General features: G+C 72.8%; 201 protein-coding genes, 4 pseudogenes and 2 riboswitches (2 of these 207 running past the window's edge). Of the genes and pseudogenes, 88 read left to right on the top strand and 117 right to left on the bottom strand.

Going from position 1 to position 227989, the window contains the following annotated elements:
- Window positions 1-2331: the 5' portion of a glutamate synthase large subunit gene (gene gltB, locus ACF1AL_RS11010; protein ID WP_391697471.1), read on the bottom strand. Its footprint begins 2268 nt before the window's first position; only the first 2331 of its 4599 coding nucleotides appear in the window; its start codon is at window positions 2329-2331; its stop codon lies off the left edge, out of view.
- Window positions 2332-2706: 375 nt separating this feature from the next.
- Window positions 2707-3438, bottom strand: coding sequence for a VIT1/CCC1 transporter family protein (locus tag ACF1AL_RS11005; protein ID WP_366835869.1), 732 nt, complete (start codon window positions 3436-3438; stop codon window positions 2707-2709).
- 238 nt (window positions 3439-3676) lie between these two features.
- Between ACF1AL_RS11005 and ACF1AL_RS11000 the strand changes: the two are divergent.
- The 7 genes and pseudogenes from ACF1AL_RS11000 to ACF1AL_RS10970 all read left to right on the top strand — a co-directional run.
- Window positions 3677-4625, top strand: a pseudogene (locus ACF1AL_RS11000) (ADP-ribosylglycohydrolase family protein); the annotation flags it as partial.
- A gap of 493 nt (window positions 4626-5118) precedes the next feature.
- Window positions 5119-5337: a hypothetical protein gene (locus ACF1AL_RS10995; RefSeq protein WP_391825808.1), complete on the top strand. Its 219-nt coding sequence runs from the start codon at window positions 5119-5121 to the stop codon at window positions 5335-5337.
- A gap of 139 nt (window positions 5338-5476) precedes the next feature.
- The gene (locus ACF1AL_RS10990) at window positions 5477-6592 is read left to right on the top strand and encodes an ADP-ribosylglycohydrolase family protein (RefSeq protein ID WP_391825807.1); all 1116 of its coding nucleotides are present in this window, start codon (window positions 5477-5479) and stop codon (window positions 6590-6592) included.
- An 8-nt stretch (window positions 6593-6600) separates the two neighbouring features.
- Window positions 6601-7779: an ADP-ribosylglycohydrolase family protein gene (locus ACF1AL_RS10985; protein WP_384207109.1), complete on the top strand. Its 1179-nt coding sequence runs from the start codon at window positions 6601-6603 to the stop codon at window positions 7777-7779.
- Window positions 7767-9122 (top strand): ADP-ribosylglycohydrolase family protein, encoded by a 1356-nt coding sequence (locus ACF1AL_RS10980; protein ID WP_386420930.1) that lies wholly within the window; start codon window positions 7767-7769, stop codon window positions 9120-9122. The genes ACF1AL_RS10985 and ACF1AL_RS10980 overlap by 13 nt, the downstream gene beginning before the upstream one ends.
- Window positions 9119-10453, top strand: coding sequence for a CoA transferase (locus ACF1AL_RS10975; RefSeq protein WP_391825806.1), 1335 nt, complete (start codon window positions 9119-9121; stop codon window positions 10451-10453). Before ACF1AL_RS10980 ends, ACF1AL_RS10975 begins: the two co-directional genes overlap by 4 nt.
- Window positions 10450-11310 (top strand): HpcH/HpaI aldolase/citrate lyase family protein, encoded by an 861-nt coding sequence (locus ACF1AL_RS10970; protein ID WP_391825805.1) that lies wholly within the window; start codon window positions 10450-10452, stop codon window positions 11308-11310. Before ACF1AL_RS10975 ends, ACF1AL_RS10970 begins: the two co-directional genes overlap by 4 nt.
- A gap of 145 nt (window positions 11311-11455) precedes the next feature.
- Here ACF1AL_RS10970 and lgt read toward each other — a convergent pair whose 3' ends face one another.
- From lgt to hisI, 11 genes are all read right to left on the bottom strand, one after another.
- Complete coding sequence (gene lgt / locus ACF1AL_RS10965) at window positions 11456-12415, bottom strand: prolipoprotein diacylglyceryl transferase (RefSeq protein ID WP_366835877.1); 960 nt, start codon at window positions 12413-12415, stop codon at window positions 11456-11458.
- Between the two features lie 119 nt (window positions 12416-12534).
- Entirely contained in the window at window positions 12535-13311 is a 777-nt protein-coding gene (locus ACF1AL_RS10960; protein ID WP_366835878.1) for a thioredoxin domain-containing protein, read from the bottom strand.
- Window positions 13312-13419: 108 nt separating this feature from the next.
- Entirely contained in the window at window positions 13420-14238 is an 819-nt protein-coding gene (trpA, locus tag ACF1AL_RS10955) for a tryptophan synthase subunit alpha (RefSeq protein WP_366835879.1), read from the bottom strand.
- Window positions 14235-15518 (bottom strand): tryptophan synthase subunit beta, encoded by a 1284-nt coding sequence (gene trpB / locus ACF1AL_RS10950; protein ID WP_366835880.1) that lies wholly within the window; start codon window positions 15516-15518, stop codon window positions 14235-14237. Before trpB ends, trpA begins: the two co-directional genes overlap by 4 nt.
- Before the next feature lie 149 nt (window positions 15519-15667).
- The gene (trpM, locus tag ACF1AL_RS10945) at window positions 15668-15841 is read right to left on the bottom strand and encodes a tryptophan biosynthesis modulator TrpM (protein WP_366835881.1); all 174 of its coding nucleotides are present in this window, start codon (window positions 15839-15841) and stop codon (window positions 15668-15670) included.
- 21 nt (window positions 15842-15862) lie between these two features.
- On the bottom strand, window positions 15863-16672 hold the full coding sequence (gene trpC, locus ACF1AL_RS10940) for an indole-3-glycerol phosphate synthase TrpC (RefSeq protein ID WP_384207121.1): 810 nt from the start codon (window positions 16670-16672) through the stop codon (window positions 15863-15865).
- A 140-nt stretch (window positions 16673-16812) separates the two neighbouring features.
- A complete protein-coding gene (locus tag ACF1AL_RS10935) occupies window positions 16813-17226 on the bottom strand; it encodes a DUF2752 domain-containing protein (RefSeq protein WP_386585956.1) in 414 nt (137 codons plus the stop codon).
- 190 nt (window positions 17227-17416) lie between these two features.
- Window positions 17417-17680, bottom strand: coding sequence for an HGxxPAAW family protein (locus ACF1AL_RS10930; protein WP_366835884.1), 264 nt, complete (start codon window positions 17678-17680; stop codon window positions 17417-17419).
- A 115-nt stretch (window positions 17681-17795) separates the two neighbouring features.
- Window positions 17796-18455: a TIGR02234 family membrane protein gene (locus ACF1AL_RS10925; protein ID WP_366835885.1), complete on the bottom strand. Its 660-nt coding sequence runs from the start codon at window positions 18453-18455 to the stop codon at window positions 17796-17798.
- Window positions 18456-18528: 73 nt separating this feature from the next.
- Window positions 18529-20028, bottom strand: a complete 1500-nt coding sequence (locus tag ACF1AL_RS10920) for an anthranilate synthase component I (protein ID WP_391778786.1) — start codon at window positions 20026-20028, stop codon at window positions 18529-18531.
- 11 nt (window positions 20029-20039) lie between these two features.
- Window positions 20040-20429, bottom strand: a complete 390-nt coding sequence (gene hisI / locus ACF1AL_RS10915; protein ID WP_386418983.1) for a phosphoribosyl-AMP cyclohydrolase — start codon at window positions 20427-20429, stop codon at window positions 20040-20042.
- Window positions 20430-20490: 61 nt separating this feature from the next.
- On the opposite strand from hisI, the gene ACF1AL_RS10910 reads away from it, so the two are divergent.
- A complete protein-coding gene (locus ACF1AL_RS10910) occupies window positions 20491-21126 on the top strand; it encodes a TIGR03085 family metal-binding protein (RefSeq protein ID WP_366835888.1) in 636 nt (211 codons plus the stop codon).
- A gap of 25 nt (window positions 21127-21151) precedes the next feature.
- Here the strand turns inward: ACF1AL_RS10910 and ACF1AL_RS10905 are convergent, their stop codons facing one another.
- The 10 genes from ACF1AL_RS10905 to hisD form a co-directional block, all read right to left on the bottom strand.
- Window positions 21152-22396, bottom strand: coding sequence for an MFS transporter (locus ACF1AL_RS10905; RefSeq protein WP_391825804.1), 1245 nt, complete (start codon window positions 22394-22396; stop codon window positions 21152-21154).
- A gap of 12 nt (window positions 22397-22408) precedes the next feature.
- The gene (locus ACF1AL_RS10900; protein ID WP_366835890.1) at window positions 22409-22999 is read right to left on the bottom strand and encodes a helix-turn-helix domain-containing protein; all 591 of its coding nucleotides are present in this window, start codon (window positions 22997-22999) and stop codon (window positions 22409-22411) included.
- Window positions 23000-23121: 122 nt separating this feature from the next.
- Entirely contained in the window at window positions 23122-23877 is a 756-nt protein-coding gene (hisF, locus tag ACF1AL_RS10895; protein WP_366835891.1) for an imidazole glycerol phosphate synthase subunit HisF, read from the bottom strand.
- Complete coding sequence (locus tag ACF1AL_RS10890; protein WP_366835892.1) at window positions 23877-24275, bottom strand: RidA family protein; 399 nt, start codon at window positions 24273-24275, stop codon at window positions 23877-23879. The genes hisF and ACF1AL_RS10890 overlap by 1 nt, the downstream gene beginning before the upstream one ends.
- Window positions 24272-24997 carry a bifunctional 1-(5-phosphoribosyl)-5-((5-phosphoribosylamino)methylideneamino)imidazole-4-carboxamide isomerase/phosphoribosylanthranilate isomerase PriA gene (gene priA, locus ACF1AL_RS10885; protein WP_366835893.1) on the bottom strand — a complete coding sequence of 242 codons (726 nt, stop codon included), beginning with the start codon at window positions 24995-24997 and terminating at the stop codon, window positions 24272-24274. Before priA ends, ACF1AL_RS10890 begins: the two co-directional genes overlap by 4 nt.
- A complete protein-coding gene (gene hisH, locus ACF1AL_RS10880) occupies window positions 24994-25647 on the bottom strand; it encodes an imidazole glycerol phosphate synthase subunit HisH (RefSeq protein WP_386418986.1) in 654 nt (217 codons plus the stop codon). Before hisH ends, priA begins: the two co-directional genes overlap by 4 nt.
- A complete protein-coding gene (locus ACF1AL_RS10875) occupies window positions 25647-25811 on the bottom strand; it encodes a hypothetical protein (protein ID WP_181139728.1) in 165 nt (54 codons plus the stop codon). The genes hisH and ACF1AL_RS10875 overlap by 1 nt, the downstream gene beginning before the upstream one ends.
- Window positions 25812-25816: 5 nt before the next feature.
- On the bottom strand, window positions 25817-26410 hold the full coding sequence (gene hisB, locus ACF1AL_RS10870) for an imidazoleglycerol-phosphate dehydratase HisB (protein ID WP_363269143.1): 594 nt from the start codon (window positions 26408-26410) through the stop codon (window positions 25817-25819).
- A complete protein-coding gene (locus ACF1AL_RS10865; protein ID WP_391697513.1) occupies window positions 26407-27513 on the bottom strand; it encodes a histidinol-phosphate transaminase in 1107 nt (368 codons plus the stop codon). Before ACF1AL_RS10865 ends, hisB begins: the two co-directional genes overlap by 4 nt.
- A complete protein-coding gene (hisD, locus tag ACF1AL_RS10860) occupies window positions 27510-28835 on the bottom strand; it encodes a histidinol dehydrogenase (RefSeq protein ID WP_391697516.1) in 1326 nt (441 codons plus the stop codon). The genes ACF1AL_RS10865 and hisD overlap by 4 nt, the downstream gene beginning before the upstream one ends.
- A gap of 201 nt (window positions 28836-29036) precedes the next feature.
- Between hisD and ACF1AL_RS10855 the strand changes: the two genes are divergently transcribed.
- From ACF1AL_RS10855 to ybaK, 4 genes are all read left to right on the top strand, one after another.
- Window positions 29037-30611, top strand: coding sequence for an oxidoreductase (locus ACF1AL_RS10855; RefSeq protein ID WP_391697896.1), 1575 nt, complete (start codon window positions 29037-29039; stop codon window positions 30609-30611).
- 337 nt (window positions 30612-30948) lie between these two features.
- Window positions 30949-31980 carry a hypothetical protein gene (locus ACF1AL_RS10850; RefSeq protein WP_391697519.1) on the top strand — a complete coding sequence of 344 codons (1032 nt, stop codon included), beginning with the start codon at window positions 30949-30951 and terminating at the stop codon, window positions 31978-31980.
- A gap of 23 nt (window positions 31981-32003) precedes the next feature.
- Window positions 32004-32744: an LON peptidase substrate-binding domain-containing protein gene (locus tag ACF1AL_RS10845; protein WP_391820594.1), complete on the top strand. Its 741-nt coding sequence runs from the start codon at window positions 32004-32006 to the stop codon at window positions 32742-32744.
- Between the two features lie 28 nt (window positions 32745-32772).
- Window positions 32773-33273 carry a Cys-tRNA(Pro) deacylase gene (gene ybaK, locus ACF1AL_RS10840; protein ID WP_391778791.1) on the top strand — a complete coding sequence of 167 codons (501 nt, stop codon included), beginning with the start codon at window positions 32773-32775 and terminating at the stop codon, window positions 33271-33273.
- A gap of 148 nt (window positions 33274-33421) precedes the next feature.
- Here ybaK and ACF1AL_RS10835 read toward each other — a convergent pair whose 3' ends face one another.
- From ACF1AL_RS10835 to ACF1AL_RS10820, 4 genes are all read right to left on the bottom strand, one after another.
- The gene (locus ACF1AL_RS10835) at window positions 33422-34096 is read right to left on the bottom strand and encodes an AAA family ATPase (protein WP_391697525.1); all 675 of its coding nucleotides are present in this window, start codon (window positions 34094-34096) and stop codon (window positions 33422-33424) included.
- A 34-nt stretch (window positions 34097-34130) separates the two neighbouring features.
- Window positions 34131-34958, bottom strand: coding sequence for an ABC transporter permease (locus ACF1AL_RS10830; protein WP_366835902.1), 828 nt, complete (start codon window positions 34956-34958; stop codon window positions 34131-34133).
- A gap of 82 nt (window positions 34959-35040) precedes the next feature.
- Entirely contained in the window at window positions 35041-36015 is a 975-nt protein-coding gene (locus ACF1AL_RS10825) for an ABC transporter ATP-binding protein (RefSeq protein ID WP_391820655.1), read from the bottom strand.
- A gap of 183 nt (window positions 36016-36198) precedes the next feature.
- Complete coding sequence (locus ACF1AL_RS10820; RefSeq protein ID WP_366835903.1) at window positions 36199-37413, bottom strand: NYN domain-containing protein; 1215 nt, start codon at window positions 37411-37413, stop codon at window positions 36199-36201.
- A gap of 222 nt (window positions 37414-37635) precedes the next feature.
- Here ACF1AL_RS10820 and ACF1AL_RS10815 point away from each other — a divergent pair, with 222 nt between their 5' ends.
- Window positions 37636-37797: a hypothetical protein gene (locus ACF1AL_RS10815; protein ID WP_366835904.1), complete on the top strand. Its 162-nt coding sequence runs from the start codon at window positions 37636-37638 to the stop codon at window positions 37795-37797.
- Window positions 37798-37888: 91 nt separating this feature from the next.
- On the opposite strand, the gene dnaE is transcribed toward ACF1AL_RS10815, so the two are convergent.
- On the bottom strand, window positions 37889-41428 hold the full coding sequence (dnaE, locus tag ACF1AL_RS10810) for a DNA polymerase III subunit alpha (RefSeq protein WP_366835906.1): 3540 nt from the start codon (window positions 41426-41428) through the stop codon (window positions 37889-37891).
- Between the two features lie 178 nt (window positions 41429-41606).
- Here dnaE and ACF1AL_RS10805 point away from each other — a divergent pair, with 178 nt between their 5' ends.
- From ACF1AL_RS10805 to ACF1AL_RS10785, 5 genes are all read left to right on the top strand, one after another.
- The gene (locus ACF1AL_RS10805; protein ID WP_391660926.1) at window positions 41607-42932 is read left to right on the top strand and encodes a DUF2252 domain-containing protein; all 1326 of its coding nucleotides are present in this window, start codon (window positions 41607-41609) and stop codon (window positions 42930-42932) included.
- An 81-nt stretch (window positions 42933-43013) separates the two neighbouring features.
- The gene (locus ACF1AL_RS10800) at window positions 43014-43706 is read left to right on the top strand and encodes a hypothetical protein (protein WP_391778794.1); all 693 of its coding nucleotides are present in this window, start codon (window positions 43014-43016) and stop codon (window positions 43704-43706) included.
- Between the two features lie 132 nt (window positions 43707-43838).
- Window positions 43839-44663 (top strand): DsbA family protein, encoded by an 825-nt coding sequence (locus ACF1AL_RS10795; RefSeq protein ID WP_366835909.1) that lies wholly within the window; start codon window positions 43839-43841, stop codon window positions 44661-44663.
- A gap of 80 nt (window positions 44664-44743) precedes the next feature.
- Window positions 44744-46414 carry an alkaline phosphatase D family protein gene (locus ACF1AL_RS10790; protein WP_391820592.1) on the top strand — a complete coding sequence of 557 codons (1671 nt, stop codon included), beginning with the start codon at window positions 44744-44746 and terminating at the stop codon, window positions 46412-46414.
- A gap of 258 nt (window positions 46415-46672) precedes the next feature.
- Complete coding sequence (locus tag ACF1AL_RS10785) at window positions 46673-47656, top strand: zinc metalloprotease (protein WP_391778796.1); 984 nt, start codon at window positions 46673-46675, stop codon at window positions 47654-47656.
- A 28-nt stretch (window positions 47657-47684) separates the two neighbouring features.
- Here the strand turns inward: ACF1AL_RS10785 and ACF1AL_RS10780 are convergent, their stop codons facing one another.
- On the bottom strand, window positions 47685-48254 hold the full coding sequence (locus ACF1AL_RS10780; RefSeq protein WP_366835912.1) for a dienelactone hydrolase family protein: 570 nt from the start codon (window positions 48252-48254) through the stop codon (window positions 47685-47687).
- A 77-nt stretch (window positions 48255-48331) separates the two neighbouring features.
- Between ACF1AL_RS10780 and ACF1AL_RS10775 the strand changes: the two genes are divergently transcribed.
- Complete coding sequence (locus tag ACF1AL_RS10775) at window positions 48332-49456, top strand: mechanosensitive ion channel family protein (RefSeq protein ID WP_391820591.1); 1125 nt, start codon at window positions 48332-48334, stop codon at window positions 49454-49456.
- 20 nt (window positions 49457-49476) lie between these two features.
- Here ACF1AL_RS10775 and ACF1AL_RS10770 read toward each other — a convergent pair whose 3' ends face one another.
- The 6 genes from ACF1AL_RS10770 to ACF1AL_RS10745 all read right to left on the bottom strand — a co-directional run bounded on the left by ACF1AL_RS10770 (window position 49477) and on the right by ACF1AL_RS10745 (window position 55485).
- Window positions 49477-50217, bottom strand: coding sequence for an SDR family NAD(P)-dependent oxidoreductase (locus tag ACF1AL_RS10770; RefSeq protein WP_391697534.1), 741 nt, complete (start codon window positions 50215-50217; stop codon window positions 49477-49479).
- 38 nt (window positions 50218-50255) lie between these two features.
- Window positions 50256-51842: a Na+/H+ antiporter gene (locus ACF1AL_RS10765; protein WP_391697536.1), complete on the bottom strand. Its 1587-nt coding sequence runs from the start codon at window positions 51840-51842 to the stop codon at window positions 50256-50258.
- A gap of 131 nt (window positions 51843-51973) precedes the next feature.
- On the bottom strand, window positions 51974-52444 hold the full coding sequence (locus tag ACF1AL_RS10760) for a GNAT family N-acetyltransferase (protein ID WP_391825803.1): 471 nt from the start codon (window positions 52442-52444) through the stop codon (window positions 51974-51976).
- Window positions 52441-53385 (bottom strand): RluA family pseudouridine synthase, encoded by a 945-nt coding sequence (locus tag ACF1AL_RS10755; protein WP_366835917.1) that lies wholly within the window; start codon window positions 53383-53385, stop codon window positions 52441-52443. The genes ACF1AL_RS10760 and ACF1AL_RS10755 overlap by 4 nt, the downstream gene beginning before the upstream one ends.
- 94 nt (window positions 53386-53479) lie before the next feature.
- Entirely contained in the window at window positions 53480-54079 is a 600-nt protein-coding gene (gene lspA, locus ACF1AL_RS10750; protein WP_366835918.1) for a signal peptidase II, read from the bottom strand.
- Between the two features lie 71 nt (window positions 54080-54150).
- Complete coding sequence (locus ACF1AL_RS10745; RefSeq protein WP_391825802.1) at window positions 54151-55485, bottom strand: TraR/DksA family transcriptional regulator; 1335 nt, start codon at window positions 55483-55485, stop codon at window positions 54151-54153.
- Window positions 55486-56110: 625 nt separating this feature from the next.
- On the opposite strand from ACF1AL_RS10745, the gene ileS reads away from it, so the two are divergent.
- Entirely contained in the window at window positions 56111-59260 is a 3150-nt protein-coding gene (gene ileS / locus ACF1AL_RS10740) for an isoleucine--tRNA ligase (protein ID WP_391778799.1), read from the top strand.
- 280 nt (window positions 59261-59540) lie between these two features.
- Here the strand turns inward: ileS and ACF1AL_RS10735 are convergent, their stop codons facing one another.
- The 16 genes from ACF1AL_RS10735 to rsmH form a co-directional block, all read right to left on the bottom strand.
- On the bottom strand, window positions 59541-60644 hold the full coding sequence (locus ACF1AL_RS10735) for a DivIVA domain-containing protein (protein WP_366835922.1): 1104 nt from the start codon (window positions 60642-60644) through the stop codon (window positions 59541-59543).
- A 52-nt stretch (window positions 60645-60696) separates the two neighbouring features.
- Window positions 60697-60987, bottom strand: a complete 291-nt coding sequence (locus ACF1AL_RS10730; RefSeq protein ID WP_103782990.1) for a YggT family protein — start codon at window positions 60985-60987, stop codon at window positions 60697-60699.
- A gap of 51 nt (window positions 60988-61038) precedes the next feature.
- Window positions 61039-61680, bottom strand: a complete 642-nt coding sequence (locus tag ACF1AL_RS10725) for a cell division protein SepF (RefSeq protein WP_366835923.1) — start codon at window positions 61678-61680, stop codon at window positions 61039-61041.
- A 128-nt stretch (window positions 61681-61808) separates the two neighbouring features.
- On the bottom strand, window positions 61809-62528 hold the full coding sequence (locus ACF1AL_RS10720) for a YggS family pyridoxal phosphate-dependent enzyme (protein WP_366835924.1): 720 nt from the start codon (window positions 62526-62528) through the stop codon (window positions 61809-61811).
- A 6-nt stretch (window positions 62529-62534) separates the two neighbouring features.
- The gene (gene pgeF / locus ACF1AL_RS10715) at window positions 62535-63263 is read right to left on the bottom strand and encodes a peptidoglycan editing factor PgeF (RefSeq protein ID WP_391778801.1); all 729 of its coding nucleotides are present in this window, start codon (window positions 63261-63263) and stop codon (window positions 62535-62537) included.
- Window positions 63260-64459, bottom strand: coding sequence for a cell division protein FtsZ (ftsZ, locus tag ACF1AL_RS10710; RefSeq protein WP_391820587.1), 1200 nt, complete (start codon window positions 64457-64459; stop codon window positions 63260-63262). The genes pgeF and ftsZ overlap by 4 nt, the downstream gene beginning before the upstream one ends.
- Window positions 64460-64738: 279 nt before the next feature.
- A complete protein-coding gene (locus ACF1AL_RS10705; RefSeq protein ID WP_391697547.1) occupies window positions 64739-65533 on the bottom strand; it encodes a cell division protein FtsQ/DivIB in 795 nt (264 codons plus the stop codon).
- 26 nt (window positions 65534-65559) lie between these two features.
- The gene (gene murG / locus ACF1AL_RS10700) at window positions 65560-66657 is read right to left on the bottom strand and encodes an undecaprenyldiphospho-muramoylpentapeptide beta-N-acetylglucosaminyltransferase (protein WP_366835928.1); all 1098 of its coding nucleotides are present in this window, start codon (window positions 66655-66657) and stop codon (window positions 65560-65562) included.
- Window positions 66658-66663: 6 nt separating this feature from the next.
- Entirely contained in the window at window positions 66664-68016 is a 1353-nt protein-coding gene (gene ftsW / locus ACF1AL_RS10695) for a putative lipid II flippase FtsW (protein ID WP_391697550.1), read from the bottom strand.
- A 69-nt stretch (window positions 68017-68085) separates the two neighbouring features.
- The gene (gene murD, locus ACF1AL_RS10690) at window positions 68086-69519 is read right to left on the bottom strand and encodes a UDP-N-acetylmuramoyl-L-alanine--D-glutamate ligase (protein WP_391825801.1); all 1434 of its coding nucleotides are present in this window, start codon (window positions 69517-69519) and stop codon (window positions 68086-68088) included.
- Window positions 69501-70571 (bottom strand): phospho-N-acetylmuramoyl-pentapeptide-transferase, encoded by a 1071-nt coding sequence (mraY, locus tag ACF1AL_RS10685; protein ID WP_366836099.1) that lies wholly within the window; start codon window positions 70569-70571, stop codon window positions 69501-69503. Before mraY ends, murD begins: the two co-directional genes overlap by 19 nt.
- Window positions 70571-71986, bottom strand: coding sequence for a UDP-N-acetylmuramoyl-tripeptide--D-alanyl-D-alanine ligase (murF, locus tag ACF1AL_RS10680; RefSeq protein ID WP_386418996.1), 1416 nt, complete (start codon window positions 71984-71986; stop codon window positions 70571-70573). Before murF ends, mraY begins: the two co-directional genes overlap by 1 nt.
- 4 nt (window positions 71987-71990) lie before the next feature.
- The gene (locus ACF1AL_RS10675) at window positions 71991-73511 is read right to left on the bottom strand and encodes a UDP-N-acetylmuramoyl-L-alanyl-D-glutamate--2,6-diaminopimelate ligase (protein WP_384211398.1); all 1521 of its coding nucleotides are present in this window, start codon (window positions 73509-73511) and stop codon (window positions 71991-71993) included.
- A 240-nt stretch (window positions 73512-73751) separates the two neighbouring features.
- Window positions 73752-75725 carry a peptidoglycan D,D-transpeptidase FtsI family protein gene (locus tag ACF1AL_RS10670; protein ID WP_391825800.1) on the bottom strand — a complete coding sequence of 658 codons (1974 nt, stop codon included), beginning with the start codon at window positions 75723-75725 and terminating at the stop codon, window positions 73752-73754.
- A 5-nt stretch (window positions 75726-75730) separates the two neighbouring features.
- The gene (locus ACF1AL_RS10665; protein WP_391825799.1) at window positions 75731-76342 is read right to left on the bottom strand and encodes a septum formation initiator family protein; all 612 of its coding nucleotides are present in this window, start codon (window positions 76340-76342) and stop codon (window positions 75731-75733) included.
- Window positions 76343-76802: 460 nt separating this feature from the next.
- The gene (gene rsmH, locus ACF1AL_RS10660; RefSeq protein WP_384211389.1) at window positions 76803-77759 is read right to left on the bottom strand and encodes a 16S rRNA (cytosine(1402)-N(4))-methyltransferase RsmH; all 957 of its coding nucleotides are present in this window, start codon (window positions 77757-77759) and stop codon (window positions 76803-76805) included.
- A 679-nt stretch (window positions 77760-78438) separates the two neighbouring features.
- Between rsmH and ACF1AL_RS10655 the strand changes: the two genes are divergently transcribed.
- From ACF1AL_RS10655 to ACF1AL_RS10645, 3 genes are read left to right on the top strand one after another with little or no spacing between them, the layout of a single operon-like run.
- Window positions 78439-79476: a MoxR family ATPase gene (locus tag ACF1AL_RS10655; protein ID WP_366835936.1), complete on the top strand. Its 1038-nt coding sequence runs from the start codon at window positions 78439-78441 to the stop codon at window positions 79474-79476.
- The gene (locus ACF1AL_RS10650; RefSeq protein ID WP_391820583.1) at window positions 79476-80852 is read left to right on the top strand and encodes a DUF58 domain-containing protein; all 1377 of its coding nucleotides are present in this window, start codon (window positions 79476-79478) and stop codon (window positions 80850-80852) included. The genes ACF1AL_RS10655 and ACF1AL_RS10650 overlap by 1 nt, the downstream gene beginning before the upstream one ends.
- Complete coding sequence (locus tag ACF1AL_RS10645) at window positions 80852-83329, top strand: DUF3488 and DUF4129 domain-containing transglutaminase family protein (RefSeq protein WP_391825893.1); 2478 nt, start codon at window positions 80852-80854, stop codon at window positions 83327-83329. Before ACF1AL_RS10650 ends, ACF1AL_RS10645 begins: the two co-directional genes overlap by 1 nt.
- A gap of 193 nt (window positions 83330-83522) precedes the next feature.
- Here the strand turns inward: ACF1AL_RS10645 and ACF1AL_RS10640 are convergent, their stop codons facing one another.
- From ACF1AL_RS10640 to ACF1AL_RS10630, 3 genes are all read right to left on the bottom strand, one after another.
- Window positions 83523-83912, bottom strand: coding sequence for a DUF3040 domain-containing protein (locus tag ACF1AL_RS10640; RefSeq protein ID WP_366835940.1), 390 nt, complete (start codon window positions 83910-83912; stop codon window positions 83523-83525).
- Window positions 83913-84200: 288 nt separating this feature from the next.
- The gene (locus ACF1AL_RS10635) at window positions 84201-84971 is read right to left on the bottom strand and encodes a methyltransferase (protein ID WP_366835941.1); all 771 of its coding nucleotides are present in this window, start codon (window positions 84969-84971) and stop codon (window positions 84201-84203) included.
- A gap of 136 nt (window positions 84972-85107) precedes the next feature.
- A complete protein-coding gene (locus tag ACF1AL_RS10630) occupies window positions 85108-85674 on the bottom strand; it encodes an SAV_6107 family HEPN domain-containing protein (protein ID WP_366835942.1) in 567 nt (188 codons plus the stop codon).
- A 152-nt stretch (window positions 85675-85826) separates the two neighbouring features.
- Here ACF1AL_RS10630 and ACF1AL_RS10625 point away from each other — a divergent pair, with 152 nt between their 5' ends.
- The 4 genes from ACF1AL_RS10625 (at window position 85827) to ACF1AL_RS10610 (ending at window position 91357) form a co-directional block, all read left to right on the top strand.
- On the top strand, window positions 85827-86699 hold the full coding sequence (locus ACF1AL_RS10625) for an ATP-binding cassette domain-containing protein (protein WP_391825798.1): 873 nt from the start codon (window positions 85827-85829) through the stop codon (window positions 86697-86699).
- Entirely contained in the window at window positions 86671-88755 is a 2085-nt protein-coding gene (locus ACF1AL_RS10620) for a YhgE/Pip family protein (protein WP_391660910.1), read from the top strand. The genes ACF1AL_RS10625 and ACF1AL_RS10620 overlap by 29 nt, the downstream gene beginning before the upstream one ends.
- Before the next feature lie 44 nt (window positions 88756-88799).
- On the top strand, window positions 88800-89426 hold the full coding sequence (locus ACF1AL_RS10615; protein ID WP_366835945.1) for a TetR/AcrR family transcriptional regulator: 627 nt from the start codon (window positions 88800-88802) through the stop codon (window positions 89424-89426).
- A 422-nt stretch (window positions 89427-89848) separates the two neighbouring features.
- Window positions 89849-91357 carry a phytoene desaturase family protein gene (locus tag ACF1AL_RS10610; protein ID WP_391825797.1) on the top strand — a complete coding sequence of 503 codons (1509 nt, stop codon included), beginning with the start codon at window positions 89849-89851 and terminating at the stop codon, window positions 91355-91357.
- A 16-nt stretch (window positions 91358-91373) separates the two neighbouring features.
- Here the strand turns inward: ACF1AL_RS10610 and ACF1AL_RS10605 are convergent, their stop codons facing one another.
- The 6 genes from ACF1AL_RS10605 to ACF1AL_RS10580 all read right to left on the bottom strand — a co-directional run bounded on the left by ACF1AL_RS10605 (window position 91374) and on the right by ACF1AL_RS10580 (window position 96301).
- Complete coding sequence (locus ACF1AL_RS10605) at window positions 91374-92297, bottom strand: hypothetical protein (RefSeq protein ID WP_391825796.1); 924 nt, start codon at window positions 92295-92297, stop codon at window positions 91374-91376.
- A gap of 56 nt (window positions 92298-92353) precedes the next feature.
- The gene (gene metF / locus ACF1AL_RS10600; protein WP_391697580.1) at window positions 92354-93277 is read right to left on the bottom strand and encodes a methylenetetrahydrofolate reductase [NAD(P)H]; all 924 of its coding nucleotides are present in this window, start codon (window positions 93275-93277) and stop codon (window positions 92354-92356) included.
- A 123-nt stretch (window positions 93278-93400) separates the two neighbouring features.
- Entirely contained in the window at window positions 93401-94054 is a 654-nt protein-coding gene (gene thiE / locus ACF1AL_RS10595; RefSeq protein ID WP_391825795.1) for a thiamine phosphate synthase, read from the bottom strand.
- Window positions 94055-94214: 160 nt separating this feature from the next.
- Window positions 94215-94580, bottom strand: a complete 366-nt coding sequence (locus tag ACF1AL_RS10590; RefSeq protein WP_358689519.1) for an Rv2175c family DNA-binding protein — start codon at window positions 94578-94580, stop codon at window positions 94215-94217.
- A gap of 87 nt (window positions 94581-94667) precedes the next feature.
- Window positions 94668-95897 (bottom strand): NAD(P)/FAD-dependent oxidoreductase, encoded by a 1230-nt coding sequence (locus tag ACF1AL_RS10585; protein ID WP_391825794.1) that lies wholly within the window; start codon window positions 95895-95897, stop codon window positions 94668-94670.
- 32 nt (window positions 95898-95929) lie between these two features.
- Window positions 95930-96301: a hypothetical protein gene (locus tag ACF1AL_RS10580; RefSeq protein WP_391660904.1), complete on the bottom strand. Its 372-nt coding sequence runs from the start codon at window positions 96299-96301 to the stop codon at window positions 95930-95932.
- A gap of 52 nt (window positions 96302-96353) precedes the next feature.
- Window positions 96354-96467, top strand: a riboswitch (TPP riboswitch).
- On the opposite strand from ACF1AL_RS10580, the gene thiO reads away from it, so the two are divergent.
- From thiO to ACF1AL_RS10550, 6 genes are all read left to right on the top strand, one after another.
- The gene (thiO, locus tag ACF1AL_RS10575) at window positions 96465-97655 is read left to right on the top strand and encodes a glycine oxidase ThiO (RefSeq protein ID WP_391825793.1); all 1191 of its coding nucleotides are present in this window, start codon (window positions 96465-96467) and stop codon (window positions 97653-97655) included. It overlaps the preceding riboswitch by 3 nt.
- The gene (gene thiS / locus ACF1AL_RS10570; RefSeq protein WP_391825792.1) at window positions 97652-97852 is read left to right on the top strand and encodes a sulfur carrier protein ThiS; all 201 of its coding nucleotides are present in this window, start codon (window positions 97652-97654) and stop codon (window positions 97850-97852) included. The genes thiO and thiS overlap by 4 nt, the downstream gene beginning before the upstream one ends.
- A 3-nt stretch (window positions 97853-97855) precedes the next feature.
- The gene (locus tag ACF1AL_RS10565) at window positions 97856-98650 is read left to right on the top strand and encodes a thiazole synthase (RefSeq protein ID WP_366835954.1); all 795 of its coding nucleotides are present in this window, start codon (window positions 97856-97858) and stop codon (window positions 98648-98650) included.
- 112 nt (window positions 98651-98762) lie between these two features.
- Window positions 98763-100685, top strand: coding sequence for a Stk1 family PASTA domain-containing Ser/Thr kinase (gene pknB, locus ACF1AL_RS10560; protein ID WP_391825791.1), 1923 nt, complete (start codon window positions 98763-98765; stop codon window positions 100683-100685).
- A gap of 93 nt (window positions 100686-100778) precedes the next feature.
- Complete coding sequence (locus ACF1AL_RS10555; RefSeq protein ID WP_366835956.1) at window positions 100779-101651, top strand: deoxyribonuclease IV; 873 nt, start codon at window positions 100779-100781, stop codon at window positions 101649-101651.
- Between the two features lie 75 nt (window positions 101652-101726).
- A complete protein-coding gene (locus ACF1AL_RS10550) occupies window positions 101727-102287 on the top strand; it encodes a DUF4396 domain-containing protein (RefSeq protein ID WP_391825790.1) in 561 nt (186 codons plus the stop codon).
- 47 nt (window positions 102288-102334) lie between these two features.
- Here ACF1AL_RS10550 and ACF1AL_RS10545 read toward each other — a convergent pair whose 3' ends face one another.
- Window positions 102335-102967 (bottom strand): sulfite oxidase-like oxidoreductase, encoded by a 633-nt coding sequence (locus ACF1AL_RS10545; protein ID WP_366835958.1) that lies wholly within the window; start codon window positions 102965-102967, stop codon window positions 102335-102337.
- 185 nt (window positions 102968-103152) lie between these two features.
- On the opposite strand from ACF1AL_RS10545, the gene bfr reads away from it, so the two are divergent.
- Entirely contained in the window at window positions 103153-103632 is a 480-nt protein-coding gene (gene bfr, locus ACF1AL_RS10540; protein ID WP_366835959.1) for a bacterioferritin, read from the top strand.
- Between the two features lie 59 nt (window positions 103633-103691).
- Here the strand turns inward: bfr and ACF1AL_RS10535 are convergent, their stop codons facing one another.
- From ACF1AL_RS10535 to ACF1AL_RS10525, 3 genes are all read right to left on the bottom strand, one after another.
- A complete protein-coding gene (locus tag ACF1AL_RS10535; RefSeq protein WP_386585282.1) occupies window positions 103692-103934 on the bottom strand; it encodes a bacterioferritin-associated ferredoxin in 243 nt (80 codons plus the stop codon).
- Window positions 103935-104120: 186 nt separating this feature from the next.
- Entirely contained in the window at window positions 104121-105470 is a 1350-nt protein-coding gene (locus tag ACF1AL_RS10530) for a class II 3-deoxy-7-phosphoheptulonate synthase (RefSeq protein ID WP_366835961.1), read from the bottom strand.
- Window positions 105471-105608: 138 nt separating this feature from the next.
- Window positions 105609-107081 carry a hypothetical protein gene (locus ACF1AL_RS10525; RefSeq protein WP_391697596.1) on the bottom strand — a complete coding sequence of 491 codons (1473 nt, stop codon included), beginning with the start codon at window positions 107079-107081 and terminating at the stop codon, window positions 105609-105611.
- An 85-nt stretch (window positions 107082-107166) separates the two neighbouring features.
- Here ACF1AL_RS10525 and ACF1AL_RS10520 point away from each other — a divergent pair, with 85 nt between their 5' ends.
- The gene (locus tag ACF1AL_RS10520; RefSeq protein ID WP_366836100.1) at window positions 107167-107223 is read left to right on the top strand and encodes a trp operon leader peptide; all 57 of its coding nucleotides are present in this window, start codon (window positions 107167-107169) and stop codon (window positions 107221-107223) included.
- 97 nt (window positions 107224-107320) lie between these two features.
- Complete coding sequence (locus ACF1AL_RS10515; RefSeq protein ID WP_391825789.1) at window positions 107321-109216, top strand: anthranilate synthase family protein; 1896 nt, start codon at window positions 107321-107323, stop codon at window positions 109214-109216.
- On the opposite strand, the gene ACF1AL_RS10510 is transcribed toward ACF1AL_RS10515, so the two are convergent.
- The 5 genes from ACF1AL_RS10510 to ACF1AL_RS10490 all read right to left on the bottom strand — a co-directional run bounded on the left by ACF1AL_RS10510 (window position 109168) and on the right by ACF1AL_RS10490 (window position 114033).
- A complete protein-coding gene (locus ACF1AL_RS10510) occupies window positions 109168-110163 on the bottom strand; it encodes a 2-hydroxyacid dehydrogenase (protein ID WP_384211337.1) in 996 nt (331 codons plus the stop codon). The two genes, ACF1AL_RS10515 and ACF1AL_RS10510, sit on opposite strands and share 49 nt — an antisense overlap.
- Before the next feature lie 97 nt (window positions 110164-110260).
- Window positions 110261-111289: a 6-phosphofructokinase gene (locus tag ACF1AL_RS10505; RefSeq protein WP_384211334.1), complete on the bottom strand. Its 1029-nt coding sequence runs from the start codon at window positions 111287-111289 to the stop codon at window positions 110261-110263.
- Between the two features lie 71 nt (window positions 111290-111360).
- Window positions 111361-112041, bottom strand: a complete 681-nt coding sequence (locus tag ACF1AL_RS10500; protein ID WP_366835966.1) for a response regulator transcription factor — start codon at window positions 112039-112041, stop codon at window positions 111361-111363.
- A complete protein-coding gene (gene macS / locus ACF1AL_RS10495) occupies window positions 112038-113261 on the bottom strand; it encodes a MacS family sensor histidine kinase (RefSeq protein WP_391825788.1) in 1224 nt (407 codons plus the stop codon). Before macS ends, ACF1AL_RS10500 begins: the two co-directional genes overlap by 4 nt.
- Before the next feature lie 25 nt (window positions 113262-113286).
- Window positions 113287-114033 carry a lysophospholipid acyltransferase family protein gene (locus ACF1AL_RS10490; RefSeq protein WP_366835968.1) on the bottom strand — a complete coding sequence of 249 codons (747 nt, stop codon included), beginning with the start codon at window positions 114031-114033 and terminating at the stop codon, window positions 113287-113289.
- A gap of 169 nt (window positions 114034-114202) precedes the next feature.
- On the opposite strand from ACF1AL_RS10490, the gene ACF1AL_RS10485 reads away from it, so the two are divergent.
- Window positions 114203-114982 carry an alpha/beta hydrolase gene (locus tag ACF1AL_RS10485; protein ID WP_391825787.1) on the top strand — a complete coding sequence of 260 codons (780 nt, stop codon included), beginning with the start codon at window positions 114203-114205 and terminating at the stop codon, window positions 114980-114982.
- The gene (locus ACF1AL_RS10480) at window positions 114975-115565 is read left to right on the top strand and encodes a hypothetical protein (protein WP_391697608.1); all 591 of its coding nucleotides are present in this window, start codon (window positions 114975-114977) and stop codon (window positions 115563-115565) included. Before ACF1AL_RS10485 ends, ACF1AL_RS10480 begins: the two co-directional genes overlap by 8 nt.
- 3 nt (window positions 115566-115568) lie before the next feature.
- Here ACF1AL_RS10480 and ACF1AL_RS10475 read toward each other — a convergent pair whose 3' ends face one another.
- From ACF1AL_RS10475 to ACF1AL_RS10450, 6 genes are all read right to left on the bottom strand, one after another.
- Complete coding sequence (locus ACF1AL_RS10475) at window positions 115569-116321, bottom strand: endonuclease/exonuclease/phosphatase family protein (protein ID WP_391825786.1); 753 nt, start codon at window positions 116319-116321, stop codon at window positions 115569-115571.
- A 163-nt stretch (window positions 116322-116484) separates the two neighbouring features.
- The gene (locus ACF1AL_RS10470) at window positions 116485-117438 is read right to left on the bottom strand and encodes an ROK family glucokinase (protein WP_366835972.1); all 954 of its coding nucleotides are present in this window, start codon (window positions 117436-117438) and stop codon (window positions 116485-116487) included.
- A gap of 108 nt (window positions 117439-117546) precedes the next feature.
- Window positions 117547-118038: a DUF5304 domain-containing protein gene (locus ACF1AL_RS10465; RefSeq protein WP_391825785.1), complete on the bottom strand. Its 492-nt coding sequence runs from the start codon at window positions 118036-118038 to the stop codon at window positions 117547-117549.
- Between the two features lie 57 nt (window positions 118039-118095).
- Entirely contained in the window at window positions 118096-119268 is a 1173-nt protein-coding gene (locus ACF1AL_RS10460; RefSeq protein ID WP_391660890.1) for an ArsA family ATPase, read from the bottom strand.
- Between the two features lie 171 nt (window positions 119269-119439).
- Entirely contained in the window at window positions 119440-119880 is a 441-nt protein-coding gene (locus ACF1AL_RS10455; RefSeq protein ID WP_366835975.1) for an SRPBCC family protein, read from the bottom strand.
- 92 nt (window positions 119881-119972) lie between these two features.
- Window positions 119973-120770: a metallophosphoesterase gene (locus ACF1AL_RS10450; protein WP_391778820.1), complete on the bottom strand. Its 798-nt coding sequence runs from the start codon at window positions 120768-120770 to the stop codon at window positions 119973-119975.
- Window positions 120771-121087: 317 nt separating this feature from the next.
- Between ACF1AL_RS10450 and ACF1AL_RS10445 the strand changes: the two genes are divergently transcribed.
- Window positions 121088-122884, top strand: coding sequence for an AMP-dependent synthetase/ligase (locus tag ACF1AL_RS10445; protein WP_391825784.1), 1797 nt, complete (start codon window positions 121088-121090; stop codon window positions 122882-122884).
- Between the two features lie 67 nt (window positions 122885-122951).
- On the opposite strand, the gene ACF1AL_RS10440 is transcribed toward ACF1AL_RS10445, so the two are convergent.
- Complete coding sequence (locus tag ACF1AL_RS10440; RefSeq protein ID WP_391778821.1) at window positions 122952-124094, bottom strand: glycosyltransferase family 4 protein; 1143 nt, start codon at window positions 124092-124094, stop codon at window positions 122952-122954.
- A gap of 118 nt (window positions 124095-124212) precedes the next feature.
- Here ACF1AL_RS10440 and ACF1AL_RS10435 point away from each other — a divergent pair, with 118 nt between their 5' ends.
- Window positions 124213-125457: a glycosyltransferase 87 family protein gene (locus tag ACF1AL_RS10435; RefSeq protein ID WP_391697625.1), complete on the top strand. Its 1245-nt coding sequence runs from the start codon at window positions 124213-124215 to the stop codon at window positions 125455-125457.
- On the opposite strand, the pseudogene ACF1AL_RS10430 reads toward ACF1AL_RS10435, so the two are convergent.
- Window positions 125418-126818, bottom strand: a pseudogene (locus tag ACF1AL_RS10430) (MATE family efflux transporter); the annotation flags it as partial. The gene ACF1AL_RS10435 and the pseudogene ACF1AL_RS10430 overlap by 40 nt on opposite strands.
- A gap of 17 nt (window positions 126819-126835) precedes the next feature.
- Here ACF1AL_RS10430 and ACF1AL_RS10425 point away from each other — a divergent pair.
- Window positions 126836-127375 (top strand): PadR family transcriptional regulator, encoded by a 540-nt coding sequence (locus ACF1AL_RS10425; protein WP_391697630.1) that lies wholly within the window; start codon window positions 126836-126838, stop codon window positions 127373-127375.
- A gap of 21 nt (window positions 127376-127396) precedes the next feature.
- Here the strand turns inward: ACF1AL_RS10425 and ACF1AL_RS10420 are convergent, their stop codons facing one another.
- The 5 genes from ACF1AL_RS10420 to ACF1AL_RS10400 all read right to left on the bottom strand — a co-directional run bounded on the left by ACF1AL_RS10420 (window position 127397) and on the right by ACF1AL_RS10400 (window position 132796).
- On the bottom strand, window positions 127397-128590 hold the full coding sequence (locus tag ACF1AL_RS10420; RefSeq protein WP_391825783.1) for a hypothetical protein: 1194 nt from the start codon (window positions 128588-128590) through the stop codon (window positions 127397-127399).
- A gap of 29 nt (window positions 128591-128619) precedes the next feature.
- Entirely contained in the window at window positions 128620-129645 is a 1026-nt protein-coding gene (locus tag ACF1AL_RS10415) for an NlpC/P60 family protein (RefSeq protein WP_391697636.1), read from the bottom strand.
- A gap of 264 nt (window positions 129646-129909) precedes the next feature.
- A complete protein-coding gene (locus tag ACF1AL_RS10410; RefSeq protein WP_366836101.1) occupies window positions 129910-130944 on the bottom strand; it encodes an NlpC/P60 family protein in 1035 nt (344 codons plus the stop codon).
- Window positions 130945-131154: 210 nt separating this feature from the next.
- Window positions 131155-132498, bottom strand: coding sequence for an NYN domain-containing protein (locus tag ACF1AL_RS10405; RefSeq protein ID WP_384211311.1), 1344 nt, complete (start codon window positions 132496-132498; stop codon window positions 131155-131157).
- A gap of 58 nt (window positions 132499-132556) precedes the next feature.
- On the bottom strand, window positions 132557-132796 hold the full coding sequence (locus tag ACF1AL_RS10400; RefSeq protein ID WP_366835985.1) for a hypothetical protein: 240 nt from the start codon (window positions 132794-132796) through the stop codon (window positions 132557-132559).
- 156 nt (window positions 132797-132952) lie between these two features.
- Between ACF1AL_RS10400 and ACF1AL_RS10395 the strand changes: the two genes are divergently transcribed.
- Both ACF1AL_RS10395 and ACF1AL_RS10390 read left to right on the top strand, forming a co-directional pair.
- Window positions 132953-133696, top strand: a complete 744-nt coding sequence (locus ACF1AL_RS10395; protein ID WP_391778824.1) for a rhomboid family intramembrane serine protease — start codon at window positions 132953-132955, stop codon at window positions 133694-133696.
- The gene (locus ACF1AL_RS10390; protein ID WP_103782644.1) at window positions 133693-133974 is read left to right on the top strand and encodes an Lrp/AsnC family transcriptional regulator; all 282 of its coding nucleotides are present in this window, start codon (window positions 133693-133695) and stop codon (window positions 133972-133974) included. The genes ACF1AL_RS10395 and ACF1AL_RS10390 overlap by 4 nt, the downstream gene beginning before the upstream one ends.
- A gap of 36 nt (window positions 133975-134010) precedes the next feature.
- Here ACF1AL_RS10390 and ACF1AL_RS10385 read toward each other — a convergent pair whose 3' ends face one another.
- From ACF1AL_RS10385 to ACF1AL_RS10360, 6 genes are all read right to left on the bottom strand, one after another.
- Window positions 134011-135372 carry an aminotransferase class V-fold PLP-dependent enzyme gene (locus ACF1AL_RS10385; RefSeq protein ID WP_391778825.1) on the bottom strand — a complete coding sequence of 454 codons (1362 nt, stop codon included), beginning with the start codon at window positions 135370-135372 and terminating at the stop codon, window positions 134011-134013.
- A gap of 190 nt (window positions 135373-135562) precedes the next feature.
- A riboswitch (SAM riboswitch) is annotated at window positions 135563-135680 on the bottom strand.
- Window positions 135681-135754: 74 nt separating this feature from the next.
- Window positions 135755-136819 (bottom strand): anthranilate phosphoribosyltransferase, encoded by a 1065-nt coding sequence (gene trpD / locus ACF1AL_RS10380; protein ID WP_391697644.1) that lies wholly within the window; start codon window positions 136817-136819, stop codon window positions 135755-135757.
- 214 nt (window positions 136820-137033) lie between these two features.
- Entirely contained in the window at window positions 137034-138671 is a 1638-nt protein-coding gene (locus ACF1AL_RS10375) for a cytochrome bc complex cytochrome b subunit (protein WP_391697647.1), read from the bottom strand.
- Window positions 138668-139723 carry a Rieske 2Fe-2S domain-containing protein gene (locus ACF1AL_RS10370; RefSeq protein WP_366835990.1) on the bottom strand — a complete coding sequence of 352 codons (1056 nt, stop codon included), beginning with the start codon at window positions 139721-139723 and terminating at the stop codon, window positions 138668-138670. The genes ACF1AL_RS10375 and ACF1AL_RS10370 overlap by 4 nt, the downstream gene beginning before the upstream one ends.
- Window positions 139720-140532, bottom strand: coding sequence for a c-type cytochrome (locus ACF1AL_RS10365; RefSeq protein ID WP_366835992.1), 813 nt, complete (start codon window positions 140530-140532; stop codon window positions 139720-139722). Before ACF1AL_RS10365 ends, ACF1AL_RS10370 begins: the two co-directional genes overlap by 4 nt.
- Before the next feature lie 78 nt (window positions 140533-140610).
- Entirely contained in the window at window positions 140611-141231 is a 621-nt protein-coding gene (locus tag ACF1AL_RS10360) for a heme-copper oxidase subunit III (RefSeq protein WP_366835993.1), read from the bottom strand.
- A gap of 178 nt (window positions 141232-141409) precedes the next feature.
- Here ACF1AL_RS10360 and ACF1AL_RS10355 point away from each other — a divergent pair, with 178 nt between their 5' ends.
- Window positions 141410-141811 (top strand): hypothetical protein, encoded by a 402-nt coding sequence (locus ACF1AL_RS10355; protein WP_366835994.1) that lies wholly within the window; start codon window positions 141410-141412, stop codon window positions 141809-141811.
- Between the two features lie 154 nt (window positions 141812-141965).
- Here the strand turns inward: ACF1AL_RS10355 and ACF1AL_RS10350 are convergent, their stop codons facing one another.
- The 4 genes from ACF1AL_RS10350 to coxB all read right to left on the bottom strand — a co-directional run bounded on the left by ACF1AL_RS10350 (window position 141966) and on the right by coxB (window position 146468).
- Window positions 141966-143225 (bottom strand): Ig-like domain-containing protein, encoded by a 1260-nt coding sequence (locus tag ACF1AL_RS10350; protein WP_366835995.1) that lies wholly within the window; start codon window positions 143223-143225, stop codon window positions 141966-141968.
- A gap of 152 nt (window positions 143226-143377) precedes the next feature.
- Window positions 143378-143776, bottom strand: coding sequence for a cytochrome c oxidase subunit 4 (locus ACF1AL_RS10345; RefSeq protein WP_391697652.1), 399 nt, complete (start codon window positions 143774-143776; stop codon window positions 143378-143380).
- Window positions 143773-145512: a cytochrome c oxidase subunit I gene (gene ctaD / locus ACF1AL_RS10340; RefSeq protein ID WP_391697655.1), complete on the bottom strand. Its 1740-nt coding sequence runs from the start codon at window positions 145510-145512 to the stop codon at window positions 143773-143775. Before ctaD ends, ACF1AL_RS10345 begins: the two co-directional genes overlap by 4 nt.
- Entirely contained in the window at window positions 145509-146468 is a 960-nt protein-coding gene (gene coxB / locus ACF1AL_RS10335) for a cytochrome c oxidase subunit II (RefSeq protein ID WP_391697658.1), read from the bottom strand. The genes ctaD and coxB overlap by 4 nt, the downstream gene beginning before the upstream one ends.
- A 259-nt stretch (window positions 146469-146727) precedes the next feature.
- Between coxB and ACF1AL_RS10330 the strand changes: the two genes are divergently transcribed.
- Window positions 146728-148110, top strand: coding sequence for a cysteine desulfurase/sulfurtransferase TusA family protein (locus ACF1AL_RS10330; RefSeq protein WP_391778828.1), 1383 nt, complete (start codon window positions 146728-146730; stop codon window positions 148108-148110).
- Between the two features lie 9 nt (window positions 148111-148119).
- On the opposite strand, the gene ACF1AL_RS10325 is transcribed toward ACF1AL_RS10330, so the two are convergent.
- Window positions 148120-149094: a carbohydrate kinase family protein gene (locus ACF1AL_RS10325; RefSeq protein ID WP_384211283.1), complete on the bottom strand. Its 975-nt coding sequence runs from the start codon at window positions 149092-149094 to the stop codon at window positions 148120-148122.
- Window positions 149095-149223: 129 nt separating this feature from the next.
- Here ACF1AL_RS10325 and ACF1AL_RS10320 point away from each other — a divergent pair, with 129 nt between their 5' ends.
- Window positions 149224-149433, top strand: a complete 210-nt coding sequence (locus tag ACF1AL_RS10320) for a hypothetical protein (protein ID WP_366836002.1) — start codon at window positions 149224-149226, stop codon at window positions 149431-149433.
- Window positions 149434-149606: 173 nt separating this feature from the next.
- Window positions 149607-151508 (top strand): hypothetical protein, encoded by a 1902-nt coding sequence (locus ACF1AL_RS10315; RefSeq protein ID WP_391825782.1) that lies wholly within the window; start codon window positions 149607-149609, stop codon window positions 151506-151508.
- 113 nt (window positions 151509-151621) lie between these two features.
- Here the strand turns inward: ACF1AL_RS10315 and ACF1AL_RS10310 are convergent, their stop codons facing one another.
- Complete coding sequence (locus tag ACF1AL_RS10310) at window positions 151622-151978, bottom strand: iron-sulfur cluster assembly accessory protein (protein WP_028422454.1); 357 nt, start codon at window positions 151976-151978, stop codon at window positions 151622-151624.
- 270 nt (window positions 151979-152248) lie between these two features.
- Between ACF1AL_RS10310 and nadA the strand changes: the two genes are divergently transcribed.
- On the top strand, window positions 152249-153433 hold the full coding sequence (gene nadA / locus ACF1AL_RS10305; protein WP_391825781.1) for a quinolinate synthase NadA: 1185 nt from the start codon (window positions 152249-152251) through the stop codon (window positions 153431-153433).
- Between the two features lie 175 nt (window positions 153434-153608).
- Here nadA and ACF1AL_RS10300 read toward each other — a convergent pair whose 3' ends face one another.
- The 5 genes from ACF1AL_RS10300 to ACF1AL_RS10280 form a co-directional block, all read right to left on the bottom strand.
- Window positions 153609-156719, bottom strand: coding sequence for an efflux RND transporter permease subunit (locus tag ACF1AL_RS10300; RefSeq protein ID WP_391825780.1), 3111 nt, complete (start codon window positions 156717-156719; stop codon window positions 153609-153611).
- A gap of 149 nt (window positions 156720-156868) precedes the next feature.
- A complete protein-coding gene (locus ACF1AL_RS10295; RefSeq protein ID WP_366836006.1) occupies window positions 156869-157555 on the bottom strand; it encodes a response regulator transcription factor in 687 nt (228 codons plus the stop codon).
- A 198-nt stretch (window positions 157556-157753) separates the two neighbouring features.
- A complete protein-coding gene (locus tag ACF1AL_RS10290) occupies window positions 157754-158962 on the bottom strand; it encodes a sensor histidine kinase (RefSeq protein ID WP_391820563.1) in 1209 nt (402 codons plus the stop codon).
- A 131-nt stretch (window positions 158963-159093) separates the two neighbouring features.
- Complete coding sequence (locus ACF1AL_RS10285; RefSeq protein ID WP_391825892.1) at window positions 159094-159372, bottom strand: hypothetical protein; 279 nt, start codon at window positions 159370-159372, stop codon at window positions 159094-159096.
- A gap of 66 nt (window positions 159373-159438) precedes the next feature.
- Entirely contained in the window at window positions 159439-160224 is a 786-nt protein-coding gene (locus tag ACF1AL_RS10280) for a PspA/IM30 family protein (RefSeq protein ID WP_366836008.1), read from the bottom strand.
- Window positions 160225-160544: 320 nt separating this feature from the next.
- Between ACF1AL_RS10280 and ACF1AL_RS10275 the strand changes: the two genes are divergently transcribed.
- The 3 genes from ACF1AL_RS10275 to ACF1AL_RS10265 all read left to right on the top strand — a co-directional run bounded on the left by ACF1AL_RS10275 (window position 160545) and on the right by ACF1AL_RS10265 (window position 163068).
- Window positions 160545-161144 carry a DUF3043 domain-containing protein gene (locus ACF1AL_RS10275; RefSeq protein ID WP_366836009.1) on the top strand — a complete coding sequence of 200 codons (600 nt, stop codon included), beginning with the start codon at window positions 160545-160547 and terminating at the stop codon, window positions 161142-161144.
- Window positions 161145-161227: 83 nt separating this feature from the next.
- Window positions 161228-161929, top strand: coding sequence for a methyltransferase domain-containing protein (locus ACF1AL_RS10270; protein WP_366836103.1), 702 nt, complete (start codon window positions 161228-161230; stop codon window positions 161927-161929).
- A gap of 62 nt (window positions 161930-161991) precedes the next feature.
- Complete coding sequence (locus tag ACF1AL_RS10265) at window positions 161992-163068, top strand: S1C family serine protease (RefSeq protein WP_391825779.1); 1077 nt, start codon at window positions 161992-161994, stop codon at window positions 163066-163068.
- Window positions 163069-163138: 70 nt separating this feature from the next.
- Here ACF1AL_RS10265 and ACF1AL_RS10260 read toward each other — a convergent pair whose 3' ends face one another.
- Window positions 163139-163351 (bottom strand): hypothetical protein, encoded by a 213-nt coding sequence (locus tag ACF1AL_RS10260; RefSeq protein ID WP_391825778.1) that lies wholly within the window; start codon window positions 163349-163351, stop codon window positions 163139-163141.
- Between the two features lie 377 nt (window positions 163352-163728).
- Between ACF1AL_RS10260 and ACF1AL_RS10255 the strand changes: the two genes are divergently transcribed.
- Window positions 163729-164937, top strand: a complete 1209-nt coding sequence (locus ACF1AL_RS10255; protein ID WP_391820561.1) for a bifunctional adenosylcobinamide kinase/adenosylcobinamide-phosphate guanylyltransferase — start codon at window positions 163729-163731, stop codon at window positions 164935-164937.
- A 7-nt stretch (window positions 164938-164944) separates the two neighbouring features.
- Here the strand turns inward: ACF1AL_RS10255 and ACF1AL_RS10250 are convergent, their stop codons facing one another.
- Window positions 164945-165538, bottom strand: a complete 594-nt coding sequence (locus ACF1AL_RS10250; RefSeq protein WP_391825777.1) for a class I SAM-dependent methyltransferase — start codon at window positions 165536-165538, stop codon at window positions 164945-164947.
- A 132-nt stretch (window positions 165539-165670) separates the two neighbouring features.
- On the opposite strand from ACF1AL_RS10250, the gene cobT reads away from it, so the two are divergent.
- Window positions 165671-166810, top strand: a complete 1140-nt coding sequence (cobT, locus tag ACF1AL_RS10245; protein ID WP_384211257.1) for a nicotinate-nucleotide--dimethylbenzimidazole phosphoribosyltransferase — start codon at window positions 165671-165673, stop codon at window positions 166808-166810.
- A gap of 65 nt (window positions 166811-166875) precedes the next feature.
- Window positions 166876-168825: a phosphatidylglycerol lysyltransferase domain-containing protein gene (locus ACF1AL_RS10240; RefSeq protein WP_391825776.1), complete on the top strand. Its 1950-nt coding sequence runs from the start codon at window positions 166876-166878 to the stop codon at window positions 168823-168825.
- Between the two features lie 649 nt (window positions 168826-169474).
- On the opposite strand, the gene ACF1AL_RS10235 is transcribed toward ACF1AL_RS10240, so the two are convergent.
- Entirely contained in the window at window positions 169475-170239 is a 765-nt protein-coding gene (locus tag ACF1AL_RS10235; RefSeq protein WP_391697682.1) for a hypothetical protein, read from the bottom strand.
- A 70-nt stretch (window positions 170240-170309) separates the two neighbouring features.
- Here ACF1AL_RS10235 and ACF1AL_RS10230 point away from each other — a divergent pair, with 70 nt between their 5' ends.
- Window positions 170310-171098 carry an adenosylcobinamide-GDP ribazoletransferase gene (locus ACF1AL_RS10230; RefSeq protein ID WP_391825775.1) on the top strand — a complete coding sequence of 263 codons (789 nt, stop codon included), beginning with the start codon at window positions 170310-170312 and terminating at the stop codon, window positions 171096-171098.
- A 53-nt stretch (window positions 171099-171151) separates the two neighbouring features.
- Here ACF1AL_RS10230 and ACF1AL_RS10225 read toward each other — a convergent pair whose 3' ends face one another.
- From ACF1AL_RS10225 to ACF1AL_RS10205, 5 genes are all read right to left on the bottom strand, one after another.
- Window positions 171152-171958 carry an endo alpha-1,4 polygalactosaminidase gene (locus tag ACF1AL_RS10225; protein ID WP_391697687.1) on the bottom strand — a complete coding sequence of 269 codons (807 nt, stop codon included), beginning with the start codon at window positions 171956-171958 and terminating at the stop codon, window positions 171152-171154.
- Window positions 171955-172623, bottom strand: coding sequence for a spherulation-specific family 4 protein (locus ACF1AL_RS10220; RefSeq protein WP_391825774.1), 669 nt, complete (start codon window positions 172621-172623; stop codon window positions 171955-171957). Before ACF1AL_RS10220 ends, ACF1AL_RS10225 begins: the two co-directional genes overlap by 4 nt.
- On the bottom strand, window positions 172620-174140 hold the full coding sequence (locus ACF1AL_RS10215) for a hypothetical protein (RefSeq protein WP_391825773.1): 1521 nt from the start codon (window positions 174138-174140) through the stop codon (window positions 172620-172622). The genes ACF1AL_RS10220 and ACF1AL_RS10215 overlap by 4 nt, the downstream gene beginning before the upstream one ends.
- Complete coding sequence (gene pelF / locus ACF1AL_RS10210; RefSeq protein ID WP_391825772.1) at window positions 174137-175672, bottom strand: GT4 family glycosyltransferase PelF; 1536 nt, start codon at window positions 175670-175672, stop codon at window positions 174137-174139. Before pelF ends, ACF1AL_RS10215 begins: the two co-directional genes overlap by 4 nt.
- Window positions 175673-175815: 143 nt before the next feature.
- Window positions 175816-177849 (bottom strand): hypothetical protein, encoded by a 2034-nt coding sequence (locus tag ACF1AL_RS10205; RefSeq protein WP_391820555.1) that lies wholly within the window; start codon window positions 177847-177849, stop codon window positions 175816-175818.
- 389 nt (window positions 177850-178238) lie between these two features.
- On the opposite strand from ACF1AL_RS10205, the gene ACF1AL_RS10200 reads away from it, so the two are divergent.
- From ACF1AL_RS10200 to ACF1AL_RS10170, 7 genes are all read left to right on the top strand, one after another.
- Window positions 178239-179765 (top strand): leucyl aminopeptidase, encoded by a 1527-nt coding sequence (locus ACF1AL_RS10200; RefSeq protein WP_384211235.1) that lies wholly within the window; start codon window positions 178239-178241, stop codon window positions 179763-179765.
- Between the two features lie 300 nt (window positions 179766-180065).
- On the top strand, window positions 180066-181454 hold the full coding sequence (gene lpdA / locus ACF1AL_RS10195) for a dihydrolipoyl dehydrogenase (protein WP_366836025.1): 1389 nt from the start codon (window positions 180066-180068) through the stop codon (window positions 181452-181454).
- A gap of 58 nt (window positions 181455-181512) precedes the next feature.
- Window positions 181513-183339, top strand: coding sequence for a 2-oxoglutarate dehydrogenase, E2 component, dihydrolipoamide succinyltransferase (sucB, locus tag ACF1AL_RS10190; protein ID WP_391825771.1), 1827 nt, complete (start codon window positions 181513-181515; stop codon window positions 183337-183339).
- Window positions 183340-183555: 216 nt separating this feature from the next.
- On the top strand, window positions 183556-184179 hold the full coding sequence (locus ACF1AL_RS10185; RefSeq protein WP_366836027.1) for a GntR family transcriptional regulator: 624 nt from the start codon (window positions 183556-183558) through the stop codon (window positions 184177-184179).
- A 533-nt stretch (window positions 184180-184712) separates the two neighbouring features.
- Window positions 184713-187415, top strand: coding sequence for a pyruvate dehydrogenase (acetyl-transferring), homodimeric type (gene aceE / locus ACF1AL_RS10180; RefSeq protein ID WP_391825770.1), 2703 nt, complete (start codon window positions 184713-184715; stop codon window positions 187413-187415).
- 79 nt (window positions 187416-187494) lie between these two features.
- On the top strand, window positions 187495-188496 hold the full coding sequence (locus ACF1AL_RS10175; protein ID WP_391825769.1) for a helix-turn-helix transcriptional regulator: 1002 nt from the start codon (window positions 187495-187497) through the stop codon (window positions 188494-188496).
- A gap of 174 nt (window positions 188497-188670) precedes the next feature.
- Window positions 188671-189189 (top strand): DUF4240 domain-containing protein, encoded by a 519-nt coding sequence (locus ACF1AL_RS10170; protein WP_366836105.1) that lies wholly within the window; start codon window positions 188671-188673, stop codon window positions 189187-189189.
- A gap of 139 nt (window positions 189190-189328) precedes the next feature.
- Here the strand turns inward: ACF1AL_RS10170 and ACF1AL_RS10165 are convergent, their stop codons facing one another.
- The gene (locus tag ACF1AL_RS10165) at window positions 189329-190171 is read right to left on the bottom strand and encodes a peptidoglycan recognition protein (protein ID WP_391825768.1); all 843 of its coding nucleotides are present in this window, start codon (window positions 190169-190171) and stop codon (window positions 189329-189331) included.
- Between the two features lie 177 nt (window positions 190172-190348).
- Here ACF1AL_RS10165 and ACF1AL_RS10160 point away from each other — a divergent pair, with 177 nt between their 5' ends.
- Window positions 190349-191533 (top strand): MarP family serine protease, encoded by a 1185-nt coding sequence (locus ACF1AL_RS10160; protein WP_391660859.1) that lies wholly within the window; start codon window positions 190349-190351, stop codon window positions 191531-191533.
- 91 nt (window positions 191534-191624) lie between these two features.
- Here ACF1AL_RS10160 and ACF1AL_RS10155 read toward each other — a convergent pair whose 3' ends face one another.
- Entirely contained in the window at window positions 191625-192122 is a 498-nt protein-coding gene (locus ACF1AL_RS10155) for a GNAT family N-acetyltransferase (protein WP_366836032.1), read from the bottom strand.
- 71 nt (window positions 192123-192193) lie between these two features.
- On the opposite strand from ACF1AL_RS10155, the gene ACF1AL_RS10150 reads away from it, so the two are divergent.
- The gene (locus tag ACF1AL_RS10150) at window positions 192194-193087 is read left to right on the top strand and encodes a TIGR01777 family oxidoreductase (RefSeq protein ID WP_386420503.1); all 894 of its coding nucleotides are present in this window, start codon (window positions 192194-192196) and stop codon (window positions 193085-193087) included.
- Between the two features lie 365 nt (window positions 193088-193452).
- Window positions 193453-194820, top strand: a complete 1368-nt coding sequence (locus ACF1AL_RS10145; RefSeq protein ID WP_386585550.1) for an NAD(P)/FAD-dependent oxidoreductase — start codon at window positions 193453-193455, stop codon at window positions 194818-194820.
- Between the two features lie 165 nt (window positions 194821-194985).
- Here ACF1AL_RS10145 and ACF1AL_RS10140 read toward each other — a convergent pair whose 3' ends face one another.
- Window positions 194986-196422 (bottom strand): regulator, encoded by a 1437-nt coding sequence (locus ACF1AL_RS10140; protein ID WP_384214628.1) that lies wholly within the window; start codon window positions 196420-196422, stop codon window positions 194986-194988.
- Window positions 196423-196654: 232 nt separating this feature from the next.
- On the opposite strand from ACF1AL_RS10140, the gene lipB reads away from it, so the two are divergent.
- The 4 genes from lipB to ACF1AL_RS10120 all read left to right on the top strand — a co-directional run bounded on the left by lipB (window position 196655) and on the right by ACF1AL_RS10120 (window position 199859).
- Window positions 196655-197452, top strand: a complete 798-nt coding sequence (gene lipB, locus ACF1AL_RS10135) for a lipoyl(octanoyl) transferase LipB (protein ID WP_366836036.1) — start codon at window positions 196655-196657, stop codon at window positions 197450-197452.
- 118 nt (window positions 197453-197570) lie between these two features.
- Window positions 197571-198560, top strand: a complete 990-nt coding sequence (lipA, locus tag ACF1AL_RS10130; RefSeq protein WP_391660856.1) for a lipoyl synthase — start codon at window positions 197571-197573, stop codon at window positions 198558-198560.
- 243 nt (window positions 198561-198803) lie between these two features.
- Window positions 198804-199004 carry a hypothetical protein gene (locus ACF1AL_RS10125; protein WP_366836038.1) on the top strand — a complete coding sequence of 67 codons (201 nt, stop codon included), beginning with the start codon at window positions 198804-198806 and terminating at the stop codon, window positions 199002-199004.
- Window positions 199005-199157: 153 nt separating this feature from the next.
- Window positions 199158-199859 (top strand): DUF4191 domain-containing protein, encoded by a 702-nt coding sequence (locus ACF1AL_RS10120; RefSeq protein WP_391825767.1) that lies wholly within the window; start codon window positions 199158-199160, stop codon window positions 199857-199859.
- A gap of 76 nt (window positions 199860-199935) precedes the next feature.
- Here the strand turns inward: ACF1AL_RS10120 and ACF1AL_RS10115 are convergent, their stop codons facing one another.
- Window positions 199936-200406 carry an RDD family protein gene (locus ACF1AL_RS10115; RefSeq protein ID WP_366836040.1) on the bottom strand — a complete coding sequence of 157 codons (471 nt, stop codon included), beginning with the start codon at window positions 200404-200406 and terminating at the stop codon, window positions 199936-199938.
- 211 nt (window positions 200407-200617) lie between these two features.
- On the opposite strand from ACF1AL_RS10115, the gene glnA reads away from it, so the two are divergent.
- From glnA to ACF1AL_RS10090, 5 genes are all read left to right on the top strand, one after another.
- A complete protein-coding gene (gene glnA, locus ACF1AL_RS10110) occupies window positions 200618-202027 on the top strand; it encodes a type I glutamate--ammonia ligase (RefSeq protein ID WP_366836041.1) in 1410 nt (469 codons plus the stop codon).
- 125 nt (window positions 202028-202152) lie between these two features.
- Window positions 202153-202410, top strand: coding sequence for a hypothetical protein (locus tag ACF1AL_RS10105; protein ID WP_391697724.1), 258 nt, complete (start codon window positions 202153-202155; stop codon window positions 202408-202410).
- Between the two features lies 1 nt (window position 202411).
- Window positions 202412-203698 (top strand): hypothetical protein, encoded by a 1287-nt coding sequence (locus ACF1AL_RS10100; protein ID WP_391825766.1) that lies wholly within the window; start codon window positions 202412-202414, stop codon window positions 203696-203698.
- A 128-nt stretch (window positions 203699-203826) separates the two neighbouring features.
- On the top strand, window positions 203827-204747 hold the full coding sequence (gene htpX / locus ACF1AL_RS10095; protein ID WP_366836043.1) for a zinc metalloprotease HtpX: 921 nt from the start codon (window positions 203827-203829) through the stop codon (window positions 204745-204747).
- A 2-nt stretch (window positions 204748-204749) separates the two neighbouring features.
- Window positions 204750-205334 (top strand): hypothetical protein, encoded by a 585-nt coding sequence (locus ACF1AL_RS10090; protein ID WP_391825765.1) that lies wholly within the window; start codon window positions 204750-204752, stop codon window positions 205332-205334.
- 170 nt (window positions 205335-205504) lie between these two features.
- Here ACF1AL_RS10090 and ACF1AL_RS10085 read toward each other — a convergent pair whose 3' ends face one another.
- Window positions 205505-205780, bottom strand: coding sequence for a hypothetical protein (locus ACF1AL_RS10085; protein ID WP_366836045.1), 276 nt, complete (start codon window positions 205778-205780; stop codon window positions 205505-205507).
- Between the two features lie 445 nt (window positions 205781-206225).
- Between ACF1AL_RS10085 and ACF1AL_RS10080 the strand changes: the two genes are divergently transcribed.
- A complete protein-coding gene (locus tag ACF1AL_RS10080) occupies window positions 206226-207416 on the top strand; it encodes a winged helix DNA-binding domain-containing protein (protein WP_391825764.1) in 1191 nt (396 codons plus the stop codon).
- Window positions 207417-207623: 207 nt separating this feature from the next.
- Here the strand turns inward: ACF1AL_RS10080 and ACF1AL_RS10075 are convergent, their stop codons facing one another.
- Complete coding sequence (locus tag ACF1AL_RS10075; protein WP_366836047.1) at window positions 207624-207950, bottom strand: hypothetical protein; 327 nt, start codon at window positions 207948-207950, stop codon at window positions 207624-207626.
- Window positions 207951-208209: 259 nt separating this feature from the next.
- Between ACF1AL_RS10075 and ACF1AL_RS10070 the strand changes: the two genes are divergently transcribed.
- On the top strand, window positions 208210-208569 hold the full coding sequence (locus ACF1AL_RS10070; protein ID WP_391825763.1) for an arsenate reductase family protein: 360 nt from the start codon (window positions 208210-208212) through the stop codon (window positions 208567-208569).
- Between the two features lie 123 nt (window positions 208570-208692).
- Complete coding sequence (locus ACF1AL_RS10065; RefSeq protein WP_391825762.1) at window positions 208693-209418, top strand: hypothetical protein; 726 nt, start codon at window positions 208693-208695, stop codon at window positions 209416-209418.
- 23 nt (window positions 209419-209441) lie between these two features.
- On the opposite strand, the gene ACF1AL_RS10060 is transcribed toward ACF1AL_RS10065, so the two are convergent.
- Entirely contained in the window at window positions 209442-210257 is an 816-nt protein-coding gene (locus ACF1AL_RS10060) for an alpha/beta fold hydrolase (RefSeq protein ID WP_391825891.1), read from the bottom strand.
- 155 nt (window positions 210258-210412) lie between these two features.
- Here ACF1AL_RS10060 and ACF1AL_RS10055 point away from each other — a divergent pair.
- The 6 genes and pseudogenes from ACF1AL_RS10055 to ACF1AL_RS10030 form a co-directional block, all read left to right on the top strand.
- Window positions 210413-210841 (top strand): annotated as a pseudogene (locus ACF1AL_RS10055) (MarR family winged helix-turn-helix transcriptional regulator); the annotation flags it as partial.
- 428 nt (window positions 210842-211269) lie between these two features.
- Window positions 211270-212301, top strand: coding sequence for a glutamine synthetase (gene glnII, locus ACF1AL_RS10050; protein ID WP_366836051.1), 1032 nt, complete (start codon window positions 211270-211272; stop codon window positions 212299-212301).
- Window positions 212302-212403: 102 nt separating this feature from the next.
- Window positions 212404-213321, top strand: a complete 918-nt coding sequence (locus ACF1AL_RS10045; protein ID WP_391825761.1) for a DUF6891 domain-containing protein — start codon at window positions 212404-212406, stop codon at window positions 213319-213321.
- Window positions 213322-213657: 336 nt separating this feature from the next.
- Entirely contained in the window at window positions 213658-214257 is a 600-nt protein-coding gene (locus ACF1AL_RS10040; RefSeq protein ID WP_391820533.1) for a winged helix-turn-helix domain-containing protein, read from the top strand.
- Window positions 214258-214355: 98 nt separating this feature from the next.
- A complete protein-coding gene (locus ACF1AL_RS10035; RefSeq protein ID WP_391825760.1) occupies window positions 214356-215369 on the top strand; it encodes an SDR family oxidoreductase in 1014 nt (337 codons plus the stop codon).
- Window positions 215370-215499: 130 nt separating this feature from the next.
- Window positions 215500-217059: a DUF1996 domain-containing protein gene (locus ACF1AL_RS10030; protein ID WP_366836055.1), complete on the top strand. Its 1560-nt coding sequence runs from the start codon at window positions 215500-215502 to the stop codon at window positions 217057-217059.
- A gap of 73 nt (window positions 217060-217132) precedes the next feature.
- Here the strand turns inward: ACF1AL_RS10030 and ACF1AL_RS10025 are convergent, their stop codons facing one another.
- On the bottom strand, window positions 217133-217543 hold the full coding sequence (locus tag ACF1AL_RS10025; RefSeq protein WP_366836056.1) for a hypothetical protein: 411 nt from the start codon (window positions 217541-217543) through the stop codon (window positions 217133-217135).
- A 168-nt stretch (window positions 217544-217711) separates the two neighbouring features.
- On the opposite strand from ACF1AL_RS10025, the pseudogene ACF1AL_RS10020 reads away from it, so the two are divergent.
- The 5 genes and pseudogenes from ACF1AL_RS10020 to ACF1AL_RS10000 form a co-directional block, all read left to right on the top strand.
- A pseudogene (locus ACF1AL_RS10020) lies at window positions 217712-217967 on the top strand (tetratricopeptide repeat protein); the annotation flags it as partial.
- A 50-nt stretch (window positions 217968-218017) separates the two neighbouring features.
- Window positions 218018-219937 (top strand): hypothetical protein, encoded by a 1920-nt coding sequence (locus tag ACF1AL_RS10015; RefSeq protein ID WP_391825759.1) that lies wholly within the window; start codon window positions 218018-218020, stop codon window positions 219935-219937.
- 154 nt (window positions 219938-220091) lie between these two features.
- Window positions 220092-221000 carry a metal-dependent hydrolase gene (locus tag ACF1AL_RS10010; RefSeq protein WP_366836058.1) on the top strand — a complete coding sequence of 303 codons (909 nt, stop codon included), beginning with the start codon at window positions 220092-220094 and terminating at the stop codon, window positions 220998-221000.
- Window positions 220997-222037, top strand: a complete 1041-nt coding sequence (locus ACF1AL_RS10005; RefSeq protein ID WP_391825758.1) for a PDR/VanB family oxidoreductase — start codon at window positions 220997-220999, stop codon at window positions 222035-222037. The genes ACF1AL_RS10010 and ACF1AL_RS10005 overlap by 4 nt, the downstream gene beginning before the upstream one ends.
- 81 nt (window positions 222038-222118) lie before the next feature.
- Window positions 222119-222811, top strand: a complete 693-nt coding sequence (locus ACF1AL_RS10000) for a TetR/AcrR family transcriptional regulator (RefSeq protein ID WP_366836059.1) — start codon at window positions 222119-222121, stop codon at window positions 222809-222811.
- Between the two features lie 6 nt (window positions 222812-222817).
- On the opposite strand, the gene ACF1AL_RS09995 is transcribed toward ACF1AL_RS10000, so the two are convergent.
- Window positions 222818-223174 (bottom strand): 5-carboxymethyl-2-hydroxymuconate Delta-isomerase, encoded by a 357-nt coding sequence (locus ACF1AL_RS09995; protein WP_391661424.1) that lies wholly within the window; start codon window positions 223172-223174, stop codon window positions 222818-222820.
- Between the two features lie 62 nt (window positions 223175-223236).
- Window positions 223237-227989, bottom strand: the 3' portion of a protein-coding gene (gene pulA, locus ACF1AL_RS09990; protein WP_391825757.1) for a pullulanase-type alpha-1,6-glucosidase. 650 nt of this gene lie beyond the right edge of the window; only the last 4753 of its 5403 coding nucleotides appear in the window; the start codon falls outside the window, past its right edge; the stop codon is at window positions 223237-223239.

Below are 227989 nucleotides of genomic sequence, written 5' to 3'. Positions count from 1 at the left end.
CTTGGTGGTGGTGCCGTTGAAGTACTTCTCGACGAAGGTCTCGTCCAGGCCGACGGCCTCGAAGACCTGGGCGCCGCGGTAGGAGGCGACGGTGGAGATGCCCATCTTGGACATGACCTTCAGCACGCCCTTGCCGAGGGCGTAGATCAGGTTCTTGATCGCCTTCTCGGTCTCCAGGCCGTTCAGGAAGGTGCCCGCGCGCAGCAGGTCCTCCACCGACTCCATCGCCAGGTAGGGGTTGACGGCGGCGGCGCCGTAGCCGATGAGCAGGGCGACGTGGTGGACCTCGCGGACGTCGCCGGCCTCGACCAGCAGGCCCACGTGGGTGCGCTGCTTGGTGCGGATGAGGTGGTGGTGGACGGCCGCGGTGAGCAGCAGCGACGGGATCGGCGCGTGCTCGGCGTCGGAGTGCCGGTCCGAGAGGACGATCAGGCGGGCGCCGTTCTCGATGGCCGCGTCGGCCTCGGCGCAGATCTCGTCGATGCGCGCGGCCAGGGCCTCGCCGCCGCCGTGCACCCGGTACAGGCCGGAGAGGGTCGCGGCCTTGAAGCCGGGCATGTCGCCGTCGGCGTTGATGTGGATGAGCTTGGCCAGCTCGTCGTTGTCGATCACCGGGAAGGGCAGCACGACGGAGCGGCAGGAGGCGGCGCTGGGCTCCAGCAGGTTGCCCTGCGGGCCGAGCGAGCTGCGCAGGGAGGTGACCAGCTCCTCGCGGATCGCGTCCAGCGGCGGGTTGGTGACCTGCGCGAACAGCTGGGTGAAGTAGTCGAAGAGCAGCCGCGGGCGCTCGGAGAGGGCGGCGATCGGCGAGTCGGTGCCCATCGAGCCGATCGGCTCCGCACCCGTGCGGGCCATCGGCGCGAGGATGACGCGCAGCTCCTCCTCGGTGTAGCCGAAGGTCTGCTGGCGGCGGGTGACCGAGGCGTGGGTGTGGACGATGTGCTCGCGCTCGGGCAGGTCCGACAGCTCGATCTCGCCGGCTTCCAGCCACTCGGCGTAGGGCTGCTCGGCGGCGAGCTGCGCCTTGATCTCGTCGTCCTCGATGATGCGGTGCTCGGCGGTGTCGACGAGGAACATCTTGCCGGGCTGCAGGCGGCCCTTGCGGACGACCTTGGCCGGGTCGATGTCGAGGACGCCGACCTCGGAGCCGAGGACGACGAGGCCCTCGTCGGTGACCCAGTAGCGGCCGGGGCGCAGGCCGTTGCGGTCGAGCACGGCGCCGACCTGGGTGCCGTCGGTGAAGGTGACGCAGGCGGGGCCGTCCCAGGGCTCCATCATCGTGGAGTGGAATTGGTAGAAGGCGCGCCGGGCCGGGTCCATGGAGTCGTGGTTCTCCCACGCCTCCGGGATCATCATCAGCACCGAGTGCGGCAGGGAACGGCCGCCGAGGTGCAGCAGCTCCAGCACCTCGTCGAAGGAGGCGGAGTCGGAGGCGTCCGGGGTACAGACCGGGAAGATCCGCTCGAGGGCCTTCTCGGAGGAGCCGAACAGGTCGGAGACCAGCTGCGACTCGCGGGCGCGCATCCAGTTGCGGTTGCCCTTGACGGTGTTGATCTCACCGTTGTGGGCGACGAAGCGGTAGGGGTGCGCGAGCGGCCACGACGGGAAGGTGTTCGTGGAGAACCGGGAGTGCACGAGCGCGATCGCGGAGGCGAAGCGGCGGTCGGACAGGTCCGGGAAGAAGGGCTCCAGCTGGCCGGTGGTCAGCATGCCCTTGTAGACGATGGTCCGCGCGGACAGCGACGGGAAGTAGACGCCCGCCTCGCGCTCGGCGCGCTTGCGCAGCACGAACGCCTTGCGGTCCAGGGCGATGTCCTTGCTCGCGCCGTCGGTGACGAAGAGCTGGCGGAAGGCCGGCATGGTGGAGCGGGCGGTGGCGCCGAGCAGCTCCGGGGCGACCGGGACCTCGCGCCAGCCGAGGACGGTGAGGCCCTCGTCGGCGGCGATCGTCTCGATCTGCGAGACGGCCTCGGTGGTGCCGTCCTCCGGCAGGAAGGCGATGCCGACGGCGTAGGCGCCGGCCTCGGGCAGCTCGAATCCGGCCACCTCGCGCAGGAACGCGTCCGGCACCTGGGAGAGGATGCCCGCGCCGTCGCCCGAGTCGGGCTCGGAGCCGGTGGCACCGCGGTGCTCCAGGTTGCGCAGGACGGTGAGGGCCTGCTCGACCAGCGTGTGGGACGCCTCGCCGGTGAGGGTGGCGACGAAGCCGACGCCGCAGGCGTCGTGCTCGTTGCGGGGGTCGTACATACCCTGCGCAGCAGGGCGAGCATCCATGAACGACCAGTTCTGGCCGTTCGTGGAGTGCTGGGACGGCTGGCGCGGCGTACGCATCGGCTCTCCCGTCGTCGTCAGGTGGCATGTTTCAGGTGCCGAGGGACGACGTTGGCCCTCTGCGTGTCTCAAAATTTCGTGCAGGTTACATGATGGAGCGGTTCTCGGGAACCGGATACTCCGTTCCAGCATGCGGACGCCGCGGGGTGCGTGGGCGGGGTTGACGCAGCCCCGGGGCGGAAAGTGTGGTGGGGGACGACAGGGACAGATCGATGTCCCTCGGCCCGCTGCCGGGACGGGCGGCGTCGCACGCCCCGGAGGTGCGCCGCAGGCCTCATTGCCCACAGTGCTTACGGCTCATGCCCCGCCGTCATGCTGCTGAAACCAGCGGGTAATAGAGAACTTATGCGGTCCCTCGCATAAGTACCAGCCTGCTTATCCTACGGCCGTTCCGAACAGAGTGCCCAGGGCGTACGTCACACCGGCCGCCGCACCGCCCAGCGCGAGCTGGCGCAGACCGCTGTACCACCAGCTGCGCGCGGTGACCTTCGCGACCACGGCACCGCAGGCGAACAGCCCGAACAGGGCGAGCAGGACGGCCGGCCACAGCGCGGTGGCGCCGAGCAGGTAGGGCAGGACGGGCAGGAGGGCGCCCAGCGCGAAGGATCCGAACGAGGACACGGCCGCGACCAGCGGCGACGGCAGGTCGCTCGGGTCGATGCCCAGCTCCTCGCGGGCGTGGATCTCCAGCGCCTGCTCGGGGTCCTTCGACAGCTGCCGGGCGACCTCGCGGGCCAGCTCCGGCTCGACGCCGCGCGCCACGTAGAGGGCGGCGAGCTCGGCCTCCTCGTCTGCGGGGTGCTTGCGCAGCTCGCGGCGCTCGACGTCCAGTTCCGCCTCGACCAGCTCGCGCTGGGAGGCGACGGAGGTGTACTCGCCGGCCGCCATCGAGAACGCCCCCGCGGCCAGGCCCGCGAGCCCGGTCAGCACGATCGTGTGCGGACTGACGGCGCCGCCCGCGACGCCGGTCATCAGGGCGAGATTGGAGACCAGGCCGTCCATCGCGCCGAAGACGGCGGGGCGCAGCCAGCCGCCGTTGACGTCGCGGTGGGTGTGGTTGTCGCGGTGCGCCTCGTGCAGCGCCGCCTGGGTCTCGATGATGGCCACGGGGGTCCCCCAAGAAAGCTAAGGCAAAGCTAAGTTTGGACTGATTCCAACTTATGACAACGCCAAATCTACGCCGGTGATTCCTCCGTCGCCAGCAAGGAAAGGCTGGGCTAACCTGCGGTTTTGCACGCCGACCGGGTGACAGCGCGGCCCGGCTCGCGATACGGCACGGCCGCCGTGGCACACCTCCGCAAAGGGTTCGCACCCCTCGACGGGATCCCCCGGAGGTGACGCCGCCATGGCCTCGATCCGTGAGCGGGCCCGCGGTGCCCTGCTCGGGCTGGCCGTCGGGGACGCCCTCGGGGCGCCCGCGGAGAACCTCACGCCCTCCCAGATCCGCGCCCGCTGGGGCCGCATCACCGGCTTCGTCGCCGCCGAGCCCGCCGGCACGGACGACACCGAGTACACGATCTTCTCCGGGCTGCTGCTCGCCCGGCACGGCTCGGCCCTCACGCCGGCCCATGTGGAGGCGGCCTGGCACGAGTGGATCGCCGACCGCGCCGAGGGGCCCTTCCGGGGCGCCGGCTTCAGCGAGCGCGGCACGCTGGAGAACCTGCGCCGGGGCCTCGCGGCGCCCATCTCCGCCCAGCACCGGCACGCCTGGAGCGACGGGCTCGCCATGCGCGCCGCCGTCTGCGGCGTCCACGCCGCGGGCCGCCCCGCCGAGGCCGCCCGGCTCGCCGCGATCGACGGCTCCGTCAGCCATGACGGCGAGGGCATCTACGGCGGTCAGGCGGTCGCCGCCGGGGTGGCCGCGGCGATGGGCGGCGCCGCGCCCGAGGCCGTGATCGCGGCCGCGCTCACCGTCGTCCCCGACGACTCCTGGACGGCCCGCTCCCTGCGGCGCGCCGTGACCGCCGCGCACCGGGGCGAACGCGCGGTGCGCACCGCCGTCGTCATCGGCGGCTACCCCTGGACCGACCTCGCGCCCGAGGCGGTCGCCCTGGCCTTCGGCGCGTACGCCGCCGCCGACGGCGACTTCCGCGACGCGGTGCTCACGGCCGTGAACATGGGCCGCGACGCCGACACGACGGCCGCGGTCGCCGGGGCCCTCGCGGGCGCGACCCAGGGCGTGGCGGCGATCCCGCCCGACTGGGCGTCGGCGATCGGCCCGGTACGGGGCAGGTGCCTGCCGGCGATGAAGGGCCGGCACGTACTGGAGATCGCGGACCTGCTGGCACCGGGAGGGGACGGGACCGGCACCGAGACCCCGCCGGCGCGGACACCGGAAACGGTCCCGGCCCATGCCGACGCCCCGCCGACGCGGACACCGGAAACGGTCCCCGCCCATACCGAGGCCCCGCCGACGCGGACACCGGAAACGGCCCCCGCCCATACCGCCCCGCCCACGCCGGTGGCGGAAAACGACAGGACCGGCAGCGGCGCCCCACCGGCGCGAGTCCCGGCGAGCGACGAAGCCGAGGCCGACGCGCCGCCGACGCCGCTGCCCGGCCCCGACCGGGACGGAACGGGCACCGGCACCGGCACCGGCACCGGCACCACCGTGCCGCCGCTCGTCGTGCCGGACTTCGTGCCGGACGCGGCGGAGGAGCCGGTCCCGGCGCCCGTGCAGCCCGCCGAAGCGGGCGGCGGGTGGGCGCCGCCCGCCCGGGCAGTCCGGGCGCCCGGCCCGCTCGTCCCCGCCGTGGACCCCGGTGACGACGGCAACGAGGCCCGTCCATGACCCGCCGCGCCGAAGCCCGAGTCATCCCCACCCCGAGCCCCGGCGACAACCTCCCCGAGACCCCGACCACGACCCGCCGCACCGAAGCCCGAGCCATCCCCGCCGCGACCCCCGCCGACAGCGTCCCCAAGACCCCGACCACGACCCGCCACACCGAAGCCCGAGCCATCCCCACCGCGAGCCCCGGCGACAGCGTCCACGAGGCCCGTCCATGAGCCGCCGCGCCGAAGCCCGAGTCATCCCCGGCGACAGCCCCGGCGACAGCCTCGACGAGGCCCCGTCCATGAGCCGCCCTGTCGTGGGGCCGCCGCTCCCCGTCGTCGCCGCCGGTGGCGCCCGCCGAGGGGTCCGGTCATGACCCGCCGTATCGAAGGGCTGCTGCTCGGGCTTGCCGCCGGGGATGCCGCCGGGTGGCCCGCCGCGCGGCACCGGGCCGCGCGGATGCCGGAGTGGACCCGGCGGCTCACCCGTGAGCTGGACACCTTCGCCGAGCAGAACGCCACGACCACCCTGCCCGTGCCGATCGCGCTCAACCAGCCCCCCGAGCCGCTGCGCCTCGGCCCCTCCGACGACGCCGAGTGGGCGGCCTTCGCCGCCGAGGCCGTGCTGCGGGCCGGCGACGACCACGCCCTCGGCGACCTCAGCCGGGAACGCCGGGTGCGCACCGCCATCGACCTGACCTGGACCGCCGTGGCCGCCGAGGTCGCCGCCGCGGCCGAGCGCGCCGCCGAGATCGAGTCCGCCGTGCTGCCGCTGCGCGCCCGCATCTCCGTACGCGCCGGACTCGGCAACCTCGCCGCCGGGCTGCGCCCACCCGCCACCGGCCACGACAACCCGCACTACTTCGACGACGCCGCCTGCGTGCGCGCCTGCGTCCTGGCCGCCGCCCACGTCGGCGACCCCCGGGCCGCCGCCGACCTCGCCGAGTTCGACGCCCGCTACACGCAGGACGGCGACGGCGTGCACGGCGCCCGGGCGATGGCGGCCGCCCTGGCGCTCGCCCTCGCAGGCGCAGGCACCGGCACCTGCGTGGCCGCCGCGCTCGCCGAACTCCCCGAGGACACCGAGATCGGCCGCAACGCCCGGCACGCCCTCAAGCTCGCGCACGACGCCGACAACGCCTTCGCGCTGGTGCCACCCCTGGAACACCAGATCGTCGACCACGTCTACAGCTACGGCATCGCCGCCGCCGAGACCGTGCCCGTGGCGCTCGCCCTGGCCACCGCCGCCGACGGCAACGTCGCCGCCGCCGTCCCGGCCGCCGCCTGCCTGTCCCGGGTCGCCGACTCCGCCCCGGCCCTGACCGGCGCCCTCACCGGGGCGCTCGGCGGGGCGGCCGCGATCCCCGACACCTGGCGTGCCGCCTGCCGCACCCTCACCGGCTGCGCCCTGCCCCGGCTGACCGGCACCGACCTGGTGGAACTCGCCGAGTCACTGGAAGCCGTGCAACCGGCCCCGCCGGGAGGATGATTCGGGGCATGACGCCCAAAGGAGAAGAAACCCCGGGGGACGAGACCCTGACCGGCCGGATCACCGGCGCCCTGGTCGGCGCCGCCGTCGGCGACGCCCTCGGCGGCCCCGTCGAGGGCTACTCCCCCGACCAGATCGCCGAACGTCACGGCGGCCGCGTCCACGGCATCGTCGGCCCCTGGCACGGCGAGCACTGGCGCACCGCCCGCCCCCTCGCGCCGTACCACAAGGGCGACGGGCACGTCACCGACGACACCCTGATGACCCACGCCCTGGTCCGGGTGTACGCCACGGTCCGCGACCACCTCGACGCCTACGCGATCGCCGACCACCTGGTCCCGGACCTGATGACCACCCCGCGCTGGATCCCGGAGCTTGAGGCCGAGGCGCTGCCCCTGCAGCGGATCTTCCTCGCCGAGAAGTGGCTGGTGGCCCGGCTGCACTACGGCCATGTCGACCCCCGCGAGGCCGGCACCGGCAATCTCGTCAACTGCGGTGCCGCGATGTACATGGCGCCCGTCGGCCTGGTCAACGCGGCCCACCCCGCCGGCGCGTACGCCGAGGCGCTGGACGTGGCGGGCGCCCACCAGTCGTCGTACGGCCGGGAGGCGGCCGGTGTCTTCGCGGCGGCCGTGGCTGCGGCCTGCGCGCCGGACGCGACACCGGAGTCGGTGGTCGAGGCGTGCCTGGCCCTGGCCAAGGACGGCACCCGTGCGGCGATCGAGAGCGTCTGCGAAGTGGCCCGCGCCCACACGGACTTCGAGTCGGCCCTGGTCCCGCTGCGGGAGGCGGTCGCCCCCTACGACACGGTCGGCCCCGACTACCGCGCCCCCTCGCTCGGCGCCCGCCGACCGTCCCGGCTGCACGCGATCGAGGAACTGCCGATCGCGCTCGGGATGCTGCTGGTCGCGCGCGGCGACTACCGGCACGCCGTGCTCGGCGCGGTGAACTACGGCCGCGACTGCGACTCCATCGCCACGATGGCGGGCGCGCTGGCGGGCGCCCTCGGTTCCCCGGTGCCGGAGGACTGGGCGAAGACGGTCGCCGAGGCCAGCCGTCTCGACCTGTGGGAACCGGCCCGCACCCTCACCGAGGTCACCCGGGAGGTCTTCCGCCGCGACGTGGCGCGCCGGCGGGCCCACGAGGCGGCGTTCGCACGGCTGGGAGGCACCGGATGCGCCGACTGACCTGGGTGCAGCCGGAGGACCTGATCGGCCACGAACTGCGCCAGGCGGCCCTGGACGGCCGCGAACCGAAGGTGATCGCGGCACGCTGGCGCGCGGCGGGCGGCCCGGACGCGCCCGAGCGGGCCGGCGCCTCCCCCGGTCCCGTCTCCCCCTATCTGCGCCGGCTGGCCGAGGACCTGCTGGACGAACTCGCCGATCTGCCCAGCCGGCTGGACGAGCCGACGGACCTGGACCGGATTCGGCGGCTGTGCCCCGACTGGCCCGCCCCCGCCCCGCGCACCCCCGTGACCGCCGAGCGCCTGGAGGCCGCCTGGCTCGGCCGCGCCGCCGGCTGCCTGCTCGGCAAGCCCGTCGAGAAGCTCCCGCTCGACGGCATCCGCGCCCTCGCCCAGGCGGTCGGCAACTGGCCGCTGAGCACCTGGTTCACCGCGCGCGGGGTGCCCGCCGAGCTGCTGGCCGCCCACCCGTGGAACCGCCGGTCGGCCGCCACCTCGCTCGCCGAGACCATCGAGGGCATGCCGGAGGACGACGACCTCGACTACCCCCTGCTCAACCTGCGGTTGCTGCAGCGCCACGGCCGCGCCTTCACCACCGCCGACGTCGCCGCGCTCTGGCTCGACACGCTGCCGGCGGGCCGGGTCTTCACCGCCGAGCGCATCGCCCTGCGCAATCTGCTGCTCGGCATCGAGCCCCCGCACACCGCCCGGTACCGCAACCCGTTCCGCGAGTGGATCGGCGCCCTGATCCGCGCCGACGTGCACGGCTGGACCAACCCCGGCGACCCGGCGGCGGCCGCCGCGCAGGCCCACCGCGACGCGACCCTCACCCACACCGCCAACGGTGTCTACGCCGCGATGTTCACGGCGGCCACCCTCGCCGCGGCCGCCACAGGACGCCATGACGTCCACGCCTGCCTGCGCATCGGCCTGACGGTGGTCCCGCCCGGCTCCCGGCTGGCCGAGGCGGTCCGGCACGCGGTGGAACTCGCCCACGAGCACGCCGGCTTCGACACGGTCGTGGACCGGCTGCACGCCCGCTGGTCCCCCACCCACCACTGGGTGCACGCCCTGCCCAACACCGCCCTGATCGCCGCCGCCCTCACCCACGCCGACGGCGACTTCGCCGGGTCCATCTGCCGTGCGGTGTCCGGCGGTTGGGACACCGACTCCAACGGCGCCACCGCCGGCAGCGTCGCCGGGCTCCTGGCCGGCTCCCCCGCCGCGCTGCCCGACCGCTGGACCGCGCCGCTGAAGAACCGCCTCGCCACGTCCGTCGCCGGCTTCGACGGCATCGGCTTCGACGCGCTCGCCCACCTCACACACCGGGAGGCATCCCGTCCATGACCGCAGCCCCGGGAGGCATCCCGTCCACGACCGCCGCACCGGAGGGCAACCCGCCCAGGAGCGGCGCACCGGAAGGCAACCCGTCCACGACCGCCCCACCGGAAGGCAACCCGCCCACGACCAACACACCGCAGGGCACCGCGACGGCCACCCCGCTCACCGGGTTGCGGGTGCTGGACCTCGCCACCCTCTTCGCCGGGCCCCTCGCGGCCACCCTGCTGGGCGACTTCGGCGCCGAGGTGATCAAGGTCGAGCACCCGTCGAGACCCGACCCGTCCCGCGGCCACGGCCCGGCCAAGGACGGCGTCGGCCTGTGGTGGAAGGTGCTCGGCCGCAACAAGCGCACCGTGACCCTCGACCTGTCCACGCGCGGCGGCCGCGCCACGCTGCTGCGGCTCGCGGCCGGCGCCGACGTGATCGTGGAGAACTTCCGCCCCGGCACCCTGGAGAAGTGGGACCTGGGCTGGGAGGAGCTGTCCGCCGCCAACCCCCGGCTGGTCCTCGCCCGCGTCACCGCCTTCGGCCAGTTCGGCCCCTACGCCCACCGGCCCGGCTTCGGCACCCTCGCCGAGGCGATGAGCGGCTTCGCGGCGATCACCGGCGAGCCGGACTCCCCGCCGACCCTGCCGCCGTTCGGCCTGGCCGACTCCATCACCGCGCTCGCCACCGCCTACGCCGTGATGACCGCGCTGGCCGCCCGGGAGCGCACCGGCACCGGGCAGGTCGTCGACATGGCGATCATCGAACCGATCCTGACCGTCCTCGGCCCGCAGCCGACCTGGTACGACCAGCTCGGCTACGTCCAGGAACGCACCGGGAACCGGTCCGCCAACAACGCCCCGCGCAACACCTACCGCACCGCCGACGGCACCTGGGTGGCCGTCTCCGCCTCGGCCCAGTCGGTGGCGGAGCGGGTGATGGAGCTGGTGGGCCGCCCGGAGCTGGCCCAGGAGCCCTGGTTCGCCACCGGCGAGGGCCGCGCCCGCCACGCCGGCCTGCTCGACGAGGCCGTCGGCCGCTGGATCGCCACCCGGACCCGCGAGGAGGTCCTCGCCGCCTTCGAGAAGGCCGAGGCCGCGATCGCCCCCGTGCAGGACGTACGGGAGATCATGACCGACCCGCAGTACCAGGCCCTGGGCACGATCACCACCGTCGACGATCCGGAACTCGGCCCGCTGCGCATGCAGAACGTGCTGTTCCGGCTGTCCGCCACGCCCGGCGCGATCCGCTGGGCCGGCCGCCCGCACGGCGCCGACACCGACGCCGTCCTCGCCGAGCTGGGCCTGACCCCCGCCGAGGTCGCGGCGCTGCGCGCGGAGGGCGCCGTATGACGCCCCCACCGGACACCCCGCCGCCCGCCGGCCTCCCGCTCACCTGGCTGTACGCGCCCGGGGACCGGCCGCACGTCGTCGCCGGGGCGCTGGCCTGCGGGGCCGACGTGGTGGTGATCGACCTGGAGGACGCGGTGGCCCCCGACCGCAAGGAGTACGCCCGCGCCGCGACCGCCGAGCTGCTCACCCAGCCGCAGCCGGTGCCGGTGCATGTGCGGATCAACCGCCTCGACGGCCCGCTCGCGGCGGCCGATCTGCGGGCCCTCGCCCACCTGCCGGGGGTGGCGGGGCTGCGGCTGCCGAAGGTCGCCGGCCCCGAGCAGATCGTCCGGGTCGCGGCGCGGACGGTCGCCGCCGGCGGCGGGGTGCCCGGCCTGTACGCCCTGCTGGAGTCCGCGCAGGGCATCGAGCACGCCCACGCCATCGCGACCGCGCACCGCGCCGTGCGCGGGATCGCCCTCGGCGAGGCGGACCTGCGCGGCGATCTGGGTGTCCTGGACGACGCGGGGCTGGACTGGCCGCGCTCCCGGGTGGTGGTCGCCGCGCGGGCGGCGGGTCTGCCCCCGCCGGCCCAGTCCGTGCACCCCGACATCCGCGACCTCGACGGCCTCGCCGCGAGCTGCGCCCATGGCCGCGCCCTGGGTTTCCTCGGGCGCGCCGCGATCCACCCCCGGCAGCTGCCGGTGATCGAGCGGGCCTATCTGCCGACGCCACGGGAGGTCGAGGACGCCGAGGCGGTGCTCAAGGCGGCGGCCGCACAGCCCGGCGCCCAGGCCCTGCCCGACGGCCGGTTCATCGACGCGGCGGCGGTGACGGCGGCCCGCCGGACGCTGGCGCTGGCGGCACGGCGCGCCTGACCGCCGCCGGACGGGACGATGGGCCGGTCGAGGAGCCCGACAGGGCGACGCCTCACAGGACGGCGCCTGACAGGGCGACGCCTCAGGGACGGCGAAGGGCGCCCGGAAAGCTCCGGGCGCCCTCATCGCCGTACGACGGACGGGGTCAGGACTTCTTGGTCGCGGACTCCGCCTCGTCCTTCACCTCGTCGGTCACCGGGGACTTCTCCTCGGCCTCGGCGGCCGTCACGTCGGTCTTCTCGGTGCCGTCGGCCTCGCCGTCCGCCTCGGCCACCTCGCCGGGGGTCTGGGCGCCGGGCTCGACGACCGCCTCACGGCCCGGCCGCTTCTTCGCCGAGACCACCATGTAGACGACGGCCAGCAGGAACACGAACAGCGCGGTCCAGTTGTTCAGCCGCAGGCCCAGGATGTGGTGGGCGTCGTCGACGCGCATGTACTCGATCCAGAACCGGCCCACGCAGTACGAGGCGACGTACAGCGCGAACGCCCGCCCGTGGCCCAGCCGGAAGCGGCGGTCGGCCCAGATCACCAGCAGGGCGACGCCGATGCACCACAGCGACTCGTACAGGAACGTCGGGTGGTAGGTGCCGGGCACCCGCCCGTCCGTCGAGGACGTGATCTTCAGCGCCCAGGGCAGGTCGGTGGGCCGGCCGTACAGCTCCTGGTTGAACCAGTTGCCCCAGCGGCCGATCGCCTGCGCGAGGGCGATGCCGGGGGCGACGGCGTCGGCGTAGGCCGGCATCGGGATGCCCCGGCGGCGGGCGCCGATCCACGCGCCGAGCGCGCCCAGCGCGATCGCGCCCCAGATGCCGAGGCCGCCCTCCCACACCTTGAAGGCATCCACCCAGTCCCGGCCCTCGCTGAAGTACAGCTCGTAGTCCGTGATCACGTGGTAGAGGCGCCCGCCGACCAGGCCGAACGGGACCGCCCAGACCGCGATGTCCGCGACCGTGCCGGCCCGCCCGCCCCGGGCGATCCAGCGCTTGTTGCCGAGCCAGACGGCTACGAAGACGCCGATGATGATGCAGAAGGCGTAGCCGCGCAGCGGAATGGGGCCGAGATACAGCACCCCGCGCGACGGGCTGGGAATGTAGGCAAGTTCCATGGCAAGGTCGACGCTACCGTGCCGGACCGGGCCGACGGCAGGCAGCCCGGCTACGGGTCCATAACGGGGACGTGAGAAAACGCCGTGAGACGCCGCCCCGCCCCGCCGCCGGCCGACGCTCAGCCCTTGGCGGCCTCCTGCACCATCTGCTTCAGCTTCGCCGGGGTCATCGTCTGGTCCTGGTAGATGTTCTTGCCGTTGAGCAGCACGGTCGGGGTGCCCTGGAAGCCGCCCTTCTGGAACGCCTGGTGGGACTTGACCACCCAGCTGTTGTGCTTGCCGTCCTGCACGCAGGAGCGGAAGGCGGGCGTGTCCAGGCCGGGCACCTTGCCGGCCAGCTCGATCAGCTTGGCGTCCTGGGCGTAGGCGTCGTCGGTCTCCTTCGGCTGGTTCTCGTACAGCACGTCGTGGTACGCGGTGAACTTGCCCGCGTCCTGGGCGCAGGCGGCGGCGTTCGCGGCGTGCCGGGAGCCGCTGCCGCCGAGGTTGCCGTCGATCAGGGTGGCCAGGTGGTACTCGACCTTGAGCTGGCCGGCACCGGTGAGCTCGTGGATCGTCGGCCGGTACGCCGTCTCGAAGGCCTGGCAGGCCGGGCAGCGGAAGTCCTCCCAGACGACGAGCGTCGACTTGGCGCCGTCCTTGCCGACCGGGATCGCCAGGGCGTCCTTGCCCTGCGCTCCGGAGGGTGCGACCACCGGGCCCGCGCTGCTGGAGCCCTTGTCCTTGCCGGCGTTCGCGGCGACCACGCCGATCACGGCCGCCAGGCCGAGGACACACACGACACTGGCGCCGACGATCAGGGCGCGCCGGCGTTTCTCGGCGGCCTTCTGCTTCTCGCGCTCGACCGCCAGCCGCTCCCTGGCGGTGCGCTTTCCGTCACGGTTCTTCTCGCTCACACCCCCAGAACGAACCGGGGAGGCGCATTGCGCCTCCCCGGTCCCAGGTCCACCCGTTCGAGTGACCGTATGTCCGAATTGTTACGTTACGTCGTACCGTTCGTGACGTTACGCCCGGCCGCGCACACCCTGCGCGAGCTCACCGGCGAGGGCGCGCACGGCCTCCAGGCCGGCCGCCTCGTCCGGCGCGTCCAGCATCCGCTTGACGAAGGCCGAGCCGACGATCACGCCGTCGGCGAAGCCGGCCACCTCGGCGGCCTGCGCGCGGTTGGACACGCCGAGGCCGACGCAGACGGGCAGGCCGGTGCCGGTCGCGCGGGTGCGCCGGACCAGGTCCTGGGCCTGCGCGCCGACGGACTCACGGGTGCCGGTGACGCCCATGAGCGAGGCGGCGTAGACGAAGCCGCTGCCCGCCGCGGTGATCTCGGCGAGCCGGGCGTCCTTGCTGCTGGGCGCCACGACGAACACGGTCGCCAGCCCGTGCTTGTCGGCGTGCTCCCGCCACAGCGCCGACTCCTGCACCGGCAGGTCGGGCAGGATGCAGCCGGCGCCGCCGGCCTCGGCCAGCTCGGCGGTGAACCGCTCGACGCCGTACCGGTCGATCGGGTTCCAGTAGGTCATCACCAGCACCGGCTTGCCGGTGGCCTGGTGCGCCTCGCGCACCGTGCGCATCACGTCGGCGATCTTCACGCCGCCGCGCAGCGCGATGTCGTCGGCGGTCTGGATGACCGGGCCGTCCAGCACGGGGTCGCTGTGCGGCAGGCCCACCTCGACGACGTCGGCGCCGCCGTCGAAGACGGCCTTGATCGCCTCGATGCCGCCGTCCACGGTCGGGAAGCCGGCCGGCAGATAGGCGATGAGCGCGGAGCGGCCCTCCGCCTTGGCGGCGGCCAGGGTGTCCGTCAGAAGCTGCACGTTCCCGCTCACTTGGCGTCCCCCTCGATCTCCGCCGTGTCGGCCTCGTTCGCCGCCACCTGCGCATCGGTGTCGTACAGCCCGAAGTAGCGGGCCGCGGTGTCCATGTCCTTGTCGCCGCGCCCGGACAGGTTGACCACGATCAGGCCGTCCTCGCCCAGCTCGCGGCCGACGTCCAGGGCGCCGGCGAGGGCGTGGGCGGACTCGATGGCCGGGATGATGCCCTCGGTGCGCGACAGCAGGCGCAGCGCCTGCATCGCGGCGTCGTCGGTGACGGCGCGGTACTCGCCGCGGCCGGAGTCCTTCAGGTAGGAGTGCTCGGGACCGATGCCCGGGTAGTCCAGACCGGCCGAGATGGAGTACGGCTCGGTGATCTGGCCCTCCTCGTCCTGCAGGACGTAGGAGCGCGAACCGTGCAGGATGCCCGGCTCGCCCGCGGTCAGCGTGGCCGCGTGCTCCCCGGTCTCGATGCCGTGGCCCGCGGGCTCGCAGCCGATCAGGCGCACGCCCTCGTCGGGGATGAAGGCGTGGAAGAGGCCGATGGCGTTGGAGCCGCCGCCGACGCAGGCGATCGCCGCGTCCGGGAGCCGGCCGGCCCGCTCCAGGAGCTGGCGGCGGGCCTCCACGCCGATGACGCGGTGGAAGTCGCGGACCATCGCGGGGAAGGGGTGGGGCCCGGCGACCGTGCCGAAGAGGTAGTGGGTGCGGTCGACGTTGGCGACCCAGTCGCGGAACGCCTCGTTGATGGCGTCCTTCAGGGTGCGGCTGCCGGACTTCACGGCCACGACCTCGGCGCCCAGCATGCGCATGCGGGCGACGTTGAGGGCCTGGCGCTGGGTGTCGATCTCACCCATGTAGATGGTGCACTCGAGACCGAACAGCGCGCAGGCGGTGGCCGTGGCGACGCCGTGCTGGCCGGCGCCGGTCTCGGCGATGACACGGGTCTTGCCCATGCGCTTGGTGAGCAGGGCCTGGCCGAGCACGTTGTTGATCTTGTGCGAGCCGGTGTGGTTGAGGTCCTCGCGCTTGAGGAACACGCGGGCGCCGCCGGCGTGCTCGGCGAAGCGGGGGACCTCCGTCAGGGCCGACGGGCGGCCGGTGTAGTTGACCAGCAGGTCGTCGAGTTCACGGGCGAACTCGGGGTCGTTCTTGGCCTTGTCGTACTCGACGGCCACCTCGTCCACGGCGGCCACGAGGGCCTCCGGGATGAACTTGCCGCCGAAATCGCCGAAGTAGCCTGCGGAGTTCGGGACGTGACCCTGCGGGTCGGGAATGAAGAAGTCGCTGGGCATGCGAGTACCTCACGGTGAGTGTTCCGGGAAAAACTGTTCGCCGTGGGGGCTCGGGTGGTCTGTCGGTTCGGTGATCTGTCGGCTGCGAGCCGGTCGTGGCTTGCCGCGCCCGCGCTGCGGCAGCCGCAGATCAGTACAGTCCCGCGCCCCTAAAGGGCGCGCTGCCATCGGCGGCCGTTCACCTGGCCCGGCTCGTCCCCGATGACGTAGCGGACGCGGCGGCCGTGCACGCGGCGCGCGGGCGCGCGGCAGCCCCGGGGACGGCAGCCGCGCGCCAGGCGCGCGTACCGGTCCACGGTGGTCACGGTCGTCGGAGTGCTCATCGGGGCCAGCCTAGCGGGAGCTCAGCCCCGGCCGTGGCGCAGTGCCGGGTGTTCGCCCGCGGCGACCAGGTCGGCGACGGCGGCCTTGGGGTCCTTGCCGGTGACCAGGGACTCGCCCACGAGGACGGCGTCGGCGCCGGCGTTGGCGTAGGCGATCAGGTCGTGCGGGCCGCGGACGCCGGACTCGGCGACCTTGACGAGGTGGTCCGGGATCTCCGGGGCGACCCGCTCGAACGTGCCGCGGTCGACCTCCAGCGTCTTGAGGTTGCGCGCGTTGACGCCGATGATCTTGGCACCGGCGTCCACCGCCCGCTCGACCTCGTCCTCGTCGTGCACCTCGACCAGCGGGGTGAGGCCGATGGAGACGGCCCGCTCGATCAGCGACTCCAGGGCCGGCTGCTCCAGGGCGGCGACGATCAGCAGGGCGAGGTCGGCGCCGTAGGCCCGGGCCTCCCAGAGCTGGTACGACGTGACGATGAAGTCCTTGCGCAGGACCGGGATGTCGACCCGGGCGCGCACCGCCTCCAGGTCGGCCAGCGAGCCGCCGAAACGGCGCTGCTCGGTCAGCACGGAGATGACGGCCGCGCCGCCCGCCTCGTAGTCCGCGGCGAGCCCGGCCGGGTCGGCGATCGCGGCCAGCGCGCCCTTGGAGGGGCTGGAGCGCTTGACCTCGCAGATCACCTTGACGCCGTCGCCCTTGAGCGCGGCCACCCCGTCCTTGGCCGCGGGGGCCTTCGCCGCGCGCTCCTTGAGCTCGTCGAGGCTGACGCGCGCCTGCCGCTCCGCGAGGTCGGCACGGACTCCGTCGATGATCTCGTCGAGCACACTCACGCGAGCGGCCCCCTTCCAGACGGTTGACACATTCCAGCGACCAGGGGGGAACCATTGGTCACTGCGATGGTATCCGCCCGCGGGCCATGACCTCGCATCCGGTGCGCGCCGGTCCCACTACCTGGACGTCCGGTGATCGCTCAAGGGTGGAGCCAGCCGCCGAACGGCAGGTTCCGGACAACCGTGAAGGCCAGCAGCAGCCCGCCCAGCGCCCACAGCTGCGCGGGCCGCGGGTCGGGCCGGAACGGACGCCCACGCACCGCGTGCACCACCCAGACGGTCCACAGCACCGCGCAACCCGCATAGCCGAGCACGGCCATCGCGTTGTCGTGCAGGGCACCCGCGAGGTCGCCGTGCACGACGGCGTGCGCGCTGCGCAGCCCGCCGCAGCCGGGGCAGTAGATGCCGGTGAGGCGCAGCAGGGGGCAGGCCGGGTAGTGGCCGGGCTCGTTGGGGTCGACGGCGCCGACGTAGGCGAAGGCGCCCGCGACGGCGGCCAGGGCGGCGGCGGGCGCGGCGAGCCGCCCGAGGACTGCGTGCTTCACGTCCCGCATTGTGCTCTCCCGGCGCCGGGAACGCCGTGCGGGGCGTGCCGCCCGTGTGCCCTCTGCGGACGGCTCCGGACGGCTCCAGAACGCTGCGAGGCGGCTCCGGACGGCTTCGGAACGCCGTGAGGGGCGCCCCGGCACGCGTGCGTGCCGGGGCGCCCCTCACGGGCGTCCGGTCGGGTGGTCCGCCGGGGGCTCAGCCCTTGGCGACGGCCGCCTCGCGGTTGGCGGTGGGGCGATCGGCCATCACCAGCGGCTCGGACGCGGACTTCGGGGCGCCCATGCCCATGGCGCGCATGATGCCGCCGACGACGCCGCCGAGGCACACGACGCCCATGCTGACCCAGAAGCCGACCGGCTCGGCCATCACCACGAAGGCGCCGGCGGCGCAGAAACCGATGAAGGCGATGATGACACCGGTCCAGGCGGCCGGGGTGTGTCCGTGGCTGCTGCCCGCCATTGCTTGCTCCTCGTTGCCGAATGTCTCGTACGTGTCCGTGACGGACGTGCTTGTTCGGCTCCATTGTCCCGTACGCGCGCGCGTGCCGTGCGCCGGGGTGGGCCGTCGGAGCCGGTCAGGCCGGGCCGGCCGCCGCATCGGTGCCGGTCGGGTCCTCGCCGCGGTCGAGAGCCTTCCACAGGTCCTCCGGGCGGTCGGGGTCCACGGGCCGGGCGGCGCGGCGCGGGCGGGGGGCGCCGGAGCGCTCGTAGCGGCCGGACATCGCGGGCCACAGGCGGCCGTAGCGCAGGGCGAGCAGGCCGGCCAGCAGGATGAGGGCGCCGCCGGCGGCCGCGACGTAGGGCCAGGCCGTATGGGTGAGGGCGGCCACCGTGGCGGAGGTGTCGCCGGAGGCCGCCGCGGCCTTGTCGTCCAGCGCGCTGCCGTCGCGGGCGCCCAGCAGGGCGGCCGTCACGATCCCGGCGCCGGACAGGGCGAGGATGGCCGCCACGGCGAACCGTCCGGCCCGGCGGACCGCGAACACGGCGACCAGCGCGGCCAGGCCGACTATCGCGAGCGCCGCGGGCACGCCGGTGACGTCGCTGCCCTTCGCGGTGAGCGGGAAGGCGCCGCCGGCCACCGTCGCGGTGCCCTCCGCCCAGCGCTGCCGGGTGGACAGCAGGGCGACGGCCGCGCCGAGCGCTCCGCACAGCAGGGCGAGGGCGAGGCTGCGGCGGCCCGACCGGGCGGGAGCGGCTTCGGTACGGGGGTGAGGTACGGCAGTCACGTACTCCACTATCGCCCGAACCCCGGGTGAACCGTCACCCGGGGTCCCGTGACAAGCGCCGCGGCGGGCGCGTGACGGCCGGTTACCCGCCGAGCCGGTTGGCGGTGTGGACGGCCCGCAGGACGGCCGCGGCCTTGTTGCGGCACTCGGTGTCCTCGGCGACCGGGTCGGAGTCGGCGACGATGCCGGCGCCGGCCTGGACGTAGGCCGTGCCGTCGCGCAGCAGGGCGGTACGGATGGCGATGGCGGTGTCGGAGTCGCCGGCGAAGTCGAGGTAGCCGACGCAGCCGCCGTACAGACCGCGGCGGGAGGGCTCCAGCTCGTCGATGATCTGCATCGCGCGGGGCTTCGGCGCGCCGGAGAGCGTGCCGGCCGGGAAGCAGGCGGTCAGCACGTCGAAGGCCGTGCGGCCCGGGGCGACCCGGCCGGTGACCGTGGAGACGATGTGCATCACGTGCGAGTACCGCTCGATGGACATGAAGTCGACGACCTCCACCGAGCCCGGCTCGCAGACCCGGCCGAGGTCGTTGCGGCCGAGGTCGACGAGCATCAGGTGCTCGGCGCGCTCCTTGGGGTCGGCGAGGAGTTCGTCGGCGAGGGCCTGGTCCTCCTGCGGGGTGGCGCCGCGGGGCCGGGTGCCGGCGATCGGGTGCACCATGGCCCGCCCGTCCTCCACCTTCACCAGGGCCTCGGGCGAGGAGCCGACGACGTCGAATCCGTCGAAGCGGAACAGGTACATGTACGGCGACGGGTTGGTGGCCCGCAGCACCCGGTAGACGTCCAGCGCGGTGGCCGTGCACGGGGTCTCGAAGCGCTGCGAGGGGACGACCTGGAAGGCCTCGCCGGCCCGGATGCGCTCCTTGACGTCCTCCACGGCGGCCTGGAAGTCCGGGCCGCCCCACAGCGCGGTGTACTCGGGCAGCTCGGAGGGCGGCAGCACGGCGGGCGGCTGGGCGACCGCGCGGGAGAGGTCGGCCTCCATGGCGTCGAGCCGGGCGATCGCGTCGGCGTAGGCCTCGTCCACGCCCGTGTCCAGGTCGTTGTGGTTGATCGCGTTGGCGATCAGCGAGACCGTGCCCTCCCAGTGGTCCATGACGGCGAGGTCGCTGGTGAGGAGCATGGTCAGCTCGGGCAGCCCCAGGTCGTCGCGCTCGCCGGGGCCGATCTTCTCCAGGCGGCGCACGATGTCGTAGCCGAGGTAGCCGACCATGCCGCCGGTGAAGGGCGGCAGGTTCAGGTCGTGGGCGAGGTCGCGCGGGGTGTGCAGTGCCTCCAGGGTGGCGCGCAGCGCGGCCAGCGGGTCGCCGGCGGTGGGCACGCCCACGGGCGGGGTGCCCAGCCAGTGCGCCTCGCCGTCGCGCACGGTGAGGGTGGCGGCGCTGCGGACGCCCACGAAGGAGTAGCGAGACCATTGAAACGCCGTGCGGCCGTTCTCCGCGGACTCCAGCAGGAACGTGCCCGGGCGCTCGGCGGCGAGCTTGCGGTAGAGGGCGACCGGTGTGTCGCCGTCGGCGAGGAGCTTGCGGGTGACCGGGATGACGCGGCGGTCGCCGGCCAGCTTGCGGAACGTCTCGAGGTCCATGGCCGCCGACCTTACTGATCCGGGGCGCCGGCGCCCGAATCGGCGTCCTTCAGCAGCACGTCGGCGTCGAAGCAGGTGCGCGCCCCGGTGTGGCAGGCGGCGCCGACCTGGTCGACCTTGACGAGCACGGTGTCGGCGTCGCAGTCCAGGGCGACGGACTTCACCCACTGGAAGTGCCCGGAGGTGTCGCCCTTGACCCAGTACTCCTGGCGGCTGCGCGACCAGTAGGTGCAGCGGCCGGTGGTGAGGGTGCGGTGCAGGGCCTCGTCGTCCATCCAGCCGAGCATGAGCACCTCCCCGGTGTCGTACTGCTGGGCGATCGCGGGCAGGAGGCCGTCGGGGCTGCGCTTGAGGCGCGCGGCGATCTCCGGGTCGAGGTTGCTGCTGGTCATGAGTGCCATTGTGCCGCGCGGCCGGGGCGACGCCCGTGCCGTGTCCACAGGGTGGTCGTACGCTGACGGTATGTCGACCTTCGCCAAGCGTGAACGACTTCTGCTCGCCGACCTCCTGGAGACGGCCGGCCCCGAGGCCCCGACCCTGTGCGAGGGCTGGCTGACCCGTGACCTCGCCGCGCACGTGGTGGTGCGCGAGCGCCGCCCGGACGCCGCCGGGGGCGTCCTGATCAAGCCGCTGGCGTCCCGCCTGGAGAAGGTGATGGAGGAGTTCGCGGCGAAGCCGTACGAGGAGCTGATCCAGCTCATCCGGACGGGTCCGCCGCGCTTCTCGCCGTTCCAGCTCAAGCAGATCGACGAGGCGGCGAACACGATCGAGTTCTACGTCCACGCCGAGGACGTCCGCCGCGCCCAGCCGGACTGGTCGGCGCGCGAGCTGGACCCGGTGTTCCAGGACGCCCTGTGGTCGCGCCTGGAGCGCACGGCCCGCCTGATGGGCCGCAGCGCCCCCACGGGCCTGGTCCTGCGCCGCCCCGACGGCCAGACGGCGGTCGCCCACCGCGGCACCCCGGTGGTCACGGTGACGGGCGAGCCGTCCGAGCTGCTGCTGTTCCTCTACGGCCGCCAGAACGCGGCGAAGGTCTCCCTGGACGGCGACGAGGACGCGATCGCCAAGCTCCACGAGGCGAAGGAACTGGGCATCTGAGGGGTCCCGCTCAGGTCTCCCCGCCTCACGGCAGCTCGGCGCGGCGCAGGTCGCGTACGGCCAGGACGACGGCTGCGGCCAGGGCGCTCACCCCGGCGCAGACCGCGAAGACCGGGCCGGTGCCCCACGCCGCGACGGCCGTGCCGATCACGGGGAAGGTGAGCGGGGCGACGCCGAAGCCGACGATCGTGGAGACGGACAGGACGCGGCCGAGGTAGGCGGCGCCCGCGTGGGCCTGGACGAGCGCCCCGCACAGGGCGCCGCTCAGGCCGGCGGACACGCCGATGAGCGCGGCCACGCCGGCCGCGCCGACGACGGAGGGCACCTGGGCGAGCGCGGCGATCGCGACGGCGGCCACCAGGTTGGTCCCGGCCGCCACGACGGCGGCCCGGGGCATCCGGCCGCGCCAGGTGAGCAGCAGGGAGGCGGCGCCCGCGCCGGTGCCGAAGCCGGCGAGCACCCAGCCCATGCCGGCGGAGCCCCAGCCGCGCTGCTGGGCGAGGAGGGTCAGGCCGAGGTTCATCGGGCCGACGAAGCCGAGGTCGGACAGGGCGGCGGCGATCACCAGGGGCCGCAGCACCGGGTGGCGCCGGATGTGGCGCAGCCCGTCGCGCAGTTCGGCCAGGGGCGCGCGGCGCTCCTGCCGTTCGTCGGGCGGCAGCGCCGCGACCCGCACGGTCAGCAGCAGCGGCAGGGACACGCCGACCAGCAGCGCGGCCAGCCCGAAGGCGCCGGCCGTGCCGCCGACGGCGACGCCGAGGCCGCCGAGCGGTCCGCCGAGGACGTTGGCGAGCCGGGTGCCCAGGCCCCGCATGCCCTGGACGCGGGCGAGCTGGCCGCGTGCGGTGATCCGCGCGGGCAGCGAGCCGGCGGCGGGCAGGAACACGGCGTCGACGACACCGAAGAGGACGGCGACCGCGCCGAGCGCCCACAGCCCGGGGCTGGTGGCCAGGAGCAGGACGGCCGCGGTGAGGACGAGGGCGCCGCGGGCGGCGGTGGAGCCGAGGACGACCCGGCGGGGCCCGTAGCGGTCGGCCAGCACTCCCCCGCCGAGCATCAGCAGGGCGCGCGGCAGGGCGCTCGCCGCGGTGACGAGTCCGGCCTGGGCGGGCGTGCCGCTCTGGACGGCGGCCCAGGACAGGGCGATGTAGTAGACGTTGTCGCCGACCGCGCCGGAGAGGTAGGCGCCGAGCCAGCGCAGGACGTTGGGGTCGCGGTGGGCGGCTCTGTCGTCGGCCGGGGCGACGACGGGCACGGCGGTGGTGGACACCGGGCGGTCCTCTCAGACGCGGAAGGGGAAGCCGTACGTGTGCACCGCGACGTTCTCGCGGTCTTCGGTGTCGCCCGCTTCCGCGGCGGCCCGGCCGAGCTCCTCGTACTTGCGCACGAGGTCGTACATCTCCTTCGACAGCCGGGACAGCTCGTCGGGCGTGAGCTTGAGCAGCCACTCGGAGGAGTCCGAGGCGGTGTTCCACACGGCGCCCCAGTGGGCGCGCTCGTCGAGGAAGCGGCGGTACATGTCGGCGCGCTGCTCGAAGAAGAGGCGGCTGGCGGCGGTGTGCGCGGCGGCCTTCTCGGGCGCGTCGCGGAAGTCCTCGTCGCGGATGGTGACCCCGTCCGTGGAGGGCTGCCACCAGCGTTCCCGGGCGTCCGTGCTCTGGGTCTCGGCCTCCTCGATGAGGCCGTGCTCGGCGAGCTTGCGCAGGTGGTAGCTGACCAGGGACACCGCCTCGTCGACCTGCTCGGCGAGCTGTGAGGCGGTGGCGGTGCGGGCGATGGTCAGCGCCCGGTACAGCTTCATCCGCAGCGGATGGGCGAGTGCCTTGAGCGTGCCCACGTCCCGGATCCGGCGGTCTCTCTCCCTGTCTGCCATGCCCCCACCGTAGATAGGAGAGAAAAGTTGCACAACATATTTTGCGCAACTTTCCTTTCGCATCCGGCCGCAGAAAAGCCCCGGCCGGTTCCGCACCGGCCGGGGCCCTCAGGACGGGAGGGTCAGCGCACCGGGTGCCCCGCCTCCCGCAGCGTCTGCTTCACCTCGCCGATCCGCAGGTCGCCGAAGTGGAACACGGACGCCGCCAGCACCGCGTCCGCGCCCGCCGCGACGGCCGGCGGGAAGTCGCCGAGCTTGCCGGCACCGCCGGAGGCGATCACCGGGATCGTGACGTGCTTGCGCACGGCCGCGATCATCTCCAGGTCGTAGCCGTCCTTGGTGCCGTCGGCGTCCATGGAGTTCAGCAGGATCTCCCCCGCGCCCAGCTCGGCCGCCCGGTGCGCCCACTCGACGGCGTCGATGCCGGTGCCGCGGCGGCCGCCGTGCGTGGTCACCTCGAACGAGCCCGACTCGGTGCGGCGGGCGTCCACCGACAGCACCAGCACCTGCCGGCCGAAGCGCTCGGCGATCTCCCGGATCAGCTCGGGGCGGGCGATCGCGGCGGTGTTCACGCCGACCTTGTCCGCGCCCGCGCGCAGCAGCTTGTCGACGTCCTCGGCCGTGCGCACGCCGCCGCCGACGGTGAGCGGGATGAACACCTGCTCGGCGGTGCGCCGCACCACGTCGTACGTCGTCTCGCGGTTGCCCGAGGACGCGGTGATGTCCAGGAACGTCAGCTCGTCGGCGCCCTCGGCGTCGTACACCTTGGCCATCTCGACGGGGTCGCCCGCGTCGCGCAGGTTCTGGAAGTTGACACCCTTGACGACCCGGCCGTTGTCCACGTCCAGGCAGGGAATGACTCGGACCGCCAGGGTCATCAGGTCACGGCTCCTCTGTATGCCTCTAGTTCCACTTCGACCAGGATGCGCGGGTCGACGAAGCCCTCGACGACCAGCAGGGTCGTGACCGGGCGCACGGAGTCGAACAGCTCCTTGTGGGCCCGCCCGGCGTCGTCCACGTCCCGCGCATGGGTCAGATACATCCGTGTACGGATCACGGACTCGGCGCCGAGACCGAACTCGGCGATCGCCTCCAGCGCGCTGGTGAACGCCACCTTGGCCTGTTCGTACGGATCGCCCTCGCCGTACAGCACGCTGCCCTTGAAGGACGTCGTGCCGCCCACCAGCACACGGTCGCCCACCGCGACGGCACGTGCGAAACCGAAACTCTCTTCCCAGGGACTTCCGCTCTGCACGCGCCGCGCGGCTTCGCTCATGACGACACAGCCTCCAAGGCCTCTTCCAGGGTGAACGCCTTCGCGTACAGCGCCTTCCCGACGATCGCGCCCTCGACACCGAGCGGGACCAGCTCGGCGATGGCACGCAGGTCGTCCAGCGAGGACACGCCGCCGGAGGCGACGACCGGGCGGTCCGTGGCCGCGCAGACGTTCTTCAGCAGCTCCAGGTTGGGGCCCTGCAGCGTGCCGTCCTTGGCGATGTCGGTGACGACGTAGCGGGCGCAGCCCTCCTTGTTCAGGCGGTCCAGCGTCTCGTAGAGGTCGCCGCCGTCGCGGGTCCAGCCGCGGCCGCGCAGGGTGGTGCCACGGACGTCGAGGCCGACGGCGATCTTGTCGCCGTGCTCGGCGATGACCTTGGCGACCCACTCCGGGGTCTCCAGCGCGGCGGTGCCCAGGTTGACGCGGGTGCAGCCGGTGGCCAGGGCGGCCGCCAGGGTGTCGTCGTCGCGGATGCCGCCGGACAGCTCCACCTTGATGTCCATGGCCTTCGCGACCTCGGCGATCAGCTCGCGGTTGTCCCCGGTGCCGAAGGCGGCGTCCAGGTCGACCAGGTGCAGCCACTCGGCACCGGAGCGCTGCCAGGCCAGGGCCGCCTCCAGCGGGGAGCCGTAGGAGGTCTCGGTGCCGGACTCGCCGTGGACGAGGCGGACGGCCTGGCCGTCGCGGACGTCGACGGCGGGGAGGAGTTCGAGCGTGCTCACAGTGTTCCGATCCAGTTGGTGAGGAGCTGGGCTCCGGCGTCGCCGGACTTCTCGGGGTGGAACTGGGTGGCCCACAGGGCGCCGTTCTCCACGGCGGCCACGAAGGGCTTGCCGTGCGTGGCCCAGGTGACCTTGGGGGCCGTCATCGCCGGGTTGTGCGCCTCCAGCGTCCAGTCGTGGACCGCGTAGGAGTGCACGAAGTAGAAGCGGGCGTCGGCGTCGAGGCCGGCGAACAGCTCCGAGCCGGCCGGGGCGTCCACCGTGTTCCAGCCCATGTGGGGCACGATGTCGGCCTGCAGCGGCTCGACCGTGCCGGGCCACTCGTCCAGGCCCTCGGCCTCCACCCCGTGCTCGATGCCGCGCGCGAAGAGGATCTGCATGCCGACGCAGATGCCCATCACGGGGCGCCCGCCGGCCAGCCGGCGCTCGACGACCCAGTCGCCGCGCGCCTGCTTCAGCCCCGCCATGCAGGCGGCGAAGGCGCCGACGCCGGGCACCAGCAGGCCGTCGGCGTTCATGGCCTTGTCGTAGTCGCGGGTGATCTCGACGTCGGCGCCCGCGCGGGCGAGGGCGCGCTCGGCGGAGCGCACGTTGCCGAAGCCGTAGTCGAAGACGACGACCTGCCGCCTCTTTCCGACTGAGCCGCTCATCAGCTCCACACCTCCAGCCGCATCACGCCCGCGACGAGGCACATGGCCGCGCCGATGGACAGCAGCACGATCAGGCTCCGGGGCATCTGCTGCTTGACGAAGGAGATGATCCCGCCGACCAGGAACAGGCCGACGACGATCAGGATCGTGGAAAGACCGTTCATCGCTTTTACAGCGCACCCTTCGTGGACGGCAGGATGCCCGCCGCGCGCGGGTCGCGCTCGGAGGCGTAGCGCAGGGCCCGGGCCAGCGCCTTGAACTGGCACTCCACGATGTGGTGCGCGTTGCGGCCGTAGGGCACGTGGACGTGCAGGGCGACCTGGGCCTGGGCGACGAAGGACTCCAGGATGTGCCGGGTCATCGTGGTGTCGTACTCGCCGATCATCGGCGCCATGTTCTCCGGCTCGGTGTGCACCAGGTAGGGGCGGCCGGACAGGTCGACGGTGACCTGGGCGAGGGACTCGTCCAGCGGGACCGTGCAGTTGCCGAAGCGGTAGATGCCCACCTTGTCGCCGAGCGCCTGCTTGAAGGCGGCGCCGAGCGCGAGGGCGGTGTCCTCGATGGTGTGGTGGGAGTCGATGTGCAGGTCGCCGTCGGTCTTCACGGTCAGGTCGAACAGACCGTGCCGGCCGAGCTGGTCGAGCATGTGGTCGTAGAAGCCGACGCCGGTGGCGATGTCGGTCTTCCCGGTGCCGTCGAGGTCGATCTCGACCAGCACCGAGGTCTCCTTGGTGGTGCGCTCTATGCGTCCAACGCGGCTCATGCCTCAAGCTCCTTCTTCACGTCACGGACCGCGTCCAGGAACGCGTCGTTCTCCTCCGGCGTGCCGGCGGTGACCCGCAGCCATCCCGGTACGCCGTTGTCCCGGACCAGGACGCCCCGGTCGAGGATCCTCCGCCAGGCGTCGTGCGCGTCCTCGAACCGGCCGAACTGCACGAAGTTGGCGTCCGACGCCGTGACCTCGTAGCCGAGGGCGAGCAGTTCGCGCACCAGCCGGTCCCGCTCGGCCTTGAGCTGCTCGACGTAGCCGAGCAGGGTGTCGGTGTGCTCCAGCGCGGCCAGCGCGGTCGCCTGGGTGACGGCCGACAGGTGGTACGGCAGGCGCACCAGCTGGACGGCGTCCACGACCGCCGGGTCCGCGGCGAGGTAGCCGAGGCGCAGCCCGGCCGCGCCGAACGCCTTCGACATCGTGCGGGAGATCACCAGGTGCGGGCGGCCCTCGAGCAGCGGCAGCAGCGAGTCGCCGTGGCTGAACTCGATGTACGCCTCGTCCGCGATCACGATGGACGGCTTCGCGGCCTGCGCGGCGTCGTACAGCGCGATCACGGTCTCGGGCGGGACGGCCGTGCCGGTGGGGTTGTTGGGCGTGGTGATGAAGACGACGTCGGGCCGGTTCTCGGCGATCGCCTTCTCGGCGGCCGCGAGGTCGATGGTGAAGTCGTCGTTGCGGGGACCCGAGATCCACCCGGTGCCGGTGCCGCGCGCGATGAGCGCGTGCATGGAGTACGACGGCTCGAAGCCGATCGCCGTACGCCCGGGCCCGCCGAAGGTCTGCAGCAGCTGCTGGATGACCTCGTTGGAGCCGTTGGCCGCCCACACGTTCGCCAGGCCGACCTCGTACCCGGCGGTGCGGGTGAGGTACTCGGCCAGACGCGTGCGCAGCTCGACGGCGTCGCGGTCCGGGTAGCGGTTCAGCTCGCGGGCGGCCTCGCGCACCCGCTCGGCGATCCGCTCGACCAGCGGCTCGGGCAGCGGGTAGGGGTTCTCGTTGGTGTTCAGCCGTACGGGGACGTCCAGCTGCGGCGCGCCGTAGGGGGACTTGCCGCGCAGCTCGTCCCGTACGGGGAGATCGTCGATGCCCGTCACTTGCTCTGCGGAACCTTCCAGTCGAACCTCGCCTTGATCGCCGCGCCGTGCGCGGGCAGGTCCTCCGCCTCGGCCAGCGTCACCACGTGGTGCGCGACCTCGGCCAGCGCGTCCCGGGTGTAGTCGACGATGTGGATGCCGCGCAGGAAGGACTGCACGGACAGGCCGGAGGAGTGGCAGGCGCAGCCGCCGGTGGGCAGCACGTGGTTGGATCCGGCCGCGTAGTCGCCGAGCGAGACGGGCGCCCAGGGGCCGATGAAGATCGCGCCGGCGTTGCGCACCCGGTCGGCGACCGCGGCGGCGTCGGCGGTCTGGATCTCCAGGTGCTCGGCGCCGTAGGCGTCGACCACGCGCAGGCCCTCGTCGATGCCGTCGACCAGGACGATCGCGGACTGCTTGCCCTTCAGCGCGGGCAAGATCCGGTCGTCGATGTGCTTGGTGGCGGCGACCTGAGGCTCCAGCTCGCGCTCGACCGCCTCGGCGAGCGACGGGGAGTCGGTGACCAGCACGGCCGCGGCCAGCGGGTCGTGCTCGGCCTGGCTGATCAGGTCGGCGGCCACGTGCACCGGGTCGGCCGTGGCGTCGGCGAGGATCGCGATCTCGGTGGGGCCGGCCTCGGCGTCGATGCCGATCTTGCCGGTGAAGTAGCGCTTGGCGGCGGCGACCCAGATGTTGCCGGGGCCGGTGACCATGTTCGCGGGCGGGCAGGACTCGGTGCCGTGGGCGAACATCGCGACGGCGGTGGCGCCGCCGGCGGCGTACACCTCGTCGACGCCGAGCAGGGCGCACGCGGCGAGGATCGTCGGGTGCGGCAGCCCGCCGAACTCGGCCTGGGCGGGCGAGGCGAGCGCGATCGAGGGCACGCCGGCCTCCTGGGCCGGTACGGCGTTCATCACCACGGACGACGGGTAGACGGACCGGCCGCCGGGCGCGTACAGGCCGACCCGCTCGACCGGCACCCACTTCTCGGTCACGGTGCCGCCGGGGACGACCTGGGTGGTGTGCGTGGCGCGGCGCTGCTCGCGGTGGACGAGGCGGGCGCGGCGGATGGACTCCTCCAGGGCCGCGCGCACGGCCGGGTCGAGCTCGTCGAGCGCCTTGGCGATCGCCTCGGCCGGCACCCGCACCTGCTCCAGCCGGACCCCGTCGAATTTCTCCGCGAAGTCGATCAGTGCCGCGTCGCCGCGATGATGCACGGCCTCGCAGATCGGACGCACCTTCTCCAGGGCGGCCTGAACGTCGAAGTCGGCTCGGGGCAGCAGGTCACGCAGGGCGGGTCCCTCGGGAAGGGCGTCGCCGCGCAGATCGATTCGGGAGATCACGGACTCAATTCTCTCAGACCCGGGACGCGTGCCGTGCGGCCGTATCAATGGCTGATACACGCCGTGATACGACCCGTGCGCCGCGTGCGCGGACTGACCGGAAGACGACCGTCACTTTGGGTGTTCGAAGGGTGACTCACCGGGCATGAACGGCTGTACGAAGGGCGGAACCCGCGAGTAGCCGGGGAGGAAGTGAGCGCCGTGACCGAGGAGGCGGGCCTCCACGCCGGCGATCTGCCGGACGACCTGACCGCCGCGGAGGCCGGCATGTGGCTGGCCTTCCGCAACGGCAGTGTGTACGACCTCAGCAGCGGCGATCCCGTCGTGGACGATCCGCACGGCGGGCATCCGTGGGGGCCGGAGCGCACGGTGCGGGCGCGGATCGTGGCGTGGCTGCTGCTGGACGGCCCGCCCGCCCTCGCGGGGCGGGTGTCGGCGCTGAAACTGGTCGGGGTGCGGCTCAGCGGGGTGCTGGACCTCGCGGGCGGCACCGTCGCGCCGTACGTCGAGCTGCGCGGCTGCCGCTTCGAGAGCGACGTGCTGCTGCCGGAGGCCCGCTTCACCACCGTGCGGCTGGTGGACTGCTCGGTGCCGCGGCTGGAGGCGGCGCGGCTGCACACCGAGGGCGACCTGCATCTGCCCCGCTGCCGGTTCCACCGGGGCATCCGCCTCACCGACGCGCACATCGGCACCGACCTGATGCTCAACGAGGCGGTCGTACGGCGGGACCGCACCGGCCGGTCCCTCGCCGGGGACGGCCTGAGCGTGGGCCAGGACCTGCAGGCGGAGCTGCTGCGGTCGGACGGCGAGCTGAGCCTGCGCGGCGCGAAGGTCGGCGTGTCGCTCAGCCTGCGCGGGGCCCGGCTGGCCAATCCGTACGCCCGGCACGCGCTGAACGCGCCGCAGCTGACCGTCGAGCGCACGCTGTACCTGACCCCGGCCGGGGTCGGCCAGGCGCTGATGGGGGTGACCCCGGCGCAGGGGACGCGGATCCAGGAGTTCGAGTGCCGGGGCGGGGTGCGGCTGGACGACGGACGGTTCGGGGACGCGGTGGACTTCGAACGGGCCCGGTTCACCCTCGGCGAGGGGCAGGAGCTGTCGCTGCGCCGGGTGCAGACGCCGGAGCTGCGCTTCCTCGGGGAGCGGCCGCCGGCCGGGCGGGTGGTGCTGTCGGGGGCCCGGATCGTCACCCTCATCGACCGGGCGGGTGCCTGGCCGGGCCCGGGGCAGCTGCAGATGGGCGGCTTCACCTACGAGAGCCTGGTGCCGCACGGCCCGTTCCCGCTGGCCGAGCGGCTGCAGTGGGTGGCGGCGGCGACCGCCGAGTTCAACCCGGAGCCGTACGAGCGGCTGGCGGCGGTGCTGCGGGGCGCCGGCGAGGACGAGGACGCGCGCGCGGTGCTGCTCGCCAAGCAGCGCCACCGCCGCCGGACGCTGCCGCTCGCCGCCCGGCTGTGGGGCTACGCGCAGGACTGGACGGTGGCCTACGGCTACCGGCCGGGGCGGGCCGCGGTGTGGATGGCGGTGCTGTGGGCGGCGGGCTCGCTGGCCTTCGCGCACGCCGGGCACCCGCCGGTGAAGGGCGACGAGCACCCGGCGTGGGACCCGGCGCTGTTCGCGCTGGACCTGCTGCTGCCGGTGATCGACCTGGGCCAGGTGGGTCAGTGGCAGCTGACCGACGGCTGGCAGTGGCTGGCGGCGGCGCTGGTGCTGCTGGGCTGGGTGCTGGCGACGGCGGTGGCGGCGGGGGCGACGCGGCTGCTGCGGCGGGCGTGAGGGGAGCGCGCGTGGGTTGCTTGCGTGGGAGCGCGCGTGGGGCGCTCGCATGGGGAGCGTGCGTGGGGCGCTGGCGTGGTGAGCATGCGTGGGGCGCGTGAGGGTGTGAAGAGGGTGTTCGCGGGGCGCGAGGGGGGCATAAAGGGCCCACCCGGTGCGGAACGGCGGTCCCGTCGCGGCAGCCGCACCAGGCCGACCTGCGGTTACCCCGGGTAGACAGGACACGGGTTCGAAAAGGTGAGGAAGGATCACGTTTTACCCTTCCTTGACCTGCGGGCGTACAACTTTCGGGAGGTTCCGTGTAGCCACTGGCGCCGTCGCGACCTGCGGCTTTTCAATGGTCGACACCATGGCTCTGCTGCTGCCGTTCATCCGCTCGGGCCGGATGACCCCCACCGCCGCGCACCCCGCCGCGCCCGACACGGACGCCCCCCACGTCCCCGACGACGAGGTGCTCCTCGACGCGGCCGACCCCCGGCTGGCCCCCGTGCTGGTCGCGGCCGCCCGCGGCGAACACGCGCCCGCCGCCGGGCTGCTCGGCGCCACCCGCGCCGCCCGCGAGTGGGAACGCCGTGACCGGTACTCCGTCCGGCTGGCCGCCTTCGCGCACTCCCGCCCCGAGTGGCTGCACACCTGGCGCACCGCCGACCCGCAGGACCCGCACGGCCTGGTCGTCGAGACCCAGCTCGCGGTGGACCGCGCCTGGCGCTCGCCGGCCCGCGTCGAGGCGCTGCGCGAGCTCAGCCCGCTGATCACCCGGGCCGCCCGCAGCGACGACCGCGACCCGGTGCCGTGGCGCATCGCGCTGGACCACGCGCGCGGGGCCCGCGCCGGGCACAAGTACTTCGAGGAGCTGTGGGAGGCGGCGGTGCGCCGCGCCCCGCACCACTACGGCTGCCACGTGGCCGCGCTGCGCTATCTGGCCTCCTGGGGACAGGACGCCCACCGCGCGTGCCTCGACTTCGCCGACCGGGCCGCCCAGGACGCGCCGGCCGACTCCTTCGTCCAGGCGCTGCCGCTGCGGGCGGCCTTCACCTGCCTGAGCGGGCCCCGGGGCGTCCAGGTGGAGCCGGAGCGGCTGCACGCGGCGGCCGACCGGGCCATCGCGCTGTCCGCGCTGCTCGGGCCCGCAGACCCGTGGCCCGCGCCCATCCGCAACCTGCTGATCCACGTCCTGGCCCGGCTGGAGCGGCCGGCCGAGGCGCTGGAGCAGCTCCGGCTGAACGGCCCGTACGCCACCTCCTTCCCCTGGGAGCGGGAGTCGGACGACCCGTTGGGGCGTTTTCTGCAGGTCCGCGAGGAGGTGCGGACGGCGGTCGCGGGGGCGGCGCGGCGTCCGCAGCGCGGGCACGGCGGTCACGCGCGCTGAGTCGGCCATTAGGCTGTGGCGCCGTGACCACCGTCCGGCTCCCCCTCTTTCCCCTGAACTCGGTGCTGTACCCCGGGCTCGTCCTCCCGCTGAACGTCTTCGAGGAGCGATATCGCGCCATGATGCGCGAGTTGCTGAAGACGCCCGAGGAGGAACCCCGCCGGTTCGCCGTCGTGGCGATCCGCGACGGCCGCGAGGTCGCGCCCAGCGCCCCCGGCATGCCGGACCAGACGGCGCTGCCCGAACGCGGGCCGGCCGCCGGTTTCGGCCCCGACCCCGCGAAGGCCCTCCACAAGGTGGGCTGCATCGCGGACGCGGCGACCATCCGGGAACGCGCCGACGGCACCTTCGAGGTGCTGGCCACCGGGACGACCCGGGTGCGGCTGCTGTCCGTGGACGCCTCCGGGCCGTTCCTGACCGCCGAACTGGAGGAACTGACCGAGGACCCCGGCGACGAGGCCGGCGCGCTCGCCGAGGGCGTGCTGAGGGCCTTCCGGCAGTACCAGAAGCGGCTGGCGGGCGCGCGGGAGCGGTCGCTGTCGACCGGGGCCGACCTGCCCGACGAGCCGTCGGTGGTGTCGTACCTGGTGGCGGCGGCGATGATGCTCGACACGCCGGCCAAGCAGCGGCTGCTGCAGGCCCCCGACACGGCGTCGCGGCTGCGGGACGAGCTGAAACTCCTTCGCAGCGAGACGGCGATCATCCGTACGCTGCCGTCGCTGCCCGCGGCGGACCTCACGCGCGGGCCGACGAGTCTGAACTGATCTCCGACAACGGCGGGAACGGCCGGCAATGGCGAAGAAGACGAAGAAGCAGCAGTCCGGCGGGACGCCGGCGACGGTGGCCCTGACGGCGGCGGGCGTGGACTTCACGGTCCACGCCTACGACCACGACCCCAACCACCCCTCCTACGGCGAGGAGGCGGCCGAGGCGATGGGCGTCTCCCCGGAGCGGGTGTTCAAGACGCTGGTCGCGGACGTGGACGGCACGCTGACCGTGGCCGTCGTGCCGGTGGCCGGGCAGCTGGACCTCAAGGCGCTGGCCACGGCGGTCGGCGGCAAGCGGGCGGCGATGGCCGACCCGGCCCTCGCGGAGCGCACCACGGGGTACGTGCGCGGGGGGATCTCCCCGCTGGGGCAGCGCAAGCGGCTGCGGACGGTTCTGGACGCGTCGGCGTCGTCCTTCCCCACGATCTGCGTGTCGGCCGGCCGCCGGGGCCTGGAGGTGGAGCTGTCCCCCGAGGATCTGGCCAAGCTGACAGACGCCGTCGTGGCCCCCGTCGGCCGGACCTGACGGGTCCGGCCGGGGGCTGTTCTTCGTCTGCGGACGCGTGGGGGCCGGTCGCGCAGGTCCCCGCGCCCCTGGGGGGTCGCAGTCACCCCCGCCCCCGTGGCTGCGGGCAGTCGTGCCGCAGGGCACCGCATCCCCGGGCACCGGACCCCTACGCCGGAGGCACCCCGTACCCCCCGAAGTGTTCCGGCTCGCGGGGACCGAACAGCGCCGTGAGCCCCAGGTGCACGACCAGCCCGGCCAGCGGCCACGCGAGCAGCGCCCCCTTCGCCCCGAGCTTCAGCGGCGCCGAGAAGGTCACGCCCTCCCCCACGGCCTTCGCGTGCGCGATCACGTCGTCCGCCGGCCCGAGCCACACGCCCAGCCGCCACGCCACCAGCGACGCGAGCAACCCGCCGACCCCGACCGCGACGACCAGCGGCACACCCCCGCGCCGCCGCCACAGGAACACCGCGACCCCGCTGAGCGCCCCGAACGCCAGGGCGAGCAACGTGAACGTGCCGTCCACGCCGATCGCCTGCTCCCCCTCGCTGTCCTTGAGGTAGACCACCCAGCTGTCGTCCACCACGCTGCCCACCAGCGGCACGTGCGGCGCCAGCCACCACCACAGCACGCCGAGCAGCACCCCGGCGACCGTCACCGCCACGGTGACCACGGCGGCCTCACGCAGTTCCGTCTTCATCCCGGGCCCGTCCTGTCCGTACACGGCGTCCTGCGGCGCGGGAGTCCCGTACCCGTGTCCGTCGAACGCGGGCGGATACCCCTGATCGGCAGCGTGCGAGGAGCGGTTGTGCGGTCCGGAGGGCGGTGTCAGCGGTGCGGTCACCCCCACATCGTGCCAGGTGCGACCGCGCGCCGCGTCACCGGACGGCGGCCCGGCGGTACGCCCAGGTGGCCACGGCCAGGGACACGCCCCCGACCCCCGCGCACACGGCGAGGTCACCGAGCACGTAGGCCCAGTCGGGCCCCGCGGCGAAGGTCCGCGCGAGGGCTTCGACGCCGTACGTGGACGGCAGCAGATCGCGGGCCAGCCGGACGATCTCCGGCATCCGCTCGGGCGGCAGCACGCCCAGCAGCAGCGCCGCCGACATGCCCAGCTGGCCGAGCAGCGTCGCCAGTTCCGGCCGCGGCGCGAGCAGCCCGCAGGCCGCGCCCAGCCCGGACAGCGCGGCCCCGGCGAGCGGGATCACCGCGGCCAGCACCCACAGATGCGTCAGCGGCAGCCCGAACAGCGCGCACCCGAAGACGGCGGTAACCACCGTCCCCGGCACGGTGAACGACGCGTAGGCCGCCGCCGCGCCGAGCACCACCGCGGCGGGCGGCACCGGCAGCGTGGCGTAGTGGTCGAGCCCGCCGCTGGCGCGCAGCTGGCCGAAGTACTGGGCGAGCAGGTTCAGCGCGACGAACGCGACGACCAGCACCGCGGAGCCGGCGACGACGGACTCGGCCTCCCGGCCGCCGTCCACCACCCCGCGCATCATGATCAGGATGCCGACGGACTGGAAGGTCGCCACGAACAGCAGCGGGATCCGCGCCACCCGCGCCCGGGACAGCTGCGCCCGGTACACGGCGCCCAGCGCCGGCCACAGCCGCGCGCGCGGCCCGAGCGCGGCCGGTGCCGGGTCGGCGGCCTCGGCCACGCCGCCCCGGGCGCGGCCCGGCAGACTCTCGGCGGGTACGACACTCACGTGGAGCTGCTCCTTCTCCGTACGGCGGTCGCCGGGACCCCTACGGTCACGTGGACCCCTACGCAGGACACGGCCGGTGCGTTCACGCCTTCACCAGCCCCTGCCGTGCGGCGCCGCCGAGCGCCAGGTAGACGTCCTCCAGGCTCGGCGTGGCGAGGGTGAAGTCGTCCAGGGCGGCGAACGCGGCCCCGCCGGTGACGGTGGCGACGACCGCGCGGGCCTCCTCGGGCGCGAGCCGCAGCGTCCAGCGGCGCCCGGACTCGGCGGCCCGGTCGCGCAGCGCGGCCACCTCGGGCACGTCGAGCGGGGCGCGCTCGCGCCACACCAGCTCGACCCGCACCTCGTCGGCGACCTGTTCCTTCAGGCCGGCGGGCGTGTCGCAGGCGATGATCCGGCCCCGGTCGAGCACGGCGACCCGGTCGAGCACGGTCTCGGCCTCGATGACGTTGTGGGTGACCAGCAGGACGGTCGTGCCGCGTTCGGCGCGGCGGCGGTCGACGGCGGACCACACCGCGCGGCGGGCCACGGGGTCCATGCCGGTGGTCGGCTCGTCGAGGACGAGCAGCGGACGCTCGCCGACCAGCGCGGCGGCGAAGCAGGCGAGCCGGCGCTGCCCGCCGGACAGCTTCTTCAGCGGGCGCCCGGCGATCGGGGTGAGCCCCAGCTCCTCCAGGACGGCGTCCCGCTCGGCGCGTGCCTGCCGGGTGTCCAGGCCGCGCAGCCGGCCGGTGGTCTCGGCGGCGAGGGAGACGGTCAGTTCGTCGAGGGCGGAGGACTCCTGGCCGAGGTAGGCGAGGAGGCGGGCGGCCCGCTCGGGGTGGCGCACGATGTCGTGCCCGAGGATCTCCACCCGGCCGGCGTCGGGCCGCATCAGCCCGGTGAGCTGGCGGACGAGGGTGGACTTGCCGGCGCCGTTCGGCCCGAGCAGGCCGAAGATCTCACCGCGCCGGATGTCGAGGCATACGTCGTCGGTGGCGCGCACCTCGGGAGTGCCGGGGGCGCCGCGCCGGGCCCGCACGGCCGGATAGGTCTTGGTCAGTCCGCGCGCCGCGCACACGACCTCGCCGAGGGGCCGTTCCGATGCTGCCGTGCGCGTACTCACAAGGGACGAGACTACGGGGTCGGACCGCTTTACTCGCCGTTGGGGCGCTCCGCACGGCTTCCCGGCGCATCGTCTCCGCGCGCGGGGCCGCTCGCCGGGGCGCTCGCCGAGGTGCCCGCCGAGGTGCTCGCCCGGGGTTCAGTCCCCGGTCGTGGCCGGTTCCGTGGCCGCCGGGACGTCGATCTCGCGCCAGAAGCCCGCCCGGATGGCGTAGCGGTCGTGCTCGTCGATCTGGTCGTCCTTGTGGGCGAGCAGGCCGAAGCGGGCCGCGTAGCGCAGGAGCTCGCCGTCGATGCGGTGCGGGATGCGGGGGTACATGGCGGACAGCCGCTGCAGGTGGCCGGTGTCGCCGAGGCGGGAGATCCAGCGGCGGGCGAAGACCTGGCCGACCTCGTAGGGGTCGCCGCCGACGGTGGTGATGTCCTCCTCGCGGTCGGCCCAGCGCTGCTCGGCCGTGGTGAGCTGGGCGAGCGTGGGCATCGCGGCGACCTCGGGCGGTTCGGAGGGCACGCCGGGGCGGTCGACCCAGCCCTTGTCGGAGGACCACCGCAGGGTCGCGGTCGGGGGGTGCTGCGGGGCGTGCGCTCCGGCGCGCAGTTCGGCGAGGTCCTTCGGGGTGGGGACGCCCTTGGCGGTGGGCATGCGGTCCTGGGCGCCGTTCTGCGGGGCGGCCGCGGGCTGGTGCTCGGGCTCGGCCGGGGGCCGCTCGGCGGTGCTGCCGAGCGAGGACTCGGGCAGCGGCGCGGAGAGGATCGCGGCGATCTCGGGCCGTGGCGCGGGCGGCGGGGCGCAGATGCCGGTGAGTTCCTTGGCGCGCACGGCCTTGGTGATCCACGCCCGGTCGAGCACGCGCCGCTCGTCGGCCTCGGCGACCAGGTCCTCTGACTGGTTGTAGTCGCCGTCGGCGGCCTGGACGGCCCACAGGTGGACGGCGACGCCGTGCTCCTTGGCGGACATCATGCCGGGCAGCAGATCGCCGTCGCCGGTGACGAGCACGATGTCGGAGCAGGCGCGGTTGCGGGCCAGCTCGGTCAGCTCGGCGTGCATGGCGGCGTCGACGCCTTTTTGCGCCCACCGCCCGTCGCTGCGGGTGAGGGCGCCCAGGCGGACGGTGACACGGGGCATGACGCGCAGCCGGCGGTGCTCGGGCTGGGGAACGCGGTCGGGGGCGCCGTCGAACCAGTAGATGCGCAGCAGCGGCTGCTGGGTGTCGGCCTCGGCGCGGTCGCGCAGGCCCTGGATGAGGGCGGCGTGGTCGACGGTGATCCGGGACCGGGAGGGCTCTCCGGCGAGGAGGCTGGCGGCGGCCCCCAGCAGATACCCGGCGTCCACCAGGACGATGCAGCGGTCCACGCGACTCACCCTCTTCCTGGGAGGTTTGCTTCGGGCTTCCTTCGAGTCTGCCCGACCACGCGGGGGTTAACGGCCGGAACTCGATCTTCGGCGTGGCGTTTCGGGCCCGCACGGCTCAAGAGCCCGTGTCACGCACGGTAATTGTCCGATATGCGCTCTTTGTCAGTCTATGTGAATCTGGTCGCGGCCCTGGCCCCTAGATCCCCCACAGGAGGCATCACCATGGCCAAGAACAAGAACCGTGATCGTAAGCAGCGTCCGACCGAGCGCGGCCAGCAGGCGACCCGGCAGCCGGCGATGGACACCGAGTCCCAGGCCGAGGTGGAGGTCACCCCCGGCGACGTGGCGACCCGCAAGCGGAAGCGCAGCTTCGGCCACAACTGACGTCCGCCGGTGAAGGACCCCACGGGTCCCGGCACATGACGAGGGGCGCACCCGGGGATCCACGGGTGCGCCCCTCGCGCGGTTGCTCCGGTCAGCCCGCCAGGCAGGACGGGCCGAGCAGCACCTTCAGGTCGCCGAACAGCGCCGGGTCGGGCTTGACCCGGTGCCGGTCCAGACGCAGCACGGTCGTCTTCGTCGGGCCCTGGAGCTTGATCCGCACCTCGCTGTCGCCCTTGTGGTGGCTGAGGATCTCCCCGAGCCGGCTGACCATGGGCGGGGTGACCCGGGTGGCGGGGATGGTCAGGACCACCGGGGCGTTGGTGCCCGCGTTGGACAGGTCCGGCACCATCAGCTCCATCGCGACCAGCCGCGGCACGTCCTCCCGCTTGTCGAGCCGTCCCTTGACGAACACGACGGCGTCCTCGACGAGTTGGGTGGACACCAGCTGGTAGGTCGCCGGGAAGAACATGCACTCGATGGAGCCCGCGAGGTCCTCCACGGTGGCGATCGCCCAGGCGTTGCCCTGCTTGGTCATCTTGCGCTGCAGGCCGGAGATGATGCCGCCGATGGTCACCACCGCGCCGTCGGCGTGCTCACCGCCGGTGAGCTGCGAGATGCCCGCGTCGGCCTTGTCGGACAGGATGTGCTCCAGGCCGAACAGCGGGTGGTCGGAGACGTACAGACCGAGCATCTCCCGCTCCTGGGCGAGCAGATAGGTCTTGTCCCACTCCTCGTCGGTGAACTGCACGTCGAGTCCGAAGCCGGGCTCGCTGGACGTCTCCTCGCCCATCCCGCCGAAGAGGTCGAACTGCCCCTCGGCCTCCTTGCGCTTGACCGCCACCACGTTGTCGATCATCGGCTCGTACTGCGCCATCAGGCCCTTGCGGGTGTGGCCCATGGAGTCGAAGGCGCCGGCCTTGATCAGCGATTCCGTGGTGCGCTTGTTGCACACGACCGCCTCGACCTTGTCGAGGTAGTCCGGGAAGGAGGTGTACTTCCCCTTCGCCTTGCGGCACTTGATGATCGACTCCACGACGTTGGTGCCGACGTTGCGCACCGCGGACAGGCCGAAGAGGATCACGTCGTCGCCCTGCGCGGCGAAGTTCGCCTCGGACTCGTTGACGTTCGGCGGGAGCACCTTGATGCCCATGCGGCGGCACTCGTTGAGGTAGACGGCCGACTTGTCCTTGTCGTCCTTGACCGAGGTCAGCAGCGCGGCCATGTACTCGGCCGGGTGGTTCGCCTTGAGGTAGGCGGTCCAGTAGGAGACCAGGCCGTACGCGGCGGAGTGCGCCTTGTTGAAGGCGTAGCCGGCGAAGGGGACCAGCACGTCCCACAGCGCCTGGATCGCCTCGTCGCTGTAGCCGTTCTTGCGGGCGCCGGCCTGGAAGATGACGAAGTTCTTCTCCAGCTCCTCCGGCTTCTTCTTGCCCATCACGCGGCGGAGGATGTCGGCCTCGCCGAGCGAGTAGCCGGCGATGATCTGGGCGGCCTTCTGCACCTGCTCCTGGTAGACGATCAGGCCGTAGGTGACGTCCAGGACCTCCCTGAGCGGCTCCTCCAGCTCCGGGTGGATCGGCGTGATCTCCTGCTGCCCGTTCTTGCGCAGCGCGTAGTTCGTGTGGGAGTTCATGCCCATCGGGCCCGGGCGGTACAGGGCCGACACGGCGGAGATGTCTTCGAAGTTGTCGGGCTTCATCAGCCGCAGCAGCGAACGCATGGGGCCGCCGTCGAACTGGAAGACGCCGAGGGTGTCGCCGCGCTGGAGCAGCTCGAAGGTCGTCGGGTCGTCGAGCGGGAGGCTGAGGAGATCGATGTCGATCCCCTTGTTCGCCTTCACCATCTTGACGGCGTCGTCCATGATCGTGAGGTTGCGCAGGCCCAGGAAGTCCATCTTCAGCAGGCCGAGCGACTCACAGCTCGGATAGTCCCACTGGGTGATGGTCACGCCGTCGGTGTGCCGCACCCAGACCGGGACGTGGTCCACGATGGGCTCGCTGGACATGATCACGCCGGCCGCGTGCACACCCATCTGCCGGACCAGGCCCTCCACACCGCGCGCGGTGTCGATGACCTTCTTCACGTCCGGCTCGTTCTCGTACATCGACCGCACCTCGCCCGCCTCCGAGTAGCGGGGGTGGTTCGGGTCGGTGATGCCGGACAGCGGGATGCCCTTGCCGAGGACGTCGGCGGGCATGGCCTTGGTGATGCGGTCGCCCATCGCGTACGGGTAGCCCAGCACGCGCGCGGAGTCCTTGATCGCGTTCTTGGCCTTGATGGTGCCGTAGGTGCCGATCTGGGCGACCTTGTCGGCGCCGTACTTCTCGGTGACGTACCGGATCACCTCGGCGCGCCGGCGCTCGTCGAAGTCGATGTCGACATCGGGCATGGAGATGCGCTCGGGGTTGAGGAAGCGCTCGAAGATCAGGCCGTGCGGGATCGGGTCGAGGTCGGTGATGCCCATGGCGTAGGCGACGATCGAACCGGCCGCGGAGCCTCGGCCGGGGCCCACGGCGATGCCGTTGTTCTTCGCCCACATGATGAAGTCGGCGACGACGAGGAAGTAGCCGGGGAAGCCCATCGAGATGATGACGTCCATCTCGTAGTCGGCCTGGCGCTGGCGGTCCTCGGGGATGCCGTCGGGGAAGCGGCGCTCCATGCCCCGGCGGACCTCCTCCTTGAACCAGGTGACCTCGGTGTAGCCCTCCGGGATGTCGAACTTCGGCATCAGGTCGCGCTTTTCGAACATGCCCGTGGTGTCCACCATCTCGGCGACCAGGAGCGTGTTGGCGCAGCCCTCCTGCCAGGCGTCCGAGGAGTCGATGGCGTACATCTCGTCCGTGGACTTCAGGTAGTAGCCGGTGCCGTCGAACTTGAAGCGGTCGGGGTCGGAGAGGTTCTTGCCGGTCTGGATGCACAGCAGGGCGTCGTGCGCCTGCGCCTCGTGCGCGTAGGTGTAGTGCGAGTCGTTGGTGACCAGCGGGGGGATGCCGAGCTTCCTGCCGATCTCCAGCAGGCCGTCGCGGACCCGGCGCTCGATCTCGATGCCGTGGTCCATCAGCTCCAGGAAGTACTTGTCCTTGCCGAAGATGTCCTGGTAGTCGGCGGCCGCCTTGAGGGCCTCGTCGAAGTGGCCGAGGCGCAGCCGGGTCTGCACCTCGCCCGAGGGGCAGCCGGTGGAGGCGACGATGCCCTCGGACCACTGGGCGATGGTCTCCTTGTCCATCCGGGGCCACTTCTGCAGCCAGCCCTCGGCGTAGGCGTCGGAGGAGAGCCGGAAGAGGTTGTGCAGGCCGGTCTTGTTCACCGCCCACATCGTCTTGTGGGTGTAACCACCCGAACCCGAGATGTCGTCCCGCTTCTGGTGCGGCTGGCCCCACAGGATCTTGCGCTTGTTGCGCCGGGACTCGGGGGCGACATACGCCTCGATCCCGATGATCGGGGTGATTCCGGCCTTCTTCGCGGAGTGGAAGAAGTCGTACGCGCCGTGCAGGTTGCCGTGGTCGGACATGGCGATGTGCGTCATGCCCATCTCGTTGCACGCGTTGAACATGTCCTTCAGCCGCGCGGCACCGTCCAGCAGGGAGTACTGGGTGTGGACGTGCAGGTGCGTGAACGGCGGCTTCGACACGGTGTGCCCTCCAGCGGAAACACTCGGCGACGGATCGGCGGACGGTTGGGGATTCAGCGTCGAAGTCTATGCCCGGGGACTGACAGCGGCCGGGCACTACGGCGTACCTTCATCCGTTGGAAGCGGCAGAGACGCTTCGCACACCCACTGCACCACCTGCACCAGGAGGCATCCAGCGATGTCGGTACCCCAGCTTGGCGACGAGCAGCGCGGTGAGGAGATTCTCACCGTCTTCGACACCGCCTTCGGCGAGCTCCTGGCCGCCGACCCGGCGGCGTTCCGGGTGAAGTTCCGCAAGATGGCGGCTTCGGCGTTCGCCTTCTACCGGGGTACGGCGTGCCTCTTCTACCACGACGTGGACGAGGACAAGCGGGGTGGCCCGTTCCTGGACGAGCGCACCTCGCGCGTGTGGATCCACGGCGATCTGCACGCGGAGAACTTCGGCACCTACATGGACTCCAACGGCCGCCTGGTGTTCAACGTCAACGACTTCGACGAGGCCTACGTCGGCCCCTTCACCTGGGACCTGAAGCGCTTCAGTGCCTCCATCGCGCTCGTCGGGTACGCCAAGGCGCTCAGCGACGAGCAGATCACGGAGCTGGTGCAGATCTACGCGGCCGCCTACCGCGAGCGCATCCACGCCCTGGCGACCGGCGCCAAGAGCGACGAGGTGCCGCCGTTCACGCTGGACACCGCGCAGGGCCCGCTGCTGGACGCGCTGCGCGACGCGCGGGCGCTGACCCGGTTCGGGCTGCTGGACTCGATGACCGAGATCCGCGACTTCGAGCGCCGCTTCGCCGACGGCGGCGGCTCCGTCGAGCTGGACGCGGCCACGCGCTACAAGGTGCTGGCGGCCTTCGACGGCTATCTGGAGACGCTGCCGGAGACCTCCCTGGCCCGCCCGGACTCCTACCGGGTCAAGGACGTCGTGGGCCGGCGCGGGATCGGCATCGGCTCGGCCGGGCTGCCGTCGTACAACATCCTGCTGGAGGGGCACAGCGACGCCCTGGAGAACGACGTCGTGATCTACATCAAGCAGGCCCAGACGCCGGCGGTCTCCCGGCACATCACGGACCAGGCGATCCGTGACTACTTCCAGCACGAGGGCCACCGCACGGTGATCTCCCAGCGGGCGCTGCAGGCGCACGCCGACCCGTGGCTGGGCTGGACCGAGCTGGACGGCGCCGGGCAGCTGGTCGCCGAGGTGTCGCCGTACGCGGTCGACCTGGACTGGGGCGACATCGACGACCCGGAGGAGATCGCGAGCGTCGTCGCCGACCTCGGCCGGGCCACGGCCACCATGCACGCGGCCGCCGACGACCAGTCGGGCGAGTCGCTGGTGCCCTTCTCCACCGAGCGGGCCATCGACGCGGCGATCGCCGCCGACGAGGAGGGCTTCGCGCCGCTCCTGGTCGACTTCGCGCACGACTACGGCGCACGCGCGCGTGCCGACCACCAGATCTTCCTCGACCTGTTCCGCAACGGCCGCATTCCGGGGCTGTGAGCCCCACGATCACGGTGTGAGCTCTCACAGGGACCCTTTAGGGGTCCCTTACCGGAGCTCGTGCCACACTCTTGACTCGCTATGGACATATCCGGGACCCACCTCAGAGCGCTCCGCGCGGCGCTGTTCACGGCACTGGTCGTGACGCTCAGCTCCGCGTCGCACGTGCTGCTGTCCCGGGTCCCGCTGCCCGCGAGCACCGTGGCCGCGGTCGCGGGAGCCGTGTTCGCGCTCGCCTACGCGCTGGCGGGCCGCGAGCGGGGCTTCGGCCGGATCGCCGCGCTGCTGGTCCCGCTGGAGCTGGCCGCGGACACGCTGTTCACCACGGGCCAGCACCTGTGCTACGGCGCGGCGGGCGGCCCGGTCGCCGGCCCGCTGCGCTCGGTCGGCTGGGACGTGCTGTGCGGCAACCACGCGGCCGTGGGCACCCCGCTGGCCCGGATGACCGGCACGGACACCGACCGGCTGCCGGCCCTGCTGGCCCACGCCGACCCGGTCACCGCCTGGCTGCTGCTGGCCGCGCACGTGAGCGTCGGCCTGGTCGCCGCGGCCTGGCTGCGCCGGGGCGAGCGGGCCCTGGCCCAGCTGCTGCGGGCGGTGGCCGCGACCACGTTCCGTCCGCTGCTGGTGGCCGTCGCCGCGGTCACCGTCCGCACGCCCGGCCCGCACCGCCGGCTGCCGCGCCCCGTCCGCCGCACGGCCGCCGTCCGCGGCCCGCTGCTCGCGCACTCCCTGGGACGGCGTGGACCGCCCTGCCCGCCCGTGTTCGCCTGACCCCCCGCTCACCCGGGGCCGACCCCCGGTGAGCCGGGGCTCACCCGAGGCGAACACCCGGAGCACCGGCAGTCCCCCGAATTCGTCCCGCGCACCCCGAGCGTGCGCGTGTCCTCCACGGAGATCATCACCATGAGCAAGCGGAACACCCAGGCGGCCAAGACGGCGGCGCGCGAGCGGCTGCGGGCCGAGCGCGAGCGCGAGGCCAAGCGCGCCAAGGTCAAGCGGCAGGTCACCGTCGCGGTGTCGGTCGTCGCCGTCCTCGCGGCGGCCGGCGGCATAGGCTACGCGGTCGTCCAGGCCAACAAGCCGGGCCACTGGGAGGCCGTCAAGGACGAGAAGCTCGTCAAGCCGGCCAACACCACCGGCACGGACGGCACGACCGTCGTCATCGGCAAGAGCACCGCCAAGAAGACCCTCGCGATGTACGAGGACCCGCGCTGCCCGGTCTGCGCGGCCTTCGAGCAGACGGTGGGCCAGACCGTCAAGAAGGACGTCGACGAGGGCAAGTACAAGATCCAGTTCGTCGGTGCCACCTTCATCGACACCAACATCCCGGGCGAGGGCTCCCGCAACGCGCTCAGCGCCCTCGGCGCGGCGCTGAACGTCAGCCCCGAGGCCTTCCTGGAGTACAAGGCCGCCCTGTACTCGGCGAAGTACCACCCCGAGGAGCAGGACGACAAGTTCAAGGACGACGCCTACCTGATCAAGGTGGCGGACACGGTCGGCGCCCTGAAGAACAACGCCGCGTTCCAGAAGGCCGTCAAGGACGGGACCTACGACAAGTGGGCCCTGGTGATGAGCGAGAAGTTCGACAAGGACGGCCAGAAGTACGACTTCCAGGGCACGCCGACGCTCGTCATGGACGGCAAGAAGGTCACCGGGTCGGACGGCAAGAACGCCCCGATGACGGTCGAGGAGTTCACCACGGCGATCGACAAGGCGCTCAAGGGCTGACCCGACCGGAAACCCAACAGCGGGCGAACTTTTGCCGGTTCGCCCGCTGTCTCGCATACCGATCAGTAACCTGATCGGTCGTGACCAGTCGATACAGATCCCACACCTCGCCGGGAGACACCCCCTCCCCCGCCCCTCGCCGCCGTACGGTCGTCAAGGCCGCGGCGGCGACGGCTGTCCTGGCCGGCCCGCTCGCCGCCGCCCTGCCGGCCCGGGCCGCGTCCGCCGCGCCCGCCTTCCTGCACGGCGTGGCCTCCGGCGACCCGCTGCCCGACGGCATCCTGCTGTGGACCCGGGTGACGCCCGTCCCCGAGGCGATACCGGGTTCGGGGACCGGCCCGGACACCGAGGTCGCCTGGGTCGTCGCCACCGACCGGGCGCTCACCGACGTCGTCGCCCGCGGCACGGTCGTCGCGACCGCCGCCTCCGACCACACCGTCAAGGCCGATGTGCGCGGCCTGAGGCCGGCCACCGACTACTACTTCCGCTTCTCCGCCGGCGGCACCGACTCCCCCGTCGCCCGCACCCGCACGGCGCCCGCCGCCGACGCCCCGGTGGCGGGCCTCCGCTTCGGCGTGGTCTCCTGCGCCAACTGGGAGGCGGGCCACTTCGCGGCGTACCGCCATCTCGCGGCCCGCTCCGACCTGGACGCCTGGCTGCATCTCGGCGACTACATCTACGAGTACGGCTCGGGCGAGTACGCGGCCCGCGGCACGGTCGTCCGTCCCCACGCGCCCGCCCACGAGATCCTCACGCTCGCCGACTACCGGATCCGGCACGCGACGTACAAGACCGACCCCGACCTGCAGGCGCTGCACCTGAAGGCGCCGGTGGTGGCGATCTGGGACGACCACGAGTTCGCCGACAACGCCTGGTCGGGCGGCGCGGTCAACCACACCGAGGGCGCCGAGGGGACCTGGGCCGCGCGTCAGGCGGCAGCCAAGCAGGCCTACTTCGAGTGGATGCCGGTGCGCCCGGCGCTGGCCGGCACCACCTACCGCCGGCTGCGCTTCGGCAAGCTCGCCGACCTGTCGCTGCTGGACCTGCGCTCCTTCCGCTCGCAGCAGGCGGCGACGGCCTCCGGCTCGGTGGACGACCCGGACCGCACGATCACCGGCCGGGCGCAGCTGGACTGGCTCAAGGCCGGACTGAAGGCCTCCGACACCACCTGGCGGCTGGTCGGGAACTCCGTGATGATCTCGCCGTTCGCCGTCGGCTCGCTCTCCGCGGACCTGCTGAAGCCGCTGGCGAAGCTGCTCGGGCTGCCCCAGGAGGGCATCGCGATCAACACCGACCAGTGGGACGGCTACACCGACGACCGGCGCGAACTGCTGGCGCACCTGCGGGCCAACGCGATCCGCAACACCGTCTTCCTGACCGGCGACATCCACATGGCGTGGGCGAACGACGTGCCGGTGGATGCGGGGACGTATCCGCTCTCGCCGTCGGCCGCGACCGAGTTCGTGGTCACCTCGGTGACGTCCGACAACCTCGACGACATCGTCAAGGCGCCCGAGGGCACGATCTCCGCGCTCGCCTCGCCGGTGATCCGGGCCGCCAACCGGCACGTCCACTGGGTCGACACCGACCGGCACGGCTACGGCGTGCTGGACCTGACCGCCGAGCGGGCGCAGATGGACTACTACGTGCTGTCCGACCGCACCGATCCGGACGCGACCTCGGCCTGGGTCCGCTCCTACCGCACCCGCAGCGGCACGCAGAAGGTCGAGCGGACCTACGACCCTGTGTGACAGCTGTGCGTGAAGGACGATTTTCAGCCAGCGCAGCGCCTTCGTTGAACGGCTGACTTCTCGTCACGCGGGCCCCGCGGGTGGTGTGATCCGCGCGCGAATCCGGACACACCACCCGCCGCGGTACAGGGGTATCCCTATGAGCCGATGTGGCCTGATCACTGCTCTTCCCGCTTGGTCATGTGCACGTAATCTCCGGGCCACGGCACAGGAAACTCCCCCTGCGCCGCACCCCACCGCCTCCACCAGGAGACACTCATGCGTGCGCTTGCCCGGATATCCCCCTCCACGCGCAGACGCCTGCTCGGCACCGCGGCCGTGGCCGGAACCCTGCTGCTCTCCCCGCTCTCGGCCCCCACCACCGTCGCCGCCGCCGGCACCCCCGCCGCCGCGTGCGCCGACAGCGGCAACGCCGCCGCCCGTGAGGCCCGCCCGGCGGCCGGACAGCACGTCGCCGAGCCCAACGAGGTCACCGACGCCAAGGCCAAGGCCATGGACGCCGACCTGCACAAGAAGCTGGACCAGCTGCGCGCTAGCGGCCGCGCCTCGCTGGCCGCCACCTCGGCCACCGTCCCCGTGTACTTCCACGTCATCCACGACGGCGCCGCCGGCAACCTGAGCTCCAGTGACATCAGCGCCCAGATGAACGTGCTGAACGCGGCGTACGCCGGCCAGGGCACCGGCAACAACGACTCCGGCTTCCAGTTCACCCTGGCCGGCACCGACTACACCGACAACGCCGCCTGGTACAACCTCACCGACGGCTCCGCCGAGGAGAAGGCGATGAAGACCGCCCTGCGCAAGGGCGGGGCGAACGCGCTCAACATCTACACCGCCAACCTCGGCGGCGGGCTGCTCGGCTGGGCCACCTTCCCCAGCTCCTACAAGTCCAGCCCGTCCATGGACGGTGTGGTCATCCTGGACGCCTCGCTGCCCGGCGGCTCCGCCGCCAACTACAACCAGGGCGACACCGCGACCCACGAGGTCGGCCACTGGATGGGCCTGTACCACACCTTCCAGGGCGGCTGTAACGGCAACGGCGACTACGTCGACGACACCCCGGCCGAGAAGAGCGCCGCGTACCAGTGCCCGACCGGCCGCGACACCTGCGCCAACAAGCCGGGCGCCGACCCGATCCACAACTTCATGGACTACACGTACGACTCCTGCATGTACCAGTTCACCGCCGGCCAGGTGACCCGCATGCAGCAGAGCTGGGCCGCCTACCGCGCGGCAGGCTGAGCCCGCCGCACGGGCCGCTGAACCCGGCCTAGAGGCTGTCGAGGAAGCCGAGCGCCACCCGCCAGGTGGCCTCGGCCGCCTCCGCGTCCCAGTCCGGCAGACCGGGGTCGGTGTAGAGATGGCCGGCCCCGGCGTAGCGGTACACCTCGACGTCCGCGCCCGCGCGGCCCATCTGCAGATACCAGGCGTTCAGCCAGTCGTCCGACTCGAAGGGGTCCGGCTCCGCCACGTGCAGCTGCACCGCGAGGTCGTCCACCCGGGCGTTCGGCGCGATGTCCGAGGTGCCGTGCAGGAGCAGCAGCCCGCGCGCCTTGTCGTCGCCGAGGGCGAGGGTCTGCGCGATCGACGCGCCCAGCGAGAAACCGGCGTACACCAGCCCCCGCTCCGAGTAGGGAGCGGCGGCCAGCACGGCCCGCTTGAGCAGCTCGTCCTTGCCGATCTCGTCCTTGGCCGCCATGCCCTCCTCGACCGTGTCGAAGGTCCGGCCCTCGAAGAGGTCCGGGGTCCACACCTCGTGCCCGGCCTCCCGCAGCCGGTCGGCGGCCTCGCGCACCGCGGGGCGCAGGCCGTAGGTCGAGTGAAAGAGCATGATGTTCATGAACCCATGGTGCCGTACCCACGAAGGCCCGGAACTCACATGTTCATGAGCGCCCGGGCCCGGTTACGTTCGGAGGCATGGAAGACGTACTCCGCCCGCTGATCGTCATCGGCGGCTCGGTCGTCCTCACCCTGGCCGTCGGCTGGGCCACGGACCGGCTGCTGCAGAAGGCCGACGCACGCAACCCGCACACCCCGCTGTGGGAGCTGCTGCGCCGGGGCCGCATCCCCTACCAGCTCGTGCTGTGCGCGGCCCTGCTCAGAGGCTCGTACGTGCAGGCCGGGGTGCTGCCGCACCACCGGGCCGCGGTCGGGCACGTCCTGACCCTGGTGCTGATCGGCTCCGCCGCCTGGCTGGTGATCCGGATCGCCGCCGCCGTCGTCGAGACGTCCTACACCCGCTACGCCAGCGCCCGGGCGCACCGCGACCCCGCCCGGGTGCGCCGGGTGCGCACCCAGGTGACGCTGATCATGCGGGTGGTCTCCGCGCTCGTCGGCGTGGTGGCGGTCTCCGCGATGCTGCTGACCTTCCCCGGGATGCGGGCGGCCGGCGCCTCGCTGCTGGCCTCGGCCGGCATCATCGGCGTCGTCGCCGGTGTCGCGGCCCAGTCCACGCTGAGCAACATGTTCGCCGGCTTCCAGATCGCCTTCGGCGACATGGTGCGCCTCGGCGACACCGTCGTGGTGGACGGCGAGTGGGGCACGGTCGAGGAGGTCACGCTGACCTTCCTGACGGTGCGGACCTGGGACGAGCGCCGGATCACCATGCCGGTGTCGTACTTCACGTCCAAGCCGTTCGAGAACTGGTCGCGCGGCACGCCCCAGATGACCGGCACCGTCTTCTGGCACCTGGACCACTCCGCCCCGATCGACGCGATGCGCGAGCGGCTGCGGGACATCCTGCGCGAGTGCCCGGCCTGGGACGGCCGCGACTACAGCCTGGTGGTCACGGACTCCACCCCGAACACCCTCCAGGTGCGGGCCCTGGTCACGGCGAAGGACGCCGACGACATCTGGACGGTACGGGTCACCGTGCGCGAGCGCATGATCGCGTGGCTGTGCGCCGAGCACCCCTACGCCCTGCCCCGCGTCAACACCGCGGACGCCGTGTCACCGCCCGGCGTGCCGGCGGCCCGCACCTCGCCCGACGGCCACCACCGCCGCGCGTACGAGGCACCCCCGGCCAGGACCGGCCGGGGCTGACCCGCCGGGCGCCGCAAGGGTCAGTGACCCCGTTCCGCGCCCCCGTTGACCTGGATGATCTGCGAGGTGATGTGCGCCGCGCCCGGTGAGGCCAGCCAGTGCAGGGTGGCCGCCACGTCCCCGGGCGTCCCGGCGCGCCCGTTGGACGTCTCGGCGATCCGCTGCGCCCGCCGCTCCTCGGTCATCGTGTCGCCGAAGAAGTCGGTGTCCTCGATGTAGCCGGGCGCGACGACGTTCACGGTCACCCCGCGCGGCCCCAGCTGCCGGGCCAGGTCGTGGGCGTACGGGTGCAGCGCGGCCTTGGCCGCCGCGTACGCCCCGCTGCCGGAGCCGCGGTAGGCGGCGATGGAGCTGAGGAAGAGCAGCCGGCCGCCGGGATCGGCGAGCCGGTTCTTCAGCGCCTCGGTGAGCAGCACCGCGGTGAGCGTGTTCTGCCTGAAGTTGAGGTTCCAGTCGTAGGCGGCCTGCTCCAGCGGGTCCTCGCTGCCGCTCGAAGGCTCCAGGTAGCCCGCCCCGCCCGCGCTGTGGATCAGCACGTCCACGGTGCCGAACTCGGCGGCGACGAATCGCTCCACACGGCGCACGTCGGCCGGTTCGCCGAGATCCGCCGCGAAGGTGAGCGCCCTGGGCACCCCGGCCTTCTCCAGCACCTCGGGGCGCCGCCCGAGCAGCAGCACCCGGTCGCCGTCCCCGGCGAACACCCGCGCCGCGGCGAGTCCGATGCCGGTCCCTCCACCACTGATCACGACGTTGCGAGTCATGATCCGATCCTATGCACCGGGGGCGCCCCGCGGGGGCGTCAGCGCAGGGACCGCACGTCCAGGTGCCGCAGCACGCGGTCCACGATCTCCGGGTCGGCGCCCGGCTCGCTGCGCGCCGCCAGCACCTCGTGCCGCGCCGCGCTCAGCATCTCCTGCTGGATCCTGCGCACCCGCTTCAGCCGCCGCACCCGCTGCTCGTGCGCCTCGCGCCGCTCGTCCTCGCCGATGTCCGGGCTGATCCGCACCCCGATCTCGAAGGCGCGGCGCAGCATCTGCTCGGACAGCTCCTCCGGCAGTTCCTCCACGGACTCGATCTCCCGCAGCCGCTTCTTGGCCGCCTTGGCCGCGCGGACGGCCAGCTCCTTCTCGAACTCCTTCTCCCGTTCGGTGTCGGCCCGCACCCCGAGCCGCCTGACCAGCCAGGGCAGGCTCAGCCCCTGCACCACCAGCGTCGCCATGATCACGCCGAAGGCGATGAAGACGATCTCGTCGCGGTCCGGGAACGGCGCCCCGGAGTCGGTCTTCAACGGCACGGCCAGGGCCAGCGCGACGGAGGCCACGCCGCGCATCCCCGACCACCACATGACGACGGTCTCCCGCCAGGTCATCGGGATGTCCTCGTCGTAGTCGCGTCGGGCGTGCAGCCGCTTGGTCAGCCAGGTCGCCGGCAGCAGCCAGGCCAGCCGGACGACGACGACCACGCCCACCACGGTCCCGGCCCAGCCGAGCATCTCGCCCCACCGGCCGGAGGCGGTGCGGATCGCGTTGTGCAGCTCCAGGCCGATCAGCCCGAAGGCGACACCGGTGACGAGCGTGTCGACGATGTCCCAGAAGGTGTGCCCGGCGAGCCGGGTCATCACGTCGTCGGCGTCCGCCGCGTACTCGGCGAGGAAGAGGGCGGTCATCAGCACGGCGAGCACCCCGGAGCCGTGCAGCTCCTCCGCGAGCACGTACGAGGCGTACGGCACGAGCAGGGTGAGCCCGATCTGCAGGGTGGCGTCCTCCAGCAGGCTCATCAGCTTGTTGGCGCCCCACCCGAGCCCGACCCCGACGGCGACCGCGACGACGGCGGAGAGCAGGAAGTCCAGCCCGGCCCGCCAGGGCGAGAAGGTGCCGCTGACGGCGGCGGCGATGGCGACGTGGTAGAGCACGATGGCCGTCACGTCGTTGAACAGGCCCTCGCCCTCCAGGATCGACACCAGGCGGCGCGGCAGCCCCAGCTGCCCGGCGACGGCGGTCGCCGCGACCGGGTCGGGCGGCGCGACCAGCGCGCCCAGCGCGACCGCCGCGGCGACCGGCAGGCCCGGCACGATGGAGTGGGCGACGGCGGCCACGCACACCGTGGTGACGAAGACCAGCGCGACCGCCAGCAGGAAGATGGGCCGTCTGTTGTGCGCGAACTGCCGCCAGGACGTGCGCCGCACCGCCGCGTACAGCAGCGGCGGCAGCAGCGTCGGCAGGATCAGCTCGGGCGGGATGTCGACATTCGGCACGAAGTCCAGTACGGCGAGGACGACGCCCAGGATCGTCATCAGCACCGGTGCCGGCAGCCCCCACCGGTCCCCGACCGGGACGCTCACCACGGCCCCGAGCAACAGCACGAACAGCAGGGCCAACTGATCCACGGTCAGCGCTCCGGAGACGAGACGACGGGGTGCGGGACGATCAAGAGCGTCCGGGTGTCCAGCCTGCCACGCCTGCCGCTTTTGTCGTCCTCAGCACACGGGGTACCCCGGTCGCCGCCTAACCCCGCCGGTCACAGGGGCCGGCGCATCGCCCGGTGCGGGATACCGGCGTCCGGGAACTCCGGGCCGTACACCTCGTAGCCGAGGCGCTCGTAGAAGCCCAGCGCGTGCGTCTGCGCGTGCAGGTCCACCGCGCTCAGTCCCCGCGCGCGTGCCGCCTCCTCCACGGCCCGCACCAGCGCCGCACCGACGCCGAGCCCGCGCGCCTCCCGGGTGACGGCGAGCCGGCCCAGGGAGCCGACCAGCGGGTCGCCGCCGTTCTTGGCCGCGGCGGCCTCGCCGTGCAGCAGGCGGCCGGTGCCCAGCGGCATGCCGTCCGCGCGGACCGCGAGGACGTGCACGGCGTCCGCGTCGTAGGCGTCGTACTCGATGTCCTCGGGCACGCCCTGCTCGTGGACGAAGACCTGCTTGCGCACCGCGAAGCACGCCTCGCGGTCGGCCGGGTCCTCGGCGAGCCGCACCGCGAAGGAGGGCCGGCTCATGCGTAGGTCTCCTCGCGGACCTGGTCGAGGGCCCGCTGCAGGTCCTCGGGGTAGTCGCTGGCGAACTCCACCCACTCGCCGCTGCCGGGGTGCTCGAAGCCGAGCCGTACGGCGTGCAGCCACTGGCGGGTGATGCGCAGCCGCTTGGCGAGGGTGGGGTCGGCGCCGTAGGTCAGGTCGCCGACGCAGGGGTGGCGGTGGGCGGCCATGTGCACGCGGATCTGGTGGGTGCGGCCCGTCTCCAGCTTCACGTCGAGCAGGGAGGCCGCGCGGAACGCCTCGATGAGGTCGTAGTGCGTGACGGACGGCTTGCCCTCGGCGGTCACCGCCCACTTGTAGTCGTGGTTCGGGTGGCGGCCGATGGGCGCGTCGATGGTGCCGCTGGTCGGGTCCGGGTGGCCCTGCACCAGCGTGTGGTAGCGCTTGTCGACCGTGCGCTCCTTGAACTGGCGCTTGAGCGAGGTGTACGCGTACTCGGACTTGGCGACCACCATCAGTCCGGACGTGCCCACGTCCAGGCGGTGCACGATGCCCTGGCGCTCGGCGGCGCCGGAGGTGGAGATCCGGTAGCCGGCCGCGGCCAGCCCGCCGATCACCGTGGGCCCGCTCCAGCCGGGGCTGGGGTGGGCGGCGACGCCGACCGGCTTGACGATCACGACCACGTCGTCGTCGTCGTGCACGATCTCCATGCCCTCGACCGGCTCGGCGACGACCTGCACCGGCGCGGGCGCCTGGGGCATCTCGACCTCGAGCCAGGCCCCGCCGTGCACCCGCTCCGACTTGCCGACCACCGCCCCGTCGACCGTGACCTTCCCGGCCGCGGCCAGCTCGGCCGCCTTGGTGCGGGAGAAGCCGAACATGCGGGAGATGGCGGCGTCGACGCGCTCGCCCTCCAGGCCGTCGGGCACGGGCAGGGTACGGATCTCGGGAATCGTGCTCACCCGTCGAGTATGCCGGACGGGTCCGGCAGCCCCGCACGCCCGTCCTGGCGGCCCGGTCCCTGTGGCTCGGTCCCTGTGGCTCAGTCCGTGTGGCTCAGTCCTTGTGGACGGTGCCGTCCGGGTCCAGCCCCCGGAAGGACAGCAGCACGATCAGGATGCCGCCGCACACGATCGCCGAGTCGGCGAGGTTGAACACGGCGAAGTGCTTGGGCGCGATGAAGTCGACGACGGCGCCCTCGAACACGCCCGGCGCGCGGAAGATCCGGTCGGTGAGGTTGCCGAGCGCGCCGCCCAGCAGCAGGCCCAGCGCGATCGCCCAGGGCAGGCTGTACAGCTTGCGGGCCAGCCGGGCGATGACGACGATCACCGCCGCCGCGATCACCGTGAAGATCACGGTGAATGCCTCGCCGAAGCCGAACGCGGCGCCCGCGTTGCGGATCGCGTCCAGCTTCAGCCAGTCCCCGACGATCTCGATCGGCGCGTGGTGCTCCAGCTTGGCGACCACGAGCAGCTTGCTGCCCAGGTCCAGCAGGTACGCGAAGGCGGCGACCGCGAACAGCACGGCGATCCGCCGCCTGCCCCGGGGCCGCGCGTCGGCGCCGGCCCGCCCGTCCGCGCCGGACGACTGCTCCGGTCCGGATCCCGGCGCCTCAGGAGTCTCCGGCGTACCGATGATGCGCTCCGCCTCTGCCACGTGAGTCCCTCAACCTAGGTACCTGACTGAGGACGAGGGTACGGCACGCCCACCGGCGCCACCCGTCCCCGTCAGTACCTGCGCTCCTGCTTCTGCTTGCACTCCACGCACAGGGTGGCCCGCGGGAACGCCTGCATGCGCGCCTTGCCGATCGGGTTGCCGCAGTTCTCGCACAGGCCGTAGGTGCCCGCCTCGAGCCGCTCCATGGCGTGCTCGATCTGGGTGAGCATCTCGCGCGCGTTGGCGGCCAGCGCCAGCTCGTGCTCGCGGGTGATGTTCTTGGTGCCGGTGTCCGCCTGGTCGTCGCCCGCGCCGTCGCCGGAGTCGCGCATCAGGCCGGCCAGCGACTTCTCGGACGAGGTGAGCTCGGCGCGCAGCCGGTCCCCCTCGGCCTGCAGCTCGGCCCGGGCCTCGGCGACCTCCTCAGGGGTCCACGGGTCCTCTCCGGGGCGCACCGCCAGGTCGCCGGGCTCCGCGGCGCCGGCGCGGGCCTTGGGAACGGCGGTCGTGGCCGCCGTGGCCGTGGAGTGAGTCTTCTTCGCAACCACCGTCGTGGCTCCCGTCTGCTCCGCGGCCGCAGCCGCGCCCACCTTCTTGGCCGTGCTCTTCCTACGGGTCGTGCTACGGGTCGTGCCGGTGCCGGCACCGTCGGCACCGGCGGGCGCTGCGCCCCCGGTCGCTGCCGTGGCCGCCGGGGTCTTCCCGGCCGGGGCCGATCCGGGCGCGGTCCGCTGCGCGGCGGCCTTCCCGGCCGGGTTCTTCCCGGCGGACGCCTTGCGCGCACCCGCCTTCCCGGTGCCCTCGGCCGCCGCAGCGGTCTTCGCCGCTGGGGTCCTGCTCTCCGTGGTCTTCGCCGTTGTGGTCCTGGTCGCCGCCGCCTTCTTCTCCGCCGTCTTCTTCTCCGTGGTCTTCTTCTCCGTGGTCTTCTCGGGGGGCGCCTTCTTCGCGGCCGTCCTCTTCGCGGGTGCCGTGTCCGTCGTCGCCTTCCTCGCCGGGGCCTTCTTCCTCGCCGTCGTCTTCTCTGCCCCCGAGGAGCCGACGGCAGCCCTCTCCTTCGCCGTTTTCGCCGGGGCGGCCTTCTTGGCGGGCGCCTTCTCCGCCGCCTTCCTCACCACGGCCGTCTTCGCCGCGGCCTTCCTGGCAGGGGCCGCTTCCGCCGCGGTCTTCTTCGCCGTGGCCTTCCTCGCGAGAGCCTTCTTCGCGGGGGCCGCCTTCTTCGCGGGAGCCTTCCGGGTGGCGGCCTTCTGCGTGGCGTCCTTCTGTGCGGCGGCCGTGCCGGTGGCCGCCTGCTCGGCGCCCGCCCGTGCCGCGACCGACTTCTTCCCGCTCACGTCCTTGGCCGCACCGCCGGAGGCCTGTGAGGACCGGCGGGACGCCGACTGCTGTACGGCGGTCTTTTTCGCCATGGCCGCGGCCCCTTCACATATTGTGATCTTGCTCGCGAATCGTGCTGGGACGATAAATCGACTCGAGTCCCGCGGCAACGGGGCACGCCGCCCGATTCGCCCTCCCCGCGCCCCCCGCGCGGCAGGTCTGCATGCGTTGTGCCCAGCTCTTGGCCGGGTATGCCGCGCGGCGGCAGCCTGCGGTATCCGGCCACCGGGCACCTGCCCATTCGGGTCACCCCGGGCGGCCCCGTCCGCGGCCCGCCGGGGCGCGGCGAGGCGCTCGCCGGGGACCGGTCGCCGTAAATGCGGTCGGCCGCTGTCCGCGCGGCGCCGTACACTGGGCGCAGCGAAAAGCGTGGATGGGGACGAGTAGCGGCGTACGCAGCCCAGAGCGACCCGGGGACGGTGTGAGCCCGGGGGCGAGCGCGACGTGAAGATCACCCCGGAGCCGCCGGAAGAACACCCCGTGGGGGCCAGTAGACCCGGCATCGCGACCCTAATGAGGGGGCTCACCGGTACGCACGACGTGCCGGGGGGCCAAGGAGGGTGGTACCGCGGGAGCCCGCCGACAGCGGCGTACAGCACGACGAAGGCTCTCGTCCCTCCGACGGAAGGCAGAAAGTCCGTTGGAGGAAGCTCGCAGATGACAGCGCCGACGTACCGCCAGGTACCCGCCCAGGTCGACCTGCCCGCGCTCGAGCACGCGGTGCTCGACTTCTGGCGCGAGCAGAAGATCTTCGCCAAGAGCCTGGAGCAGTCCGAGGGCCGCCCCGAGTGGGTGTTCTACGAGGGCCCGCCCACCGCCAACGGCATGCCCGGCGCCCACCACATCGAGGCGCGCGTCTTCAAGGACGTCTTCCCCCGCTTCCGCACCATGCGCGGCCACCACGTGGCCCGCAAGGCCGGCTGGGACTGCCACGGCCTGCCGGTGGAGCTGGCGGTGGAGAAGGAGCTGGGCTTCTCCGGCAAGCAGGACATCGAGGCGTACGGCATCGCCGAGTTCAACGCCAAGTGCCGCGAGTCGGTGACCCGCCACACCGACGCCTTCGCCGAGCTGACGACCCGCATGGGCTACTGGGTCGACCTGGACGACGCCTACCGGACCATGGACCCGGAGTACGTGGAGTCCGTGTGGTGGTCGCTGAAGGAGATCTTCAACAAGGGCCTCCTCGTCCAGGACCACCGCGTCGCCCCGTGGTGCCCGCGCTGCGGCACCGGTCTGTCCGACCACGAGCTGGCGCAGGGCTACGAGACGGTCGTCGACCCGTCCGTGTACGTCCGCTTCCCGCTGACCTCGGGCCCGCTGGCCGGCGAGGCCGCGCTGCTGGTGTGGACGACCACCCCGTGGACCCTGGTGTCCAACACGGCGGTCGCCGCCCACCCCGAGGTCACCTACGTCGTCGCCACCGACGGCGAGGAGAAGCTCGTCGTCGCCGAGCCGCTGCTCGGCAAGGCGCTCGGCGAGGGCTGGGAGACCACGGGCCAGACCTTCACCGGCGCCGAGATGGAGCGCTGGACGTACCAGCGGCCGTTCGAGCTGGTGGAGTTCCCGGAGCCCGCGCACTTCGTGGTGAACGCCGACTACGTCACCACCGAGGACGGCACGGGTCTGGTCCACCAGTCCCCCGCCTTCGGTGAGGACGACCTCAAGGTCTGCCGCTCCTACGGCCTGCCGGTCGTGAACCCGGTCCGCCCGGACGGCACCTTCGAGGAGGACGTCCCGCTGGTCGGCGGCGTCTTCTTCAAGAAGGCCGACGAGAAGCTCACCGAGGACCTCCAGCAGCGCGGGCTGCTCTTCAAGCACCTGCCGTACGAGCACAGCTACCCGCACTGCTGGCGCTGTCACACCGCGCTGCTCTACTACGCGCAGCCCTCCTGGTACATCCGCACCACGGCGATCAAGGACCGCCTGATCGCGGAGAACGAGAAGACCAACTGGTTCCCGGAGACCGTCAAGCACGGCCGCTACGGCGACTGGCTGAACAACAACATCGACTGGGCGCTCTCCCGCAACCGCTACTGGGGCACGCCGCTGCCGATCTGGCGCTGCGAGGACGACCACCTCACCTGCGTCGGCTCCCGCGCCGAGCTCACCGAGCTGTCCGGCACCGACCAGTCCGAGCTGGACCCGCACCGCCCGTACATCGACGACGTGACCTTCGCCTGCCCTCACGAGGGCTGCGGGAAGACGGCCACGCGCGTGCCCGAGGTCATCGACGCCTGGTACGACTCGGGCTCGATGCCGTTCGCGCAGTGGGGCTACCCGTACAAGAACAAGGACCTGTTCGAGAGCCGCTACCCGGCGCAGTTCATCTCCGAGGCGATCGACCAGACCCGCGGCTGGTTCTACACGCTGATGGCGGTCGGCACGCTCGTCTTCGACAAGTCGTCGTACGAGAACGTCGTGTGCCTCGGCCACATCCTCGCCGAGGACGGCCGCAAGATGTCCAAGCACCTGGGCAACATCCTGCAGCCGATCCCGCTCATGGACCAGCACGGCGCGGACGCGGTGCGCTGGTTCATGGCGGCCGGCGGCTCCCCGTGGGCGGCGCGCCGCGTGGGCCACGGCACCATCCAGGAGGTCGTCCGCAAGACGCTCCTCACCTACTGGAACACGGTCGCCTTCCAGGCCCTGTACGCGCGCACGTCCGGCTGGGCGCCGAGCGAGGCGGACCCGGCGCCGGCCGAGCGCCCGCTGCTGGACCGCTGGCTGCTCAGCGAGCTGCACGCGCTGACCGACCAGGTCACCCAGGCCCTGGAGGCGTACGACACCCAGCGCGCCGGCAAGCTGCTGTCCGCGTTCGTCGACGACCTCTCCAACTGGTACGTGCGCCGTTCGCGCCGCCGGTTCTGGCAGGGCGACAAGGCCGCGCTGCGCACGCTGCACGAGGTGCTGGAGACGGTCACCAAGCTGATGGCGCCGATCACCCCGTTCATCACCGAGCGGGTGTGGCAGGACCTGGTCGTCCCGGTGACCCCGGGCGCGCCGGAGTCGGTGCACCTGGCGGCCTGGCCGGAGGCGGACCTGGCGTCCATCGACCCGGAGCTGTCGCGGCAGATGGTCCTGGTGCGCCGACTGGTGGAGCTGGGCCGGGCCACGCGCGCGGAGTCCGGCGTCAAGACGCGTCAGCCGCTGTCCCGCGCGCTGATCGCGGCGGCGGGCTTCGACACGCTCGACCCGGAGCTGCACACGCAGATCACCGAGGAGCTGAACGTCTCCGCGCTCGCCTCCCTGGCCGAGGTCGGCGGCTCGCTGGTCGACACCACGGCCAAGGCCAACTTCCGGGCGCTGGGCAAGCGGTTCGGCAAGCGGGTGCAGGACGTGGCGAAGGCCATCGCGAACGCCGACGCGGCGGCGCTGTCGCTGGCGCTGCGCGAGGGCACGGCGTCGGTGGAGGTCGACGGCGAGACGGTCACCCTCGCTCCGGACGAGGTGATCATCACGGAGACCCCGCGTGAGGGCTGGTCGGTGGCGTCCGACTCCGGTGCCACGGTGGCGCTGGACCTGGAGATCACGGAGGAGCTGCGGCAGGCGGGCCTGGCCCGTGACGCGATCCGCCTGATCCAGGAGGCGCGCAAGAACAGCGGCCTGGACGTCGCGGACCGGATCGCGCTGCGGTGGGTCTCGACCGACCCGGCGGTGATCTCCGCGCTCACGGCGCACGCCGGTCTGATCGCGGAGGAGGTCCTGGCGACCGACTTCGCCCAGGGCGAGGCCGAGGACGGCGCCGGCTTCGGTGAGCCGTTCACCGACGAGGGGCTGTCGCTGACGTTCCGGCTGCGCAAGGCGTAGCACGGTCGTGTGAAAGGGCCCGGTCTCCGACGAGGAGGCCGGGCCCTTCTTCATGGGTGCCGTCGGATCGCGTGCCGTACGCCCGCCGGAGCGCATGCCGTGCGCCCGCGCCGCGGAGCCGCACATCGATCCAGCCTCGCGCCCCCACCGAGGTGGGGCACCTGCGCCGGTGCTCCCGGACGCAACCCGCGTAAAAAGGGCGGGCCCCCGGGACCGAAGTCCGGGGGGCCCGCCCTTATGACGTTGCCGACGCCGTTGTCGTAACCGTCTCAGCGCGCTGTCAGTTGTCGTCCTCGTCGATCAGGAACCCGCGCATCGGCGACGGGGCCTGGCCCATCGGGGACGGACCCTGCGGGCGGACCGGCGCCATCGGCTGGGTCATCGCCGGGGACATCTGCTGCTGACCGCCGTAGGACGGCGCGGACGGGCCGGAGTTGCCGCCCATCGTCTGGTTGCCGCCGTACGACGGGGCGCTCGCACCGGCCGGGGCCATGGAGGGCGCCGGGGACGGCGGCAGCGACGCGGTCGCCGGGGTGCGCGGCGGGGCCAGCGAGTCGTCGGCCTGGGTCTCCAGCTGACGCAGCTGCGACTCCAGGTACGACTTCAGACGCGTGCGGTACTCGCGCTCGAAGCCGCGCAGGTCCTCGACCTTGCGCTCCAGCGTGGCGCGCGCGGACTCCAGGGAGCCCATGGCGACGCGGTGCTTCTCCTGCGCGTCCCGCTCCAGGGCGTCGGCCTTGGCACGGGCGTCACGCTCGAGACCCTCGGCACGCGAACGCGCCTCGCCGACGATCTTGTTGGCCTCCTGACGGGCCTCCGCGATCGCCTGGTCGGCGGTCTGCTGGGCCAGCGACAGGACACGGGCGGCGCTGTCGCCACCGGGACCCTGACCGGGGCCGCCCATCGGACCGCCCATGGGGCCGCCCATCGGACCGCCGGGGCCCATCTGGCCCTGCATCGGGCCCTGGCCCATCGGACCCGGACCCATCTGGCCGGGACCCTGCGGACCCTGTCCGCCCGGACCGGCCGGAAGCTGCGGGGCACCGCTCGGCAGCTGGGGCGGGCCACCCATGGGGCCGCCCATCTGCTGCTGCGGCGGACCCGATATGCCGGCGGGCACCGGCTGGCCGGGACCTCGCATGCCCTGCGGCGGCTGCTGCTGGTCCTGCTGCTCCGGGGGCTTGCGCATGTTCTGCTGGTTCTGCGCGGCCGCGCGCGTGGCGGCGGCCAGCTTGGCGCGCAGGTCCTCGTTCTCGCGGAGCAGGCGGGTCAGTTCGGCTTCGACCTCGTCGAGGAAGGCATCGACCTCGTCCTCGTCATAGCCTTCTCGGAGGCGGACGGTCGTGAACTGCTTGTTCCGCACGTCCTCGGGGGTCAACGGCATCTCTTCACCTCAACGTAGTCATCGGCAGTCGGCAAGACCGTATCGTCCACATTCACCTCGCGAAGCTGCCCACGATGGAGATCAGGATGTAGACGATGATCATCAGTACGAAGAAGGACAGGTCGAGCGCCACGCCCCCGAGACGCAGCGGCGGAATGAACCGCCGCAGAAGCTTCAGCGGTGGATCGGTGACAGTGTAGGTGGCCTCCAGGACGACCACCATCGCCTTGCCGGGTTGCCACGAGCGGGCGAACTGGAAGACGTAGTCCATGACCAACCGGAAGATGAGCACGATGAGGAACACCATCAGCGCGATGTAGATCACCTGCGCGAACACGCTCATGGCTGGTGCTTCCCTCTCCCCTGTTTCGTACTGCGTTTCCGGTCGTGCGTCTCAGCTCTGGTTGAAGAACCCGCCTTCTGCGATGCGGGCCTTGTCCTCCGCCGTGACATCGACGTTAGCAGGCGACAACAGGAACACCTTCTGCGTCACCCGCTCGATGCTGCCGTGAAGACCAAACACCAGACCGGCCGCAAAGTCGACAAGTCGCTTCGCGTCTGTGTCATCCATCTCAGTCAGATTCATGATCACCGGGGTGCCCTCACGGAAGTGTTCCCCGATGGTACGGGCCTCGTTGTAGGTCCGCGGGTGAAGTGTGGTGATCCGGTACGGCTCTCGTTCCGACACGACCTTGGGCATGATCACCGGTGCGTTCTTCTCCAGGGACTGACGTTCTTGTGTGATGGATGACACGGGCGCGATGCGCGCCGGGCGGCTGGATTCCGCGGGGAGCGAAGCGGCCCGCGCCACCGGCTCGCGCGGGGCGGGCGGTTGGACGACTCGTACCTCTTCGTCCCTTTGTGACTGATGTGTACCATGCGACTGGTGGGACGGCTCGTGCCGTCGGTGATCCCGCTCGGGCTCCGGGTCCAGCTCGGGCTCGAAGTCGTCGTCGGGGTCGAATCCCCGGCCGTCGTACCCATCGTCCTCCACGAGGCCGAGGTAGACCGCCATCTTGCGCATCGCGCCGGCCATGCTCTGAGTCCTCCGCTCTGTGGTGGATCGGCTGACGCTGCCGAGTGCCTGCGATCCACGTGGTCCTTCTGCCCGCCTTTCAGCGGAAATGACCATATTTTCTGCTGTGGTCCGACTTCTTGGCGACGTTACCCGAGCCTGGGGCGGACTCCGAGTACCGCGGTGCCGACGCGTACATGTGTCGCCCCGGCCGCCACGGCCTCCTCGAGGTCCGCACTCATCCCTGCCGAGACCATGGTTGCAGCCGGATGGGCTCGGCGCAGGTCAGTCGACAAATCCATCAACCGCTCGAACGCCGCGCGTTGGCGGCCGGCGTACTCCCCGGTGAGCGGGGCGACGGTCATCAGGCCGTCGAGCCGCAGCCCCGGCGAGGCGGCGACCAGACCGGCCAACTCCTCGATCCCGGCGGGGGCCACACCCCCGCGCTCCCCCCGGGCGCTCTCGCCCGCGTCCAGCGCGACCTGGATCAGGCAGCCGATCTCGCGCCCGGCCCGCTCGGCCTCCTTCGACAGCGCCGTGACGAGCCTGGCGCGGTCTACGGACTGCACGACATCGGCGTAACCGACCACGGAACGCACCTTGTTGGTCTGCAACTGACCGACGAAGTGCCACGACAGGGGCAGATCCGAGCATTCCGCGGCCTTCGGCGCCGCGTCCTGGTCACGGTTCTCGGCGACATGGCGCACCCCGAGCTCCGCCAGGATGCGCACATCGCTCGCCGGGTAGGTCTTGGTGACCACGATCAGGGTCACCTCGTCGCGCCGGCGCCCGGCCGCGGCGCACGCGGCGGCGATGCGCTCCTCCACCTTCGCCAGGTTCCCGGCGAGTTCGTCCTTACGGTCCGTCATGCCCCATCAGTCCAGCCACACATAGCCCGCGAGCCGCCCGGTGGTGCGGTCGCGGCGGTACGAGAAGTGGTCGCGCGACTCGCGCGTGCACACCGGCGACTGCTCCCGGTCGCGCACCCCGAGCCGTTCGAGCTGCGCGTGCACGCCGGCGCTCACGTCGACCGCCGGCGTGCCCCAACTCGTCTCGGCGTACGCCGCCGGCTCGACGGCGGCCACCTCGGCGCGCATCTCCTCGGGCACCTCGTAGCACCGGCCGCACACCGCGGGTCCAGTGCGGGCGACGATCCGGGACGGATCGGCACCCAGGTCCATCATCGCGCTCAGCGCCGCGGGCACGACCCCGGCGACCATGCCGGGCCGGCCGGCGTGCGCCGCGGCCGCGACCCCCGCGACCGGGTCGGCCAGCAGGACCGGGGTGCAGTCGGCGGTGAGCACGGCGAGCGCGAGTCCGCGCCGGGCGGTGACGATCGCGTCCACCCGCGGGACGGGCGCGTCCCCCCACGGCTCCTCGACGACGGCGACGTCGGCGCCGTGCACCTGGTTCATCCACACCACCCGCGCCGCGTCCAGTCCGAGCGACTTCGCGGCCAGCTCCCGGTTGGTGGTGACGGCGTCGGGGTCGTCGCCGACCGCGCCGCCGAGATTGAGCTCCTCGTACGGAACGGCGCTCACCCCGCCCCACCGGTCGGTGAAGGCGAAGTGCGCGCCGTTCACGGTGTCGCGCTGTCCTATCACTTCAGGAAGTCCGGGACGTCCAGTTCCTCGGCCGCGCTGTCCGAGTAGCTCCGCGGCGCCGGGGTGATGGGCGGGGCCACCGGGATCTCGGGCGCGGGCTCCGGAGCGGGCACCGGCTCGGGCTCCTCCTTGGGCTTGACGCTGCCCAGCGAGCCGAAGGTCGGGCGGCTCTCGGGCTGCCGTACCGGAGCGGGCTCCTCGCGCTTGGCCGAGGAGGAGCCGAGGACGTTGTCCCGCTTGGCCGGGGGCTGGCCGCCGTCGAAGCCGGCCGCGATCACGGTGACCCGGACCTCGTCGCCGAGCGCGTCGTCGATCACCGCGCCGAAGATGATGTTGGCCTCGGGGTGGGCGGCCTCGCTGACCAGCTGGGCGGCCTCGTTGATCTCGAACAGGCCGAGGTCGGAGCCGCCGGAGATGGAGAGCAGCACCCCGCGGGCGCCGTCGATGGACGCCTCCAGCAGCGGGGAGGAGATCGCCATCTCGGCCGCGGCCACCGCGCGGTCGTCGCCGCGGGCCGAGCCGATGCCCATCAGGGCGGAACCGGCCTCGGACATGACCGACTTGACGTCGGCGAAGTCGAGGTTGATGAGGCCGGGGGTGGTGATGAGGTCGGTGATGCCCTGGACACCGGAGAGCAGGACCTGGTCGGCGGACTTGAAGGCGTCCAGGACCGAGACCTGGCGGTCCGAGATGGACAGCAGCCGGTCGTTGGGGATGACGATGAGGGTGTCGACCTCTTCGCGGAGTTCGGCGATGCCGTCCTCGGCCTGGTTCGCGCGGCGCCGCCCCTCGAAGGTGAACGGGCGCGTGACCACGCCGATGGTGAGGGCGCCGAGCGAGCGCGCGATGTTGGCCACGACGGGCGCGCCGCCGGTGCCGGTGCCGCCGCCTTCACCGGCCGTCACGAAGACCATGTCGGCCCCCTTGAGGACCTCCTCGATCTCCTCGCGGTGATCCTCGGCGGCCTTGCGGCCGACGGCCGGATTGGCTCCGGCGCCGAGTCCCCGGGTGAGTTCACGGCCGACGTCGAGCTTGACGTCGGCGTCGCTCATCAACAGAGCTTGCGCGTCGGTGTTGATGGCGATGAACTCGACGCCCTTGAGACCGACCTCGATCATCCGGTTGATGGCATTGACACCACCGCCGCCGACACCGATGACTTTGATGACTGCGAGGTAGTTCTGCGGTGCTGCCACGTCGAAGGCCTCTCGCCTCGAGTTACGTGTCGCCGTCTCGCGTTGCTGGCGCGCTCCGGCGACTGATGCCGAATGGGACGGTCCGAATCGCCGACCCGAACCCTAACCCTGAAGTTTAGGGTTACCAGTGTGTCCGTTCCTTGGAGTCTTCTGAACAGGACACTAAGTCGACAAGTGGCGCACGTTCAACGAACACGCCGAACCTCCCGTTTTTCTTTTCACCCTATGTGATCAGCCGTAGCGGTGCCCAACCAGGGTGCTGGCCTGCGCGGATGTGCGTCAACTCCCCGCTGACGCAGGGGCCGTGGGAACGCTCACGTCGAAGTGCCGTGCATGCGGGGCCGCTTTCATGAGAGCGGTGAGAGTGCGGGCCTTCAGCGCCCCCTTCTCGGCACTCCCCCACGCCACCGCGCGGCCCCCGCTCAACTCCAGCGAGATGTCGTCGTAGGAACGCACCTTGACCGCCCGGGTGTCGTGGGCGACGGCGGCCGGCAGGTCGGCGGCCACGGACACCGCCGCGCGCACCAGCCGGCTCTCGCCGAAGCGGCGCAGACTCGCGGTCGCGGAACCCGGTGCGGCGGTCGTCAATTGCAGCAGCGGAACGCCATTAATCGGCTCGGAAATCGTGGCAAAACGGACGCCCTCCGCGTCCACTTCCATGAAGTTCCGGCCCTTTTGCACAAGAAGAACCGGAGTCCGCTCCGTCACTTTCAGCGTGATTCCGTGCGGCCAGGAACGCTCCACGGCCACGGTGTCGATCCGCGGCAGTTTCCGGCGCAGCCGCGCCTCGATCCCGTCGGTGTCGACCGACGCCAGCGGCGCCCCGAGCGGCACCTTGGCCGCGTCGCGCACCTGCTGGGGGGTGAGCACCCGGGTGCCCGAGACGGTGACCCGCTCCACGCGCAGCCACTGGGAGCCGTACAGCGTCCACAGCGCGCCCGATCCGGCCAGGACGAGCACCAGCGCGAGAATGATGATCATACGAAGCCGGCGCCGCCCCAGCCTGCGGACCAGGGGCGGGCCGGACGACTCCTGCTGGCGTTCACCGCGCTCGGCGGTGGTGGGTCCGGCCACGCTCCCTGCCCTTTCGTCATACGTGCCTATCGGTGTGCACGATGGGCGGCGATCGCCTCGTACACCATGCCGACGAGGAGGTCGTCGGCGTCCCGGCGGCCGAACTCGGCGGCGGCGCGGGACATCTGGTACAGCCGGTGCGGGTCGGCGAGCACGGGCAGGACGTTCTGCTGCACCCACTCCGGGGTGAGCTCCGCGTCGTCGACCAGCAGACCGCCGCCGGCCTTGACCACCGGCTGGGCGTTCAGCCGCTGCTCGCCGTTGCCGATGGGCAGCGGGACGTAGGCGGCCGGGAGTCCGACGGCGGAGAGTTCGGCGACGGTCATCGCGCCCGCGCGGCAGAGCATCATGTCGGCCGCGGCGTACGCGAGGTCCATCCGGTCCAGGTAACTTACCGGGATGTAGGGGGGCATCCCCGGCATCTGGTGCACCTGCGGCAGTTCGTTCTTCGGGCCGACCGCGTGCAGGATCTGGATGCCGGCCTGCTGCAGCCAGGGCGCGACCTGCTGGACGACCTCGTTGAGGCGGCGGGCGCCCTGCGAGCCGCCGGAGACCAGCAGCGTGGGCAGGTTGGGGTCGAGACCGAACATCGCGCGGGCCTCGGGGCGGGCGGCGGCCCGGTCCAGGGTGGCGATGGAGTGGCGCAGCGGGATGCCGATGTAGCGCGCGTTGCGCAGCTTGCTGTCGGGGGTGGCCACGGCGACCTGGGCGGCGTACCGCGAGCCGATCTTGTTCGCCAGGCCGGGCCGGGCGTTGGCCTCGTGGATCACGATCGGCACGCCGAGGCGCTTGGCGGCGAGGTAGCCGGGCAGGGCGACGTAGCCGCCGAAGCCGACCACGCAGTCCGCCTTGGTGCGCTCCAGGATCTGCTCGGCGGCCTTGATCGTGCCGCGCAGCCGGCCCGGGACGGTGATCAGCTCGGGCGTGGGCTTGCGCGGCAGCGGCACCGCCGGGATCAGCGCGAGCTCGTAGCCCCGCTGCGGCACGAGCGTGGTCTCCAGGCCGCGCTCCGTGCCCAGGGCTGTGATCCCCACGGTCGGGTCCTGCCTGCGCAGGGCGTCCGCGAGGGCGAGCGCGGGCTCGATGTGGCCCGCGGTACCCCCGCCGGCGAGTACGACATGCACCGAAATTCACCGCTCTCCGGACGAGCGCACCGCCGAGGTGCGCCGTCGCATCGTGTTCCATCTCCGGGGTCCCGCGGGACCCCCGGCCCCCCGCTTTCTACCAAAGCGGGGTTGCCGCATCGCAAGCGCCGCCCGCGCAGCGGGATCGTCACGCGCGAAGGCGATCAGCAACCCGATGGCGAACATGGTCGGCAGCAGGGCGGATCCCCCGTAGGAGAACAGCGGGAGCGGGACACCGGCGATCGGCAGCAGGCCGAGCACCGCACCGATGTTGATCACCGCCTGGGCGGTGATCCAGGTGGTCACGCCTCCCGCGGCGTACCTCACGAAGGGGTCCTCCGTGCGTCCGGCCACGCGGATACCCGCATAGCCTAGAGCCGCGAACAGGGCGAGCACCGACAGCGTCCCCGCCAGGCCCAGTTCCTCACCGGTGACCGCGAAGATGAAGTCGGTGTGCGCTTCGGGGAGTTGGCCCCATTTTTCCACACTGGCACCGAGCCCGGAACCGAACAGTCCGCCCGAGGCGAGGGCATAGATGCCGTGCACGGCCTGCCAGCAGCTGTCGCCCGGCCCGGGATCGGTGGCGCCGATGCAGGCCAGCCGGGCCATCCGGTTCTGGCTGGTCTTGATCAGCACCACCCCGATCAGGGCGGCGATCGACAGCACGCCGACGAACATCCGGGTCGGCGCCCCCGCGAGCCACAGCAGTCCGAACAGGATCGCGGTGAGGATGATCGCCGTGCCCATGTCGCCGCCGAGCATGATCAGCCCGAGCAGCAGGAAGGCCATCGGCACCAGCGGGACCAGCATGTGCTTCCACTGGTTGAGCAGGTTCTTGTCCTGCTTGCGCGCCAGGAGGTCGGCGCCCCACAGCACCAGCGCCAGCTTGCCGAACTCGCTGGGCTGGATCTGGAAGGAGCCGCCGAGCGAGATCCAGTTCTGGTTGCCGTTGACCGCCATCCCTATCCCCGGCACCTGCACCAGGGCCATCAGGAAGACGGCACCGGCCAGGATCGGATAGGCCAGCGCCCGGTGCAGCTTGACCGGCATCCGCGAGGCCGCGTACAGCAGTCCCGCGCCGATCACCGCGGCCAGCAGCTGCTTGCGGAAGAAGTAGGAGCCGGTCAGCCCCATCTGCAGCGCGGTGATCTGCGAGGCCGAGTAGACCATCACCAGGCCGAGCACGGTGATCAGCGCGCTGCCGCCGAGGACCAGGTAGTAGGCGGTCAGCGGCCGGTCCCAGGCCCGCCGGGCCCGCGCGTACGCCCGTGTGACGGGGTTGTCGCGCGGCGGGCGGGGGGCGGGGGGCCGGCGCACGGCCCGCTGCACGGGCGGCCGGCCGGTACGGCTACTGGGCATCAGCGCCTCCGCTGCGCATCGCGCGTCCCACGCGTTTCTCCCGAGGTCGCCCGGCGCCAGGCGGCCGGGTCAGCTGCCGAGTTCGGACACGGCCTGGGCGAACGCGTCGCCGCGCTGGTTGTAGTTGGCGAACATGTCCATGGAGGCGCAGGCCGGGGCGAGCAGCACCGTGTCGCCGGGCTCGGCGAGCCGCTGGGCCTCCTGGACAGCCTGGAGCATCGCCCCAGTGTCGGTCCGGTCGAGGTCGACGACGGGTACTTCCGGGGCGTGTCGCGCGAGGGCCTCACGGATGAGGGCACGATCGGCGCCGATCAGGACGGCGCCGCGCAGCCGCTTCGCGGACTTCGCGACCAGTTCGTCGAAGGTCGCGCCCTTCGCCAGGCCGCCGGCGATCCACACGATCGACTCATAGGCCGCCAACGAGGCTTCCGCGGCATGCGTGTTGGTGGCCTTGGAGTCGTCGACGTAGGCGACGCCGGCCACGTCCGCGACGTGCGCGATGCGGTGCGCGTCGGGGCGGAAGTCGCGCAGGCCGTCGCGTACGGCCCGGGGCTCCACACCGAAGGCGCGGGCGAGGGCGGCCGCGGCGAGGGCGTTGGCGATGTTGTGCGGGGCCGGCGGGTTGACGTCGGAGACCTCGGCGAGCTCCTGGGCGTTCTTGTGCCGGTTCTCGACGAAGGCGCGGTCGACCAGGATGCCCTCGACGACGCCGAGTTGGGAGGGCCCGGGCGTACCGAGGGTGAACCCGATGGCACGGCAGCCCTCCTCCACGTCGGCCTCGCGCACCAGGTCCTCGGTGGCCTTGTCGGCGACGTTGTAGACGCAGGCGACGCGGTTGCCCTCGTAGATGCGGCCCTTGTCGCGCGCGTACGCCTCCATCGAGCCGTGCCAGTCCAGGTGGTCCGGCGCGAGGTTGAGGACGGCGGCGGAGTGGGCGCGCAGCGAGGGCGCCCAGTGCAGCTGGTAGCTGGACAGCTCCACGGCGAGGACGTCGTAGGTCTGCTCGCCGAGGACGGCGTCCAGCAGGGAGACGCCGATGTTGCCGACGGCGGCGGTGCGCAGCCCGGCCGCCTTCAGGATCGACGCGAGCATCTGGACGGTGGTGGTCTTGCCGTTGGTGCCGGTCACGCACAGCCAGGGGGCCGCGTCGGGGCCGCGCAGCCGCCAGGCCAGCTCGACGTCGCCCCAGACCTCGACGCCGGCCTGCTCGGCGGCCCGGAACAGCGGCTTGGTGGGCTTCCAGCCGGGTGCGGTGACGATCAGCTCGGTGCCCTCGGGCAGGGTGTCGCCGTCGCCGAGGCGGACGGTGACGCCGAGCTTCTCCAGCTCGGCGGCCTGCTCACGCGCGCGTGCGTCGTCGCCGTCGTTGACGACCGTGACGATCGCGCCGCGCGCGTTCAGCACCTTGGCCGCCGGGACGCCGGAGACGCCGAGTCCGGCGACGGTGACGTGCTTGCCGGTGAAGTCCGGGGACACCGAGGAGGTCACTTGTCCGCTGCCCATCCCGCGTAGAAGAGGCCCAGTCCGACGATCACACAGATGCCCTGGATGATCCAGAAGCGGACCACCACCAGGACTTCGGACCAGCCCTTGAGTTCGAAGTGGTGCTGCAGTGGCGCCATCCGGAAGACGCGCTTTCCGGTGAGCCGGAAGGAGCCGACCTGGATGACGACCGACATGGTGATGAGGACGAACAGGCCGCCGAGGATGGCCAGCAGCAGCTCGGTGCGCGAGCAGATCGCGAGCCCGGCGAGCACACCGCCGAGCGCCAGCGAACCGGTGTCGCCCATGAAGATCTTGGCGGGTGAGGTGTTCCACCACAGGAAGCCGAGGCAGGCGCCCATCAGCGCCGAGGACACCACGGCGAGGTCGAGCGGGTCGCGCACCTCGTAACAGGCGCCCGGGTTGGTCAGGGTGAGCGCGTTGGCGCACGACTCCTGGAACTGCCATACGCCGATGAAGGTGTAGGCGCCGAAGACCAGCACGGAGGCGCCGGTGGCCAGACCGTCCAGACCGTCGGTGAGGTTCACGCCGTTGGACATCGCCAGGATCATGAACAGCGCCCAGACGACGAACAGCACCGGGCCGATCGTCCAGCCGAAGTCGGTGATGAACGACAGCTTCGTGGAGGCCGGGGTGTTGCCGCGCGCGTCGGAGAACTGCAGCGCGAGCACCGCGAAGGCGATGCCGACGATGAGCTGGCCGGCCATCTTCGCCTTGGCCCGCAGACCCAGCGAGCGCCGCTTGACGATCTTGATGTAGTCGTCGAGGAAGCCGACCAGGCCCATGCCCACCATCAGGCCGAGGACCAGCAGACCCGAGTACGTCGGCGCGTAGCCGGTGATGACCTTGGCGAGGAAGTAGGCGGCCACCGTCGCCAGGATGAACGCGATACCGCCCATGGTCGGCGTACCGCGCTTGCTGGCGTGCTCGCGCGGTCCGTCGTCGCGGATGTACTGGCCGTAGCCCTTGCGGGCGAGCAGCTTGATCAGCAGCGGGGTGCCGACCAGGGTGAGGAAGAGGCCAATGACTCCTGCGAACAGGATCTGCTTCATCATCGGGCGGCAACCTCACCCTCGGCACCGGTCTCCAGCAGCGCCTGCGCGACCGCCTCCAGACCGACCGAACGCGACGCCTTCACGAGTACGACGTCCCCCGGGCGCAACTCGCTGCGCAACAGGTCGACCGCCGCCTGTGCGTCGGACACGTGCACCGACTCCTCACCCCACGAACCCTCGTTATATGCGCCCAGTTGCAGCCAGGCGGCTTCCCTGCCCCCGACCGCGACGAGCTTGCTGACGTTGAGCCGGACGGCGAGCCGTCCGACCGCGTCGTGCTCGGCGAGCGCCTCGTCCCCGAGCTCGGCCATCTTGCCGAGCACCGCCCAGGTCCGCCGCCCCTTGCCCATGGCCACCAGCGCGCGCAGAGCGGCCTTCATGGACTCGGGGTTGGCGTTGTAGGCGTCGTTGACGATGGTCACGCCGTCCGGGCGCTCGGTGACCTCCATGCGCCACCGGGAGAGGGATCCCGCCTCGGAGAGCGCGGTGGCGATCTCTTCCGCGGACATGCCCAGCTCATGGGCGACGGCGGCCGCGGCGAGCGCGTTCGACACGTGGTGCTCACCGTACAGGCGCATGGTCACATCGCTTGCACCGGAGGGTGTGTGAAGCCTGAAGGAGGGCTGTCCGGTGTCCGTGAGTCGCACGTTCTCGGCGCGTACGTCCGCTTCGTCGGCCTCGCCGAAGAGGACCACTTTCGCCTTCGTACGGGAGGCCATGGCACGGACGTAGGGGTCGTCGGCGTTGAGAACCGCGACACCGCCGTCCCCGGCGGACGGCAGGGACTCCACCATCTCGCCCTTGGCCTGGGCGATCTGCTCGCGGCCGCCGAACTCGCCGATGTGCGCGGAGCCGACATTGAGGACGAGTCCGATCCGCGGCGGGGTCAGCTCGGTGAGGTAGCGGATGTGCCCGATGCCGCGCGCGCCCATCTCCAGCACGAGGAACTTCGTCTCCTCGGTGGCGGACAGGGCGGTCAGCGGCAGCCCGATCTCGTTGTTGAGCGAGCCGGGCGTGAACACCGTCGGCGCCTTGCGCTGCAGCACCTGCGCGATGAGGTCCTTGGTGCTGGTCTTGCCCGCCGAGCCGGTCAGCGCCACGAGGGTCGCGCCGAGGCGCTGGACGACATGGCGGGCGAGGGCGCCGAGAGCGCGCGGGACGTCGTCGACGACGATCGCGGGCACGCCGACGGGGCGCGAGCCGAGCACGGCGGCCGCGCCCGCCTCGACGACCTGCGCCGCGAAGTCGTGGCCGTCCACGCGCTCGCCGACGAAGGCGACGAAGAGGCTGCCGGGCTCCACCTCGCGGGAGTCCCGGACCACCGGCCCGGTCACCTGCACCGACGGATCCGGTATGTCGTACGTCTGCCCGCCGACGACACGTGCGATCTCGGCGAGGGAGAGGGCGATCACTGGTTCATCCCTGGGTCTTCTGGATTGCTTCGCGAAGCACCTGGCGGTCGTCGAACGGACGGACCACCCCGGCGATGTCCTGCCCCTGCTCGTGGCCCTTGCCCGCGACCAGCACGGTGTCGCCCGGCTGCGCACGGTCGACGGCCGCGGCGATCGCGGCGGCCCGGTCCTCGAAGAGGACGACCTCGCCGCGCTCGTGCGCGGGCACGGAGGCCGCGCCCTGGAGCATGGTCGCGAGGATCGCGAGCGGGTCCTCGGAGCGGGGGTTGTCGGAGGTCAGTACGGCGGTGTCGGCGAGCCGCGCCGCGGCGGCGCCCATGGGGGCGCGCTTGGTCTGGTCCCGGTCGCCGCCGCAGCCCAGCACGACGTGCAGCCGGCCCTTGGTGACCTTGCGCAGCGCCTTGAGCACCGACTCCACGGCGTCGGTCTTGTGGGCGTAGTCGACGACCGCGAGGTAGGGCTGCCCGGCGTCGACGCGCTCCAGGCGGCCCGGCACACCGGGGACGGCGGCGATGCCGTCGGCGGCGGCCTGCGGATCCAGGCCGGCCGTGGCGAGGGCGACGAGGGCGGCGAGGGTGTTCGCCACGTTGAAGGGGCCCGGCAGCGGGGACTTGGCGTTGACGCGCTGCCCGTCGGGGCCGACGACGGTGAACGTCGAGTCCATCGGGCCGACCTGGACGTCCTCGGCGCGCCAGTCGGCGTCGGGGTGGCCCTCGGCGGAGTAGGTGACGACCGGGACGGTCGCCTCCTTCGCGAGCCGGCGGCCGTAGTCGTCGTCGAGGTTGACCACGCCCCGTTTGCTGCGCTTGGGCGTGAACAGCTGCGCCTTGGCCCGGAAGTAGTCCTCCATGTCGGAGTGGAACTCCATGTGTTCCGGGCTGAGGTTGGTGAAGACGGCGATGTCGAAGACACAGCCGTCGACCCGGCCGAGCACCAGCGCGTGGCTGGAGACCTCCATGGCGACGGCCTCGACGCCGCGTTCGCGCATGACCGCGAACAGCGCCTGCAGATCGGTGGCTTCGGGCGTAGTGCGCTCGGACTTGATGCGCTCCTCGCCGATGCGCATCTCCACCGTGCCGATCAGACCGGTGCTCTTCACGGTCTTCAGGCCGCCCTCGACGAGGTAGGCGGTGGTGGTCTTGCCCGAGGTGCCGGTGATGCCGATCTGGAGCAGCTCCCGGCCCGGGTGCCCGTAGAGGGTGGCGGCCAGTTCGCCCATCCGTCCGCGCGGGTCGTCGACCACCAGGACCGGCAGGCCGGTCGCCGCGGCGCGCTCGGCACCGGTCGGGTCGGTCAGCACCGCGGCCGCGCCCAGGCTCGCGGCCTGGGTGACGAAGTCGGCGCCGTGCGCACGGGCGCCCGGCAGCGCGGCGTACAGGTCGCCGGGGCGGACGGCGCGCGAGTCGTGGGTGATGCCCGTGACCGCGGCGGTGCTCTCCGGCTGCTGGACACCCAGCTGGCCGGCGAGGTCCGCGAGGGGTGTGGCGGAGACCTCGGTCGGCCGGGGCGGTCCCGGATATGTCACGGAAGCGCCCTTCTGGGTGGTTTGGGACTGATCAGCGTGTGGCACGGCGGTGAGCGTACCGGGCGCACCCGCCTCCGGGCGAAGTGAGGGGGCGGGGGTGCCCTGGTTCCCGGGCTGGGGAGTGATCATGGTCACGGATCGTTCCTGGCTGGTCGCGCTGATCGGCAGGGGGTCGGTTCCGGGGTCTCGTGGCGGTCGGGGGACGGTCGGCGGGGTGTCGGTTCCGGGGACGGCCGGCGGTCAGGGCCGGTAGGAGACGGGCAGGTTGGCGGGCGGCGCGCCGGTCGGCGGGACCTGCAGGGTCTTGAGCGCGAACTCCATCACCTGCTTGTAGATGGGGCCGCAGATCTGGCCGCCGAAGTAGCTGCCCGCCGTCGCGTTCTGGATCGCGCAGTAGACGGTGATCCGCGGGTTGTCCGCGGGCGCGAACCCGGCGAACGACGACGTGTAACCCCGGTAGCGGCCGGTGGCCGGATCCACACGGTTCGCGGTGCCGGTCTTACCCGCCACCCGGTACCCGGGGATGCGCGCCTTGATGCCCGTGCCCTGCTCGTCGTCCACCACGGACTCCAGCATCTGGGCGAGCGTCTTGGCGGTCTTGGCGCTGACGACCCGTGTCTGCCGGGGCTTCGCGGCGGGGGTGAAGCGCCCGTCGGGTCCCTTGGTGCCGCGCACGAGGGTGGGCTCGACGCGGACTCCGCCGTTGGCGATGGTCGAGTAGACCGACGCCGCCTGGATGGCGTTGATGGAGAAGCCCTGGCCGAAAGGGATCGTGAACTGCTGCGAGGTCGACCACTGGCCGGGCGGCGCGAGGATGCCCTTGGTCTCGCCGGGGAAGCCGAGCCCGGTGTAGCTGCCGATGCCGAACTTGCGCAGGTAGGAGTAGAGCACCTGGTTCGCCTGCGGCTGGGTCTTGCCGAGCTGGCCGGTGGCGAGGATGGTGCCGATGTTGGACGACTTGGCGAGCACGCCGTTGAGGGTGAGGTACCAGGTGGCGTGGTCGATGTCGTCCTGGAAGAGCCGGTCGCCGCGGTGCAGCCGGTTCGGTACGACGACATGGGTGAGCGGCGTGGCGACGTTCTCCTCCAGGACGGCCGCCATCGACATCACCTTGGCGGTGGAGCCGGGTTCGTAGGCGTCCTGCACGGCCGCGTTGCCGAGCGCGGCCGGGTTGGCGTGCCGCAGGTCGTTCGGGTCGAAGCCGGGCGAGTTGGCCATGGCGAGGATCTGGCCGGTGCGGGTGTCCTGCACGATGACGTAACCGCGGTCGGCCTTGGACTTCTTCACCTGCTCGGTGATGGCGTTCTGCGCGGCCCACTGGATGTCGCGGTCGATGGTGAGCTCGACGTCGCTGCCCGGCACGGCGGGGGTCTCCGTGGAGCCCGCGGTCGGGACCTGGCGGCCACCGGACTGGGCGTAGCGGATCTTGCCGTCCTTGCCGGAGAGCGTCTTGTTCAGCTGCTGCTCGACACCGCCGCCGCCCTGGCCGTCGGCGTTGACCCAGCCCAGTATCCCGGCGGCGAGGTCGCCGTTGGGGTAGACCCGCTTGCTGCTGGGGTCGGCGAAGACGCCGGCGAGGACGTTGACCGTGGTCTTGTCGGTCGAGGCCTTCTTGGCGAGGGCGAGCTTGAGGTCCTTGATCTGCGTCCACACCTGCGGGGTGCGGCTGAGGGCGAGCCGCACATAGCGCAGCTCCTTGTCCTTCGGGTGCAGCTTCTTGACCAGGTCGGCCTGGCTCTGGCCGAGGATCGGGGCGAGCAGCGCGGCGGCCTGCTCGGGGCCGTCGTCGATCTTCAGCTGCTTGCGGCTGAACATGGTCGGGTCGGCCGTGATGTCGTACGCGTCCACGCTGGCGGCCAGCGCCACGCCGTTGCGGTCGGTGATGCCTCCGCGTTCGGCCGCGAGGGTGTGCACGACGTAGCGGTTCTGCTCGGCCTTGGCCGCGTAGGTGCTGGCGTCGACGGCCTGCACCTGGAGCAGGCGGAACACGAACGCCGCCATGACGAGGGTCAGGCCGAGGCCGACCAGGCGCAGCCGCGGGCGGGGGCTGCCGAGCCGGAGCGTGCGCGGGGGCGCGGCCTGGCGGGCCGGGGCGGGACGGCGGGCCGGCCGTCCGCCGGGGCCCGGACGGCGGCCGCCGGCACCGGGCCGGGCCGGCCGTGCGGGGCCGGGCACGCGGCGGCGCGGTGGTTGCCTGCCAAAACCATCGACCACTTCCGTCACCTGCCGGGGGTTGTCGTGGGAGCCGTCTGGGGTGTCCGGTCCGCCTCGGCCGCCCCTTGCGGCGGGAGCGAGGCCGACTGGGACGAGGCCGTGGCGGCGGCCGTGGGCGCGGTCGCCGTCGCTGTCGCCGTCGCCGTCGCCGTCGGGGAGGCGGTGTCCGCGGGCGTCGCGGTGGGGCTCTGTGTCGGTGCGGGGCCGGCGGGGATGACCTCGGGGGCGAGGACCAGCGGGGCGTCCTCGGGCTGCGCGGCGGGCGAGGGGAAGCCCTTCACGGTGCCGTCGAGGCCGAGGAAGGCGGGGTCGCCGCCCGGGACCATGCCCAGCTCATGGGCGCGGCGCTGCAGGGCCTCGGGGGCGGAGTAGGCGTCCACGTCCCGTTGCAGGGCCTGCTCCTCGTCGGTGAGCGACTTGGTCTCCTTCTGCAGGTCGTCCAGCTTGAAGGAGCCCTCGCTGAGCGCGGAGTTCAGCACGAGGAGCCCGATGAGGCCACCGCCGAGCAGCAGCACGACGAGCAGCACGAACGGTGTCCGGGCGGCCTGCCCGCGCCGGGCCGGGAACATCCGCGCCAGCCGCGCGGCCCGCCCCTTCACCTGGGGTTTCCTGCTCACACACCCTCCCCCGCCGTCACGCCCCAGCGCACCACGCGGCGAACGGCCCACGAACGCGACACGCCGAGCCTTGGCCCCGGGACACGGTCCGGGCCTGGGACCGGCCTGCCGCCGCCGGCGGCTACAGCCGATGCGACGGACGCGAGCCCCCTGCCCCGTCGCAGACCCGAGCCCCCCGTGACCGTGGTCGGCGCGGCGTCCATGCGTCGCCGCAAGCTCGCGGCTCCCATGGCCGTGGTCGGCGCGACGAACCCACCTCCCCGCAGGCCCGAGCACCCCGCGACCGTGGTCGGCGCGGCGAACCCCCGCCGTCGTGGGCTCGGGTGTCGCAGAGTGGTGGGCGACGTGGCGGGACGGCCGTGGCGCGGGCCGTCGGGTTCGGTCGGTGGTGTCGTCGTTGTCGCCGGCCCTGGCCGCCGGTGACCGCAGGGGTCCCCGGGCGTCCGCCCCGTCGCCTGGCTCACTCCACGTCCTCCCTGATGCGCTCCGCGCCGCGCAGCCGCGCGGGGGCCGCCCGGCGGTTCTCGGCGACCTCTTCCTCGGTGGGAAGTTCGGCACCACGGGTGAGCAGCTTGAGCCGGGGCTGGTAGCGCTCGGGCACGACGGGCAGCCCGGGCGGGGCGGTGGTGGCGGCGCCGGCCGCGAAGACCTGCTTGACGAGCCGGTCCTCCAGCGAGTGGTAGGAGAGCACGGCGATACGGCCGCCCACGGCGAGCGCCTTCACCGCGGCCGGGATCGCCCGCTCCAGCACGGACAGCTCGCCGTTCACCTCGATGCGCAGGGCCTGGAAGGTCCGCTTGGCCGGGTTGCCGCCCGTCCGCTTGGCGGCCTGCGGCAGCGCGTCCCGGATCAGCTCCACCAGCCGCGCGCTGTTGCTGAACGGCTCCTTCTCCCGCTCGCGCACGATCGCGGCGACGATCCGCTTGGCCTGCTTCTCCTCGCCGTACGCGCGCAGGATGCGGACGAGTTCGCCCGGCGGGTAGGTGTTCAGCACCTCCGCGGCGCTCATGCCGGTCGTCTGGTCCATGCGCATGTCGAGCGGCGCGTCCTGCGCGTAGGCGAACCCGCGGTCGGCCTCGTCCAGCTGCATGGACGACACCCCGAGGTCGAACAGCACGCCCTGCACGCGTGCGACGCCGAGCCGGTCGAGGACGTCGGGCAGTTCGTCGTAGACGGCGTGGACGAGGGTGGCGCGGTCCTGGTACGGCGCGAGCCGCTCACCGGACAGCCGCAGCGCCTCCTTGTCCCGGTCGAGGCCGATCAGCCGGGCCCCGGGGAAGCGGGTCAGCAGCGCCTCGCTGTGTCCGCCCAGGCCCAGGGTGCAGTCGACGACGACCGAACCGGGCTCCTGGAGGGCGGGCGCCAGCAGGTCCAGGCACCGCTGGAGCATCACCGGGACGTGTCGACTCTGGCTCAAGGGGCCCTCTCAGGTCCGGCGCGAACGCTCCGCACCGCCGGGTCCCCGCCCGCTCCGGAAGGGGAGGCCGACCGGCGCCTGACGGCGGCGGCCGACCGGGAGCGGGAGGAGGCCGAGCCGTACGTACGCGCCGCGCACGTGGGATCTCCGGACAGCACGCCGGGGTCTTGCAGGGGTTCTCGCGGGGGACGGGACGTCCGTGGGGAGGGCCTCGCCTCCCGCTTCGCGTCACTTTAGTCCACCCTGTCTCGCGGTCAATCAACCGGCCTGCGCGTCGCGCACCGGCACGCGCGCGTAGCGCCGGATCCGCGGAATTCACTCGTACGGGCCCGTCCGCTTTACCCGAGTGGGTCACGGCACCGGAGTGACGCGATGACGGTCCCGCTCCCCCGCGCGGACTCCTGCCCACGTCCCGCCCGGATCTCTTTCCCACGTCCCGCGTGCGCATCGTTCTCACGCATCGTTCGCGAAATCCGGCGTTCCCGGGGCCGAAAGGCCGCAAGCTCCGACATATCGCAGCCAGTTGTCCACAGGCGAGTGACACGAACCGGTAACGGCAACAAGAATGCGGTGGTGACGCCGCGGGGAACCTTTTTCGCGTGGTGTCCGTGATTCGGGGTGGGCCGGTTTCGCATCACAGAGCGGCGGCCCAGAGAAAGAACGGGCCGAGGAGGGCCGGGTGACGACCTATGACGAACGAGCGAGCCTTACGGATCTGACTGCCACCGCCGAGCGCGTGCGCAGCTCGGTGGAAGGAGTGATCGAGGGCAAGCCCGAGGTCGTTCGGCTGGCACTGACCGTGCTGCTCGCCGAGGGACACCTGCTGATCGAGGACGTCCCCGGTGTCGGCAAGACGATGCTCGCCAAGGCGCTGGCACGGTCGATCGACTGCTCCGTGCGGCGGATCCAGTTCACCCCCGACCTGCTGCCGTCGGACATCACCGGTGTGTCCATCTGGGACCAGCAGCGCCGGGACTTCGAGTTCAAGCCGGGCGCGATCTTCGCGCAGATCGTGATCGGCGACGAGATCAACCGCGCCTCGCCCAAGACCCAGTCGGCGCTGCTGGAGTCGATGGAGGAGCGCCAGGTCACCATCGACGGGCAGACCTACGAGCTGCCGAGCCCCTTCATGGTCGTGGCCACGCAGAACCCGGTGGAGATGGAGGGCACCTACCCGCTGCCCGAGGCGCAGCGCGACCGCTTCATGGCCCGGGTCTCCATCGGCTACCCGAGCCCCGAGGCCGAGCTGCAGATGCTGGACGTGCACGGCGGGATCAGCCCGCTGGACGACCTCCAGCCGGTGGCGCACGCGCACGACGTGGTGAAGCTGATCGACGCCGTCCGCGGCGTCCACGTCGCCGAATCGGTCCGGCGCTACGCGGTGGACCTGGTCGCCGCCACCCGCACCCACCCCGACCTCAGACTGGGCGCCTCGCCGCGCGCCACGCTGCACCTGCTGCGCGCGGCGAAGGCGTCCGCGGCCCTGGCCGGCCGGGAGTACGCGCTGCCCGACGACGTGCAGGCCCTCGCCGTCGCCGTCCTCGCGCACCGGCTGCTGCCCACCGCCCAGGCCCAGCTCAACCGCCGTACGGCCGAGCAGGTCGTGCTGGAGATCCTGCAGCACACCGCGGTCCCGGCGGCGCCCCAGCAGCACGGCTACGGCCTGGGCGCCACGGCGGCCCCGGGCTACCCGCAGCAGCCGCCCCGGAGGCTGTGATGACGGCGGACGGGGGGACGGGACGTCCGGCGGCCGACCGCGGGGAGAAGGGCGGCATCCGGACGGCCCTGGCCGGGCTGACCACGCGCGGCCGCTCGTTCCTGGCCGCGGGGATCGCCGCCGCGATCTGCGCCTACGTCCTCGGCCAGGCCGACCTGCTGCGGGTCGGCCTGCTGCTGGCGGCGCTGCCGCTGGTGTGCGCGGGCGTGCTGTACCGCACCCGCTACCGGGTCGCGGGCAGCCGCCGGCTCAGCCCCGCGCGCGTGCCCGCCGGCAGCGAGGCCCGGGTCCATCTGCGGGTGGACAACGTCTCGCGGCTGCCCACCGGCCTGCTGATGCTCCAGGACCGGGTGCCCTACGTCCTCGGCCCGCGCCCGCGCTTCGTGCTGGACCGGGTGGAGGCGGGCGGGTGCCGCGAGGTGTCCTACCGGGTCCGCTCCGACCTGCGCGGCCGCTATCCGCTGGGCCCGCTGCAGTTGCGGCTGTCGGACCCGTTCGGCATGTGCGAGCTGACCCGGTCCTTCTCCTCGTACGACACCCTGACGGTGATCCCGCGGGTGGAGGCGCTGCCGCCGGTCCGGCTGACCGGCGAGGCGACGGGGTACGGCGACGGGCGGCAGCGGTCGCTGGCGCTGGCCGGCGAGGACGACGTGATCCCGCGCGGCTACCGCTACGGCGACGACCTGCGCCGGGTGCACTGGCGCTCCACGGCCCGCTACGGCGAGCTGATGGTGCGCCGCGAGGAGCAGCCGCAGCGGTCGCGCTGCACGGTCCTGCTGGACACCCGGGGGCTCGCCTACCGGGGCGCCGGGCCGGACGCGGCGTTCGAGTGGGCGGTGTCCGGCTGTGCCTCGGTGCTGACGCACATGCTCCAGCGAGGCTTCTCCGTGCGGCTGCTGACCGACACCGGCAGTTCGGTGCCCGGCGAGGGCGCGGACGGGTTCGCGGGCGCGAGCCAGGAGACCGCGGACGCGGCCGGGCTGATGATGGACACCCTCGCGGTGATCGACCACTCCGACGGCGCGGGCCTGTCCCGGGCCTACGACGTGCTGCGCGGCGGCAACGAGGGGCTGCTGGTGGCCTTCTTCGGCGACCTGGACGAGCAGCAGGCCGCGGTGGCCGCCCGGATGCGCCGGCGCAGCGGGGCCGCGATCGCCTTCGTCCTGGACAGCGATGTGTGGCTGCGTGAACCGACCGACGTCTCCCGTCCGATGAACAGGACGGAGGAGCGGTTGCGGCTGCTGCGCGAGGCGGGCTGGACGGCGCTCGGCGTCCCGCGCGGCGTGACACTGGCCGAGCTGTGGCACCAGGCGGACCAGGAGCGCACGAGTCTGGCGGCCGCGGGCGGCGCGGGCGGTACGGGGGAGGCGCGATGATGAGCGGACGGGCACGGCTGGCGCTGTGCGCGTGGTCGGCCACCGTGATGGCGTCCTGCGCGCTGCTGCCCCTGGTCGACCCGGCCACCTGGATCCTGCAGGCGGCGGTCCTGCTGGCGATCCAGTCCGGCGTGGGCGCGGCGACCCGGCGGGTGCCGCTGGCCCGGCCGCTGACCGTCGCCTCGCAGGCGCTGGTCACGCTGCTGCTGCTCACCCTGGTCTTCGTCCGCGGGCAGGCCCTGGCCGGGTTCGTGCCCGGACCGCAGGCGATCGAGCGCTTCGGCGAGCTGCTGCGGCAGGGGTCGGACGACATCGCCCGGTACGCGATCCCGGCGCCGCTGGAGTCGGACGGCATCCGGCTGATGCTCGTCGGCGGTGTGCTGGTGATCGGTCTGCTGGTGGACACGCTGGCGGTGACGTACCGCAGCGCGGCCCCGGCGGGTCTGCCGCTGCTCGCGCTGTACTCGGTCGCGGCGGGACTGTACGACGGCGGCATGGACTGGCTGTGGTTCCTGGTGGCGGCGGCCGGCTATCTGATGCTGCTGCTCGCCGAGGGCCGCGAGCGGCTGTCGCAGTGGGGCCGCGTCTTCGGCGGCACGCCCCGGGATCCCGGGATGCCGGACGGCCCGCCGGCCCCGGTGCGCACGGGCCGGCGGATCGGCGCCGTCGCGCTCGGCATCGCGCTGGTGGTGCCGATGCTGCCGCTGCCGGCGATCCAGGGCGGGCTGCTGGGCGGGGCCCGCGGCGGCGTCGGCGCGGGCACGGGCGGCGGGGGCACGATCTCCGCGGTCAATCCGCTGGTGTCGCTGCGGGACAGCCTGAACCAGGACGAGGACCGCACGGTCATGGTCCTGCGCACCAACAGCGACGACATCTCCGACCTGTATCTGCGGATCGTGTCGCTGGACGACTTCGACGGCACCACCTGGAAGCCGGCCAAGCGGCACATCACGGCGGTGCCGGACGAGTTCCCGACGCCCGCCGGCCTCGGCGCCGACGTGCGGCGGGCGCAGGTCACCACCCGCATCTCGGCCGCCGACTGGTACGCGCAGGACTGGCTGCCCATGCCCTACCCGCCGAGCGGGGTGTCCGTGGGGGGCAAGTGGCGCTACGAACCGGTCGGCATGACGCTGGTCGGCGACCACGGCCAGACCACGCGCGGCGAGACGTACGAGGTGCGCAGCCTGGACGTGCGCCCGACGGCCGAGCAGCTGGCCTCGGCCCCGCGCTCGCCGGAGCGGATCAGGCAGGAGTACACCAAGGTGCCGGGTTCGCTGCCGGCCGTGGTGGCGCGCACGGCCCGGCAGATCACCCGGGACGCGACGAGCGACTACGGCAGGGCGGTGGCGCTGCAGGACTATTTCGCGGTCACCGGCGGCTTCCAGTACGACACACAGGTGGAGGTGGGCAGCGGCCCCGACGCGATCGCCACGTTCCTGCGGGACAAGCAGGGCTTCTGCGTGCACTTCTCCTTCGCGATGGCGGCGATGGCCCGCACCCTGGGCATACCGGCCCGGGTCGCGGTCGGTTTCGCGCCCGGTTCGGTGCAGGCGGACGGCTCGGTGGCGGTGGGGCTGAAGGACGCGCACGCCTGGCCCGAGCTGTACTTCGAGGGCGTGGGCTGGACCCGTTTCGAGCCGACCCCGTCGCGCGGTACGACGCCGACGTACACGCGGCCGGACAGCCCGGGCAACAACCTGCCCGACGTTCCGCAGGCCACGCGCTCGGCGGGCGCGGCCCCGTCGGCGGCGCCCTCGGCGAGCACGAGCTGCTCGGCGCAGGCGAAGAAGCTCGACGAGTGCGCGGCCGCGGTGCCGCTGAACCCGGCCCGGGGTGAGGGCGGCTCCACCCCTTGGTGGGCGCTCGCCACCTGGTCGCTGCTGGGCCTCGCGGTGGTGATCGTCCTGCTGCTGCCCATGCTGTGGCGGGTGCGGCGGCGGGCGGTCCGGCTGGCCTCGGCGCAGCACGCCCCGAGCGGACCGGAGCCGTCCGGGGAGGGCCGCGCGGGCGGGACGGGGGCCGTCGAGGCCGGCGCCGGGACGGGGCAGCTCGCCGGGCAGCAGGCGGCCGGGCATGTCCTCGCGGTGTGGCGCGAGCTGACCGACACGGCGTGGGACTACGGCATCCCGCCGGACGAGGCGCTCACCCCGCGCAGGGCGGCGGCGCGGATCGTGCGCCTGGGCGAGCTGGACGAGCCGGCGGCGGCGTCGGTGCACCGGGTGGCGGGCGCCGTGGAGCAGGTGCTCTACGCGCCGCGGCCGCGCGCGGAGGCCGGTCTCGCCGACGACGTGCGCCGGCTGCGGAGCGCGCTGCGCGCCCGCGCGGGCCGTCGCACCCGTCTGCGGGCCCTGATCGCCCCGCGCTCGGCGGTGCGGGCGGCCTGGGCGCTGTCCGACCGCTGGACCGCCGTGAAGGCCCGCTGGTCGGCCCGCTGGTCCCAGCTGCTCCGCCGCCCCACGGGCGAGCAGACGGGCTGAGCCCCCGGCGCCCGTCCGTGGCCCGCTGCCACGGCACCCGCCGAACACCCGGCCCCCGGCCGCTGCGACCGCAGTGACCGGGGGCCTCGTGCTCAGGGGGCGAGAGGACGGGAGACGAGAGGTCGGGAGACGACCGAGGGGTGACCACCTGGTGGTGGTCACCCCTCGGGAGGTCGTCGAAAGACCGTGGGACTCAGTGGCCCTGTTCGTCCCGGCGGCGCTGCCAGCGCTGCTCGATGCGATCCATCATGGAACGCTTCGGACCTCGCTGCCGCCGCGCCTGCGGACCGGCGCCGGGTTGCTCCCCCGGCTTGGGTGCCTTGCGCCAGCCGGTCACGGCGAGGACGGCGCAGCCCAGCATCACGAGGAAGCCGACGACACTGAGCCAGACCTGCTTGGCGACCATTCCGGCCATGAGGAGCGCGATACCCACGAGGAAGCCCGCGACCGCCTGGTAGACCCGCCGCCGGGTGTACGTACGCAGCCCGCTTCCCTCAAGCGCCGACGCGAACTTGGGATCTTCGGCGTACAGCGCTCGCTCCATCTGCTCGAGCATGCGCTGCTCGTGCTCCGAGAGCGGCACGGAGTCCTCCTCATCGTGCAGTCGCCGGGGCGACCCGGGGGGTCCCTTCAGGATAGGCAGGGAATCGCCCCCGTGAAACCCGCCCCTCTGCGCCAATTGGCCAACCGGAGTCCGTCATGGGCGTCCCGGCTCGCTGAGGCTTCCATTCCCCGGCGGCCGACCCGTCATGCCGGGTGGTCTCCCTCGATCATACGGCGACAAGCCCCCGAACGGGGGGTCTGTGGCGGACTCCATGCCCCCGCCGACGCGCTGATCAACGGCACCCGGCGGGCCGGCTCGCAAGCGGGCTCAGCCCTCCTGCGTCCCGCGGGTCTCGCCGAGCACGTGCAGCTGGGTCGCGACGGAGTGGAACGCGGGCAGCTCGGCGGCGGCCTCCTCCAGCTTCAGCAGCGCCTCCAGGGCGCCCGGCTCGGTGTCGACGAGCACCCCGGGGACGAGGTCGGCGAAGACCCGCACGCCGTGCACCGCGGCGACCGCGAGGCCGGCGCTCTCCACCAGCCCGGTGAGCTGCTCGGCGGTGAAGCGCCGCGGCACCGGGTCGCCGGCGCCCCAGCGTCCGGCGGGGTCGGTGAGGGCCTGGCGGGCCTCGGTGAAGTGCCCGGCGAGCGCGCGGGCGAGCACGGCTCCGCCGAGGCCGGCGGCGAGCAGGCTGAGCACGCCCTCGGAGCGCAGCGCGGCGACGGCGTTGCGCACGCCCTCGGCCGGGTCGTCCACGTACTCCAGGACGCCGTGGCACAGCACCACGTCGTAGCCGCCGCGCTCCACCACGTCGAACAGGCCGTGGGCGTCGCCCTGCACGCCGCGCACCCGGTCGGCGACGCCGGCCTCGGCGGCGCGGCGCTCCAGGGCGAACAGCGCGTTGGGGCTCGGGTCGACGACGGTGACCTGGTGGCCGAGTCGGGCGAGGGGCACCGCGAAGTTGCCGCTGCCGCCCCCGGTGTCGAGGACGTCCAGCGCCTGCCGTCCCGTGGCCTTCACCCGGCGGTCGAGGGCGTCCTGGAGGACCTCCCAGACCACGGCGGTACGGAGGGAGGCTCGGGGTCGCATCGGGTCCGACACGGTGGTTGACTCCTCGGCGCGGCACCGCCACGTCCCGGCGGCGCGATTCGGGCTGCCGTCCGGCCCGGGGTGCGGGACGGAAGGCTTCAGGCGTGCTCCACCCTATTGCCTCCCAGGTCGCCCCAGGCCACCGCGGTCAGCCCGCGTCGGGCATGTCCGCGCCCCTCACCTCCCCGCGGGCCGCTTCGCCGGGGTCCTGGCGCGGCTGCGGCAGGACCGGCTGGAGGACCAGCATCCGCTCCACGAGGCGCAGGAACATCGCCACGTCGCGTATCAGGTCGTCGGCGTCCCGGTTGCTCGCCGCGCCCTGGATGCCCGCCTCGGCCCGGGCGCGGCGCCGGGCGCCGGAGGCGAACAGGGCGCTCCACTCGGTCAGTTCGGGCGCGATCTCGGGGAGCACTTCCCAGGCGCTCCGGATCCTGGCCCGCTTGCGCGGACTGGACTCCGGCCGGCCGCGCGCGGCGAGCACGGCGGCGGCGGTGCGCAGGGCCGCGAGGTGGGCCGTGGCGTAGCGCTCGTTGGGGGTTTCGAGGACGGCGGCCTCGTCGAGGCCGGCGCGTGCCTGGGCGAGCAGGTCGAGGGCGGCGGGCGGGGCCGAGGCCCGGCGCAGTACCGGGTGGACGTCGCTCGCCGGGCCGTTCAGTGAGGGGGCAGGGCCGCCTGCGCGGCGCCGGTGGGCGGCGGCTGCGGAGTAGCTGGCCATGACGAACCTCCTGTCGTCTGCGTGACGGCACTGCCCTACGGGGTGCCGTATGTACCCATCGTGAGGTATGGCACTGACAATCCGTTCTGACCTGGGCTTTTGCCTCGCTCGCCCGTTCGCGTTAGTTTTTGCACTGACCAGTCAGTTCAAAAATGCAGGGGGTCAGCGTGGACGACGACGCGCCCGGGCTCGCGGTGGCGGCCCGCGGCCTCGGACTGAAGGGGCCGCGGGGCTGGGCGTTCCGCGGCATCGACATCGACGCGGAACCGGGGGCGCTGATCGCGATCACCGGGCCGTCGGGTTCGGGCCGTACCTGTCTTCTGCTCGCGCTCACCGGACGTATGCGCCCCACGGAGGGGAGCGCCACCGTCGGCGGCCACCGGCTGCCCCGCGGGATGGCCGCCCTGCGCCGGGTCAGCGCTCTGGCCCATGTGCCCGGTGTGACCGACCTCGACCCGGCCCTCACCGTCGGCGAGCACCTGCGGGAACGGGCCCTGCTGCAGCGGCGCTTCGGCGACGGGCTGCGCTCCCTGCTGCGGCCGCGCGCCGAGCGGGCCGCGACCGCCGCCGGGCGCGTCGACGCCGCGCTGGCCGCCGCCGGGCTCGACCTGCGGGACCTGCCCAAGGGCCCGCGCACCGCCGTACGCGATCTGGAGCGGCTGGAGGCGCTGCGGCTGTCGATCGCGCTCGCGCTGATCGGGCGGCCCGGTCTGCTGGGAGTCGACGACGCGGACCTGAAGCTGGCGGACGCCGAACGGGCCGAGGCCTGGGCGCTGCTGCGGTCCCTCACCGAGTCCGGCACGACCGTCGTCGCCGTGTGCAGCGAGGCCCCCGAGGACGCCGTCACCGTGACGACCGCCGGCGACCGGACCACCGGCGCCGGCACCCCGGCCGAGGGCGACGAGACCCCCGACGACGAGAGCGCCCCCGACGAGACCCCCGGCGGCGAGACCACCCACGACGAGAGCACCGACGACGCGAAGGAGGCGGCGGACGATGCGCTCGCCGAAACTGGCCGCTCTTGAGCTGCGGCGCTTCGGCCGGGGCAAGCTGCCACGCGCCGCCCTGGTCGCGCTGCTGCTGCTCCCGCTGCTGTACGGCGCGCTGTACCTGTGGTCCTTCTGGGACCCCTACGGCCGCCTCGACCGCATCCCCGTCGCCCTGGTGAACGACGACCGGGGCGCCACCGTCGACGGGAAGAAGCTGACCGCCGGCGACGACATCACCGAGCGGCTGCTGGACAGCCGCACCTTCGAGTGGCACCGGGTGAGCGCCGAGCAGGCCCGCCGGGGCGTCGAGGACGGCACGTACTACCTGTCGCTGACCATGCCCGCCGACTTCAGCCGGCGCATCGCCTCCAGCGCGGGCGACCACCCCGAGACCGGCGCCCTCCAGGTGCGCACCAACGACGCCAACAACTACATCGTGGGGCAGATCTCGCGGACCGTGTTCAGCGAGGTGCGCTCGGCCGCGTCCACCAAGGCGTCGCGCTCCTTCCTGGACAAGATCTTCATCTCCTTCTCCGACATCCACGACAAGACCGTCCAGGCGGCGAGCGGCGCGGACCGGCTCAGCAGCGGCCTCGGCAAGGCGGAGAAGGGCTCCAAGGACCTCGCCGACGGGCTGAAGGAGGCCAAGGCCGGCAGCGGGAAGCTGGACACCGGGCTCACCAAGCTGAACCGGGGCGCCGGCGACCTGGAGACCGGCTCGCAAGCGGTGGCCGACGGCACCCAGGCGCTCGCCGACAAGGTCAACGGCACGGCCGGCCAGGTCCGGCCCTTCCTGCAGGCCAACCAGAAGACGATCGGCGACACCGCCCGGCTCGTCGCCGACTCGGCGGCCGCCGTCCAGCGCAACCTCGACGACCTGGTGAAGCGGGCCCCGCTCGCCGCCAAGGGCGCCCATCTGGCCGCCGACGCGCTGGACGCCTACTACCGGGAGCACTGTGAGAAGGCGCTGCTGCCGGACGCCGGCTGCGCCAAGCTGAAGGACGCCAAGCAGTCCGCCGCCGACGTGGCGGGCATCGCGGACGACCTCAACACCCTGATCGCCGACCAGAACGGCGACCTCACGACCATCCGTGCCAACCTCGCCACCCTGCAGAAGCAGGCGCAGGCCCTCGCGCGGCGCGCCCCGCACCTGACCCAGGACCTCGACGACGCCGTATCGAAGATCAACAAGCTGAACGACGGGGCCGCCAAGGTCGCGGCGGGCGCGAAGAAGCTGCACAGCGGGCTCGGCACCGCCTCGACCGGCGCGGGCGCGCTCGACCAGGGCGTCGGCAAGCTCAAGACCGGCGCCGAGACGCTGAACGGCGGCATGTACAAGCTGGTCGACGGCTCCGGCAAGCTCGCCGGCGGGCTGCACGACGGCGCCGGGAAGATCCCCGACTACGACCGGGGCGAGCGCGACCGGCGCACCGGCGTGATGGCCGACCCGGTCCGGCTCGCCGCGCACGACCTGCATGACGCGCCGAACTACGGCACCGGCTTCGCCCCGTACTTCATCCCGCTGTCGCTGTGGGTGGGCGCGATGGTGGCGTACATGCTGATCCCGCCGATGAACCGGCGCGCGCTCGCCGCGGGCGCCCCGGCCTGGCGGATCGCGCTGGCGGGCTGGCTGCCGGTGGTGGCCGTCGGCGTCCTGCAGACGGCGGCGCTGATGGCCGTGCTGCACTGGGCGATCGGCCTGCAGATGGCCCGCGCGGCCGGCACGGTCGGCTTCCTGTTCCTGGTGACGGCGTGCTTCGGGGCGATCGTGCAGTGGCTGAACGCCCGCTTCGGCGCGGCCGGCCGCATCCTGGTGCTGGCCCTGCTCATGCTCCAGCTGACCTCGGCGGGCGGCACCTATCCCGTGCAGACGTCACCGGGCTTCTTCAACGCCCTCCACCCGTTCCTGCCGATGAGCTATGTCGTGGAGGCCCTGCGCCGGCTCATCAGCGGCGGCGGGCTCGGCCCGGTGTGGACGGCGTGCGCGGTGCTGGCGGCGTTCACCGCCGGGGCGCTGGCTCTGACCGCCCTGTCGGCCCGCCGCCGCCAGGTGTGGACCCTGGACCGGCTGCATCCGGAGCTGAGCCTGTGACCACGCGCGCGTGCCGGGCCGCCGGACCTGTGAGAATCAGCGCCATGGACAGCAGCACCACGCGGGGCGCCGGCTCCCGCCGCGAGGCCACCCGGCAGAAGCTCTACGAGGCCGCCGTCACGCTCATCGCCGAGCAGGGGTTCTCCGCCACCACGGTGGACGAGATCGCCGAGCGGGCGGGCGTCGCGAAGGGCACGGTCTACTACAACTTCGCGAGCAAGTCCGTCCTGTTCGAGGAGTTGCTGCGGCACGGCGTGGGCCTGCTGACCGCCTCCCTGCGCCAGGCGGCGGAGACGACGGTGCGCGGCGGCGGCTCCCGGGTGGACGCGCTGGACGCGATGATCCGCGCGGGGCTCGTCTTCATCGACCGCTACCCGGCCTTCACCCAGCTGTACGTGGCGGAGCTGTGGCGCACCAACCGGGCCTGGCAGTCCACGCTGATGGTGGTCCGGCAGGAGGCCGTCGCGGTCGTCGAGGGCGTGCTGCGCGAGGGGGTGGAGCACGGCGAGTTCAGCGAGGAGATCGACATCCCGCTGACGGCCGCGGCCCTGGTGGGCATGGTGCTGGTGGCCGCGCTGGACTGGAAGTCGTTCCAGCCGGAGCGGTCCCTGGACGACGTGCACGCGGCGCTCTCCCGCCTGCTGCAGGGCCGGGTGAGCGGCCGCCGCTGACGTAGGGGCGGCCGGGCGCACGGAAAGCGCCGGTCCGACGTGGCCGCGTCCCCCGCGGGCCATGCCGGAACCGGCGCTTCCTTGTGCTCCCCCGTGACGTCCCCCCGTGGAACCCCCGTTGCGGTCGTCCCCCGGGTCTCCCCCGTGCCTCGCTCCCGCCGGCGTCCGCCGGCGGAAGGAGCGGATCGAGGGCCGCTCCGTTCCGGCGCCCCGTGTCGCCGGTACCGGAGCCGTGCCCCGTCTCCGTGTCTCCACTGTCTCGTTCCCGCAGGTCGGGGCCCATCCGCGCAGCTACTCATCTCACCGGCTGAGTACGGATACTCAGACCTGCGCGCTCGGGCCTACGGCGGCCGGGGTGTGCACAGGGGCGAGGGTCCCGGCCCGCGGCGGGAGTGCCGGTGGCGGCGGATAAAGTCGCAGGCATGGCACGGATTGCGGTGATCGGCGCCGGGATGGGCGCGATGGCGGCCGCCGCCCGGCTGGCCGTCGCGGGCCACCGGGTGGTGGTGTACGAGCGGTCGGACACGTACGGCGGGGCGGTGCGCCGTTTCGAGCGGGGCGGGTTCCGCTTCGACACGGGCCCGGGGCTGCTGCCGCTGCCCGCGGTGTGGCGGGACCTGTTCGTCAAGACCGGCAAGGAGCCGCTGGAGGCCTGCGTCGATCTGACGCAGGTCGACCCGGCCTCGCACCACCTCTTCCCGGACGGCACGCGCGTGTCCCTGCCGAACGCCTCTCGCGCGGGCGTCGTCGCCGCCCTGGACGAGGCGCTGGGCCGGGGCGCCGGAGAGCGCTGGGGCGACTTCCTGGTCCGGGCCCGTGAGACTTGGGACCGCACCCGCCGCCCCCTGCTGGAGGAGCCCCTGTGGCCGAACTGGCGGGTGCTGGCGGACAAGGAGCCGTACCCGGCGCTGGAGCGCAAGCGGCTGCTGCGGACGCGGAAGGCGGCGACGCTGGAGCAGATCGGCGCCTGGGAACTGGGCGACGAGCGGCTGGCGGCGCTGCTGGACAGCCACGCCCTCGCCCACGGCCTCGACCCGCGCCGTACGCCCGCGAGCGCGGCGGTGCTGCCGTACATGGAGCACGCCTTCGGGCTGTGGTACGTCCGCGGCGGCATCCGTGAGCTGGCCCGCGCCGTGTACGAGCGGTGCCTCGCGCGAAAGGTCGAGTTCGTCTTCGGCGCCGAGGTCACCGGCATCGTGGACAAGGACGGCCGGGCGGCGGGCGTGGAGCTGGCGGACGGAACGGTGGCGGACGCGGATCACGTGGTGGCCGGGGTCGATCCCGTGCGGCTCGGCGGGCTGACCGAGCGGCTGCTCGACGCGGACGGCGACGTCCGGCCGGACACGGTGACCGCCCGCCCCGGGCGCTTCACGGTGCTGCTCGCGCTGCGCGGGGCGCGTGCGGCCGGCACCCCGCACCGGACGGTGGTGCACGCCCCCGACCGGGTCGCCGAGCTGGAGTTCCTCACGTCCCGCCCGGACGAGCCGGTACGCCCCACGGTGACCGTGCTGCGGCCCGACGACCCGGCCCTGTGCCCGGACGGCGACCACGAGTCCGTCGTCCTGTCGGCCGCCGCGCCCACGGAGGCCGGCCGGGACGCCGACGGCTGGGAGGAGCGGTTCGCGGACCTCCTGGTCGAGGCCGCCGAGGCGGCGGTCCCCGGGCTGGGCGAGCGCGTCCTGTGGCGCGAGGTGCGCGGTCCCGGCCGTACCGAGCAGGAGACGGGCGCCCGCTTCGGAGCCGTACCCGCCCCCGCGCTCGCCGCGGGCGACGGGCGCCTGCTGCACCCCGGGAACGCCACCGCGCTGCCCGGCCTCTACCGCGTCGGCGGCTGGGCGCACCCCGGCGGCGGGCTCCCCCACGCGGGGATGTCGGGTGCGCTGGTCGCCGGGCTGATCGTCGAGGGGCCGCAGTTCCGCGGCTCCCAGTGAGAACCGCGGGGCGGCGTCAGAAGCGGTACTGCTCGTCGAAGCCGTGCCCGGCCTGCTGCTGGCCGCCGTGCGGCTGGGCCGTGCCCTGCTCGTAGGGGTAGGGCTGCTCCGGCGGCAGCTCGGCGCCGTAGGTGTCGTCGGTGCGCTGCTGCGGCACCCACACTCCGCCGGGCGGGGTCTGGCCGTAGCCGCCGGTGTACGCGTCCTGCGCGTAGCCCTGCTGGTCGTACCCGCCGCCGTAGGCGGTGTCGTACGCGGCCCCGCCGTACGTCTGGGTGCCGATGTACGGGTCGGAGTAGGCGGCGTACTGCTGCTGGCCGGTGGTGTCGTAGCCGTACTCGCCGTAGCCGGAGTAGTCGTAGCCGTAGGACGCCTGGTCGCCGCCGGTGGGCTGGGCGGCCGCGGCGTACGCGGAGGAGGCCGCGGTCTCGCCGTAGACGCCGTAGGAACCGGTGTCGTCGGGCAGCGGCTGCGGCTCGTAGACCGTGGTCGCGTCGGCGGCCGCGGGCGGGCGGACCGGGGTGAACACGTCGTCGTGGTCGTCGTCGGGGCCGTAGGACATGGTCTCCGCGGCGAAGGCGGCGGCGGGGGCCTCGTCGCCCTCGGCCGGCTCCAGGCCGGAGACCTCCAGCGTCGGGTCGCGGCGCTCGGCCCGGCCCCGGCGGCCCTTCACGGCCTCGGCGCCCCGGCGGCTGACCGCCCAGCCGGCCGCGAAGCCGCGCCGGAAGGACAGCGTGACGTAGGTCTGCCCGACCGCGAAGGCGGCCGCGCCCAGTGCGATGACGACGACGGAAGGAATCAGCACACCGAGCACGACGCCGAGGAAGCCGACGAACGCGAGCAGCCGCCAGCGAAGCCGTGCCTTGTACTGCAGCAGCACTTCACCGAGCAGCCACAGCGCGACGACGCCGAACGCGATGTAGAGGACCGTCCAGCCCATGTACGCCCCTCTCCCAGTGGCCGCTTCGCAGTGTGTCGTACAGCGGTGCGACCGGTCTAGGCCTGCGGAGGGTGGTGCAGGCCCAGGTTCTCGTAGATTTCCAGCGTCGCCGTGGAGTTGTTGAGCGTGATGAAGTGCAGACCGGGCACACCCTCGGCCAGCAGCCGCGCGCAGAACTCCGTGGCGAAGTCGATGCCAATGGAGCGTACAGCGGCCGGATCGTCCTGTGCCGCGAGGATCCGGTCTTTCAGCTCGTCCGGGAAGGCCGCGGTGCTCAGCTTGGGCACCCGCTCCAGCATCTTCACGCTGGTGACCGGCAGGACCTCGGGGATGACGGGGGTCTCGCAGCCGGCCGCCGCCACGCTGTCGCGCAGCCGCAGATAGGACTCCGGGTGGAAGAACATCTGTGTGATGGCGTAGTCGGCCCCGGCGCGGCACTTGTCGACGAAGTGCCGCACGTCGGTGTCCCAGTCGGGCGAGCGCGGGTGCATCTCCGGGAAGGCGGCGACGCCCACACAGAAGTCGCCCGACTCCTTGATGAGCCGGACGAGCTCGGCGGCGTAGGTCAGGCCCCGCGGGTGCGGCACCCAGTCGCCCATGGGGTCGCCGGGCGGGTCGCCGCGCACGGCGAGCATGTTGCGGATGCCGGCGTCGGCGTACTGGCCGATGATGTTGCGCAGCTCGGCGATGGAGTGGTCGACGGCGGTGAGGTGGGCGACCGGCGTGAGCGTGGTGTCCACGACGATCTGCTCGGTCTCCCGGACCGTGCTGGTGCGGGTCGAACCGCCCGCGCCGTAGGTGACGGAGACGAAGTCGGGGGCCACGGCCTCGACCCTGCGCAGGGCGTTCCACAGGTTCCGCTCGCCGGCCGGCGTCTTGGGCGCGTAGAACTCGAACGAGTACGTCGTCTTGCCGGAGGCGAGGATGTCGCGCACGGTACGCGCGCGATCGGTCCTGGTGGACGGTGTTCCGAGGGCCATACCGGCAGGTTAGCCAGGGGTGGACGGTCCCCCAACCGAAGGGGGGAAATTTGCCCGAATTGCCGGGTTGTTGTCCACCCCTTGGACAATCCTCCGAGCGCGGCCCCGGAAAAGGGACCCCGCTCAGGCCTGCCGCAGCCGCTTGGCGAACTCGGCGGCGGCGGCACCCGGGTCCTCCGCCTCGGTGATCGCCCGCACCACGACGACCCGGCGCGCGCCCGCCTCCAGCACCTCGTCGAGGGTGCCGAGGTCGATGCCGCCGATGGCGAACCAGGGCCGGTCGGTGCCCAGCGCGGCGGTGTACCGGACCAGGTCGAGACCGGGGGCGTGCCGTCCGGGCTTGGTGGGCGTCGGCCAGCAGGGGCCGGCGCAGAAGTAGTCCACGCCCTCCTGGACGGCGGCCGCCCGGGCCTCGTCCTCGGCGTGGGTGGAGCGGCCGATCAGCACGTCCTCGCCGAGGATCGCGCGGGCCGCGGGCACGGGGAGGTCGCCCTGGCCGAGGTGGAGGACGTCCGCGCGGGCCGCGTGCGCGACGTCGGCGCGGTCGTTGACGGCGAGGAGCTTGCCGTGGCGGGCGCAGGCGTCGGCGAAGACGCTCAGGTGCTCCAGCTCCTCGGCGGCCTCCATGCCCTTGTCGCGCAGCTGCACGACGTCGACCCCGCCGGCCAGGACCGCGTCGAGGAACTCGGGCAGGTCGCCCTGGCGCCTGCGGGCGTCCGTGCACAGGTAGAGGCGGGCGTCGGCGAGGCGGGCGCGTGCGGTGGCGGCGGCGGTCATGCGGGTCCCCCCAGGGATGGGTGCGGAAGTCCGTGCCGTACGGGCCGCGGCAGGGCGGGCCGGTGGACGGATGCGGGCCGCGGTCGCGGGCCGCACCCGTCCGCGACCGTGGCCTGCGCGGCCGCGGCCCGTACGTCGGACGGTGTTCAGCCTGTACGGATCAGACGGCGAGCGCCTGGGCGCGGCGCTTCACCTCCGTGCCGCGATTCTCGCTCAGCGCCTGCGCGGGGGTGCCGGGCAGGGTCGGGTCGGGCGTGAAGAGCCACTCGATCATCTCTTCGACCGTGAACCCGTCGTCCCGCAGCAGCGTCAGGGTCCCGGCCAGGCCCTTGACGACCTTGTCCCCGTCGATGAAGGCGGCGGGGACGTGCAGCGCGCGGTTCTCCCCACGGCGTACGGCGATGAGCTGGCCCTCCTTGACCAGCTGCCGGACACGCGTCACCTCGACGCCGAGCATCTCGGCGATGTCGGGAAGGGTGAGCCAGGCGGGGACGAGAGCATCGATCTTTGCGTCAATCTCGGTCACGGAACAAGCCTGCCATCTGCCACTGACAGTCGGAAGCCGGGGCCGTCCAGCCGGGCCGTCCGCCTGGGACGACACCCCCCGGGCGGCTCAGGCCGCGGCGGCCTTCAGCGGCCTGGCCGGATCCGTCAGCAGCCGTGCGTCCATCCGCGCGCCCGCCTCGATCAGCCGCCGCCCCTGGGCCAGGTCGCGCGGGCGGCCCACCGCGAGCAGGGCGACCAGCCGGTCGTCGCGCAGCCAGCACACCGTCCAGGCCGGGCCGTCCGGCTCGCCGCGCCACAGGATGCGGTCGGCGGCGGTGTGATGCCCGGCGTACTGCACGAAACGGCCGAACTGCTCGGACCAGAAGTAGGGCACCGGGTCGTAGGCGGCGGGCGTGTCGCCGGCGATGTTCGCGGCGACCGTGCGGGGGCCCTGCAGGGCGTTGTCCCAGTGGTGCACGAGCAGCCGCTCGCCGTAGCGGGCGGAGGGGAAGGAGGCGCAGTCGCCGACCGCGTACACGTCCGGCACCGAGGTGCGCAGGTGCGCGTCGGCGAGCACCTCGCCGTGCGTGCCGAGCGCGATGCCGGACCCGGCCAGCCAGCCGGTGGCGGGCCGCGCCCCGATGCCGACGACGACCGCGCCGGCGGGCAGCCGGGTGCCGTCGTCGAGGACCACGCTGCCCGGCTCGACGGCCGCCACGCGCGTGTGCGTGCGCAGCTCGGCACCGGCGTCGGCGTACCAGGCGGTCATGGGCGCGGCGACCTCGGCGGGCAGCGCCCCGGCGAGCGGGCGGTCGGCGGCCTCGACGACGGTGACGGCGCAGCCCGCCTCCCGCGCGGCCGTGGCGAACTCGGCGCCGATCCAGCCGGCGCCGACGACCACGATGTCGTGCTGCCGCTCCAGCACCGGGCGCAGCCGCTCGGCGTCGTCCAGGGTGCGCAGCAGGTGCACGCCGGGCACCCCCTCGGCGCCGGGCAGGGTGACCGGTTCGGCGCCGGTGGCGACGACGAGGACGTCGTAGGCGACGGGGCCGGCCTCGGTGTCCAGTTCGTGGTCGGCGGGGCGGACGCCCAGCACCTCGCAGCCGAGCCGCAGCTCGATGCCGAGGGCGTCGAAGTCGACGTCGAAGGCGGAGCCCTCGGCGGTGCCGAGCAGCACGGCCTTGGACAGCGGCGGCCGGTCGTAGGGCTGGTGGGGCTCGGCGCCGATCAGGGTGACGGTGCCGGTGAAGCCCTGGTCGCGCAGGGCGACCGCGGTCTGCACCCCGGCCATGCCCGCGCCCACGACGACCACGCGCCGCGTCTGTGACGTGCCCCGTTGCTGCGTCTGCTCGCTCACCTGATCACCATAGACACCTGACAGACCGTCAGTCAGCGGTCCTGCGCCGTGAGCTGCTCCACATGCGCGGGCAGCTCCTCCACCACGCTCGTGCCGCTGCCCTCCTGGGACTCCCACTCCCAGGTCTCCTCCAGCCGCACCCGCCCGTCCGGCAGCTCCACGACCGTGGACGCGCAGTGGCCGGAGGAGGTCGTCCCGTCCTGCTTCAGCTGGACGTACCGGAAGTCCAGCCGGTCCCCGTCCCGGGTGCCCACGAGATACCCGCGCACCACGTCCCCGCCCGCGTATTCGGCCCAGATCCGGCCCTCGCGCTCGTGGTAGGCGAACCGGGTGCGGGTGCCCACCTGACCTGGGGCCTGGTCGGCGACCGGGGCGAGGACGAGACCGTCGAGGGACCGGGTCATGACGGAAGGCTCCCTTACAGACACACAGCGGCACGGGCTAGGGTGGCCACCGTAAAGCACTCGCGGGAGCCCGGACGCACCGGGCTGAGAGGGAGGCTGGGACGGCCTCCGACCGTACGAACCTGATCCGGGTCATGCCGGCGAAGGGAGGGGCTGGACGCCCATGTCGCCTACGCGTACGTCAGACGTCCTCGTCATCGGGGGCGGGATCATCGGCCTGGTCACGGCCTGGCGGGCCGCACAGCGCGGCTTCACCACCGCGGTCGTCGACCCCGGGCCCGGCGGCGGAGCCGCCCAGGTGGCGGCCGGGATGCTGGCCGCCGTCACCGAACTGCACTACGGCGAGCAGACCCTGCTCGGCCTCAACCTGGCCTCCGCTCGCCGCTACCCGGACTTCGCGGCCGAGCTGACCGAGGCCACCGGAGAAGACCTCGGCTACCGGCGCTGCGGCACGCTCGCCGTCGCCCTGGACGCCGACGACCGCGCCCACCTCAAGGAACTGCACGCCCTGCAACGGCAGTCGGGCCTGGAGTCGGAGTGGCTGTCGGGCCGCGACTGCCGGCGCCTGGAGCCGATGCTGGCGCCGGGGGTGCGCGGCGGGCTGCGGGTGGACGGCGACCACCAGGTGGACCCGCGGCGGCTGGCGGCCGCGCTGGTCACCGCGTGCGAGCGGGCCGGGGTGGTGTTCCACCGGACCTGGGCCGAACGGCTCATGCTCGCGCACGGACGCGCGGCCGGCGTCGTCACCCGCGACGGCCAGGAGCTGGGCGCGGGCCGGGTGGTGCTCGCCGCCGGCAGCCTCAGCGGGCGGCTGGGCGGCGTGCCCGAGGACGTGCTGCCGCCGGTGCGGCCGGTGAAGGGCCAGGTCCTGCGGCTGACCATGCCGGACCACGGGACGCCCTTCCTGAGCCGGACCGTGCGCGCGGTGGTGCGCGGCGGCGCGCTCTACCTGGTGCCGCGCGAGAACGGCGAACTGGTGGTCGGCGCGACCAGCGAGGAGATGGGCTGGGACACCACGGTGACCGCCGGCGGCGTCTACGAGCTGCTGCGCGACGCCCACGAGCTGGTGCCCGGGATCACCGAGCTGCCGCTGACCGAGACCCGGGCCGGGCTGCGCCCCGGCTCCCCCGACAACGCGCCGCTGCTCGGCCCGACCGCGCTGGACGGCCTGCTGCTGGCCACCGGGCACCACCGCAACGGCGTCCTGCTCACCCCGGTCACCGGCGACGTCCTCGCCCACGCCCTCGTCACCGGTGAACTGCCGGACGAGGCCCGCCCGTTCACCCCGAAGCGCTTTTCCACCGCGGCAGGAGCCCCGCAGGCCGCACGCACCCTCACGGAGCAGCCCGCATGAACATCTCCGTCAACGGCGAACCCCACCGGATCGAGCCCGGCACCGCGCTCGACGCCGTCGTGAAGTCCCTCACCGCGGCCCCCTCCGGGGTGGCCGCCGCCCTCAACGAGACCGTCGTCCCGCGCACCCAGTGGTCCGCCACGGCCCTCGCCGAGGGCGACCGCGTCGAGGTCCTGACCGCCGTCCAGGGAGGCTGAACCATGGCTGACGACCCCTTCGTCCTCGGCGGTACGGCCCTGTCGTCCCGCCTGATCATGGGCACCGGCGGCGCGCCCAGCCTGGACGTGCTGGAAAGGTCGCTGGTGGCCTCCGGCACCGAGCTGACGACCGTGGCGATGCGCCGGGTCAAGGCCGACGTGCACGGCTCGGTGCTGTCGGTGCTGGACCGGCTCGGCATCCGGGTGCTGCCGAACACCGCCGGCTGCTTCACCGCCGGGGAGGCGGTGCTCACGGCCCGGCTGGCGCGCGAGGCGCTCGGCACCGACCTGGTCAAGCTGGAGGTCATCGCCGACGAGCGCACGCTGCTGCCGGACCCGATCGAGCTGCTGGACGCGGCGGAGACGCTCGTCGACGACGGGTTCACCGTGCTGCCGTACACCAACGACGACCCGGTGCTGGCGCGCAAGCTGGAGGACGTGGGCTGTGCGGCGATCATGCCGCTGGGCTCGCCCATCGGCTCCGGGCTCGGCATCCGCAACCCGCACAACTTCCAGCTGATCGTCGAGCAGGCGCGTGTGCCGGTCATCCTGGACGCGGGCGCGGGCACCGCCTCCGACGTGGCGCTCGCGATGGAGCTGGGCTGCGCCGGTGTGATGCTCGCCTCGGCGGTGACACGGGCGCAGGAGCCGGTGGTGATGGCGGAGGCCATGCGGCACGCGGTGGAGGCGGGCCGGCTGGCGTACCGGGCGGGGCGCATCCCCAAGCGGCACTTCGCGGAGGCGTCCTCGCCGACGGACGGCATCGCCCGGCTCGACCCGGAGCGCCCCGCCTTCTAGACGCCCCCTGGCGGCCGGACCGGGGTCTCCGCAGCGTCACAGGTCGGCTGCAGTCACCCCTCTGGTCGGGTGAAACGGCGGGCGTGTCGGTCGTGCCTCGTAGACTCGCTGCGTGGATACGACCCTCTCGGACCCTCTCGTCGGGCAGGTGCTCGACGGCCGGTATCGCGTCGACGCGCGGATCGCGGTCGGTGGGATGGCCACGGTCTACCGGGCCCTGGACACCCGCCTGGACCGCGTCCTCGCGCTGAAGGTGATGCACCCGACGCTCGCGGCCGACGGCTCCTTCGTCGAGCGGTTCATCCGGGAGGCGAAGTCCGTCGCCCGGCTGGCGCACCCCAACGTGGTGCAGGTCTTCGACCAGGGCACCGACGGCGCCTACGTCTACCTGGCGATGGAGTACGTCGCCGGGTGCACCCTGCGGGACGTCCTGCGCGAGCGCGGGGCGCTGCAGCCGCGAGCCGCCCTGGACATCCTGGAGCCGGTGCTGGCCGCGCTGGGCGCCGCGCACCGGGCCGGGTTCGTGCACCGGGACATGAAGCCGGAGAACGTCCTGATAGGGGACGACGGCCGGGTGAAGGTCGCCGACTTCGGGCTGGTGCGCTCGGTGGACACCGTCACCAGCACCACGGGCGCGGTGCTCGGCACCGTCTCCTACCTGGCGCCGGAGCAGATCGACCAGGGCGCCGCCGAACCGCGGGTGGACGTGTACGCGTGCGGGGTCGTGCTGTACGAGATGCTGACCGGCGGCAAGCCGCACGACGGCGACTCGGCGGCCGTGGTGCTCTACAAGCACCTCCACGAGGACGTCCCGCCGCCCTCGGAGCAGGTGCCGGGGCTGGCACCCGCGCTGGACGAGCTGGTCGCGGCGGCCACCGCGCGTACGCCCGACGCCCGTCCGCTCGACGCGGTGGCGCTGCTGGCGCGGGTGCGCGAGGCGCGGGCGGGGCTGAGCGAGGAGGAGCTCGACGCGCTGCCGCCGCAGGCGCTGACGGCGCAGCACGACAACGCCGACGACCGCACGAGCGTGATCCCGCGGTCCCTCACGGTGCCGCGTCCGCTGCCGGTCAACGAGGACGACCCGGCGCTGCTGCACCGCACCAGCCGCTTCGAGACACCGCCGCCGGCTCCCGCGCGGCCTGCCTCCCGCTCCCCGCGGCGGCTGATCACCCTGCTCGCGGCCGTGCTGCTGGTGCTGGGCGTGGGCGCGGGCGTCTGGTACATCAACTCCGGGCAGTTCACCAAGGTGCCGCCGCTGCTGGCGCAGAGCGAGGAGCAGGCCCGGCAGCGGCTGGACGAGGCGGGTCTGGAGGTCGGCAAGGTCACCTACGCCTACAGCGACACGGTGAAGCGGGGCACGGTCATCAGCACCGACCCGGAGCCGGGCGCCCGGATCCGCGACCACGACGCGGTGCGGCTGACCGTGTCCAAGGGCCCGGAGACGGTGAAGGTGCCCGATCTGCAGGGCTACCGGCTGGACAAGGCCCGCGCGGTGCTCAAGGACAGCGGTCTGGAGCCCGGCATGATCACCCGGGAGTTCAGCGACGAGGTGACGCGCGGCTCGGTGATCGGCACCGACCCGGAGGCGGGCACCTCGCGGCACGCGGGCTCGGCCGTCGCGCTGACCGTCAGCAAGGGCAGCCCTGTGGAGATCCCGGACGTGACCGGTTCCGACCTGGCCGACGCCCGGTCCGAGCTGCAGGACGCCGGCCTGAAGGTGAAGGTCGCCCCGGAGCGGGTGAACTCCGAGTTCGACGCCGGACAGGTCGCCGCGCAGTCCCCGGACCCCGGCGGCCAGGCCGCCGAGGGCGACACGGTGACGCTGACCCTGTCCAAGGGGCCGGAGCTGATCGAGGTCCCGGACGTGGTCGGTGACAGCGTCGACGACGCCAAGCAGGCCCTGCAGGACGCCGGGTTCAAGGTCAAGGAGGACCGCGGGTTCTTCGGGCTGTTCGGCGACACGGTGAAGAAGCAGTCCGTGGACGGCGGCAAGAAGGCACCGAAGGGCTCGACGATCACGCTCACCATCCGGTGACGGAGGGCCGCCGACGCTCCCGTTCACCGGCGGTGACGGAGGCCACCACCGCCGGGTGACCGGCGGCACCGGGGCCCATGGCAGGCTGAACGGGTGACACCTGCATCCCCCTTGCGCAACCCCGTCGGCTCGCACGTCCCGGTGGCCGGCGGCCTGCACTCCGTCGGCCTGTCGTACGCCCGTGAGCTGGGCGCGGAGACCGTGCAGGTCTTCGTCGCCAACCCGCGCGGCTGGGCCACGCCCGCCGGGAACCCGCGCCAGGACGAGGCGTTCCGCGCGGCCTGCGCGGCGGAGTCGATCCCGGCGTACGTCCACGCGCCGTATCTGATCAACTTCGGCTCCCACACCGAGGCGACCGTCGAGCGGTCCGTGGCGTCGCTGCGGCACTCGCTGCGGCGCGGGCGCGAGATCGGCGCGCTGGGCGTGGTGGTGCACACCGGCAGCGCGACCGGCGGCCGGGAGCGGGAGGTGGCGCTGCAGCAGGTGCGCGAGCACATGCTGCCGCTGCTGGAGGAGCTGACCCACGAGGACGACCCGTTCCTGCTGCTGGAGTCGACGGCCGGGCAGGGCGCCTCGCTGTGCTCGCGGACCTGGGACTTCGGGCCGTACTTCGACGCGCTGGAGCACCATCCGAAGCTCGGCGTGTGCCTGGACACCTGCCACATCTTCGCCGCCGGGCACGACCTGACCGGGCCGCACGGCGCCGGGCAGACGCTGGACCTGCTGGTGGAGACGGTCGGCGCGGGCCGGCTGAAGCTGATCCACGCCAACGACTCCAAGGACGTGGTCGGCGCGCACAAGGACCGGCACGCGAACATCGGCGCGGGGCACATCGGCGAGGACGCGTTCCGCGCGCTGATGGAGCACCCCGCGACCGAGGGCGTCCCGCTGGTCATCGAGACGCCCGGCGGCAAGGAGGGGCACGCGGCGGACGTGGAGCGGCTGAAGAAACTCCGCGAGCGGTAGGCGTTGAGGGAATACCCCCAGGGGGTATACGGTTCCTGTGGTCGCAGGAACCGTCACCTGACCATGGGGGCAGTCATGCAGCACGAGGCGCACACCGAGCACACCCACCAGCACCACACGGAACCCGGCCGCGGCGGGCACGCCGTCCACGGCCACGGCGGGCACTCCGACCACGGTCACGGCGGGCACGCCGCGCCCGGCGCCGGCTGGGCCATGGCGGCGCAGGCCACCCTGCACTGCCTCACCGGCTGTGCCATCGGCGAGGTGCTGGGCATGGTGATCGGCACGTGGCTCGGCTGGGGCAACGTGGCGACGATGGTGATGGCGATCGTGCTGGCCTTCTTCTTCGGCTACTCGCTCACCCTGCGCGGCGTGCTGAAGGCCGGCGTGGACTTCCGTACCGCCTTCCGGGTGGCGCTGGCCGCGGACACCCTGTCGATCGCCGTGATGGAGCTGATCGACAACGGTGTGATCGCGCTGTGGCCGCAGGCGATGGACGCCCACCTCGACGACCTGCTGTTCTGGGGCGCGCTGGCGATCTCACTGGCGCTCGCCTTCGTCGTCACCACCCCGGTCAACAAGTGGATGATCGGCCGCGGCAAGGGCCACGCGGTGGTGCACCACTACCACCACTGAGGGGACCCGCCGGCGCGTCACCAGCGGCCGGCGGGCATCGGCAGGACTCAGAGCTCGGGGCCGTCCCCGGGCTCTTCCTGGTAGGAGTAGCGCTGCTCCTTCCAGGGGTCGCCGATGTTGTGGTAGCCGCGCTCCTCCCAGAAGCCGCGACGGTCGGCGGTCATGTACTCCACGCCCCGGACCCACTTGGGACCCTTCCAGGCGTACAGATGGGGGACGACCAGCCGCAGCGGGAAGCCGTGCTCGGCGGTCAGCAGCTCGCCGTCCTTGTGGGTGGCGAAGAGCGTGCGCTCGGCGGTGAAGTCGGCCAGGCGCAGGTTGGAGCTGAAGCCGTACTCCGCCCACACCATCACATGGGTGACGTCAGGGGCCGGCGGCGCGATGTCCAGGATGGTCCGGGCGGGGATGCCGCCCCACTCCGCGCCGAGCATGCTGAACTTCGTCACGCAGTGCAGATCGGCCACGACCGTGGTGTACGGCAGGGCCGTGAACTCCTCGTGGGTCCAACAGTGCTTCGCGCCGTCGGCCGTGGCGCCGAACACCCGGAACTCCCAGCGTTCGGGCCGGAACTTGGGCACCGGCCCGTAGTGCGTGACCGGCCAGCCCCGCTGCACTCGCTGCCCCGGCGGAAGCTCTGACCGTGCTGCTTCTCCTGATTCCCGCTCCACCGGATGACCCATGTCTCCATCCTGACAGACCGGGAGCAGTGCACCCGACCAGCCCGCCCGCGAACCGGACAACTCATCCTCAAATCGACCAAGCATTCACTAACTTACTAAGTGCGCACTTACTGGACGATCTCCGGGCCCGGTGCAATCATGCGGCCGCAACCTCCCGATCCCCCAGGTGGAAGGAGCCCGCCGCGATGCAGGGCGACCCCGAGGTCATCGAGTTCCTCAACGAGCAGTTGACCGGTGAGCTGACCGCGATCAACCAGTACTTCCTGCACGCGAAGATGCAGGAGAACTTCGGCTGGACGAAGCTCGCCAAGTACACGCGGCACGAGTCGTTCGACGAGATGAAGCACGCCGAGGTGCTCACCGACCGGATCCTGTTCCTGGAGGGGCTGCCGAACTACCAGCGGCTGTTCCACGTCCGGGTCGGGCAGACGGTCACCGAGATGTTCCGGGCGGACCGGGAGATCGAGGTGGAGGCGATCGACCGGCTGCGGCGCGGCATCAAGGTGATGCGCGAAAAGGGTGACATCACGTCCGCGAACATCTTCGAGGACATCCTCGCCGACGAGGAGCACCACATCGACTACCTGGACACCCAGCTCGAGCTGATCGAGAAGCTCGGCGAGGCGCTGTACATCGCGCAGCTGATCGAGCAGCCGGAGAGCTGAGGCACCGGCCCAAGAGCCGGGGCAGCCGGGAGACGCGCGGGCGTCGCCCGGACGGGCGGCTAGGCCGCCTCCTCCAGGCCGGGCAGCGTGGACAGCACCGGCTTGCCCTGGTCGGCCAGCTCACGGCGCGGGCAGGAGCCGCGGCCCAGCAGCGCCTGGATGCGCCGGACGCACGAGCCGCAGTCCGTGCCGGCCTTGCACGCGGAGGCGATCTGGCGGGGCGTACAGGCGCCGTTCTCCGCGTGCTGCCGGACCTGCGCCTCGGTCACGCCGAAGCAGCTGCAGACGTACACGCGGTTCACCTCCCGCCGGATCGGAGCGTCGCGCCCCCCGACTTCCCGATGATCGGTGAGGCAAACCTAACCTTACCGGCGACCCGAGGGGCGGAAAAGAGCCAGGGGCGCGGATCGTATGTGATCCGCGCCCCATCTCTTGGCCGAAAACAACCGGTACGCGGTGGCCCCGTCACTGGCCCCCGCGCCGGCCGCTCACTGGTCCCGGTACATCTCCGCGACGAGGAAGGCCAGGTCCAGCGACTGGCTGCGGTTGAGCCGCGGGTCGCAGGCCGTCTCGTAGCGCTGGTGCAGGTCGTCGACGAAGATCTCGTCGCCGCCGCCCACGCACTCCGTGACGTCGTCGCCGGTCAGCTCCACGTGGATGCCGCCGGGGTGCGTGCCGAGCGCCTTGTGCACCTCGAAGAAGCCCTTGACCTCGTCGAGCACGTCGTCGAAGCGGCGGGTCTTGTGGCCGGAGGCCGCCTCGAAGGTGTTGCCGTGCATCGGGTCGGTCACCCAGGCCACCGTCGCACCCGACGCCGTCACCTTCTCCACCAGCTCGGGGAGCTTGTCGCGGATCTTGTCGGCGCCCATGCGGACGATGAAGGTCAGCCGGCCCGGCTCCCGCTCGGGGTCGAGGCGGTCGATGTACTGCAGCGCCTCCTCGGCCGTGGTCGTCGGGCCGAGCTTGATGCCGATCGGGTTGCGGATCTTCGAGGCGAACTCGATGTGCGCGTGGTCCAGCTGGCGGGTGCGCTCACCGATCCACACCATGTGCGCCGAGACGTCGTACAGCTTGCCCGTGCGCGAGTCGACGCGGGTCAGCGCCGTCTCGTAGTCGAGCAGCAGCGCCTCGTGCGAGGAGTAGAACTCGACGGTCTTGAACTCCTCCGGGTCCGTCCCGCAGGCGTGCATGAAGTTCAGCGCGTTGTCGATCTCGCGCGCGAGCTGCTCGTAGCGCTGCCCGGACGGCGAGGACCGCACGAAGTCCTGGTTCCAGGCGTGCACCTGGCGCAGGTCGGCGTAGCCGCCGGTGGTGAAGGCGCGCACCAGGTTCAGCGTCGAGGCCGACGCGTGGTACATGCGCTTGAGCCGCTCCGGGTCCGGGACGCGGGCCTCTTCGGTGAAGTCGAAGCCGTTGACGGAGTCGCCGCGGTAGGTCGGCAGCGTCACCCCGTCGCGGGTCTCGGTCGGCTTGGAGCGCGGCTTGGAGTACTGGCCGGCGATGCGGCCCACCTTCACCACGGGCACGGAGGCCGCGTAGGTGAGGACGGCACCCATCTGGAGCAGCGTCTTGAGCTTGTTGCGGATGTGATCGGCGGACACCGCGTCGAACGCCTCGGCGCAGTCGCCACCCTGGAGGAGGAACGCCTCTCCCTTGGCGACGGCCGCCATCCGGGCGCGCAGCTGGTCGCACTCGCCCGCGAAGACGAGCGGCGGATACGACTCGAGGTCCGCGATCACCTTGCGCAGAGCCTCGGGGTCGGGGTACTCGGGCTGCTGCGCCGCGGGCAGGTTTCGCCAGGTGTTGCCAGCGCTGGGGCTGGTTGCGTTCACGGTCACGCCCTCAACATTACGGGGTCGCCGCACCCGTCCATGCCCTGGCTCACAGGATGAGACGGACGGGTCCGCCGCGTGACCTGCGCGCGGGGGACCCGTCCGGGTGGCCGGCGCGCCGTGGCGCACCGGCGGGTCGGGCCGTCAGTGGAGGTTCTGCACCGCCGGGTCGGTGAAGCCGACGGAGAAGACGGCGCGCAGGGACAGGTTGTCCGTGCCCGCGTACTTCCAGCACACGTCGGTCTCCTCGGTGGCGGCCTTGAACTCGGGGTGCGCCGCCGTGAGGTCGCTGCCCGGGCAGATGCCCTCGGTCAGCCCCCACAGCTCGTCGACCTGCTCGGTGCCGAGCTTCGGCCAGTAGCTCAGGGCCTGCGGCGGGCCGGCCGACCAGTTGCCGCCGTCCCCGCAGGTCGTCCCGGCGCGGGTGTCGCCCTCCCAGGTGTGCGAGTAGACGCCGGGCTTGGTGCCGCAGCCCTTGTGGAAGGCGAAGTTCAGCACGCCCTGGGAGTCGGTCCAGGTCATGCCGCCCTGCAGCCCCCGGTAGCGGGAGGCGGCCCAGGCGTCCTCGATCACCGTCTTGCCGCCGGACAGGTTCAGCAGCCCGGGGTAGGAGGCGGAGCCGGACGGGTTGAGCTGGTAGCGCACCACGCGGCCGCCGTCGACGTAGCCCTGCCACTCGCCGGCGACCAGCTTGTACGGGGCGCCGCCGCTCTTGTCCAGGGACAGCCAGGAGAAGCACAGCTGCTCGGGGTCGATGGTGTTGCCCGAGCAGTCCGACGGCGTGCCGGCCTGCTTGTAGTAGTGCACCTCGGGCAGCACGTACGGGTAGCCGCAGGCGCTGGAGCGGCCGGCGGAGTCGATGCCGTAGGTGGAGACGCCGGAGCCGTAGGTGTCGACCTTGGCGAGCTTGTTGATGTCGAAGACGCGGATGCCGTGGGAGGTGTCCGTGACGTAGAGGTAGTTGGCGTACCAGACGATGCCGCCGCCGTGGCCGGTGACGAAGGTGAAGTCGGCGCCCGCGTCGGTGGGCTCGGCGAGCAGTACATGGCGGTACTTGCCGGTGTCCCGGTCGAGGAAGGTGACCTTGAGCAGGTTGTTGGTCTTGCAGCCCGCGGAGGTCTCGTCGCTGAGCGTGCGGTAGTGCCAGGAGACGGCCGTGACGCGCCGGCCCTGGATGGCGCCGTCGGAGCCGTCGGCGGTGCCGGTGGTGCTCAGGCCCTGGGGCCACCAGTGCGCGTTGGTGTCGTCGGTGTGGTCGTGCGACCAGCACCAGGCGGTCTTGGTGGCCGCCGGCGGGAGCGCCTTGGTCTCGGTGCCGGTACAGGCCCGCATCGAGCGCAGGTTCATCCAGGGGTCACTGGCACCGGCGGAGTTCTTGGTGAAGTCGGTGGTGACCACGTCGGTGAGGCTGGCGTGGCTGGTGAGGTGGTTGTTGTAGAGCGTGTTGGCCGCCGACGCGAAGCTGGTGTCGGTCAGCTTGAACTGGTCGGTGCCGAGCGAGAGTTTCGTCATCGTCGGCGAGTCCGCCGCCGAGGCGGGCTGCGCGGTGAGGGCCGTGAGCAGCGCCGCGGTGGCCGCGATCCAGGCGAGCAGCCTGGATCCCCGTATGAGTCCCATGCACACCTTCCGTGTCATCGATGGGGACATGCCAAAAGGCAGACGAGGATCGTAACCGGCCGTGGCATCGGGTAAGGTGCCGGGCATGTTCGCGCAACTCGTCCAGAACTGGTGGTGGACCGCTCCGTCGGCGGCCCACTGACTGCGCGTACGCATCACTTCGCGAAGGCCGCCCGAGGGGCGGCCTTCGGTGTGTCCGGGGTCGTTCCTCTCCATCGACAGATCGAGAAGGATCACCCATGAACCCCACGGACCTGCTGTCCGACCCCCGCCCCTTCGCCCTGCTGCACCGCCGCACCCCCGGGCACCGGGCCGACACGGTCGAGCTGCTGGTCGGCCCGGTCACCCACCACGACCGCCTGGCCGGCCTGCCCGACGAGTGCCTGGCGCTGGTGCCCTTCCGGCAGATCCGCGAGCGCGGCTTCGACGTCCGCGACGACGGCACCCCGCTGGCCGTGCTGGTCCCCGAGGAGCGGCACACGCTGGCCCTCGACGAGGTGCTCGACCTGCTGCCCGCCCACGAGGTGCGGGTGGAGCGGGGCGGCTTCGACGTGGGCGACGAGGAGTACGGCGAGATCGTCGGCCGGGTCCTGCGCGAGGAGATCGGCCGCGGCGAGGGCGCCAACTTCGTCATCCGGCGCACCTACGAGGGCGAGATCCCGGGCTTCGGGCGCGCCGACGCGCTCGCGCTGTTCCGGCGACTGCTGGCGGGCGAGCGGGGCGCGTACTGGACGTTCGTGGTGCACACCGGGGAGCGGACGCTGGTGGGCGCGAGTCCCGAGGTGCATGTGCGGATGTCGGGCGGCACGGTCGTGATGAACCCGATCAGCGGGACGTACCGCTATCCCGCCGAGGGCCCCACCCCGGAGCACCTGCTGGACTTCCTCGCCGACTCCAAGGAGATCGAGGAGCTGTCGATGGTCGTCGACGAGGAACTGAAGATGATGTGCACCGTCGGAGACCGGGGCGGGGTCGTCGTCGGCCCGCGTCTGAAGGAGATGGCCCACCTCGCGCACACGGAGTACGAGCTGCGCGGCCGGTCGTCCCTGGACGTGCGGGACGTGCTGCGCGAGACGATGTTCGCGGCGACCGTGACCGGCTCGCCGGTGCAGAACGCCTGCCGGGTCATCGAGCGCCATGAGCCCCTCGGGCGGGACGGTGTCGGGCGCGGCTACTACGCCGGGGCGCTCGCCCTGCTCGGCCGGGACTCCGGCGGCGCCCAGACCCTCGACTCCCCCATCCTGATCCGCACCGCCGACATCTCCGCGGACGGGCGGCTGCGCGTGCCGGTCGGCGCGACGCTGGTGCGCGGCTCGGACCCGGCGGGCGAGGTCGCCGAGACGCACGCGAAGGCGGCGGGCGTGCTGGCCGCGCTGGGCGTGCGCCCGGCCCGGCCGCGTGCGGAACACTCGCGCGTGCGTCTCGCCGACGACCCCCGCGTGCGGGCCGCGCTCGACGGGCGGCGTGCCTCGCTCGCGCCGTTCTGGCTGCGGATGCAGGAGCCGTCGGCTCAGCTGAGCGGGCACGCCCTGGTCGTCGACGCCGAGGACACCTTCACGGCGATGCTCGCGCACGTCCTGCGCGCCGCCGGCCTCACCGTCACCGTGCGCCGCTACGACGAGCCGGATCTGCGCCAGGCGGTGCTGACGCACGAGGGCCCGCTGGTCCTCGGCCCCGGCCCGGGCGACCCCTCGGACCTGGAGGACCCCAAGATGCGCCTGCTGCGCGAGCTGACCGCGACCGTCGTGCGCGAGCACCGGCACGGCGTGCTCGGCGTCTGCCTCGGCCACGAGCTGATCGCGGCCGAGCTGGGGCTGGAGATCGTCCGCAAGGAGGTGCCGTACCAGGGGGCGCAGACGGTGATCGACCTGTTCGGGCGCGAGGAGACCGTCGGCTTCTACAACAGCTTCGTCGCCCGCTGCGACGACGAGGCGGCCGGGGAGCTGGCCGCGCACGGCGTCGAGGTGAGCCGCACCGCCTCGCACGAGGTGCACGCGCTGCGCGGGCCGGGCTTCGCGGGCGTGCAGTTCCACCCGGAGTCGGTGCTGTCCCTGAACGGGGCCGCGGTGGTGCGCGACCTGCTGGGTCAGCTGCGCGGCACCAGCACGTTCTCCGAGCGGCGGCCCGCCGTGTAGTCGAGGACGTTGCGGACCGTGGTCTGCACGATCTGCCCGACGGCGTCCTCGGTGTAGTACGCCTGGTGGGACGTGACCAGCACGTTCGGGAAGGTCATCAGGCGGGCCAGGGTGTCGTCCTCGATCGGTTGCAGGGACTTGTCGAGGAAGAACAGGCCCGCCTCGGCCTCGTACACGTCGAGGCCGACGCCGGTGAAGCGGCCGGCGCGCAGCTCGTCGACGAGGGCCGCGGTGTCGATCAGGCCGCCGCGGCTGGAGTTGACGAGGATCGCGTCGTCCTTCATCGCCTTCAGCGCGGCGGCGTCGAGGAGGTGCCGGGTTTGCGGCATCAGCGGCACGTGCAGGCTGACCAGGTCGGACTCGGCGAGCAGCTGGTCCTTGGAGACGTACCGCATCCCGAGGTCCAGGCAAGCGGGGTTCTCGGCGATGTCCCAGCCCAGCAGCCGCATGCCGAAGCCGTGGGCGATCCGGGCGAACGCCGCGCCGATCTTGCCGGTGCCGAGGACGCCGGCGGTGCGGCCGTGCATGTCGCGGCCCATCAGCCCGTCGAGCCGGAAGTCGAAGTCGCGGGTGCGGGTGGAGGCGCGCACGATCCGCCGGTCGACGGCCAGGGCGAGCGCCCAGGCGAACTCGGCGACGGAGTACGGCGAGTAGAACGACACCCGGGCCACGGTGAGGCCGAGCCGCTCGGCGACGGCCAGGTCGATGTTGTTGAAGCCGGTGGAGCGCTGGGCGATCATCCGGGTGCCGCCGGCGGCGAGGGTCTCCAGCACCCGCCGGCCGAGGTCGGCGTTGACGCTGGTGGAGATCACCTCGTAGCCGGCGGCGATGGGGGCGGTGTCCTCGTTGAGGAACACGTCCAGGCAGCGCACCTCGTGGTGGCCGGCGAAGGCCGCCTCGACGAGGGGCTTCTCATCGGCCTGCACACCGAAGGCCAGGATCTCCACGGTTGTGTCCCCTTCCGTCCGGGTCGGCTCGGCGTCGCAAGCGAGGGCGCCGGGCCGCGGGCTGGGGCGCCGGGCGCCCCGGGTCGCGTCCTTCCGGTCAGCCGAAGAACACGCCGACCTCCTCGTACAGGGCCGGGTCGACCTTCTTGACCCGGGCCGTCGCCTCCGAGATCGGCACCCGGACGACGTCCGTGCCGTGCAGGGCGACCATCGTGCCGAAGGCGCCGTCGTGCACGGCGTCGATGGCGTGCAGGCCGAAGCGGGTGGCCAGCCAGCGGTCGAAGGGGCTCGGCGAGCCGCCCCGCTGGATGTGACCGAGGACCGTGGTGCGGGCCTCCTTGCCGGAGCGGTGCTCGATCTCGCGGGCCAGCCACTCGCCGACCCCCGACAGCCGCACCTGCCCGGGGCCGCCGTCCGGGCCGTGCCTGAGCACCATCGAGCCGTCCCGGGGGCGCGCCCCGTCCCCGACGACGACGATCGGCGCGTACGACGCCCGGAAGCGGGAGGTCACCCAGGCGCACACCTGGTCGACGTCGAAGGGCTGCTCCGGGATGAGGATGACGTTCGCCCCGCCGGCCAGGCCCGAGCGCAGCGCGATCCAGCCCGTGTCCCCGCCCATGACCTCGACGACCAGGACCCGCTTGTGGGACTCGGCGGTGGTGTGCAGCCGGTCGATGGCCTCCGTCGCGACGGAGACGGCCGTGTCGTAGCCCACCGTGCAGTCGGTGCCGGACAGGTCGTTGTCTATCGTCTTCGGTACGCCGACCAGGGGCAGCCCGTACTCGTCGGCGAGGCGGGCGGCGGTGCCGAGCGTGTCCCGGCCGCCGATCGTGATGAGCGCCTCGACCTCGTGCTTGGCGAGGTTCTCCCGGATGCGGCGCACTCCGTCGGGATGCTCCAGCGGGCGGGTGCGCGAGGAGCCGAGGATGGTGCCGCCGCGCGGGAGGGTGCCGCGCACGGCCGGGATGTCCAGCGGGACCGTGTCCCCGTCGAGCGGTCCGCGCCAGCCGTCCACGAAGCCGACGAACTCGTCGCCGTACTCCTGGACGCCCTTGCGGACCACGGCCCGCACCACGGCGTTGAGTCCGGGGCAGTCCCGGCCTCCGGTCAGTACTCCGACGCGCATGGGCTGTCCCTCCGCGAGTCTCGAACTGCTGCCTCCACGCTAGCGGGGCGAGCGGCCCGGGCGCGGGCGACTCACGCGTCGTCGTCGAGGCCCCGCTCGATCGCGTACCGCACCAGCTCGACGCGGTTGTGCAGCTGGAGCTTGCCGAGGGTGTTCTGCACGTGGTTCTGCACGGTGCGGTGGGAGATGACGAGGCGTTCGGCGATCTGCTTGTAGCTCAGGCCCTTGGCGACCAGCCGCAGCACCTCGGTCTCGCGCTCGGTGAGCCGGGGCGCGCGCGGCTCGTCGGTGTCCGGGGCGGGCGCGGGCTCGGAGGCCAGGCGCCGGTACTCGCCCAGGACCAGTCCGGCCAGGCCCGGGGTGAAGACGGGGTCGCCGGCCGCGGTGCGGCGCACGGCGTCCAGCAGCTCCTCGGTGGAGGCGGACTTGAGCAGATAGCCGGTGGCGCCGGACTTCACGGCCTCCAGCACGTCGGCGTGCTCCCCGCTCGCGGACAGCACCAGCACGCGCAGCTTCGGGTCGGCGGCGACGACCTCCTTGCACACCTGGACGCCGGGCTTGGCGGGCAGGTTGAGGTCGAGGACGAGCACGTCGGGCGCGGCGGCCCTGGCGCGGCGCACGGCCTGCTCGCCGTCGCCCGCAGTGGCGACCACGTCGAAGCCGGACTCGGCGAGGTCGCGGGCGACGGCGTCGCGCCACATCGGGTGGTCGTCGACCACCATGACCTTGATCGGGTCCTGCTGCTCGCTCATCGGTGTCCCGCCTTCCCCCGTGCGGCCTTCGCCTTCGGTACTTTCAGTTCCACTTCGGTGCCCTGCCCGGGCACCGAGATCAGCTCCGCGCTGCCGCCGAGGTCGCGCAGCCGGCCGCGGATCGACAGGGCGACCCCGAGCCGCCCCTCCCCCTCGGCCTGCGCGAGCCGCCCCTCGGGGATGCCGGGGCCGTCGTCACGGACGGTCACGACGATCTCGTCGGCCTCGTCCTCCAGCAGGATCCAGGCGCGGGCGCCGGGGCCGGCGTGCCGGCGCACGTTGTCCAGCGCCGCCCCGACCGCGGCGGCCAGCTCCCGCGCGGCGGGCGGCGCCAGCAACACGGGCGCGCCGGGTTCGGCGAAGGACACGCGGTCCCCGGCGTACGGGGCGAGCAGCGTGCGCAGGTCGACCGGGCCGGCATCGTCGTCCGGTTCTTCCACGGCCCGCACGAACGCCCCCTCGGCGGCGTCCTCGGACACCCGGGAGACGGGCACCAGACCGCCGGAGACCAGGGTGCGCAGCGCCACCTCCTGCTCGCCGGCCAGCCGGCCCAGCTCACCGGCCTCGCCGCCGAGCGCGGCGCCGCGCCGCTTCACCATGGCGAGCACCTGCAGCACGCTGTCGTGGATGTCCCGGGCGAGCCGCTCCCGCTCCCTGGTCGCGGCCTCGATCTCCAGGGCGCGGGCGAGGGTGCGCTCGGAGGCGCGGGCCACCTCGACGACGTAGCCGATGGCGATGGAGGCGACCCAGACCAGGATCACGTTGTGGACGGTGTCGCGGGCCGGGCGGCCGCGCTCGGCCAGGTTGGCGAGGGCGACCAGGGTGGAGGCGTACGCCGCCCAGCGCCAGCCGCCCTTGACGGCGAACGCCAGCACCGAGCCGGCGGTCCATATCGACGGCAGGGTCGGGCCGCCGTCGACGATGCGCTGGTGGGCGTCGGCGAGCGGGGTGAGCAGGATGCCGGCCAGCGCGACGGTGAGGTCGGCGGCGAGGAAACGGCGGGTGCAGGCCTGCGCGTTCGCCACCTTGGGCAGGGTGGCCAGGGTCCAGCCGCACAGCACCACGTAGTAGGCGACGGCGAGCCAGGGGCGGGGGAAGCGGTCGTAGGCGGTGGCGAACAGGCCGACCGCGTACAGCATGGTCAGCACCCGGTAGGCGGTCAGCGCACGCCACAGCGGTAGCTCGACCGACATGCGCATGACTCTCTCGCGCCTGGCCATGTCCCCCACCCCCGTGCCGGTGCGCCTACTGCGCCTTTTCCTTCTTCTCCTGCTCCTTCTCGGCCTTGGCCAGCGCGGCCTTGGCCTCCTTCTCCGCCTTCGCCGCCTCCGCGATCTGCCGCTTGGCGGCGGTCGCGTACATGTCGACGTACTCCTGGCCGGAGAGCTTCATGATCTCGTACATGACCTCGTCGGTCACCGCGCGCAGCACGAACCGGTCGTGCTCCATGCCCTGGTAGCGGGAGAAGTCGAGCGGCTTGCCGATGCGGATGCCGGGCCGCATCACCTTCGGGACGACCTTGCCCGGCGGCTGGATCTTCTCCGTGTCGATCATCGCGACGGGGATCACCGGCGCGCCGGTGGCGAGCGCCACGCGCGCGAGGCCGCCCGGCTTGCCGCGGTAGAGGCGGCCGTCGGGCGAGCGGGTGCCCTCGGGGTAGATGCCGAACAGCTCGCCGCGCTCCAGCACCTCTATGCCGCTCTTGATCGCGGCCTCACCGGCGCCGCGGGCGCCGGAGCGGTCCACCGGGAGCTGGCCGACGCCCTTGAAGAACGCCGCCGTCAACCGGCCCTTGACCCCGGGGGTGGTGAAGTACTCGGCCTTCGCGATGAAGGTGACCTTCCGGTCGAGCACCGCGGGCAGGAAGAACGAGTCGGAGAAGGAGAGGTGGTTGCTCGCCAGGATCGCCGGGCCCTCGGCCGGGACGTGCTCCAGGCCTTCCACCCAGGGCCGGAAGACGAGCTTCAGCGACCCTCCGATAGAAACCTTCATCGCGCCGTACAACAACCGAGTGCCTCCTGTATGTGTCGAACAGACCTTAACCCGGAGGGCCGCGAAGAGCCCGACGCCCCTGGTCGGTGTCAGTGCCGTCGCGTACGGTGAAGCTCACCTGGAAGTCCTGCGAGTAGTTCACACCCTTCTCACGAACAGGAGACCGACCGTGCCGGTCCTTCCTGGAGCCGAGCCGTACCGCCACGAGGGCGGGGAGGTGGGGGTCCTCCTCTGCCACGGCTTCACCGGTTCCCCGCAGTCGCTGCGCCCCTGGGCCCAGTATCTCGCCGAGCACGGCCTGACCGTCTCGCTGCCGCTGCTGCCCGGGCACGGCACCCGCTGGGAGGACATGCAGGTCACCGGCTGGCCCGACTGGTACGCGGAGGTGGACCGCGAGCTGCGGTCCCTGCGCGAGCGGTGCGCCCGCGTGTTCGTGGCCGGTCTGTCCATGGGCGGGGCGCTCGCCCTACGGCTCGCGGCCCGGCACGGCGACGCGGTCGAGGGTGTCCTCGTGGTCAACCCGGCCAACAAGGTGCACGGGCTCGCCGCGCACGCCCTGCCCGTCGTCCGGCACCTGGTGCCGGCGACGAAGGGCATCGCCAGCGACATCGCCAAGCCGAACAGCGCCGAGCTGGGCTACGACCGGGTGCCGCTGCACGCGGCGCACTCGCTGCGGACCTTCTTCCGGCTGGTCGACGGCGAGCTGCCGCAGGTCACGCAGCCGCTGCTGCTCCTGCGCAGCCCGCAGGACCACGTGGTGCCGCCCGCCGACTCGGCGCGCATCCTCAGCCGCGTTTCGTCCACCGACGTCACGGAGATCCTGCTGGAACAGAGCTACCACGTGGCGACGTTGGACCACGACGCGGACCGCATCTTCGCCGAGAGCCTCGCGTTCATCGGCCGGCTCGCACCCAGCTTCGGCAAGGAAGGGACGGCGGCAGGTGGCTGAGCACGACTCGGAGCGCGAGGAGCGCGAGGAGCGCGAGGGCCGCGACGAGCGCGACGCGCGCGAGGGCCAGGAGCAGGGCGTCCCCTTCGACGAGGAGGCCGCCTGGAAGGCGATCGTCGCCGCCTACGGGGACGAGCCGCCGGACCCGCCGGGCAGCCGCCCGTTCCGGTCGGTGGAGGACCTGGCGCTGCCGGCGACGGCCGCGGACGACGACACGCCCGAGGAGCGCAAGCCGGGCCGCCCGCTCGGCAGCTCGATCTCCTTCGCGCCCGGCGTCGGCCCGCGCGACTACACCGCGCCGGAGCCGGCCGACGACGACTTCGACGAGGACGACGAGGGCCACTTCGTCCCGCCGGAGCCGCCGCCGCTGCCGGAGGCGGACGCCACCGCGAAGTTCGCCTGGCTCGGTGTGATCGGCGGCCCGCTGCTGCTCCTGCTGGCAGTGCTGCTGCGCTGGGAGATGACGTGGTGGCTGGCGACCGTCGCGGTCGGCGGCTTCCTCGGCGGCTGCGTGACGCTGGTGATGCGCATGCGCACGGACGACGAGGACGACGGCGACCCCGGGCGCGGGGCCGTCGTCTGACGCTCAGGCAGCGGGGATCCTGAGGGCGGCCAGCACCGGGAGGTGGTCGGTGGCCGCCCTCAGGTCCGCCTCCGTGACGCCCGGGAGGCCGTCGGGCACGCCGCAGCCGAGGACCTCGACGCCCTTGGTGGCGAAGATCGCGTCGATGCGCTGGTAGGGGTTGCCCGGCGTCCAGGTGTCCGTACCGCCCCAGGGGGCCACGGCGTGGCAGTCCTGCAGGGCCTCGGCCAGGCGGCGGAAGGTGGGGCCGTCGGGGCGCTCGTTGAGGTCGCCGCCCGCGATCAGATGCTCGACGCCCATGGCCGCGAGCCGGTCCAGGAGCAGGCCGCCCTGCGCGGAGCGCTCGTCCGTGTCGAGGGACAGATGGCAGCTGACGACGCCGAGCCGGGCCCCGGCGAAGCGGACGACCGCCGTGGCCAGGCCGCGGCGGTGCAGCCCGGGGGTGGGGGGCAGCAGGACGTCCTCGGTGCGTTCGACGGTGGCGCGCAGGTCGCTCAGGATCGCCGGTCCCGTGGTCGTCGCCCCGCCGGTGACGATCACGAGGTCGGCCGCGCGGGCCAGGCGGGCCAGCTTCTTGCGCCAGCGGAAGAAGCGGGGGGCCTCCTGGATCAGGACCAGGTCGGGGGCGCAGGCCCGGATGACGCGGGCGAGGGCGTCGGTGTCGTCGCGCATCGAGCGGATGTTGTAGCTCAGGACGCGGATGACGGCGGAACCGTCGGGCTCGGTGCGGGAGTTGGGGAGCAGCGGGGTTGCCATGCCGTCCATTTAAGCGGCCGGCGGCGCCGGGGGGCGCGAGATGACCCGAGGGGCGCGGGGTACGTGCGCGACGGCCGGTTCGTCCTGGCCGGTCGCGCCCACGCGGCCGAGCCGCATGGTCGTACGGTCCCGCGCCCCTCGGGTGGGCTTCAGTGGCCGCTCGTCACATGATCGGGTCGGGTTCGCGGGCCAGGTCGGCCGCGCCCACCAGGCCGGCCTTGTTGCCCAGTTCCGCGGCGCGGACCTCGGCGACCGGGCGCCAGTTGCCGCCGACCAGCCAGCGCTTGTACGACTTGCGGATCGGGTCGAGGACCAGCTCGCCCTCGTCGGACAGGCCGCCGCCCACGATGAAGGCCGACGGGTCGAAGAGGGAGGCGAGGTCGGCGAGGCCCGCGCCGACCCAGCGGGCCAGCTCGCGGTAGGAGTCGACGGCCACCTTGTCGCCCTGGCGGGCGGCCACGGAGATGTGCTTGCCCTCGATGCCCTCGGGGGTGCCGTCGCCGAGGCCGAGCAGGATCTCGGCGCGCTCGGGGGTGGCGTTGGCGCGCTGCCGGGCGTACCGGACGAGGGCGCGGCCGGAGGCGTACTGCTCCCAGCAGCCCTGCGAGCCGCAGCCGCACAGCAGGCCGTCCGGCACCATCCGGATGTGGCCGAACTCTGCGGCCACGCCGAAGTGGCCGCGGCGCAGCTTGTTGCCGATGATGATGCCGCCGCCGAGGCCGGTGCCCAGCGTGATGCAGATGACGTTGCGGTGGCCCTTGCCGGCGCCGAACTTGTACTCGCCCCAGGCGGCGGCGTTGGCGTCGTTCTCCACGACGACGGGAAGGCCGGTGCGCGCCTCGACCTTCTCCTTCAGCGGCTCGTTGCGCCAGTCGATGTTGGGCGCGAAGTAGACCGTGGAGCGCTGCCGGTTGACGTATCCGGCGGCACCGATGCCCACGCCGACGATCTCGTGCCCCGCGCGTGCGCCCTCCACCGCCGAGGCGATGGCGTCGATGATGGCCTCGGGCGTGGTGGGGGTCGGCACCTTGAAGGTCGAGAGGATGTTGCCTTCCTCGTCGACCACGCCGGCCGCGATCTTCGTGCCGCCGATGTCGACGCCGATGGTGAGTCCCATGAATCCCTCAGTTTCGGTCGAGCCCCGCTACGGCCAACGGTACCCGAGGCGTTCGGCCTCGGGTCGCCGTCGTCCGCCCGGTGGACCGGCGCCGACCCGTGAGGGGGCTCAGTCCAGGTCGATGCGCTGGCCGGGGCCGCCGTCGTCGCCGCGCCTGCGCAGCTCCTCGTCGAGATCGCTCGCGCCGGCCGTCCAGCGCTTCTCCTGGGCCTGGACGGCGGAGCGGTAGGCGGCGAGCAGCTCGTTGCCGGCCGCGGCGAGATGGTCGAAAACATCCGGATTGCGCTCTATGACCGGCTCGACGGCTGCCTTGGCCTGCTGCACGATCTGGCGGACCATCTGCTGGGCGGCCGGTCCGGCGACCGTGCCGAGCAGCGGCGAGGGGAGGCCGGACAGCTTCTCGGCGACCGTGTCGACGAGCTTCTTCAGCTCCTCGGCGGCCGAGCCGGGCGGTGTGCCCTGCTCCGCGCGGCGTCGGGCCTTCTCCTGGGCGAGATCCTCGGCGCAGGCGGTCGACCAGGCGTCGGCGTCGGTGGCGCGGGGCTCCTCGCCGACGGTCTCCTGCTCACCGGCACCGGACGGGGGGCGCTCTTCGCTCATGACGCACTCCTGACTACGGCTCGTCCTTACGACGGTACCCGAACGGCGGTACGTCGCTCACCGCTCGCGCGGCCACAGCGCGGGGTCCGGGGCGCACCGCACCCGCAGCTCGCCGTCGCGCAGCGCGGCGCCCTCGACGGTGCAGCGGCGCAGGGCGGAGGGCAGGGCGACGATACGGCGGAAGGGGCCCGCCGTGACGACGAGTTCGTCGCCGCGCCGCACGAGGTCCAGCTCGTCCCGTATGGCACCGGGCAGCGGCAGGTGCCAGACGAGGACGCCGTCCTCGGCGATGCGGTCGGTGAGCGTCCACTCGACCGGGGCGGGCGCCGGGTTGACGCCGGGGGCGGCGAGGGCCGTGAGGTCGTCGGTGCCGCGCGGGTCGCGGCCGAGGTGGGCGACCTCGTGGACGGGGCCGGCGTGGCCGGCGTGCCACTCCTGAAGGGCTTTGCGCTGCTGGGCGAGGGGGCCGGCCAGCCAGGTGCCGGCGTCCTCCGGCAGGACACGGTTCGCGACCACGGACTCCACGGGCAGGGCGCGCAGGGCGAGGCCCAGCGCGGCGGTGCGCAGCGCGTCGGTGCCGGCCGGGCCGGGCTCGGCGACCAGGCGCACGGCGGTGTGCCGGTCGGCGAGGACGGCCTCGACGGCGGCCAGCTCGGTGTCCCAGCGGGCGGCGGTGTCGTACAGCCAGTCGGCCGGCATGGGGACGCCGGCCAGCCGCCCGAGGACGGGGCGCAGGGCTCGCGCGGCCTGCCGCTCCGGCGGGAGCAGGCGGCGCAGGTAGCGGCGCAGCTCCTCGGGGAGGGCGAGCAGGGCGAGGGCCTGCGGGGCGGGGGGCAGGTCGACGACGAGGAGGTCGTGGGTCTCGGCGAGGGCGGCGTCGCGCAGGGCGCGCAGCAGGGTGAGCTCCTCGGCGCCGGGCAGCGGGGTGACCTCCTCGGGGTCCAGGCGGGAGGCGCCGAGCAGGTCCAGGACGGTGGCGGCGCGGTCCTGGAAGCCGGTGAGGTCGTCGCGGAAGCCGGCGGTGGGGTCGGGGCGCCAGGCGGTGAGCGTGTCGGTGACGCGGGTGGGGGCCGGTCCGGTGGGGGTGCCGAGGGCGGCGCCGGGGGTGTCGGTGCGGTCGGCGCTCAGGAGGAGGGTGCGGGTGCCCTCGCGGGCGGCGGCGAGTGCGGTGGCGGCCGCCAGGGTGGTACGGCCGCTGCCGCCGGGGCCCGTGATCAAGAGGGTGCGCATGGGGGTGAACGGTAGTGGAAGTTGTCGTTCACCCTCGTCTCGCGGGTGCGCGGTGTTGCCGGGACCGCCGTGGAGTGCGACTGCCACGCCCCAGGGGCGCGGGGAACGGCGCGATCAGCCGGCCACTCGCCCGCGCCCGGCGACGATCCGCGCCCACCGGGGCGGTTGCCGTTACCGGTCCGACTCGACGCGCTTCTTCAGGCCGGCCAGGGCCCTGTCGATGATGACCTTCTCCGCCTTGCGCTTGATCATGCCCAGCATGGGGATCTTGACGTCGACCGTCAGCGAGTACGTGACCTCCGTCGACCCCGTGCCCACCGGCTTGAGCAGGTAGGAGCCGTCCAGCGACCGCAGCATCTGGGACTTGACCAGCGTCCAGGAGACCTCGTTCGCGCCGGTCCAGGTGTACGCCAGCGTCTGGTCGTCCTTGATCGCTCCCGCGTCCATGACGAGCCGGACCTGCTCCGCGCGCCCCGCCTCGTCGGTCTTGAGGACCTCCGCCTCCTTCACCTCGCCGGTCCAGTCCGGATAGCGGGCGAAGTCGGCGATGACCGCCATGACGTCGGCCGGTGCCGCCTCGATCACGATGCTCGAGCTGGTGTGTTCCGCCATCGCCGTGGCTCCTCCAGATGCGGGCCGGTAAGTCGGGTTACAGGTGCGGTGTGAAGGCTACCGCGCCTCCGACCAGCCGCCTTCACCGCCGGTCACCACTGCAGTGCCCACGGCTTTCCCGTCCCCGCGAAGTGCCCGACGTTCACGCACTCGGTGGCCCCGATCCGCATCCGCTTCACCAGCGGCTGGTGCACGTGCCCGAACAGCGCGTACCGCGGCCGGGTGCGCCGGATGGCGTCCAGCAGCGCCCGGCTGCCCCGCTCGAAGCGGCGCGCGACGGTGTCGTAGACCAGCTCGGGGACCTCCGGCGGGATGTGCGTGCACAGCACGTCGACCTCGCCGACCGCCTCGATCTTCGCGGCGTACTCCTCGTCGGAGATCTCGTACGGCGTGCGCATCGGCGTGCGCAGGCCGCCGCCGACGAAGCCGAAGGTCCGGCCGCCGATCTCGACACGCTCGCCGTCGAGGACGGTGGTGCCGGGCCGGGCGTACTCCTTCCACAGCGGCGGCATGTCGACGTTGCCGTAGGTGGCGTACGTCGGTGTCGGGAAGGCGGCGAAGAGCTCGGCGTACTGGCGCCGTACCGCCTGCTCGACCACGGTGGCGCGGTCGCCCTCCAGGCCCGCCCACAGCCGGGCGCCGAACGCGCGCGCCTCCTCGAAGCGGCGGGCCGTTCGCAGCGCGACGATCCGGTCGGCGTTCTCGGTCCCGAACAGGTCGGGGAAGATCCCGCGGGAGTGGTCGGCGTAGTCGAGGAAGAGGACGAGGTCGCCCAGGCAGATCAGGGCGTCGGCGCCGTCCCCGGCCCGGGCCAGGTCCCGGGCGTTGCCGTGCACGTCGCTCACCACGTGGACGCGGGTCCCGCGCCTGGCGGCCGGTGTGGATGACATGGCGATCAAGCGTAGGCGCAGCGGTGCAGGTGTGAACAGTGGCAGCCGGACCTGCGGTTACTGGCCAGTCAGGAAAGCCGTGGACTACTGTGCGCGAAGGAACACCAATCTGTGTGACGCAGCGAACATCTCGCCGGGACCCCCTGTCGAAGAAGCCATACCGGCGGGTAACGTCCGGGCAGTCCAGTCGTGCTCAGGATTTCAACCAGTGGGCTCCCCATCCTCCTGGCGGCCTCCCGAGCACCTGCCCGAGCCTTGGACCGGACCGTCGCATCACACAACGTCGTGGCGCCGGCGCCCTATGAGGAGCAGCAGTCTTGCGCGAGTTCAGCCTTCCGGCTTTGTACGAGGTCCCTGCGGACGGCAATCTGACCGACATCGTCCGCAGAAACGCCGCGCAGCACCCGGACGTCGCCGTCATCGCCCGTAAGGTCGCGGGGGCCTGGCAGGACGTGAGCGCCGCGGCGTTCCTGGCCGAGGTGCGCGCCGCCGCCAAAGGCCTGATCGCCTCCGGTGTGCAGCCGGGCGACCGGGTGGGCCTGATGTCCCGCACCCGCTACGAGTGGACGCTGCTGGACTTCGCGATCTGGAGCGCGGGCGCGATCACCGTGCCGGTGTACGAGACCAGCTCCCCCGAGCAGGTGGAGTGGATCCTGTCCGACTCGGGCGCCACCGCCTGTGTCACCGAGCTCGACAACCACACGGCCGCGGTGGAGTCGGTGCGCGAGAAGCTGCCCGCCCTCAAGCACGTCTGGCAGATCGAGGCCGGCGCCGTGGAGGAGCTGGGGCGGCTCGGCCGGGACGTCTCGGACGAGACGGTCGAGGAGCGCAGCTCGCTCGCCCGGGCCGACGACCCGGCGACCATCGTCTACACCTCCGGCACCACCGGCCGCCCCAAGGGCTGTGTGCTCACCCACCGCAGCTTCTTCGCCGAGTGCGGCAACGTGGTCGAGCGGCTGCGCCCGCTGTTCCGCACGGGCGAGTGTTCCGTCCTGCTCTTCCTCCCGCTCGCGCACGTCTTCGGCCGTCTGGTGCAGGTCGCGCCGATGATGGCGCCGATCAAGCTGGGCTGCGTCCCGGACATCAAGAACCTCACCGACGAGCTGGCCGCCTTCCGCCCCACGCTGATCCTGGGCGTGCCGCGGGTGTTCGAGAAGGTCTACAACTCGGCGCGCGCCAAGGCGCAGGCCGACGGCAAGGGCGCGATCTTCGACAAGGCCGCGGACGCCGCGATCGCCTACAGCAAGGCGCTGGACACCCCGGCGGGCCCGTCCTTCGGCCTGAAGGTCAAGCACAAGGTCTTCGACAAGCTGGTCTACAGCAAGCTGCGCGCGGTCCTCGGCGGCCGCGGCGAGTACGCCATCTCCGGCGGCGCCCCGCTCGGCGAGCGCCTCGGCCACTTCTTCCGCGGCATCGGCTTCACCGTGCTGGAGGGCTACGGCCTGACCGAGTCCTGTGCGGCGACCGCGTTCAACCCGTGGGACCGGCAGAAGATCGGCACGGTCGGCCAGCCGCTGCCCGGCTCGGTGGTCCGCATCGCCGACGACGGCGAGGTGCTGCTGCACGGCGAGCACCTGTTCAAGGAGTACTGGAACAACCCGGGCGCGACCGCCGAGGCGCTGGCCGACGGCTGGTTCCACACCGGAGACATCGGCACCCTCGACGAGGACGGCTACCTCCAGATCACCGGCCGCAAGAAGGAGATCATCGTCACCGCGGGCGGCAAGAACGTCGCCCCGGCGGTGATCGAGGACCGCATCCGGGCGCACGCGCTGGTCGCGGAGTGCATGGTGGTGGGCGACGGGCGGCCGTTCGTGGGCGCGCTGGTCACCCTGGACGAGGAGTTCCTCGGCCGCTGGTGCGCCGAGCACGGCAAGCCGGCGGGCTCCACGGCCGCGTCCCTGAAGGACGACCCGGACCTGCTCGCGGCGATCCAGGCGGCGGTCGACGACGGCAACGCGGCCGTCTCCAAGGCCGAGTCGGTCCGCAAGTTCCGTGTCCTGGCCCAGCAGTTCACCGAGGAGTCCGGCCATCTGACCCCGTCGCTGAAGCTGAAGCGGAACGTGGTGGCGAAGGACTACGCGGACGAGATCGAGGCGATCTACGCCAAGTAGAGCCCGGTACGGCGAACGGCGCGGCCCCCTCTGGGAAGGGGCCGCGCCGTTCGTCGTGTGCCGAGGGCTACAGCAGCTCCTCGAGGCGCTCCGCGAGCAGGTCCCAGCGCCACTTCTCCTCGATCCACCGCCGCCCGCGCTCCCCCATCCGGCGGCGCAGCTCCGCGTCGCCGAGCAGGGCCACGATCCGCTCGGCGGCCTCCTCGGGCGAGCCGCCGCGCACCACCCAGCCGGTCTCGCCGTCGAGGACCGCGTCGGGCGCCCCGCCGGAGTCGCCGGCGACAACCGGCAGTCCGGTCGCGGACGCCTCCAGGTAGACGATGCCGAGGCCCTCGACGTCCAGTCCGCCGCGCCGGGTCCGGCAGGGCATGGCGAACACGTCCCCGGCCCCGAAGTGCGCGGGCAGGTCGGACCAGGGCACGGCGCCGGTGAAGCGCACGGAGTCCGCGACGCCCTTCTCGGCGGCGAGACGGCGCAGGTCCTTCTCGTACGGGCCGCCGCCGACGATCAGCAGCACCGCGTCCGGTTCGGCGGCCAGGATGCGCGGCATGGCCTCGATGAGGGTGTCCTGCCCCTTGCGCGGCACGAGCCGTGAGACGCACACGACGACGGGCCGGTCGGTGAGCCCGAGCCGGGCGCGCACCTGGTCGCCGCCCGATGCGGGGTGGAAGGTCTTCTCGTCGACGCCGGGCGGCAGATGCGCCATCCGCGCCGCCGCCTGCGGGGTCAGCGCGCCGGCGATCCGCGAGCGCGTGTACTCGCCGAGGTAGGTGATCGTGTCGGTGGTCTCGCCGATCCGGCGCAGCAACTGCCGTGCGGCGGGCAGCTGGGCCCAGCCGGCCTCGTGCCCGTGGGTCGTGGCGACCAGCCGCTCCGCCCCGGCCCTGCGCAGCGCCGGCGCCATCAGCCCGAGCGGCGCGGCCGCCCCGAACCACACCGCCGTGCACCCGTGCTCGCGCAGCAGCCCCACCGCCCGCCGGGTCGCCCCGGGCGTGGGCAGCAGCATGGTCGTGGTGTCGCGTACGACGGTGAAGGGCTGTTCCGCGTCGAAGGCGGCCGTGGCCTCGGCGCCCTCCCGGCCGCGCTTCCAGGTCGAGGCGTAGACGACGATCCGCGCGGGGTCCAGCCGGAGCGCCATGTTGTGCAGGAAGGCCTGGATGCCGCCCGGCCGGGGCGGGAAGTCGTTGGTCACGATCAGGGTCTTGCGCACGCCGCCGACCCTACACAGCCGGGGCGGGCGCGGCCGCACCCCCGGTGCCTGTGGCACGCACCCCGCCGGGCGCGCCATCATGTGCTCTCAGACAGGTTTGCGAACGGCAGGGGATCACGTGAAGACGACGGGCACCAGGTGGTCCCTGGCCGGACTGCTCGCCGCATGGGCGGTGACCCGGCTGTTGCTGCTGCTGTGGGTGTTCAAGGTGTACGTCTTCCCCGGCCCGGACGTCACCAGCGACGTGTCGGTGATCTACCAGGGCTGGTACGACGTCCTGCGCGGCGGAACGTTCCCGCTCGAGGACGTCACCTGGCAGTACCCGCCGGCCGCCGCGCTCGCGATCCTCTCCCCCGCGACGCTGCCGTTCCTCGGTTACGCGCACGCCTTCTTCGTTCTGGCCTTCCTCGCCGACCTGGTCACCCTCGCTCTGCTGGTGTCCGCGGCCCGGCGCCCCGGCAAGTCGCTGTGGGGCCCGTGGACCTGGGTGGTGGGCGTCCCGCTGCTCGGCCCCACGGTGTACGCCCGCTACGACGTGATGGTGACCGCGGTGGCCGTGGCCGCGGTGCTCGCCGGGGTCCGCCGGCCGCGGCTGATGGGGGCGCTGGCCGCGTTCGGGGCGATGCTGAAGGTCTGGCCGGTGCTGCTGCTGCTCGGTGTGTGGGGCGCGGCGCGGCGCCGGGCGTGGGTGACCGCGGCGGCGACCGCGGGCCTCCTCGCGGCGGCCTTCGCGCTGTGGATGCCGGGCGCCTTCGCCTTCCTGACGTTCCAGCGGGACCGGGGCACCGAGGTGGAGTCCCTCGGTTCGCTGGTCTTCCATGTGGCCCGGCACTTCGGCTGGGACGGGCAGGTGCTGCTGAACTACGGCTCGGTGGAGTTCCTCGGCCCCTACGTGCAGGCCGTCAGCACGGCCGCGCTGGCGCTGACCGGGGCGGCGTTCGCCTGGCTGCTGCTGTGGCGGGTGCTGGCGGCGCGGTTCGAGGCGCACTCGCTGGCGGACGCGGCCTTCACCGCGGTGCTGCTGTTCACCACCACCAGCCGGGTGATCAGCCCGCAGTACCTGGTGTGGCTGATCGGTCTGGCGGCCGTCTGCCTGTGCTTCCGCTCGACGCGGATGCGCCTGCCGGCCGCGCTGGTGCTGGCGGCGACCCTGTTCACGGTGCTGGAGTTCCCGGTGCACTTCGGGAACGTGGTCGCCAGCGACTCCCTCGGCATGACGCTGCTGTTCGTGCGCAACGGCCTGCTGGTGGCCGCGTCGGCCATCGCCGCGGTCACCCTGTGGCGGTCGACCGTGCCGCCGGCGCCGAAGAAGGCGGTCCCCGCTCAGGCCGCCCGGACCAGGGAGACCCCGGTCTCGTCCTGAACGCCGGCGCGGCGCAGCAGCACCGCGACCGCCGCGCACTGCACGGCCATGGCCGACGCCAGCGCCAGGCACACCCCCGGCAGGCCGAGCCCGGCCAGGGCCCAGGCGAGCGGCAGTTGCACGGCCGTACCGGCGAGGGTGACCCGCAGCAGCGCGGGCGCCCCGCCGCTGCCCTCGAAGACCCCGCCGAGGGCGATGAAGCAGGCCATCAGCAGCAGGTAGGGGCCGACGCAGCGCAGGAAGAGCACGCCGTCGTGGGCCACCGCGGGCCCGGCGCCGAAGGCGGCCATGACCCAGGGCGCGGTGAGGGCGAGCAGCGCGGAGGCGGCCATGCCCACCGTCCCGGAGACCAGCACGGCCTGCCGGCCGATCGCCCGCCGCGCGTCGCGCCCCTCGCCCCGGGTGTGCGCGGTGTGGATCGAGGCGGCCTGGCGGACCGCGTAGAAGGCCATCGTCGCCCCGTACATGACCTTGTAGGCGATGGCGTACGCGGCCACCGCCGTCACCCCGATCCGCGCCACGATCGCGACCAGGACGAGCGCGCCGGCCTGGCGCACGGTGAAGTCGGCGGACATCGGCAGCCCGGTGGCCAGGGTCCGGCGCAGCGCGGCCGGGACCGGCTCGGCGGCCGGTACCGCGCGTGCCGTGCGCAGCAGGGCGTTGCGGCGCAGCGCGACGAGTCCCACGGCGAGGGCGGCGCAGCGGCACAGCACGGTCGAGGCGGCGGCGCCCCGGACGCCGTGGAAGTGGATCAGCAGGGGGTCGACGGCCAGGATCAGGCCGTTGGCCAGCAGGGCGAGCCGCATCGGGGTGCGGGTGTCGCCGGTGCCCTTGAGGATGCCGTCGACGAGCTGCTGGGCGAAGAAGACGGCGACGCCGGGCAGGGAGACGGCGAAGTAGCCGCAGGCGAGCGGCACGGCGGCGCCGTCCCCGCCGCCGAGCACCAGGCGGGCCAGCGGTTCGCGCAGCAGCAACCCGCCCACCACGACGACGGGTGTCACCGCCGCGCACAGGGCCCAGCCGCCGTGGACGGCCGAGCGCACCGCGCCGGGGTCCCGCGCCCCTCTGGCGTGGGCGACCAGCACGGTCGTGCCGGAGGCGAAGACGAGGGCCACGCCCAGCAGGACGTTCTCGGTGTTGGTGGCGACGGCCACGGCGGCGACGGCCGCGCCGCCGAGCCGGGAGACCCAGACGGTGTTGATGATTCCGGCGGCGACGGACGCCAGCAGGGAGAAGTACACGGGGTGGGCGAGGGCGATCAGCTGCTTGCGATGGGCGTCCACGACAGGGCCTCCGGAGATCCGCCAACTGCGTACCTCGAATCGAGGTAGCTCGACCAGAGGTACCATGGCCCGGAGATCACCCGCAAGGAGGACGCGTGCTGGAGCTGTCGATCCTGGGTTTCCTGGCCGAGGAGCCGCTGCACGGCTACGAGCTGAAGGAGCGCATCAAGGCCCTGCACGGCCATGTCCGCCCGGTCAGCGACGGCGCGCTGTACCCGGCGATCACCCGGCTGGGCGACGCGGGCAAGCTCGGCCAGCACACCGAGGAGGGCGCGAGCGCGGCCCCCCGCCGGGTGCTGTCCCTCACCGAGGCCGGCCGCGCGGACCTGCTGGAGCGGCTGCGCCGGCCCAAGCAGGTGGAGATCACCGACCAGGTCCGCTTCAACACCGTCCTGGCGTTCCTGCGGCACCTGCCGGACCCGGTGGAACAGGCCGCGGTGCTGCGCCGCCGCCTGGACTTCCTCCAGGCCCCGTCGAGCTTCTTCTACCGGGACGGCACGCCCGTGCGCGCCGAGGAGGCCGGTGATCTCTTCCGCCAGGGCATGCTGCGCGTGGCCCGGGCGACCGGCGAGGCCGAACGCGCCTGGCTCAGGGAGGCGATCGCCCGGCTGGACCCCGAGGGCCCCTCGGTCTAGGGGGTGTCTCACGGGCCGGGCTCAGCCCAGCTGCACGCGCAGGTAGTCCCGCCACTCGGTGGTGAAGTCCGCGAGGGTGGTGCCGAGGACCGTGCGCATCGCGTCCTCCACGGCCCCGGCCCGCTCCCGGTGCTCCCCCACCGCGCCGTAGAACTCCTTCAGCCGCGGCTCCCCCCAGCGCTCGGCGATCATCCGGCAGGCCAGCCAGCCGCCCTCGTACGCCCGCGCCAGCCGCCCGGCGTCCCCGGCGAAGCCGAAGTCCGCATCGCTCGGCAGCGCCGCCGGCGACTCGCCGTCGGCCACGGCCCGCTGCAGCTCCGGAGCGGCCTCCGCGGCCGTGCGCCCGCTGCCCCGGTAGCCGACCCAGTCGGCGTAACCCTCCGACAGCCACAGCGGCGTCGCCGCGTCGGTGGCACGGCGGGTGGCGACATGGGTCGTCTCGTGGGTGAGGACCACCTGCCGCCCCAGCGAGCCGAGCATGCCGTAGGCGTCGGGGTTGACGATGACCCGGTCCGCCGCGGCCTTCGCCGGGGCGCCGGTCTCCCCGGTGGTGACGGCGGCGATCCCGCGGTAGGAGGAGGCGGGCGACCCCAGCAGCCGTGCCATGCCGTCCAGCGACTCGGGCACCAGCACGACCACCCGGCCCGGCCAGTCGGTTCCCCAGGCGTCGGTCACCGCGGGCACCGCGCGGTCGGCGAGCGCGGCGTAGGAGCCCAGTTGACCCTCGGACTGCCCGACACCGAGGACCAGGCTGTGCCGGCCGCGCACGACCCGTACCGCGCCCTGGTCCCACAACTGCTCGGCGGACTTCGGCGCGGGACGGTCGCCGGCCACCCGCCAGCGCCCGTCCGCGTCGCGGGTCAGCCGCAGCGTGCGGCCCGCGGTCACCGGCGCCTGGTCGTATCCGGTCAGCCGGTAGCGCAACTCGGCGTCGGCGACGGCCGAATCGCCGCTCGCACGCACGCCGGTGACCCGGTACGTGAACGACGCCAGCGGCACCGAGCGCACCTCGGCGAACCCGGCCCGCGTGCCCGTGTCCCCGTAGGCGGCGGCGTCGTGGCGCAGCACCGCCGCCGCGCGCCGGTCGAGCAGCCGCTGCACCTGCGTGCGCACCGGGTCGGTGCCGGACCGGCTGCCGCACGCCACCGGCGACACCAGCAGCAGGCACAGCGAGACGAGAACCGACACCCCCGACACACGCCCTCGACCAGCCACGTTCTCGAGGGTACGGCGACCGGGCCGGTTCAGACCCGGGTCACCGACGAGATCGGCATCATGCCGACCGGGTCGTAGCGCACCGGGGCGCCCGGGTAGGGAGCGTGGATGACCCGGCCGTTGCCGACGTACATGGCGACATGACTGGCGTCGGAGCGGTAGACGACCAGGTCGCCGGGGCGGGCCTGGGACAGCGGCACCTGCCGCCCGGCGAACCGCTGTTCCTGCGAGGTGCGCGGCAGATGCACCCCGGCGCGCGCGTACGCCCACTGCATCAGGCCCGAGCAGTCGAACCCGGAGGGCCCGTTGGCGCCCCACACGTACGGCCTGCCGAGGGCCGCGCGGGCGGCGGCGACCGCGGCGGCGGCCCGCCCGGAGGCCGGGACGGCGCCGCCGAGGTCCGGCAGGTCGATGCGGTCGGAGCGCGAGGCGCGCGCGTAGGCGGCGCGTTCGGCGTCCGGCAGGGAGTTGAGCAGCTGCCGCGCCTTCGCGAGCTTGGACTCGACGGTCTTCTTGTGCCGGGCGACGGTGGCGCGGCTGCGTTCCAGTTCGGTCAGGCGCCGGGTCGCCTCGGCGCGCTCCTGGGCCAGCTCGCGCAGCGCGCCCTGCAGTTCGTGCAGTTGGCCGGCCTGGTGGGCGGTGATCCGGTCGAGCACCGACGCCTTGTCCAGGTAGTCGTCGGGGTCGGCGGAGAACAGCAGCGCCACGGCCGGGTCGAGGCCGCCGGAGCGGTACTGGGCGCCGGCCAGCGAACCCAGCTCCTCCCGCAGGGAGTTCACCTTCTGCTGCTGCCGGGCGATGAGGTCCTGGCTGTCGCTCAGCTGCCGGCGCAGCGCGTCGGCCCGCTCGTCGGCCTTGTTGTACGCCTCGGTGGCCTGCTCGGCCTCCTGGTAGAGGCGGTCGACCTCGGCCCGCGTGTCGCCGTGCGGCGCGGCCACGGCCGAGCCGGCCGGCACGGCACCGAGGGCCGCGGCCGCGGCGGACAGCACACTGAGGGCGGCGCACGCGCCCCGGTCGAAGCCGGGGTTTGCCGCGCGACGGCGATGGGAACCCACGGGAGGCCGCGCTCCTTCCACTGGGGAACAGGACTGCTCCCCGCGGCACAGCACGGCGCCGTGAACGGCGCGGGCCGGGGGAAACGCGGCAGACAGTAGCCCCGCCACGGGCCGGCGGCCAAAGACCGCCGCGGGCACGGACGGTGACGCCCCGCCGCTGACGCAGGTCACCGGCGGGGCGTGGGGTCATTTCCCGTCATCGTGATTCGCCCGTTCGGGCGTCACGGCGTGTTGATCTTGTGGTGAGCGGGACGCCGCCCGGCGTCAGATCCGCACGCCGAACTGGAACGGCATGTTGTTGATGGACTCGTAGCGCACGACGGTGCCGGTGCGCGGGGCGTGCAGCACCTGGCCGTTGCCCGCGTACAGGCCGACGTGGTGCAGGTCGCCGTAGAAGAGCACCAGGTCGCCGACCTGGAGCTGGCTCATGGAGTAGATGCGCGTACCGGCGTTGGCCTGGGCCTGCGAGGTGCGCGGGATGGAGACGCCGGCCTGGGCGTAGGCCCAGGAGGTCAGGCCCGAGCAGTCGAAGGAGGACGGGCCGGAGGCGCCGTAGACGTACGGCGAGCCGAGCTTGGACTGGGCGGCGGAGAAGGCGGCGGCGGCCCGGCCGGAGGCGGCCTTGGAGTTGCCGAGGTCGACGCGGTCGCTCGCGGAGCGGCTGGCGCGGGCGTCCTCGGCGGCGAGGGCGGCCTTCTCGGCGGCCGTCAGGGAGTTGAGCAGCTTCTGCGCCTCGGCGAGCTTGCCCTGGACTTCCTTCTTCTTCTTGCCCAGTTCGGTCCGGGTGGCGGCGAGGTCCTTGAGCTTCGCGGCGGCCTCGGAGCGCTCCTGGGCGAGCTGGCGCTGCTTTTCCTGGATCTTCCTCAGCGCCTCGACCTGCTGGCCGCTCAACTGGTCGAGCGTGGAGGCCTTGTCGAGGTAGGAGTCCGGGTCGGCGGAGAGGAACAGCTGCACCGAGGAGTCGATGGTGCCGGTGCGGTACTGGGCGGCGGCGGCCTGGCCGATGCCGTCGCGGAGCTCGTTGAGCTCCTCCTGGCCGCGGGCCACGTTGTCCTGGATGGTGGAGATCTCCTTCTGGAGGCTCTCCTGCTTCTCCTTGGCGCCGTTGTACTTCTCGGTGGCCTGCTCGGCCTCCTCGTAGAGCTTGTCGACCTTGGCCTTGACCTCGTCCTTGCTCGGCTTCTCGCTGGGCGCGGCATTGGCCGCCTGCGCACTGATGGCGACGGCAGCGGCGGCTGCGGTGGTCAGCACGGTCACACGTGCACGGCTCGGCTGCTTGGGTCGACGGTGGGACGCCACGGAGGCGAACTCCTTCTTGTGAGTAATCACCCGTTCGGAGGTTCGAAGGCAGACCCTAGTGACCTTCTTGTGATCATTCAAATCCTCACAGAAAAAAATCCCGCCCCACCGTGCATTCTTTGCACACAACTCACCAGGGGTGACGCGGGATTGACCGTCCGTTGAGCGCGCCGCACCTCAATTCGGGCATTGGGCCCGTGCGTTCACCTTCTAGGACAGTCGCTTGAGGAGTACCGCAGAAGCGACCGGACGGGCACCGGCCCGCGCGACGCCGTCGGCCACCTCCCGGTCGGTGGAGGCGACGATGACCGGCCGGCCCGGCGGCTCGGCGCGCACCAGCTGACGGATCAGCTCGTCGGCCGTGACGCCCGGCTTGGAGAACAGCACCCGCACCCCGCGCGGCGGCGCCAGCAGCACCGGCGCGGCCAGCTCGGCCCCGTCGAAGACACAGGTGACCTCCGCGCCGGTCTGCGCGGCGAGCGCGGAGAGCTGCCCGAGCAGCCGCAGGCGCTGCTTCTCCAGCGGCATCTGCGGATAGCCGGTCTTGGTGACGTTGTAGCCGTCGACGACCAGGTGCGCCTGCGGCAGCGCGAGCAGCTGGTCGAGGATCGCCGGGTCGTTCTCGGACAGGGCGCGCGCCGCGATGTCCTTCGGCGTCATCCGGCCCGGCTCCACGGCGTCCACGGTCTCGGCCGGGCGCACGGACACCGGCGGCAGGGCGAGTTCGCGCCGCAGCCCCTGGGTGGCGTCCAGCAGGGTGTCCAGCAGCAGCCGGACCCGCATGTCCTCCACGCTGCGGCCCTCGCGCGCGGCGCGGCGGGTGGCCTCCAGGGCCGCCTCCGCCTCGCTCAGGCGCGCCTTGAGCCGGCGTGACTCGCTCTCCGCCGCGGACAGCTGCGCCTGCCCCTCGGCGCGCGCGGCCTCGGCCTCCGCCTGGACCTTGCGCAGGGCCGCCTCGCCGCGCTTGACGTCGCTGAGCGCGGCGCGCAGCTTGCGGTGAAGCGATTCCGCTTCCCTCTTGGCCTGGTCCAGCTCGGCGCGCAGCCGGTCCGTCTCGCCGCGGGTCTGCTCGCGCATCTGCGCCAGCTGCTCGCGCAGCCGCTCCAGCTCGGCGCGGCTCTCCTCGCCGGCGCGCTCGGCGTCGGCGCGCTGTGCCTCCTCGCCGGCCGCGGTGACCAGCTTCACCCAGCCGGAGGGCCGCAGTACGTAGGCCGCGGCCGCCACGTCGAGCGGGTCCGCGGCCGGGGGCGGCGTGCCGGAGTCCAGGGCGCCGGAGAGTTCCGGCTGCGCCTCTCTGAACTTCTCCCCGATCCGCTGGCGGAACAGCGGATCGGTCTCCAGTGCCGCCGCCATCGCGTTCCCGGCGAACTTGGCCCGCCGGTTCGGTGCGAACCGGGCGTACTGCCGAAGCTGTGCGGGCAGTTCGCCGACGGTGAGCCCGCCGAAGCCGTCCGCGACGATCTGGACGACCCTGCGGCGCACGCCGTCGGGCAGCGGACGGTCGAGCACCTCGGCGGCGCCGTCGCCCGGCCCCCCGCCCGTGGTCTCCGCCATCCGTCACCCCTGTAGCTGTCGTACGTCTTTCCCTGCCGGCCGTGAGCGGGTGCGCCGCTCAGGACTCCGGAGCCGGCCGCTCGACGAGCTCCACCTGGTCCACGGCGTTGCACCAGCGGCAGCGCACCGACTCGATGGTCTCACTGAGGACCTCGCGCTCCTCGACCTTCGGCTCGCCCGCCAGATCGAGATGGACGTACTCGACCACCTTCGACGAGCGGGTCACGTCGAAGCGGGTGAGGTTGCCGCAGAGCGTGCAGCGCCACCGCGTCGTGGCGGTCGGCAGGGGAACCGTCATCGTGACTGTTCGCTTTCTTCCAGTGTCCGTGACGCACCGGGCTCCCCGGTGCGTGTGGCTCGTAACCCTACGGCCTGGCGGTCACTCGCCGCTGGTCCGTCCACGGCGGCGAGGCGGTCTGGGCGGATGCGTCCGGTTACGTCATGCTCTGTAGCCATGATCGGCAACTGGGCGACCACGGTCGGTACGGCGAGCAGGACCCTGCGGCACACCTCGGCACCGGTGACGAACGCACTGATCGTCCTGTGCTGCCTGGTCTTCCTGCTCGGGCCGGCCGCGGGGCTGAACCCGGCGTACGGCCACGGCGACGAGCTGCTGACCACCCAGCGGGCGTACTTCCGCCGCTGGGGCGTGGTCCCGGCCGAGCTGTTCAGCGGCGCCCCCGGCGCGGCCCTGACGCCCCTGACGGCTCTGTTCGTCCACGGCAGCTGGGTGCATCTGCTCGGCAACATGCTCTTCCTCCACGTCTTCGGAGCGATGACCGAGGAGCGGATGGGCCGCGGCCGGTACCTGCTGTTCTACGCCGGCTGCGGCGCCCTGGCCCTGCTGGGCTACGCCGTCGCGCACGCCGGCTCCGAGCAGTCGCTGGTCGGCGCCTCCGGAGCGATCTCGGCGGTTCTCGGCGCGTTCCTCTACCTCTTCCCCCGGGCCCGGGTGACCAGTCTCCTGCCGTTCCTGTTCTTCCTGCCGCTGCGCTTCCCGGCGTGGGTCGTGCTGCCGTTCTGGGCGGCGCTGCAGTGGCTGGCGGCGGGGCACGCCGCGCAGGGGCCGGGGGTGGCCTATCTGGCGCACCTGATCGGCTTCGGGCTGGGGTTCCTGGTCGCGTGGGGCGTCTTCCGCCGTGCCACTAGAGTGAAAGCCGCCCCTGCTCCGGCTCCCGAGGGAGAGAACCAGCCGTGATCACCGCGATCGTCCTCATCAAGACCAGCGTGGACCGGATCCCCGAGATCGCCGAGCAGATCGCCTCGCTGGAGAGCGTGAGCGAGGTCTTCTCCGTGACGGGCACCTACGACCTGATCGCCATGGTGCGGGTGCGGCAGCACGAGGACCTGGCGGAGGTCATCCCGGGGCGGATCAGCAAGATCCCGGGTGTGGAGGCCACCGACACGCACGTCGCCTTCCGTACCTACTCCCAGCACGACCTGGAGGCGGCGTTCGCCATCGGTCTGGACTCCTGACCGGGCGGACACCGCCTCACCGGGCGTCACGGCACCTCACACCGCCGGCACGCAGCGGCCGTCCTCCGTCCGGTACGTCCACTTCGCGCCCTGGGTGACCAGTTCCCGCACCGCCGTGACGAAGCGCTCCACGTGCTCGTCGGGGGTGCCGGCGCCGAAGCTGACCCGGATGGCGTTCAGGGACTTCTCGCCCGGGGCCGCCTCGGGGGCGCCGCACTCGCCCTGGGTCTGGGGGTCGCTGCCGAGCAGGGTGCGCACCAGCGGGTGGGCGCAGAAGAGGCCGTCGCGGACACCGATGCCGTACTCCGCGGAGAGGGCGGCGGCGAAGTGGGAGCTGTTCCAGCCCTCGACGACGAAGGAGATCACGCCGACCCGGGGGGCGTCGTCGCCGAAGAGGGAGAGGATCCTGACCTCGGGCACGTCGGCCAGGCCCTCACGGACCCTGGTGATCAGGTGCCGCTCGCGGGCGACCAGGGTGTCCCAGCCGGCCTCGGTGAGCGCCTTGCAGGCGGAGGCGATGGAGTAGGCGCCGATCACGTTCGGGGAGCCGGCCTCGTGGCGGGCGGCGCTGTCGTGCCACTCCACGTCCACTCCCCCGTCCTCGCGGCGGGCGACCTTGCGGCTGGCGCCGCCGCCGGCCAGGTAGGGCTCGGCGGCCTGGAGCCAGTCGGCGCGGCCGGCGAGGACGCCGGAGCCGAAGGGCGCGTACAGCTTGTGGCCGGAGAAGGCGACCCAGTCGACGTCGAGGTCGCGCACGCTCACCGGGTGGTGCGGGGCCAGCTGGGCGGCGTCCAGGACGATCCGGGCGCCGTGGGCGTGCGCGGCGGCGGCCAGCTCGCGCACCGGCCACAGCTCGCCGGTGACGTTGGAGGCGCCGGTGACGCAGACCAGGGCGGGGCCGTGGGGGTCGCGGTCGGCGAGGGCGCGCTCCAGGGTCTCGACGGCCTGCCGCGGGGTGCGCGGGGCGTCGAGGTAGGTGACCTGGGCGTGCTGCCAGGGCAGCAGCGAGGCGTGGTGCTCGGTCTCGAAGACGAAGACCCGGCAGTCGGCCGGGATGGCCCGGGCCAGCAGGTTCAGCGAGTCCGTCGTGGAGCGGGTGAAGACGACCTGGTCGGCCTCGCGGCAGTCGAGGAACTCCGCGACCGTCCGGCGGGCGTTCTCGAACAGGTCGGTGGACAGCTGGGAGAGGTACCCGGCGCCGCGGTGCACGCTGCCGTAGTACGGGGCGTAGGCCGCCACGTCGTCCCAGACGCGCTGCAGGGCGGGGGCGCTGGCGGCGTAGTCGAGCGCCGCGTAGGTGACCTCGCCGCCGGTCACGAGCGGGACGGTGACATCCCGGCCCAGAACGGGCAGCGGGGCACAAACGGACTGGTCGGCGGCAGCGGTGGAGACGGACATGGAGCAACTCCCGTGAAGGCAGGTGGAATCCGCCCGCGAGCCGGCACGGGGGCAGACGCGACCCGTACGGCCACCAGCGGGTGGTGAAGGAAGAAAGGGGATGCGGAGGCGGGGCTCTGCGGCCCTAACGCATTCGCTTGCTCACGGAAGGCACTCCCTCGAACGACCCAGGACCCCTGGTTTCGCGAGGGGTCCGCGCTTGCCGTAGGCCTTGCTGCCGTACGACCTGGTCTTCACCCGGGGCACCCCGCCACGGACGGAGGGTTGCCGGACAGTCGGCCGGGGCCTCATGACTGTCACTCATGACCTGGACAGGAACGTAACCGAAGTGATCGTGGCCTCGCAACCCGTGTCCGGATGGCGGGACCACGTCACCTCGCCGCTATGCGTTGCTCGCCGCCACCCAGCGGTCGAGGGTGTGCTTGGCGGCGCCGGAGTCGATGGACTCGGCCGCCTTCGCCATGGCGGCGCGGATCTGCTCGGTCAGCGGCGCGTCACTCGGGTGCAGGGCGACCAGGGCGGCCGCCGAGTTCAGCACGACGGCGTCGCGCACGGGCCCCTGCTCGCCGTCCAGGACGCGCCGGGCGACCTCGGCGTTGTAGGAGGCGTCGGCGCCGCGCAGGGACTCAACCGGGGCGAGCTCGATGCCGACCTCGCGCGGGTCGAAGGTCTCCTCGGTGACCTTGCCGTCGCGGACGATCCACACCCGGGACGTGGAGGTGATGGTCAGCTCGTCCAGACCGTCGTCGCCTCGGAAGACCAGGGAGGAGTTGCCGCGCTCGGCGAAGACGCCGGCCACGATCGGGGCCATCCGGGCGTCGGCGACACCGACCGCCTGCGCGCGCACCTTCGCCGGGTTGGTCAGCGGGCCCAGCACGTTGAACGTGGTGCGGATGCCCAACTGGCCGCGGGCTGCGGCCACATGACGCAGCGCCGGGTGGAACTTCACCGCGAAGCAGAAGGTGATCCCGGCCTCCTCGGCCACCTCCGGCACTCGGTGCAGCGGCAGGTTGAGGTTGACGCCCAGCTTCTCCAGCACGTCCGAGGCGCCCGAGGCCGAGGAGGCGGCCCGGTTGCCGTGCTTGACGACCTTCGCGCCGGTGCCGGCGACCACGATCGAGGACATGGTGGAGATGTTCACCGTCTTGGCGCCGTCGCCGCCCGTGCCGACGATGTCCACGGTCTGCCCGGGCACCTCGATGACGTTGGCGTGGTCGTACATCGCGCGGACCAGGCCGGTGATCTCCTGGACCGTCTCGCCCTTGGCGCGCAGCGCCACCGCGAACCCGGCGATCTGCGCGTCGGTGGCCTCGCCGCGCATGATCTGGTCCATCGCCCAGGCGGTGTCCTCGGCGCTCTGGTCGCGGCCCTCCAGCAGCCCGTTCAGCACGCGGGGCCAGGAACGGCCCGCCGCGGTGTCGCCTCCAGCGGGGGTCACAGCGCTCATCAGCCGCTCCTGGTCGTCGTCACTGTCCTTGGACGCCTCCACCCTATCGACCCCGGCACCCGCCGAAGCCGCGCGTCCGCACACCGGGACACGGGCGCCCCGGTGGGCCCGGGGAGCGCCCCGGGCCCGGGCGCAAGGCGTCGAGGGGGCACGGCGAAGGGCCCCGCCCGGAAAACCGGACGGGGCCCTTCGACCGTGGCACAGCTGGCGGTGATCAGTGGTGGCCGTGGCCGCTCGTGATCTCCCGGTACTCCTCGACGGTCGGCTTCGGAATCTGCGACTCCTCGCCGAAGTAGGCCTCGCTGAGCTTCGCGCGCAGCTTCTCGGAGGCCTTCACCTTGCGCTCGACACCGTTCTCGTCGACCGTGGGGCCGATCTCGGCCGGCTTGTACTGCTCGTGCGCCGTGAGGGTGTGCAGCGCCTCCTGGCTGAGCGGCTCGTGGACCTCGATGAACTCACCGTGCGGCAGGCGCTTGATGGTGCCGGTCTCGCGACCGTGCAGCACCTTCTCCTTGTCCCGGCGCTGCAGGCCGAGGCAGATGCGCTTGGTGAGGATGAAGGCCAGCACCGGGCCGACGAAGAAGCCGATCCGGACGAACCAGGTGACCGCGTTGATCGACAGGTGGAAGTGGGTGGCCCACAGGTCGTTGCCACCGCCGACCAGCGTGATCATGTAGACGGTGATCCAGGCGACACCGAACGCGGTGCGCGTCGGGGCGTTGCGCGGACGGTCCAGGATGTGGTGCTCGCGCTTGTCGCCGGTGATCCAGGACTCGATGAACGGGTAGACCGCGATCAGCGCCAGGACCAGCGGGAAGAGCACCAGCGGGATGAACACGCCGAGGACCAGCGTGTGACCCCAGAAGTTGACCTCCCAGCCCGGCATGAAGCGGATCAGACCCTCGGCGAAGCCCATGTACCAGTCGGGCTGGGCGCCGGTGGACACCTGGTCCGGCCGGTAGGGGCCCATCGCCCAGATCGGGTTGATCTGCGCGATCGCCGCGATGACCGCGATGACACCGAAGACCAGGAAGAAGAAGCCGCCCGCCTTCGCCATGTACACCGGCAGCAGCGGCATGCCGACGACGTTCTTGTTCGACTTGCCGGGACCCGCGAACTGCGTGTGCTTGTGGTAGAAGACCAGGATCAGGTGGGCCACCATCAGGCCCAGCATGATGCCCGGCAGCAGCAGGATGTGGATCGAGTAGAAGCGGGCCACGAAGTCGCCGCCCGGGAACTCGCCGCCGAAGAGGAAGAACGACAGGTACGTGCCGACGATCGGCACGGACAGGATCGCGCCCTCCATGAAGCGGACACCGGTGCCGGAGAGCAGGTCGTCCGGGAGCGAGTAACCGGTGAAGCCGGTGAACATGCCCAGGACGAACAGCAGGAAGCCGAACAGCCAGTTGATCTCACGCGGCTTGCGGAACGCGCCGGTGAAGAACACGCGCATCATGTGCACGAACATGCCCGCGAGGAAGATCAGCGCGGCCCAGTGGTGGATCTGCCGGATGAGCAGGCCACCGCGCACGTCGAAGGAGATGTGCAGGGTCGACTTGAACGCCTCGGACATCATCTGTCCCTGCAGCGGGACGTAGCTGCCGTGGTACTCCACCTCGTTCATCGACGGGTGGAAGAACAGCGTCAGATAGACACCCGTCAGGATGATGATGAGGAAGCTGTACATGCACACTTCGCCCAACATGAACGACCAGTGGTCGGGGAAGATCTTGCGCATGTTCGCCTTGGCGAGGGAGTAGATCCCCAGCCGGCCGTCGGCCCAGTCGGCGACGCGTTCGCCGGCCGGTGCCTTCCCGCGAGAGCGGGGTGCTTGGTTCGCTGCAGTACTCATCCGCGCTCCCAGAAAGCAGGACCGACGGGCTCTTCGAAGTCGCCGAGCGCCTCGAGGTAGCCCTCGTCGTTCACGCCGATGCGCAGCTGCGGCAGGGCGTGACCGGCGGGACCGAAGATCACGCGGGCACCGTCGGAGAGGTCGAAGGTGGACTGGTGGCAGGGGCACAGCACGTGGTGCGTCTGCTGCTCGTACAGCGAGATGGGGCAACCGACGTGGGTGCAGATCTTGGAGTACGCCACGATGCCTTCGTGCGACCACTCCAGCTCGCGCTTGTCCTTGATGTTGTCCGGCTGGAGCCGGACGATCATCAGGGCCGCCTTGGCGATCTCGGTCTGGAAGTCCTCGTCGTGCTCCTCCAGGCCCTCGGGCTTGGCGAAGGTGAGCGAGCCGACGGCGACGTCCTCGGGACGCAGCGGCTCGTTCGTGTTCATGTTGACGAGCAGCTTGCCCTTGGACCACAGCGTGTGACGCAGCTTCGTCCCGGGCAGCGGACCGAGGTCGCGCAGCAGGAACAGACCGGACAGCGGCACCAGGGTGAGGGCGCCGACCATCGTGTTGCGGATCAGCTTGCGCCGGCCGAGGGCCGACTCCTTGGCGCCCTGGCGGAAGTCCGCGTGGACCTTGGCCCGGACCTCCGGGGAGGCCTCGATCGGGTGACGCTCGTCGGCGACCTCCACGTCGGACATCAGGGTGCGGGCCCAGTGGACCGCGCCCGCGCCGATGCAGAACAGCGCCGTGCCGAGGGTCAGACCGAGCGCGAAGTTCAGCGCGCTGAGGTGACCGATCGGGAAGACGAAGATCGACTTCTCGTGGGGGATGGTCACGTACGAGACGATGAAGCCGATGGTGGCCAGCATCGACACCGTGAACAGCAGGGCCACCACGCGCTCGGACCGCTTGGCGGCCCGCTCGTCGATGTCCTGGATCCGGTGCTCGTGGGGCGGCAGGCCCGGGTCGGCGAACGGGTTGTCGTCCGCGACGCCCACCGCGCCGTGCGCGTGCTCCTGCTCAGCGGGCAGGTTCTCTTCTGGAATGTCTTGGCTACTCATGACTTCTTGGCCTTTGCGGTCCGAGCGGCGACCCAGACGGCGACCGCGATCAGGGCACCGAGACCGAAGATCCAGGCGAACAGACCCTCACTGACCGGCCCGAGGCCGCCCAGCTCCAGACCGCCCGGGTTCTCCGTCTCACTGCCGTTGACCGCGTGCAGGTACGCGATGATGTCCTTCTTGTTCTGCTCCGACAGGGTGGTGTCGGGGAACGACGGCATGTTCTGCGGGCCCGTCTGCATGGCCTCGTAGATGTGCTTCGGGTCCACACCCTCGAGCGTCGGGGCGTACTTGCCGTTGGTCAGCGCGCCGCCCTTGCCGGTGAAGTTGTGGCACTGCGCGCAGTTGGTGCGGAACAGCTCGCCACCCTTGGCGATGTCCGCGCCCTCCGGGCCGTACTGCTGCTTCGTCGGGACGGCCGGGCCGGCACCGAGCGAGGCGACGTAGGCCGCGAGCTGGTCGATCTGGGCCTGCGTGTAGATGTTCTTCTTCCGCGGGATCTGGGCCATCTGCGAGGTGGAGGCCGGCATACGGCCGGTGCCCACCTGGAAGTCGACCGCCGCGGCGCCCACGCCGACCAGGCTCGGACCGTCGGAGGTGCCCTGACCGCCGGTGCCGTGGCAGCTGGCGCAGCCCACGGTGTAGAGCTTCTTGCCCTCGTCGATGGCGAGGGACTGGGAGGTTTCATCGGCCTGCGCCTTGCCCGCGGGCGCGAACGCGGCGTACAGACCCCCCGTGGCCGCCAGCGCGAGGAGTAGGACGACGACCGCCGCCAGCGGATGGCGTCGTCGTGCGGAAAGCTTTTTCACGGATTACCCCGGTGTCAGGATCTTCTGCGTCGATGCTTCTGGTGTGCGTTGCGGGAACGCGCGTGGGATCTTCTCCGACTACTTGATCAGGTAGATCGTGGCGAAGAGGCCGATCCAGACGACATCGACGAAGTGCCAGTAGTAGGACACGACGATGGCGGCGGTCGCCTGCTCGTGCGTGAACCTCTTCGCCGCGTAGGTGCGGCCGAGGACCAGCAGGAAGGCGATGAGACCGCCTGTCACGTGCAGGCCGTGGAAGCCGGTGGTCAGGTAGAAGACCGAGCCGTACGGGTCCGAGGACAGCGAGATGCCGTCCTTCTTCACCAGCTCGGTGTACTCGTAGATCTGACCGCCGATGAAGATCGCACCCATGATGAAGGTGACGATGAACCAGCCCCGGAGCTTCTTCACGTCACCGCGCTCGGCCGCGAACACGCCGAGCTGGCAGGTGAGCGAGGAGAGCACCAGGATCGTGGTGTTCGTCGCGGAGAAGGGCACGTTCAGGGCGTGCGCCATCTCCTTCCAGTGCTCGGCACCCGTCACCGAACGCAGGGTGAAGTACATCGCGAAGAGGGCCGCGAAGAACATCAGCTCGGAACTCAACCAGATGATGGTTCCGACGCTGGTGAGGTTCGGCCGATTGACCGACGGGTGCGCGTGCCCGGTTTCTACTGTCGTTGCTGTCGCCACGACCGACATTATGTCGGTCGCTTATCCCGCCCTCACTCCGGGGGGTGCCGTTCGGAGTGTTCCCAGCGTGTGTAGGGCCCGTATGGCCCATCGCAGAGGTGTTCCCACAGGTGTTGACGGACTGCCCGAGGGAGTAGCATCCGGCGCAACGGGCTTGTCTCTACGACGCTGACGTCTCGGAGGAACCATGCGGCCGACCGCCACGGTGCTGGTCTACAGCGACGACTCCAACACGCGGGAGCAGGTACGGCTCGCGACCGGACGGCGGCCGGCGCCGGACGCCCCGGTGGTGGAGTTCGTGGAGTGCGCGACGCCCGAGGCGGTCCTGCGGGAGCTGGACAAGGGCGGCATCGACGTCTGTGTGCTGGACGGCGAGGCGGTGCCGATGGGCGGCATGGGGATGTGCCGGCAGATCAAGGACGAGATCTTCCGCTGCCCGCCCGTGCTGCTGCTCATCGGACGGCCCCAGGACGCCTGGCTGGCCACGTGGAGCCGCGCGGACGCCGCGGTGACGCTCCCGGTGGACCCGGTGGAGTTCGCCTCGGCGCTGGCGTCCCTGCTGCGCCAGGAGCGGCTGCAGAGCGCCTGAGGCCCCTGCCCCGCCTGAGGGGCTGCTGCCGCCCCGGCTGTGGGGCGGCCGCGGGCCCGTGGTGGCCGGCCGCACCCCCACGGGGTGCGGCCTCCCTCCCCGGGTCCGCCGCCTGCGGGTCTGAAGACTCTGCGCGTCTGGAGACTCTGCGGGTCTAGAGACTCTGCGGGCTGAGCCGGGCCTGGTCCTGGGTGCTCGTCGTGTTGGTCTTGGCGCCGGTGACGGCGCTGCCGGCGCGCCACTTCTTCCAGTCCAGGTTCCAGTCGCCGAAGCCGTTGCCGAAGGGCTCCATCGTCTCGCCCTCGGAGTTCACGACCTGAACGACGTCGCCCTCACGGACGTGGTCGAAGAACCACTCGGCGTTGGCGGTGCTCATGCCGGTGCAGCCGTGGGAGACGTTGGCGGAGCCCTGGGAGCCCACGGACCAGGGGGCGGCGTGGACGTACTCTCCGCTCCAGGTCACCCGGGTGGCGTAGTAGACCGGCAGGTCGTAGGAGTCGGCGCTGCCCTCGGCGATGCCGATGGTGGTGCCGCGCATCCGTACGAAGTACTCCTTGCCCAGGACCACCTTGACGCCGTTGCGGGTGTCGAAGCCCGGCTTGCCCGTGGTGACCGGGAACTGTTCGACCTCCTCATCGTTCTTGTAGTACGTCAGCGTGTGGGCGGCGGCGTCCGTGACGGCGACGACCTTGTCGCCCGTGGTGAGCTTCACGGCAGGGGACTTGCCGCCCCAGAGGCGGTCGCCGATCTTGATGCCGTCCAGGTTGCTGCGCACCTCGATGGTGGCGTGGGCGGGCCAGTACTCCTCGGGCCGGTAGTGCAGCTGCTTGTCGTCGACCCAGTACCAGGAGCCCTGCACGGCGGGCGTGGAGGTCACCTTCAGGGCGCGCTCGACGACGGCCCGCTGGTTCTTGTCCTTGATGGGCTGGCTCAGCTCCGCGGTGACGGGCTGGCCCACGCCGTAGGTGCCGGACTTGGGGCCGAACTTCACCGTGAGCGTCTTCTTCGCCGTGGGCTTGCCGGTGTCGAAGGTGAGGACCTTGCGCCCGGGGGCGCCGTCGTCGTCCTCGGTGCTCACCCGGACCGTGTAGTGGGCGCCTGCGGCCAGCGGCTCGGTGCTGTGCCAGCGGGAGCCGTCGGCGGAGAGTTCGCCCGCCACGAAGCGTCCTGTGGCGTCCACGGCGGTGACGTCCGTGATGCGGTCGTCGTCCTCCGCGGTGATCTCCAGAGGCTTGTCGGGGTCGGCCTTCTCGCCGTCCCCGGAGGGACCGTTGAAGGCGATCTGGTCGGCCGCGTCGTAGGGACGGTCGGCGAGCGGGTTGCCGTCCGAGCCGCAGGCGGTGGCGGCCGCACTCAGGGCGATCACCAGCAGCGTGCAGCCGACGGCTGTGCGGGGACGGATAGGCGTGCTCATGGCTTCACGCTAGGAAGCTTCGTCAAGGGCGGCGCGCGCAGTCAGCCGTCCGGGTGACGGCGATTACGGCGAACGGGTAACCGGGCCCCCGCGAACGCGTGAGCCCGGACGCTCCGTGAGGAGTGTCCGGGCTCATCGGCGCTCGGCGCGTGTTACTGGGTGCGGTTCTCACCGCGGTAGTACTCGAAGACCCAGCCCCAGATGCCGATCAGGATGATCGGGGCCGCGAAGTACAGCAGCCACCAGCCGACCGCGACACCGAGGAACGCGATCGCGCCGCCGACGCCCAGGGCGAGCGGCTGCCAGCTGTGCGGGCTGAAGAAGCCCAGCTCGCCGGCGTCGTCCGCGACATCGGCCTCCTTGTTGTCCTGCGCACCGGTGTCCACCCGCTTGGCCGTGAAGCCGAGGTAGAAGCCGATCATGATGGACAGGCCGAAGGCCAGGAAGAGAGCGGTGGTACCGGCCGGCTCCTTCGACCACACGCCATAGACACACGCCATGACGAGGATGAAGACGCTCAGCCAGATGAACATCTTGCCCTGGATCTTCACTTGCCGGCCTCCTTGCCGCCCGCGATGGCCTTCTCACCGTGGCCGGCGTGCGCCAGCTGGTCGAGCTCGGCGATCTCCGGGTGGTGCAGGTCGAACGCCGGGGATTCGCTGCGGATCCGCGGCAGGGTGAGGAAGTTGTGGCGCGGCGGCGGGCAGGAGGTCGCCCACTCCAGGGAGCGGCCGTAGCCCCACGGGTCGTCGACGCCGACCGGCTTGCCGTACTTGGCCGTCTTCCACACGTTGTAGAAGAACGGCAGGATCGACAGGCCGAGCACGAAGGACGCGATGGTCGAGATCGTGTTCAGGGCGGTGAAGCCGTCCGCCGCCAGGTAGTCGGCGTAACGACGCGGCATGCCCTCGGCGCCCAGCCAGTGCTGCACCAGGAAGGTGCCGTGGAAGCCGACGAACAGCAGCCAGAAGGTGATCTTGCCCAGGCGCTCGTCGAGCATCTTGCCGGTGAACTTCGGCCACCAGAAGTGGAAGCCGGAGAACATCGCGAAGACGACGGTGCCGAACACCACGTAGTGGAAGTGCGCCACCACGAAGTACGAGTCCGAGATGTGGAAGTCCATCGGCGGCGAGGCCAGGATGACACCGGTCAGACCACCGAAGGTGAAGGTGATCAGGAAGCCGGTCGCCCACAGCATCGGGGTTTCGAAGGACAGGCTGCCCTTCCACATCGTGCCGATCCAGTTGAAGAACTTCACACCGGTCGGGACCGCGATCAGGAAGGTCATGAAGGAGAAGAACGGCAGCAGCACACCGCCGGTGACGTACATGTGGTGCGCCCACACCGTCACGGACAGACCGGCGATCGCGATGGTGGCCGCGATCAGACCCATGTAGCCGAACATCGGCTTGCGGGAGAAGACCGGGATGACCTCGGAGATGATGCCGAAGAACGGCAGGGCGATGATGTACACCTCTGGGTGGCCGAAGAACCAGAAGAGGTGTTGCCACAGCAGTGCGCCGCCGTTGGTGGCGTCGAAGACGTGGGCACCGAACTTGCGGTCCGCCTCCAGGGCGAACAGCGCGGCCGCGAGGACCGGGAAGGCCAGCAGGACCAGGACACCGGTCAGCAGCACGTTCCACACGAAGATCGGCATGCGGAACATCGTCATGCCCGGAGCGCGCATGCAGATGATCGTGGTGATGAAGTTGACCGAGCCGAGGATGGTGCCGAAGCCGGAGAAGGCCAGACCCATGATCCACATGTCGGCGCCGATGCCCGGCGAGCGGACCGCGTCCGACAGCGGGGAGTAGGCGAACCAGCCGAAGTCGGCGGCGCCCTGCGGGGTGAGGAAGCCACCCACGGCGATCGTCGAGCCGAACAGGTACAGCCAGTAGGCGAACATGTTCAGCCGCGGGAAGGCGACGTCGGGGGCACCGATCTGCAGCGGCATGATCCAGTTCGCGAAGCCCGCGAACAGCGGCGTCGCGAACATCAGCAGCATGATCGTGCCGTGCATCGTGAACGCCTGGTTGAACTGCTCGTTCGACATGATCTGCAGACCCGGACGGGCCAGCTCGGCGCGCATGAACAGCGCCATGACGCCACCGATGCAGAAGAACGCGAACGACGTGACCAGGTAGAGCGTTCCGATGGTCTTGTGGTCGGTGGTGGTGAGCCACTTGACCACGACATTGCCGGGCTGCTTGCGCCGCACCGGCAGCTCGTCCTCGTAGTACGGCTTGTCAGCCGCCGAGGCACCCTGAGGTTCGTTGACGATGCTCACAGGACGTTCGACTCCCGGTTCTTCTCGTGCCCCGTCTGCGCGATGCCGGCGGGAACGTAACCGGTCTGCCCCTTCTTGACGAGGTCCTTCAGGTGCTGCTCGTAGCGCTCGGGGGAGACGACCTTCACGTTGAACAGCATCCGGGAGTGGTCGACGCCGCACAGCTCGGCGCACTTGCCCCGGAAGGTGCCCTCCGCGTTGGGAGTCACCTGGAACGAGTTGGTGTGGCCCGGGATGACGTCCTGCTTCATCAGGAACGGCAGCACCCAGAACGAGTGGATGACGTCACGCGAGGTGAGGATGAAGCGGACCGTCTGGCCCTTGGGGAGCCAGAGCGTCGGACCGGGGTTGCCGTTCTGCGGGTTCCGGGTGGCCGGGGTGCCGCAGTCGTAGACGCCGCCGGCGTTGGCCGGGTACGCCTTGGTGAACCGCTCCGGGATCGCGTTCAGTTCCGGGGCGGTCTTGGCGTCACCGGTGGAACCGGGGACGTTCTCGATGTAGTTGAAGCACCAGCTCCACTGGAAGCCGACCACGTTGACCGTGACGTCCGGCTTCTTGTCGAGGCTGAGCAGCTTCGACTCGTCGCGAGCGGTGAAGTAGAACAGCACCGAGACGATGAGGATCGGAACGACCGTGTACAGGGCCTCGATGGGGAGGTTGTACCGGGTCTGCGGAGGAACCTCGACCTTGGTGCGGCTGCGCCGGTGGAAGAAAGCACTCCACAGAATCAGACCCCACACCAGCACGCCAACGGCGAGCGCGGCAGCCCAGGAGCCCTGCCACAGGGAGAGGATCCGCGGAGCCTCTTCCGTGGTCGGGGTGGGCATACCAAGGCGGGGGAAGTCCTTGTATGTGCAACCGGTTGCGGTCGCCAGGACCAGGCCCGCGGTCAGTGCCTGCAGCAGCTTCCGCCGCATCGGGCGCCGCGGCGAGCGGTCGGAGCCGTTGGGACTCACGTAGCGCCTTCCCGAGAGTCTCGCCCGCGCGGTTCGGCTGCGGCCTTCTCGCTGGTCGGTCGCCGCCCTGCGTCGGGCAGGGGTTTGGATGTTTATGCGGACCAAACCCTAGCCGACGCTCTCCGAGGGTTCGCGGGGAGGGGTGCCTAGTAACTCGGGTGGTTCGCTGGATTGGCGGCTGCGGGTTCGTTGTGGCTGGTCGCGCAGTTCCCCGCGCCCCTTGGGGCTGGCTGCTTCACCGGCGGTCTAGCGTTGCCGTATGGGCTACTTTGACGCTGCTTCCGCCACCCCCCTCCACCCCGTTGCACGTCAGGCGTTGTTGGCCTCTTTGGACGAGGGGTGGGCTGATCCTGCGCGGTTGTACAGGGAAGGGCGCAAGGCGCGGATGCTGCTGGACGCCTCGCGGGAGGCGGCGGCCGAGGCCGTGGGGTGCCGGGCCGACGAACTGGTGTTCACCTCGTCGGGGACCCGGGCCGTGCACACCGGTGTGGCGGGGGCGCTGGCCGGGCGGCGGCGCGTGGGGCGTCACCTGATCGTGTCCGCCGTCGAACACTCCTCTGTCCTCCATTCGGCCGAGGCGCACCAGGCCGGCGGCGGTGCGGTGACCGAGGTGGCCGTGGACCGGGGCGGGCGGGTGGACCCTTCGGCGTACGCGGCGGCGCTGCGCGAGGACACGGCGCTGGCGTGTCTGCAGTCCGCCAACCACGAGGTGGGCACGGTGCAGCCGGTGGCGGAGGTGGCCGAGGCGTGCCGGGCGGCCGGGGTGCCGCTGCTGGTGGACGCGGCGCAGTCGCTGGGCTGGGGGCCCGTCGAGGGCGACTGGTCGCTGCTGGCGGCGAGCGCGCACAAGTGGGGCGGGCCGTCCGGGGTGGGACTGCTCGCCGTGCGCAAGGGGGTGCGGTTCGCGGCGCAAGGGCCGGTGGACGAGCGGGAGTCGGGCCGGGCGGCCGGCTTCGAGAACATCCCGGCGATCGTGGCGGCCGTCGCCTCCCTGCGGGCGGTGCGGGCCGAGGCGGCCCAGGAGGCGGTACGGCTGCGGGAGCTGACGGGCCGGATCCGGGCGGCGGTGCCGCGGCTGGTGCCGGACGTGGAGGTGGTCGGCGACGCCGAGCGGCGGCTGCCGCACATCGTCACCTTCTCCTGTCTCTATGTCGACGGGGAGGCGCTGCTGCACGCCCTGGACCGGGAGGGTTTCTCCGTCTCGTCCGGTTCGTCCTGTACGTCGAGCACGCTGACGCCGAGCCATGTGCTCAAGGCGATGGGCGTGCTGAGCGAGGGCAATGTGCGCGTGTCGCTGCCGCCGGGCACCCCCGGGGAGGACGTCGACCGCTTTCTGGAGGTGCTGCCGGGCGTGGTGGCCGGCGTGCGCGAGCACCTGGGGGCGCCCGCGCCGGCCGCCGCGACGGCCGTGGCCGGCGGCGAACTGGTCGTGGACGCCCTCGGCAAGCGCTGCCCCCTGCCGGTGATCGAGCTGGCGAAGGTCATCGGCACCGTGCCGGTGGGCGGCACGGTGCGCGTCCTGTCCGACGACGAGGCGGCCCGGCTGGACATCCCGGCGTGGTGCGAGATGCGGGGGCAGGAGTACGCCGGTGAGGAGCCGGCGGACCGGGGCACCGCGTACCTGGTCCGCCGGGTGAGCTGAGGGCGGCCCTCAGGCCAGGTGCTTCTGCACCTCGGAGGCGGCCTCGTCGCCGTAGGCCTTGGTGAACCGCTCCATGAAGTGGCCGCGGCGCAGCTGGTACTCCTGGGTGCCGACCGTCTCGATGACGAGGGTGGCGAGCATGCAGCCGATCTGCGCGGCGCGCTCCAGGGAGACGCCCCAGGCCAGGCCGGAGAGGAAGCCGGCCCGGAAGGCGTCGCCGACGCCGGTCGGGTCGGCCTTGCGCTCCTCCTCGGGGCAGCCGACCTCGATCGCGGACTCGCCGGCCTTCTCGATGCGCACGCCGCGCGCGCCGAGCGTGGTGACGCGGTGGCCGACGCGGGAGAGGATCTCGGCGTCGCTCCAGCCGGTCTTGGTCTCGATCAGGCCCTTCTCGTACTCGTTGGAGAACAGGTACGTGGCGCCGTCCAGCAGTATCCGGATCTCGTCGCCGTTCATCCGGGCGATCTGCTGGGAGAAGTCGGCGGCGAAGGGGATGTTCCGGGAGCGGCACTCCTCGGTGTGGCGGAGCATCGCCTCCGGGTCGTCGGCGCCGATCAGGACCAGGTCGAGGCCGCCGACGCGGTCGGCGACGGTCTTGAGCTCGATGAGGCGGGCCTCGCTCATGGCGCCGGTGTAGAAGGAGCCGATTTGGTTGTGGTCGGCGTCGGTGGTGCACACGAAGCGGGCGGTGTGCAGGGTCTCGGAGATGCGGACGGAGCCGGTGTCGACGCCGTGCCGGTCCAGCCAGGCCCGGTACTCGGCGAAGTCGGAGCCGGCGGCGCCGACGAGGACGGGCCGGGTGCCGAGCTGGCCCATGCCGAAGGCGATGTTCGCGCCCACCCCGCCGCGCCGTACGTCCAGCTGGTCGACCAGGAACGACAGCGAGACCGTGTGCAGCTGGTCCGCGACGAACTGGTCGGCGAAGCGACCGGGGAAGGTCATGAGGTGGTCGGTGGCGATGGAGCCGGTGACTGCGATGCGCACGGCGTGGACGCTCCTGTGTGGAGGGGATTGACAGTTCACGCTACCCGGTCGCGGGGATCCTCAGTAGCGGAGGAAACTACCCGATAGTAGATCTTTCCCGGCGGGCCGGGCGGTGCCTAACGTGCCGTTATGACGAACCTCGAGTACCCCCCGACCGTGCGGACCGACCCCGAGGGCGGCCTGGCCGCGCTGATCGGTGACGGTGCGCGGATGGCTCCGCACTGGGCGGCGCCCGAGCGGGCCGCGTCCCGTCCGGTGCCGCCGTCGCACATCCACGGCGTCACGGTTCCGGACACCTCCGCCCGGCTGCTGGAGGCGATGTCGGAGTACGGCGACTGAGCCGTCCGGGGCACAGCCGACCCCTCCGGCGTACGGAGGGGAACCGTGCGCTCCCCTGCTGCGTCCCATCGCCGTCCCCCATGGAGGGGAGACGGGATACGACCCTCCGGCCGGCCGTTTTGACAGGGCCTGGTCAGGGTTGAGGGACAGCGCGCAGCCGAAGGAGCGATGCGGTGAACACCGAGCGACCCGACAACGACGACGCGGCCGCCCCGACCGGCGCCGACGGGACCGCGGGTGCCGCCGACGGGTCGGCACCGCGGGACCCGGCGGGACCCGGGGAGAAGGCCACTGACGGGAGCCGGCCCGGCGAGACCGCCGCGGACGGCGGGAGCCGGCCCGGGGCGACGGCCGGAGCGGGCGCGGAATCGCCCGGACCCGGTGGGAGCGCCGCCGCAGAGTCGGCCGTGGACGGGGCGGACACGCCCGGAACCGGCGGGAGTGCGTCCGGAACGTCGGCCGGAGCGGGCTCGGACGCGCCCGAACCCGGGGCGAGCGCGCCCGGAAAGTCGGCCGGAAGTGATCGGTCCGTTCCCGGGGACGCCACCGGCGGGCACCTCACCGGCGAGGACCCGGCCGAGGACGGTCGGCACGGGGGCGGGCGGCGGCGGTCCCCGCTCGCCGTCGCCTCCGTGGCCGCGGCCGTGCTGCTGGTCGGGGGCGGCGGGGCCTACCTCGCCGCGAACGCCACCGGCGGCCCGGCCGGGGCGGGCGCGCCCGGCAAGAACGGCTCCCCCACACCGCTGGCGCTGGACGACTACGCCACGGGGACCGGCACCGGTGGCACCAACGGCATCGCGCCCGGCGAGCCGAACCCCTACGGCGTGACCTACCGCGCCGACGGCAAGCTGCCCGAGGGCCCCGCCTCCGCCCCGGCCTACCGGGCGCGGGGCGAGGTGTCCCGGGAGGACGTGGCCCGGCTGGCGAAGGCGCTCGGCGTGGACGGGGCGCCCGTGGCCGAGGGGCAGACCTGGCGGGTGGGCACCGGAGCGGACGGCGCGGGACCGATGCTGCAGGTGAACCGGCAGGCGCCGGGGACCTGGACGTTCACCCGGTTCGCGCCCGGCACCGACAACTGCAAGGGCGCGGTGTGCACGCCGGGGCAGGGCGAGCCGTCCGGGGAGCCGGTGAGCGTGGCGGCGGCCGAGAAGGCGGCCGCGCCCGTGCTGAAGGCGGTCGGCCAGGACGACGCGAAGCTGGACGCCCGGCAGGTGATGGGCGCCCGCCGGGTCGTCAACGCCGATCCGGAGATCGGCGGGCTGCCCACCTACGGCTGGACGACGGGCGTGATCGTCGACGCCCGGGGGCAGGTGGTCGGCGGCAGCGGCCTGCTGAAGACACCGGTCGAGGCGGACACGTATCCGGTGCTGAGCGCGCAGCGGACGCTGGCGCTGATGAACGCGGCGCCCGGGACGAGCACCGAGCACCGGATGGGCATCGGCGGCTGCGCGAGCCCGGTGCCGCTGAAGGACCGGCTGGAGCAGCCGTGCGGCCGGTCCACGGACGGTGGGCAGCGCGAGGTGGTCACCGTGAAGAAGGCGGTGTTCGGGCTGGCCACGCACTACTCCGCCGGGCGGCAGGTGCTGGTCCCGTCCTGGCTGTTCCAGGTACGGCCGACGGGCGCCCGGGACGATCTGACGGTGACGTTCCCGGCGCTGGACCCGAAGTACCTGACCTCCGCCCGGCCCTCGACGCCGCCCTCGGCGCCCCCCGGTGAGCCGACCGGGCGGCCCAGCCCCCGCCCGACCGGCCCGGGCGACGGATCGGCGCCGGCTCCCGCGCCGCACGGCGTGAAGGTCGACGGTTACACGGCCGAGGGCCGGGAGCTGACGGTGACGTTCACGGGCGGGGTGTGCGCGTCGTACGACGTGACGGCGGCCGAGAGCCCCCAGCAGGTGGAGGTGACGGTGACCGCCACGCCCTTCAAGGGCAAGATCTGCCCCATGATCGCGAAGTTCTACCACCGAACGCTGGAGCTGAAGGAGCCGCTCGGCGCTCGCAAGGTGGTCGGCTCGGACGGCCGGGGCATCCCGCTGGAGAAGCCGGGGGCGCGGCTGCCGGCCGATCCGCGCTAGCCGGCGAGGAGCGACGGCCGGCCGGCCGGTGCGGCGCAGGCTGGGACGACGGAAGGCGGCGGCCCCCCGAGGGGGACCGCCGCCTTCCGTCGCGTCAGTCGAGCGGGCGCGGATCAGCTGAAGGAGTCACCGCAGGCGCAGGAGCCGGTCGCGTTCGGGTTGTCGATCGTGAAGCCCTGCTTCTCGATGGTGTCCACGAAGTCGATGGTGGCGCCGCCGAGGTACGGAGCGCTCATCCGGTCGGTGACGACCTTGACCCCGCCGAAGTCCTTCTCCACGTCACCGTCGAGGGACCGCTCGTCGAAGAAGAGCTGGTAGCGCAGGCCGGAGCAGCCGCCGGGCTGGACGGCGACACGCAGCGCGAGGTCGTCACGGCCTTCCTGGTCGAGCAGGGCCTTGACCTTGGCCGCGGCGGCGTCGGTCAGGATGATGCCGTCGGTGACGGTGGTGGTCTCGTCCGATACGGACATCTACATCTCTCCCGGGTTGTACGGAGACTGCTTGCCGACGTGTGCAACCGGCAGGACCGCGGATTCATTCCGGGGCGGGCCCGGTTCTTTCGTCCTCGGCTCCTTTTCATGCTCGCACACACACCGGTGAGCGCACAGCGTCCCAGGGGGCGAGTAGACGTCCGGGCATCGGGATTCACGTCACATCGACACGATGGCCATCGTCAAACTGACGTGAAGCGGTTATGATAGATAGCGTCAGTTAGACGAAAAGTAGAAAGGGTGCGTGTCGTGACCACCGCCCAGACCCCGGAGCTCGACGTGCAGCCGACTCCGCTCGCCCTGCTGCTGCTCGGCCGCGAGGCCGACCCGAAGAGCGAGCGGGGCGTCGAGTGTCCCGGTGACCTGCCGTCGCCCTCCGACCCCGACCTGGTCGAACGTGCCCGCGCGGCCAAGGAGAAGCTCGGCGACAAGGTCTTCGTCCTCGGTCACCACTACCAGCGCGACGAGGTGATCCAGTTCGCGGACGTCACGGGCGACTCCTTCAAGCTGGCCCGCGACGCGGCCGCCCGGCCCGAGGCCGAGTACATCGTCTTCTGCGGTGTGCACTTCATGGCGGAGTCCGCGGACATCCTCACCTCCGACGACCAGAAGGTCGTCCTGCCCGACCTCGCCGCCGGCTGCTCCATGGCCGACATGGCGACCGCCGAGCAGGTCGCCGAGTGCTGGGACGTCCTGACCGAGGCGGGGGTGGCCGAGCAGGTGGTCCCCGTCTCGTACATGAACTCCTCCGCCGACATCAAGGCCTTCACCGGCAAGCACGGCGGCACCATCTGCACCTCCTCCAACGCCCAGCGGGCCCTGGAGTGGGCCTTCCAGCAGGGTGAGAAGGTGCTGTTCCTGCCCGACCAGCACCTCGGCCGCAACACCGCCGTCCGCGGCATGGGCATGTCCCTGGACGACTGCGTGGTCTACAACCCGCACAAGCCCAACGGCGGCCTGACCGCCGAGGAGCTGCGCGCGGCGAAGATGATCCTGTGGCGCGGCCACTGCTCGGTGCACGGCCGCTTCTCGCTGGACTCGGTCAACGACGTGCGCGAGCGCATCCCGGGCGTGAACGTCCTGGTGCACCCCGAGTGCCGGCACGAGGTGGTCGCGGCCGCCGACTACGTCGGCTCGACGGAGTACATCATCAAGGCCCTGGAGGCCGCCCCGGCCGGCTCGAAGTGGGCCATCGGCACGGAGCTGAACCTGGTCCGCCGTCTGGCGAACCGTTTCGCTCCCGAGGGCAAGGAGATCGTCTTCCTCGACAAGACGGTCTGCTTCTGCTCCACGATGAACCGCATCGACCTGCCCCACCTGGTGTGGGCGCTGGAGTCCCTCGCCGACGGCAAGCTCGTCAACCGCATCGAGGTCGACCGGGAGACCGAGGAGTTCGCCAAGCTCGCCCTGGAGCGCATGCTCGCGCTGCCGTAGCCCGCGAGGCACCCGGGATTTCCCTCCCGGCACGCACGAGAAGGGGGCCGCACCACGTGGTGCGGCCCCCTTCGGCGTACGGCCGGCCCTGCGCCGGGCCGTACGGAAGGCCCTGTGCCGGGCGTACGGCCAGACCTGCGCCGGGCATACGGCCAGACCTGCGCCGGGCGTACGGCTAGACCTGCGCGGGCTCCGGCTCCTCGGGGGAGACCTCCGGCTTCGGCTCGCGCTTGGCGGCGCGCTTCTTCGCGCGGCGCTCCTTGCGCAGCTCCAGCATCGCGTAGAGCGTCGGCACGAGCAGCAGGGTCAGCAGGGTGGAGGTGATCAGACCGCCGATCACGACCACGGCGAGCGGCTGGGCAATGAAGCCGCCCTCCCCGGTGATGCCGAGCGCCATCGGGAGCAGGGCGAAGATCGTCGCCAGTGCCGTCATCAGGATCGGCCGCAGACGGTGGCGGCCGCCCTCGATCACGGCCTCCACCACCCCGTGGCCCTGGCGGCGGTACTGGTTGATCAGGTCGATCAGGACGATCGCGTTGGTCACCACGATGCCGATCAGCATCAGCATGCCGATCATCGCCGGGACGCCCATCGGGGTGCCGGTGGCGACCAGCAGGCCGATCGCGCCCGTCGCCGCGAACGGGACGGACACCAGCAGGATCAACGGCTGGGCCAGCGAACGGAACGTCGCCACCAGCAGCATGAACACGATCGCGATCGCCGCGAGCATGGCCAGGCCGAGGTTCTTGAACGCGTCGTCCTGGTCCTGCGTCACGCCGCCGATCTCGGCCGTCGCGCCCGCCGGGAGCTTCAGCGCCTTGATCTTCGACTGCAGGTCCGCGCTGACCGCGCCGGTGTTGTCAGCGGTCGGCTTGGCGGTGACGGTCGCCGCGCGCTGACCGTCGATGCGGGTCATGGAGACGGGGCCGTCCACCAGCTTCACGTCGGCGATGTCACCGAGCTTCACCGGGCCGAGGCGCAGGCTGCGCAGCTCGTCCAGGGTGCGGGCGGGCTTGGCGGACTTGATGACGACGTCGCGCTCGGTGTCGTCCAGGACCGCCTTGGCGGCCGGGGTGCCGCGCACGGCCTGCGCGACCGCGGCGCCCAGGGTCTGGTCGTCGAAGCCGGCCGCGGCCGCCTTGGCGTTCGCCTTCACCGAGATGCGCGGCACGCTCTGGGAGAGGTCGCTGGTGACGTCGGTGACGTCGTCCAGCGAGGCGACCGTCTTGCGCACCTGCTCGGCGGCGGTGCGCAGCACACCGGCGTCGGCGGCCTTCACGACCACGCTGAGGTCCTGGCTGCCGAAGCCGTCGCCGGCCGAGACGGTGGTCGTGCCGATGCCGTCGAGCTTCTTCAGGCCGGCCTCGACGCGGTCCTGCACGTCGTCGTAGGAGGCGGAGTCCTCCAGCATGACCTGGTAGGAGGCCTGGTTGGAGTCGGTGCCGCCGCCGAAGGCCGCCATGAAGCCGGAGGAGCCGATGGTGACCTGGTAGTCCTTGACGCCCTTGGTGGCGGCGAGCAGCCCCTCGACCTTCTTCGCCTGCGCGTCGGTCGCGGACAGGCTGGTGCCCGGCGCCAGCTTCTGCTTGATCGACATGACCTTCTGGTCGCCCTGGTCGAAGAAGTTCGTCTTCAGCAGCGGCGCCATGCCGAAGGTGGCGACCAGCACGACGACCGCGATCAGCACACTGGTCACACGGCGGCGGGTGGCGAAGCGCAGGACGGGGACGTAGAAGCGGGTCAGGCGGCTGTTCGCCTCCTTCTCCTCGGCCTTGCGGCGGGCCTCGTCGGCGTCCTCGGGGGTGCCCTTCGGGGCGCGCAGGAACCAGTACGACAGCACCGGCACGACCGTCAGCGACACCAGGAGCGAGGCCAGCAGGGCCGCCGTCACGGTGATGCTGAACGAGCCGAACAGGGCGCCCACCATGCCGCCGACCAGGCCGATCGGCAGGAACACGGCGACCGTGGTGAGCGTGGAGGAGGTGACCGCGCCCGCGACCTCGCGCACCGCGTTCAGGATCGCGGCCTGGCGCTCCTCGCCGTAGCCGAGGTGGCGCTTGATGTTCTCCAGCACCACGATCGAGTCGTCGACGACCCGGCCGATGGCGATGGTGAGCGCGCCCAGGGTGAGCATGTTCAGGGACAGGTCGCGCGTCCACAGCACGATCAGCGCGAGCACGACCGACAGCGGGATGCTGACGGCGGTCACCAGCGTCGAGCGGATCGACGCGAGGAAGACCAGGATCACCAGCACGGCGAAGAGCAGGCCGAGGGCGCCCTCGGTGGTCAGGCCGGAGATCGACTTGGACACCGCCGGGCCCTGGTCGCTGACGACGGTGATCCTCGCGTCCGCGCCGAGGTCCTTGCGCAGGTCCGGAAGCTTGTCGTTCACGGCGTCGGAGATCGCCACCGCGCTGCCGTCGTGGTCCATGGTGACCATCACGGCGAGGCTGGGCTTGCCGTCGGTGCGGGTGAGGGAGTCGGCCGGGGCCTCCTGCTGCGTCACCGTGGCGACGTCGCCGAGCCGGACCGGCCGGTGGCCGTCCTTGCCGGGGATGGACAGGTTCCGGATCTGCTCGATGCCGGTGAAGCCGCCGCCGACCTGGACGGTGCGGTTGTGGCCGCCCTCGTCGAAGGCGCCGGCCGGCAGCGCGACACCGCCCGCCTGCAGGGCCTGGGCCAGGGACTGCACGGTCAGACCGGCCCCGGCCAGCTTGGCGTCGTCGGGGGTGACGGCGACCTGCAGGTCGCGCACGCCGCTGACGGTGACCTGGCCGACGCCGTCGATGTCCTTCAGGGCCGGCACGACGGTCTTGTCGAGCTGGTCGGCGAGGGCCTGCTGGTCCTTGCCGGAGGTGACGGCGAGCACCACGGTCGGCATGTCGTCGGTGGAGCCGGCGACGACCTGCGGGTCGACGGAGTCCGGGAGCTGGACGCGGGCACGGTTCACGGCCTGCTGGACGTCGGCGACGATCCGCTTGGTGTCGTTGCCGTAGTCGAAGGACGCCATGATGACGGCGTTGCCCTCGCTCGCCTTGGAGGTGACGCCGCTGATGCCGTCGACGGCGTCCAGGCGGTCCTCGATCGGCTCGACGACCTGCTTCTCGACGACGTCGGGCGAGGCGCCCTGGTAGGGGGCGATGACGGAGACCATCGGCAGTTCGATGGTGGGCAGCAGCTGCTGTTTGAGCTGCGGGATGGCGATCGCGCCGAAGACGAGCGCGACGATCGATATCAGGCCGATCAGGGCACGCTGCGCGAGGCTGAATCGTGACAGCCAGGACATGGGCTTTGAGGTCTTCCTTCTGTGAGCGGCAGAAGCGTGGCAGAAGTGTGGCCCTCTCACCCTGAGCCATGGCCGGGTGCCGTTCCGTAGGCCGCAGGTCCCGTTCCTTATCCGGGGCATACTCCGGGTGCAGTACGGCCGGGTGGGGCTCACTCCACCCGTGGACGGACCAGCCCGGACTCGTAGGCGATCACCACCAGCTGGGCGCGGTCGCGCGCGCCCAGCTTGGCCATGGCCCGGTTGACGTGCGTCTTCACCGTGAGCGGGCTGACCTCCAGGCGCTCGGCGATCTCGTCGTTGGAGTGGCCGCCGGCGACCTGGACGAGGACCTCGCGCTCGCGGACCGTGAGCGCGGCGAGACGGTCGGAGCGCACGGGGTCGCGGTCGCCGTCGGCCGGGTCGGCCTGCGCGAGGAAACGCGCGATGAGGCCCTTCGTGGCGGCCGGGGACAGCAGCGCCTCGCCGCCGGCGGCCACGCGGATGGCGTTCAGCAGCTCGTCGGGCTCGCTGCCCTTGCCGAGGAAGCCGGAGGCGCCGGCCCGCAGCGACTGCACGACGTAGTCGTCGACCTCGAAGGTGGTGAGGATGACGACGCGTACGCCGGCCAGGTCCGGGTCGGCGCCGATCATCCGGGTGGCGGCGAGGCCGTCGGTGCCGGGCATGCGGATGTCCATGAGCACGACGTCGGCGCGGTGCTCCTTGGCGAGCCGGACCGCCTCCGCGCCGTCGGCGGCCTCGCCCACGACCTCCATGTCCTCCTCGGAGTCCACGAGCACGCGGAACGCGCTGCGGAGGAGGGCCTGGTCGTCGGCGAGGAGGACGCGGATGGGAGTCATGGCGGCAGGATCCCACGGGGGCCTGTGGCACTGTGCGGGGTCTTGGTGGGTGGGTGGTGCGGGTGGGATGCGGGTGTGGGGTGGTGGGTGGGTGGTTGCGGGTGCGGTGCCGGGTGCGGGTGGGTGGTGGGCTGGTCGCGCAGTTCCCCGCGCCCCTGAGGGGGTTGCAGTCCCGCCTGCTCAGGCCGCCTCCGGCCCCTACGCCCCGTCCACCGGCAGCGTCGCCAGGACGCGGAAACCCCCTCCGTACCGCGCCCCCGTGCTCAGCGTGCCGCCGAGGGCCGTGACCCGCTCCCGCATGCCCAGCAGCCCGTGCCCGCCACCCGACGCGTCGCCCACCGCCTCCTTGCCCGCACCGTCGTCCAGCACCGTGATCTCGATGCGCGGCCCCACCCGCACCACGCTGACCTCCGCCTTCGCCCCCGCCCCGGCGTGCTTCTGGACGTTCGTCAGCGCCTCCTGGATGACCCGGTAGGCGGCCAGCCCCACCGCCGCCGGCAGCGTCGTGCCCTGGTCGGCGCGGGCCACCTCCACGTGCAGCCCGGCGTTGCGGAACGTGCCGGCGAGTTCGTCGAGACGGTCGAGGCCGGGCGCCGGCTCGGTGGGTGCCTCCGGATCGCCGGACTGCCGCAGCAGCCCCACCGTCGCGCGCAGTTCGTTGAGCGCGCTGCGGCTGGCCTCCCGGACGTGGGCGAGCGCCTCCTTCGCCTGGTCGGGGCGTTTGTCCATGACGTGCGCCGCGACCCCCGCCTGCACGTTGACCAGCGCGATGTGGTGCGCGACCACGTCGTGCAGGTCGCGGGCGATGCGCAGCCGCTCCTCGGCGACGCGGCGGCGGGCCTCCTCCTCGCGGGTGCGCTCGGCCCGCTCGGCGCGCTCCCGGATGGCGTGCACGAAGGCGCGCCGGCTGCGCACGGCGTCCCCGGCGGCCGCGGCCATGCCGGTCCAGGCGAAGATGCCGAGGTTCTCCTGGGCGTACCAGGGCAACGGCCCGGCGAGCATCGCGGCGCCGGTGAGGACGGTCATCGTGGCGAGGCCGACCCGCCAGGTGGTGGGGCGGTCTGTGGTGGCGGCGACCGTGTAGAGGGCGACGACCGCGGACATCGCGACGGGGGCGCGCGGGTCGCCGGTGACGCACTCGACGACGGAGACGGTGCCGGTGACCAGCAGGACCCGCAGCGGGGCGCGGCGGCGCAGGACGAGGGCGGCGGCGCCGAGGATCATCAGCAGCAGGCTGAGCGGGTCGGGGCCGCGCATCCCCCAGGTCACGCCGTTCTCGCCGTGCGGATCGACGAAGGAGCCGGCGACCATGCAGAACAGCACCCCCGCGGCCAGCGCCGCGTCGAACGCCGCGGGGTGCGCCTTGAGTCGGCATCGGGCGCGGTCGAGGGTGCTCGGGGTGCTCACGCCTGAGTACGGTACGGCGTCCCGGTCGCGCGCGGTACGGCCTGCCGGTGCGACAGCGGTACGGCGAACCGGTGCGATCGGCGTACGGCGTGGCGGACCCGTCCGGCGCGGGGGGCGCGCCGGGCGGGGTCTCAGCCCGGGATCAGGCCGTCGTCGCTGAGCAGTTCCCGGACCTCCTCCAAGGTCGCCTCGGCCGCGGGCAGGATCAGGTCCGACGGCTCCAGGGAGTCGTCGGGCAGCGGCGTGCCCAGCTCGCGCACCTTGGTCAGCAGGGCCGTCAGGGTGCGGCGAAAGCCGGGGCCGTCGCCGTTCTCCATCTCGGCCAGGAGCTCGTCGTCCAGCTTGTTGAGCTCGGCGAGGTGGCTGTCCTCCAGCCTCACCTGCCCCTCACCCATGATCCGTACGATCATGTCGGCCATCTCGCCCTCCGGGCTCTCGGCGCTCACGGCGGCGGCCCGGCTCCCTGGGAGCCGCGCCTACTGCTTGTCGAAGCGCGGGGTGTCCTGCGGCTGCTGCTGGGGCTGCGCCTGGCCGTTGCCGCCCTCGATGGCCTGGCGGTCGGCGGACGTGCCGCCGGCCAGTTCGGCCTTCATGCGCTGCAGCTCCAGCTCTACATCCGTACCACCGGAGAGCCGGTCCAGCTCGGCCTGGAGGTCGTCCTTGTGCATGCCGGAGGGGTCGTCGAGGGCGCCGGAGGCCAGCAGCTCGTCGAGCGCGCCGGCGCGGGCCTGCAGCTGCGCGGTCTTGTCCTCGGCCCGCTGGATGGCCAGGCCGACGTCGCCCATCTCCTCGGAGATGCCGGAGAACGCCTCGCCGATCCGGGTCTGGGCCTGCGCGGCGGTGTAGGTGGCCTTGATGGTCTCCTTCTTGGTGCGGAAGGCGTCGACCTTCGCCTGCAGCCGCTGGGCCGCCAGGGTGAGCTTCTCCTCCTCGCCCTGAAGGGTGGCGTGCTGCGTCTCCAGGTCGGTCACCTGCTGCTGGAGGGCGGCCTTGCGGGACAGCGCCTCGCGGGCCAGGTCCTCGCGGCCCAGCGCGAGCGCCTTGCGGCCCTGGTCCTCCAGCTTGGACGACTGCTGCTGCAGCTGGTTGAGCTGGAGCTCCAGGCGCTTGCGGGAGGTGGCCACGTCGGCGACGCCGCGGCGGACCTTCTGCAGCAGCTCCAGCTGCTTCTGGTACGAGTAATCGAGGGTCTCGCGCGGGTCCTCGGCCCGGTCAAGGGCCTTGTTCGCCTTCGCGCGGAAGATCATCCCCATACGCTTCATGACACCGCTCATGGGCTTCGCGCGCCCCCTTCTGACGGACTCCAGCTCCAGCTCTGCGACAAGACCCACAGTACGGGCCCTGCCTCCATTGACGCACTGTTCCGGGTCGGATGCGCTCATCCCCAAGGACGACTGCGTACGGCCCCGCTCCGGCGCAAGGAGTAGGTGGATCCCGCAACCGGTCCGCGCCGGTCCGTGTGCGGACCGGCACCGGGCGCGCCCACCGTGCCCCTTCTGTCCTTCTACAGACGACTGGTGTTGCGGGATCGTTCCCCACCGGGCTGGGGTCCATGCGGGTCATGCCCTTACCCTTGGATTTTGTGTTCCGTAGCCGTGCCAAGGAAGAGAAGGCCCCCGTCGCCGATCAGGCGGCGGTGAACCTCTCCAAGCAGCCCCGCGACCCGCAGGCCCCGAAGGGCAGGCCCACTCCCAAGCGGAGTGAAGCCCGCTCGCAGCGCCGCAGCGTCGCCACCACGCCGACGAATCGCAAGGAGGCCGTCAAGCGGCAGCGCGAGGAGCGACGCGCCCAGATGGAGCGCCAGCGCCAGGCGCTGGCCAGCGGTGACGAGCGCTATCTGCCGCCCCGGGACAAGGGCCCGGTGCGCCGCTTCGCCCGCGACTTCATCGACTCGCGCTTCAACATCGCGGAGTTCTTCCTCCCGATGGCCGTGGTCATCCTCGTGCTGAGCATGGTCCGGGTGGGTGCGCTGCAGAGCATCGCGCTGCTGCTGTGGCTGGTGGTGATCGTGCTGATCGTGCTCGACTCGATCGTCTCGGGCTTCCGGCTGAAGAAGCGCCTGAACGAGCGCTTCCCCGACGTGAACAAGCGCGGCGCGGTCGCCTACGCCCTGATGCGTTCCCTGCAGATGCGCCGGCTCCGGCTGCCCAAGCCGCAGGTCAAGCGCGGAGAGCGGCCCTGAGCACGACGCCGTTCACCGGGGGCGCGGCCGAGGCCTGGCTGAGCAAGCTGGGGGGGCTGCGGGATGTCGTGCGCCAGGAGTTGGTGGCGCGGCAGCTGGACGAGCAGATAGCCGGGCGGTTCCCGGTCGGGCAGCGGCTGCGGGTGCTCGACGTGGGAATGGGGCAGGGCACGCAGGCCCTGCGGCTGGCCCGGGCCGGGCACAAGGTGACCGGCCTGGAGCAGGACCGCACGATGATCGCGGCGGCCCGGGAGGCACTGGCCGGCGAGCCGGAGGGCATCCGGGAGCGGATGCGGATCATCGAGGGCGACGGCCGGGACACCGGCGTGCACTTCCTGCCCGGCAGTTTCGACGTGGTGCTGTGCCACGGCGTGCTCATGTACGTCGAGGAACCCGACCCGCTGCTGGCGGGCCTGGCCCGGATGCTCGCGCCGGGCGGCCTGCTGTCGCTGCTCGTGCGCAACGCCGACGCGCTCGCTATGCGGCCCGGCCTGTCCGGCGACTGGACGGGCGCGCTGGCCGCGTTCGACACCACCGCCTATCGCAACCGCCTCGGCATGGACGTACGCGCCGACCGCCTGGCGACCCTCACCGCGACCCTGGCGGGGATCGGCGCGCCCCTGCACAGCTGGTACGGGGTGCGGGTCTTCACCGACACGGCGGCGGACGGCGCGCAGGCGCCCGCCGACCTGGAGACGCTACTGGCGGTGGAGGAGCGGGCCGGCCGCACCGATCCCTACCGGGGGGTGGCGGCGCTGCTGCACCTGTGCGGGGTGCGGGGCTGAGGCCCTACCCGTTCGGGTGAGCAGCACGGGACGGGGTGTCACCCAGGCGTGAGACTCGGGCCATGGACGTTTCCCGTGGCCCCGCCCGTCTCCGGTACGCCGTCGCCGCGTCCGTGTGCGCCGCGGTCCTGGTGGGCGGGTGTTCCGCCGGGTCCTCGGGCGGCAGGCAGGGCGCGACGACGCAGGCCGCGCAGCCCGCCGCCCCGGCCAGGGCCGCCTCCGACCTGCAGAGCGACTACCTGAGGGTGATCAAGGAGGCGCTGCCGTCGGTCGTGCAGATCCAGGCGAGCAACGACCTGGGCTCGGGCGTGGTGTACGACGACAAGGGACACATCGTCACCAACGCGCACGTCGTCGGCGACGAGAAGACCTTCCGGGTGACGACGGCCAACAGCGGTGAACCGCTCACCGCGACCCTGGTCTCCTCCTATCCGCAGCAGGACCTCGCCGTCGTGAAGCTGGACCGGGTGCCGGCCGGGCTGCGGGCCGCGAGGTTCGGCGACTCGTCCACCGTGGAGGTGGGGCAGATCGTGCTCGCCATGGGATCACCGCTCGGACTGTCGTCGAGCGTGACGCAGGGCATCGTCTCGGCGACCGGACGGACCGTCACCGAGGGCAGCAGCGGCGGGGGGACGGGCGCCACCATCGCCAACATGGTGCAGACGTCGGCGGCCATCAACCCCGGCAACAGCGGCGGCGCGCTGGTGAATCTGAACGGGGAGGTCGTCGGCATCCCGACGCTCGCTGCCACCGACCCGCAGCTGGGCGGCAGTTCGGCACCCGGCATCGGGTTCGCGATCCCGGCGTCGATGGTGAAGACGATCGCGGGCCAGATCGTCAGCCACGGGAAGGTGACCGACTCGGGCCGCGCGGCCCTCGGCATCACCGGGCGCACGTTCGTCGACGACAGTTTCCAGCCCGCCGGGGTCGTGATCGTCGACGTCAAGAGCGGCGGCGCCGCCGACAAGGCGGGACTGCGGCCCGAGGACATCATCACCAAGCTGGGCGGCACCCCCGTCACCACCATCACCTCGCTGGCGGAGGCGCTGGCCTCGGACAAGCCCGGTCAGCGGACGACGGTGACGTACACGCGGGGCGGCGGCCAGAAGACGGTGGACGTGACGCTCGGCGAGCAGTGAACCGCCCCGGGCCGGTGGCGCGGGGGCGGTGGCCGGGAGCGGCCGGTGCCGCCCCCGGCTCACCGGGTTCCTACGACTCGTCCGCGTGCAGGCTCATCGGGCCGTAGATCTCCGTGGCGTCCTCGAACAGCCGCACCTGGTCCGCGCCGCCCTCCAGCAGCGCCTTCCAGTTCTCCCCGATCCAGGACTCGGCGTCCCCCTGCGTGGTGAACTCCTCCGGCTCCACGCCCGGCTGGACCTGAGTCCCGTCGGCCTTCTCGAACCGCCACGTCCATGCCGCCATGTACGCCTCCCGGGTGTGAGTACCTGCTCCGGCGGACGCCGGATCTTGATCCGGCTCCAGCCCGCAGCGTATGCGCTCCGCCGGGTGAGCCGCCAAGAGGTCGCGGGGATCGGCCGAACCACGCGGCCCCGCCGGACGGATCGGCCCCCACCGCGACGCCGCCCTCGCCCTTCGACCTTCCCGGAGCCGCTCCCCGCCTTCCCGGCCGCGCTCCCCCACCTTCCCCGCGCCGCTCCCCCGCCCGACCGGCATCCGCCCCGCAGGCCGGTCCCCGTCGCCGTGTGCCGTGCCGTGCCGTGCCGTGCCGCAGTGTGGCTTCGCGCCCCCTTGGGGGTCTCCATCACGCGGCACACGCGGCGACCGGCGAAAATCGGTGCGTGGATGTGACTCTGCTCGGCACCGGTGCCCCCGCGGGGCTGCCCCGCCCCGACTGTCCCTGCGCGGTGTGCGCGACCTCGCTCGGCGATCACGCGCGGGCGGCGACCGCGGCGCTGGTCGACGGCACGCTGCTGCTCGACCTGACGCCGGGCGCGGCGTTCGCGGCGGCCCGGGCCGGGCATTCGCTGGGCGGGGTGCGCCAGGTGCTGCTGACGCACCCGCACGACGGGCCGCCGGTGGAGGTGCCGGCGGGGCTGCCGCAGCCCGGGCGGGTGCCGGACGGGCGCGAGCTGGCGCTGCTGACGGGGCATCGGGTGCGGGCGCTGGCGATGGACTCGCCGGGCACGGGCTACGCGGTGACCGGTCCGGACGGGCGGCGGCTGCTGTATCTGCCGCCGGGCTGCGCGCCGGCGGGCCTGGAGGAGGGGGCCGCGGAGGCGGCGCCGTACGACCTCGTGCTCGCGGACGTGGTGGGGCGGCCGGACGCGCTGGCGCGGCTGCGGGCGGTGGGGGCGGTGGGGCCGACGACGGACGTCGTCGCGGTCCATGTCGACCACGACGTGCCGCGCGGCGCCGAGTTGCTGCGCCGGCTCGCGGCGGCCGGGGCGCGGGCGGTGCCGGACGGGACGACGCTGGTGGCCGGGGCGTACGAGGACGTGCCGGACGTGCCGCGGCGGACGCTGGTGCTGGGCGGGGCGCGCTCGGGCAAGTCGGTGGAGGCGGAGCGACGGCTGGAGGCCTTCCCGCAGGTGCTGTACGTGGCGACGGGCGGCACGCGGGAGGGGGACCCGGAGTGGGCGTCGCGGGTGGCGCTGCACCGGGAGCGGCGGCCGGCGTCGTGGCGGACGGTGGAGACGCAGGACCTGGTGCCGCTGCTGGGGCAGGAGGGGCCGCCGGTGCTGATCGACTGTCTGTCGCTGTGGCTGGCCTCCGCGATGGACTCCGTCGGGGCGTGGGAGGAGGAGACCTGGGCGGGCGGGGGCGAGCGGGCCCTGCGCGGGCGGGTGACGGTGCTGGCGGAGGCGGTGCGCTCGGCGCGGCGGACGGTGGTGCTGGTGTCGAACGAGGTGGGGTCCGGGGTCGTCCCGGCCACGGCGTCGGGCCGGCGCTACCGCGACGAACTGGGCCGTCTGAACGCGGCGGTGGCGGCCGAGTGCGAACAGGTGCTGCTGGTCGTGGCGGGGCAGGCGCTGGTGCTGCGCGGCTGAGTCCCGGTCAGTTCTTCCGGGCGACGACGCGGTGCGCCGGCGCCCAGGGCCGGGGTCTTGCCGTGAGCAGGGTGCAGTCCCGGTCCTGAAGGTCCCGGTGGACGTCGGCCGGGCGGAACGGGCTGTTGCGGGCGTGCAGTTCGAGGACGAGGTGGCCGCCGGGGCGCAGGGCGGTGAGGGCGGCGGTCAGTTCGCGGCGGGGGTCGGCGCTGTGCTCCAGGTGGTGCAGCAGGCTGACGACGTCGTAGCGGGCGGTCAGGCCGGTGGCGGCGAGCGGGCCGACGTAGGCCTCCTCGACGCGTTCGGCGGCCCGTGCTTCCAGCACGCGCGGGCCGGGGTCGACGCCGTCGAAGGAGGTGTACGGGAAGAACTCCCGGGCCGCGTCGGGGAACGCGCCGTCGCCGGTGCCCACGTCCAGCCAGCTCTCGGGCTCGGCGACCAGGCGGGCCAGGCGGCGGGCCAGCGCCCGCAGGCGGCGCCGGCCGGTCAGGAGCGCGGAGGCGCACCACGCGCACTCCGCCCGGGGCACGGGGGGCGCGGGCAGGGCGGGCGGCAGGGTCGGCATGGGTGGCACGGCCGGCAGGGGCGGAACGGTCGACATCGGCGGCTCCCGTACGACAATCCATGGCAAACCGGAACGTACGGGACCGCGTTCCGGGGTGCAACGACGCTGCGCCCGCGCGGTCACGGCGTGGCGCGGTCGTGTTCGACCGGTGCCGGTACTGTTCGGCGAATGAGCTCGCTTAATCTCGACGACTTCACCGATCTCATCGAGCGCCCCGACGGCGGGGTGCGCCGCGACGCGGAGGCCCGCCGCGAGCGTCAGGTCGTGCCGCCCGGAGCGCTGGGCCGCCTGGACGAGCTGGGTGAGTGGCTGGCCGCGGCGCAGGGCACCGTGCCGGTGCGTCCCGTCGAACGGCCCCGCGTCGTGCTGTTCGCCGGCGACCACGGGATCGCCGAGCTGGGTGTCTCGGCGCGGGCCGCCGGTACCGCCGCCGAGCTGGTCCGGGACGTGCTGGAGGGCGCCCGGCCGGTGTCGGTGCTGGCCCGGCGGCTCGGCGTGGGCGTGCGGGTGGTCGACATGGCGCTGGACTGCCCGCCGGAGGAGCTGCCCGCGGACGTCGTACGGCACCGGGTGCGGCGCGGCAGCGGCCGTATCGACGTCGAGGACGCGCTCACCCCGGAGCAGGCGGAGGCCGCGTTCCGGGCGGGTGTGGCGGTGGCCGACGAGGAGGCCGACTCCGGTACGGACCTGGTGGTGCTCGGGGACGTCAGCGTCGGCGGCACCACGGCGGCCGGGGTGCTGATCGCCGCCCTGTGCGGGACCGACGCCTCGGTGGTGACCGGCCGGGGCGGGCAGGCCATCGACGACCTGGCGTGGATGCGCAAGTGCGCGGCGATCCGCGACGCGCTGCGCCGGGCCCGCCCGGTGCTGGGCGACCAGCTGCAGCTGCTGGCGACCGTCGGCGGGGCCGACCTGACCGCGATGACCGGGTTCCTGCTGCAGTGCGCGGTGCGCAAGGTGCCGGTGATCCTGGACGGCGTGGTCACCGCGGCGTGCGCGCTGGTGGGGCAGCGGATCGCGTTCCGCGCGCCGGACTGGTGGCTGGCCGGGCACACCGGCGGGGAGCCGGGGCAGGCCAAGGCACTGGACCGGATGGCGCTGGAGCCGCTGCTGGACCAGGGCGTGCGGGTCGGCGAGGGCGCCGGCGCGCTGCTGGCGCTGCCGCTGGTGCAGGCAGCGGCGGCGCTCGCGGCGGAGCTGCCGGAGCGGGACGGCAAGCCGGGGGACGAGGACGCCGTCGAGGACGCCCCGGAGGGGGACGGCCAGGTCGCCGGCCCGGAGGAGCCGGAGCGGGCCGGGGAGGCGTAACCGACGACCCCGGGGCGGAGCAAATAGGGCGGTTTACCCCAAGGGCGGCCATATGATCCCCGGTCATGGGAGAGAGCCGCATCGCACCCCGGGCCGCCGCCTTCGCCGTCTGGTACCTGCGTGCCGTCGCCTTCGTCAACTTCCTGAGCGCGGTGTGGGTCTCCCTCGGGCAGGACGTGCGGCGGCACAACCAGGAGAACCTCTTCACGCCCTATCTGCTGACGGCCGGGTTCGCGTCGGGTGTCTTCACCGCGTTCCTGGCCGTCACCATGCGGCGCCGCAAACGGGCCGCGTGGATCCTCAACCTGGTCCTCGCCGGGGCGTTCCTCACCCTGTTCGCCCTCGCCATGGTGCTGCCGGAGATCCGCCGGTACCCGCAGAACTGGGTGTCCCTCGGCCTGACCGCGTCCTTCGTCGGGGCGCTGCTCGCCGGGCGGCGGGAGTTCTACGCCAAGGGCGACCGGTCCAATCCGAAGCTCGCCGCCGCGGTCGCCGCCGGGGGCGGCCTGGCCGCCTCGCTGCTGGCGGCGCTGCTGGTGACGGTCACCAACCAGGCGGCGGACGCGGGCCGTTCCACGTTCGCCTCCCGCTGGTGGTACGGCACGCTGCGGCTGGTCTCGGTCGCCGCGGACGACTCCCGCTTCCCCGGCCTGTCCACGCCGACCTGGGTGGACGTGGCGGTCAACGTCATGAGCACGGCCCTGGTGCTCGGCGTCCTGTACGCCGCCTTCCGCTCCCGGCGGGCCGTGGACCCGCTCGGACCGGAGGACGAGAAGCGGCTGCGGGAGCTGCTGGAGCGGCACGGGGAGCGGGACTCGCTGGGGTACTTCGCGCTGCGCCGGGAGAAGAGCGTGGTGTGGTCGCCGACGGGCAAGGCGGCGGTGGCCTACCGGGTGGTCGGCGGGGTGTCGCTGGCGGCCGGGGACCCGCTGGGCGATCCGGAGGCGTGGCCGGGCGCGATCGAGCCGTGGCTGGCGCAGGCCCGCGCGCACGGCTGGATCCCGGCCGTGATGGGGGCGAGCGAGGAGGCCGGGACCGTGTACGCGCGGCACGGCCTGGACGCGCTGGAGCTCGGCGACGAGGCGGTGGTCGAGGTCGCCGAGTTCACCCTGGAGGGGCGGGCCATGCGCACGGTGCGCCAGGCCTGCAACCGGGTGCGGCGGGCCGGGTACACGGTGCGCATCCGGCGGCACGAGGACATCCCCGCGGACGAGATGACGTACCTCGTGCGGCGCGCGGACGACTGGCGCGACGGGGCCACCGAGCGGGGTTTCAGCATGGCGCTGGGCCGGCTCGGGGACGCCGGCGACGGCCGGTGCGTGATGCTGGAGTGCCATGACGCCGAGGGGCGGCTGCGGGCGCTGCTGTCCTTCGTGCCGTGGGGGCCCGAGGGGCTCTCGCTGGACCTGATGCGCCGGGACCGGGACTCCGACAACGGGCTGATGGAGTTCATGGTGATCGAGCTGCTGCGGCGGGCGCACGAGATCGGGATCACGCAGGTCTCGCTCAACTTCGCCATGTTCCGCTCGGTCTTCGAACGTGGCGCACGCCTCGGCGCCGGGCCGGTGCTGAGGCTGTGGCGGTCGCTGCTCAGCTTCTTCTCACGGTGGTGGCAGATCGAGTCGCTGTACCGCGCCAACGCGAAGTACCGGCCCATCTGGGAGCCCCGGTTCCTGCTCTTCGAGAAGAGCGCGGACCTTCCGCGCATCGGTCTCGCTGCGGCGCGGGCGGAAGGGTTTCTGGGGGGCCTGTCGTCGGATTCCCGTCGTCCGCCCGGAGGGCGGGCACGGCGGCGTCTGGTGCGTGCGATCGCAAGGCGCCGGAGCGCCCTCGATGGGGGTCCCCCCTGCTCGAGCGAAGCCGAGAGCTTGGGGGAGGAGCCACGTGGGCGGTTCGGCAACGCGGCGAGCGTGCGTGCCAGACGCCGCCGTGCAGACGGGAATCCGACGACAGGCCCCACGGCGCCCGGGCTGCCGAAGTGGCTGCACCGCCGGCAACTGGAGAACCGTGGATGAAGACCCTCGCCCGCTGGGCCCGCGCCGAATGGGGGCTGCTGTACGTCACCGCGCGCGAGCCGCTGCTGCGCCAGCGGTGGCGGGCGATCCCGATGACGCTGGCCGCGGTGTGCCTGACGGCCGCGCTGCAGTTCGTGCAGAACCAGTCGTGGGGCTTCCGCCTCGTGCAGGACGCCGGCGCGGTGCGGGCCGAGGACCCGCTGTGGCTGGCTCTGCTGCGCACCCCGTTGTCGCTGTTCGTGCCCGCGCTGGATCTGCCGGTGTGGGGGGCGTTGGCGCAGATCCTGCTGGTGTTCGGCCTCGCGGAGCTGTGTCTGGGCTGGTGGCGGACCCTGGTCATCGCCTACGCCGCGACCCTGGCCGGCACCCTGTACGCCCGGGTCGGCATCCGGCTGGGCCCGGACGCCCCGCTGGGGCTGCCCGCCTCCGACGCGAAGGTCGTGGACACCGGTCCGTCGGCGGCCGTGGTGTGCCTCGCGGTGTACGTGGCCTGGCGCTACGGGGCGTACGTCACGGCGGGCGCGGTGACCGTGTCGATGATCGCCGAGGTGCTGGTGAAGGAGAACCTCGCGGGCAAGGAGCACCTGGCGGCGCTGGCGGGCGTGGTGGTGCTGTGCGCGGTGGCGCAGTGGCGGCGGTGGTGGCGGCGTCAGCGGCGTTCGACGGCCCGGGCGGGCTCCGGGTCGGGTTTGCCGCCCAGCCAGTCCTGCACCGCGCGGCGGGGGCGGGACCAGCGGCGGTCGTGGTGGTACGCGCGCAGGCCGGCCTTGGCGCGGGCGCGGGGGCGGCGGCGGTAGAAGCGTTTGGCCCACGGTGAGCCGGGGCGGGCCAGGCGGATGGCGCCGACCAGCGCGATCACGGGGATGACCACACCGAAGACGGCCATGCGGGCCTTGCCCTTGCTGAGGGCGATCAGGGAGAAGAGGAAGTTCACCGCGATGGTCGAGACGACGGTGCCGCGGTCCTGGGACTCCTGCGCGCTGAGGTCGTTGACGCCGAACGGCACGAACCCGGCGAGCAGCAGCAGGACCAGCGCGGCGGTCAGCACGACCATCTCGACGCTCTTGCGGCCCGCCGCGCTCCAGTAGACGTCGTCGAGGTGCAGGATCAGCGCGAACTCGTCCAGCACGAGCCCGGCGCCGATGCCGAAGAGGACCGCGGACACGTAGGCGCCGAAGCCGCTGCGCCCGGCGGCGACCGCGCCGAAGCCGCCCACGACGGTGAGCACGACCCCGGGCACGACGTGGTGGACGTGCACCCCGCCCGCCTTGACGTTGCCGAAGGGCCCCTTGCCGGCCCGGATGAGCCGGGTGATGGCCCGGGTGATCAGGAACGTCAGCACGAAGGCGGTGAGGGCGAGCAACAGGGGCAGCTTGCCCGGCTCCACGATGTTGCGCACCCACCAATGCCCCATATACGCACTTTAGTCGTGCTCGTTCCCGGCCGCCGTCCGTGCCCGCGCCGCCCCCGGATACCCTGCGCCGGTGTCCACGACCCCTTCCCCCGCCGACGGCCTGCGCTTCGCCTTCGGCACCCTCACCGTCCTCCCGGTCACCGTCACCCGCTGGGACCGCGGGGCCGCGCGCGGCGGCATGCTCGCCGCGCCGGTCGCCGGCCTGGTCGTCGGCGCCCTCGCCGCCGGCGGCGGGCTGGCGCTGCTGGCGCTCGGGGCCGGGCCGCTGCTCGCCGCCGTCGCGGCGGCGGCCGTCCCCGCCGCGCTGACCCGGGGACTGCACCTGGACGGGCTCGCCGACACCGCGGACGGGCTGGGCAGCGGCAAGCCGGCCGAGGACGCGCTGCGGATCATGAAGCAGTCCGACATCGGTCCCTTCGGCGTGCTGACGCTGGTGTTCGTGCTGCTCGCCCAGGCCGCCGCGCTCGCCCAGCTCTACGGCGGTTCCTGGGCGCGCGGCACGCTCGCCGCCGTCGTCTCGGCCGCCGCCGCCCGGCTGGCGCTGACGTCGGCCGCCCGGCACGGGGTTCCCCCCGCCCGCCCCGAGGGGCTCGGCGCGGCGGTCGCCGGCGTCGTCCCCACCGGCGGCGCGGCGCTCGCGGCCGCCCTGGTCACCGGGGCCGCCGCGGCGGGCGGCGCTCTCCTCGGCGCGTACGACGCGCTGCGCGCCGCCCTCGCGGTGCTGTGCGCCCTCGCCGTCGCCGAACTCCTGTTGCGCCGCTGCGTCCGCCGCTTCGGCGGGGTGACCGGGGACGTCTTCGGCGCCCTGGCGGAGACGGCGGCCACGGTGGCGCTGCTGGTGTTCTGCCTGGGGCGCTGAGCCGCCGGTCCCGGCGCTCCGCCCGGTGCCGGCCGCTCCCCGCCCTCAGGGCCTCAGCACGGCCGGCGCCACGCCCCCAGGTCGTACTTCTTGAGCATCGAGCTCAGGCCCAGGGCGCGGGAGGCCGGGCAGAAACGGGTCGTCGGCAGCTCGTACTCGACGTGGAAGACGGCCTTGCCGGCCTTCACGAACGGGGTGAGCCGCGCGCACTCGCCGTACTGGGCGCACTGCTCGTTGACCGCGAAGTCGAAGTCCCCGGCCAGTTCCGGGATCTGGTCGAGGTCGTTCTTCAGGCCGACCGCGAGGCCCCGGTCGTGGGCCAGCCGCGCGATCAGCCGGTTGTAGCGCAGCTGGTCGGCGGCGGTGAGCGGGAAGCCGGTGGTGTTGGCGTAGCCGTCCATGTTGTCCGGCTCCACCGCGTCGAAGCCCTTGTCCCGGCACAGGTCGAGCCGGGCCGCCATCAGCGGCCGCAGCACGTCCGTGCGGCGGATGTCGAGCCAGCGCTCGCCGTCCCAGCCGTTGCCCTTGCCGAGCACGGAGGCCGGGAACTGCGCGGCGTCCGGCCGCCAGTCCTCGTAGGCGCCCGTGGACAGGTAGCAGACGACCTTGCGGCCCTTGGCGTGCAGCGCCGCGACGGTCGCCGCCGGGTGGTCGAAGCCGTCGATGTCGTACACCGGGACGTCGACGGAGGTGTCCAGGCGGCCGCTGAGCTGCCACTGCCAGGGCGTGCCCGGCCGCGGCTGCCAGCGGGCGGGCGCGGACGGCCCCCCGGGCGGCCGGGCGGGCCGGTCGTCCGAGGCGGACGTGCAGCCCGCCAGCAGCAACAGCAGGGCGGCGACGAGCGGCAGGACGCGTTTCACCGGGCGGTCTCCAGAGCGTGCGGCAACGTACCCCAGGGATGATGCCCGCTGCCCGGCACCGCGCAGTGCAGGCCGGCGCCCCGGGCCCGGGCGAGGGCCGCGCAGTCGGCGCCCGGCGGCACCCCGTGCACCAGGTGGCAGGTGAGCACCCCGTCGTGGCGCGGCTGCGCGGGCAGGTCGCGGTACGTCGCCCAGGTGCCCTCGAAGGTCACCAGGACGTCGGCGATGCGGGCGTACGAGGGGTGCGGGTCGGTGCCGTGGTTGAACACCAGCGTGCCGCAGCCGGCGCGCCACGCGGCGGCGGCCACGCCCCGGTAGTGCGCCTGGGCGTGCGGGCCGGCGGACACCTGGTCGAGGAAGGCGCCGTCGACGCCGTACCAGTCGCGGTGGCGGGCCAGGTCCGCGGCCACCTCGGCGACCGGCCGCATCGCGTAGCCGGTGTCGGCGTAGCCGAGCACCCGCACCCCGGCCGCCCGCAGCCGCGCGGCCGCCTCGGCGAACGCGGGGTCGGGCGCGGTGCCGGGGCCGCTCGCCGGGTTGAGCACCACGCCGTACAGGCGGGGCGCGGCGGCGATGAGGGCCTGCCAGGCGGCGGGACGGTCCGCGGGGTGCTCGTAGTACGGGACCAGCAGCTCGGGCGCCGGCGCGTGGATCGGGGTGCTCATCGGTGCGCGGTCGCCCTTCCCAGCAGGACGCAGGTGAGGACCGCCTGCACGGCCGCTGCCGTGCCGTACACGGCCACGCCGACCTGGTGCGGTCCGGCCGCGTGCGTGGCCAGGGCCAGGCTCTGCGCGAGGGCGGCCAGGCAGCACACGGCGACCGCGCTGTGCACCGCGCCGAACGACTGCAGCAGCAGACCGGTCCACAGCACCACGCCCAGCAGGAGCAGCCCGGCCAGGCGCATACCGGTCGGGCCGGCGGAGTGCGGCCACAGCGCGGCCGTGGCCAGCGCGAGGGCCAGCAGGACGGCCAGGTAGCCGGCCAGGCACTCGGCGACCGTGCGCGCGGTGCGCCGCCAGAAGGCGCGCGGGCTGCTGGTGGAGCGCAGCCCGGCGAGGCTGCCGCTGCGGAAGCGGTACAGCAGCCACTCGGCGGGCCCCATGCTCAAGGTGAGCGCGACGGCGGCGGGCGCGGCGACCGCGCTGTGCTCCTGGCCGGCGAGGACGTCCCCGAGCGCCGCGTACAGCACCAGCACCCCGCTGCCCAGTCCGAACAGCGCGTACGGCAGGGAGCCGGTCAGCCACAGCGGCGCGCCGCGCTCCCGTGCGGGGGCCGCGCCGAGGCCGCCGAAGGGCAGCAGCGCGATCAGGCCGGCCGTCCAGCTGCCCTCGCCCAGGTCCCGCACCGCGGGGGCGACGTCGCGCAGGGCGAGGGCGGCGACCGCGGTGAGCGAGCCCAGCAGCAGGACCAGCCGGACGGCTGCGGGGACCGGTGCGGCCAGGGACACGGCGGCGCCCGCGGCCATCGGCAGCAGCGCGGCGAGCAGCAGCCGTTCGCGGCCCATGACCAGCAGGACGGTGGCCGCGCCGAGGTAGCAGGACTGCCCGGCGGCGAAGGCGACCGCCGCCGGGTGCCCGGTGCCCGCCTGCGCGACGGCGACGAGCGTGCCGAGCAGCGCGCCCGCAGGGGCGCCGAGCAGCAGCGAGCGGCGCGCCGCGGCGTCGTCGCCGAGCCCGAGCCAGGAGTACGCCCGGTGGGCCAGGCCCTGGTTCCACGTCCAGCCGGTCAGCGCCCCCGCGAGCAGGGTGAGCGTGCCCGCGGGCAGGCCGAGGCCGTCCCGCGGGCCGGCCAGCAGGGGGCCGCCGAGGACATAGGCGAAGCCGGGCAGGGCGAAGACCACACCGCGCAGCAGGCAGCCGAGCAGGCCGACCTGCCAGGGGTCGTGCGGCGGGCCCTCGGGCTCGGGATGGCGGCGTTCGACGCGGTCGTAGAGCTCCTCGGCGAGCGCGAAGGAGTCCTTCACGCCGTAGCGTTCGCGTATCCGGTCGTCGGACAGGCCGTCGGACTCCAGCAGGGCGGCTATCTCGTCCGGGTGGACGGCGGCCGCTGCGAAGTCCTCCAGCTGTGCGGCGAGCGCGTCGACCGGGTCGGGTTCCGCCCAGCCGGGGGTGGTGCGCCCGCGCGGGACGGCGGGCACGGTCCGCGGGCGGGCGCCGGGCGGCAGCCAGATCGATCCGCTCACCGGCCGGTCCCTCCCGCGGACTCCGCGCGGGCGGTCCCCCATACCGCGGGGGAGACGTACCAGGGGTCGCGCAGCTCGGCGGTCCAGTCGGCGACCGTCTCGATGGTCGGCTCGTACACCTCGGGCAGGCCGGCGAGTTCCTGGTAGATGGTGCGGAAGTTGTCCACCGAGCGTTTCAGGGTGAACCGGTCGATGACCCGCTGCCGGGCCAGCGCGCCCAGGTCCAGGCGCCGCCGGTCGTCCTTGAGCAGGGTGAGCGCGGCGGCGGCCATCTTCTCCGGCTCGCGCGGCGGCACGACGATCCCGGTGTCGCCGACGGCCTCGCGCACCCCGCCGACGTCGGTGGAGACGGTCGTCCGGCCGCAGGACATGGCCTCGATCATCGAGAACGGGAAGCCCTCGGAGATGGAGGACAGCATGACGACGTGGCCGGCCGCGTAGGCGCGCCACACCTCGCCGATGCGGCCCTCGAAGGTGAGCCCGTCGGTGACGCCGAGTTCGGCGGCGAGCTTCTCCAGGCGGGTGCGGTAGGCCTCGCCGCCGGGCGGGACGGGGCCGAAGAGCCTGAGGCGGGTCTCCGGGAGCTCGGCGCGCACCAGGGCGTACGCCCGCAGCAGCGTCTCCAGGTCCTTGATCGGGTCGATCCGGCCGCACCAGGTGAGCGTGGGGACGTCCGGTTCGGGGCCGGCGTGCGGGAAGGCGTGCGGGTCGACGCCGTTGTACACCGTGCGGATCTTGTCCGGGTCGGCGCCGCCGCGCTCCTCCCAGCGGCGGTTGTACTGGTTGCACGGCGTGATCAGGTCGGCCGTGCGGTAGCCGTGGGTGTTCAGCTCCCGGTAGAAGCCGAGCATGAACGCCTTCACCGGCCAGCGCTGGGTGTCCCCGCGGTAGCCGAGGTAGCGCTCGCGCAGGTAGATGCCGTGCTCGGTGAGCAGGAACGGCACCCCGTCCAGGGCGCGGGCGGCGACCGCCGGGAGGGTGGCCAGGCCGCTGCTGACGGCGTGGGCGACACCGTCCTGCGGGACCCGCGTCCCGAGCGGGCGCAGCGCGTGTTCCAGCAGGTCGGTGGCGGTGAGCGCGTCGTGCACGGTGGGGCGGGCCCGCGCCGTCGGCAGGTGCGGCATGGTCCATATCCACATCAGCGAGCGCAGCGCGCCCTCCGTGCGCAGCGCGGCGGAGAGCCGGCCGGCCCGGGCGACGCGGGCGAGGTCGGTCAGCGCCTCCCCGAAGTCGCACCCCGCCCGCGGGTCGAGGAAGGACAGCAGCAACCGCTCGTAGGCGTCGGCGAAGTGGCGCCGGGCCTTGCCGTACGGGGGGCTCTTGCGGCCGGGGCGCGGGCCCCAGGTGGGTACCGAGAGGTGGTGGCGGACGTTGGGCGGCAGCTCCCAGGTGACGGGCTCGCGGCCGGTGCCGGTGAGCGAGATCAGATGGAAGTCCACCTCCGGCATGCCCCTCACGAGCTGGTCGCACCAGGTGCTGACCCCTCCGTGGACGTGCGGGTAGGTGCCTTCGGTGAGCATGGTGACGCGCATGGCTGCGCCGCTTCCCCCCTGTTGTGCGGAATCCGTCCGTCGGCTGCGGCTGCGGCTTCGGCCGCCGGGCCCGAGTGCCGGTCGCGCCCACGCGGCGAAGCCGCCTGCCGATGCAGCTCCGCGCCCCTGCCGGGGCGCTCCCCCTACGGCAGCTTCAAGGTGACCGACGACTGCAGCGGCTCCGGCGCGGTCCACGCCGAGCGGCGGCCCGCGTACGGCGTGCCGAACGTGCTGGTCCCCAGCAGGAGTTGCTTCTTCGTGCCCTCCGGGACCGTCACCGGGATCTGGACGCCGGAGGGCGCGGTGACGGTGACCGTGCCGCCGACGCGGTAGGCCGTGACCCTGTTGTTCGCGAGGGCCGTCTGCCAGGCGGCCCGGCGCTGGAGTTCGGTGCCGATCGCGCTCTGCCGCGGGTTCTCCAGCGGGGTGCTGTCGGCGAACAGGGCCCGGTAGTCGGCGAGGACCTTGTCCAGGACCGGGTAGAGGATGCGGTCCTCGGCCAGGTTGGACTGGTGGGCGTAGTGCGGGCGCGGGTCGTTCGAGAGGGCGTGGCCGAGGTCGGTGCGGGCCTCCTGCGGCACGATCACGTCGTCGTAGCCGGTGGCGGTGTCCAGGGGCGCGGGCAGGCAGGTGGAGCTGGCGTTGTTCTCGCACACGCCGCTGCCGCCGTCGGCGCGGGAGGTGTAGATCCAGTTGTACTCGTCGGCCATCTCGGCCTTGGTGCCCACGTTGTAGTACACGTTCATCGGGTAGCGGGGCACGGTCAGGGCGGAGCCGACGGGGCGCTGCCCGGGCTCGCGGGAGTTGTCCGAGGCGGTCCACTTCACGCCGTTGTCGGCGAGCGCGCCGGCCAGGTTGGGGTTGTCGGTGGGCTGCTGCGGCAGGGTCTTCAGGCCGGAGTGCTCGCCGGTGACCAGTTCGGTGCGGTCGAGGGGCAGGCCCTTGGCGACGGCCCAGTCGTGGTCGTTGCGGATCTCCGCGGAGATGGCGGAGCGGCTCATCCACTGCGTGGTGCCGTCGGCGTTCTTCGCGCAGCTCCACGGCACGGTGGTGGTGTCCTGGACGCAGCCGAGATACTGGTGCGTCCAGGTGTGGTTGATCCAGCGGTACTGCGCCTTGTCGGCGAGCAGCCGGTCCGCGAGGGCGTCGGTGCCGCCGTGCTCGCTCTTCCACTCCTCGCCGGAGCCGGCGTTGAACACCATGTCGAGGGTGAAGCCGTGGTCGCGCTGCCACTGCGCGGCGTAGGCGGCGTCGTCCGCCGTCATCCGGATCGGGGTGGTGCCCGGGCCGTCGCCGCCGGCGCAGTCGAAGTCGCCGGGGGTGCAGTTGCGCGCGGTGTCCCAGCGGCTGTCCGGGGCGAGGACGTCGTCGACGTGGACGGCGAAGTAGTTGCGGGCCTGCCCCAGGTGGACGCCCTGGGTCAGCCACTCCACGATGCCCCGGGCGAGCAGCCGGAACTGCTGCTGGTAGCCGTTGTAGGCGAACGTCACCACCAGTTCGCGGCGCCCGTCGTGGGCGTACTCCCCGAGCAGGCTGCCGCGCCCGGTGCCGCCCGGCACGGCGGTGTCGACGTAGGAGGTGAAGCCGGCCCGGGGGCGGGCGACGTAGCCGTAACTCTCGGGAACGGACGGTGAGTTGTCCTCGAAGGCGAACGCGCCGTCGAGGTAGCCGAACCAGCCCGCCTTGCCGGCGGCTGTGACCTCGGCCGGCTGCCCGTCGAGGGTGCCCGCCCAGCCGCCGTCACTGGTGTAGTCCAGGCCCACCTCCGGGTGCGCCCAGGTGTAGGCGTCGACCTGCGGGATGCCGTAGGTCCGCTCGTACGCCTCCAGCGCCTGCTGCTCGGCGGAGGCCGGGGAGCCGAACGGGGCCTCGTCGGGCAGCACCACGCCCTGGTAGCGGGCCCGGGGTGTGGTGCCGCCGGTGTCGGCGAGGAAGGCCGCGTCGATCACCGGGCGGCCCGGGTCGCGCAGGTCGACCGTGGTGTACGGGATGCCGGTGCTGCGGAGCTGGTCGGTAAGGGCGGCGACGGTGCCGCTCCCGTCGTCGACGACCAGCACCCGCAGGTCGATCCGCGGTGTCGGGGCCGCCGCGGCGCCGGGCGCCCCCAGCCCGAACGCCATCGTGGCCGCCGCCACCAGGGCGGCCGTGTTTCTCCTGCCGCGCGCCTTGTGCGCCATGTGGTCCTCTCCCCCCAGGGGATCCCCGCCCGGCGCGCGGGCGCCCGGAACGTGCGGCGCCGCCTGCGGCCGGTCAGCGGGGGATCCGTGGAAATCATGCGAAGCGGTGAGGTCGGTGCTCACCGGAACCCGATGAGTGTGACTCAGGTCATCGGATGCGAGGATCAGGAAATGGCCACGACGCCACCGACAGGTGAACGCTCGAAGGAGTGAGCGAACGGGTCCGCGAGCGTAGTCTCGTGCCGGGTGTCCCGCCGGTTCGCCGCGCCGGTACGGACCCCCGGTGGAAACCGCGTGCCGGGCCCGGATCTAGTGTCGGCCGTCGGGTCCGGTCGAGCCCACCGCATTCGGCCGCAGGAACTTCACATCGGAAGCGAGATATCACCACCGTGACTGCTCTCACTCTCAGCACCGCCGCGGCGCCCGGTCTGCGGGCCGACGCGATCGTGATCGGTGTCGCCAAGGGCGCGAAGAGCCCGGTCGTCGCACCGGGCGCCGAGGCCGTGGACAAGGCCTACGACGGGCGGCTCGCCGCCGTCCTGGAGACCCTCGGGGCCTCCGGTGCCGAGGGCGAGGTGACCAAGCTGCCGGCGCCGGCCGGTTTCAAGGCACCGCTCGTGGTCGCGGTGGGCCTGGGCGCCCAGCCGGAGAAGGACGACACGTTCGACGCCGAGGCCCTGCGCCGGGCGGCCGGCGTGGCCGCCCGCACCCTCACCGGGGCGAAGAAGGCCGCCTTCGCGCTGCCGCTGACCGACGCCGCGGACGCCGGGGCCGTCGCCGAGGGCGTGCTGCTCGGCGCGTACACCTTCGACGTCTACAAGGACAACGGCAAGGACGCCAAGGCCAAGAACGGCAAGGCGCCGCTCGCCGAGGCCGTGCTGCTCGGCGGCAAGCCGCGCGACGCCGCCTACAAGGGCGCCCTCGCCCGCGCCACCGCGGTCGCCGAGGAGCTGAACCGCGCCCGCGACCTGATCAACACCCCGCCCAACGACCTCAACCCGGAGGCCTTCGCCGCGATCGCCCAGGCCGCGGCCAAGGAGCACGGCATCAAGGTGCAGGTGCTCGACGAGAAGGCCCTGATCAAGGGCGGCTACGGCGGCATCCTCGGGGTCGGCGGCGGCTCGGCGTCCACGCCGCGCCTGGTGAAGCTGTCGTACACCAGCTCCAAGGCCAAGAAGCACCTCGCCTTCGTCGGCAAGGGCATCACCTACGACTCGGGCGGCATCTCGCTGAAGCCGGCCGGTCACAACGAGACCATGAAGTGCGACATGAGCGGTGCCGCGGCCGTCTTCGCCGCCGTCGTCGCCGCCGCGCGCCTGAACCTCCAGGTCAACGTCACCGGCTGGCTCGCTCTGGCCGAGAACATGCCGTCCGGCTCCGCGGTCCGCCCCGGTGACGTGCTGCGCATGTACAGCGGCAAGACCGTCGAGGTCCTCAACACCGACGCCGAGGGCCGGCTGGTGCTCGGCGACGCCCTGTGGGCGGCCTCGGAGGAGAACCCGGACGCGATCATCGACGTGGCCACCCTGACCGGCGCGATGATGCTGGCGCTGGGCAGCCGCACCTTCGGTGTCATGGCCAACGACGACGCGTTCCGCTCCGCGGTGTACGAGGCCGCCGAGGAGGTCGGCGAGCCGGCCTGGCCGATGCCGCTGCCGGAGCACCTGCGCAAGGGCATGGACTCGCAGGTCGCGGACATCGCGAACATGGGCGAGCGGATGGGCGGCGGCCTGGTCGCCGGCCTCTTCCTGCGCGAGTTCGTCGGCGAGGGCATCCCGTGGGCGCACCTCGACATCGCGGGTCCCGCGTTCAACGAGGGCGGTCCGTTCGGGTACACGCCCAAGGGCGGCACGGGCACGGCGGTGCGGACGCTGGTCCGGGTCGCGGAGCTCGCGGCCGCGGGGGATCTCGGGTGACCTCCGCCCGCTGAGCACGTTTTTCCCGTTCCGCCGCGTGGGGGCAGGTCGCGCCCACGCGGCGGAGCCGCATATCGATACAGTCCCGCGCCCCTTTGGTTGGCATCCTCCCCTTGGCTACAAGGGGACGTGGGACGTCTCACACCCCGGCCCGGCGTCTCGATCCCGTCCGACAAGTGCAAAGATGGAGCCCGGCAGGACAGGGCCCCTACCCAAGGGCCGAAGAACGAGCGGCCGGACACCAGCCGCCTGCCGGTCATCGGAGACCGGCGTACGGCGCACATGCATGGAGGACGTGACGTGGCGAACGACGCCAGCACCGTTTTCGACCTAGTGATCCTCGGCGGTGGTAGCGGTGGTTACGCCGCGGCGCTGCGCGGGGCTCAGCTGGGCCTGGACGTCGCCCTGATCGAGAAGGACAAGGTCGGCGGTACCTGCCTGCACCGGGGTTGCATCCCCACCAAGGCCCTGCTGCACGCGGGCGAGATCGCGGACCAGGCGCGGGAGAGCGCCCAGTTCGGTGTCAAGGCCACCTTCGAGGGCATCGACATCGCGGGTGTCCACAAGTACAAGGACGAGGTGATCACGGGCCTGTACAAGGGCCTGCAGGGCCTCGTCGCCTCCCGCAAGGTGACCTACATCGAGGGTGAGGGCCGTCTGTCGTCGCCCACGTCCGTCGACGTGAACGGACAGCGCGTCCAGGGCCGCCACATCCTGCTCGCGACCGGCTCCGTGCCGAAGTCGCTGCCCGGCCTGGAGATCGACGGCAACCGCATCATCTCCTCCGACCACGCCCTCGTCCTGGACCGCGTGCCGAAGTCCGCGATCATCCTGGGCGGCGGCGTCATCGGCGTCGAGTTCGCCTCCGCGTGGAAGTCCTTCGGTGCGGACGTCACCATCATCGAGGGCATGAAGCACCTCGTCCCGGTCGAGGACGAGAACTCCTCCAAGCTCCTGGAGCGCGCGTTCCGCAAGCGCGGCATCAAGTTCAACCTGGGCACCTTCTTCCAGAAGGCCGAGTACACCCAGGACGGCGTCAAGGTCACCCTCGCCGACGGCAAGGAGTTCGAGGCCGAGGTCCTGCTGGTCGCGGTCGGCCGCGGGCCGGTCTCCCAGGGCCTGGGCTACGAGGAGGCCGGGGTCGCCATGGACCGCGGCTACGTCCTGGTCGACGAGTACATGCGCACCAACGTCCCGACCATCTCCGCCGTCGGTGACCTCGTCCCGACGCTGCAGCTCGCGCACGTCGGCTTCGCCGAGGGCATCCTGGTGGCGGAGCGTCTGGCCGGTCTGAAGACCGTCCCGATCGACTACGACGGTGTCCCGCGGGTCACCTACTGCCACCCGGAGGTCGCCTCCGTCGGCATCACCGAGGCCAAGGCCAAGGAGATCTACGGCGCGGACAAGGTCGTCGCTCTGAAGTACAACCTGGCGGGCAACGGCAAGAGCAAGATCCTCAAGACCGCGGGCGAGATCAAGCTCGTCCAGGTCAAGGACGGTGCCGTGGTCGGCGTCCACATGGTCGGCGACCGCATGGGCGAGCAGGTCGGCGAGGCCCAGCTGATCTACAACTGGGAGGCGCTGCCGGCCGAGGTCGCCCAGCTCATCCACGCCCACCCGACGCAGAACGAGGCGCTCGGCGAGGCCCACCTGGCACTGGCCGGCAAGCCGCTGCACGCGCACGACTGATCAGCCCTCGGGCGCGACGACACAGACTTTCCGCAACTCGTAAGGAGCAACCGAAACCATGGCGGTTTCCGTAACCCTTCCGGCGCTCGGCGAGAGCGTCACCGAGGGCACTGTCACCCGCTGGCTGAAGGCCGAGGGCGAGCGCGTCGAGGCCGACGAGCCGCTGCTCGAGGTCTCCACCGACAAGGTCGACACCGAGATCCCCTCCCCCGCCTCCGGCGTGCTGGCCTCCATCAAGGTCGCCGAGGACGAGACGGTCGAGGTCGGCGCCGAGCTGGCCGTCATCGACGACGGCTCCGGCCCGGCGCCGGAGGCGCCTGACGGAGCACAGTCCGCGGCCGCCCCGGCCCCCGCCGCCGAGGCCGCCCCGGCCCCGGCCCCCGAGCCCGCCGCTGCCGCCCCGTCCACGGAGCAGGCCGCCCCGGCTCCGGCCCCGTCCGCCGAGGCCACCTCCGGCGCCTCCTCCGCACAGGGCACCGACGTGGTCCTCCCGGCGCTCGGCGAGTCCGTCACCGAGGGCACCGTCACCCGCTGGCTGAAGTCGGTCGGCGACTCCGTCGAGGCCGACGAGCCGCTGCTCGAGGTCTCCACGGACAAGGTCGACACCGAGATCCCGGCGCCCGCCTCCGGCGTGCTGCTGGAGATCGTGGTGAACGAGGACGAGACCGCCGAGGTCGGCGCCAAGCTCGCCGTCATCGGCGCCCCGGGTGCCGCCCCGGCCGCCGCTCCGGCTCCGGCCGCCCCGGCCCCGGCGCCCGCCGCCGAGGCCCCGGCCGCGCCCGCCGCCCCGGCCCAGCCGGCCGCCCCGGCTCCGGCCCCCGCCGCTCCGGCCGCGCCCGCCGCTGCCGCCCCGGCTCCGGCCCAGCCGGCCGCTCCGGCGCCCGCCCCGGCTCCGGCTCCGGTCACCCCGGCTGCCGCGCCGACCGCGCCGACCGCCACCCAGGCGACCGACGAGGGCGCCTACGTGACGCCGCTGGTGCGCAAGCTCGCCGCCGAGAACGGCGTCGACCTGGCCTCCGTCAAGGGCACCGGCGTCGGCGGCCGTATCCGCAAGCAGGACGTCCTGGCCGCCGCCGAGGCCGCCAAGGCCCCCGCCGCCGCCCCGGCCCCGGCCGCCGCCGCTCCGGCCGCCGCCAAGAAGGCGCCGGTGCTGGAGGTCTCCCCGCTGCGCGGCCAGACCGTGAAGATGCCGCGGATCCGCAAGGTCATCGGCGACAACATGGTCAAGGCCCTGCACGAGCAGGCCCAGCTGTCCTCGGTCGTCGAGGTCGACGTGACCAAGCTGATGCGGCTGCGCGCCCAGGCGAAGGACTCCTTCGCCGCGCGCGAGGGCGTCAAGCTCTCCCCGATGCCGTTCTTCGTCAAGGCCGCCGCGCAGGCGCTGAAGGCCCACCCGGTCATCAACGCCAAGATCAACGAGGCCGAGGGCACGATCACCTACTTCGACACCGAGAACATCGGTATCGCGGTGGACTCGGAGAAGGGCCTGATGACCCCGGTCATCAAGCACGCCGGTGACCTCAACATCGCCGGTATCTCCAAGGCCACGGCGGAGCTCGCGGGCAAGGTCCGCAGCAACAAGATCACGCCCGACGAGCTGTCCGGCGCGACCTTCACCATCTCCAACACCGGTTCGCGCGGCGCGCTGTTCGACACGATCATCGTGCCGCCGGGCCAGGTCGCGATCCTCGGCATCGGTGCCACGGTCAAGCGTCCGGCCGTCATCGAGACCGCCGAGGGCACCGTCATCGGCGTCCGCGACATGGTCTACCTGACCCTGTCCTACGACCACCGCCTGGTGGACGGCGCCGACGCCGCGCGTTACCTGACCGCGGTGAAGGCGATCCTGGAGGCCGGCGAGTTCGAGGTCGAGCTCGGCCTGTAAGCACCGCTCAGCCGTGCACGTCGGTGCCCCTGCCTGGACACTCCGGGCGGGGGCACCTGCCTTTGGGGACGCGGGGCGGTGCCGATCGGCGGCCCGCCGGCCCGGCGCACCGCGTGTAACCCTGGTCTCACCTGCGCAAAGACACCCCCACACACCCTCCCCGCGGAGCGAACCCGCCGTATTGTCTAAGCGTCAGCCCCTCCCGAAGGAGCCCTCATGACCGCGCCCGTCGTCCACTCGCTGCGCGAACAGATCCGCGAGCACATCGTGGAGGGGATCGTCAGCGGGCGCTGGCAGCCGGGCGAGCGGATCGTGGAGCGCCGTATCGCCACGGAGCTGGAGGTCAGCCAGACGCCCGTCCGGGAGGCGCTGCGCGAGCTGGAGTCGCTGCGGCTGATCGAGTCCGCGCCGAACAAGGGCGTGCGGGTGCGGAACCTGACCGCGGCCGACCTGGAGGAGAGCTACCCGGTGCGGGCCGGCCTGGAGGCCATCGCGGCCGAGCTGGCGGCGGAGAAGCTCGCGGTGGACTGCTCGGCCCTGGAGCCGCACGTCACCGCGCTGTACGCGGCGGACCGCAACGCGGACGGGACCGCGCAGGTCCGCCACACCGTGGGCTTCCACCGGGAACTGGTGCGCGCCGCGGACAACTCCGTGCTGCTGCACACCTGGGAGGGGCTGGGGATCGAGGTCTTCACCGCCCTGTCGATACGGTGGCTGGGGACCGTGCAGCAGTCGTACGCGGAGGAGCACGAGGAGCTGGTGCAGGCGTTCAAGCGGCGGGATCCGCGGATCGCGGAGCTGGTGAAGGCCCACGTGCTGGGCTGCGCCCCGCGCGCGTAGGGCTCCGCCCGGTCGGGGGTGCGTGTCCGCCGGAGGGTTCCGTCCGCCGGGAGTTCCGTCACCGCCGGGGAGTTTCGCCTCCGGCGGGGAGTCCGTCGCCGCCGACGGGTTCCGGCACCGCCGGGGAGTTTCGCCCCCGCCGCCCCTTCCCCGTCCCGTCCCCGAGGGCTGCGCCCCCGGACCCCCTTCGCGCAGTTCCCCGCGCCCCTGAGGGGTTGCATCCGGCCCGCGGTCGGCCTGTCGCCGCTCCCACCCGAGCGCGCCCCCGCTCAAACGCAGGCCCAAACACCTGCCCACCTGCGAAAACAAGGCGTTTACGCGTCACCCGGTGCCATCGCCGAAGGCACCCCGTGCCGACTTTCTCGTGATCAAGAGGTTTTCGGCCTCAACCCTTTGATCGATCATCGATCACGGAGTTAGAGTCGCCGACGGACTTCCACCGAAGTTCTCGAGCCCTGTCCTGCCAAAGACCTAGGGCACCCCCGAACCCTTCACTTGTGAGGGAACCCCCTTCGACTGAGGAAGGCGGCGACATGACCGACCCCAACGCCATCCAGCCGAGCGAGCTCGACCAGCTCCCGGACCGCGACCCCGAGGAGACCGCCGAGTGGCAGGCCTCCCTGGACGCCGTCGCCAAGGCGGCCGGGCCGCACCGGGCCGCGTACCTGATGCGCCGCACGCTGGAGCGCGCCGAGGGCGCCGGCATCGCGCTGCCGAAGCTCCTCGAGACGGACTACGTCAACACCATCCCCACCTCCGCGGAGCCGGCCCTGCCCGGTGACCCGGAGATGGAGGCCCGGATCACCGCCTGGAACCGCTGGAACGCGGCCGCCATGGTGACCCGCGGCGCGAAGCACGGCGTCGGCGGCCACATCGCCACCTTCGCCTCCGCGGCCTGGCTCTACGAGACCGGCTTCAACCACTTCTTCAATGGCAAGGAGGGCGACGGCTCCGGCGACCAGCTGTACATCCAGGGCCACGCCTCCCCCGGCATCTACGCCCGCGCCTTCCTGGACGGCCGCCTGACCGAGGCCCACCTGGACAACTTCCGCCAGGAGGCCGGCGGCAACGGCCTGCCGTCCTACCCGCACCCGCGCCGTCTGCCCTGGCTGTGGGAGTTCCCCACCGTCTCCATGGGCCTCGGCCCGCTGTCGGCGATCTACCAGGCGCGCTTCAACCGCTACCTGACCAACCGCGGCATCAAGGACGTCTCCGCCTCGCACGTGTGGGCGTTCCTCGGCGACGGCGAGATGGACGAGCCGGAGTCGACGGCGGCCCTCGCGCTCGCCGCCCGCGAGCAGCTGGACAACCTGACCTTCGTCATCAACTGCAACCTGCAGCGCCTCGACGGCCCGGTCCGCGCCAACTTCAAGATCGTGCAGGAGCTGGAGGCCCAGTTCCGCGGCGCCGGCTGGAACGTCATCAAGACGCTGTGGGGCTCCGCCTGGGACGAGCTGTTCCAGCTGGACACCACCGGCGCGCTGGTACGCCGGCTGCGCGAGGTACCGGACGCGCAGGTCCAGACGTACCAGACCCGCGACGCCGCCTACATCCGCGAGGACTTCTTCGGCAAGGACCCGGCGCTCGCCGAGATGGCGAAGCTGCTGAGCGACGACAAGATCCTGGAGATCTTCCACTTCTCCCGCGGCGGTCACGAGCCCCGCAAGGTCTACGCCGCGTACAAGGCCGCCGTCGAGCACAAGGGCGCGCCGACCGTGATCCTGGCCCAGACGGTCAAGGGCCACACCCTCGGCGAGGGCTTCGCGTCGAAGAACGCCAACCACCAGATGAAGAAGCTGACGGTGGACGAGTTCAAGGCGATGCGCGACCTGCTCGAGCTGCCGATCAAGGACAGCGACTTCGTCGACGGCGTGGTCCCCTACGGCCACCCGGGCGCCGACTCCCCCGAGGTCCGCTACCTCCAGGAGCGCCGCGCGGCGCTCGGCGGCCCGGCCCCGGCCCGCCGCACGCACCCGCTGCCCGCGCTGCCCGCCCCGGCCGAGAAGGCGTTCGCCTCCTTCGACAAGGGTTCCGGCTCGCAGAACGTCGCCACCACCATGGCCTTCGTCCGCCTGGTCAAGGACCTGGTCCGCGACAAGGAGACCGGCAAGCGCTGGGTGCCGATCGTCCCCGACGAGGCGCGCACCTTCGGCATGGAGTCGCTCTTCCCGTCGCTCGGCATCTACTCGCCCAAGGGCCAGACGTACGAGCCGGTCGACCGCGACCAGCTGATGTACTACAAGGAGGCCAAGAACGGCCAGATCCTCAACGAGGGGATCACCGAGGCCGGCTCGATGGCCGACTTCATCGCCGCTTCGACGTCGTACGCGACGCACGGCGAGGCGATGATCCCGTTCTACATCTTCTACTCGATGTTCGGCTGGCAGCGCACGGCCGACCAGATGTGGCAGCTCGGCGACCAGCTCGGCCGCGGCTTCCTCGTCGGCGCCACGGCCGGCCGTACGACGCTGACGGGTGAGGGTCTGCAGCACGCGGACGGCCACTCGCCGGTGATCGCCGCGACCAACCCGGCCGCGCTCACCTACGACCCCGCGTTCGCCTACGAGATCGCGGTGATCGTCCGTGAGGGTCTGCGCCGGATGTACGGCGAGGCCAAGCCGGGCGAGGACCAGAACGTCTTCTACTACCTGACGGTCTACAACGAGCCGCTGCCGCAGCCGGCGAAGCCGGCCGGTCTCGGCATCGACGAGGGCATCGTCAAGGGCCTGTACCGCTTCAACACGGCGGAGTCCGCGGGCGTCACCGTCCCGGCCAACGCCCCGCGCATCCAGCTGCTGGGCTCCGGCACGGCGATCCACTGGGCGCTGAAGGCGCAAGCGCTGCTCGCCGAGGAGTGGGGCGTGGCCGCCGACGTGTGGTCCGCGACCTCCTGGACGGAGCTGCGCCGGGACGCGCTGGAGGCCGACGCGGCGCTGCTGCGCGGCGAGGAGCGGGTGCCGTACGTCCGCCAGGCGCTGCAGGGCGCCGAGGGCCCGGTGCTGGCCGTCTCCGACTACATGCGCCAGGTCCCGGACCAGATCGCGCAGTGGGTGGAGCAGGACTGGTCCTCGCTGGGTGCCGACGGCTTCGGCCTGTCGGACACCCGTGAGGCCGCCCGCCGCCACTTCGGCGTCGACGCCGAGTCGATCGTCGTCGCGGCGCTGGCCCAGCTCGCCCGGCGCGGCGAGGTGCAGGCCACCGCGGTGAAGGAAGCCCGCGAGAAGTACGGCCTGTAAGCACCACGGGTCGTGAGGTGAAGGGGTACGGCGCTCGCCGTACCCCTTCGCTGTCGGTGGGCCCCGGCATGATGGCCGTATGCGTGCTGCCCGGCTGATCAAGATGGTGCTGCTGCTGCAGTCCCGCCCCTCGATGACCGCCGCCGAGCTGGCGCGGGAGCTGGAGGTGTCGGAGCGGACGGTCACCCGCGACGCGCAGGCGCTGAGCGAGGCCGGGGTGCCGGTGTACGCGGACCGGGGCCGGGCCGGCGGCTACCGGCTGATCGGCGGCTACCGCACCCGGCTGACGGGGCTCGCCCGCAGCGAGGCGGAGGCGCTGTTCCTGTCCGGGGTGCCGGGGGCGCTGCGCGAGATGGGGTTGGAGGACGCCGCGTCCGCCGCCCGGCTGAAGGTGTCGGCGGCGCTGCTGCCGTCGCTGCGGGACGCCTCGCGGACGGCGGCGCAGCGGTTCCATCTGGACGCGCCGGCCTGGTTCCGGGAGCCGGAGACGCCGGCGCTGCTGCCGGCGGTCGCGGAGGCGGTGTGGGACGACCGCCGGGTCACCGCCCGCTACCGGCGCGGCGAGCACGAGGTCGAGCGGGTGCTGGAGCCGTACGGGCTGGTGCTGAAGGCGGGGGTCTGGTACCTGTGCGCGCGGGTGCCGCGGGACGGGGCGTACCGCACGTACCGCATCGACCGGTTCACCGCCGTCGAGCCGGCCGAGGACCGCTTCGCGCGGGACGAGGACTTCGACCTGCCCGCGTTCTGGGCGGAGCACTCCGAGCGCTTCGCCCGCTCGCTGCTGCGCACCGAGGTCGTGGTGCGGCTGTCCCCGGAGGGTGTGCGCCGCCTGCGCTGGGCGGTGGACGCGCTGTCCGCGCGGGAGGCGCTGGCGTCGGCCGACGGGGGCGGCGACGGGGACGGGCAGGAGTGGGTGACGGTGACCCTGCCGGTGGAGTCCGAGGAGGTCGCCTACAGCCAGCTGACGGCGCTCGGTGCGGAGGCGGAGGTGCTGGCGCCGGCGGCGCTGCGCGCCCGGTTCGCCGCGGACGCGGCACGGCTGGCGCGGCTCTACGCGGACGGTGACGGTTCTCGGCCCTGACGATCCTCGGCCGTGACGGTCCGCCGCGCTCCCCGTGCTCCGGGCCGTAACGATCCGCCGTGCTCCCCGTGGCCCGGGCCGTGACGGTCCGCCGTGCTCCCCGTGGCCCGGGCCGTAACGATCCGCCGCACTCCGCGTGCGCCCCCGTGCCGGACGCAGGATGCTGGACGCGTGATGGACGAGACGGAGTTCTGGGAGCTGGTGGACGCCACCCGGGAGGCCGCCGAGGGCGACCCCGAGGAGCAGGCGGACCTGCTCGTGGACCGGCTGGTCCAGAAGGACCCCGAGGAGGTGCTCGACTTCGCCCGTCACTTCGAGGCCCGCTACAACCGCGCCTACCGCTGGGACCTGTGGGGCGCGGCCTGGGTGCTGCTGGACGGGGCCAGCGACGACGCCTTCGACTTCTTCCGCTGCTGGCTGATCGGCCAGGGCCGGGAGGTGTTCGAGGGCGCCCTGCACGACCCGGACTCCCTCGCCGACCTGCTGGACGACTTCGACGAGGAGATCGACGGCGACGGCGAGGAGCTCGGGTACGCCGCCGACGAGGCCTACGAGCAGCTCACCGGCACGGTCGCCCCGGACCTCGGCATCCCGCCCGCCCCGTCGGAGCCCCTGGGCACGCCGCTCGACTTCGAGGACGAGGGCGTGCTGGCCGAGCGCTATCCCAAGCTCTGGTACCGCTTCCGGGAGTGACCCCCGGGCCGCTCGGCCCCGTCGCGCCCGGTCCCGCCGCTCGGCGGGTGTCAGGCGCGGTCCCGCGGCCCGACCCCGCCGCGGGCACGGTCCCGCCACCCGTCCCCGTGACGCCCCGCCACGCGCCCGAGGCCGGCGTTCACCGGCCCTGGAGACGGGCCGCCTGGGCGCGGATGGCGGGCAGGCGGGCGATGAGGGCCGCGCCGGGGCAGGTCGTCTCGTAGGCGTCCCGGTGGGCGGCGACCACCGGGAGCACGGCGGTGGTGCCGCGCGGGTAGCGGCTGCCGCTGTTGCTGGAGGTGAGCCGGGCGGTGCCGCGCGGGTCCACGTCGGCCGGGCCGAGTTTCCACGCGACCAGGGCGGCGATGGCGTCGGCCATGGCGCGCGGCACCGGGGTGGCCCCGGTGAAGGTGCCGATGGCGGCGATGCCGGCGGTGCGGTGGTTGAAGCCCTGCGTGTGGGCGCCGGTGACGGGGCGGTCGACGCCGCCCGCGCGGCCCTCGTAGACGGTGCCGCAGCGGTCGACGAGGAAGTTGTAGCCGAGGTCGTCCCAGTCGCGGCCGGCGGTCTGCCCGGTGTACAGGTCGCGGATGATGCGCGGGGTGTCGGCGCAGTCGTAGCCGTTCGGGGTGTCGGTGTGGTGGACGAAGACGGCGACGACCGCGTCGTCGTAGCGCGGGGGCGGCTGGGCGGGCCGCTCGCCGGCGGTGAACCAGACGGTGCGCGGCACGATCCGCGGCCGGGGCGCGGTGTGCAGTGCCGGCTGCCGCGCGAGCGGCCGGGCGGCGGGGCCGGCGGGCGCGGTGGCGGCGCGCTCCACGCCGGCCGCGCACAGCGCCAGCGCGGTCGCGGCGGCCAGGCCCGGCAGGCAGGCGGCCGCGGCGCGGACGGGGCGGGGTATGCGGGGGGAGACACGGCGGGCGGAGGTCCGGGGTCCGCGCCGGGCCCGGCCCGTCCTTCGCGCGCTTCGCACGACACGCATGGTCCCACTGTCGGTGTGTTCGGCCCGGTCCGCGATGTGTGGTGTGCCACCCGGTGGAACCATCGTCCCGGTCCGGGGCGTTTTCCGAGGTACCCGCACCCCTGGACGGTTCGGCGGGTGGCTGATCACCCGGCCCCCGGCGCGCGTATCCAGGGGGTACGAGAGAAAGGCGGCTTCGTGGACCTGCTCGACATCGTGCTGCTGCTGGTGATCCTGGCGTACGCGGGCTCCGGCTACCGGCGCGGTCTGGTGGCCGGGTGCGTCTCGCTCGCCGGGTTCGTGGGCGGCGCGGCGGTCGGCGTGTGGATCCTGCCGTGGGTGATGCGCCTGGTGACGCCGGGGACCACGGCGGCGACCGTGGCCGCGGTGTTCACGGTGCTGCTGCCGGCGGTGGCGGGACACGAGCTGGCGGGGCGGCTCGCGCTGCGGCTGCGGCGGGAGCTGGACCGGGGGCCGTTGCGGGTGGCCGACGGCGTGGGCGGGGCGGCGGCCAACGCGCTCGCCGTGCTGATCGTGGCCTGGGTCGCGGCGAGTGTGCTCGGCGCGTCCTCCTCCCCGGTGCTGACCGGCGCGATACGCGACTCGCGGCTGCTCGGCGCGGTGCAGGACGCGATGCCGGACACCACGCCGGCGTGGTTCTCGCGGGCCACGTCCGCACTGACCGAGGCCGGCTTCCCGCAGGTGTTCAACCCGTTCGAGAACGAGTCGACGGCCGAGGTGGCCCGGCCCACCGGGGACAGCGTCACGGCGGCCGCCACCAACGCGGCCAAGCTGAGCACGGTGAAGATCGAGGGCGCGGCCGGCACCCAGGGCCGGGAGGGCAGCGGGTTCGTGTACGCGCCTCGGCACGTGATGACCAACGCGCACGTGGTGGCGGGCATCGACCGTCCGAGCGTGCGGGTGGGCGGCGTCGGGCGGTCGTACGACGCTCGGGTGGTGCTCTTCGACCCGGACCGGGACGTGGCGGTGCTGTACGTGCCGGACCTGACGGCGCCCGTGCTGCGCTTCGACGACGGCGCCCGGCGCGGCGACGCCGCGGTGGTCGCCGGCTATCCGCAGGACGGCGACCTGAACCTGCAGGCCGCGACCGTCGCGAACCGGGTCCGGGCGACCGGGCAGAACATCTACAACGACGCCACGGTGACCCGTGAGATCTACGCGATCCGCTCGACGGTGCGGCCGGGCAACTCCGGTGGCCCGCTGCTGACCACCGACGGCCGGGTGTTCGGCGTGGTCTTCGCCCGCTCCACCTCGGACGCCGAGACGGGGTACGTGCTCACCGCGGCCGAGGTGTCCGAGGACGCGCGCCGGGCGGCGGACGCCACGGAGGCGGTGGACACGGGCAGCCTCGTCACGTCCTAAGTGGACACGGGCAGCCCCGTCACGTCCTCGGTGGACACGGGCGGCCTCGTCACGTCCTCGGGGTGTCTCGCCGGCCGCCCCGGCCGCGGGGTCACACCAGCCGTTTGCCCATCATCACGTCGTCGACGTAGACGCCGTCCAGGAGGAACTCCTCCGGCTGCACGCCCTCGACGACGAAGCCCTCCGACTCGTACAGGGCGCGCGCCCCGGTGTTGTGGCCGAGGACGCGCAGGGTGATCCGCCGGAAGCCCTTGGCGCGGGCCTCCTCGACGGCCGCCCGCAGCAGCGCCCGCCCGACGCCCCGGCCGCGCACCTCCTCGGCGACGGCGAGGCCGCGGATGTAGCGCACGTGCGCGTTCGTCGGCAGCGGGGTGGGCGTGCCGAGCCGGACGTAGCCGACGACACGGCCGTCGAGCTCGGCGACCAGGTGCGCCTCGGGGCCGGCGTCCTTGGGGAAGAAGGGCGCGCCGGGCGCGGGCGGCCCCGAGACGGCGTGGAGGTGCGACCACACGGCGCGGTCCAGCCGGCTCAGTGCGTCCTCGTCCTCGGCTCGGGCGGTACGTATGAACGACGGAGGAAGATCGGGCATGCCGGTCACCCTACGGGGACCGTGCACGCGTCTCACCGCGGTTTCCCGCGGGAACGGAGAGGATGGCGGTCATGCACCCTGCACGCATCGCGGTGGCCGGCGCGTCCGGCCTCATCGGCAGCGCCCTGGTCCGGTCCCTGACGGCGGAGGGGCACCACGTGGTGCGCCTCGTGCGGCGGGAGCCCGCCGGCCCGGACGAGGCCCGCTGGGACCCGGAGCGCTCGTTCGTCGACACGGCCGCCCTGGAGGGCTGCGACGCCGTGGTCAACCTGGCCGGCGCCGGCATCGGCGACCGGCGCTGGACCGACGCGTACAAGGCGCTCGTCCGCTCCAGCCGGGTGGGGGGCACCCGGACCCTGGCGCGGGCGGTGGCGTCCCTGGACAGGCCGCCCCGGGTGTTCGTCAACGGCAGCGCGATCGGCATCTACGGCGACACGGGCGACCGCCCGGTGGACGAGGACGCGGCGCCCGGCACCGGGTTCCTGCCGGAGCTGTGCGTGGAGTGGGAGGCGGCGACGGAGCCGGCGCGCGCGGCCGGGGTGCGCACGGTGCTGCCGCGCACCGGTCTGGTCGTGTCGAGGGCGGGCGGGGCGTGGGGCCGGCTCTTCCCGCTGTTCCTCGCGGGCCTCGGGGGGCGGCTGGGCAGCGGCCGGCAGTACTGGTCGTACATCGCGCTGCACGACGAGGTGGCCGCGATCCGGCACCTGATGGACCGTGCGGACCTGTCGGGCCCTTTCAACCTCACCGCACCGCAGCCGGTGACGAACCGTCAGGTCACCGAGGCGATGGGCCGTGTCCTGCACCGCCCGACCCTGCTGAGCGTGCCGGCACCGGCGCTGCGCCTGGCGCTGGGCGAGATGGCGGGCGACGTCCTGGGCAGCCAGCGGGTGCTGCCCACGCGGCTGCTCCAGTCGGGCTTCACCTTCGCCTTCCCGGGGATCGAGGACGCGATCCGCGCGGCGTGAGGGACCGCCGGGGGCGAGCCACGCGGCGTGAGGCGGTCCGCGAAGGCGAGCCGTGCGGCGTGAGGGACCGCCGGGCGCGAGCCGCGCGGCGTGAGTCGGTCCGCGAAGGCCAGCCGCGCGGCGTGAGTCGGGGCCAGGGACGCCGGCCGTGCGGCGTGAGACGGCCCGCGTGGGCGCGAGCCGCGCGGCGGGAGACGGGGCCGGGGGCGGATGTGACCGTATGCGACCGCTGTGCGCCCGTGCCCTGTCCATGCGCGACTGAACTTGGCCGATCGCGGGCCTAACCTCGACCCGAACTCGGGTATCCCCGACGCCCGTTGGGGGCATGACGTCTCCACCGGCCGCGCAACCTCGAGGAGGGGCACGTGCTTGAGCCCGCGTACCAGGCAGACGTCGTCGTCGTGGGAGCCGGGGTCGCCGGACTCTCGGCAGCGCATCGGCTGACCAGCGCTGGAGTGACCACCGCGGTACTGGAGGCCGCCCCCTGCGTGGGCGGCCGCATGGCGACGGAGAAGGTCGACGGCTTCCGGCTCGACCGCGTCGGACGGCTGCTCACCACCGCCTGTCCCGACCTGCGGCTGAGTCCCGGGCTGGACGGCCTCGTGCTCCGTCCCTTCGCCCCCGGCGTCCTGCTGCACAGCGACGGCCGGCACCACTCCGCGGGCGCGTCCGCGGCCGGCGGGGGCGCACGGAGCACTGGGGGCGCACGGGGCGCACTTCACGTGGTGCGCGCCCTGGCGAGCGCGCCCCGTACGGCCTCGGCACCCCGCGCGAGCGCCCCGCTGGGCACGCCGGTCGACCAGGCCCGGCTGAACCAGTCCCTGACCCGGCTGGCCCACCTCCCCCTGGAGCGCGTCCTCGCCCGCCCGGAGTCGGCCACCGCCCAGTCCCTCGCCGGGCGCGGCCTGCCCGCCCGCACCGTCGACGGCTTCCTGCGCCCGCTGCTCGCCGCCCTGCTGTGCGATCCGGAGCTGACCACGTCCAGCCGCTGCGCCGACCTCGCGCTGCGGGCGTTCGCCGCGGGGCGGCTGTGCCTGCCGGAGGGCGGCGCGGACGTCCTGCCGGAGCTGCTGGCCCGCGCGCTGCCGCCGGGCACCGTGCACACCGGCGTGCGCGTCACATCGGTCTCCACGACCTCGGTGACCACCGCGGAGCACGGGGTCTTCCGCTGCCGTGCGGTGCTGGTCGCCACGGACGCGCGCGGCGCGGCGGAGCTGCTGCCGGGGCTGCGGGTGCCGGACTTCCACCCGGTGACGGTCGTCCACCACACGACCGACGCGCCGCCGCAGACGGGGGCCGCGCTGCTGCTGGACGCCGACCGGGGCGGGCCGGTGGCCCACACGGCGGTCGTCAGCCGGGTGGACCCGACGCGGGCGCCGGCCGGGCGGGCGCTGATCTCCTCGACGGTGCTCGGCACGCCGCCGCCGGACGTCGACACCGCCGTACGGCTGCACCTGGCCCGGCTGTACGGCACGTCGACGGCGCGGTGGGAGACGCTGGCCGTGCACCACACACCCGACGCGGTGCCGGCCATGCGCCCGCCGTACGACCTGCGCAAGCCGGTGCGGATCCTGGCGGGGCTGTACGTGTGCGGGGACCACCGGGACACCAGCACGGTGCAGGGCGCCCTGGACTCGGCCGAGCGAGCGGCCACGGCGATCCTGACGGACCTGGGAGTGGCGGGCTCGATGCACCGCAGCGATCCGGTGGCGACGCTGCCGACGGCGGCGTAGCGGGACGGGGGTGGGCGCGGTCACCGGGCCCACGCCTCTCACCGAGGCCAGGCACAGTCACCCCAGGGGCGCGGGGAACTGCGCGACCAGCCACCCACGCACCCGCACCCGCACCCGCACCCGGCGACGGACCCGCGCCCAAGGCGCCGCCCCCAGCCGGGGACATCACCCCAGCGCGCCCACCCGCTCCCGATACCCCCGCACCGGCGGAGCGTCCTTGTACGGCTCCAGCCGCCGTTCGAAGTCGCGCACGTACTCCACCGCCCGGACCGACCGCATCTCCGCCGCCTGGCCCGCCGCCTCCGCCCCGAGGCGGCACGCCTGGTCCAGTTCGCCGAGACCCAGCCGCGCCGTCGCCAGCACCACCGTGCACAGCAGCCGGCTGCGCGCGTACCCGCTGCCCCGCAGCTGCAGCGAGCGCTCGGCGTGCTGGGCGGCGGCCCGGAACTGCTGCAGGTCCCGGTGGCAGTGCCCGAACTCGTAGGCCAGCTGCGCCTCGTCGAAGGAGCGCGCCCAGTACGGCACGTCGTCCCCGCTGCGAGCCGCGTCCAGCGCCCGCTCGGCCCGCACCAGGGACGCCGTGCACGCCCGCACCTCGCCGAGCACCGCGTGCCCACGCGCCTCGGCCGCGTGCAGCAGCGCCTGCACCACCGGCGGCACCGCGGTCCCCGCGCCCTGCTGGGCCACGCGCGCCAGCTGCACGGCCTCCCGCCCGTGCCCCAGGTACACGGCCTGCCGGCTCATGGTCACCAGGACGTACGCGCCGTAGGCCCGGTCGCCCGCCGCCTGCGCGAGCCGCAGCGCCTGGACGAAGTACCGCTGCGCGAGCCCGTGCGCGGCGATGTCGTACGACGTCCAACCGGCGAGCCGGGTGAGGTCGGCGGCCGCGGCGAACAGCCGGCGCCCGGTCTGCTCGCCGTAGACCCCGCGCAGCATCGGCTCGCACTCGTGCTCCAGGTAGCGCACGAGGGCCTGCCGGGCGTGCCCGCCGCCGTAGGTGTCGTCCAGGGTGCGGAAGAGTTCGGCGACGGACCGCAGCGCCGCGATGTCCCCGCCGGTGACCCGCACGGCGGGCGGCCGCTCGGCCCGGGCCCGCTGCTGGGGCACCACCGGCCGCCCCTGCGCGGGCACGCGCGCGGGCGGCTCGCCGCGTGCGACGCGGTCGTCGGACCGCCCGATCAGCCAGTCGCGGCTCGGCACCACCAGGCCCGCGGGGGTGAAGGCGATCTTGCGCAGTTCGGCGTGGTTGCCGGAGTCCTTGCGCCACAGCCCGCTGACGATGTCGATCGCCTCGTCCGGGGTGGCGGCGAACTCCAGCCCGGCGTACACGGGGGCGCACGCGTCGAGGCCGAGGTCCTGGGCGGTGAGCCGGCGTCCGAGCCGCCGGGTGAAGACCTCGGCGATCAGCGCCGGGGTGGTGCCCCGCGGCTGCTGCCCGCGCAGCCACCGGGTGACGGACGTCTTGTCGTATCTGAGGTCCAGCCCGTGTTCGAGCCCGAGCTGGTCCACGCGACGGGCGAGACCTGCGTTGGAGAACCCCGCTTCTGCGATGAGCGCGGCGAGCTGTCGGTTGGGGGTGCGCTGCGCGGGTCGTTCCGTCATTGGCGGTGCGGTCTCCTGCCTTCCAGGCCTGCGAGGTGCCCGGATTGCCTGTGAGCAGCCCTTATGGCCTCTTGGACGGCGCGAATGTAGCGGAGCGTAAGCAGGCGGTCGCACACTTCCCCGCCCATTCATCCGATCGTGTGAGGATTGCCCGCAGGGCTGACGCGTCCGAGGCAGTCGTACAGTGGCGTGGGCGCGTTTCATGCCTTACGACTTCGAGGAGGCGCTTGCCGTGAGTGAGCTGCGGTTCGTCCGGATGGGGTTCGGTGCGGACGCCGTCGAGTACCAGGAGGCGTGGGACGAGCAGCGCCGGGTGCACGCGGCGCGGTTCGCCGACGAGATCCCGGACACGGTGCTGCTGCTGGAGCACCCGCCGGTGTACACGGCGGGCCGGCGCACGGCCGACAACGAGCGCCCCCTGGACGGCACCCCGGTCATCGACGTGGACCGCGGCGGCAAGATCACCTGGCACGGCCCCGGCCAGCTGGTGGGCTACCCGATCCAGAAGCTGCCCCGCCCGGTGGACGTGGTCGCCCACGTACGGCGCCTGGAGGAGGCCCTGATCCGTACCTGCGCGGAGTTCGGCCTGGAGACCACCCGGGTGGAGGGCCGCAGCGGCGTGTGGGTGCTCGGCGACCCGGTCGAGCAGCGGCCCGCGCTCGGCGGGCTGTCCCTCGACTTCGACCCCCGGCTGCAGGACGAGGAGTTCGATCCGCGACTCAACGGCCCGGACTACGCCCCCTCCAACGCCGGCCAGCGCCGCGAGGACCGCAAGATCGCCGCGATCGGCATCCGGGTCGCCAAGGGCGTCACCATGCACGGCTTCGCGCTGAACGTGAACCCGGACAACGCCTGGTTCGACAAGATCATCCCGTGCGGCATCCGGGACGCGGGCGTCACCTCCCTGGCCAACGAGCTGGGCCGGGACATCACCATCGAGGAGGTGCTGCCGGTCGCCGAGCGGCACCTGCGGGACGTCCTGGAGAACGCGGACCTGAAGCCCCGGGTGATCGAGAAGGCGCCCGCCTGAGGGAATGCGCCCCCGGGAGCGGGGGTTGGCCCACACGGTGGGCGCACCAAAACACGGGCGTACGCTGGTGTACGCCGAAGAATCGAAGTCTTCGTTAACCGATGAGCAGGGAGCCGACGTGTCCGCAGTCGCACCCGACGGACGCAAGATGCTGCGCCTGGAGGTCCGCAACAGCCAGACCCCCATCGAGCGCAAGCCCGAGTGGATCAAGACCCGGGCGAAAATGGGTCCCGAGTACTCGAAGATGCAGAACCTCGTGAAGAGCGAGGGCCTGCACACGGTCTGCCAGGAAGCCGGCTGCCCCAACATCTACGAGTGCTGGGAGGACCGCGAGGCCACCTTCCTCATCGGCGGCGACCAGTGCACCCGGCGCTGCGACTTCTGCCAGATCGACACCGGCAAGCCCGAGGCCCTCGACCGCGACGAGCCCCGCCGCGTCGGCGAGTCCGTCGTCACGATGGACCTGAACTACGCCACCATCACCGGCGTCGCCCGCGACGACCTGGAGGACGGCGGCGCCTGGCTGTACGCCGAGACCGTGCGCCAGATCCACCAGCAGACCGCGCACCGTGAGGGCGGCCGTACCAAGGTCGAGCTGCTGGCCCCCGACTTCAACGCCGTTCCCGAGCTGCTGCGGGAGGTCTTCGAGTCCCGCCCCGAGGTCTTCGCGCACAACGTCGAGACGGTGCCCCGGATCTTCAAGCGGATCCGTCCCGGCTTCCGCTACGAGCGCTCCCTGAAGGTCATCACCGAGGCCCGCGACTTCGGCCTGGTCACCAAGTCCAACCTGATCCTCGGCATGGGCGAGACCCGCGAGGAGGTCAGCGAGGCGCTGCACCAGCTGCACGACGCCGGCTGCGAGCTGATCACCATCACGCAGTACCTGCGCCCGTCCGTGCGGCACCACCCGGTGGAGCGCTGGGTGAAGCCGCAGGAGTTCGTGGAGCTGAAGGAGGAGGCCGAGGAGATCGGCTTCTCCGGTGTGATGTCCGGCCCGCTGGTCCGCTCCTCCTACCGCGCCGGCCGTCTCTACCAGATGGCCATCGAGCAGCGGGAGTCCGCCGCTCCGCAGCGAAGCGGTGGGGTCGTCGCCGCTCAGGCGGTGTGAGCGCTTTCGGCGCGAGTCCAACCGTGTGAATTCACGCACAAGTTACTACTGGCCAGTAGCGGCCGGTTCGACGCGGTCCTGACCGTCCTCGCAGATGAGGGCATACGTCAGGGCCGCGTCCGCGTTTTCACCGGGCGCATCAAGGTTTCATGTGCGTTTGACCGGTCGGTCACGCCCTGGTAACACCAAACAGTGACATTGGTATCACGCCCCGTACACCCATCCCGAGGGGGGACCTCGACGATGCAGGCCGCGCCCGTTCGCGCCACCGCCATCCCGTCCTTCACCGACGCCCTGCGCGCGGTGGAGTCGCTGTTGATGAGCGGCGGTCAGCGCACCGCCCGCCGCAACGCCTGGACGTCCGTCCTGGAGGACCGCCGCCGGGCCAAGGACCGCGTGGAGGCCGAGCGCTTCCTCCAGCAGGTCACGGCGTCGCGCCCCTGACCGACCGCGCTCGCGGCTCAACGGGCCCGGGTGGGCGCGACCTGCCGGCCCGGGTCCTCGCGCCCTCCGGGCACGGGCCGCCGGGCCCCTCCCGCCGCCGGCCGCCGGGCACTGCCGTCGTAGCCGCTCCCGGGGCCACGTAGACTTCGTGGCATGGCGAGGAAGGAAAACGCAGCGGACGCTGCGAACGCAGGGCGACTGAAGCAGATCGCTCTCACTTACAAGATGACCCGTCGGGCCGACAAGAAGATCGGTCTGGTACTCGCGGCTGTCGGCATCATCACCTTCGGTGTCTTCCTCGCGATCGGTTTCCTGATCGGTCACCCCATCTATCTCGGCATCCTGGGCCTGCTGCTCGCCTTCCTCGCGACGGCGATCGTGTTCGGCCGCCGCGCCGAGCGGGCCGCCTTCGGGCAGATGGAGGGCCAGCCCGGCGCCGCCGCGGCCGTCCTGGACAACATCGGCCGGGGCTGGACGACGACACCGGCCGTGGCGATGAACCGCAACCAGGACGTGGTGCACCGCGCCGTCGGCAAGGCCGGCATCGTGCTGGTGGCCGAGGGCAACCCGAACCGCGTGAAGACGCTGCTGGCGGCCGAGAAGAAGAAGATGAACCGCATCGTCGCGGACGTGCCCGTGCACGACGTGATCGTGGGCACCGGCGAGGGCCAGGTCGAGCTGAAGGAGCTGCGCACCACCCTGCTGAAGTTCCCGCGCGTCCTCACCGGCCCGCAGGTCACCGCGACCAACGACCGCCTGCGCGCGCTGGGCGACCTGATGAGCAACATGCCGCTGCCGAAGGGCCCGATGCCCAAGGGTATGCGCCTGCCGAAGGGCGGCCCCAAGGGCCGCTGAGCCGTCGCATACGACGAAGGGGGCGCCCGGTGATGCCGGGCGCCCCCTTCGTCGTAAGAACCGGACCGGCGGCGGGCTAGATCCGCACCTCGACGGTCTTGGCCAGCCGGTCGTGCAGGCCGCGGCCGTCGCGGTCCCAGATCAGGGCGGGGATCGCCAGGCACAGCAGCACCGTGCGCAGCAGGGAGCGCAGCGGGTTGACCGTGCCGGTCTCCAGGGCGAGCACCCGGATGCCGAACAGGCGCTTGCCCGGGGTGAAGCCGACCGTGCCGACGGTCAGGGCGCTCAGCAGGAAGAAGACCAGGAGCGTCCAGTTGCTCGTGGCGGGCACCCGGTACCCGTGCGTGATCAGGCTGTATGCGATCAGATAGCTCAGGCCCCAGTCGACGGCCAGGGCGCCGAGCCGCCGGCCGGGCCGGGCGAGGGAGTTCGGACCGCTCTCCGGCAGACCGAGCTGCTCGCCCCGGTAACCGAAGTCGGCACCGGCGTCCTCCATGGCCGCGCGGGGCCCGGACAGCCATGATCCGATTGCTTGCCTGTTGTCCACCCGTACACGGTACTGCGCCCGCTTATGCCCGGGGCACGGCGGGGTGTGTCCGGCGCTAGCCTGGAAGCCGGGGCGGTTAACTTCAGCGAAACAAATGGGTCACGCCCGAGAAATCACCCGTCCCTAGGGTCGAGTGGAGCGTGTGCCACCGCACTGGCCGCACGACCGATCAACCACCCCCGGCGAGGCGGTCGGGAGTAGGAGGAGCTGGATGTTCCAGAACGCCGACGAGGCCAAGAAGTTCATCGCGGACGAGGACGTCAAGTTCATCGACGTCCGCTTCTGCGACCTGCCGGGTGTCATGCAGCACTTCTCGCTGCCGGCGGAGGCGTTCGACCCGGACGAGGAGCTCGCCTTCGACGGTTCGTCGATCCGCGGCTTCCAGGCCATCCACGAGTCCGACATGGCGCTGCGCGCCGACCTGTCGACCGCCCGGGTAGACCCGTTCCGCCGGGACAAGACCCTCAACATCAACTTCTTCATCCACGACCCGATCACGGGCGAGCAGTACTCCCGTGACCCGCGCAACGTGGCGAAGAAGGCCGAGGCCTACCTCGCCTCCACCGGCATCGCCGACACGGCGTACTTCGGTCCCGAGGCGGAGTTCTACGTCTTCGACTCCGTGCGCTTCAAGACCTCGGAGAACGAGTCCTTCTACCACATCGACTCCGAGGCCGGCGCCTGGAACACCGGCGCCCTCGAGGACAACCGCGGCTACAAGGTCCGCTACAAGGGCGGCTACTTCCCGGTCCCGCCGGTCGACCACTTCGCCGACCTGCGCGCCGAGATCTCCCTGGAGCTGGCCAAGGCCGGTCTGCAGGTCGAGCGCCAGCACCACGAGGTGGGCACGGCCGGCCAGGCGGAGATCAACTACAAGTTCAACACGCTGCTCGCGGCCGCGGACGACCTGCAGCTGTTCAAGTACATCGTGAAGAACGTCGCCTGGCGCAACGGCAAGACGGCGACCTTCATGCCGAAGCCGATCTTCGGCGACAACGGCTCGGGCATGCACGTGCACCAGTCGCTGTGGAGCAACGGCGAGCCGCTGTTCTACGACGAGGCCGGCTACGCGGGCCTGTCGGACACCGCCCGCTACTACATCGGCGGCATCCTCAAGCACGCCCCGTCGCTGCTGGCCTTCACCAACCCGACGGTGAACTCCTACCACCGTCTGGTGCCGGGCTTCGAGGCGCCGATCAACCTGGTGTACTCGCAGCGCAACCGCTCCGCCGCGATGCGCATCCCGATCACGGGCTCCAACCCGAAGGCCAAGCGCGTCGAGTTCCGTGCGCCCGACTCCTCCGGCAACCCCTACCTCGCCTTCTCGGCGCTGCTGCTCGCGGGCCTGGACGGCATCAAGAACAAGATCGAGCCGGCCGAGCCGATCGACAAGGACCTGTACGAGCTGGCTCCCGAGGAGCACGCGAACGTCGCCCAGGTCCCGACCTCCCTCGGCGCCGTCCTCGACCGCCTCGAGGCCGACCACGAGTTCCTCCTCCAGGGCGACGTCTTCACGCCGGACCTGATCGAGACGTGGATCGACTTCAAGCGCGCCAACGAGATCGCCCCGCTGCAGCTGCGCCCGCACCCGCACGAGTTCGAGCTGTACTTCGACGTGTGATCGACCCACGCGCCCGCGTGAGCGGCGCGTGAGAGCGTCCGGCGCCCCCGTCTCCCCCTCCCGGGAGGCGGGGGCGCCGTCGTCGGTACGATGCGGGCACGTACATGACACGGGGGGTGTTTCCCATGCCCGAACTCGACGACTTCGACCGGGAGTTCGATCACCGCTGGGCACGCGCGGCCGAGCACAAGGAGCCCTCGGCGCGGGCCCGGATGCTGGCCGCGCGCTGGCGGGAGAACCCGCCGGACCCGGTCCCCTTCCGCGCCGACCCCGACCCGGTACGCCCCCGCCGGTCGTCCTGGTCGTCGACGGCGATGGTCTTCGGCTGCGTCCTCGCCGTGATCGTCCTCCTGGGCTGGTCCCAGCTGCGAGCGGGGTACTGAGGTGCCGGGTCCCGCTCTGACCGGTGAGGCCGCGGCGGCCCTGCTCGCGGAGGGGACTCCCCTGGCGGACGCGCTCGACGTGCACGACCCACGGGCCTGGCTCGCGCTCGACGCCGGGGTACGGCAGAGCCAGTGGTCCGGCGGCCTGCAGCGCAGGGAGTACACGACCCGGCTCGATGATCCCGGGATGCTCGACGAGCCCCGGCTCGCCCTGGCCCTCAGCCACCGCGACGGCCGCATACGCCGCCGGGCCCTCGCCTTCGCGGCCGGCCGGCCCGTCCTCCTGCCGCTCGTCGTGATCCGGGCCGCCGACTGGGCCGAGCCCGTACGGGAACGGGCCCGGAAGGTGCTGGACGACGCCCTCGACCTGGACACCGCCGTGGCCCTCGCCCCGCTGATCCTGCTGGTCGGACGCCGCCATCGGGGCGATCACGCCGTCGATCTGCTCACCGCGGCGCTGCGGGCGGCGCCCGTCGAGCGGCTGGCCCCGCTGCTCCGCCACACCGACCGGGCCGTACGCCGTTTCACCCACCGGCTCGCCGTGGACGCCCGCATGCTCCCGGCCGCCGAGCTGGCCGCGACCGCCGCCCGCGACGACGACGTGGTCGTGCAGCGCCTGTGCTCCGACGCCGCGCTCGCCGCCGTGGCCGAGGGCCGCGGCACCGTCGACGAGGTGCTCGCGCCGCTGCTCGCCGCCCGCAACCCGCACGCGCGGGCGACCGGCGTCACCGCGCTCAGGCGGGCGGGACGGCCCGAGCGGGCCGAGGCCTTCCTGGCCGACCGGTCGGCCCTGGTGCGCGCCTGCGCCCGCTATGTCGTACGGCAGTACGGCACCGCCCCGCTGCCCTGGTACCGGCACCGGTGCGCCGCACCCGGCGATCCCGCGCTGCCGCCCGGCGCGGTCATCGGGCTCGCGGAGTGCGGGGAGCGGGCCGACGCCGCGCTGCTGCGGCCGCTGACCGCACATCCCGACCCGCGGGTGCGGGCCCAGGCGGTGGCGGGCCTGCGCGTCCTCGACGTGGACGTACGCGATCTGTGGCCCCTGCTGGAGGATCCGTCGGCCGGTGTGGTGCGCGAGGTGACCCGCGCCCTGCTGCCCTCCTCCCGCTCCCTGGACCCGGAGTGGCTGGCCGGCCTGCTCGCACCGGAACGGCCCGGGGCCACGCGGATCGCGGCCGTGCGCCTGCTGGACGCGTACGCCGGACCGGTGCGGCTGCGGGCCGCCGCCGCGCGGGTGGACGACCCGGACGAGCGGGTGCGGCGGTGGGCGGTGGCCGTGGTGGGCTAGCCCGGGGGCGGGCCGCGTCCGGCGGGGACGTTTTGCCTGTGCTGGGGCCGTTCGGGGGGCCTTCATGGGTGGGGGCGGGTGCACACTGGCAGTGGGGCGAGTGCTGCCTGACTGCGGGGTGATGCGAGATGCAGAGCCGCTTTGCGAGCGACCGGCGGCTGACCGTACGGATGTCGGTCACGCTGTTCCTGCTCGGGCTGCTGTACGTGGGGTTCGTGGCGGCGCTGATCGTGCTGCTGCGGTCCTGGGTGCTGGTCGTCGTCCTGGTCGGGGCGATGTTCGTGGCGCAGTTCTGGTTCTCCGACCGCATCGCCATGTACGCGATGCACGGGCGGGTCGTGGAGCGGGAGGAGTATCCCGAGCTGCACGCGGTGGTCGACCGGCTGTGCGCGATCGCCGACATGCCCAAGCCGGTGGTCGCCGTGTCCGAGATGGACATGCCCAACGCGTTCGCCACCGGACGCAACCCCGACCACGCCGTGGTCTGCGTGACCACGGGCCTGCTGCGCCGGCTGCAGCCCGCGGAGCTGGAGGGCGTACTCGCCCACGAGCTGTCGCACGTGGCGCACAAGGACGTCGCCGTGATCACCGTCGCGTCCTTCCTCGGGGTGATCGCCGGGCTGATCGTGCGGTTCGCCTTCTACTCGCAGGTGCTCGGCGGGGGCCGGCGGGACCAGAACACCGCCGCGGTCTTCGCCGCCGTCATCGGTGTCGCGGCGGCCGTGTACGCGATCAGCTTCCTGCTCATCCGGGCCCTGTCCCGCTACCGGGAGCTGGCCGCCGACCGCGCCGCGGCGCAGCTGACCGGGCGGCCCTCGGCGCTGGCGTCCGCGCTGACGAAGGTCACCGGGGACATCGCCCGCATCCCGACCAAGGACCTGCGCACCGCGCAGGCCTTCAACGCCTTCTACTTCACCCCGGCGACCGGCAAGGAGCCCGGCATCGAGCGGTACTTCTCCACCCACCCCACGCTGCAGCAGCGGCTGGACCAGCTGGGCCGGATCTCCGCCGAGCTGGGTGAGGCCCAGGCGCCCGGGAAGGCGGGCTGAGCATGGGCCTGCTGGACATCCTGCTCGGCCGTACGAAACCGGTCGCGCCCGATCTGGACCAGCTGTTCGCGCTGCCGTCGGCGGCCGTCACCCTGGAGGCGGCGGCCTCCTTCACGCCGACCGGGCAGGGCGCGGTGTGCTTCGCGACCGTCGAGGGCGCGGCGTTCGAGCAGACGCACCGGGAGGTGCAGGCGCTGCTGGACGCCGACACGGACCGCGCCGGACCGCCGGTGCGGCTGACGCAGGACGCCTACGGCTACTCCTGGCTGGTCTCGCACCGCTCCCCCGACGAGCTGCCGCAGCTGGTCAACGATCTGCACGCGGTGAACAGCTCCATGGAGGTCAACGGTTTCGGCCCGCAGCTGCTGTGCTCATTGGTCGGCTTCCGCGACGACCGCGACCGCCGGCTGGCGCTGGTGTACCTGTACAAGCGGGGCACGTTCTACCCGTTCGCGCCGCTGCCGGAAACGGCCGAGCGGCGCGACAACGCGCTGGAGCTGCAGATCAGGGCCGCCCTCGCCGGCGACCTGCGGATCGAGCAGGACCTCGGCCGCTGGTTCCCCGTGTGGGGCGCCCCCGGGCTGTGAGCCACGGGGGCGGCCGGCGGGCGGCTCTCCGGTTCCATGGGGCCGGTCCCATGGGGTCCGGTTCCATGGGGCCGGTTCCATGGGGTCCGGTTCCATGGGGTCCGGTTCCATGGGGTCCGGTTCGGTGGTTTCCGAGTCGGTCGTGTCCGGGTCGGTGGTGTCCGGGTCGGTTACTTGGTGCGTTCCTGGCGGCGGGCCTCGAAGGGGCGCTCGCGGCGGTAGCGGCGCTCCCACTTGGCCTGCTGGTCCCGGCGGGCCTTGTACGCCCGGTAGGTGGCGGGCGCGGAGCCCGGGGCCGCCGGGGGCGGTCCGCTCGACGACGCCGAGGAGCCCCACCCGTAGCGCACGGACAGGTAGAGCAGAGCCACGGCGGCGAGCCACCAGACGGGGTTCGTGAAGCCCAGGACCACCAGGACCGCGGTCGCGGCCATGACGATGGTGCCCATACGAGGAGGGTAGGGATCGCGGCGAAGCCCGCGCATCCACTTTTCGCCCGCGTGCGTCCGCAGGTGCGCGGCGACTCGGCGGAGGGCGGTGCCGGCAGGGGGCCGGTGCGGGCGGGGGCGTCGGTGCCGGTGCAGCACCCGGCACCGACGGGGAGGGGCGGTCCTTGCGCAGGTCGCGGTGGCGACGGGCGTCGCGGTGTCCGGGGTCGCTCCCTCGTGCCGTGTGCGTCCTGGCCTGCGCCACCTCCTGTTCGCAGTGAACGGCCGGGACCCGCGCGCGTGCACGCCGGGTACGGCGAACGGGTGACGCCGGGCGGGCGCGGGCGCGGCACCCGAGCGCCGGCGAAGGGTTCGCACCGCGGGCGAGGAGCGCGGAGAGGGGCCGTTGTCAGTGGTGTCCGCAAGGATGGTGGGACAGGCACCCGTGGGGACGGACGGAGGCGTGATGAGCGGGCGGGTACGGCACATCGACGTGGCGGAGCGGCGGGCGCGGCTGGCCGTGCGGCACCGGCTGGCCGGGGCGGCGCGGGCCGCGACACCCGAGGAGGTGGCCGACGCGCTGGTCGCGCTGCACGGCACCGATCCGGCGACGGTGTATCTGGCGGTCGGGGCGCGGCTGGCGGATCCGGCGGGCACGGTGGCGCAGACCGAGCGGGCGCTGTACGAGGACGGCTCGCTGGTGCGGATGCACGGGATGCGGCACACGGTGTTCGTCTTCCCGACGGCGCTGACCGCCGTGGTCCACGCCTCGACCGGTATCGCGGTGGCCGCCCGGGAGCGCGCCTCGCTGCTGAAGGGCATGGCCGCGGCGGGCGCCCCGGACGCGGCGTGGCTGAAGGAGGTCGAGGAGTCGACGCTGGCGGCGCTGGCCCGGCGCGGCCAGGCCACGGCGGCCGAACTCGCCGACGACGAACCGCGGTTGAAGACGCAGTTCACCTACGCGGCCGGCAAGAGCTACGAGGGGGTGCACACGGTCTCGTCGCGCCTGCTGCGGGTGCTGGGCGTGGAGGGCAAGGTGGTGCGGGGCCGTCCGCTCGGCTCGTGGACGTCGAGCCAGTTCCGCTGGGCGGTGGCCCCCGAGCATCCGGAACTGGACGTCGCGAGCGCGCAGGCGGAGCTGCTGCGGCGCTGGCTCGCGGTGTGCGGCCCGGCCACGGAGACCGACCTGAAGTGGTGGACGGGCTGGCGGGTGACCGAGGTGCGGCGGGCGCTGGCCGCGATCGGGGCGCGTGAGGTGGCGCTGGACGAGGGCGCGGGCTGGGTCGTCGAGGGCGACGAGGAGCCGCCCGGCGAGGATGCGGGTGAGCCGTGGGCGGCGCTGCTGCCGGCGCTGGACCCGACGGCGATGGGCTGGCAGCAGCGGGACTGGTGCCTTGCCCCGGCCCTGCGCCCCGCGTTGTTCGACCGGAGCGGGAACGTCGGGCCGACGGTGTGGTGGGACGGCCGCGTGGTGGGCGGCTGGGCCCAGCGGCCGGACGGGGAGATCGTGTGGCGGCTGCTGGAGAAGGACGGCGTGGGCCGTGCGGCCGAGGCGGCGATCGCGGCGGAGGCGGAGCGGCTGCACGGCTGGGTGGGCGCGACCCGGGTGACCCCCCGCTTCCGTACGCCGCTGGAGCGGGAGCTCGCCGCCGGCTAGCGGACCGGATCCCGGGCGCCGCCACGGGGGGCGGCACCCGGGTCACCTGCACACCCGCACCGCGGGGCCGCCGGGTCACCAGCTCACCGGCTCACCGGCGCCCCGCACACCGGGTCACCGGACACCCGGTCACCGGGTCACCGGATCACCGGATCACCGGCGGCACCGCTCGAGAACGGGGGACCGGCAGCACCGCATGAGAACGGGTCACCGGCAGTAGCGCATCAGCGCGCGCACCATGTGGCAGGTGGTGTCGGACGGCGGGTGGACGCCGATCTGCTCCGCCGTGCTGCGTATGGTCTCGTTGCGCGCCTGGTTCGGCACGTAGACGCCGGAGTCGAGCAGGGCGATGGCCAGCCGCATGGCCTTCAGGCGCCGGTTGTGCGTGATGTACCACTCGCGCGGGCGGCCGGGCGGCAGCGGACGCTTCGTCGTCGGCTGGTAGGGCGAGTCGAACAGCACGGGGTGCTGCGCGGTGGACTGGGTCGGCAGCGGCTTGCGGGCCGCCTTCGGGTGGAGTGCGGCAGCGGGCACAGGCATCCTCCTGTCGCGGTCAGGGAACCTCCGGACGGACCCCGGCGATTCCCTCGAACACTGCGTCAATTCTACCGCCCGGCACTGACATTGGGGGGTGCGCGAAGGGGCGCAAAGCAGCAGGTGGAGACGGGAATTGGCGCCGCGTCACCGCTGGTCGAGGAGAGGCGCGTGGGGCGGCAGAAATATCGAACAGAACCTGCCCCGGCGGACGACGCGCACCCTGCCCCCGCCCCGCCGCGCCGGGTAGCGTGGCGGCATGGAAATCTGGATCAACCCGGCCTGCTCCAAGTGCCGCAGCGCCATCAGCCTGCTCGACGCCGAGGGCGCCGACTACACCGTCCGCCGCTACCTGGAGGACGTGCCGAGCGAGGACGAGATCAGGGCCGTACTGGAGCGGCTGAACCTGGAGCCGTGGGACATCACGCGCACCCAGGAGGCGGACGCCAAGGAACTCGGTCTGAAGGACTGGCCGAAGGACGACTCCGCCCGCGACCGCTGGATCAAGGCCCTGGCCGAGCACCCGAAGCTCATCCAGCGCCCCATCATCACGGCGGACGACGGCACGGCGGTCGTCGGCCGCACGGAGGAAGCGGTCCGCGACGCCCTGTCCCGCTGAGGCGAAGGGCGGCAAGTCCGCTGTGACGCAGGCCACTTCACCGGCTCGCGTGACTGCTGAGTAACTCCGTTCGGTATCTCGTACATAGCGGCGTACGCTCCCCTACCTCTTCAGGAGGCGCGCATGTCGCGCAGGAGAACGCTCAGTACGAAGAAGAAGCTCGCGCTGCTGGTCACCGCCGCGGCGGTGGCCGGCGGCGGCGCCTTCGCCATGGCGAGCACCTCGAACGCCTCCCCGCCGCCGCGGACCCTGTCCGGCGACGCGGGCGTGTGCCAGGGGCTGGCCACCGCCCTGGGCAACAACCAGAAGTTCATCGACGGTCAACGGGCCAATCCCGACGCCCAGTCGGGGGCGCGGATCGCCAACCGCCAGGCGGTCATCGAGGAGATCAAGCGCAAGCAGGCGGCGTCCGGGTGCACGGTCGGGGAGTCGGCTCAGGACTCCCAAGCCGGGCAGACCGGACAGCAGGCGGGACAACAGGCGGGACAACAAGCGGGGCAGCAGGCGGGGCAGCAGGGCGGCGGCCAGGCCGGACAGCAGTCGGCACCGCCCTCGCAGGCCGCCGGCGCGGGGAAGAACGGCGGCGGTGCGGCCGCCTCCGGACAGCAGGTGTGCAACGGCTCGACGGTCACACTCTCCGGCGAGGGCGGTGCCCCCGCGGCGTCCAGCAACCAGTTCCCGGCCGGGACGAAGCTGAAGGTGACCAACCTGGACAACAACAAGTCCACGACGGTGCAGGTCACCTCGGTCTCCGGCAGCTGTGTCCTGCTGAACAACGCGGCCTTCGAGCAGGTCCGCGAGCCCGGCAAGTTCCTGATCCGCCGGGCGCTGATCGAGAAGGTGGGGTGAGGTCCGTAGACGAATCCGAAGCCTCAGTCGCTTGAGTCGCTCAGAAATCCGCTGAGGCGGCGGCCCAGGTCCCGGGGCGCGGACTGCGGCAGCGCGTGGTGGGAGACGTCCGGCACGACCTCCACCCGCGCATGCGGCAGCAGTTCCCCGGCCCGGGCCGCCACCTCGTGCGGATCGTGGGTCCCGCTGTTCCGGGCCAGGAGCAGCAGGACCGGCATCTCCAGGCCCCGCAGCGCCTCGGGCGCCGGGCGGGGGCCGGTCACCGGCTTGACGGAGGGGAAGCCGGTGGCCGCCTCCTGCAGCCGCAGCCAGTCGGGGTCCGGCTGCGCTCCCCGGGCCTCCCACAGCAGGAAGGCGCGGGTGCGGCGGGGCGTGGGGCGCAGCAGCATCGGCAGCGCGTGCAGCAGATACGCCGCCTTGTACCCGGCGAAGACCTGAGTCGGGTCCAGGAGGAACAGGCGGCGTATCCGGCCGGGCGCGTGCAGGGCGTAGTGCGTGGCGATCCACGCGCCGTAGGAGTGCGCGCCGAGGTCGGTCTCGCGCACGCCGAGGCCGTCCAGCAGGGCGTCCAGCCAGTGGGCGAGGTCGGCGGCCGTACGGGGGTGGCGGCCGGCGGCCGGCTCGCTGCGGCCCGGGGCGCCGGGCAGGTCGGCGGCGTACACGCGCCGGATCCGGGCCCATTCGGCGGCCTGGGCGTACCAGGACGCCGAGGTCGCGCCTCCGCCGCCGGGCAGCAGGACGAGCGGGGGTGCGCCGGCCGGTCCGCAGACGTTGACGTACGTCCGGCCGAAGGGCGTGGGGACGACCGTCGTCTCGCGTTCGGCCGGCCACTTCGCCATGACCTTGTCGTACGCCGCCCGGAACTCCTCGGGATCGAACCGCCCGCTCACACCGACCGCCTCCTCGTACCGCCGTCCCCTATTATCTCGCTCAGCGAGACTCTTGCCGAACGAGACGATAGCGGAGGCCGGCCGTGGTGTCCCGGGAACCGGAGATGGAGATCGTCCACCTGCTGCGCGCGGTGGCCGTGGAGCTGGGGCTGCACAGCGCCCGCTTCGCGCAGCGCCACGGCATGCACCCGACCGACGTGCGGGCGCTGATCGCGCTGATGGACGCCGCGCGGGCGGGCGAGGAGATGACGGCCGGGCGGCTCGGCGCCGAGCTGGGGCTCAACTCGGCCGGGACCACCGCCCTCATCGACCGGCTGGAGCGGGCGGGGCATGTGCGCCGCACGCGCGGCCGCGAGGACCGGCGCAAGGTGGTCGTCGAGGTGGACGAGCGGGCCGTGGAGCTGGGCCAGGCCTTCTTCGGGCCGCTCATCGGGCGCACGGTGGAGCTGCTGCGCGGGTACGACGACCGGGAGCGGGCGGCGATCCGCGGCTTCCTGACGGGCGTACGGGACGCCGCCGCTCAGGACGGCCGCACCGCCGGCGGCCCGAGCCCGGACGCCACCGGCCGCCCGCACCCGGGCGCCGCCCCTCCCCCGCACTCCGGCGCCACCGGCCGCCCGCGCCCCGGCGCCACCCCTCCCCCGGACCCCGCGGCCGAGTGATCCCGGCGCGTCGCATGATCCCGCCGCCTCGCCTGATCCCGCCGCCTCGCCTGATCCCGGCGCATCGCATACGACGGCGGTCCGTGAACCCCCGCGGCCGCCGACGCCCCTGCCCCGCCCCCGCCCACGCCCCCATGCGTGAGTCGCGCCACACCACCCCCAGGTAACACGGGGTTCACATTCGAGCAATGGACGGGAAATCGCCTGTTGACAGTCTGCCGACATCCACCGCGGCGCCCAGTGCCGCAGCGCCGCAGCACCCGCAGTGCGCCTGACCCACCCCGAAGGATGTGGCCCCGATGACCTTCAAGGCTGAGTACATCTGGATCGACGGCACCGAGCCGACGGCCAAGCTCCGTTCCAAGACGAAGATCATCACGGGTGCCCCCGCCGGCCTGGACGCGCTGCCGATCTGGGGCTTCGACGGCTCCTCCACCAACCAGGCCAAGGGCCACTCCTCCGACCGCGTGCTCAAGCCGGTCTTCACCTGCCCCGACCCGATCCGCGGCGGCGACGACATCCTCGTCCTGTGCGAGGTCCTGAACATCGACATGACGCCGCACGAGTCCAACACCCGTGCCGCGCTGGCCGAGGTCGCGGAGCGGTTCGCGGACCAGGAGCCGATCTTCGGCATCGAGCAGGAGTACACCTTCTTCAAGGACGGCTACCCGCTCGGCTTCCCCAAGGGCGGCTTCCCGGCCCCGCAGGGCGGCTACTACTGCGGCGTCGGCGCCGACGAGATCTTCGGCCGTGACGTCGTCGAGGCGCACCTGGACAACTGCCTGAAGGCGGGCCTGGGCATCTCCGGCATCAACGCCGAGGTCATGCCGGGCCAGTGGGAGTTCCAGGTCGGCCCGCTCGCCCCGCTGGAGGTCTCCGACCAGCTGTGGGTGGCCCGCTGGCTGCTGTACCGCACCGCCGAGGACTTCGACATCTCCGCGACCCTGGACCCCAAGCCGGTCAAGGGCGACTGGAACGGCGCCGGCGCGCACACCAACTTCTCCACCAAGGCGATGCGCGAGGGCTACGACGCGATCATCACCGCCTGCGAGGCGCTCGGCGAGGGCTCCAAGCCGCTCGACCACGTCAAGAACTACGGCGCCGGCATCGACGACCGCCTGACCGGCCTGCACGAGACCGCCCCGTGGGACAAGTACTCCTACGGCGTCTCCGACCGCGGCGCCTCGGTCCGCATCCCGTGGCAGGTCGAGAAGGACGGCAAGGGCTACATCGAGGACCGCCGTCCCAACGCCAACGTCGACCCGTACGTGGTGACGCGGCTGCTCGTCGACACCTGCTGCGCCGCGCTGGAGAAGGCCGGCCAGGTCTGATCCGCCCGCTCGCATCCCCGGGGGCGCCCACCGTGACGGTGGGCGCCCCCGGCGTTGTCAGGCGCCCCCGGCGTTGTCAGTGGGGCATGTCATCGTGGGGACATGGAGATCGACGGGGGACTGGCCGTCAAGGCCGAGACCGAGTACGGGGACACGCGGGTGAGGCCGTCCGCGGACGCGCTGCGGGAGCTGGTGCACCGCATCGGCGAGCCGGGCGACCGCTGGATCGTGGTGCAGCGGATACCGGACCTGCCGCTGGAGTTCGCGCAGGTGTGGCACGAGGGCGGCGGGGACTGGCGGCTGGAGCACCGGCGCGGGGAGCGGGAGTTCTTCGGCGCGGAGCTCACCGACCCGGAGCGGGTGGCGCGGCTGCTGACCGGCTGGGCGCGGCGCGAGCCGGGCTGGGACGCGGACGTGGAGTGGGAGCCGGTCGAGGTGCCGCCGCGTGAGGAGGTCCCCCCGCTCGACGCGGAGGTCGCGGCGCGGGCCGAGGAGCAGGTGCGGGCGATGCTGACCGACGGTTATCTGGGCATCGAGCGCCTCGTCGAGGAGACCGTGTACCTGATGGAGGACGCCGTCTCCCCCGCCCAGGCGCGGGAGCTGGTCGAGCGGCTGTGGCTCGCGCGGGTGTCCGAGCAGGCCGGCTGGGACGGGCTCACCGATCCCGACCGGCTGACGCGGGCGTTCGCCGCCCTGGAGGAGACCGGCATCCTCGCCCGTGAGAACTTCACCTGCTGCCACAGCTGCGGCATGGCGGAGATCGGGGGCGAGGCGGAGGAGCCCGAGCGGACCCGGGGGTTCGTGTTCTTCCACCGCCAGGCGACCCGCGCCGCCGCCGAGGGCCATGGACTGTCGCTGTACTACGGCGGGTTCGACGGTTCCGAGGAGACCACCACGGCCGTCGGCCGGGAGGTCGTCGCGGCCCTGCGGGCGGCCGGGCTGTCCACGGGCTGGGACGAAGACCCGGCCCGGTCCATCACCGTCACCCCGCTTCAATGGCGTAAACGCCTGGTCGGCTGAGGGCGGCGGAAGCGGTGCCGGGGTGAAAAGGTGTCCACGGTGTGAGCGGAAGGGTCCTGTGAACGGCTGACGTCTGCTTCAATAAGTCCATGGCCAGCTTCCAGAAGTACTCCGCGACAGGTCGCCATGACCTCGAGCCCTTCTGGCCTTCCCGTCAGCACCACGACTTCGACCGGGTGTGTTGCCGCGCGACGAACGCGCCGGCCCTCTAAAGCCGTAACCCCCGGCCTTCGGCCGGCGCGACAAGCCGTACGTCCCGACGGGCCCGACCACGAATCGCGGCCGTCGACCTGACCGACGAACGACGACCTTCTCGCGCGAAAGAGCTGACCTCTCATGGCGACCACTCGTTCCCTCAGCACCGCCACCCTGACCGCTCCCGCCCCGGCCCCGGCACCGGCCGCCCGTCACCGGCTGCGCGCCGTCGACCGGGACGAGGTGGTCGACGTCACCGACTTCCTGCCGCCGGGCGCCACCTGGCTGCCGGCCCCGCCGCACGCCCTGCCCGCGCTCCCCGGCCGGCCGCCGATGGTCGGCTACCTGGTGCTCGTCCCGGCCGACCAGCAGCCGCCGTTCCTCCCGGTGGCCGTCCCCGACCAGCCCGAGCAGCCGGAGGGGCCGCAGTCCGGCTCCGGCTCCGGCGAGCCGCTCGTGCGGATCGACACCGTGCGGCGCACCGCCTGGGTCGACGGGCGCGAACTGGACCTGACCTACCTGGAGTTCGAGCTGCTGGCGCATCTGGTGGCGCACCCGCACCGGGTGCACAGCCGCGACCAGCTCGTCACCACCGTCTGGGGCTACGGCCATGTGGGCGACGGCCGCACCGTCGACGTGCACGTGGCCCGGCTGCGCCGCAAGCTGGGCGCCGAGCACCGCAAGGCGATCCAGACGGTCCGCCGCGTCGGCTACAAGTACGCGCCGCCCACCACCCGCTGACCGCCGGGGACCACCCGGCCCGTTCCGCCGCCGCCGACGGCTCTGCCCGTGGCAGAAAGCGGTGCCGTCCCGCGCCCGGCTGCGCCAGAGTCGGCCGTATGAGACTTCTGGTGCTGGGCGGGACGGAGTTCGTGGGGCGGGCCGTGGTGGAGGAGGCGCTCGGGCACGGCTGGGAGGTGACCGTCTTCCACCGGGGGCGGCACGCGGCCCCGCCCGGGGTGCGGTCGCTGCACGGCGACCGCACCGCCCCCGGCGGCCTGGCCGCCCTGACCGGCACCGACGCCTCCTGGGACGCCGTCGTCGACACCTGGTCGGCGGCGCCCCGCGCGGTGCGGGAGACGGCCCGGCTGCTGCGGGACCGGGCCGGGCGGTACGTGTACGTCTCCAGCTGCTCGGTGTACGCGTGGGCGCCGCCCGCCGGCTACGCCGAGGACGCGCCGCTCGTCGACGGCGCGTCGGCCGACGCCGGCCCCACCGACTACGCGCGCGACAAGCGGGGCGGCGAGCTGGCCGCCGTCGCGGAGTTCGGCACCGACCGCTCGCTGCTGGTACGCCCCGGGCTGATCCTCGGGCCGTACGAGAACGTCGGGCGGCTGCCCTGGTGGCTGAACCGGATCGCCCGCGGCGGCCCGGTGCTCGCCCCCGGTCCCCGGGAGCTGCCGCTGCAGTACGTCGACGTCCGCGACCTCGCCGCGTGGATCGCCGGCGCGGTGCGGCGGGAGCTGAGCGGGCCGTACAACCTGGTCTCGCCGCCCGGCCACACCACCATGGGCGGGCTGCTGGACGCCTGTGTGCGGGCCACCGGGGCGGACGCCGACCTGCGCTGGACCGACCCGGGCACGATCCTGGACGCGGGGATCGAGCCGTGGACGCAGCTGCCGGTGTGGGTGCCGCCGGGCACCGATCTGCACGACGCGCTGCACACCGCCGATGTCTCGCGCGCGGTGCTCGACGGGCTGTCCTGCCGCCCGGTGGAGGACACCGTCGACGCCACCTGGCGCTGGCTGCGCGCCCTCGGCGGCACGGCGCCGCAGCGGCCGGACCGTCCGCCGGTGGGCCTGGACCCGCAGGTCGAGGCCCGGGTGCTGGACCTGGACGGCGTCGGCCGCTGACCTGCAACTCCGCTGATTTTCCCCGGACTTTGAACGCCCCTGCGGGCACATGCGTATCAGAAGGCGCCGCTTCACCCCTCGGGCGCCTCGCTGCCGCCCCCGAAGCCCGCAAGGAAGTCAGAGGAGTTCCATGGGACGCAACACACGAAAACGCCGTTCGTCGATGGCCGGCAAGGCCATAGCCGCATCGGCGGCCCTAGCGCTCGGCGGGGGCGGCCTGATCTGGGCGAACTTCTACGCGTCGGCCCACGAGTCGCACGACTCGTGGGGCAACCGCACCAAGGCGGCCGCCGCCCAGGTCGCGACGATCTCCTGCCCCGACGTCGGTCAGCAGCTCACGGACGTGCCGGGCCGGGCGCGGACCGAGGTGGACGGCGAACTGGCCAATCTGGACCGCCAGATCACCGACGCCTACCAGCGCCTGGCGACCACGCGCGACGCGCAGGCGCGGGACGCGAGCTTCGTGCAGAACTCGATCCTGCAGCCGCTCAAGGACCGGCGGGCGGCGATCATCGACCGCATCCAGCTGGAGATCAACCGGGTCGGCGGCAACGCCCCCGACCGCCTGGACGACCTGGCCGGCTGCACGGCCAGCCCCGCCGACCAGCCGCAGACCACCGGTGGCCAGAACAACGGCGGGCAGAACGACGGCGGCCAGCAGCAGGGCGGTCAGCAGCAGGGCGGCCAGAACAACGGTGGTCAGAACAACGGCCAGCAGGGCGGCCAGAACAACGGCGGTCAGAACAACGGCCAGAACAACGGCGGCCAGGCCGGCAACGGCCCCTCCGCCAACGACTTCGTCGACATCACCAAGGTCCAGCCGAACGTCCCCGCCAAGCCGCGCAAGATGCGCAACGCCTCCACCGGCACCTTCACCACCCGCTGCGGCGTGAACGCCAACGGCAACCACAACACCGACAACGTGATCGTCGCCCCGGGCGTCAAGAACGGCGCGCACCACCTGCACGACTACGTCGGCAACCAGTCCAACGACGCCTTCGCCAACAACGACACCTTCGCCGCGGCCGAGACCACCTGCCAGAACCAGCAGGACAAGTCCTCGTACTACTGGCCGGTGCTGCGGGTGCAGGACGGCACGCAGGACTTCGACCAGAACAACGACGGCGGCGGCAAGGAGGGCAACGTCGGCAAGATCCTGCTCGCCAAGCAGGCCCAGATCACCTTCGTCGGCAACCCCACCAGCAAGGTCGTCGCGATGCCGGCGTTCCTCAGGATCATCACCGGCGACGCCAAGGCGTTCACCAACGGCCCCGGCAACGCCAACGCGCACTGGAGCTGCACCGGCTTCGAGAACAAGGTGCAGCTGACCGACAAGTACCCGATCTGCCCCCAGGGCAGCAGCGTGGTGCGCACCTTCGCCTTCCAGTCCTGCTGGGACGGCAAGAACATCGACAGCGCCAACCACCGCACGCACGTCGCCTTCGCCGACCGCAACGGCCGCTGCCAGAACGGCTTCAAGGCCATCCCGCAGCTCACCATGCGCCTGGTGTACGACGTGCCGGCGCCGGTGATCAGCAACGGCCAGGTGAAGAACGCCTACGCGGTCGACGGCTTCCCGGAGCAGCTGCACAAGGCGATCACGGACCACGACGACTTCATCAACGTGATGTCCGGCAACCTGAACAACAAGATCGCCAACTGCATCAACCGGGGCCAGAAGTGCCAGTGACCCCCTGACCCCCCACATGCGAAAGCCGGCGGTGACCCTCCCCCACCGCCGGCTTTCGTATGCCGTCGCCCGGTCAGTGCCCCGCGTGACCGCCGCCGTGCTGCGCGCCCTGCTCGAGGGTGCCGCCGAGCGTCGAGCGCAGCGCGGTGACCACCCCGTCGTCGCCGACGGCGACCCACTTGCGGCCGACCAGGTAGTGACCGCCGTAGTCCTTCGCCTCGTTGATCCACTCGCGCTGGCCGCGGTCGGTGGCGAAGGTGGCGAGCACGAACTTTCCCTGGCCGGTGGTGCAGATGGCCTGGCGGATCTCGTCGGCGTCGGTCTGCATGTCCGGGCGGCACTTCGCCTCGGCGGCCAGGTGCTCCAGGCTGCCGGTCGCCGTCGGCGGCACGGCGTCGTCCTGGCCTCCGCCTGCGCCGCAGCCCGCCACCGTCAGCGCGGCCAGCGCGGCGGTCACGGCGAGCATCGGTCGGGTCACCCTCATCTTTTCCTCCGGTCGGGCGGGTGCGGGACGCCGGTGGATACGGGCGGCGCGCGCGCGGCGCTCAAATCGGGTTCCGGGCGTCGGGCCCGCCGTGCCCCAGTGTGCCGGTGAACCAGGACCGGGAAGAGAAGGCGGCCGCCGCCTGGGCCACGTCGGACGACCACCCCGAGGCTCCAGCCGTCGAGTTTCCTATGCAACACCGGGCAGCCGGAGCAGGGCGTGAAGCCGCTGACGCCCGAACCGGACGCGCCATCCGACGAGTTGGACGACGCGGCGCGGGCCACGCTCGCCCTGTGCCGGTCGGGTCTCGGCCGCGACCGCGCGGCGCTGTCCCTGGTGCTGGGCGCGCTCGCCCCCCCATCTGCCGCGCCACCGGCGGTCGATGGCCAACCACGCCCGCGCGCCGGTCGATCCGGGGGCCTGACCCCGGCCGGGTCACGGTGACCAACGGCCCATTCGCTCGTTCTGCTGAACGTGCAGTCACAGGATGTCGCCCCGCGCCCCTCATCGTCCCCCGCCGGCCCGGTCGTCGACGTCGAGCAGGCCGAGGCCGCGCTCGTCGAGCACTACCCGCGGCTCGTGCGGCTCGCCTATCTGGTGCTGCCGCCGGGCCTCGGCCGCGGCCGGCGCGTCCTGACCGCCCACGCCCTCACCCAGCGCGCCCTGCCGCGCGGCAAGACGGCGACCCCCGCCGTCCCGGCCCAGTCCACCGGCCCGGGCGGCGACCCGGGGTACGCCTTCGTCCGCCGGCAGGTGCTGCGCGCGGCCCTGGAGGCGGGGCTGCCGCTGCGGCGCCGCGGCTGGCCCAAGCGGGCCCAGCTGCCGCCGCTGCTGCCGCAGGTATGGGGCCTCAGGCTGTTCCCGCGCTCGGGCGGCGCCGACGAACTCGCCCTGGACCAGCAGCTGTCGGCCCTGCCGGCCCCGGCGCGCGCCGCCTACGCGCTGCGCGGCCTGGAGCAGCTGCCCGACGGCGAGGTGCGCCGCGTGCTGGCGGCGGCCGGTGTGGCCGACGTGGACGCGGCACTGCGGGAGGCCGACGGCGTCCCGGCAAGGTACGGGCTGCTCACCTCCCCGGAGTTCGACCCGTGCTCGCTGCAGGCCCGGCCGACAGATCTGATGCGCCGGCGCCAGCACACCAAGGCCGCGCTCGCCGCCGCCGCGGCCGTCGCCGTGTGCGGCGCGCTGGTGGCGCTGCCCGGCGGCGGCTGGGGCCCGGACGGTGCGGCCGCCCCGGTGTACGCGCAGAACCCGGCCGCGGAGGCGGCCCTGGACCCGGGCCGGCTGGTGCGGGTCTCGCCGGTCGCGTGGAAGACGGCCTCGCGCACCGACTTCTCGGTGTGGCCGGCCCGCGGCGACCTGACCGGCGACACGGAGCTGCTGCGCCGCGCCCTCGCGGTGTGGGCGCGCCCCGGCGAGACGGTGCGGGTCTCGGCGACCCCGGGCACCCCGACGGGCGGACCGGCCGGCCCGCCGCAGCTGCTGTACGCGGGCACCGTCGACAACGCGCGCGTGGTGATCCTGCACGACGGCCTGCGCATCGCCCGCTACGCCGAGCCGCGGGACGGCACCACGGGCGCGGCGCTGGACTTCGCGCGGGCGGACGGCGCGAGCGGCGCCGAGGCGGACGCGGTGGTGCTGGGCCGGGCCGACGGCAACGTCCGGTATCTGACCGCGCCGTGGGTGACGGCGACGGCGCGGCGCGACCTGATGAAGCCGGCCGCGGACGCGTCGGAGCTGACCCGGACCGACGGGGTGACCTCGCCGATGGCCAGCCCGGCGACCAAGACCGGCGCGTGCACGTCGTGGAACGCCCTGCAGGTCACCGACGACACCGGCACGTACGTCCTGAGCGACCTCGGCGAACTGGTGCCGGCCCGGCTCACCGTGGGACATCCCGGCAAGGAGCGCGAGGTGTCGGGGCCCGAGGCGCTGCGCGCGTGGGCGCCGTACGCCTGCTCGCTGGGCGCGGTGCGGTCGCAGGGCGTGCGGTCGGTGAACGCCTGGGCCTACGCCGAGCAGCGGCTGCCGGACGGCAGCGGCAGCGCGGACTGGGTGTGCACCCGGGCGGAGACCTGGCGTGGCGGCGGGGCGCGGGTGCTGGCGCAGTTCCACACGCCGGGCGGCACCTACGGGGCGGTCGCGGCGAAGGCGGAGGACGTGCCGGCGTGCGGGCCGCGCGATCCGCAGGTGCTCGCCGGGGTGCTGTGGAAGGCGCAGCGCGGGACCTGGTACCTGCTGGCGGCGGGCGGCAAGGACACGGCGTCGATCCGCACCACGGGCGGGCTGACGGCGAGCGGCGAGGGCCATGTGCTCGCGGTCCGCGCCCGGCAGGGGCTCCAGGCGGAGCTGAAGGGCACCCTGGACGACGGCCGGGAGATCGGCGGCCTGCACTAGGGCCGGTCCGGCCGGTCTCGCCGAGCATCGCGGCCCGTCTCGCCGGGCATCGCGGTCGGTCTCGCCGGGCACCGCGCACCGCTTGCTGACAGTGGCGTCAACAAGGTGGGTCCGAGGGGTTCCCCCTCGGGCTACCCATCAGTACATTGACGCCATGTCTAACAAGCAGGCCGCTCGGGCGCCCCAGCCGGTCGAGGCGGAGCGGACAGCGCTCAAGGCCCGGAAGGTGTCCTTCTCCTGGGAGCGCACACCGCTGCACTGGGTGCCCGGGGATCCGTTCACCACGCACACGATCAACGTGCTGCACCTGCTGCTGCCGGCCGGGGAGCGCTGGTTCGTGCACGTCTACAAGCAGGTGCTGCCCTACATCCGGGACGAGCGGCTGCGCGAGGACGTCATCGGGTTCATCGGGCAGGAGGCGATGCACTCCCAGGCCCATGACGAGGTGCTGCCGCACCTGAGGGAGCAGGGGCTCGACCCGACGCCGTACACCGCGCAGGTCGACTGGTTCTTCGAGAAGCTGCTCGGCGACCGCACCCTCCCGCCGGGCCGGGCGCGCCGCTGGTGGCTGATGGAGCGCGTCGCGCTGATCGCCGCGATCGAGCACTACACGGCCTTCCTCGGCGACTGGGTGCTGAACGCGGAGGAGCTGGACCGGCGCGGCGCCGACCCGACGATGCTGGACCTGCTGCGCTGGCACGGCGCCGAGGAGGTCGAGCACCGCTCGGTCGCCTTCGACCTGTTCCAGCACCTCGACGGCGGCTATCGGCGGCGGGCACGCACGTGGGCGACCGCGTTCACCGCGCTGGTGTTCCTGTGGCAGCGCGGGGTGCGGTTCTTCATGGAGAACGACCCGACCCTGCTGAACGCCAGGCCCAGCCTCAAGGACCTGTACACGCGCGGCCGGCAGGGCCTGCTGCCGTCCACCGGCGCCATGCTCCGGTCGATCCCGCGCTATCTCAGCCGCACCTACCACCCCTCCCAGGAGGGCTCCACCGAGCAGGCCGTCGCCTACCTCGCCACCTCTCCCGCAGCCCTCGCGAGCGAAAAGAGGACCGCATGACGCCGAAGCTGCGCACCGTCGTGGCCGTCGCGGGCGCCGCGCTGCTCGCCCAGCGGGCCCTGCGCCGCCGCGTCCGGACCTCCCCGCTGTGGCCGATGCCCGCGCTGGAGACGCCGATCAGCGGGCAGCCGCGCAGCCGGGCGCTCACCCTGCTGGTGACCGGGCACGAGCCGATCGCCGAGGGGGTCGTGCAACTCCGGCTGGAGGGGCACGACCTGCCGCGCTGGGAGCCGGGCGCGCACCTGGACCTGGTGCTGCCGTCGGGGCTGGTGCGGCAGTACTCGCTGTGCGGCGACCCGGAGGACACCTCCTCCTACACCGTGGCCGCCCGGCTGGTCGAGGACGGGCGGGGCGGCTCGCGTGAGGTGCACGAGCAGGTGCGCGAGGGCATGGAGCTGGAGGTCCGCGGCCCGCGCAACCGGTTCCCGCTGGTCGACGCCCCCTCCTACGTGTTCGTCGCCGGCGGCATCGGCATCACCCCGATCCTGCCGATGCTGCGCGCGCTCACCGCCGACGGCGCCGACTGGCGGCTGCTGTACGGCGGACGCAGCCGGGCCTCGATGCCGTTCCTGGAGGAGGTCGTCAAGTTGGGGGACGACCGGGTGAGCGTCGTGGCGGAGGACGAGGACGGGCTGCCGGACCTCGACGCGTGGCTCGGGGAACTGCCCGGGGACGCGGCCGTGTACTGCTGCGGCCCGGAGGGGCTGATGGCGGCCGTGGCCGAGCGGGTGCCGCGGGTCCACATGGAACGGTTCACGCCACGTGCCGCGACCGGTGGCGCCTTCGAGGTCGAACTGCGGCGCAGCGGACGGGTGGTGACCGTCTCGGCGGACACCACCGTGCTGGAGGCGGTGCGCGCCGAGCTGCCCGACACGGCGTACTCCTGCGAGCAGGGCTTCTGCGGGACCTGCCAACAGCGGGTCCTGGAGGGCGAGGTGGACCACCGCGACGAGCTGCTGACGGACGCCGAGCGGGACGACTCGATGCTGATCTGCGTCTCCCGCGCCCGGGGGGAACGGCTCGTGCTGGATCTGTGAACCCCGGCCCCGGCCGGGTCCGTGAACCCCCGGCTCCGATCGGGGCCGGGGGCGGCCGGATCCGATCGGTAAAGTGTTCGCATGACTACCGGGGTACGCCGCAGGATGGGTGTCGAGGAGCGGCGGCAGCAGCTGATCGGCGTCGCCCTGGAGCTGTTCAGCCGCCGCTCGCCCGACGAGGTCTCCATCGACGAGATAGCGTCGGCCGCGGGCATCTCGCGCCCGCTCGTCTACCACTACTTCCCCGGCAAACACAGCCTGTACGAGGCCGCGTTGAGGCGCGCCTCGGACGAACTGGCGGCCCGGTTCGTGGAGCCGCGGGAGGGTCCGCTCGGGGCCCGGCTACTGCGGGTGATGGGCCGCTTCTTCGAGTTCGTCGACGACCACGGGCCCGGCTTCTCGGCGCTGATGCGCGGTGGCCCGGCCGTCGGCTCGTCGACGACGAACGCGCTCATCGACTCCGTACGGCAGGCCGCCTACGTCCAGATCCTGGCGCACCTCGGGGTGGAGGAGCCGCCGCCCGCGCGGCTGGAGCTGGTGATCCGCTCCTGGATCTCGCTCGCCGAGTCGACGGCGCTGATCTGGCTGGACGGCCGGCGCATCCCGCGCGCGGAGCTGGAGTCCCAGCTGGTGCACGACTTCGCGGCGCTGCTCGCGGTGAGCGCGGCCTACGACGAGGAGATGGCCGCGCTGCTGCGCCGGGTCGTCGCGGACGAGCCGGGTGACGGTCCCTTCGCGGACCTGGTCACCCGGCTCGTGTCGCTGGCTTCCTAGGCGGCCCTAGGCGTCGTACTTGCGGTAGGAGGCGTCGAGGTCGCGGACCTCGGCCGAGGCGTGCAGCGCGAGGCCCTCGGCGGGCTTCACGTGCTGCCGCAGCAGCTCCAGCACCGTCTCGGTCAGCCGCGCCTTGGTCTCCTCGGTGCGGCCGGCCAGCAGGCCGATCGTGACGTGCACGATCGCGTGGCCCTCGGTGTCCGGGCCGACGACGGTGTCCTCGGTCGGGCGGAACTGCGTCTTGCAGGCCGGCGGCTTCGCGGCCGCGATCTCGACCGTGGCCTCGTGCAGGGCCTGGGCGAAACCGGGCCGGTCGAAGGCGTCGGCGAGGCGCCCGGAGTAGTCGACGGTGATCTGCGGCATGGGCACTCCTGTTCTACGGCGGTCGCGGTCAGCCTAGGTGACGGCCGACCGCGACCGTCCGGTCAGCCCAGATGGCGGAAGACCGCCACCGTCCGGGCCGGCACCGTGAACGTGCCGGTCGCCGCCGCGTAGGACGCCCCCTTCACCACCGGGTCGGCGCCCGCCGCCTGCACCGGGTGCAGCCCGTAGGCCGTCCCGGCGAGGTCGCCGACGTGCTGCTGCTGCCGCTCGGGCGTGGCGTTGAAGACGACGACCAGGTCGCCGAGGCGCATCGTGATCACGCCGGGGGTCTCGTCCTTGCCGGAGAGCGGGAAGGACAGCCGGGACTGCACCTGCGCGGCCGTCGCGAGGGAGAAGTCCGGCTCGGTGCTGCGGATCCTCAGCAGGTCCCGGTACGCGGCGGACGCGCCGTCGATCTGCGGGCAGCCGACCGTGACGCCGGTGAGCAGCGGCTTGGCGTAGGGCCACTTGGCGGCGTTGTCGGCGGCCGGCGGCAGTCCGCGGCCGAAGCCGTTGCCGTCCGCGCAGTTCCAGTGGATGGCGTTGAACCAGTCGCCGCTGTCGAAGGAGTTGCGGTCCAGCGACTTCGAGCGCAGCAGGTCGGTGCCGGCCTGGGAGAGCGCCGGGCCCTGCGACAGGGTGGCCGTGGCCATCGCCAGGACCTGCATCCGGGCCCGGTCGGCGGCACCGGTGGAGGCGGGCAGCTTGTAGGTGAGCGCGTCGAACAGCGTCTCGTTGTCGTGCGCGTCGGCGTAGGCGAGGGCGTCGCCGGGCGCGGCCGCGTAACCGGCGGGCTGACCGTTGTAGTCGATCTCGGCGCCGGTGACCTCCTTTCCTGCGCTGTCCGTGAAGTGGTACGCCGCCAGGTTGCCGGACAGGCCGACCTTGATCAGGTCCTGGTCGTGCAGCAGCCGGGCCTTCTGCTCGGCCGGGGTGCCGTTGGCGGTGGAGGCGTTCGGGTCGGTGTAGAGCCCGCTAGCGAAGCCCTGGACGCCGGGGTCGGCGTCGAAGGGGCTGCCGCCGCGCACCGCGTCGCGGGCCCGGTCGGAGAAGGTGGCGATGCCGGTGCCGGCCATGTTGGCCTGGGTGGCCTGCACGAAGCGGGCGTCGTTCGCGACCTCGCCGAAGTTCCAGCCCTCGCCGTACAGGATGATCTTCTTGCCGTCGACGCCGTCCTTGGCGAGGGTCAGCGCGTCCAGGGCCTTGCGGACGGCGAGGATGTTGGCCTTCGGGTGGTGGCCCATGAGGTCGAAGCGGAAGCCGTCGACCTTGTACTCCTTGGCCCAGGTGACGATCGAGTCGACGACCAGCTTGCCCATCATGGCGTTCTCGGGCGCGGTGTTCGCGCAGCAGGTGCTGGTGGCCACGGAGCCGTCGGCCATGAGCCGCTGGTAGTAGCCGGGCACGATCTGGTCGAGGACGCTCCCGTCGGCCTGGCCGCTCGCCGCCGTGTGGTTGTAGACGACGTCCATGACGACGCGCAGCCCGTCCCGGTTGAGCGCCTGGACCATCTGCCGGAACTGCACCGTGCGGGCGGTGCCGTCAGGATCGGTGGCGTAGGAGCCCTCGGGGACCGTGTAGTGGTACGGGTCGTAGCCCCAGTTGTAGGCGTCCTTCGCGGCGGTCTTCGTCACGCACTCCTGCTGCCGGTCGGAGTCGGCGGGCAGGGAGGCGAGGTCGCAGTCCGGGGTGGCCTGGTCGGCCTTCTTCTCGGGGATCGTCGCGATGTCGAAGGCGGGCAGCAGGTGGACGTAGGAGGTGCCGGCCGCGGCCAGCTCCCGCAGGTGCTTCGAACCGTCGCTGCCCGTGTCGCCGAACGCCCGGTAGGTGCCCCGGTCCTGGGCCGGCACGGTCGGGTCCGCGACCGAGAAGTCCCGGATGTGCAGCTCCTGGATCTGCGCGTCCCGCAGCGGCACGGCCTTCGGCTTGGCCAGGTCCGTCCAGCCCTTGGGGGCGAGCGCCTTGTCGCCCAGGTCGACGACGAGGCTGCGGGCGGAGTCGGCGGTCAGGGCGAGGGAGTAGGGGTCGGTGACCTTGTTGGTGACGATCTGGCGGACGCTGGGCGCCCACACCTTCACCACGTACCGGTAGGGCTTGTTCTTCCAGGAGGCCGGGCCGGTGACGGACCACACGCCGGTCGCGTCGTCGCGGCGCATGGCCTTGAGGGAGCCGTCCAGTTCCAGCGACACGCTCTGCGCGGTCGGCGCCCACACGGCGAGGGTCGGCCGGCCGTGGTGGAACACCGGTCCCAGCGCGGCCTTGGTGGCGCCCGGGTACACATCGTCCAGGACACCGGCGATCTGCACGCCGGTCGCGGCCAGCACCGCGCCGTTCACGGCCCGCTGGGTGAGGACGAGCTGACCGCGCAGGGCCTCCCGCACCCGGTCGCGGTCCCGCGGGTCCACCGACCAGGCGGTGTAGTCCTTCAGATGCGGGAACTTCGCCTTCTGCGCGTCGGTGAGCGTGGTCTTCGACAGCCGGATCCAGCGCTCGTCGTCGCTGGTCAGCGTCCCGTCCTTGACGGCGATGGAACCGTCGCGGGAGGACAGCAGCTGCGTGGAGGCGGCCGCGTCGGTGCCGTTGTAGGCGACGGTGTCCCGGTCGATCCAGACCGCCTTGGAGGTGGTGAGGTCGAGCGCGGCCGAGGAGCCCTTCGGCTGCGGCAGCAGGTACTTCTCCTGCCCGGACAGCAGCCACACCTCGTGGCCGTTCGCCTTCAGGTCCAGGGACTGGTCGGTGGGCAGGTCCTTGTCGTCGCCCTTGTGGAGGATGTAGCTGAGGGTGGTGGCGCCCTGGGCGAGCGGCACCTCGAAGACGGCGCCGAAGGCGTCGGTGCGCACCGGCTGCAGCGGCTTGGACCAGTCGGTGGGGTTCGCGGCGCCGGTCCACACGTGCAGGCCCCAGCCGTCGTAGGTGCCGTCGGCGCGGTGGTAGTGCAGCACGGCCTTGGTGGTGTCCTGGGCCGGGTAGGCGGGCCGCTCGGTCAGCATGTCGGCCTTGCCCTGCTCGATCCACACCTCACCGGTCCTGGTGACGTCGATCGAGCGGTCGGCGGCGACGTCCTTGTTGCCGTCCTTGTCGATGACCAGGAAACCGACGTTGGAGGCGCCGGGCTTGAGCTTGACGTACGCGAAGGCGCCATAGGCGTCGCGGCCGGAGAAGGGGTGGCTGGCCGGCCAGTTCGTGGCCTCGCCGTCGGCGAGGTCGCCCCAGGCGTACAGGCCCCAGTTCGCGTAGTCGCCGTCGGCCCGCTTGTAGTGCACGACCGCGTAGTCGCGGGAGGAGGCGGTGGGCACCTCGGGCGCGGGCGGGGTGCCGGTGGTGCTGCTCGCCGTGGCGCTCGCGGTACGGCCCGCGGAGTCGACGACGACGGCCTTGTACCGCAGGGCGGTGCCGGCCGGGACGTCCTTGCCGAGGGTCTGGGTGACCTTGTAGGGGGCGTGGTCGGCGGAACCGAGGACCTGCCACGGGCCGTTGCCGACCTGGGCGGCGAAGACGACGCGGTCGAGCGCGCCGCCGCCGACGCCGGCGGTGACGTCCACGGTGCCGGTCGCGCCGGGCGCCGGGGCCGTCAGGGTCAGAGCCGGCCGGGTGGCCGGGGCGGCGAGCCTGCCGGCCGCCTTGTAGACGACGGCGGACCCGGCCGGGACGGTGAGGGTGAGCTTACGGCCCGCGTCCGTGCGGAGGGTGCCGTCGGCGCCGTAGACGCCCCGGTAGGCCATGTCCGCGGACCCGGTGGTGAAGGTCGCCGTCTGCGCGGTCGCGGCGTTGTTGAACGCGACGACGTACTCCTGGCCGGTGCGGGCGTCGGTGCGGGTGACGGCGTAGACGCCGGGCCCGTCGGCGGCGTACCGCTCCTCCTGCACGCCGTCGGCGAGGGCCGGGTTGGCCTTGCGCAGCGCGGACAGGGCGCTGATCTGCCGGTAGAGCGGGGCGGAGGTGTCGTAGGCGTCGCTCGCGTGGGTGCGGTCGGTGCCGATCTCGTCGTCGTCGAGGTAGTCGGCGACCTTCGAGGCGAACATGGTCTGGCGGGCGTCCTTGTCGCCGCCGGCGCCGGTGAAGCCCTGCTCGTCGCCGTAGTACACGACCGGGTTGCCGCGGGAGAGGAACATCAGCTCGTTGGCGAGCTTGTCCTTGGCGAGGAGGTCGGCGTCGGTGGCCTTCGGGTTGTCCTGCTTCAGGAAGGTCCCGATGCGGCCCATGTCGTGGTTGCCGAGGAAGGTGACCTGCTCGTAGGCGTTGGCCTTGTCGGTCGTGTACTTGTAGTCGTCGCCGAAGACGGCGGCGAGTTTCTTCGCGCTGCCGCCCTGCGAGGCGTAGGAGCGGGCCGCGTCCTGGAAGGGGAAGTCGAGGGTGGCGTCGAGGCGGCCCTGGGTGACGTAGGGCGAGGTGACGGACGTGTCGGCGGAGTAGACCTCGCCGAACATGAAGAAGTTCTTCCGGCCGTGCGCGGCGGCGTACCTGTCGAGCGCCGTCGCCCACTGGGTCCAGAACTCCATGTCGACGTGCTTGACGGTGTCGATCCGGAAGCCGTCGACGGCGAAGTCCTTCACCCACCGCTCGTAGATCTTCTCCATGCCGCGCACGACCTCGGGACGCTCGGTCCACAGGTCGTCCAGGCCGGAGAAGTCGCCGTAGGTGGTGGACTCGCCGGCGTAGGTGGAGTCGCCCCGGTTGTGGTACATCGCCGGGTCGTTGAGCCAGGCGGGGACCTTGGCGTTGCTCGTCGCGACGGGGGTGCGGGGGAAGGAGCGGGCGTCCACGGCGGGGAAGCCCTTGCCGCCGGCGGCGTAGTCGGCGTCGTCGAAGGGGCGG

Source organism: Streptomyces sp. NPDC014801 (assembly GCF_043082085.1).
Classification (GTDB): Bacteria; Actinomycetota; Actinomycetes; order Streptomycetales; family Streptomycetaceae; genus Streptomyces.
The sequence above is the reverse complement of the archived record's forward strand: the minus strand, read 5'-3'. Positions and strand labels throughout refer to the sequence as shown.

Bases quoted from the DNA above. Each gene is read 5' to 3' on its own strand.
- ACF1AL_RS10995 (WP_391825808.1), top strand. From the start codon at position 5,119: ATGACCCGCCGCGCCGAAGCCCGAGTCATCCCCACCCCGAGCCCCGGC.
- ACF1AL_RS10990 (WP_391825807.1), top strand. From the start codon at position 5,477: ATGACCCGCCGTATCGAAGGGCTGCTGCTCGGGCTTGCCGCCGGGGAT.
- ACF1AL_RS10985 (WP_384207109.1), top strand. From the start codon at position 6,601: ATGACGCCCAAAGGAGAAGAAACCCCGGGGGACGAGACCCTGACCGGC.
- ACF1AL_RS10980 (WP_386420930.1), top strand. From the start codon at position 7,767: ATGCGCCGACTGACCTGGGTGCAGCCGGAGGACCTGATCGGCCACGAA.
- ACF1AL_RS10975 (WP_391825806.1), top strand. From the start codon at position 9,119: ATGACCGCAGCCCCGGGAGGCATCCCGTCCACGACCGCCGCACCGGAG.
- ACF1AL_RS10970 (WP_391825805.1), top strand. From the start codon at position 10,450: ATGACGCCCCCACCGGACACCCCGCCGCCCGCCGGCCTCCCGCTCACC.
- lgt (WP_366835877.1), bottom strand. From the start codon at position 12,415: ATGGAACTTGCCTACATTCCCAGCCCGTCGCGCGGGGTGCTGTATCTC.
- trpB (WP_366835880.1), bottom strand. From the start codon at position 15,518: ATGCCCAGCGACTTCTTCATTCCCGACCCGCAGGGTCACGTCCCGAAC.
- trpM (WP_366835881.1), bottom strand. From the start codon at position 15,841: ATGAGCACTCCGACGACCGTGACCACCGTGGACCGGTACGCGCGCCTG.
- ACF1AL_RS10935 (WP_386585956.1), bottom strand. From the start codon at position 17,226: ATGCGGGACGTGAAGCACGCAGTCCTCGGGCGGCTCGCCGCGCCCGCC.
- ACF1AL_RS10930 (WP_366835884.1), bottom strand. From the start codon at position 17,680: ATGGCGGGCAGCAGCCACGGACACACCCCGGCCGCCTGGACCGGTGTC.
- ACF1AL_RS10920 (WP_391778786.1), bottom strand. From the start codon at position 20,028: ATGGACCTCGAGACGTTCCGCAAGCTGGCCGGCGACCGCCGCGTCATC.
- hisI (WP_386418983.1), bottom strand. From the start codon at position 20,429: ATGGCACTCATGACCAGCAGCAACCTCGACCCGGAGATCGCCGCGCGC.
- ACF1AL_RS10910 (WP_366835888.1), top strand. From the start codon at position 20,491: ATGTCGACCTTCGCCAAGCGTGAACGACTTCTGCTCGCCGACCTCCTG.
- ACF1AL_RS10900 (WP_366835890.1), bottom strand. From the start codon at position 22,999: ATGGCAGACAGGGAGAGAGACCGCCGGATCCGGGACGTGGGCACGCTC.
- hisF (WP_366835891.1), bottom strand. From the start codon at position 23,877: ATGACCCTGGCGGTCCGAGTCATTCCCTGCCTGGACGTGGACAACGGC.
- ACF1AL_RS10890 (WP_366835892.1), bottom strand. From the start codon at position 24,275: ATGAGCGAAGCCGCGCGGCGCGTGCAGAGCGGAAGTCCCTGGGAAGAG.
- hisH (WP_386418986.1), bottom strand. From the start codon at position 25,647: ATGAGCGGCTCAGTCGGAAAGAGGCGGCAGGTCGTCGTCTTCGACTAC.
- ACF1AL_RS10875 (WP_181139728.1), bottom strand. From the start codon at position 25,811: ATGAACGGTCTTTCCACGATCCTGATCGTCGTCGGCCTGTTCCTGGTC.
- hisB (WP_363269143.1), bottom strand. From the start codon at position 26,410: ATGAGCCGCGTTGGACGCATAGAGCGCACCACCAAGGAGACCTCGGTG.
- ACF1AL_RS10850 (WP_391697519.1), top strand. From the start codon at position 30,949: ATGGTCGACACCATGGCTCTGCTGCTGCCGTTCATCCGCTCGGGCCGG.
- ybaK (WP_391778791.1), top strand. From the start codon at position 32,773: ATGGCGAAGAAGACGAAGAAGCAGCAGTCCGGCGGGACGCCGGCGACG.
- ACF1AL_RS10815 (WP_366835904.1), top strand. From the start codon at position 37,636: ATGGCCAAGAACAAGAACCGTGATCGTAAGCAGCGTCCGACCGAGCGC.
- ACF1AL_RS10805 (WP_391660926.1), top strand. From the start codon at position 41,607: ATGTCGGTACCCCAGCTTGGCGACGAGCAGCGCGGTGAGGAGATTCTC.
- ACF1AL_RS10800 (WP_391778794.1), top strand. From the start codon at position 43,014: ATGGACATATCCGGGACCCACCTCAGAGCGCTCCGCGCGGCGCTGTTC.
- ACF1AL_RS10795 (WP_366835909.1), top strand. From the start codon at position 43,839: ATGAGCAAGCGGAACACCCAGGCGGCCAAGACGGCGGCGCGCGAGCGG.
- ACF1AL_RS10785 (WP_391778796.1), top strand. From the start codon at position 46,673: ATGCGTGCGCTTGCCCGGATATCCCCCTCCACGCGCAGACGCCTGCTC.
- ACF1AL_RS10780 (WP_366835912.1), bottom strand. From the start codon at position 48,254: ATGAACATCATGCTCTTTCACTCGACCTACGGCCTGCGCCCCGCGGTG.
- ACF1AL_RS10775 (WP_391820591.1), top strand. From the start codon at position 48,332: ATGGAAGACGTACTCCGCCCGCTGATCGTCATCGGCGGCTCGGTCGTC.
- ACF1AL_RS10770 (WP_391697534.1), bottom strand. From the start codon at position 50,217: ATGACTCGCAACGTCGTGATCAGTGGTGGAGGGACCGGCATCGGACTC.
- ACF1AL_RS10760 (WP_391825803.1), bottom strand. From the start codon at position 52,444: ATGAGCCGGCCCTCCTTCGCGGTGCGGCTCGCCGAGGACCCGGCCGAC.
- ACF1AL_RS10745 (WP_391825802.1), bottom strand. From the start codon at position 55,485: ATGGCGAAAAAGACCGCCGTACAGCAGTCGGCGTCCCGCCGGTCCTCA.
- ileS (WP_391778799.1), top strand. From the start codon at position 56,111: ATGACAGCGCCGACGTACCGCCAGGTACCCGCCCAGGTCGACCTGCCC.
- ACF1AL_RS10735 (WP_366835922.1), bottom strand. From the start codon at position 60,644: ATGCCGTTGACCCCCGAGGACGTGCGGAACAAGCAGTTCACGACCGTC.
- ACF1AL_RS10730 (WP_103782990.1), bottom strand. From the start codon at position 60,987: ATGAGCGTGTTCGCGCAGGTGATCTACATCGCGCTGATGGTGTTCCTC.
- ACF1AL_RS10725 (WP_366835923.1), bottom strand. From the start codon at position 61,680: ATGGCCGGCGCGATGCGCAAGATGGCGGTCTACCTCGGCCTCGTGGAG.
- ACF1AL_RS10720 (WP_366835924.1), bottom strand. From the start codon at position 62,528: ATGACGGACCGTAAGGACGAACTCGCCGGGAACCTGGCGAAGGTGGAG.
- ftsW (WP_391697550.1), bottom strand. From the start codon at position 68,016: ATGCCCAGTAGCCGTACCGGCCGGCCGCCCGTGCAGCGGGCCGTGCGC.
- murD (WP_391825801.1), bottom strand. From the start codon at position 69,519: ATGGGCAGCGGACAAGTGACCTCCTCGGTGTCCCCGGACTTCACCGGC.
- mraY (WP_366836099.1), bottom strand. From the start codon at position 70,571: ATGAAGCAGATCCTGTTCGCAGGAGTCATTGGCCTCTTCCTCACCCTG.
- ACF1AL_RS10650 (WP_391820583.1), top strand. From the start codon at position 79,476: ATGACGGCGGACGGGGGGACGGGACGTCCGGCGGCCGACCGCGGGGAG.
- ACF1AL_RS10645 (WP_391825893.1), top strand. From the start codon at position 80,852: ATGAGCGGACGGGCACGGCTGGCGCTGTGCGCGTGGTCGGCCACCGTG.
- ACF1AL_RS10630 (WP_366835942.1), bottom strand. From the start codon at position 85,674: ATGGCCAGCTACTCCGCAGCCGCCGCCCACCGGCGCCGCGCAGGCGGC.
- ACF1AL_RS10625 (WP_391825798.1), top strand. From the start codon at position 85,827: ATGCAGGGGGTCAGCGTGGACGACGACGCGCCCGGGCTCGCGGTGGCG.
- ACF1AL_RS10620 (WP_391660910.1), top strand. From the start codon at position 86,671: ATGCGCTCGCCGAAACTGGCCGCTCTTGAGCTGCGGCGCTTCGGCCGG.
- ACF1AL_RS10615 (WP_366835945.1), top strand. From the start codon at position 88,800: ATGGACAGCAGCACCACGCGGGGCGCCGGCTCCCGCCGCGAGGCCACC.
- ACF1AL_RS10610 (WP_391825797.1), top strand. From the start codon at position 89,849: ATGGCACGGATTGCGGTGATCGGCGCCGGGATGGGCGCGATGGCGGCC.
- ACF1AL_RS10605 (WP_391825796.1), bottom strand. From the start codon at position 92,297: ATGGGCTGGACGGTCCTCTACATCGCGTTCGGCGTCGTCGCGCTGTGG.
- metF (WP_391697580.1), bottom strand. From the start codon at position 93,277: ATGGCCCTCGGAACACCGTCCACCAGGACCGATCGCGCGCGTACCGTG.
- thiE (WP_391825795.1), bottom strand. From the start codon at position 94,054: ATGACCGCCGCCGCCACCGCACGCGCCCGCCTCGCCGACGCCCGCCTC.
- ACF1AL_RS10580 (WP_391660904.1), bottom strand. From the start codon at position 96,301: ATGACCCGGTCCCTCGACGGTCTCGTCCTCGCCCCGGTCGCCGACCAG.
- thiO (WP_391825793.1), top strand. From the start codon at position 96,465: ATGTCGCCTACGCGTACGTCAGACGTCCTCGTCATCGGGGGCGGGATC.
- thiS (WP_391825792.1), top strand. From the start codon at position 97,652: ATGAACATCTCCGTCAACGGCGAACCCCACCGGATCGAGCCCGGCACC.
- ACF1AL_RS10565 (WP_366835954.1), top strand. From the start codon at position 97,856: ATGGCTGACGACCCCTTCGTCCTCGGCGGTACGGCCCTGTCGTCCCGC.
- ACF1AL_RS10550 (WP_391825790.1), top strand. From the start codon at position 101,727: ATGCAGCACGAGGCGCACACCGAGCACACCCACCAGCACCACACGGAA.
- ACF1AL_RS10545 (WP_366835958.1), bottom strand. From the start codon at position 102,967: ATGGGTCATCCGGTGGAGCGGGAATCAGGAGAAGCAGCACGGTCAGAG.
- bfr (WP_366835959.1), top strand. From the start codon at position 103,153: ATGCAGGGCGACCCCGAGGTCATCGAGTTCCTCAACGAGCAGTTGACC.
- ACF1AL_RS10525 (WP_391697596.1), bottom strand. From the start codon at position 107,081: ATGGGACTCATACGGGGATCCAGGCTGCTCGCCTGGATCGCGGCCACC.
- ACF1AL_RS10515 (WP_391825789.1), top strand. From the start codon at position 107,321: ATGAACCCCACGGACCTGCTGTCCGACCCCCGCCCCTTCGCCCTGCTG.
- ACF1AL_RS10505 (WP_384211334.1), bottom strand. From the start codon at position 111,289: ATGCGCGTCGGAGTACTGACCGGAGGCCGGGACTGCCCCGGACTCAAC.
- ACF1AL_RS10500 (WP_366835966.1), bottom strand. From the start codon at position 112,041: ATGAGCGAGCAGCAGGACCCGATCAAGGTCATGGTGGTCGACGACCAC.
- macS (WP_391825788.1), bottom strand. From the start codon at position 113,261: ATGGCCAGGCGCGAGAGAGTCATGCGCATGTCGGTCGAGCTACCGCTG.
- ACF1AL_RS10490 (WP_366835968.1), bottom strand. From the start codon at position 114,033: ATGAAGGTTTCTATCGGAGGGTCGCTGAAGCTCGTCTTCCGGCCCTGG.
- ACF1AL_RS10475 (WP_391825786.1), bottom strand. From the start codon at position 116,321: ATGGCAACCCCGCTGCTCCCCAACTCCCGCACCGAGCCCGACGGTTCC.
- ACF1AL_RS10470 (WP_366835972.1), bottom strand. From the start codon at position 117,438: ATGGGACTCACCATCGGCGTCGACATCGGCGGCACGAAGATCGCGGCC.
- ACF1AL_RS10465 (WP_391825785.1), bottom strand. From the start codon at position 118,038: ATGAGCGAAGAGCGCCCCCCGTCCGGTGCCGGTGAGCAGGAGACCGTC.
- ACF1AL_RS10460 (WP_391660890.1), bottom strand. From the start codon at position 119,268: ATGCGCACCCTCTTGATCACGGGCCCCGGCGGCAGCGGCCGTACCACC.
- ACF1AL_RS10455 (WP_366835975.1), bottom strand. From the start codon at position 119,880: ATGGCGGAACACACCAGCTCGAGCATCGTGATCGAGGCGGCACCGGCC.
- ACF1AL_RS10450 (WP_391778820.1), bottom strand. From the start codon at position 120,770: ATGTCATCCACACCGGCCGCCAGGCGCGGGACCCGCGTCCACGTGGTG.
- ACF1AL_RS10405 (WP_384211311.1), bottom strand. From the start codon at position 132,498: ATGGCGGAGACCACGGGCGGGGGGCCGGGCGACGGCGCCGCCGAGGTG.
- ACF1AL_RS10400 (WP_366835985.1), bottom strand. From the start codon at position 132,796: ATGACGGTTCCCCTGCCGACCGCCACGACGCGGTGGCGCTGCACGCTC.
- ACF1AL_RS10395 (WP_391778824.1), top strand. From the start codon at position 132,953: ATGATCGGCAACTGGGCGACCACGGTCGGTACGGCGAGCAGGACCCTG.
- ACF1AL_RS10385 (WP_391778825.1), bottom strand. From the start codon at position 135,372: ATGTCCGTCTCCACCGCTGCCGCCGACCAGTCCGTTTGTGCCCCGCTG.
- trpD (WP_391697644.1), bottom strand. From the start codon at position 136,819: ATGAGCGCTGTGACCCCCGCTGGAGGCGACACCGCGGCGGGCCGTTCC.
- ACF1AL_RS10375 (WP_391697647.1), bottom strand. From the start codon at position 138,671: ATGAGTACTGCAGCGAACCAAGCACCCCGCTCTCGCGGGAAGGCACCG.
- ACF1AL_RS10370 (WP_366835990.1), bottom strand. From the start codon at position 139,723: ATGAGTAGCCAAGACATTCCAGAAGAGAACCTGCCCGCTGAGCAGGAG.
- ACF1AL_RS10360 (WP_366835993.1), bottom strand. From the start codon at position 141,231: ATGTCGGTCGTGGCGACAGCAACGACAGTAGAAACCGGGCACGCGCAC.
- ACF1AL_RS10355 (WP_366835994.1), top strand. From the start codon at position 141,410: ATGCGGCCGACCGCCACGGTGCTGGTCTACAGCGACGACTCCAACACG.
- ACF1AL_RS10350 (WP_366835995.1), bottom strand. From the start codon at position 143,225: ATGAGCACGCCTATCCGTCCCCGCACAGCCGTCGGCTGCACGCTGCTG.
- ACF1AL_RS10330 (WP_391778828.1), top strand. From the start codon at position 146,728: ATGGGCTACTTTGACGCTGCTTCCGCCACCCCCCTCCACCCCGTTGCA.
- ACF1AL_RS10320 (WP_366836002.1), top strand. From the start codon at position 149,224: ATGACGAACCTCGAGTACCCCCCGACCGTGCGGACCGACCCCGAGGGC.
- ACF1AL_RS10310 (WP_028422454.1), bottom strand. From the start codon at position 151,978: ATGTCCGTATCGGACGAGACCACCACCGTCACCGACGGCATCATCCTG.
- ACF1AL_RS10300 (WP_391825780.1), bottom strand. From the start codon at position 156,719: ATGTCCTGGCTGTCACGATTCAGCCTCGCGCAGCGTGCCCTGATCGGC.
- ACF1AL_RS10295 (WP_366836006.1), bottom strand. From the start codon at position 157,555: ATGACTCCCATCCGCGTCCTCCTCGCCGACGACCAGGCCCTCCTCCGC.
- ACF1AL_RS10285 (WP_391825892.1), bottom strand. From the start codon at position 159,372: ATGATCGTACGGATCATGGGTGAGGGGCAGGTGAGGCTGGAGGACAGC.
- ACF1AL_RS10280 (WP_366836008.1), bottom strand. From the start codon at position 160,224: ATGAAGCGTATGGGGATGATCTTCCGCGCGAAGGCGAACAAGGCCCTT.
- ACF1AL_RS10265 (WP_391825779.1), top strand. From the start codon at position 161,992: ATGGACGTTTCCCGTGGCCCCGCCCGTCTCCGGTACGCCGTCGCCGCG.
- ACF1AL_RS10260 (WP_391825778.1), bottom strand. From the start codon at position 163,351: ATGGCGGCATGGACGTGGCGGTTCGAGAAGGCCGACGGGACTCAGGTC.
- ACF1AL_RS10250 (WP_391825777.1), bottom strand. From the start codon at position 165,538: ATGTCGACCGTTCCGCCCCTGCCGGCCGTGCCACCCATGCCGACCCTG.
- cobT (WP_384211257.1), top strand. From the start codon at position 165,671: ATGAGCTCGCTTAATCTCGACGACTTCACCGATCTCATCGAGCGCCCC.
- ACF1AL_RS10240 (WP_391825776.1), top strand. From the start codon at position 166,876: ATGGGAGAGAGCCGCATCGCACCCCGGGCCGCCGCCTTCGCCGTCTGG.
- ACF1AL_RS10235 (WP_391697682.1), bottom strand. From the start codon at position 170,239: ATGGGGCATTGGTGGGTGCGCAACATCGTGGAGCCGGGCAAGCTGCCC.
- ACF1AL_RS10220 (WP_391825774.1), bottom strand. From the start codon at position 172,623: ATGAGCACCCCGATCCACGCGCCGGCGCCCGAGCTGCTGGTCCCGTAC.
- pelF (WP_391825772.1), bottom strand. From the start codon at position 175,672: ATGCGCGTCACCATGCTCACCGAAGGCACCTACCCGCACGTCCACGGA.
- ACF1AL_RS10205 (WP_391820555.1), bottom strand. From the start codon at position 177,849: ATGGCGCACAAGGCGCGCGGCAGGAGAAACACGGCCGCCCTGGTGGCG.
- sucB (WP_391825771.1), top strand. From the start codon at position 181,513: ATGGCGGTTTCCGTAACCCTTCCGGCGCTCGGCGAGAGCGTCACCGAG.
- ACF1AL_RS10185 (WP_366836027.1), top strand. From the start codon at position 183,556: ATGACCGCGCCCGTCGTCCACTCGCTGCGCGAACAGATCCGCGAGCAC.
- aceE (WP_391825770.1), top strand. From the start codon at position 184,713: ATGACCGACCCCAACGCCATCCAGCCGAGCGAGCTCGACCAGCTCCCG.
- ACF1AL_RS10175 (WP_391825769.1), top strand. From the start codon at position 187,495: ATGCGTGCTGCCCGGCTGATCAAGATGGTGCTGCTGCTGCAGTCCCGC.
- ACF1AL_RS10170 (WP_366836105.1), top strand. From the start codon at position 188,671: ATGGACGAGACGGAGTTCTGGGAGCTGGTGGACGCCACCCGGGAGGCC.
- ACF1AL_RS10165 (WP_391825768.1), bottom strand. From the start codon at position 190,171: ATGCGTGTCGTGCGAAGCGCGCGAAGGACGGGCCGGGCCCGGCGCGGA.
- ACF1AL_RS10155 (WP_366836032.1), bottom strand. From the start codon at position 192,122: ATGCCCGATCTTCCTCCGTCGTTCATACGTACCGCCCGAGCCGAGGAC.
- ACF1AL_RS10150 (WP_386420503.1), top strand. From the start codon at position 192,194: ATGCACCCTGCACGCATCGCGGTGGCCGGCGCGTCCGGCCTCATCGGC.
- ACF1AL_RS10140 (WP_384214628.1), bottom strand. From the start codon at position 196,422: ATGACGGAACGACCCGCGCAGCGCACCCCCAACCGACAGCTCGCCGCG.
- ACF1AL_RS10125 (WP_366836038.1), top strand. From the start codon at position 198,804: ATGCAGGCCGCGCCCGTTCGCGCCACCGCCATCCCGTCCTTCACCGAC.
- ACF1AL_RS10120 (WP_391825767.1), top strand. From the start codon at position 199,158: ATGGCGAGGAAGGAAAACGCAGCGGACGCTGCGAACGCAGGGCGACTG.
- glnA (WP_366836041.1), top strand. From the start codon at position 200,618: ATGTTCCAGAACGCCGACGAGGCCAAGAAGTTCATCGCGGACGAGGAC.
- ACF1AL_RS10105 (WP_391697724.1), top strand. From the start codon at position 202,153: ATGCCCGAACTCGACGACTTCGACCGGGAGTTCGATCACCGCTGGGCA.
- htpX (WP_366836043.1), top strand. From the start codon at position 203,827: ATGCAGAGCCGCTTTGCGAGCGACCGGCGGCTGACCGTACGGATGTCG.
- ACF1AL_RS10090 (WP_391825765.1), top strand. From the start codon at position 204,750: ATGGGCCTGCTGGACATCCTGCTCGGCCGTACGAAACCGGTCGCGCCC.
- ACF1AL_RS10085 (WP_366836045.1), bottom strand. From the start codon at position 205,780: ATGGGCACCATCGTCATGGCCGCGACCGCGGTCCTGGTGGTCCTGGGC.
- ACF1AL_RS10080 (WP_391825764.1), top strand. From the start codon at position 206,226: ATGAGCGGGCGGGTACGGCACATCGACGTGGCGGAGCGGCGGGCGCGG.
- ACF1AL_RS10070 (WP_391825763.1), top strand. From the start codon at position 208,210: ATGGAAATCTGGATCAACCCGGCCTGCTCCAAGTGCCGCAGCGCCATC.
- ACF1AL_RS10065 (WP_391825762.1), top strand. From the start codon at position 208,693: ATGTCGCGCAGGAGAACGCTCAGTACGAAGAAGAAGCTCGCGCTGCTG.
- ACF1AL_RS10060 (WP_391825891.1), bottom strand. From the start codon at position 210,257: ATGGCGAAGTGGCCGGCCGAACGCGAGACGACGGTCGTCCCCACGCCC.
- glnII (WP_366836051.1), top strand. From the start codon at position 211,270: ATGACCTTCAAGGCTGAGTACATCTGGATCGACGGCACCGAGCCGACG.
- ACF1AL_RS10045 (WP_391825761.1), top strand. From the start codon at position 212,404: ATGGAGATCGACGGGGGACTGGCCGTCAAGGCCGAGACCGAGTACGGG.
- ACF1AL_RS10040 (WP_391820533.1), top strand. From the start codon at position 213,658: ATGGCGACCACTCGTTCCCTCAGCACCGCCACCCTGACCGCTCCCGCC.
- ACF1AL_RS10035 (WP_391825760.1), top strand. From the start codon at position 214,356: ATGAGACTTCTGGTGCTGGGCGGGACGGAGTTCGTGGGGCGGGCCGTG.
- ACF1AL_RS10030 (WP_366836055.1), top strand. From the start codon at position 215,500: ATGGGACGCAACACACGAAAACGCCGTTCGTCGATGGCCGGCAAGGCC.
- ACF1AL_RS10025 (WP_366836056.1), bottom strand. From the start codon at position 217,543: ATGAGGGTGACCCGACCGATGCTCGCCGTGACCGCCGCGCTGGCCGCG.
- ACF1AL_RS10010 (WP_366836058.1), top strand. From the start codon at position 220,092: ATGTCTAACAAGCAGGCCGCTCGGGCGCCCCAGCCGGTCGAGGCGGAG.
- ACF1AL_RS10005 (WP_391825758.1), top strand. From the start codon at position 220,997: ATGACGCCGAAGCTGCGCACCGTCGTGGCCGTCGCGGGCGCCGCGCTG.
- ACF1AL_RS10000 (WP_366836059.1), top strand. From the start codon at position 222,119: ATGACTACCGGGGTACGCCGCAGGATGGGTGTCGAGGAGCGGCGGCAG.
- ACF1AL_RS09995 (WP_391661424.1), bottom strand. From the start codon at position 223,174: ATGCCGCAGATCACCGTCGACTACTCCGGGCGCCTCGCCGACGCCTTC.